Here is a 230,686-nt window from a genome sequence, read left to right as displayed (position 1 = left end):
TGCTACGGCATATAGAATAATCGCTAAAGCCCACGTAGTAATATGTAAATGTGTAGTAGCCATTGAAGCACCTCCAAATTGTGTAGTATTTTTCTTTTTTATCCTACCATAATTATTCTACATCGGTCACTTTTCAACTTATTTTAAATACGTAGCAAGTCTCCAGAGACGTTCCATCGGCCCTTGTTTGTATTTTAACAGGATAAAATAAGCAACAATAACTTGTATTGCGAAAATTCCTAGCGCTAACCAACTTCCTGTTGCTAAAGAAACGCCATCATATAAACCAAGGCCATAACTGTAAAAAATCAGCGTTGCAATAATGGATTGTGATAAATAAATGCTTAACGACATCTTACCTGCTGTAGCGAACGGCTTTAATATCTTGATAGACCAAGAGAAATTTTGCAACCATTTAAATGTAGAGATATATGCTGCCGTTAAGATAGGACCACCAACATACACAGCTATTAACATCATGGCCATTTTATTATCCATCCATACCGGTAAGGATTTTAACACCACGCCCATAAGCCAAAATACACTTGCCCAAAAACCCCATTTAATATCTTCTCTAATTAATAACTTTGATTTCATTATGGAGGCTCCCATTAAGACAATTGGAAGTAACAGAATAAGCTGAAGTAATAGCATACCTGGCGAATTTGTTTGCCACCAATCCGTCATTCGTTGCGTAAAGATCTCCATCCATGTTCCGTACTTATATGCTGCAATGGAGTTTGTAACAGAATTGACATCAAGGAACTCCGAATAATCTTCTATAAAGAATAGGGAAACAGCTCCAAGTATCATAAATGATGTTGTAACACCCCAAAGTGTAAGCGCAAAATTTCGTAGGAAAGCATACGATTTCTTGATAAATAAAAGCAACAAAATACCCAATAAAGCGTACGTAAATAAGATATCTCCTGACCAAATAAACCAACCATGTACTAAACCAATAAATAACAAAAAGGTAATTCTTCTCGTCATTATTAATTTATATGGACTCTCTTTATCTCTTAATCTCTCCACCATCATCGCTATCCCAAAGCCAAATAACAAGGCAAATAACGGGTACATACTAGCTTGAAAAAATACCTGAATAAAGGAGTATGTCCAGTATTCCGATCCCTCCCACCAGGTAAATGGCTCAATGTATTGGATAGGCGAATGAAATGACAACATATTCACTAGAAATATTCCAAGCAAAGCAAAGCCCCTAAGTTGATCTACCACTTCAATTCTTGTGTTGTTCACAATGGTTTCTCCCTTCAAATAACTTCCATAGGCGATTGTATCACATTATTTCATTCTACTCATACACTGCACTATACGAATGTCTCGATTTATGAAGTGACATACTTTCATTTTATCAAAAGGATGTGACCGTTATGCCAGCCATCGTCGGTATCGTCCAGGTGGTGAGTATCGGTTCCAGTGGTGTATTAAATATTGGAGATGTTTTTCAAGTGCAGCCTGTTTCAAGCGCTAAAACATTTGCCGGTGCAGGATCTTTCAATACTGGAGACGGACTTTATGTATACAATGCATTATCTAACACCAATACGTATGATCAAGACGCTGTAGATCAACCTATTGCGCTAAATGTATAAATTCAGGAGGATTGCGATATGGCACAGATTATTGTTCATCAATCTATTCATATACAAACAATTCGGGTAGGCGCCGTGTCTAATTCCTCCGTTTTTCAAATCGGAAGTGCTGGAGTGATAAAGCCTACAGCCAATTTAAATAATACAGGTCAATACCAAGGTCCAGCACCTGAGCCTAAAGGTTTTACCATCGTTACAGATTCTCAGAAAATTTCAGAAGAGATTGGAAGTTCAGAGACATTTACGCCTTTAACTTCACCTAGAGTAGAGGGGTAATGGAAAGGAGGGAGAAGGGAACATGGATTATACTGCATATGTTCAGCAACTTTATCAAACGATTCAACAGCAAGCTAATAAAATAAATGAATTAGAGAAGCGCTTAGAGATTGTGGAAAAGAAAGCGACTGAATTAGTTGATCGTCCCGCTATACGTGTAGATAAGATTGAATATAAATTTGATCAGTTAAAAGTAGAGCAACTTGATGGTACGTTGAATATCGGGCTTAATCCAGCGGACCTTCAATCTCTTGCTAACGATTCAGATGTTTCTCTACCTAATCAAAACCAACATAACATTGATCCCGCGACTGTTTCAGAAAAGATTTCTTCCACATTAAAGTCTTATACCCAAGAAGAGCTTCCCTTGGTGATAGAAAAAATGGAGAAAGAACTATCGCGTTCTTTATCTCCAGAATACCATGAGCACATTCAACAAGATTTGCTAAATCAAATTGATAGTCGAGCAGATTTTTATCAGCGAACCACAACGAGACATCCTCAAGAAAATGCTGAACAATGGACCACTCGTTTGATTGAACAAGGCAAACAAGATATTCATTCAGCAGTGAAACATTATATTATGCACTTGCCGGATGCAGTGAAAGGATGAATGGAATGGAATTTTTTGTGACCAATTATAACTTGTGTGTTGACACAGTCAACATGACAGCTGTTGCATCATCTTCTGTTTTTCAAATTGGTGACTCCAATGTCATACAACTGGTATCGACATTTGATACCCCACCGGAATCCCTTATCATCGGACCTTTTGTTCCACTTACTCCGAAAGGTTAATGGAGTATGAGTTATTGTCCAAGGACTTCTAACGTAAAATCGATCTCTTCAACAACCTTAACCTTTAGTTCTAACATGGTTATTGGGGATATTAATCAAGCAAATTTAACTTCATTCGTTCTAGCCGTTCAACGGGAGCAAGAAATATTTTATGCGCAAGAAGGAGATTTTTCTCAATTACCATCGTTTACTCAGCCCATATTTATTGAACCATTAACGGAAATCATCCAAGTGCGTAGACTAAACCAAGTACCCTCTATTCGGGTATCAAAAGTTCATATCACAGGGATATCGTTTTCTTCTTTAGTACAGGTAGGCAGTACCAATTGTATAACAGCACAGAATAGAACAAAGCACACTCGACAATTAGAGGGCGAAACAGGAGAGTAAATGAGGTGATTATATGCCAGCTTTAATTGGTCCCGTTCAGATTTTAACCATCGGCGGTGGAGTAACCCACTTCGGTGATACCCTTATCATTTCACCGAAAAATGCAGTAAAAAGCTTCAATGGTGCAGGAGGAGGAAACACCGGTGCATTTATTATTACCACAAGTGTTATTAGCTTAACTAACACGATTGATCCTAATGTAGTTGATCAGCCTATACTAGGTAATAACTAAGTATTTTGTTACCTCCCATTATGAGATGGGAGGTTTTTTATTTGTGGATTTATTGCAGGGCACTTGGAGCTTCAATTTATTCTTCTCGTGGTCCGCGGTATACCTAAAACGGTCTTACCCCTTTCTGCTATACCGCGGCAGCTTCCTCCGGTATACCTGAGCCACTCTTAACGGCTCCTACTATACCGCGGCAGCTTCCTCTGGTATACCTGAACCACTCTTAACGACTTCTGGTATACCGCAGCAGCTTCCTCTGGTATACATGAACCACTCTTAACCGCTCCTACTATACCGCGGCAGCTTCCTCTGGTATACCTAAACCACTCTTAATGACTTCTGGAATACCACGGCAGGCTCCTCTGGTATACATGAACCACTCTTAACGACTTCTGCTATACCGCGGCAGCTTCCTCCGGTATACCTGAACCTCTCTTAACGGCTCCTACTATACCGCGGCAACTTCCTCTGGTATACCTGAACGACTCTTAACGACTTCTGCTATACCGCGGCAGCTTCCTCTGATATACCTGAACCTCTCTTAACGACTTCACCTATACCGCAGCAGCTCCCTCCGGTATACCTAATCCACCCTTAACCATTCCTGCTATACCGCTAGACACCACCTCACTAACTCACCACACAAAAAAGAAAGCTGAGACACCAACAATGTCTCAGCTTTCTTTCATTTCTTTCCTTTGCGGCGCTCTCTCGACTTTTTCACTCTCGGCAACGTTTCGGATGGCTGCTTTTTTATCCATTTAATAAAAGAAGCTAGTTTTGGATCGTCTTGTAGTCTCTCCACTGTATAAAGTCTGACCGCTAATTCTTGATTTGTGTAAAGTGCATGAATTTGCTTATGACATGGGATACATAGCATGGCAGTCTCTAAAAATGTACCGCCCTCTTCTCTCGGAATGAGATGGTGCTCGGTTCTCTCTACCTCTTCTCTTTCACACATCTCACATGTACCTACAGAATTTTTCGCCATTAAACCACCTACTTACTCTTCAATAAGAATAATGTGCCCACCGTCAAAGAAAAATAATGCCGTTTGATGTACTTTGATATTCCAAATCGTTTCAATCGCTTTTCGATAAAGCTTTAATTGAGAACTATATCGCTCTTTCATTCTCTCTAACGTTTCTTCTTCTGTTTCTCCTTTAAATGGAAGCCACGTATCGGTCTTGTAATCCACTAACGTCCATTTACCGTCTACATTAAATAAGCAATCGACGATACCTTGAACAATGACCGTATCTTCTTGATTCAATAGGGCTTCACTAGTTTCTAATTGGCTAGCTGGAATTCCTAAGCTGAAAGGTACTTCCTTCATGACTCTGTCTGCAGCCATAGCTTCCAAACCTAACCAAGACTCAAAAAATGCTAAGATTCTTGCTTCTTCGATTGCTTCCATTTGCACTTCAGTAGCTAATTCTTTTTCGATGAGTTCTTTTTTTATCAAACACAAAGATTCTCTAGTTGGCGCTTGGTCAAAAGATAAGTACTGCATGACCAAGTGATGGGCCGTTCCAATTTCAGCAGAAGATAAGGCCTTTTCTCGCATGAATTTCGGTCGTTCGTAAAGAGGCTTTCTAATTCCGCCTTTCTGTAGCCAACCATGATCTTGATCTTCTCGCGTTGTTTCCATTATCCTCTTCAATTCTGTTACTGACTGCTTGGATCGAACAGAGGAACTTCTCTCATAAGGATAAGACCATGTAAATTGATCATACACTTTCTCTTTCCAGTCAGTAACTTCCTTGTCTACTTTTCCTTCTAGAAGAGACTTAATCCAACCGTCTTCCGCTACTGACTGTTGTTCATCCTCTAGCAGCAAGGACTGATGGTGAACAAACTTCAGGGAGAAGGAAGAAGGATGATTAAATTCTGTTCTTTCTACTTCTATCGGTAGATCGACTTCATGGTGCCTCATAATCGCTGGAGCAATCCAGTCTATTGGTCTTTTCGCTTGCATGCGATAGTATTCTGGCAATACCCATTCTTTTTCTTGAATCGGCTCTGCCCAGCTATACAAATCTTTTTCTAAATCTTTACTCGTAGAAATAATCGTTAATCTTTCCTGCGGCCTTGTTAAGGCTACATATAGAACGCGCATTTCTTCTGATAGCATTTCTAAACGCTTCTTCTTCTTTAATACTTGTTGTGGGAAAGATGGCATCGTGTACCGCTTTTCCGTGTTGACATAGCTAGTAGCAATTCCCGCTTCTTTATCGAGCAAATAAGATTTACGAATATCCATCATGTTGAAAGATCTTCCCATACCAGCTAAGTATACCACCGGAAACTCTAGACCTTTACTAGAGTGAATGGTCATAATCCTCACTACATCTTCTTGCTCCGATAAAGCACGTGCCGTTCCTAAATCATCGCCGCGCTCTCGCATTCTTTCTATAAAACGCAAGAATCTAAATAGCCCTCTAAACGATGTTTTTTCATATTGGCGCGCTCGATTATATAATGCACGTAAATTAGCTTGTCTTTGTTTTCCACCAGCAGTTCCACCTACAAAGTCATAATATCTCGTATCACGGTAGATTTCCCAGATAAGTTCTGCAAGTGACCCTTGACGAGCTTTCGTACGCCATTTGTGGAGCAGGGTAATAAATCGTTGTAAACGAGTCACCCATTCTTCATTGGAACCAGAAGCGACATACTTATTTACTGCCTCGTAAAAATACCCTTTCGGATGAGCATTTCTAATTTCCGCTAGTTGTTCTTCATTCAACATGACGATTGGCGAACGTAAAACGGAAGCCACAGGGATATCTTGATAAGGATTGTCAATCACAGATAGCAGACTCATCATAATCGTCACTTCTGTCGCTTCAAAGTATCCAGTTGAAAGGTTTGCATACGAAGGGATGCCTGCTTTCTTTAACTCATCTTGGATTGCAGCAGTCCACGTCATCGATCGCATTAAAATGACTACATCTCTGTAACGAATAGGACGATGTTGTTTCCTTTTTGCATCATACGTCTGCTCCCCGCTATCTAGCATCGTTTTTATCTCTTTTGCAATGTACCTAGCTTCTAATTGGGCTTGCGCTAAATCTTCTTCTGCGTCTTCTTCCGACACTTGGCTTTCTTCCGTTGATTGATCAATTAATGCAACTGTTACAGGGTGTTGCTCTGTCTCCGGGAAAGCCGCACCAGGAATTAATTCTGCCGCTCTTTCATACTCCATCTCTCCAACTGATTTACTTAATAACTGGCGAAATAGAAAATTGGTTCCTTCTAACACTTCGTATCTACTTCGGAAATTTCGAGATAAATCTATTTTCTGACCCGAATCTATCGCTTCATCAGTAAACCGTCCATACTTTAATAAGAATAAAGTAGGCTCTGCAAGACGGAATCGATAAATGGATTGTTTGACATCTCCAACCATGAATAGATTTCCCGCTTCTTCTGTTGGTTTTTTTATCGCTTGAATGATCGATTCCTGTACCATGTTGGTATCTTGGTATTCATCCACTAAAATCTCTTTAAATTTCTTTTGGTAACTCTGTGCAGCAGTTGGTTCTTCTGCTTGTAAAATAGCTAGGCAATAGTGCTCTAAGTCAGAAAAGTCCACGACGTTCTCTTCTCTTTTACGCTTTTGAAAAGCATCCGTAAATCGTTGAACCAGCTCTGCTAATTGAGCAATGTATGGCTTCATTTCTTGCATTTGTCTTACCCATGAAACGCTAGATAAAGAGAACCACTCTTCTTTCATACCCTCCACTATTTTCTTTGCTTTGTTTCGATAAGAAGTGGCGCGATCTTTTAAATCAGGATCTACATCTGCTCCCTTCACCGCCTTGGCTCTAGGGAAAGCTGCTTTCAACCAATGTTCTCTGCAATCATCCCATTTCCCCCCTAAGCTATGCTGCAAGGTTTGAATGACAGCAAGGTCTTGTTGCAGAGTTTCTCCTAGGGCAGCAGGTCCACCAGGCTTTAACGTTAATTCATACGCTTGTTGAAGCAAAGCAGTTGCACCTGAAAGTTCTAATTCCATCATCCGTTTAGCAGACAATGTTAAGTCATTCTCATCAAACGAATCATTCGTCACATCATATAAATCTGGTAACGTTTCAAGCCAGAAGAACGGTTTTGGATGAGATTGTGAGAATAAATATAATTGTCTTATCATACGTAATAGTTGATCATCAGAACGGTCATTCGAGAACATGTCTACAAGTCGGAAAAATACTTCAGCATTTTCACCTGAGTAGTAGGTTTCCATTACTTCTTCTAGCACATCATCACCCATCAATTCCATTTCTGTTTCATCACCAATACGGAAAACAGGGTCTAGTTCAATCATGTAATAGTATTTACGAATCACGTCTAAACAAAAAGAATGAAGGGTGGAAATGGATGCCTTGTTTAACAACGTTAATTGTTGACGTAAATGAGAAGAGTTAGGGTTTTTCTCTAACTCTTTCTCAATTGCTTCTCCTATACGATGCCTCATTTCTTGCGCGGAGGCATTTGTAAAGGTTACGACCAACAGTTCATCGACATTCATCGGCTCATCTTTATTCAATAATTTCTCAATAATTCTCTGCACTAGTACCGCTGTTTTCCCCGAACCTGCAGCAGCCGCAACTAGGGTGTCTTGTCCTTTTGAGTAGATTGCTTTCCACTGGTCATCTGTCCAAGTGACGTCTATTGGTTTTGGAGGTATCTTCATTCCGCACTCTCCCCTTCTACCATTTTCTTTAGCACTTCTTTATTACTTAAGGCTGATAGATTTCGATATTCATTCTCTTCCAACCCATGATCAAATTGACAGACGGATTTATACGAGCAGAATGTACACGGAATCTTCTCTTTTAACTTGTATGGCGTGATATTCACTTCTCCATTTGTCATGGAAGTACCGCTTTCTTGGTAAAGTCGGTGGACATGCGAACGAAGAGAATTCATCTCCATTTTGGTTGTTACTTTTGAAGCTGCTGTTAATGATCCGTCTTTCTTTTTGCCAATTGGAACATAGAGAGAGCTGCCTTGCTCCAGTGATTGATCCATTAAATCTACTACTTCATGATCATCTAAGACATAACCTTTCATCTTAAATTCTTTTAATAAGGCTTCTTCTATCTCCTCTTCTGTTAAGAAGGACTTTGTCTTCACTAATGGATTTTGCATGTGGAAATAAAGCATACCAGCAGGAGTGACATCTTCTCCTACTAATGGTTTTCCATGCTCTATCATCATGTCTAGGTACGTTAGCATTTGTAGAGAAATACCGTAGTACACTTCTGTTAAATCCAAGTCTTTTTTACTCGATTTGAAATCAACTATTCTAACGTACACTTTTCCGTCTTTTTCTGCTTTATCCACTCGGTCTATTTGACCTCTTAAGACCATGCTCTTACCGTTTATTAACGGAATCTCATCAGTAGAGAGCATCTTATTTGGCCCGAATGGTATCTCTAATCCAACAGGTGCGAAACCAGAGGATTGGGCTTGTTTGGTTAACGTATAAGAAGCTCGTTTCACAATTTCTTGCAGTTTGTACCTAATATACTCGTATCTCTTTGAACTAAGTAAGATTTGGTGCTGTAGTCTCGGTGATAAAACGCTAACTGCATCTACGGATAACTTGTCGATCTGCTTTTTCGATAATGAAGCCCAGCTCAAATCGTTCGCTTGAATTTGATCCGCAATGTATTTTAACGCGCCATGGAATAACTCTCCGATGTTTGGTGCTTCTAAGCGGTGGTATTGACGCTCTCTCAAACGCAAACCGTGTCTAGCAAAGTGAGAGAACGGACAGCTATTAAACAATTCCATCCTAGTTACGCTCGCTTGAATTTCCTCTCCATATAGTTTCGTGGCTGTCTCTTCAGATAGAGGTAATGCTTTATTTTGATAAGCTAAGCTACGAAAGACAATTTGAGCAGGGACACGATATGCTGTGTCTTCCGTGTAAAACCTTGCCGCTTCCCACCATAAGTCATGAATTTGATAGCCTCGTTTGGCAAACTGCAAGGCTGATGTGACAAACGGAATCGCTGTTCCAGGATGGCTTAAATAACTAAATTGCTGCTTCTCTTCTGCTTCAAATGGTTCCCCTAAAATCATTTCCTCTTCTAAACTAGGGAAAAGTTCCTTTAAGCGCTTAATGTAGAGAGAAGGTAATAATGGCTTCCCTTCTTCATTTGCCATGCTATACGAAACTACAAGGTTATTTGTTGGTAAACTAAAAGTTTTATACGCAATGTATTCTTCATCTGCAAGTTTAACCGTGGTAGTAGGAGAAACAGCGACACCAACAGACTGGAACCATTCTCTTTCACTATCAGATAACAAGCCATCATCTGTCCATTTAGCTGGTAACACGCCGTCGTTCACTCCAATAACAAACGCGGTATGTATGTTACGTAAACGAGAAGTCTCCATGTTGGCAACGATCACTTGATCAATACTTGGAGGCACTAAAGAAAACTTCATGGAAGCCATCCCTGCATCCATCATGTCTGCAAATGTTTCCACTGTAAGTTCTTGCTCCCCAAATATTTCAACAAATTGATCGAACAGCTCCATAACAGCATTCCACGCTTGTTCATGCTCCCTAGCATGAACTAAGTCACCATTTTCTTCAGCGGTTATTCGAAGTCGATCTAATTTTGCTGGTGCATCAATTTCCTCTAAGAATAAATAAAATACTTCTGCTTTTTCCGAACCTAACGTTGCTTGCTTCCATCTTTTTGCTAGACGTACAATTGGTGCCATAATGGTCAATCGCAGTTCATTTAACAGTTGTTCATGCTCTTTCTCATCGGAAGTTTGTGGTGTATTCGTTAGTTCGAGTCCTCTAGTATTTCGATAAAGCCAGCGATCTTTTTTAGTCCAATCTCGTCCTTTAATCCCATAGGCTAACACATAGTTCTCTAACAGGTCCATTTGATGACGCAACTCTTTTGTGGAGCGATCTAATGGAAATAGTAAGTCTGTTTTTACTGCACGAAAAACCGCTTCATATGACCAGTTTGTTCGTAAAATATCAATGGTCGAACGCAGTAATTCAATCAAGGGATGATGAAGCATGGGTCTTTTCTGATCTATAAAGAAAGGAATATCATAATCTTTTAAAATTGTCTCTAACAACTCTTGATACGCGTCTTGATTGCGGACTAAAATCGCCATTTCACGGTATCTGACACCGTGTTCTTTTGCTTCTTGTCGAATAAGTCTCGCAACATTCTCTATTTCTACTCGGCGATTAGCAGCTTGTATTAACTGAATTCCATCTTTTTTTAATGTAGAAATTGCTGGTCTTTCTAAAAACTGTTCTTCTACATGCTTTATACCTGCAGTCATTGCACGATATTGATTTTCTTCCTTCACAAGTTGATACGGTACTCCATTTTGCATACAGAGTTCTGTAAGCTTTGCGAAAGTTTCTCCTGTCATCCTAAACGGCTCTAAAGGAGAAACTGGTAATTCCATCGATCGATCGAGAGTTAAAGAAATAGACACTTCTTTACACTGTATTAATAGCTGCTCGAGAATCTGAAACTCTTGGGGTGTAAAGCTATCAAATCCATCAATAAAGATAATGGCATCTTGTAAAAAAGCTGATTCTTTCACGCCTTCTACTAGCCATTTAAAATAGTCTTCCGAATCAATGTAATGCTCTTCAAACAATGCATTAAATGGAGCAAACATTAATGCCAGGTCACTAAGCTTGTCCGATAAAGCCTTATTACCACCATCTAATGCTTTTTGTTTTAGTTGATCTAAGTCTTCCGCTTCCACACAATAACGTCGAAATTCGGTTAATAATGTTTCCACGTGTTGGACAAAACCAGGCTTGCCTGCCACTTTTCGGAATAAGGTTATTTCTTCCCGTTTATCCTCCATCACTTTTCGAATAAACATGGCAAGTCCTACAGAATTAACATGATAGCGAGTAAGTTTTCCTGTTTCCTGCAACACGCGATAAGCCAATCGAGTAAAAGACAATACCTGCGTTCGAATCATTCCATTTCTTGATGACTCTTCAATTAGTGCCTGCTCAGATTGAAAGGTCATTTGATCTGGAACTAGATATATTATGGAAGGCCCTATTGGATTCTCTTGCTCTAGGGCTGCTATTTCTTTCAGTGTTTTGGTTGATTTTCCAGTCCCACTTCTGCCAATATGTAAAGTTAATCCCATCTTTACTCCTCCTTAAATGTTATTCGTACCTTTTTTCCCTTTTGCACATAGGCTACTGTAATAGGATGGAAAAAGGAGGAAAGGTGATGAACTTCACCAAATACTTACCTGTCTACTTATTCCTTGTAGGATTACTTGTTGCATGTAATATCTATACTTTAATTCCTTTATATCCTGTATTATCCGACCAGTTTTCAAATGAGCAGAGTGCTATCGCTATCGGTAGCAGTCTCTTCACGTTGTCTTATGGAGTTGGACTGCTTGTATTCGGCTCATTAGTTACTCGATTTGCACACAAACATATTATTCTATTTGGTATGCTTTCTGCATTTATTACTAGTATTTTTGTCGGTTTTAGCTCAAGCTTAGAAGAACTTTATATCACAAGAACCTTACAAGGATTCTCACTCGGAAGTTTTGCTCCAGTCGCTTTTTCTCTTTGCTATGCTTGGTTTTCTGGTAAAATCTTACCCATTATGATTACCGCATTAAATACCAGTTTTTTAATAGCAGGGATAGTCGGACAGCTTTGGAGTTCTTATATAAGTCTTTCTCTCAGTTGGCCATATGTATATCTCTCTTTTGCATTAGTATATTTTTTGCTATTTGTTTTTGGTATCCCGTCAATTCCACTAATTCGTCCAAGCTTAAAAATAAAGCAACCTTCTTTCATAGAAATCGGTACCAAAATACCACTTCTTTTTTGTTACATTATTGTTTTCACCTTACTTGCAAGTATTGTAGGGTACTATGATGCACTTCAACGGTCGTTTACCGGTCCACCGAGTGAATTATTTCTTATTCGGTTTATTGGATTAATTGGTATCATTCCTTCTCTATTCAATCATATTTTTATTGAACGAATAGGGCTGTATAAAACTTTTTGCGTAGGACTTCTTTTTGGGTGTAGCGGGTTCACTACAGTATATTTTACCACGTCAGTCCTATCATTTTATCTTTCATCCATTGCCATCGTTGCGGCTATTTCCATTTTAATACCAACAATTATTTTATTGATTGGTTCCATTGAAGTAAAGCACCGAACTCGTGCAATAAGTTTATATTCATTTATTTTACTCATGGGCGCAAGTTTTTCACCGGTCTTAAATAATTGGTTACCTTTTTCTCATTCCATGCTTCTTTATACTTGTAGTTTCTTGGTTAACTTTCTTCTACTTTGGAGAATTTCGCTATCCCGTTCACGCAGTAAGGAAAAGAAGAACGGAATTTCACAACCTATATCCCACATTTCATCCTAGTTTACTGAAAAAATCACCATAAACACGTACTATATTGTGACAGGATGTTAATGAGGTGAGGACATGACGTCACTGAAAATGCTGACTGATGATCAATTAAAAGAAGCTTATAAAAAAGCACAAAAATTTGATTTACCGATAGAATTTCTAGAAATTTTGAAGATGGAAATTTTTTCTAGAAATACGATTGAGACGGAATATGAGCGAAAAAAAGTTTAACGGAAAAACCACGAAATGTCATTTCGTGGTTTTTCCGTATCATTCATGCTGTATTTATTTAGTTGGATTGAACCCAGCTTCAAAGTTATCAAACGGCCAATAACGGACACTTACTTCGCCAACTACATTTTCTTTTGGAATAAATCCGATATGCCTACTATCTTTACTTCCTCTACGGTTATCCCCTAAAACAAAATACATATCTTCAGGTACTTCGGTCTCACCGCCTGGCAACTGTTCCAATGTAAAGTCTCCAGTCAAGTAAATCTCTCCAGATGCTTCTTTAAATTCATCTAAATAAGGCTCAGGTAATGGTTCACCATTAACATACAATTGATCATTTTGATAACTTACCGTATCTCCAGGTAACCCTATTACTCGTTTCACATAATCATCTTCTTCTGTAGCGTGAAACACAATGACATCAAAACGATCTATACTTCCTACCGTATAGCCGATGCGATTGACGATTAATTTATCTTCATCTTCTAACGTAGGCATCATGGATTGACCATCTACCACATAATTCGAAAACAAGAATGAGCGAATTACTATAAATAATAATAAACCTACGATAATGGCTTTTGCCCATTCCCATAATTCTCTTTTCCAACTTGTTTTCATTATTCGTTCCCCTTTTCACGCTGCCCAACTTTTGTTTGAACTACCATTAATCGCTTTTCTACTTGCTTTCCAACTAACCATAGCAAAGCAATGATCACTAATAAGATAGCAGTTCTGATAGGTTGTTTTACAAGCGATGCAATATCGTAACCAATATAACTTAATGTAAAGATCATTACTAGTTTACCAAGCATTACCGCAAACGTAAAAGTAATAAACTTAATTCTAGACAATCCGGCAACCACGTTTACGACTGCAGATGGTGTAAACGGAAAACAAAGGATAACAAAAAGCGGTCCGAAACCTTTTTGTTCCACCCAAACGGTTAACCGTTGTATCGTCTTCTTACTCGTTAACCATCTCAATAATCGTGTATGACCGTAACGTCTTATTAATAAGAATACAACACAAGCTCCTAGTACAGAACCTATCCATGAAAAGATAAATCCCCAAAGTAAACCAAAAGCATTTACATTTACCGTCACGAAAATAATCAGTGGTAAAAATGGAAGGAATGCTTCTAAAAATGGTAATACTATAGCTACGATTGGACCCAACGAACGGTATTCGCCAATTAATTCTAGTAACTTGTCCAAAGTAAACAGTTCACTCAACCTAATTCCACCTAACTGTATGTACATACGTTTATTATAACAGGACTACCTTTATTTCTACAGTTATGCCCATTTTACAGTCAGTTACAACATACAATCCTTACTTGTATTTTAATCGCATATAGAATAAAATAAGAACAAACGTTCGTAAAAGGAGAGAAGATTGATGACTCGTTTATCACAACATGACCGAGATCAATTAGAATTGGCATTTTATTTACCCATGGTTCTAACCGTTTTAAACCGTGATCGTTCCATTTTAGAAGCATCGTCCTTAAAGTTACCAAACCCATATTTAACACTTATAGAAGAAACGATGAAGGCTGTTCAAAGGGATTTAAAGAAGGTTCGTGACTATATGAGGGAACATCAAATGAAAGTGGAAAAGCTAAAGTCAGATGATACCTTTACATCTTATTTGTTTTTATTTAGAGGATATGAAGAAGAGCATAACTATTTTAATCCTAGGATACGTAACAAAGTGGAGCAACTACTACGAGAATTCCTGCTACACCGCACTCTTCCAACGATGACAATTAAAGATGAAACGGGCTCCTAGAATTTTTAGTTATAAGAAAAGATTGCTGTTTTTTACTTTTTTCTTGTCTGTTTAAGTAACTAATTTGCAGCATTGCTGTTTTTCTCATTTGCTGCTCAAATGATGCATAGGATATTGGCAATTGAATGACTTTTTTATCGGTAAACGTTACAGAAGTTTCTCCGGTTGGAGTAGATTGATAGTGAGTAACATGATTGACTGCTACCCAAATACATTGAGGGTGAAACGGAGATTTCGTTGGAAACATAAATATGTCGCTCTCTGGAGAAATCATGATGGGACATTTTTTCGTCACTTGAATCATATTTTTCGTACCATGTATTCTACCATCTAAAGATGAACCATAGTATTCACAACTAAATTTAATTACATCAATCGGTTTCATTGGATTTAAAAAACTCCCTTGAGCTGAAATTACCTCTGTGAATATTCGATGTCCGTATTCTAATGGTCTAAGTAACATAACATCTCCTGAAATATGCTTCCTGTCAGTTTTCATATGTGACATTCTCTTTCCTCCTTTATGTTTTCCGTTTTTACGGATAAATTTACCATATCATAAATGTGAATAGGTTAGATGCATCAATATGCATTTGTAACACAAAATATATTTTCAGAATTTTTAAACTATAATCCTTGTCAAACTTTTTGTCCGTCAGTATAATAAAGTAAACCTCCTTCAAGTGGAAGTCTTCCCTATCACTTTTTACAAAAATTAGATTTCGTTCCGGTTGAAGGCAAGGATTCTAAATCTGACTTCAGAGGTGATCGTCAATGAAAAATGAAAAATCGTACACAGAAATGATGAAAGCCCAAGCGATGTCGCGCCTACAAGAAAGAGAATCCTATTTATTCCATTTGTATCTAGACATGTTCTTACGTGATGTCTTGTGGACACATAACGAGCAACTTTTACGCAAAGACATTGACGCAGCTCTTGATGCAAAAGATTACGAAGCATTTCAGTCCGCGACGTCAGCTCTTCAAAAACACCTTCTCGCTTATGGCTCGTAAACTCCTCCTTCAGTAATCTCCTTATCGAAAGTGGAAGATCGCTTTCGATTTTTTTGTGAGAGAAGCTTCTACCCTAAAAGCAGCTCTAAATAAAAAGACTAAAGATAAACTATGTCTGTTTACCTTTAGCCCCATTTATTATTCCTTATCAGAAATCAATAAAATTCTTTCTACCATTGGAGGATGACCATATCTGAACCACTTTACTAGTAGTGGAGGATTCATCTCACCTAAACTTGAAAGAGTTAGTTTTTGGAAAGTTGAAACAGCTGCTTCTTCATTCCCAGTCACGGATAATGCATACTGATCAGAACGTACCTCTTTAGTTCTACTAACCCAATTCTCCACAGGACTGATCGCAAAACTTAAAAGGGACCAAGTAACTAATAAAATTGGTAACACACGTAGTTGATTACTTTGGTCAAACCCTACAAGAGACTCTTTTTGTTCAAATCTCGTTAACACTCTAGCGCTTATATACAATCCTAAAAGTGTTAAAAATAAATACGACGCTAATCCCCAGTATATATCCTTTTCTCGGTAGTGACTGATTTCATGCGCCATAATGAACAAGATCTCCTCATCTGTCAAGGATTCAAGCGTTGTATCCCACAGCACAATTCGAGCATTACTCCCTATACCAGTTACATAGGCATTCATAGCATTGGTTTCTGCCGACTTATTTACTTGATACACATGATCGGTAGGAATTTCTGCTTCTTGAGCCATTGCTAAAATCTTCGTTTCTAATTCCTTATCCTGTAGTGGACTAAATTCGTTAAACAATGGGTCTAACACGACTGGTTGAATAAATAATAAGAAAACAGTAAACGGAACAGATAGTAACCATGCAGGGAACCACCAATTCTTAGGATACTTCCTCATCAACATAAACAAGACTATAAATACGGGCACCATGATAATAGCGTCTACCCAGAAATTGATAATCTCATCTTTCATCCAATCTTGAAACGTCTCATTACTAATATGATAAAGCTTGGAAAAATGGTAGCTAGCATAACTAAATGGAAACATTGCCACAAAAGAGAGCAAGGATAACGTAACTGTGTACATCGCCGTATGAAATGCTTTCCACTTGGTAAATCCTTCCGAAATATCTTCTAGCTTCTTTGATAAACCAATAAAAAACACACCTAATAAGAATACCCATTCAAAAGGAGTGGCAAGAAAGAATAATAAATTTTTTACTGTAGAATATTCTTGGCTCAATGTCCATTCTCGACTGTTCATAAAGCTGGATGGATCTGCAGCTGTCCCCTTCACGCTATCTGGAACTGTACCATCATGTAAGAAGTAAAGATAAATATACATTGCAATCCCAAACAGGACATAACCGGTAAGTAATCGTAGTAACCATTTTCGTCTCATCTATGTTCCCCCTAACCTACTTGTCTATTAATATGTAGACAAGTAGGGGAAGGATTAGAACCGTAATTTAGTTTGTTTGAAGACATTATAGAATTGACACAATTAAATGCATCACACTAACAAACGCAATTGATCCAAGAACCACCACTAGGACATTCGCACCTAGCCATGCAATGGTAATTGCAAACACTGCTCCTCCTAATCCGAACCAGATGGATTCATGGATTAGTAAGATTCCTGGAAAGATTAAAGCTCCAAGTGTTGCATACGGCACATTTTTTAATACATTTTCTACGAACGGCGGTAGAGGCTTTTCTCCCATCATAAACACAGGTAAAACTCTCGGAATATACGTTACTAATGACATACCTACTAAAATAGCAAAGAAACTCCAGTTCATTGTTGTCCCTCCCCTCTACTATAAGCCACACATTCTACAAGAATAGCGGAAGTAAGAGTGGAGATCACAATGGCCCATCCAGGCTGAACGATTGCGCTTAAAGTCAACATAGAATTAATAAGTGCAGCCGTTACAGCAAGTGTAATTACTTTAGTGGAAGTCTTAAATGACGGAACTAGTAACCCTACAAACATTGCGTACAATGCGATGGACATACTCTCTTGTAAAATTGTAGGTAAGCTAGCACCAATCGCATGCCCTACACCTGAAAAAATCACCCAACTACTGTAGGAAACAAGCATAACACCCGCCGTAAAACTAGCGGAAACTTTACCTGGTTGTAGAGATAATACAGAAAAGGTTTCGTCTGTTAATCCAAAACTAAGCAATGCTTTTTTCGCTTTTGACTTTTCGTCTATTTTTGCCTGCACACTAGCAGACATGAGGAAATGTCGGATGTTTACAATAAATGTAGTGATGATAATGCCTATGACACCAGTACTTAGAGCAATTAAATTCAATGCAATAAACTGAGAGGCACCAGCAAAAACAAGCAAACTCATAAAAACGGCTTCCCAAACTTCCAATCCTGTACTTTTTGCGACTAGACCAAAAGTTAATGCAATAGGCATGTAGCCCATAGCAATAGGTAGACCCGCTTTTATCCCTTGATTAAACGTCGTACCAGAATCGTTTGCTCTCTCTATATCCAAGGCCGAAGAAGGCTGCATAGTCATGTTCCCCCTACTTTTTTGTTTCATTATTCTACATGTAAGGGTACTGGTCAAGCATACAATTTCTTACTTTCCTAAAAAACTTGGAGACCGTTTACCTAAGAATGCATCTAATGCCTCTACACGGTCATGGGTATCTAGTAAACTTTCATACGCCATCCATTCCACACGCAAAGCGTCTTTCATTCGACGGTCCCGTCCCCCTATGATGGAACGTTTTGCTTGTTGGACAGCTAGTGGCGCTCGATTAGCAAGTTCTTGGGCAAACTCTAAAACTTTACTTGCCGCTTCCTCTCTAGTATAAATTCGGTGCACTAATCCACAAGCTAAAGCTTCTTCCGCACTAGCAATTTTCCCAAAGTAGATCCACTCTTTTGCTAAACTTTCTCCAATCAATCTTGGAAGACGCTGCGTCCCACCTGCACCCGGAATAATAGCTAAGTTCGTTTCAGGTAAACCAAGTGATATCTCCTTTACAGCTAATCGAAAGTCACACGCTAATGCCAATTCTAACCCACCACCTAATGCTACTCCATTTAAAAAAGCGATGGTTGGCTGAGGCAACGTTTCCAGCAGCATAGTTAGCTGTTGCGTTGCTAATACATTTCTTCTCACTTCCTCTTGAGTAAGGTTTACTCTCTCTTTTAAATCTGCACCAGCGCAGAAAGATTTCTCTCCAGCTCCTCGTAAAACAACTACTCTAGTATACGTATCCTCTCTAATTTCTTTTAATAACGTACTTAGCTCTTGCATGACAGGATATGATAAAGCATTACGCTTTTCCTCAATGGATAACTCTAGTATTTTAACGTCATTCACTTGGTGTGTTTTTATATACGTCATTTTCATCCCTCCACTAAAACGTATGGAGCAGAATCCTTTGTTAGTACACAAAAAAAGAGCCTTTACAAGAAGCGTTACACCTCTTCTAAAGACTCTTCATGATTAGGACACGCCCAGTTGTTCTTTTAGGGCACGACGGAGAATTTTCCCCGTTGTATTTTTAGGTAGTTCATTAATAAATTCTATGGAAGAAGGCAGCTTGTACTTCGCTAAAGATGCTTCACAGTGCGTCATTACTTCGTCTTTAGTTAAGCCGTCTTTCCCCACTACGAAACATTTAACTGCTTCCCCTAACTCTGGGTGTGGTACACCAATTACTGCAGCCTCTACTACATTAGGATGACGATAGAGAACTTCCTCTACTTCACGTGGATAGACATTATACCCACCAACGATGATCATATCTTTTTTACGATCAACGATATAAAAGTAACCCTCTTCGTCTTGCTTTGCCATATCACCCGTGTATAACCATTCATCCCGAATCGTTACAGCCGTTTCTTCGGGCATTTTATAATACCCTTTCATAACGTTAGGGCCACGAACAATCAGTTCTCCCACTTCTCCAACGGGCACTTCTTCCCCAAGTTCGTTGACCACTTTATTTTCCACATTCATAATGGATGTGCCAATGGACCCTGGTTTTCTAGGACGATCAATTGGATTAAAGCATGTAACGGGTGCAGCCTCACTTAGTCCATATCCTTCAGATATTTGCACATCAAACTTCTGTTCAAAATTTTCAAGTAAGGCAACAGGTAACGACGCACCACCTGAGATACAAAGTCTCATGGACGTAAAGTCTTCTTGTTTGCCCTCTGGATACTGGAATAAGAAGTTATACATAGTCGGAACACCCGCAAAAATTGTTGCTTTACGTTCTCTAGCAATCTCAAACACTTCTTTTGGACTAAACTTAGGTAATAATAAGAGTGTTGCCCCGCGTAGTAACGGAGCATTTAATACCACCGTCAAACAGAAAATGTGGAACATCGGTAAGGTGGTAATGACACGATCTTGATCTGACATTGATAAATAATCTCCGATGTCATGAGCATTAGATAATATATTCTGATGCGTTAACATCGCCCCTTTTGGCTGACCAGTTGTACCTGACGTGTATAAAATTACTGCGACGTCATCAAGCTCATTCACTGGACCAACATATCCTGGACGAATAGCAGATAACAGACGTGTAAACGATTTCATTTTTTTGCTAGTGAAAGGATCCTGATTTGGACTTGTTTCACACACAATAAAATGCTCAATTGATGGGACCGTCTTTTCAAATACCTGCATCATTGGCCTCACAAGATCTAAACCAATTAATGCTTTTACATCACCATTTTGCAGAATATATTGGATCTCATCTAGCGTGTAAATTGGGTTTACTGGAATTACAGTAGCGCCTACACGTAAACATCCATATAAGCTGATAATAAAATGGGGTGAATTTCCTAACAATAACGCAACGTGATCCCCTTTTTTGATACCCATTTCTTCCAGTTGAAAAGCAAAAGTAGAAATTCCTATCTCTAGCTCACGATAAGTTGTTTCTTTCCCCATAAATTCAAATGCAGTTTTATCTGCATACTGCGACGACACTTGCTGTAAACGTGTGCTGATCGTCATTCTCTTTCCCCCTTTTCATAGTAATCCCCTTGTTCGTACGTAATGAATGAATGGTCACTCATTTTAATTGAAAGAACATTCACATTTATTATACAAAATAGAATGATAGAAAACTAGTGTTAATAACAATGAGTTGTTTCTAGGCACAAAACAAAACCGTCGCAAGCTCCAGTTTTACGACGGTTTGTTGTCTTTAATAGATTAAATCTAAGAACTCTTCTTTTGTAATGTTACCAAAGTAATGTTTGATATCTACTTCATGTAACGCTTCTTCCAACGCTTGTCTTGTGTACGAAACGCCAATTAATTTTTCTTGAATTTCGCTAACATCTCCTACACCAAAGAAGTCACCGTAAATTTTACAATCTTCCACTGTTCCCTTTTTCACTTCCAAGCGGACATCTATTTGTCCAACAGGGAAACGATGTGCATGTTGTAAATTAAAGGATGGAGATTTACCATAGTTCCAATCCCAGTTTTGATAACGTTCAGCAGAAATTCCTCGGACTTTTTCCCAGTCCGCTTCTGTCAGTTCATATTTTGGAACATCTTCTACTTTCACCACTTGGAATATAGCTTGTAACAGTTTTTCTTTAAACTGTTCCATCGTTAATGGTTCCTGCAGGAATTCAGAGATATTTGCTACTCGACTTCTTACAGACTTAATTCCTTTAGATTCAATCTTATCTTTCTTCACATTCAATGCAGAAACCACGTGTTCCATTTCTGAATTAAATAATAGCGTCCCATGGCTAAACATTCTACCTCTAGTGGAAAACTGAGCATTTCCCGAAATCTTTCTGCCTTCTGCTAAGATATCATTTCGCCCAGATAATTCAGCATTAATACCTAACTGTTTTAGCGCTTGTACTACTGGCTCGGTAAATTTTTTAAAATTGTGAAAGCTGTCTCCATCATCTTTCGTGATGAAACTGAAGTTTAAATTACCAAGGTCATGATAGACCGCTCCACCGCCGGAAAGCCTTCTTACAACCTTTAAATCTTGTTCCTCTACATACTTTGTATTGATTTCTTCAATCGTGTTCTGGTTTTTACCGATAATGATAGATGGTTCATTAATGTAAAATAATAAATAACTTTCTCCATCTAGCCCTAAGTTTTTCAGGGCAAATTCTTCAATGGCCAAATTTATTTGAGGATCTGTAATCCCTTTATTGTCGATAAATAACATGTCCTTCTTCCTTTCTATTACATGAAAATAGTTAAACCTGTTGAGGCCAACTGTACCTCTCCATCAAAAATCTCTTTTGCCTCTCGAACTAATTGATCGTGTTCACCAAAGTGAGGTAAATGAGAAAGCAACAGCTTTTTGACATTGGCTTGCTTCGCAATAGTACCCACTTCTTCACTTGTCATGTGACCTGGCTTACTTCCATCCATTCCTTTATAAAAATTGCAATCCACGATCAGCAAATCTGCATTTTTACTGAAAGCAATAAAGTCTTCTGTAAAGGAGCTATCTCCAGTGTAAACGACAGATTTTCCGTTGTACGAAAACCGCATTGCTAGACATGGAACTGGATGAATAGTTCTCATAAAAGAAATGGAAATATCCTCTATTGTTACGCCGTTATTCACATCAATTGGTACTCCAGCTGTAACGCCATTGTGAGTCAGATCATCGAAGTACTTATACCCATTTTCTTCAGCATAAATAGGAAAGATATCTTTCGAGTGCCCCAATGCCTTTTGGATAATAAATACATGCTGAAGTGCACCCACATCTGCAGAATGGTCCGCATGATGATGAGTGAGAAATAAGGCATCTAACTTTAGTGGATCCACAAACTTTTGCAGCTGTGATACAACAGCACTGCCACAATCAATTAGAAACTTCTTGTCGGCTACTTCTAATAAATATCCTGTAGTTGCTTCTCCAGCCTTAGGATAACCACCCCAAAAACCAATAACAGTAAGCTTCATCTTATGCCTCCCTTAACTTTTCTTCTTGTCCATAGTTTACCGCATTTTTGAGGAATAGCCTAATTCTTCGTTTTTTTGAAAAAGGCATTGACCTTTTTCTATCTGTTATAATACAATGAGTTATACAGAAACAATTATATAACAGAAGAGGTGTTCAAACGATGTTAACAAACGTAATGGAGTTTTTCCGAGAGCTACCAAAGAAAACTTGTACCAAGTGTGGAGAGCATATTGAAGAACAACATGAATGTTACGGTAATGTTTGTGACCACTGTTTAGATGTAAAAGAAATTTTGTAAGCGTTTTATGAACATTTTGTGAAATGAAGAAAAAATCCTTTTGCTACCTATATTCGTGCTAGAATACGATTAATAGGTAATGCAGGAGGATTTTTTATGTGGAAAAAAGGTTTTATACTAACGATGGTCATGGTAATTTTAGCTGCTTGTTCCATTAGTGGCGGCAATCCAATCGAGCGTTTTTCTTATACAGACCAAAACGGTCAAACATTCGGAAGTGAGCAATTGGACGGAAAAGTGTGGGTCGCAAACTTTATCTTCACCAGCTGTACCACTGTCTGCCCACCAATGACGTATAACATGACGCTACTTCAAGATCAATTAGAAGAAGAAGGAGTGGAGGATGTCGAGTTTGTCTCCTTTAGCGTTGATCCAGAAGTGGACACGCCGGAAGTGCTGACGGAATTTATTTCTGACTACAATGCAAACTTCGAAAACTGGCACTTCTTAACGGGATATTCCCAAGAAACAATCGAGAGTTTTGCTCGAGATGAATTTGGTGCACTAGTCAAAAAACCAGCAAGAGGAGAAGTCATTCACGGAACTTCCCTATACGTAATGGATACTAAGGGTGGTGTTATCAAGGACTTCCCACTAGTAGATGGGAACGGAGAGAACGTTCCATTCGATGAGATCGTGAAAACGATAAAGAAAGCGAACTAACTTGCATTGTGCAGCCACCTCTAGAGATTGGGGTGGCTTTTTTGTTTGGCATTTTTTTGTGAGGGGGTTGGGTTGGCGGCTTAAGCGCTTTTGTACATGGGGATGTGCTCATTTCCCTACGGCTCCTACGACTTGTACCTGGTTTCGGTATCTTCCTCTGGCGGCTTAAGCGCTTTTGTGCATGGGAATGTGCTCCTTTCCCTCCGGCTCCTACGACTTGTACCTGGTTTCGGTATCTTCCTCTTTCGGCTTAAGCGCTTTTGTACATGGCCATGCGCTCCTTTTCTTGCGGCTTCTCTGACTTGTACCTGGTTTCGGTATCTTCCTCTGGCGGCTTAAGCGCTTTTGTACATGGCCATGCGCTCCTTTCCTTGCTGCTTCTCTGACTTGTACATGGTTTCGGTATCTTCTTCTGGCGGCTTAAGCGCTTTTGTACATCGGAGTGCTCTCCTTTCCCTGCGGCTTCTCTGACTTGTACCTGGTTTCGGTACCTTCCTCTGGCGGCTTAAGCGCTTTTGTACATCGGAGTGCTCTCCTTTCCCTGCGGCTTCTCTGACTTGTACCTGGTTTCGGTACCTTCCTCTGGCGGCTTAAGCGCTTTTGTACATGGTAGTGCTCTCCTTTCCTTGCTACTTCTCTGACTTGTACATGGTTTCGATATCTTCCTCTGGCGGCTTAAGCGCTTTTGTCGCCTCCTACCTCAACTCTTCACGGCGACTTAACTCCTTTGTCGCCTCCTGCCCCTACTCCTCACGGCGACTTACCCACTTTGTCGCCTCCTACCCCAACTCCTCACGGCGACTTAACCACTTTGTCGCCTCCTGCCCTAACTCCTCACGGCGACTTAACCACTTTGTCGCCTCCTAACCCAGCTCCTCACGGCGACTTAACCACTTTGTCGCCTCCTTCCTCAGCTCCTCACGGCGACTTACCCGCTTTGTCGCATCCTGCCCCAACTCCTCCTGGCGACATAAGCGCTTACGTCGCCACATCAACTCTAGCCCCATTCGGCTTAAGCGCTTACGCCGCCAGTCCCCACACGTCCCCCTTCCAAACAAAAAAAAGACCAGGGTCTACTCCCCAGTCTCTTCCACCATGTTCACCGCTTCCAGCGCAGCTTTCTTCCCTTGATCGATACAATCTGGCAACCCCACTCCACCGAATGAGCTGCCTGTAATCCATACTCCTGGCCACTTGGCTTTTAGCTCCGCTTCTAGTCTTTGCACTTTTTGCTTGTGTCCTACTTGATATTGAGGCATTGCTTTTTTCCACCTTGTTACGTTAGTGAACAGCGGTTTTGCTTCAATTCCTAGGATGTCCTTTAAGTCTTCGAGCACAGCTTGTTGAATCTGGTCGTCTGATAAATCCACAATTGCTTCATGACCAGGTTTACCAACGAAACACCTTAACATGACATGTCCTTCTGGCGTACTGTGCGGCCACTTTTTATCTGTCCACGTGCATGCCTTGATGGAATAGTCACTTTTTCTCGATACGACGAACCCTGTTCCGTCAAAAGGTACTTGAACGTTTTCCGCTTTGAAGCCCATCGCTACTGTTGCAACACTTCCTGAGGGTGTTTCTTTCCACTCTTTCAATGAAGTAACCGTCGGAAACAGTGTATGAAGTGCTTGTTGAGGTAAAGTTGAAATGACTGCATCCGCTTCCATCGTCTCGTCGTTAGACAATTTTAGTTTATAGCGCTGGCCCATTCGCTCTAGATCAACTACCTTCGTTCTACGATATACGGATTCTTCTTTTAACCTACTTGATAATTCATCTATGAAAGATTCTAATCCGTTTTTAAACGTTAAGAACTGCCCTTTCTTCGGAGCATTCTTAGGTACATTCGCTCGCGTTTTATTAAGCCCTTTAATTAGACTTCTCTCGCGTTCTTCCATTTTCATGAACTGAGGAAACGTAGCTTGTAAACTAATATCATCAATTTTCCCTGCATAAATGCCTGAAAGAAGTGGCTCTATTAAATTTTCTACTACTTCATCACCGAGTCTTCTTCGGAAAAATTGACCGATAGATATATCTGCACCGGTTGCTGTTTTTGGCAAAAATAAATCGTAAGCAGCTCTCATTTTTCCTGGCAAACTAAAAAGTCCAGACGTTATGAAAGGTCTCCATTCCGTTGGTACTCCCATAACAGCCCCTTCTGGAATTGGATGAAGTTGTTTATTAACCAAAACGTAAGATTTTGTAGCACTATTTCGTACTAGTTGATCTTCCATCCCAAGTTCTTTCGCTAAAACGGTCATACTTTCTTTTCTAGCAATATAAGAATCTGGGCCACGCTCGATAAGAAAACCGTTTTGGTTAACGGTTTCTATTTTTCCACCAAGACGGTGACTTGCTTCTACTAATAAGACTTCTGTGTTGGCAGATGCTTCTTGTTGAGCGTAATACGCTGCGGTAAGTCCTGTTAGACCGCCTCCAATTATGACTATACGCTTCTTCTCTTCCACGACCTCATCGCCTTTACTAAATTTTTAGTTCGGTCTCCTCTAAAAGCAGATCACGTGACAAAAGAGCTGTCCAGAAGTGAATTCTAGACAGCTCATTTGTCATTGACTACTTGTTTAAATGCTTTAAAACTACCGTTGCCATCGCATCGATGAATTCCGGTTGTGAGTTCGGCATTTCTGGACGATAGTATTTTACACCTAATTCATCCGTTACAACTTTACACTCATAGTCGTTATCATAAAGTACCTCTAAATGATCTGCTACAAAGCCCACTGGCGTGTACACAAATGCTTCATATCCGTGCTTTTCATATAAGTCTCTTGTTAGGTCTTGAACATCTGGACCAATCCATGGATCAGGAGTGTTCCCTTCACTTTGCCAACCTACAGCATAATGAGGTACGTTTGCTCCTTCTACAATTAGATTTGCCGTTTCTTGTAATTGATTTGGATACGGATCTCCAGCAGCAATGATTCTTTCTGGTAAACTGTGAGCTGAGACAATTAGACAAGTTTTTTGACGCTCATCTTCTGTCATTGTTGCGTATGTTTCTTTTACTCTGTCTACCCAGTACTGAATAAATTTAGGTTCATCATACCAGCTTTCTACAGATGTAATCGTTGGTCCACCTAATTTTTCAGCTGTTTCTTTCGCTCGTCCATTATAAGACTTTACAGAGAAAGTAGAGAAGTGTGGTGCTAGAACGATAGATACTGCTTCTTCTATACCATCTTTATGCATTTGCTCAACTGCGTCTTCCACAAATGGCTCTATATGTTTTAATCCTAGATACATGACAAATTCAATGTCATCTTGAACGGAATTTAAATGATCGCATAGACCATTTGCTTGATCTAACGTAATTTTAGCTAATGGAGATATACCGCCAATAGCTTCATATCTTTCACGAAGATCTTCTAATGCTTCTTCTGATGGCTTTCTACCATGTCGAATGTGTGTGTAATATCTCTCTAAATCTTCTTCCTTATAAGGCGTACCGTACGCCATTACTAGTAAACCCATTTTACGTTTCACGTTCTTCACCTCATTAAACAGTTTTCGTTATTTTGGCATGTTTCATCCAGTAAATCGAGATTTAATGTGTTAAGAAAGACGCTTTGCACTATATTCGTGAACGAACTGTGTCAAACGTTTTAATGTGTCTGGATTAACGGTAGGAAATACCCCATGACCTAAATTAAAGATGTGCCCAGGCGTTTCAACACCCGCATCAATGATTTCTTTCGCTCTCTCTTCAATTACGTCCCAAGGAGCTAATAAAATGGCAGGATCCAGGTTACCTTGAACAGGTTTAGTAATACCTTTTTCCCTTACTTCTTGAATAGGTAATCGCCAATCAAGCCCTACTACATCAATAGGAAGATCATTCCACTCATGAACAAGGTGGCTAGCTCCAACTCCATGCATGATTAAAGGAACGTTTACTTCTCTTAAGTTTGAGAAAATTTTGTCCATCGTTGGCTTAATGAAACGACGATAGTCTTGTACGTTAAGTGCACCAACCCAAGAGTCAAAGATTTGGAAAGCACTAGCTCCAGCTGCAATTTGAGCTTTTGCATACGTAATCGTCATTTCTGCTAATTTATCCATTAACAAAGCCCAAGTCTCTGGGTGCTCTACCATAAACGCCTTTGTTTTATGATAATTTCTAGACGGTCCACCTTCAATCATGTAGCTTGCAAGTGTAAAAGGTGCACCTGCAAAGCCAATTAACGGTACGGATAATTGCTCTTGTGTCAGTAATTTAATTGTATCTAGCACGTAAGGAATATCTTGTTCTGGTGTAATTGTTCCTAATACTTCTACATCAGCAACTGTTGTTATTGGATTGTGAATGACTGGTCCAATTCCAGATTTAATTTCTACATCTACACCAATTGCAGGAAGTGGCGTCATTATATCTTTATATAAAATTGCAGCGTCCACGTTATATTGTTCTACTGGTAAGCGTGTGACGTAAGCACAAATTTCAGGATTTTGCGTGATTTCAAATAAGGAATATTTTTCTTTTAATGCTCGATATTCTGGTTGTGAACGCCCTGCTTGTCTCATGTACCATACTGGTGTATGAGTTGTTTTTTCCCCTCTTGCCGCACGTAAGAACGTGTCATTTGTAATTTTCATCCCTGTTGCCCTTCCTTTCTAACTAGACCATTTACTCTATGTATGTACGAGTATCACTATAGCCGTTTTCCCAAGTATTGTATAGGTTTACAAAGGAATTGTCATAATATCTCCTATATTAGCGTAAAAGTTTGAAGGAGAAAAGAACCTTGTTTATATTTATTATAAATAAACAATCACTTTATTTTGTAACCGTTTCCTTTTTTGCTAATATATAGATGCAACCCATAATTTAAAATGAGGTGAAAAGTATGAAGGTATACATGACAACTGGAACACTTGATTTTTTATCAAAAAAGAAAACATCTCATCCTACAGAAACAATGCTACTTCTTCAGCGAAATGGAGAAGGTCTACTTTACCATGAAGGTGCAGATAAAACGCTTTTTGAAACACCAAGAAATTATGAGTCCATCGACTCTGTTGGAGATCCAACGAAAGGAGCATTTGTGGTATTTAACAATATTCCTGTTACAGACGAAGGTCGTCCAGTTTTTGAATACCGCTTTAAAAAACGCGCAGGATTAATTGAAAAAGAACCAGGATTTGCTGCCATTCGAGTATTACGACCACTAGCAAGTGATACATATATCATCGCAACTTTTTGGGATAAAGAGGCATCTTTTAAGGATTGGCAATCTTCTCAAGCATATAATAAAGCTCATGAGAAACGCGGAACCGAAAATGGAGTAGACAAAGAAGAACCATCTATCTTCTTGCGTCCATCTTATGTAACAACTTATACGGTTGTTATGGAAGAGTAGCACTTGATTAAGAACAGAATGAAAGCTGCCATCGTTTACTTGGCAGCTTTCTTTTTCTCTTTCAACAGATCGGCAAAATACTTTACTTTAGCTTCTTTCACCACTTTTATTAAAAACACAATGCCAATAATATTTGGAACAACGATTAAGAATAAAATTAAATCCAACAATTCCCAAACGAATTTCAATCCTCCCATGGCACCTACCACAATTGCGATTAAATAAACAACTCTCATCACATACTTCACTTTCTTTCCAAACAATAGCTCTGCCTGGCTTTCACCGTAGAAGATAATGACACCTACAGTTGCAAGTACGAAAAACACTAATAAGACAGAGAGAGTTACCGCACTGAATTGATCAGGAAACGTTTCTTTAAAAGCTTTAGTTACCATGGAAGCAGCTTTACTAGGTTCTAACTCTTTCCATACACCAGTGATTATAACGGTCAATCCAGTAAGTGTACAAATAACCAATGTATCAATCATTACAGCTATCATACCCCAAAATGATTGTTTGACTGGGCTATCTGTTTCAGCAGACGCATAGGCAATCGCTGAAGTACCCATTCCAGCCTCACTCGTATATAATCCCCTTGCTAAACCCCATCTCATAGTCTGTACAATGGAAGCACCAGCGAATGTGCCTACTGCTGCAGAAGGAGTGAAGGCATCCATGACAATCATCTTCAATACAGAACCAAACTTATCCCCATTCATGATAATAACTGTAGTAGTTAACCCAACATATCCAATGACAAATACGGGCAGTAATTTAGAACTTAATTTTCCAATCCTATCTATTCCACCGAATACGATAAAAGCTGTAACAATAGCAAGCACGATTCCAATCCATAATAAAGAAAAACCGTGTTCGTTCTCTAATTGTACACTTACACTATTTGCCTGAACCATGACACTTGGGACAATTTCAATCATGAGACCAAATGCGTAAAACCATGCCAGTTTATCCCATTTTAACCCTTTGGACAAATAGTAATATGGCCCGCCTACCCACTTATCTTCTTTGTTTTTCTCTCTATACGTCATCCCAAGCACAAGCTCAGCAAAAATAGTAGACATACCGATAAGCGCAACTGTCCACATCCAAAACAAAGCGCCTGGTCCACCAAAAGCGATTGCCACTGGTACACCAACTATGTTGGTTGCTCCTGCAGTAGCGGATAGAGCGGAAGTAAACGCGGCAAAAGGCGATATACCACCACTTGAAGCATCTCCCTTTTTTCCTATTTGACCTAGCGTCATTTTGATAATATGAGGAAAATGTCTAAAAGGTAAAAATCCTAACCTTACCGTTATGTACAACCCAGCAAGAATAAAAAGGGTAATCATCGGAAATCCCCAGATAAATTCAGCTATTTTAGAGATCCACTCTTTTGCTTGTTCCATTTCTTTTCACCTCTCTACTTGTATTAGTTTCTAGTAGAGAGGGGAAATTTATGCTTACCAAAAAAGATGTGACTTTATAAGTAGAGGAACGGAAGAACCAATTAAAGCCATTCCTGCTACTCCATTCATAACCTTCAACAAGCGATCATTCACTAAATTTCTGGAGAAATGCACGGTGAAAGCAACATTTAAGTTCCAAAGAAATATCCCTAACAAAAGGGAAGCACATGCAAATAAAGCATGCCCCCAACCATTCCCCATTAGTTCCTGAATCGAAGAACCAAAGATTCCAAACCAAAAAACAAAATTAATAGGGTTAAACAAAGCTATACCGAATCCAGACCAATAAGAAGTTGTAGATTTGTTTGGTGAATCCTGGATGATAGGTTCATTAGAGAATGACGTTTTTAAAGTAGTTATGCCTAAATAGACTAGCATCCCAAAACCAATTACATACATGCAAGTTTGAACTAGTGGGTGTTGTAAAAATGGTGCGATTCCAAAAAGGATAAATAGTAAAAAAACGATATCAGCTGACATCCCTCCTAACCCCACTAACCAAGACGAATAAAAACCGTTTGATAAACCTCTTCGAATCATCTCTACATTTATCGGCCCAACCGGAGCTGCCAAACTAATTCCTAATACGACAAAATGAATAAATGAAATAAAAAGCTCCAATATCCTTTCCCCCCAAGCTTGTCCTATTCTTACTTGATACTTATTCGAGAAAATAGTTATCATAACAAGTTTCTTTTTTTCGTATAGTGTATTGTTACTGCGTCTTAATAAAGGAGGGAACAACTCAACATGGCTCGTACACCAATCAAGCAGCTTTACCCTCTAACAAATGTTCCTACATGGGGGAAAAAAGTATTTCAATCATTTGCAGATGACTTATTATCTGAAGATAACCCTTTTCCTTGCATCCTAGGAGTTGAGGGCTTAAAAAAAGGTTCATTACGATTTTGTTTTATTGATTCCTGGAATAAAGAAGAAGATATAAAAGAATTGGCATTTCACCTACGTAAATATGTCGAAGAGTCTAGAGATTTAGGCAAAAACACTTCTTTTGTAGCGTTCTTTCAACCAGAGGAAACGCAAACTATGCAAGTGTATGAGAAGCAGTTTTGGAGTGTATTAAACGCTCTACACGAGATAGATTCTGAGCCTTGGCCTGCAGATATTCCAATGGATCCAGACAATCACTTGTGGGAATTTTGCTTTAACGGGGAGCCAATATTCGTTGTATGTAATACTCCTGTTCACGAGAAAAGATCTAGCCGAAAAGCTGCGACGTTTATGATTACCTTCCAACCTCGCTGGGTTTTTGATGGGATTAATTCAGACTCTATTGCAGGTAAAGCCATAAAAAAAATGGTGCGTGATCGATTAGTTCGATATGATACCGTTGCCCCACACCCTGAGTTAAGCTGGTATGGAGATAAAGAAACACGTGAGTGGAAGCAATATTTTTTAGCGGATGAGAATAATCAAGTCCCTGCCCAATGTCCATTTCATGCAGCTATGCAACAACAAGCACCACAAGCTCCCGTTGAAAATAATGTAAATGAATACGTTAAATATAGAGTAGAGACAGCGTTTGACGAAGCTGCTTTTGAACGAAACGTCGGTGGAACGCTTCAAGAGGTCGTGGATTCCTTATTACCTGTTGAGGGAACTGGATATGTCGAAGTACAGACGGACGCACCTAACAAAGCGCATCCTTCTCACACTCACCCAACGAATGAAATTTTACACATCTTAAATGGATCTATTACTTTCACTGTCGATGACGTGGAAACAGAGTGCTTCCCTGGAGACAGAATTTACTTACCAAAAGGGACTGTACATAGTTCCGTTTCTGGACCTGAAGGATGTCTTTATGTCATTGCCATCCTAAAGGAAAACACCTTATGAAAACAGCTTTATTACAAATTGACTGGCAACAAGCATTTAGAGATCCATCTTTAGGTGACTTATCACACGGCTTTGCAGAGAAGAATGCAGAGAAGATTCTTCTTTCTTGCAGAAGTAATCAGATTCCGGTTTATCACGTACAGCATGCTTCAAATAATCCGAAATCGTTGCTTCATCCTGATAAAGATGGGTTTACCCTTATACCAGAGTTAAAGCCCGTTAAAGGAGAAAAACTCTTCGTTAAGAATGTAAATTCAGCTTTTATTGGTACTACGCTAAATGAAACACTAGAGAATGATGGTATTACACAGTTAATCGTAACTGGAATGACAACCAATCATTGCGTCTCTACCTCTGTACGAATGGCTGGGAATCTGGGTTATGACGTTTTATTAGTTAGCGACGCTACAGATTGTTTTGGATTGTCTGACATAAAAGGTGACTGGATTTCAGCAACAGAAGTTCAAAGGGTAAATCTCGCTTCTTTACATGAAGAGTTTTGTAGAGTGATACCAACATCCAATTTACTTTCTTCAACGTTTATGTTTTTATAAACCGCTTCTAAGCGGTTTTTTTCTTTTTTGTCATTCACACTTCTCCTTTATTCTCATAAGTTGTAGTACATCGAATTAGGGCATTTGCCTAACTTGATCTACTTCTTAAAAGGAGGATTCACGTTTTATGACATTGACATTATTACACGGACTCTATGTTCTCTTTATTCTATTAATTATTGGATTTATGGTATTTCGTAAAGATACAACTATTGTCACCATCGTTGGAATCTGGTTGATTGCACTATACGCCACCTCCTCTTTAACCATGTCTGTAAGTTCTATTTTTTCTAGCTTTATATTCGCTATAACAGAGCTTTTACCAACCATTCTGGTAATTAGTATTATTGTAGCTTTAAGTAGAGTTTTAACTGCTTCTAAAGTAAATGACACCATGATTACGCCTTTCACTAAATTAATCCGCACACCAGCTTTGGCCTATTGGGTAATTGGCATACTGATGATGATTATTTCTTGGTTCTTCTGGCCATCACCTGCAGTAGCGCTTTTAGGAGCTGTACTTCTTCCAGTGGCACTTCGTGTAGGGTTACCGGCACTTGGCGTTGCAATGGCAATGAATTTATTCGGTCACGGAATCGCTCTATCAAGTGATTTTGTTATTCAAGCAGCTCCAAAATTAACAGCAGATGCTGCAGGCCTACCAGTTTCAGAGGTAATGGCGGCAAGTATTCCTTTAGTGTTTACAATGGGACTTGTCACAACTGTATGCGCTTTCTATTTTTTAAAGAAAGATATGAAAAAAGGTGTACTAGTAGCTGATCCTACTGTTTATAAATCACCTTCGAAAGATACTTTGTCACCACTCTCTTCTTCATGGAGAAAGTTTTACGCTATTTTGATACCTGTACTGTTCGCTTTAAATATCTTAGCAATGTACTTGTTTTCCCTTCAAGGAGGAGCAGCAACTGCTTTAATCGGTGGCACATCCGTGATCTTAGTATTACTTCTCTCCTTAAGTGCACATAAAGCTAAAGGTTTAGAGAAGACGACTAGTTATTTAATTGATGGTTTCCAATTTGGGTTTAAAGTGTTTGGTCCTGTTATTCCAATTGCCGCCTTCTTCTATTTAGGAGATACTGGATTTGAAACAATGATTGGAGCTTCTTTACCAGACGGATCTAGTGGTATTGTGAATGATTTAGGTTTAGCTCTTGCAGGTGCAGTCCCAATTTCCGGTCAAGTGGCAGCAATAACCTTAACTGTTGTAGGTGCTATTACAGGTTTAGATGGTTCAGGGTTCTCAGGTATTTCACTAGTGGGCTCGATAGCCGACTTATTTGGAACGGCAATCGGAGCAGGTACGGCAACGTTAACTGCGTTAGGGCAGATCGCAGCAATTTGGGTAGGTGGCGGAACCATAATCCCTTGGGCACTAATCCCTGCCGCTGCAATTTGTGGGGTTGATCCTTTTGAGTTAGCACGGAGAAATATAAAACCTGTGTTCATCGGTCTAGTAGTAACAACAATTGTAGCGATGTTTTTAATCTGACTGCTAAAATCCCTTGGTGATAGACACCAAGGGATTTACTTTTTAAATTTAAGGAAAATTCTATCCACTGTAAGAATAAACTTGCTATAATAATAAAAATATTTCTACAATTTGGAGGAGTCCTTTGTGCTTACAACTATTTATACGAAGCTTGAATCCTATTTTAACGAGATGGTGCTACATAGAAGACATCTGCATCAGAATCCAGAGCTTTCTTTTAAAGAAACCGAAACAGCTGCTTATATTTCAAGTTTCTATAAATCCTTACAAATTCCTTTTAGAAAAAACGTCGGCGGCAACGGTATTGTTGCAACGATTGAAGGAAATCTAGAAGGACCAACCATAGCGTTGCGTGCGGACTTTGATGCGTTACCAATTGAAGAAGAAAATGATGTACCATACCGTTCAAGAAACAAAGGTGTGATGCATGCTTGCGGTCATGATGGCCATACAGCGGCATTGATGGTCCTTGCAAAAGTTCTATGGGAAGAAAGACACTCTTTCCCAGGAACAATTGTACTTCTCCATCAACATGCGGAAGAATACGCCCCAGGCGGAGCAAAGTCCATGATTGAAGATGGTTGTCTAAATGGCGTAGATGCTGTTTTTGGAACACATTTATGGGCAAGCGAACCTACTGGGAAAATACAATACAGAACCGGCCCAATTATGGCGGCAGCTGATCGTTTTGAAATCACCATTCAAGGTTCGGGAGGCCATGGTGCTCAACCGCATAAAACAAGAGATTCTATTCTGATTGGGACTCAAGTTGTCAATACGCTGCAACAAATAGTTAGCAGACGAATTAATCCTTTGGAACCAGCAGTAGTTAGTGTTGGCTCATTTATTGCAGATAATGCCTTTAATGTTATTGCGGATAAGGCAACAATTATTGGTACAGTAAGAACATTCAGTGAAGATGTCCGAACTCAAATAGAAAAAGAAATTGAAAATGTGGTAAAAGGACTGTCTGTCATTCATGATTCTAGTTACGATTATGTGTTTGACAGAGGTTATCCGGCCGTAGTAAATGAAGCTTTAAGTACGGAACTATTTGTGAATGTAGTCAAAGAGAATTTACCAGGAATTTTGTTAGAAGAAGCGGAAATGCAAATGGGTGGCGAAGACTTTGCGTACTATTTGCAGCACGTTCCTGGAACATTCTTTTTCACAGGTGCTAAACCTAAAGGAGTGGAGTTACCATTTCCACATCATCATCCTAGGTTTGATTTTGACGAAGATGCAATGCTTGTTGCTGCGAAATGCTTAGTAACCATTGCACTTTCCTATAAACATAATCAAGAAAAAGTTACTTTACATGTTTAAATCCTAATAAAAGTACTATACTCATAAAAAATCCCACTACCATTCTTATGGTGTGGGATTTTCTTCTTCCTTCCATTCTTCAATCCAACGAATCTGATAACATTTCAATGTTACTTCAGCCAATTGTTGTAGAAGTCGGTAATTGACAACCGCTCCCACTATTGCACCTACACCTGGTAACAATTGCGCTAACTTCACCAAGTCAATATGATCTCGATATTCTTGCTGGAACTGTTCCCAATCCTTATCCGTCCATTCTAGAACTGTCTCATTCCAATTCTCTATCCTTGTCAACATTTCTTCTTTTATATGATCTTTCGAGAAAGCAAATAAGAAGATATGTAAGACAAATAGTCGTTCTTTATGATCTCTCACATTGTATCCAAATGCGTTAGCCACCTCATATAAAAATCTAATTTTTATTGATAGAAGTAATGGGAAATCTGCCATACCTGTAATAATTCCACCTAGACCTGTTCCAGCACCAGTTAACGAAGCTGTTCTTTTATACCGTTGACTAATGGCAGAAATAATCTTTTCCGAGTCAGCTGTTCGATATGGCTGAGCTATTTCTGTTGGTATCCACTTACTGCCTTTCCATACCGTCTCAATCATTGATTTAACGGATGCCGTGATTACTTTGTTCACTTTTTCAGGTATCATATGATTCATTTTTGTTTGAATTTTTTTTGTTTGTTTCTCTAAAATCCACGTCTTATTAAACTGACGCCTCTTCCACTGCTCTACTTCTTCTATCAAGTGTTCTTTTTCTTCCAAAACGATTCACCTTCCTCGTTTGTTCACTCTTCAAACCTTTTAGATAACCTTCTTGGAGCATAGATACTTGTGAAGAAAATAATAAACACTACATAAATTCCAAGCATAAGTATGGCATGTTGGTATTCATGAATAATAAGATGAACGATCATATAAATTAGTGCCTGGAAAGATAGTATGGTTTTTACCCAAAACAGAACTGCTTTTTGCTTTTGATCTGATTTAACAGGATAGAGTTCCTGCAAGACCATCTGATCGTGAACATGAACTAACGGTAGTAACTGTATCGCCGTTAACCACATAAATAACAGTGCAAGACCACTTCCTAAAATAGGTGAACTAATACCAACTAAAAACACACTTCCAAGAACCGTTAAACGAAGAATTAATCCAAACCATTCATCTTGTCTTAAGATGGTTCTTCCAATTAGATAAAAGTATGGCTTTTCTTTTACACTTTTAAAGATGGTGAAAACAAAGTCAAGATAGGCTCTCCTTTTAGTGGATCCTTTAATTGCTGGAACATCCGTAAATAAATTTGCTAAACGATAAAATCGTAACCAATGTAATCGTTGTTCTTCCACTAGTCTCTCCCAAGGTAAAAACAATTTTTGACTTTGCTTTCGTTTAACAATTAACAAAATACTGTAGAAAACTGCTCCTACCACAATCCCGACTATCCAATGGACACCGAAATATAACCAAAGAAGGAAGATATTCATTACCGTTCTTAAAATGGTTACAAATAGCATTTCTTTCTCTAGCTGTTTTCTTTCTGTTATGTATAGAACATTGCACAATTTTAAGGTTGCTAACAATATGATGGTCAAAAGCCTTACAACTAACGGAGTTTCTAAAATAGCTCTTTCTAAAGGAACTAAAACCAAATACAAAACGGTTACCAATAATGTTTGTAACAGGACACTTACACGCATCGCTTGCTTAAAATACGACTTCAGCCTATTTTCCATTGGAGTCCAGTACACCATATCAGCTTCTTTTAATAAAGAATAAAACGGGCTATACGTCACTGCTATCCCAAGAACACCCGCTAACACCCATTCAGCAGGAAAGCTTGCGGTCAATGTTTCTATCCATTGTTGATAATAAAAGGCTAAACCACCCAGCGCGAAAATGAAAACAACGAGCAAATGGTCATTAAACATATATCTTCCATAACGCTTTAATTCTTTTAACGCTTCTTCTCTTCTTTTTTGCCACAAATTATTCATAACGTTCTTCTTCCTTTGTTAATTCCACATACAAATCATCCAATGTCGCATTTGGCATACCGAATTGCTCTTGTAGTTCTTGAAGGGTACCAAAAGCTTTCACTTCCCCTAAATGAAGGATGATAAACTTGTCACAATATCTTTCTGCCGTTGCCAAGATATGCGTAGACATGATAATGCCTGCACCATTTTTCTTCACTTGGTCTAATCGTTCTAAAAGAACATTGATGGCAAGAGGATCTAATCCCAAGAAAGGTTCATCTATTACATACAGGTCCGGTTCGACTAAAAATGCACTTAAGATCATGACCTTTTGCTTCATTCCTTTGGAAAAATGTGCAGGGAACCAGTTTAATTTAGACGTTAAGCGAAATTCGTTTAATAAAACTGGTAACCGCTCTTCTACCTCTTCTTTTGATACTCCATACGCTAAAGCTGTTAGTTCTAAATGCTCTTTAAGTGTTAGTTCTTCATATAGTACTGGTGTTTCGGGTATGTAAGTAAATTGCTGACGATATGCCTCTATGTTTGCTTGTGGTTGTTTCCCGTTGATTGCTACTGTTCCTTTTTGCGGCGACATTAAACCGATAATATGCTTAATCGTAGTACTTTTACCAGCTCCATTCAAACCAATTAAGCCAACTAGTTCTCCAGCATTGACTGTCATATTAACATCATGTAATACAGGCTTTTTTGTGTACCCACCTGTAAGGCTCTTTACTTCTAATAATGGGGTCATCTGATACTCCTCCAAAAAACTTTATTTTCCTCTGCATGATTTTTCTCTTCTTGTCCATACTATCTCTTGAAGGGGTCATTCAACAAGCGATAACGGGGTGGTTGTTAAAGACCAAGATCCATTCAAGCTAAGTTGACCAATCTGTATTGGAGATGGTTACCTTGCACGGGGATTTGAAAAGACATTTCATTAACAAAACAATTCATTAAAATGAGGTGTTTGTTAAAGATAGTTAGTGATGTTTCCTACACTATTGATTTTATCAAATCGATATAGGAGATGGTTACAAACGGAAATGATCGATTGACTCCATAGTTTTTTTTATACAATTAATCCTAACAATGGGGTGAACGTTAAAGAGAACAACTAGGTTAATCTCATCTACCCCCTTCAGAGAGGCAAGATTCTATCCGTGAATCTTGCCTTTTCTATTTGACTAAAAAATAGTGAAATGCTTTAAAATAATACACATATGGTAAACTTATTTTATACATAGTTGGAAAGGGGTTAAATCATGAGTAAAGAGTGTATTTTCTGTAAAATTATTAATGGCGATATACCGGCAGCAAAGGTATATGAAGATGAAAACGTCTTGGCATTTTTGGATATTAGCCAGGTTACGAAAGGTCATACACTTGTTATCCCAAAGGTGCATCAAGAAAATATTTATGAACTTGATCCAGAAGTTGCTGCGAACCTTTTTAAGGTCGTTCCCAAAATTGCAAATGCTATTAAAAAAGCTTACAATCCAATTGGCTTAAATGTATTAAATAATAACGGTGAAGAAGCAGGACAATCTGTCTTCCACTACCATCTTCACTTAATTCCACGCTATGGTAAAGGTGATGGATTTGGAGCAGTATGGAAATCTAACCAATCTGATTATACACCAGAAGAGTTAGCCACTATTTCTTCAGATATTGCTAAAAACCTATAAGATGAACTATTCCACAAACGAGAGGATAATCCTTTCGTTTTTTCTATGTATTTATTATCAGAATTTTATAATATTTAGCAAGCTTCTCCTCTTCCTAATTTAGATAATATGTGTTAGGATGGTAACAACCTCGCTACAGGCAAGAGTGCACTGTGGGAGGAGATGAGTTCTACAAATCAGTTTAGTTGAGGAGAGAGTAACATGAAAACAAAATCAATCGTACTACTAGCTTTACTTTTAGGTATTGGAGCTGTACTTCACCTTGTTATACCGGGTGCAATTTTAGGAATGAAGCCAGATTTAATGTTAACCATGATGTTTCTAGGTATTATTTTATTCCCTACCGTTAAGCACGTTGCAGCATTAGGTGTTGCAGCTGGATTATTATCAGGCTTAACGTCTACATTCCCTGGTGGTGGATTTATCCCAAACCTAATTGAGAAGCCTATTACTGCATTTGTCTTTTTTGCTGCATTATTACTAGTTAAGAAAGTAACAACTTCTACAATTGCTTTAACTGTATTAACAGCATTAGGAACTGCTGTATCAGGATTTGTCTTTTTAGGAATTGCATTTACGATTATTGGCCTTCCTGGACCATTTTTAGCATTAGTGACAACAGTTGTTGTTCCAGCTGCTATTGGAAGTGCTGTATTGATGTTTATTCTTTACCCGATCGTAATGGGAATTCTAAAGAGAACAACATTGCTAGAAGATTCGTTACATCCAGCAGCATAATACGCAGGGACTCGGATAATTCCGGGTCCTTTTTCTATTGTTTCGATTCTTGGTGTTAGAGCATGTTTATTCGCATCTACGTGGCGATTTCTTCCCTCTTCATGAGTTTTAGAGCCTCTTATTCTCTTCTACGGAGGGATTTCTTGGCCCTTCGTGAGTTTGAGAACCTCTTATTCTCTTCTACGGAGGATTTTCTCAGCCCTTCATGAGTTTTAGAGCCTCTTATTCTCTTCTACGGAGGGATTTCTTGGCCCTTCGTGAGTTTGAGAACCTCTTATTCTCTTCTACGGAGGATTTTCTCTGCCCTTCATGAGTTTTAGAGCCCTTTATTCTCTTCTACGGAGGATTTTCTCTGCCCTTCATGAGTTTTAGAGCCCTTTATTCTCTTCTCACCATCGATTTCTCCGCTCCAGATGAGTATAGAGGCTCTCTATTCTCTTCTCACCATCGATTTCCCCACTCCAGATGAGTATAGAAGCTCTCTATTCTCTTCTCGACTTCGATTTTCCCGCTCTAGATGAGTATAGAAGCTCTCTATTCTCTTCTCACTATCGATTTCTCCGCTCCAGATGAGTATAGAGGCTCTCTATTCTCTTCTCACCATCGATTTCCCCCCTCCAGATGAGTATAGAGCCCCGCTATTCTCTCCTCGCCATCAATTTCCACAGCCCCAGATGAGTTTAAGCAAAAAAAAGCTTACAAAAAGTCAGTTACCCAACTCTTCGTAAGCTTCTCTTCTTACCAAATCGCTTCTACCCACTCCGGACGATCGATGAATGGATTGCGGTTTCCTTGATATTTGGAAAAAATAATTTCATTACGATTACGCTCAAAATCATCTACAGGATCTTGTGCATGCCATTGTTTTAAGACACTTAATTTACCATGAAACGGAGCAGATCCGTTATTAACATATTCATTTAGCTCTAGATCTACTTCATCGAATACGTCTCCCTCATAGCGAACTGCCATGTAGAATAACATACGTGCCACGTCACCTTTTACTGCGTCACGAGGTTCCCATGAATCACTATCCGTATAATTACCTAACGCTTCGGAATGTTGAGTACCACCGTAATCAAAGTCCTTGTTTCCTCTAGAGCTGTTAACTGAAACATCTGTTGGACGTAAATGGTGTAGATCTGTTCCTGCACCCATCGTTGTGCCAAAATCACCGTGAGACTTTGCCCAAACATGTTCGCGGTTCCACTGATCTACAAGTCCGCCATTGTCATATTTACTTTGAGAACGACCTGTGTATAAAAGAATTACATTATTTGAGTTTCTAGGATCTTGATCTGTATAACGTAAAGCATCCCAAACGTTATCATAGGATAGCTCTGTATGATCATCAATGATAGTATGTAAAGCTGACTTTAGCGTTGCACCAGTTTTACCTTCCGCAGTATTATAATAAGTTCCTGTATCTGTTGAACCACCGCCAGTGGATCCACCTGATGAACCTACTATCTCCATTGCAGTCACACATTTTACACCTGCTCTAGAAAAATAACTGCTTAAGCAACCTGTTACTTTGATTTGTTTGCCTTTTAGTGTTGGATTCGTTTTCAAACCGAATGTCGAGCGAAAATTTGAAGGAATTTGCACATAAGCCATTTGGCTAACTTGAGTTTGAGACGCTGAGTCAGCAAGTGCCAGTGCATAATCATCTGAGAAGTTGGATGTTTCAATAGCACTATAAGAAATCGGTTTCCCAACTACATACCCTTGAACCGTCTTCGTAGTACCATTTTGATTCGTTATTGCTTGATATACATCATAAGGAGAACTCCAAGTACCTGTTCCAGCAGCATTTGCTTCTGGAGTAACAGAAATACTACTAATAGTGATTCCTGCAATAATAAGTCCAGTAAAAAGTCGTTTCTTCCACACTTTCATTTTCTTGAACATATTCCACTCTCCACATCCATGTTTTGGTTGGCCAACCATAAATTTAAATTATCATGAACGTGTAAAGTTTTTTCATCATTTTTGTAAATATTTTTAAAACTACAAAAAATGAATCTATTTACCTAAAAAAGACTTAATTCTCCCAGACTATCAATTTGGGTAATTAAGCCTTTTTTGTATTAATTTATTTCTCCCAAATCATATCAACATGGGGAATACCATCTTCATCATATTCATCTGAGATAGTAGAGAAGCCATGCTTCCCATAAAAGTTTTGTAAATGCGCTTGCGCTTGAAGTTTTATTATAGAAGGTTCCCACTTCTCCTGCATTACTAACATGCACTCTTCTATTAATATATGGCCGACATTTTTACCACGGAAATCCGGATTCACTATTACTCTTCCAATGGAGGCATAAGGTCCTTTTACACCTGTTGGAATTAATCGAGCATAAGCAGAAATAATGCCATCTTCCATTTTCCAAATATGAAGTGCTTCTTTATCCACTCCATCTACCTCTTGATATGGACATTCCTGTTCTACAACAAATACGGAAGTTCTTAAAGCTAATAAATCATATAATTCATGTACAGATAACTCTTCAAATTCTTTCACAAACCACGTCAAGGTTTACCCCTCCTTGACCGTCATTATACTACTAAGGGGTAGGTCCTTGTAAAAAGATAAGCAAAAATCCTAAAAATAAAAAGATAATTCCTATAGCTGCACAAAGCACTGCATGTTTTTTGGCAATATGTTTAGGTGGATACAAACTTGGTCGAAGTGTCATACGAACAAAATGGACAGCAACGCTTAGACCAATAAATGATATTAAGAAGACAAAAAAGATCATCCATTCCACGACCATCATCCTTTTCCGTAATTTTTATTATTCTATTCGCAAATAGCTAGAACAATGTGTAAAATAAGTATTAGCTTAGGTAACAGGGAAAGGGGAAAATACTATGAAAACTTCATCTTTACTACTAGGCCTCTTTGTCGGAGGATTAGCTGGAGCTGTCACTACGTTACTATCAACACCTTCTTCTGGTGAACAAGTAAGACATAACGTAAAACGAAGTGCAGAAGAATGGAAAGTAATGTTAAAAGATGTTAATCAATCCATTCAATCACTATCCTCTTCTATTGCATATGCAACTAGAGAAGGAAAAGAAACCATTCAACAGCTTGTCACGGACATAAAATTTGCTGTACAGGATTGGAAGGAATCAGTAGACCCTCATCAACATGCTTTAAAGGAAGAGATGGATGATATTCAATTCGCTCTTGCACAGTTAGAAAAGGAACTTCAAAAATTGGACAACCTAGAGAATGATAAAGTAACAGTCGAATAATAAATGAAACACAAAAGGCCTCCTTAAATGGACGGCCTTTTTTCATTTTCAGAAGGTAAATTCTTTAAAACTCTTTAAAAATAGCAAATTCTACAATTGTTTCTAAATATTTTGTAAATTAAGTCTTTATTAATCTTTGTTTTATTGGCATAATAAGATTAGATACGAAAAGAAGGTGATATAAATGACGGATCGTGTTTTTACCATGAAAGAAGCTATGCTATTTTCGCAACGTATGGCTCAATTAAGTAAAGCACTTTGGAAGACGGTCGAAAAAGATTGGCAACAATGGATTAAACCCTATGATTTGAATATTAACGAACATCACATTTTATGGATAGCGTATCACTTAAAGGGCGCTTCTATTTCCGATGTCGCTAAGTTTGGAGTCATGCATGTATCCACTGCATTTAACTTTTCAAAGAAACTAGAAGAACGTGGTCTTCTTACCTTTTCAAAAAAACAATCTGATAAACGAAATACTTATATTGAACTGACGTCAAAAGGGGAAGCGCTTTTATTGGATTTAATGGAAAACTATAATCCAGACGAACACTCTATTTTACAAGGGGCTTCTCCACTTAGAGATCTTTACGGGAAATTCCCAGACGTTATTGAGATGATGACGATGGTGAAGAATATTTATGGGGATGATTTTATGGAGATTTTCGAGACTTCTTTCCATAATATCGAAACAGATTTTGTAGAATCAGATTCTGGTAAAATACAAAAAAAGCATCAACCTAATTCAGATGCTTCTTAAATGCAATCATCATTTCTTTATATAATCCATGTTTGATACATGCATCAATTACTTTTAAGTTAAATGTTTTAGGAAGTCCATTCACAAATTCCAGGAAAAGCGGTGTGTAGTAAACAGATTCCGCTTTTTTTTCTGTCTCAAATTTTTGCATCAACGATTGGCATAAGGTTGTGAATTCCATATATTCTTCCTTGGAAACGCCATGTTGAACAACAAACTTATACAACCCCGCCTTAGGATTATCGATGTACTCAACAATTAGTTTTTGATGAAATTCAATTCGCTCTAAACGCTTTTCTAAGTTACTCAACAAAATCAACCTTTCTACCTTCCTATAAAGTCCTATTATCTATTAAAAACCTATTGATTTTCAACTACAATGAGAGTAAAGTAGGAAAATGGAAGTTTCCCACTAAACAATGCTTTATAGGAGGTTGCTTTTTGTGCACTGTTATCAACCTTATCGTAAACAAAAAGTTCATTCAAAAGATCGCATGATTATCTGGTCCCTGCTTATTGCAGTAATAACTTTTTGTGTCATATATGTACCTGTCCATCTTTGGAGTCAAACACCAAATAGAGATGACCATGTTCTAATTCTTATTATTGGGCTTATACTATTATATCCCCTTCACAAGTTTTTTCATATATTACCCATCATTCATTTATGGCATGATATGAAATTTTCTTGGTCAACGTTAGGTAAATTTGTTCCACTCTTAACAATACAGGTTAGAAAACCGTTAGTTAAATGGCATTACTTAACTAGTCTTATGTTCCCATTACTAATAAACAGTTTAATTCTTAGCTCGCTAACTTTTGCTTTTCCAGCATATTCACATTATTTCACTATTTTACAAGCTGTCCATTTTGGAATATGTGCACAAGATTTATTTATTTTAAAATCCATTGTTACGTGCCCTAACGCTTCTTATATAGAAGAAAACAGTATAGGCTTTGAAGTTTTAGTTAACGAAGCATCTTGACTATTCTTTATACTCATTTTTTGGTATGGTAAAGATGTACTGAAGATAGGAGGGGATAGAATGCTTCCCGTCTTTCTAATATACGCGGGTATTATTCTGTATTTTATTAATCGATTAACGTTTCAACTTTGTTTACAAAAAGAGGTCCCAGATGAAAAACAACCAAAGGTTTTTCGTACAATAAATATCCTAATCACTATTTTGTTACTATCAACTTACGTGGATATCAAATTTTAATTGATGCCTCTAATTCAGTAAAAAAGCCACACAGAAAAATTCTTTTCTGTGTGGCTTTTTTACTTGAATAACAGTGATAATGTAAAAGATTTTCTAAGGGGTGCTGTTTTTATATTTTTATAGCTGATCATTAAAAGTAAATTAATTCTCAAACCTATATAAATGCAGTAATTTATTACTTCTACTATATATAGGGATTGGAGCGGAAGGGGGCGACTCCTACGGGAAAGGTGGGTTACTGAGACCCCACAGGAGCGCGAACTATCGCGACGAGGAGCCATGTCTAGCTCCAGGTACGCAGATGCTCGGCGAACTCAGATGGCCCTGTGGCGGCTGCGGATGGACCTTCTGCTAAGAACCGGTGACATCACGTCACCAACGCAGAAGACAGTACGTCACGTACAAGCCCTCGGTCCCTCCAAGTTTGCTGCCGCATCTAAACGCGCGCCTTTCGCTTTTCGAAGCCCCCTGCAGCGGAAATCCCAGTGCAGTCATTATTTGTTATGTACATAACAAAAGACGCCCCATTACTGGGACGTCTCTTCGTTTAGATTAGTATAACCAAGCTGCACCGATGATGATTAATAGAATGAAAAGAACAACCACTAAAGCGAAACCAGAATTGTATCCGTGTGACATGTGTAATCCCCTCCTTCCCTTTTTACCATATTCGAGTGATGACCTTATGGTTACTTATTTATTACAACCAAGCTGCTCCAACGATGATTAAAAGAATGAAAAGAACAACGATTAACGCGAAACCACTTCCGTATTGTCCACCCATGTATAACACCTCCAAATAGAAAATTAGGATTTTGTTTGCGGTTTATTCCTTAGTTTAAATAAGCTGCTCCAACAATGATTAATAAGATAAACAGAACTACAAGTAACGCAAAACCAGCATTATATGAGTTTCCCATTTTTCTTACCTCCTTTACGTTTTCCATGCATCATATGCAAGAAATTCGAATGGGTTTGAGCTATCGCCTATTTCCTTATTTATCGAAATGTTTTCGTTCTTCCAAAAAGTGTGCTATAGTACTCTTTGAAGATTTAAAGACATTTCATCAGAGTAGGAGTTGTTCATATGAAGAAGTTTGTATTATCTCTTTCTTTAGCAGCGGGTGTAATTGGACTAGCTGCATGTAACGGAGGAGACGGTGAAGTACTTGTTTCCACAAGTGCAGGAGATGTAACAAAAGAGGAATTATATAGCGAACTAAAAACAGTTGCAGGCCAACAAGCTCTTCAACAACTAGTAATTGAAAAAGTCTTAGCAGACAAGTATGAAGTAACAGAAGAAGAAGTAAATGCAAAAGTAGAAGAAGTGAAACAAGAACTAGGCGCAAACTTCGAGATGGCTTTGGCACAAAGTGGTCTTGCTGACGAAGATGCATTAAAAGAAACATTCCGTACTGGTATGCTTCAAGAGAAAGCTGCAATTGCAGACATTGAAGTAACAGAAGAAGAAGTAAAAGAATTTTATGAAAATCAAAAGCCTGAAATTCAAGCTAGCCACATCCTAGTAGCAGATATGGATACTGCAAAAGAAGTTCAAGGTAAAATTGATGCTGGTGGAGACTTCGCTGAGCTTGCAAAAGAGTACTCTACTGACCCAGGAAGCGCTGAGAATGGTGGAGACCTTGGATTCTTTGGAACAGGTGTAATGGATCCTGCGTTTGAAGAAGCGGCATACGCGCTAGAAGTTGGTGAAGTGAGCGAACCAGTTGAAACTCAATTTGGCGTCCACATCATTAAATTAACAGATAAAAAAGAAAAACAGCCATTTGAAGAAGTAAAAGAAAAAATGGAAAACGACTTAAAAGTTTCTAAATTAACTCCAGACGTAATCCAAGCTGCTATGGCTCGTGAATTAAAAGCAGCTAAAGTAGATATTAAAGATGAAGATCTAAAAACGGCTCTAGATCAATATCTAAACTTCGAAGCACCTGCTGAAGGTGGAGAAGGTCAAGGTGGACAAGAAGAAGGTCAAACTTCTGAAGAATCTACTGAAGAAAAGTAATGTTCAATTAAAAGAGGACCCACACTTAAGTGTGGGTCCTCTTTTATATATGGTTAGTTACTACCAACATGCTCTCTCTTTTTACTTCTTTCCTCTTCTATACGCTCTAAATAAACTTCTCCCTCTTTCTCTATCCAAGCATGTTCCTCATCTCGTTCTTCCCTAGCTGAGCGAACTGCCATGATGGCACTAAATACGATCCCTGCTACAACGAAATAAATCCAAAATGGTAGTGTCATTAGTATATACTCTCCTCCATCATGTAAATTCTCTAAAAACATGAGATAGTAGAATATATGATAGAGAAAGAAGAAGTAGACTTATTAATTATGAAAAGTTGGTTTGTAAAAATTTCGGTTATCTAGTGCAAACACTCTTTCAGAAAACTCTCCTGGTTTCACGCGCTCTAAAGCTCGGTCTAGCATATTCATCTTCGCATCAATATTATCAATATAATGTAAGATTTCTGCTTCTTTTACCATCGGTGGTTTTGGTGAGCCCCACTCAGCTTTACCATGATGACTTAAGACAAGGTGCTTTAAGATCATCACTTCTTCTCCTTCAATCGACAGCTCGATCGCAGCTTGACTAATTTGCTCCACCATGATGTTAATATGTCCTAATAGATTTCCTTCTACTGTATAACTTGTAGCTACAGGGCCTGACAGCTCTTGTACCTTCCCTAAGTCATGTAATATCACTCCTGCGTAAAGTAAATCTCTATCTAACGAAGGATATAAATCTGCAATTGACTTAGCTAACTTCAACATGGAGACCACATGATATGCTAAACCTGATACAAATTCATGATGATTCTTTGTTGCAGCTGGGTACAAGAAAAAATCTTTCTCTACTTTTTTGACTAAATGTCTAGTAATTCGTTGAATCGCAGGACTCTTCATATCAAAGATATATTGCGTGACAATATCTTGCATTTCTTTTACTGCAAGAGGAGCTCGTTCTAATAAATCCCCTACTTCCACACCATCTTGCTCGTTTGTAGGTCTAATTTGTTTCAACTTTAACTGCAAGCGTCCTCTGTATTCATGAATCTCACCAGCTACTTGAACAATTGTTTGCGGTTGGTACGTTTGCTCATCTTCTGAAGAAGCATCCCAAAACTTTGCTTCAATGTCACCTGATTTATCTTGTAAAATTAACGTCAGAAATGCCTTACCGTTACTTGCAATTCCTTTTGTTTGTGATTTGACCAATAAGTATAATTGGACTTGTTCACCAACGTTATATTCCATTAATTTCTTCACTTTCTTGTCCTCCTCTAACGTTAAAATCTGTATATTGTTCCTTCTCTCATTTAAAGTACCCCTATCCCTTACAGGACGAATTAATTAAATAGAAGAATGAACGTTTGTTACTTTGTTTTGAGAAAGCCAAGCTCTCATAGCTATTAAACCAACAAACATAATAATGGCACCTAGTAAATAAGGTGAATGAATATTCCACTCAAATATGGTACCTGCAATAATTGGACCTATCACATTCCCTAGACTTAAAAAGGAATTATTTAATCCCATCATAGCTCCTTGCTGATCACCAGCTAGTTTGGAAATATAAGAGTTTAAAGATGGTCTTAATAGAGAATTTCCAATAAAGAAGAAAGAAGTAGTAATGATTACCCATAAGAAGCTATTTGCCCAAGTCATCACTACAAATCCAATGCTACTAATAAGTAGTGCAAATGTTACTACTTTGGCTTCTCCGAATTTTTGGGTAAGTCGCCCTACACCAACGCCTTGAACTAGAATTCCTACGACTCCTGTTATAAGCAATATAGTTCCTACATCTCTCGTACCGTATCCATATCGTTCCAACGCATAGTAACTAAATATGGCTTGAAAGTTTGCTAAACCGAAGCTCATAATAAATACCAATATTAGTAAGAAACCAACAGGAGATTGAAGAGCATCTCTCATTTGTCTCCATTGAGGTACTCTCTTTCCAGTCTGAACAGTACGTTTTTCTTTCGCATGAGACTCCGGTAAAACAAAAATGGAAACAATACCTGCAATAGTCGCCGCGATTCCGGCAAAAATGAACGGGTATGCCAAGTCTATTTCAGCAAGTGAGCCACCTACTGCCGGTCCTACTACGATACCAAATCCCATTGAAGCACCAAGAATCCCCATTCCTTGACCTCTTTTTTCTGGCGTTGTCACGTCAGAAACATAAGCCATTGCAGTTGGCATAATGGCAGATCCAAAAATCCCTGCTAGCATTCTTGATAAAAATAACATCCATAGGCCAATTGCGTACGCAAAAATAAATTCAGCTGCCGCAAAGCCAAATAACCCAATTGTAATCAAGGGTTTTCTCCCAATCTTATCCGATAGCCTTCCCCAAATCGGCGCAAACAGAAACTGCATAAAGGCAAAAACAGCTACTAGTAGTCCTAAAGTTTGTGCATTTGCTTGAAATTCTTCAATATAAAAAGGTAGTACTGGTATAACTAAACCAATTCCAAGCATAACGATAAACAAATTAAAACTAAGCAGGACAAGAGGGACGATTGATCTTTGTTGTGCGTTATCTGCTTTCATCTGCATCCTATCCCTTTCCAATAAAATCTCTCTATCATTGTACTGCTTTTAGAAGAGAAAAGCGAATAAGCGTTTACACTTTTACTACAGTAGATTCTAGATTCACATGGCACTCTTTCAGTATTTCGTGATCTTGACAAGTAAAATAAATTGTCTGAATACCTTCTTTGTTTAACAACGTAAATAGCGCCTCTCTACGTGATGGATCTATGTGTACAAAACTATCATCCATTAATAATGGGAAACAACCTTTTTCATTTAACTCCACAGCAAGTGCAATTCGAATAAGTATATAAAGGAGCTCTTTCGTTCCTTGACTCATTACGTTTGGCGTCATCCAACTACCGTCTTGCCTTTGAATAGAAGCAACTTGGTTTTGGAACATAAACGTATGATACTTTCCTGCTGTCACCACTTGTAGATAACGGTTTACAAATCCCATGACAGCTGGTAATCTTTCTGCCTCTAGCTGTTGAATGGCATGTTGTAGACTCGCTAAGGCAATTTTTGCTTTCATCCACTCTTTTGTCTCTAATTTAATCTTTTCCTCCATCATTATCAATTCTTGTACTTTCAGAAGATAGGTTCCATTCTCTTCTAATCTTTTTACTTCTTGTTTCACTTTAATTATCTCTTCTTGTATCGTTCTTACATTTTCCTGTAACTCCGCTTTTTCTTCTTTCTTCCCTCGAATTGCTTGGAGTAACTCATCTTTGGTTGAAAAGGAAACAAAGCATTCATATTGACGGTCAGTCACTCGCTGACGAATTTCCGAGAGCTCTTCTTGTTGACTACGATACACCATCCATATTTCTTTTTTCTGAAGGAGCTCTTGTTTAGAAGAAACCTCGGCACTAACAAGTTCTTCCTTTAGTTGATTGTCTAGTATACTCTTCCTAGCAGTCATTCGAACTATTTTGTCTCGCCAATCTTCTATCAACTCTTCTTTTTTTGCAATCAATAGAAGTTCTTCTTCTACTTTTGCCATGGAATTTTTCAAGTCATTTCGAATTTCCTGTAACGGTCTGTCACCTTGAATAAAATGAATTTTAGATAATATACTTCTCCTATCATTTACGTAATTTCTACGTTCATTAAGTTCAGCAATGACTTCTTTTTCTTCCTCTATTAACTGCGTCATTTCTTGTAACTTGAATAAAATAGAAGGAAGTGCATCTAGCGGTGTATTTGCAGGTAACTGAAGCTCTGCCAGTAATCGCTCATAATTCCGCTCCCACTTATCTATCTTTCTCTTTACTCTTTGCTGATTTTCTTCAAGTAGATGCATTTTTTCTACTACTTGATCTAAAGCAAACAGAGCAGCTTTCCAAGTGGAATCAAATTCTTTAGAACTCGCTTTCTTTCCTCTATTCAACAAATACATTGTCACTATTACCATACTACTTATAATAGAAACACCAGCTGCTACGAATTCAGATAAAAGCAAACATATTATACTAATAACTAGTAGTATAGCTGTTGGTAACAGTATTAATTTCAGTGAGAATTTCTGCAAAGAATTAGTCTTTCCTTCAGCACGGTCAATTTCTAACCGGTTAATCCTATTTTCCAACTCATCTTTTTCACTAACTAGAGGCCTTTTCATTTCTTCTAATTTTTCAAGCTCTCTAGCATTTACTTCCTTTTCACGTTGCATTTCCCGTACTTCTTCTTCCATATACACTGGAACGGTTACGTCAAATGTCTCATCATATCGGTTAATTCCGATTGATTGTAAAACTTGATTGATTCGTATATGTAACTTTTGCTTTGTATTTTCTAGTGTTTCTATTGATGATTGTATCTCTAACTGTTCTTCTACACCTTCTAAGGATTCCTTAAACAGGTGTAATTGTTTTCTTTTATCTTCTTTCTGATGTACGTGTTTCTCTTCCACTTCCACCTTTTCCAAATAGTACTCCAGTTCCTCCAGAAGTCGGCTTTTATCTGCCTCCAATTGCAAATAAGTATTGACCTGTTCCGTTACATCACTATCTCCTGGCGCTTTATCCCCTACTTGTAAAGTATGATAGTCGGAGAGCAGTTCCCACTTTTCTTCCGTTTGTTCTAATAGGTGCAATTGTTCTGTCAGTTCCGCTAATTCTTGATAATGTGTCGTTACTACCTGCTCTTTTTCTGGTGTCTTTGCCAGCAACTGTAATACTTCTTCTTGATTTTTTTCCATTTTGCCAATTTCTTTTTTCACTTGTTCTCTATCTTTCAACAAAGTATTGATGAGTGGTTTTCTACCTTGTGGTTTAAAGCGATCATCCATTTGTTGCGTTAGATTCTTCTCTGCAGCCTCTAGTTCATCTCTTCCTATTAATGCAGTGGTGAATAATATTCTAGATAATTCTTGTTCATTCACTTTTTGTACTTGTTGAAGGTCCAACACATTAAACGTAAAAATGGAATGGAATGTTTGTGCCGTCACACCATTCAGCCATCGTTCTCTCTCTTCTTCCGATAAGATTCTTCCATCTTCACTCGTTAGGAAAAGTTCTTTTTCCTTACCAACTCGTCGTTCTAGCTTGTATGTACTTCCATCGCTTTTTTCCATTACCAAATAACCACTTACAGGACGGTCAAACTCATAGCCATCGATCAGACGTTTCGGTTGTGGTCCATAAAGTAATTGAAAAATACCATGTCTTAAAGTGGTTTTCCCTAACTCGTTATGCCCTACTGCTACCGTTAAAGAAGGAAAAACAGGCAGAGTGAAGTCTTGAAAATGTCCACAGCTATAAAAATAAATTTCTTTTATTTTCATCGACTAACTTTCACCTCTTCCAATAACTCAAAACATGCTTTTAAAGACTCTTCTTGTAACCCTTCTTCGTCCATTTCATTTGATAAAAGAGAATAGATAGAAGGTTGATAATATATTTCTTTCACCAATTCTATTACTTCTTTTTTAGGTAGATCAGTTATATAGGAAGATATTGCTTGATGGAAATCTGATGAATTATCCACTGAAAATACCTTCTTCGTACTGACATGTTCAATCCAATACCCTTGTTCATAAGAAGATAAAGATTCCTCAAACCACTCTAGTAAGAAATTTTCCGTTAACGGTTTACCGAATAGATCGGTAGCATCCTCTGAAATAGTTAACTGTAAATGAATCATCCAGAAAACTTCGTTGGAGATAATCGAGGAGACTTCTTTCTTTATTTTATCGATCATAAGCGAAATAGTACCTTCTGCTCTGAGATCTACTACAACCTTTTTCCACACAACTGGACTTGTTGAAATAAATTCTGTAGATACTTGGCCATTCTTAAACTCGACTAGTATTCCGCCCTTTTCGCCTTCTTCTTTTCTATTTGCTCCTTGGATAGAGCCGGCATATTGAATGATTGGTTTTTGATACAAAGTCAATGTTTGGTGAATATGTCCGAGAGCCCAGTAGTCATATTGTTTTTCTACTAGCGATGGAATCGTGAATGGAGCATAATTATTCGACTCTTCACTCCCTTTTTCTTGACCGTGAAGAATTCCAATATGAACTCCACTAGGACCTCTTAAAGGGTAATGTGATAGTTTGTCTTCTTTTACATGTTGAGAATAGTAACTAAATCCATGAAAATACACTTCTTCTCCAGAACTTGCTTGTATGGAAATAGTTTCTACCTGTTCTTTAAACACATGCACAAAATCTGGGACAGTGGCATGTTGCAAATAGAAACCATCGTGATTTCCGAAGCAAAGGATGATTTCAATCCCACTTTCGTGCAGTTGATCAAACATTTTATGTAAGAAATAAATGGCTTTTACGCTTTTTAATTCGGAGTCAAAAATATCCCCACAATGACAAAAGCATCTACTTTTCGTTCAATCGCAACGTCCACAAGCCTTTGAAGGGATGTGTATGTGCTCGAGTGAAGTGTTTCCACTATATTGTCTGGCAAATGTGAAAATCCTTTGAAAGGACGATCTAAATGAAGGTCTGCGATATGCATTATCGTAACAGCCATGAGTGAACCTCCTACCGAATGTATGTTCCATAATTATAGCACATTTAGTAGATGGTACGAAATATTTGGGAGGATACATACAGAAAACGAGGCTGGGACAAAACCCAAAAGTGACTGCACTAATTCTGCAGTATTATGTTCTTAAATACAACGCAAAAAAGGTACATTCGTTTTTTCGGAATGTACCTTCTTTGTTCTGTCCCAGTCTCGTTTCTCGTTATCTATTAAAGCAGCATTTATCGTCTAGCGGAGATCCCTTTACTGGTAAATTGTTAACAGGTAAAAAGGCTCTACCATTATTATTTTAACTGCAACGCTTTCTTAATATCCTTAAATGATGCTGATTTGCCGTACATTAACACCCCACCACGGTAAACTTTTGCACCGAACCAACCTAATAAAACAATTGTCGCTACTAAAATACCAATACCTAACCATACTTCATAGACTGGCACTTCTATCATTCCAACTCTTAGGAACATAAGCATTGGTGTGAAAAACGGAATAAATGAAGTAACCGTCACAAAACCAGCTTCCGGATTCGACAGTCCGTTTATAGCTAACATAAAGGCAATCACGATGAGAATGGTCATTGGTGCAATCAGTTGTTGAACCTCTTCTATTCTACTCACTATCGAGCCAAGGAAAGCAGCTAGTGTTGCATACAATAAGTACCCTAAAACAAAGAAGATAAATCCATACAAAATAGTGGACACAGATGTATTTCCAAAGCCAAAGAACTCATAAAAACCACCTGTCATGTCATCCAAACTCATTTGTAACGATGCATATCCAACCGCTAATATAATTGCAAGTTGAGTCATACCTAACAATGCAATACCAAATACCTTTGCAAACATTTGTTGAACAGGAGATATACTAGAAACCAAGATTTCCATTACTCTCGAGGATTTTTCATTCGCAACTTCTGTCGCTACCATGGAAGCATATATGATGACACTGAAATAAATGATGAAGAGAAGAATATACACTAGTCCACGAGCCTCACTAAGCTCTTCTTCAGACTTTGCCGCTTCATTTAAGGCTTCCCTCTCAATAGATACTGGAGTATTTAACTGCGCTACTTGTTCAGCGCTTAAATTTAGTTCTCCAGCCATTTCCATTGTATACACTTGTTGAAGACCTGCTTGAAGTTTGTTATACAAGCCTTCATTTGTAAAAGATTCCACGAAAAAAGTTGCTTGGAACGGTGTAACATCATTATTTACGACCAATAGTCCATCAATTGTGCCGTCTCTTACTAATTTCTCTTGCTTTTCTTGGGATTCATCTACTAACTCTATTTTCAATTCGTTATCTATTGCTTTTAGTTGTGCTGCTACGACAGAAGCGATCTCTGCATCAGCACTAATCATGTGAACGACCTCTTGATCTTCTTCACGGTCAAATACATCAATGATGGTAGAAAGATTACTTAATACAATAATAGCAAGTATGAAAATGGCCGTTGTGATAATAAATGATTTTGATTTTAATTTGGTCAAATACGTGTGACCTAAGCTGGTAAAAAACTTATTCATCTTTTCCACCTACCTTTGCAATAAAGATGTCCTGTAACGAAGGCTCATCTAATTCGAATTTACGAATAAAAGAGCGTTCTGCCGCAATTTTCAGTAGATCTTGTGAATCTTCTTCTCTGGCAATTTTATATTCTAGTCCTTCTCCGACACGTTTACTGTCTAAGACAAGCGGATGTTCTGTGAGGTACGTTAAGTCATCATCACTGTAAATTCGAAGGGCTTTTTGTCCGAAGGATCGTTTTATCTCTTTCAACTTTCCTTGAACAATTGGTGTTCCCTGACTCATAATAGCTAAGTTTTCACATAATTCTTCTACATGATCCATTCTATGACTGGAGAAAATGATGGAAGTTCCGCTATCTCTTACTTCATGTACAGCAGATTTTAATAATTCAACATTGACTGGGTCTAATCCACTAAAGGGTTCATCTAATATTAAAAGTTCCGGCTTATGCAACACAGATGCAATGAATTGAATCTTTTGCTGATTACCTTTAGATAGCTCTTCTACTTTCTTATTTTCATATTCAGGGACATTAAATCGATCTAACCAGTAACGCAATGATTGAATAGAGGCTTCTTTTTTCATACCTCGTAACTTTGCCAAATACACTAATTGTTCTTTCACCGTTAGTTTTGGATAAAGACCACGTTCTTCTGGCAGATACCCAATAATGTCTGCAAGATGGTTCCCAACTTTTTTGTTGTTCCATAAAACTTCTCCATCCGTTACATCCAACAAACCTAAGATCATACGGAATGTAGTTGTTTTTCCAGCGCCATTTGCCCCAAGCAAACCAAACATTTCTCCTTTTTCTAAGCGCAACGTTAAATTGTTAACTGCTGTAAATTCACCAAAACGTTTTGTGACATTTCTTACTTCTAGTGTCATCGTATCACTCCCTTTTACCTATTTACGTTTGCAAAAAGAAAAGAGTTTCAACTTTTCTTCTAAAAGTTTATAATTAAATAAAGTGAATCACTATTCATTTATGGAGGGGTTGTAAAATGACTACGTACAAACTAACAATTTACGGACTTTCAGAAGGGGAACATTTAGAGGAGACAGTTGAAGCTTCATCAGAAGCAGAAGCCAAAGAGCGTGGAAATAAGAGATTAGAAGAATTGAAGGCACTAGATGCTACTTACAGACTTACCTCATCAGCTGGGAAGTTGATTTTGTTTCATTCGTAAATATGGAAGATGGTGGGACAAAAATCGGAAAGGTACATTCGAAAAATGAATGTACCTTTTTTACGTTGAATTTGCTTTTGCAATACTGCATTATTAGTGCTTTATTAAAATGGAAATCCCTGTGCAGTCAATTTTGGCTTGTGTCCCAACCTATTTTTTATGTTATTTCCCCTCAAACTTCGGATATCGCTTCATTAGGAATGCATCAACACCCTCTTTATGGTCATCTGTTAAACGCATTTTCCATTGGCCTTGTTTCTCCATTTGCAATACTCGAAGTAATTCATCTCTATTCATGGATGCATAAATCATCTTAGTTTTGATCATGGCTAAAAGCGGCTTTCTTCTCCACTCTTTTAGTGTAGCACCTAAGTATTCTTCGACAGATTCCACTACCTCGTGAACTAATCCAGCTTCTTTTGCTTCTTGGGCCGTTAGTTTATTTCCAGCCCAAATCATTTCTTGCGCTTTTTTCGGTCCAAGTCGCTCCGCTAAGAAATAATGTCCTCCACCGTCAGGAATTAATCCAATGCCAATAAAGTTCATCGCAAGAACAGTTGAAGGTGTCGCTACTAAACGATCCGTTGCTAAAGCTAAGCTTAGACCTAATCCAGCAGCCGCTCCCTCTACCAAACTAATGGTCAATTTCGGCATCGTGTATAGTGTCACGACAATGTCTGTAATGGCAGACATAATGGCCGAAAACTCTTCTTCTGTAGATTCTTTCAGCAGCATATCCTTGATATCTCCACCTGCTGAAAATACCCCGTTGTTTCCACGAAGTACCACAATTTGTTGTGAATCGTCTCTACTCACAACATTTAGACAGTGTGCTAGTTCTTGAAGAAGTGTTTCATTTAATGCATTCATACTTTGTGGACGATTTAATGTAATCGTCGTACAGTTCCCCTCTGTTGACACGAGCAATGTTTCATACGATAAATGAATGACCATTCAATCCCCTCCTATTTATGTTATACCACAAAATGACATCGCTTTCAGTTGTTTTATAAAAAAAAGAGAAAACCACCTTTGAAACATAGGTAGCTCTCTCTTTTTATCTAGCGGGGTGCTTATACAGTCACAGAATCTCTAAACAACTCTTCTAGAATATCGATTTTCTTCTTACTGTATTCTTTGTATGTGTCGTTATACGATTTCGGGTCTTTTGGGTTTGCCAATTGTGTAATGACACCAGTTGTTGGGTGGACAAATTTAGAGGAAGCTCCACATCCAAGGCCGATGATTGTTTGTACTTCTTCCATAATCACAATGTTGTAGATGCTATCTTGTCCTTCTTGTGCATACCCTACGTTCTCTAAATTACCTAAGATGTTCTTCATTCGATACAGGTAATAAGGTGTATAGCCGTTCTCTTTCGTCCACTTTTCTGCCATGCTCATCATCTCTTCAATCTCAGGACGTGAAGCAACTGGATACTTCTCTTTATTCTGAGTCATTTCGGACGCACGTTTGAATGATAGTGTATGGACTGTTAATGATTCTGGCATTAATTTTTCTGTTTCATCAATAGTGTGTTGGAATTCAGGCACTCCTTCACCAGGTAATCCAATAATTAAGTCCATATTAATGTTTTTCATTCCCATGTTTCTCGATAACCAGAACTTTTCAATCGTTTCCTCCACCGTATGATGGCGACCGATTGCTTTTAATGTTTCTTGTGTATAGGACTGAGGGTTCACAGAAATACGATCAATGTTATGTTTCTTCAGTACTTCTAATTTGTCAGGGAAAATGGTATCTGGGCGTCCCGCTTCCACCGTAATCTCACGAATGTCTTTTACATCTGGGAAAGAGCGATACATCTCTGCATATAAAAGGTCCATTTGTTCCGCACTAATAGAAGTAGGAGTTCCTCCACCATAATAAATAGAAGTAATTCTAATTCCTTTTTCTTTTAACCAAGCACCCATTTCTTTTATTTCATAATGAAGTCCTTCTAAGAATGTATCTACTTTACCTAGTTTCCCTTGAATAGCGAAAGCCGGGAACGTACAGTATGCACACTTTGTGGGACAAAATGGAATACCAATGTAGATGCTAACTTCATTTTGAATGGTATAAAGATCTGGTATTACTTGCAGCTGACGGTCTACTATAGTCTGCATTAATGCAATCTTTTCCTCTGTAATCATGTATTGATCACGTAAGATTTGATGTGCTTCATCTTTTGTTAGACCTTGTTTTAAAAATTTATGAAGTAATTTTGTTGGGCGAACTCCGGTTAGAATTCCCCATGGTTGGATGACACCTGTTTCCTGTTGTAGCAAACTTAAGTACACATAAGAAACGGCAAATTTCACCTGTTTAAATTGCTCTTTTTCCGTCAATGATTCTTGAATTGTTCGTTCATGTTCTTCCTTGTAATGGTTATCTCCATGAAGTAATTCACCTGCCACGTGTACTTTTCCAGCGCTTTTCGTCACAGAGAAATGAATATTTATATCACTATTTTCTTGTTCTAACTGCACTTTGCAGTCTTCAAAAAATAGGTTAGCAATTAGTTGTAAGGGACGCTGAAATCTTTCATCATGCAGTCCATTAATTGATAGCTTCATCCTTCTCACCTTTCGTGTCAAAACTCTCTTAAGTTTACTGAATAGGCAGTGGGATTTCAAGCGTATGTATCTCTTCCCTTTATAAAAGGATACTCATGTCACTACAAACCACATCACAAGGTCAACAATGAGTTGTTGCTGTTCAAAAAAAAAATCCAAGGAGTTCATTCCCTCCTTGGACTACGTAAACTTATTTAAATTTTGATAAAAAGTCTTGGTGCTGCTGCTTTCGGAAGTGTTCTTTTACCATATATGCTACACCGTTCTCTTGATTTGATCTGGTTACCCAGTCCGCTGCATCTAATACTGTTTTAGAGGATTGCCCCATGGCTACTCCTAGTCCAGCCCACTCCATAAGCGGAATATCATCTTGGCTAGATCCAATCATGACTACTTTTTCTCTTTTTACTCCTAAACGGTCACAAATATATTTCACACCATTCAACTTAGATACACCCTTTGTGGTGATTTCCAAACGGTTATCCTCGCAAATGATATACGTAAACTCATCAAATAATGCATTTAGTGCTCCATGTACATCATCCAACGTATTACGATTTTCAAATGTCACTTCTACTTTGGAAGCTGCCATTGGAGTTTCTTGTAGAACATCGCAAATCGAGTCTACATATGTGTATGCATGAGTTAAACGATAGGCAGGCTGGAACACAGCTTTTGCTAACAATTGCTGTTGCAACGGAATTTTGTTAGATAACGTACGCTGTTCGTCCATTACCCTTACTTGCCCATTTACTTGCTCTAAGAATCTTGCTAGCTCATATGTTTTTTCTTCCGTTAGCTTTTTCACAGAAATCGGCTTTTCTGCATCAGAAGCAATAAATGAACCAGATTGAGTGACCAAAAATGTATCGAGCTTTAGTGCTCTAGCTACGCGTTTTGCAGAAGCAAAAGGACGCGACGTTACCAAAGTCACATAAATTCCTTTCTCAACAGCAAATTCAATGGATTCTCTAGTTGATTTATGCAAACGCCCATTATCGTGAAGCAGCGTACCGTCAATGTTCATTGCTAACATTTGATAATTCATTCTTGATCCCTCCTACATTGTCCATCCAGGTCACCCACAATGGGTCCTTAGTTACTCATATGTATGGCATGGACATTGTAGAAGTAGGAAAAGAAAAAAACTCCTTACAAAATGTAAGGAGTAACCAAATTATTCACCTAGTGAACCGTATAGTTCTTCAAGAGGCTTCATGATGATTTTGTTTAATTCACCAATTGCCATGCTCATGCGTTGTTCTGCTTGCATTAGCTGAGAGATTAACTCATGTTGTTGAACGATTGCAGCAGACTTTTGCGCTTGTTCTACTTCTTCTTGTGTAATTTCTTGGCCTGTCATTTGTTTTTGCTGCAGGTTCATTTGAATATCACGGAAGTTTTCGAAAATACGCTTTGCTGATTCATCTGCATTTACTTGATCATATAAACCTCTTAATTGAACATACTCATCACTTTCACGTAATGCTTTTTCTAATTCGTACGCGTAATCATATAAATTTGTAGCCATTTCAAAACTCCTCCTTTACCCACCAAGTGTATCCTCACTTGTGGAAATCCTTTACCATCATAACAAACTACACCTTACATGGCCAGGAACATGCTATTAGCTTATAAAAATAAGACTAGGATTCCTTGGAAAAGGCCAATTACTCCACCAAGTAAAGCTCCTAAAACCGTGATCATCTTAAATTCTTTTCTTGATATCGATAAAAGTAACTCTTCTAATTGAGAGACTGGTAGAGACTCCACTTGTTCTTCCACCATTTTATCTATGCGGAAAGATTCCATCATATGCGGAATTTGTCCAACACCTTTCTTCATAACCACTTCTACTCCGTTTGGAATCCAATCTTGTGCAACTGTCTCTTCAAAGGGGCGTACCCAGTTTTGGACCGGTGTATGCAAAAGAGAAGCAATCGGTAATTTTCCAACCACAAATGAACTTACTTGTTCTATGAACACTTCTCCTTTTTCTGGAGATACCCAATCTTCAAGAGGTGTCACTCTCCACTTTGTCCATCGACTCTGCATAAACCCTTCTACTAATTCAGCTGTTTCCTCGCGTCGTAAAAATTTTAACAACTCTGGTTGGATCTTATCAGACAAAGATACATTTCCGAGAAACATGGTAATCATGTTTCCAAGCATCCCTTTGTCTTTTAAAAAGTCTTGAATTAAGCCTTCTAGTGTGTCTTTTCCTTCAGGACTTGCTACATAAATTTCTAACTTTTTTACAATAGTTTTACTTAAACTTGGAAAAGCACCTGTAATTTTCTCTTCAAAGTCTTCCGTTAATACATCTACCAGCTTTTCCGAACGATTTGTTAACCACCAGCTGTTTCCACCTTTAACAAGCACATTTTTCAATTGAGTGACTATCTTTTCTTCCAAATCTTCTTTCGTAAACCACTTTCCCATTTGTTCAATAGTTGTTTCTTTTTCTAACCATTCACGAAACAATCTAGTTACTTGTGTGTTAACACTATGTTTCGTTTCTTCACTCATCCACTTCTTGATAAAGCGCTCTGGTGTCACCAAATGAGTGGTCACCATGTTCCCTAATTGCTTTGCGAGTTCCTCTCTTCTTTTTGGGATTAAACCTGGTGTAAAAGGTACTCTCATTTTGCCTATATATATAGGTTTGTATGGGCGAAACAGCATTTTGATTGCTAGAGAGTTAGTGAACCCTCCAATTGCTGCTCCGATACTAATCATTATTACTATTGTCATCCAGTCGTTCATTGTACATACCCTTCTTTCTCTAAGTCGGAACCTAACATGCTTTCCCTACATACGATAGGGTGATATTTGCCTATAGACGAGGAGCGAATGAAATGAAAGCCCTTCTGTCCCAAGACTTATCTAAACCAAATTGCTTTCATTTTACCATGACACATGCACTTTCAAAAGATTCTAACACTGTCCAAGTTCTGCGCATTGGGACATCTATCTTTTTTGGTGAGATGAAGGATGAAAATACATTTATTTTTGAACAAAAACAATGGAAAGATGTCCCTACCTGTTTATCACATGAGTTACATGTTTCGATACGTAATAATGAGATTGTTGTGGAACCTGTATTAATGATTTTAACAGACAGTAGAGTAGGATCAGCCAACTTTACCTCCTACGAATCTTTTTACTTAGAAATGTTAGAATACGGAAACAGCATTGGTGCTGTTACGTATATTTTGCCACTTACTGACTACCACTTATATAAAGAATCCAAAGGTTTCATTCATATAGGTGGGGAATGGAAAGAAGAATTTGTTCCACTGCCAACAACTGTTTACAATCGCGTGCATAACCGTAAGATAGACGCTAGCCAGGGGATGGACCTTCTTCGAAAAGATTTTCAGGAAAAAGAAATTGCATTCTTTAATCACCAGTATGTGTCTAAATGGGAAGTTCATAAAGTTTTATCGACTGAACCATCTTTTAGAGCCTATCTGCCTAAAACCGAATACGCTCAGTATGAGTGTATTTACGACTTTCTACACGAAAAGGTTTCTTTCTTTTTGAAACCAGCTTGGGGTTCTCTAGGGAAGGGCATTCATTATGTGGAGTTTAATCAAAATCTTTCTCACTGGTTAATTACAGACGGGAATAAAGTGCAACGTTATCATTCTATCCAAGAGGCTTGTACGTATTTAGATAAACTTGTCGCTAAGTCTCCTCATATTCTCCAACAAAAAGTATCGTTAGTAACCTATGATGATAGACCCGTAGATTTTCGCATTCACCTAATAGCTTCTACTACTTCTGAATTCGAGGTTACTTCCATAATTGCTAGGGTATCAGCCAAAAATAAAATAGTTTCTAATTTATCACAAGGTGGCGAGTTAGGGAAGTCGTTAAATGTTCTAAAAAGTTTGTTTGATTCAGAGAAGGCAAAGACCATTTACTCGCTAATGAAAGAACTTAGTATAGAAATGGCTTCTCTGCTCTCATATGAACTTGATGGGAGCTACAGAGAGTTCGGCATCGATATGGGAGTAGATGTAAATGGAAAGCCATGGTTGATTGAATGCAATATTAAGCCTTCTAAGCAACAGGATATCGCTACTGGAATTAGAGCCTCTACAAAAGCAATTTGGAAAAGTCTTTTTGAAAGGGAGAAATTAATATGACACTCGGAATTCTAACTCTATCCCTCCCCTCCATATCTTCTTACTTAAGGGATATTGTTATGGCAAGTAATGAAAGTAGCTGTAAAGCTGTAATAGTTTTAGTAAAGGATATTGATCTTGACTCACCTACCGTAGAAGCTTATGGTTGGGATCAAGCCAAAGATCACTGGCTGAAAGAAACCATTCCACTTCCTTCTATTTGGTATGATCGATGCCTTTACGGTGAAGATACCACTTCTCAACAAGGACGAGAAATAGTAAAAAAACTCAAGTCTAACCCTGACCAGACTTTCTTAGGTTATGGATTACCGGACAAATTCAGGCTATATCAACAATTACGTACACATCCTATTTTGCAACGTTATTTGGTCCCTACCTTTCTACTAGAAGACTTGTTTCAAATAGAAGATCTATTACTCTCCTATGATGAATGGATTATGAAACCTGTAAATGGTGCACATGGCTTTGCAGTTTATGCTATCCAACAAAAAAGAGACGGAACAATCAGAGTACAAACCACTAAAAACGATCATTTAAAGACCGTTTATGTTCCTTCCATTGATGAATTTTATCGTTGGTTTAATCACCTTTTTTCTCAATTTCAATGGATCTTCCAACCCCGAATTCCTAGCGTAACGAAGCAGAAACAGCCCATTGATATTCGCGTTTTTCTCCAAAAGGATGTTAAAGGGGATTGGGGTATCGTACAAAAAGGTGTTCGTTTAGGAAAAGCAAATGGCCTATTAACGAATTTATCTGCTGGTGCCTCCGTCATTCCTTTTCAAGAATGGCAAAAATCAGTCCATTACGACATAGCTCAAAAAGTAGAAGAACAGGTAAAGGAATGTCTAACTTTATTACCTTTAGAATTAGAAGAAGCTTTCCACTCTTTATTCGAGCTTGGTGTAGACATATTGCTTCTTCCAACTGGAGATATAAAAATTCTTGATATTAACTCTAAACCTGGCCGTAAAATCCTCTCTATTTTGTCACCTGATTTATATGAAAAGCAAAAATTCGCACCGCTTTTATATGCTAACTATCTAGTATCTACCAAATTAGAAAGGAGCTAATGATATGCTACAAGCAGTCACCATTTCGAAAGCTCCCGGCAAAGGGGTTATCTATTTGCCAGCTACTATTCAAGAGAGCATACCTGTTACAACCGTTTGCTTTGGCTCAAAGTCCATTCCATGTACGACTGTCCGAACGAACAATACTTCTATTAAACTCACAGAAGACCTTTGGAATAGTTTATTACTTCCAATAGATTTAAGCAGAATTCACTTCTCTATTAAAGACACCACTTTGCATCTAGGACCATTGGTTGGGATTTTCACAAGTGGGTTTACTCCTTACTTATTACGCCCAATCGGAGAACGATCTCGCTTCTTTTCGAAATTGTTAACAGCACAGAAAACAATTTCTGTCTGTGCTTATATTTTCGGTGAGGAACACATTGATTGGGAGAACAAATTAATTAATGGATACTACTTCACAGAAGAAGATGGATGGAAGCAAGCCGTTTATCCATTTCCATCCGTCATTTACGATCGACTACCAAACCGAAAAAGTGAACGACTCAAACGCTCTAGGATAGTGAAGGAACGGATGGAAACAGAATTTACTATCCCTTGGTATAATCCTGGCTTTTTTGATAAGCTAGCGATTTTTGAAAGATTAGATGCAGAAGAGCAAATCCAGCATTACCTTCCAGAGACGCAATCGGCAGAGTCTATCTTTCAATTAGAACAAATGCTTCGGAAATATCCTTCCATATATGTCAAGCCTATTCATGGAAGTTTGGGAAAGGGCATTGTACAGTTTTACTATGAAAAAAAAGAAGGAATGTACTATGCACGTTACGAAAGAAACGAAGTACAAAAGTTACAAAAATCTGTCGCACTTGAACCCTTAATTAAGCAAGCCTTGCGCGGCAGACCCCTTCAACGATTCCTTGTTCAACAAGGTATTCCACTACACATCAACGAAGGGCAAGTAGTTGATTTTCGCGTGCATACAAATAAGGACCAACATGGCGTCTGGCAAGTTACTGCAATTGCAGCCAAGCGTGCAGGTTCTGGTAGTGCAACTACTCATGTGAAAAATGGTGGAAAAATCGTCTCTCTGCAAGAGTTATTCGAAGATCTCTCCACTCGACAAGAAGTGCAAAAGAAGTTAAAAAAAGCTGCCTTAGAACTTTCCTTATCTTTGGAACGCCAACTTTCTGGCGTCATCGGTGAAGTAGGATTTGATTTCGGAATGGATACAGATGGGAGGATATGGTTTTTCGAAGCAAATTCTAAACCCGGAAGGTCTATTTTCAGTCATGTAGACCATCGTGAATATGAATGGTTAACAAGGAAGCTTTCGTTAGCTTTTAGTATCCATGTGATGAACCAACAACTTAATCACGACCTTGCAGGACTAAAATTATGAATACGGCTTTTTCGTTAGGGATGCTCGTGCATAAAACAGAAAAGGACAAATGGATTACACCTATTTCCCTTTTTCAGAAATTAACAGAGTACTGTTCTTCGCAAGGCGGTACCTGTTTTCTTTTTACTCTTCCACCAACGAACAATACTCTCATTGTGGGCCGCTATTTGAAAGATAAGGAAACTTGGAAACAATCAACTTTTTCTTTTCCAGATGTCATTTACAACAGAGTTGCTAGTAGAAAAGTAGAAACGACGGATCGATGGCATTCGTTTAAACGCTTCTCTAGTCAACAAAACACTTGGTTCTTTAATCCACATTTTTTTGAAAAAATAACTGTCATGAATACGTTAAAGGAAAATGAGCAACTTGCCCATCACATACCTAAAACTCTTAAACTAAAAGATATTCCACAATTAAGGAAGTTCTTAAAAGAACATGGAAGTATCTATGTCAAAAGTAGCCAAGGTAGAAAAGGAAATCATCTCTACAAATTAAACTGGATCGATGAATCTTCTCTCCTTACTCAAAGTACAAATGAAACCACCACTGACACCTATACCTCCATTTCCAAGAAGCTTCATCTTAATGAAACTCACTATCTCATGCAAAAAGCAATCCTTCCTGACATAAGGGATGGTCTTCGTTACGACTATCGCGTTCTAGCTCATCTAGTCCGATCTAGTCATCGAATAACTGGAATAGGCATGCGAGCATCAGCTGAAAATGCTGTGACCACGCATGTACCAAGAGGTGGAATGATCCTCCCTTACAATGCCTTCTCAGATAGTGAAACAGAAAAAGTACTAGCAATGATTGTGGAGGAAATAGGAAAGACCTTAAGCGAGAAGTTTGGAGATATCGGAGAATTTTCCGTTGATATCGGTAGAGACCAAAACGGTAAGTTGTGGATCTTTGAGGTGAATGCAAAGCCTATGGTATTCGATGAATTAGAAATAGAACAAGCGAGAGTGAAAGAACTTGTACATCAAGCGAAAAGATACTCGATGTTAAGACAAAAGTGAGGCGGAGTTACCTGCCTCACTTCATCATGCCTAAAATTGTTCCAAAGCGAATCGCATGCTCTTGCTCATCTGTCATGGCTACAAACAAAGGCTTATAAGCTTCCTGTGTCGGAATTTCTAAAATCATATTTCTGTACATTTCCGCTGCTTCTAATTCACTTTCTAGTGATTGTAAAACAGCTGCTCGAAAAGAAACCATTTCTTCTTCTTTCTTTTCAACCGGAGCAAAGCTTTGTGTGTAAGAGTAATATAGCTGCTGTAACGACTCGTAATGTCCCCGTTCTTCCTCCATTGCAATCGTAATCCAATCAACAAACAACGGGTTATTTGTTCGGTCTTTTAATAGTGAGTAGTAGTGGTAAGCTTGATATTCATTTTGAATAGCCATCGCTAGTTGCTGAATAAACATGTGCCACATTCCCCTTCTTTTTGACAATATGATGCAAGAAGAATTGTTATGATGATAAACTAGAAGTAGATAAGGGGGAAGAAATAATGTTTACACATTTCCAAGTCAAATCTTTATTTGAAAATAGAGAGATTCCAGGCTGGTCGTTTTCCTTTTTTGCACAAGGGGAAAAAGTTCACGGTACATATGAGAAGGACGGCACAATTAATTGGGGAAATGAGCCTCGAGAGCGAAGTGACGCGGAGAAGTTTGTTCATGAAATGATGCTCTTTCATGTGTATGAAAAATAATAAAAACATAATCACCATCCATTCTGGCAATACTAGGAACACACTTTTCTAGGAGGGATTTTGGTGAAAAAAGAAAAACCTGAATTTTTACCCGACACAGAGCACTCTGGAAGAGATAAAGCCTATATAGATGTCGACCGCTTTATAAATGAAGGCATGGGTGGCGGAAGTGTCTTTGACAGAGAAGAAAGCACAAACATCCCAGAATCAGATGTCATCGTGGATCAAGAGGATCCGCCTCACAAATCACAATAATTACTTTGGAACGGGCATATAGATGCTCGTTCTTTCATTTTTCCCCTATACCCAGTAGAATAGGAAGAAATATCTTACGTCTTAGGAGTATGTAATGAAAGTTAAATTGTTAAAACGCGATCCATATCTAATTACTGGTACTCATATTCATAAAGATTCCTCATTATTCTGGATTTATGACGACAACCAATATATAGGTCTACATAAAACACAATTTAGTGAACAAGAACAGACATTTTTACTAGAATGGTTTCCACTTCCTACAGACACCTTTCCGTTGTCGCCATTTGCACAAACTTGGAAAAACTTTTTAGAAGGCGATTCATCCACTTTTCCTGTAGATGAGTTTACTTCCTATCGTGTAACACATTATCGTTCTTCTTCTAACACCACATCAAAAGAAAATGTGTTGGACATCATGCAATCGCTTCTTCCAGAAGACACCGTTCTTATCCCACAAACTCACTATTATGGTTGGATCGTAGAATACGGTGACTCACCCTTTTTAGGTGAAGAAGAATGGCAAGCTTGGAGTCAAGCAATGGAAGGCGACTTCTATCATCGAGTATCTTTTTTTATAGGTGATCCTTTACAAGTAAAAGAACATGCGGATTTACACATACAACTCGATGAAAAACTGTTTGATGTTGGAGTTTCCCTACAGCATAACAACGTAATTTTTAATCGTGCATCCGTACTACCTTATTATTTAATGGCAAACTATCCTGTTAAAGAACGAAACGCACTATTTGAACGAATCCTTCATTTGTTCTTAGAAGAGCCAGAAATGGTCAAGACGATAAAGACATATATTACCTGTCAACAAAATACATCGCAAACAGCCAAAGCTCTATATATGCATCGAAATAGCCTACAATATCGACTGGATAAATTCACAGAAAAAACAAGTGTTGATTTAAAATCGTTCGAAGGTGCTCTACTAACATACTTAGCTTGTATTCATATGGAAGTAGGTAAAATTGATTAATGTGCACAAACTGCCGAAAAAGTTCGGCAGTTTTTTTGTGCATGTTGTCCATAGAAAAATGTAAGGGCTTTCTGTAAACTAAAAGTCATAAGAAAACGATTTCATAGTCGTTACGAAAGGAATGTTTTTCATGGCAGAATTAAAATTACAAAATATTTATAAAATCTACGATAAGAAGGTAACAGCAGTTACTGACTTCAATCTTCATATTCAAGATAAAGAATTTATCGTTTTCGTAGGACCATCTGGTTGTGGTAAATCTACTACTCTACGTATGATTGCAGGTCTTGAGGATATTTCTAAAGGTGAATTCTACATTGATGAAAAATTAGTAAACGATGTTGCTCCTAAAGATCGCGATATCGCAATGGTATTCCAAAACTACGCACTATACCCTCACATGAGCGTATATGACAACATGGCTTTCGGATTAAAACTTCGTAAAATGGATAAAGCAGAGATTGACCGTCGTGTTCAAGATGCTGCGAAAATCCTAGGTCTTGAAGCACTTCTAGATCGTAAACCAAAAGCATTATCTGGTGGTCAGCGTCAGCGTGTTGCTCTAGGCCGTGCAATCGTTCGTGATGCAAAGGTATTCTTAATGGATGAGCCATTATCTAACCTAGATGCAAAACTTCGTGTACAAATGCGTGCGGAAATTGCTAAACTTCACCAACGTCTACAAACAACAACTATTTACGTAACACATGACCAAACAGAAGCGATGACAATGGCAACTCGTATCGTTGTTATGAAAGACGGAGTAATTCAACAAGTTGGTTCTCCTAAAGAAGTTTACGACAAGCCTGAAAACGTATTCGTTGGCGGATTTATCGGTTCACCAGCTATGAACTTCTTCCATGGTAAATTAGAAGATGGACAGTTTGTTGTTGGAGACAAAACAATCGCTGTTCCAGAAGGAAAAATGAAAACATTACGTGACCAAGGTTATGTAGGAAAAGAAATCATCCTTGGAGTTCGTCCAGAAGACATCCATGATGAGCCAGTATTTATCGAAGCAGCTGTAGGTTCTACTTTCGATATCGATGTAGAAGTTGCCGAGTTAACTGGTGCTGAGTTAATGGTTTATGCGAAAATCGGTGGTCAAGACTTCGTTGCTCGTGTAGACTCTCGTTCAGATATTAAACCGAATCAAAAAGTTCAATTAGCATTTGATATGAACAAATGTCACTTCTTCGATAACGAAACAGAATTACGCATTCGATAATCTTACCCCCTAAGAATGATCGATAAATAAACCATCCTCCTTTTAGGAGGATGGTTTTCTGTTTGCTATCTAAATTATTCCATCAATTCCACTTATCCCTATGCACCCTCTTCTTATCTTTGCATTTACTATATAGTGCTAAAGAAGCAAAGAAAAATGACAAGCCATGTCTTGAGGGGGCTACTAATTATGTTATTTCTAGATAGAACTATCCTTTCACCAATTTTAGAAAAATCAATTAACCAAATGGATATTCCCGTCTATACTCCTACTAGTGCCCCTATTTATCCAGTAAAATTACTGACAAACTCAGAAAGCTGCTTAAAAGTTATCGAAGATCTCTATCCTACTCACCCCCATATCCAAGTTTCCCATGTAGTAAAAGATAAGGCTGCTTTCCGTCGAGCTCTTTCTACCCTTTTACCAACATTCTTTTATCGCCTTTCTACATTAGAAGAGTTGACCACCATGTCTGTCACTTCTTTACCATTTCCGTTAGTTCTAAAACCTAACAAAGGGTACTCGAGTGTTGGGGTTAAAATAGTTCAAACCGCTGACGACTGGAAGGATACGTTAAACGAGTTAAAGGACATTCAACAGTTGAATAACGCAGAACAGTTATATGATTCTTCCGTCCTCCAATTAGATCAGATCATCGTAGAAGAATGGATTGATGGTCCAGAGTTCGCTATTGATTGCTATTTCGATTCAAATGGAAATCCAGTAATTCTATCTATTCTTCAACATTTTTTTTCGAATTCAAAGGACACCTCTGACAGACTTTATGTTACGAGTAACAAAATCATCGAAGAAAATTTGGAAGAATTGAAGAATTTTCTTTATAAACTCTACCCACTGTTTCCCGCTTTGGACTTTCCTTTTCACATAGAAGTTCGTAAGACAAAAGATGGATTCATTCCGATTGAGATTAACCCTCTCCGTTTTGCTGGAGCAGGTACAACCGATATCGCTTACTATGCTTATGGAATAAATACCTCATCTGCTTATTTTCAAGATCAAATTCCTGACTGGAACAAGTTGATACAGCTTCCGTCCACCATTATCTATGGATTTGTTGTTGCTGAACTCCCTGTAGAGTTCCCTTTGAATAAAAAGGATACATTTCAGCATGAACTGTTCCAGCAACAATTCAGTAATTTATTGGAGTATAGAGAGATAACAGCTACCACAGACCGCACTCTCGCCATAATCTTTTTTAAAACATTAGATGAAGCTGAATTACAATCCATTCTTACGTTAGATATACTAGCTTTTTTTAAATAAAGGAGATGTTACTTTGAAAAACTTATTACATCCTAAAAAATCACTTCGAGCACAATTATTTATTGGTTTCCTACTTCCTTTTGTCGTTATTAGTGTCATTACTTTTGCTTATGTTTGGTCTATTAAGGAATACATTATTACGGAGCATGTTCTTCCTCAATTTGAGGAGATTCTGCAGATTCAAGGACAAGCTCTCGCTGACACAATCGATCAAGAAGAAATTAATCAATTACTCGAAGGCGATTTCGAGAATTCTTCTGTCGTCTCCTTTTTGAACACGTTTATGGAAGGGAAAGATAAAATAGAGTATGTGTATGTGTTAAGTAAGCAGGATGGTAAGGATTATATCGTGGCTTTAAATGGAAGCCCAGATCTTATGGTGGAATATCCTCTAACGGAAGACCAAAGTAAAGCATTTAATGAAAAGGTTCCAGTTACAACAGATATTTATGTAGATGAATGGGGAAGTCACAAGTCTTACTTTATTCCTCTTACCGATGCGGATGCCATTATTGGAATTGATATGAGCACACAATTTATAGAAGATTTACAAAGAAATATCCAGGTTTTCCAGGCTGTATTCTTCATACTTTCCATTATCTTAATCTCGATTATTGCTTTTATCTTGGGACGACATTTGACGAAGCCAATCAAGTTGCTTCTTCAATCGATGACTAAAATTAGTAATGGTGATTTAACGGAAAATATCTCCATTAAGCGAAAAGATGAAATAGGTATTTTAGCTAGCAATTTTGAAGAAATGCGAAAGAATTTAGTGAGAATTATTCAAAACGTTATCTTCAATTCGAAACAAATAGACGAAAACAGTAATATTTTGGTTAGCTCCTTTGATGAATTATCAGAGGCATCTTCCTTAATTGCTGTTGGCACTGGAGAAGAAGCGAAAGCAAGTGAAGTTCAGGCTTTACACATTAATGATGTCTCTGAAGGTACTACTTTGATGGCAAAAAAGATTGATTCTGTAAATAATAGAACGAAAGCGATTGACGAATTTGCTAAAGAAACTGGAAATGTTGCAAAGGCCGGTACAGAGCAAATCCTTTCTATTACACAACAAATGAGCAAAATCCAGAAAAGCGGAAACGAAAGTCAGAAACGATTAACTATTTTAGGGGAAAAAATGGATCAAGTGCATCAATATACTCGTCTAATCAAAGATGTTGCCGATCAAACAAACTTATTGGCGCTAAATGCAGCAATTGAAGCAGCTCGTGCTGGCGATGCAGGTAAAGGATTCTCAATCGTTGCGCAAGAAGTGCAGAAGTTAGCTGGTCTAACGGAGAATAATGTAAGAACTATAAATGATGCACTCAACGAAATTACAAACCAAACGACATTAATGCACCATTCCAATAAAGAAGTGAATGATGATATTGAAAAAGGCGTATACATGGTCCAAACAAGTGGAGAACTTTTTACAAATATCTATAATTCCGTAGAAGCTTTAACAAAGAAAGTAGAAGACATTGTGAAAAACATGGAGGACATGAGCAAGGTATCAAAAGACTCCGTTAATGCATTACATGAAATTGCAGCAATATCAGAAGAGCGTGTAGCGACAATGGATGAAATTTCGGCTTCTTCCCAAACGCAAAACCATACAGTACAAACCTTAAAAAAGCAAAACCACCAGCTAAAGGAATTGGCGCAATCTTTGCAGGAGGTTGTGAAGAGGTTTAAGGTGGAGTAAGACTAAGGATACTCAGTTAAGAACGGACGACATCACGTCGTCAACACTGAGTTGTTACTGTTCACGTAACAAAGGCGGAAGGCGCGCGTTTAGCCGCATCATTCTTCTATCGATGATGCGGCTTTATTCTATTCTATTCCACTCTAATCCCTACTACACGATCTCTAAAACAAGATGTACACACCAACAGATGTTCACACTCTAAAACGTTATCCTCATATAAATCCGTTAAATACGCACTATACTTATCTTCATAATCCATTCGCTTCCCCATATCATTCATCTTTCCTCCACATTCTTCGCAAAAGAAATCAATTTGATTAAACCCATTACATACATGACAGATCATTTCATCTACTCCTCTAACCTTTTTGTATAAGATTAGCGTTTACGGTAAATCATAATTTATGTAACGGACGATTCTTATGAAAATAAAAAATATTTCCAAAAAGTAACAGTATAAGAGTTCAAAAGCAAACCATACTAAGAGTACAAACAGCAACAAGCAATCAACTTTTACTGGGCCAAGCTACACTAGGTAGTAGTCAAAGACGTTGACTTGTAGGTGCAAACCCTACTGGCCCAACCACACTACATGATCTTAAGGAGATGAATCAACATGACAAACCAAACACGTAACAGCTCTAATGATTTAGTAGCTCCTGGCGCACAACAAGCTATCGATCAAATGAAGTACGAAATCGCTAACGAATTCGGAGTAAACCTTGGACCAGATACAACAGCTCGTGCTAACGGTTCAGTAGGTGGAGAAATCACTAAGCGTTTAGTTCAAATGGCTGAACAACAACTTGGCGGTAAATCTCAATACTAATAGTATGGCTATTCCCCTAGGTTTCGACCTAGGGGTTTATCTATTTTATTCTCTCCTAGCGGCAATTCCTCTTCTCCTTCATAAGTTTAAACGCGTCTTATTCTCTCCTAGCGACAATTTCTTTTCTCCTTCATGAGTTTAAACGCCTCTTATTCTCTCCTAGCGGCAATTTTTTTTCTCCTTCATGAGTTTAAACGCCTCTTATTCTCTCCTAGCGACAATTCCTCTTCTCCTTCATGAGTTTAAACGCTTCTTATTCTCTCCTAGCAGCAATTTTTCTTCTCCTTCATGAGTTAAACGCCTCTTATTCTCTCCTAGCAGCAATTTTTCTTCTCCTTCATGAGTTAAACGCCTCTTATTCTCTCCTAGCAGCAATTTTTCTTCTCCTTCATGAGTTTAAACGCCTCTTATTCTCTCCTAGCAGCAATTTTTCTTCTCCTTGATGAGTTTAAACGCCTCTTATTCTCTCCTAGCAGCAATTTTTCTTCTCCTTCATGAGTTTAAACGCCTCTTATTCTCTCCTAGCGGCAATTTTTCTTCTCCTTCATGAGTTTAAACACCTCTTATTCTCTCCTAGCGGCCAATTCAGTCCACCCAGACGAGTTTAAGCATCTTCAAATCAAAAAAACTACCACCTATAAAGGTGATAGTTCATGAATGTGATATTAATTGTAAGAATCTTCTCGTTCTTTCTTCTCTTGGCATTTCAAAAATTTGCTCCGGTGGCCCTTGCTCAACAATATGGCCTCCATCCATAAATACTACGGTATTCGCAACTTCCTTTGCGAATCTCATTTCGTGAGTGACTACAACCATAGTCATACCTTCGTTAGCTAAGTCTTTCATCACTTTTAACACTTCCCCAACTAACTCTGGATCTAAAGCGGAAGTCGGTTCATCAAAAAGCATTAGTTTAGGCTTCATCGCTAATGCTCGTGCAATTCCTACACGTTGCTGTTGACCACCAGAAAGCTGGAATGGATAAGCATCTAGCTTATCTCCAAGACCTACTTTTTCTAATAAACTCTTTGCTTCTCTCTCCACTTCCGCTTTATTTCTTTTTTGAACCTGAACTGGTCCCTCCATTACGTTTTGAAGAGCCGTTTTATGTGGGAACAGATTATACGTTTGGAAAACCATGCCCGTCTTTTGGCGAAGTAATCGTACATCCGATTGCTTATACGAACGATTGTAATTAACCTCTAAGGAATCTATTTCAACTGTTCCAGCATTAGGCTCCTCCAACGCATTAATACAACGTAAAAATGTAGTCTTTCCGGAACCAGACGGTCCAATAAGAACTGTTACATCTCCTTCTTTAACCACAAGGTCTAAACCTTTTAACACTTCTATATCATCAAATCGTTTCTCTAATTTATTAATGTTAAGCATGAAACTCACCTCCTATTTCGCTACATGACGATCTAATCGTTTCTCTAACATACCTTGGAAAATAGAAAGGATAAAGCAAATAATCCAGTACAATGCTGCTGCAGTCATATACAGCAATAAAAATTCATACGTCGTTGCTGCAATTTCTTGTGCTCTTCTGAACATTTCTGTAACTAAGATTAATGATGCTAAAGACGTATCCTTCACTAAGCTAATAAAAGTATTAGAAAGCGGGGGTAAAGACACACGTGCCGCTTGAGGGATGATAATTCTCTTTAACGTTTGACCATATGTCATACCAATAGAATATCCTGCTTCCCATTGTTCTTTAGGAATGGACAGAATAGATGCACGTACAACCTCGGAAGCATAGGCACCCACGTTTAAAGAAAAGGCAATAATTGCGGATGGGAAAGGATCAATTCTTAACCCTAAATTAGGTAGACCATAAAAGATAATAAATAATTGAACAAGTAATGGAGTTCCACGAATTGCTGAAACGTACACCCTTGCAATAGCTCTAAATAAAGTAATTCTAGATAACCTTGCCAACGCAGTAAGTAAGGCAATTGTTAATCCAAGTGCAAACGAGATTAATGTTAGTGGAATAGAATGCGTAATCGCCCCCTCAATCATAGGAGGGAGCGATCTCAATACTAAATCAATTGTTGCTTGTGGATCCGCTAAAATACTATTTAGAAACATCTTCTCCGAACCATTTCACAGAAATTTCTTCATAAGTTCCATCTTCTTTCATTTCTGCTAACGCCTTATCTACTGCTTCCACTAACTCTTCGCTACCTTTACGGAACATTAGACCGCTTGAAGATGCATCTTCTGCCTCAGCAGCAATCTTGATTGGTGCGTTTGGCTGTTTTTGTTGATAATCTAAAATAGATAATTTGTCATTAATTGTTACATCTACACGACCAGCTGCTAATAATTCAATTGCTTGAGCTAACCCTTCTACTCCAATAATTTCAGCACCATATTCTTCTGCTATATCACGGTAATTTGAAGTTAATGACTGTGCTGCATTTAAACCTTTTATGTCCTCAAAAGCAGCGACATCTGAATCAGCACCTGTTACTAGTACAGCTGCGGAAGAAATATACGGTTCAGAGAATAAATACTTCTCCTCACGGTCAGGACGAATTCCAACTTGATTTGCAATCATATCAAAACGCTCCGCATCAAGCCCTGCAAACATAGCGTCCCATTGTGTCTCCATGAACTTAGCCTCTACACCTAAACGCTTTGCAACTTCTTCCGCAATTTCTACGTCAAAACCAGTTAGCTTACCAGTTTCATCGTGGAAAGTAAAAGGAGGATATGTGCCCTCAGTACCAACTAGTAATTCTCCCTCTTCCATCACTTTATCGTATAGAGTACCCTCTGCATTTGTTTCTTGATCATTCGTTGAAGAACTAGAGCCAGATGAATTAGATGTTCCACAAGCAACTAACGCTAAGCTTGCAAATCCAATCATTAACCCAGATAGTAATTTCTTTTTCATGTTTAAACCCCCATTAATCTTATCGGAATTATTAAGTACGTTCCAAATCATATGACGTAAGACTCATAAAGTCAATGCATTTGCTCAAAATTATCTTTTCCTGCAATGAAATGTGATATGTGTAGTAATTTAGGGTAAAGTGTAAATAATGACAGGAGGAATTAACATGAAAGTTGCTTTATTCGGAGCGACAGGTAGAGTAGGTCAATTAGTACATCAAAAACTAGGAGATGCAAATGTCGAAGTTACAGCGTTAGTTCGGGATCCATCGAGATTACATTCTCCAGCTAAAACCATTGTAGGTGACGCTAGGAACTACGAAAAAATTGTGGAAACACTTCAAGATGCTGATGCAGTTATTTCCTGTTTAAGCACAGATAAATCAGATGTCCTAAGTGATGTGACACCAAAGCTAATACGTGCAATGAAGCACGCTCACCTTCAACGCATCATTACGATTGGAACAGCTGGGATCTTACAATCACGCGAAGAGCCTCGCAAGTTGCGCTTTCAAACAGACGAATCCAAAAGAGGATTAACTAGAGCATCCCTCGAACATGAAAAAGCCTGGCAAGCACTCCTTTTGTCAAATTTAGACTGGACAATTGTTTGTCCTACCTATTTACCAGATGGAGAAGAAAAAGGAACATACCGTGTAGAAGAAAACTTTCTTCCCCTAGATGGAAAATTGATTTCCACAGCTGATACAGCCAATTTTGTTTGTGAAGTGTTTAAAAAACAATTGCATTCCAAAAAAAGAGTAGGCATCTCGTATTAGAGATCCTACTCTTTTTTCTTGAATTAGCTAGCAATATTACCTTTCTGTAACTCGTACATTTGATAATACTTTCCTTTTTTCTCCATCAATTCATCATGTGATCCTTTTTCAACTATTTCTCCTCGATCAAGAACGAGGATTTGATCTGCATTTTTTATGGTCGATAAACGGTGAGCGATCATAAATGTTGTTCGTCCTTTTTTCAACACTTCCATCGCTTCTTGTATAATTGACTCCGTTTCCGTATCAATACTAGATGTCGCTTCATCAAGTATCAGTATTGCTGGATTAAAAGCAAGTGCTCGGGCAAAGGAAATTAACTGTCGTTGACCAGAAGAAAGCGTACTACCTTTCTCAATAACCGGTTCGTCATATCCGTTTTCCAAATGTGTAAATACTCGATCCGCTCCGACATCTTTCAATGCTTTTTCGACTATTTCCCTGGAAATTCGAGGGTCATCGAGACTAACATTCGACGCAATAGTTCCAGTAAATAAATACGGATCTTGTAATACAATCCCCATATGATCTCGTAGTGTTTGTAATGGAATGTCTTGAATGTTCTTTCCATCAATAACTATTTCCCCTTTAGAACTGTCATAAAAACGGAACAAGAGATTCATAATTGAACTTTTCCCTGAACCCGTATGACCTACAAGTGCTACTGTTTCCCCTTTTTTGGCTTCAAATGAGATGTTCTTAAGAACATAATCATCACCCTTATAAGCAAAAGATACATCCTTAAACGCTACATTTCCCTCGTATCGTTGCATCTTTTGATCTTCTACATCCACCCCATCTTCATCCATAAGCTTGAAGACACGTTCTCCAGCTACTAACGCTTGCTCTAGGTTAGCAAGCTGGTTAACAATTCCACTGACAGGATGAAAAAGACGAGATAAATACTCAACAAATGCATATAAAACACCTAATGTTACGAACGATTGAATTTGTAAGGAGCCTGCCCCAAAATACCATACAAGAGCAAATAGTGCTGCAGTTCGTAGGATATTAACCATGTTATGAGATAACAAAGAATTTAAATTCAAGAGCTTATTTTGATATTCAAAATGAGTCTTATTTAATTCTTCAAACTCTTCGTTCGTTTTCTTCTCTCTTCTAAACGCTTGAATAATGGTCATACCGTTTATTGATTCATTTACCATCGCATTGATTTCACTGTTTTTAGAACGGATGACACGGTTATATTTTGAAGCGTACTTTCTATAAAACCAGATCCAAACCACTAAAATTGGAATCAAAATTAAAACAATCGATGCCAGTTGAACGTCTAAAATAAATAGAGCGATATAGATACCTATCATGTTGATTGCACTTGCAAAAAACGTAGAAAGGACGGTTACATATAGATCACGAATAGCTTCTGTATCATTCGTAATTCGTGCAACTACTTTTCCCGCTGGCAAATTATCAAAGTACTTAATTGGTAAACGAGAAATGTGCTGGAACACATCGTTACGCATTTTTTGAATAATTCGGTTTGCTGCTTTTTGTAAATAATATCTCTGACCATACTGGAAAAATGCAGCGAAAATTAATAATCCAAGATAAAAACTAAGCCATCCTGCAATTCTTTTTACTTCTGGCTGGAAAAATCCAAATAACTCTGTTGCAGGAATTTTCTGTGCTGAAAAGTTTTCTACCCTATCGTTTTCAGAGATTGTTAATACCCCATTCTCAAAGGAACGACCACCTGTTAGTGGTACTGGCTCGTTAACAAAGATAAAGTCTCTTTCAACTTGAACCACACTTACCTCTGCACCAGCTTTTTGAACTCCTGATGCATATTTCTCTCTAACATAATAGTTGCCATTAAATTCAACAGTATCTGTTGCTTTTTCATTTACCTGGTACCAGTTAGATTCTATTCCTAATACATGATCGTCAATGACGATTTTAGCAATGTATGGTCCTCCTAATTCCGCTGCTACCGCTATGGTAAGCATGAATAAGGCGAACACAATCATCCCTTTCATGTGCAAGGCATATTGTGTTAATCTACGTCCAACACTCATACCTGCACCCCCTCTTCTACATTTCTTTCAATTTGTTGACGAACGAATTGCTCTTGATACCACCCTAGTTGAGCAATTAGTTCTTCGTGTGTTCCTTTTTGAATAACTTTTCCTTGATCTAGTACAATAATTTGATCAGCGTGCTCTACTGCTGATAATCTATGTGTTGTGATTAATGTTGTTTTACCGCTACGCTCACCCTGGATATTTTCAATAATACGTGTTTCTGTTTTTGCATCCACCGCTGAAAGAGAATCATCGAGAATTAAAATATCTGGATTTAAAACCATTGCACGAGCAATGGAAATACGTTGCTTTTGCCCTCCAGATAGTGCCACACCTTTTTCTCCTACTAATGTTTCTAGTCCATCTGGTAAGAAGGTTAAATCTTTATCAAAAGCTGCTAATTTAATCGCATGCTCTAATTCATTTTCAGTAGCATTCTCATACCCAAACAAAATGTTCTCTCTTACCGAACGAGAGAATAACACATGATCCTGGGGAACATAACCAATCTTAGAGCGCACGTGATCTTTCGTTTGCAGGGTGATATCAACGTCTGAGATAGATATTGTACCTTCGCCGTTTGGATACTCTCTAAGAAGTTGTTTTAAGAAAGTCGTTTTTCCACTTCCTGTTTTTCCAACAATGCCGAGCGTTTGACCGGCTTGAATACTAACGAATACGTCCTCTAAATTTTTCACATTAGAGGTAGGATATTGGAAAGTTGTCGAATCAAATGTGATAGCACCTAGTTCTTTCGTTTCTTTCGGCTCTGCAGGATCCTTCACGTCTTCTTCGTACGCCAAGTTCGTTTGTACACGGTCTAAAGAAGCATTTCCGCGTTGCATAATATTAATTAGTTCTCCAATTGCAAACATTGGCCAAATCAACATGCCAAGGTAAACGTTAAAGGATACTAATGCTCCAAGCGTTAATTGGTTATTAAAGACTAAATATGATCCATACCCCAGTCCAATGATAAAACTAAGCCCAACTACCACTTTAATCGTGGGGTCAAATAGTGCATCTATCTTTGCAACAGAAATGTTCTTTTGAAAAACTTCTTCCGTCATATCTTTAAACTTTTTCTCATCTGCTCTCTCTTGCACGTAAGCACGAATAACCCGAACGCCAGCTACAGATTCTAAAACTCTATCGTTCAGTTCCCCAAACTTATCTTGAGCTTCCATAAACCTTGTATGAATTTTTGCCCCGTATATTTTCATCAATACAGCCATAATTGGCAATGGTAATATCGCCGCTAACGTCAATTTCCAACTAATTAAAATACTCATTGTTGCTAGAATTGTAATCATAAACAACGTAGAGTCTACTAGCGTTAAAATTCCAAATCCTGCTGTTACAGATACAGCTTTTAAATCATTCGTAGCAAGAGCCATTAAATCACCTGTACGATTCTTTTCGTAAAACGTAGGTGTCATACGTAAAAAATGACTCATCAGTGTAGAGCGCATATGACGCTCTAAAATAAATGCTCCTCCAAATAATTGATACATCCAAATGTACGTTGACAAGTAAGTTAACACAGCAATCACTGCTAAATAAACTAGGTATCTTACTAATCCGTCCCACGTTAACGTGTTCATTTGAATATCATCAATCGCTGCTCCAACTAAATAAGGTGGTAATACTTCAAAAATGTTTACTACCATTAAAAGAGCAACCGCTATCGCATACCGTTTCCAATGCTGTTTAAAAAACCAGGTTAATTTCCCTAATACACTAAACAAGTTCCCAATCCTCCTCTTTTTTCAACCCATTCATTAAAACTCTCACTAGCCACCTTCTGCCTCCACTATAGAAAACCATGTACCTCTTGTACGAACACTCATTTTTATTTCCTCCTTTACTTTTATTGATTTATGAAAACGAGAACTCTCGAAATCAACTAAATTTCCCACTCTAAAATGATAAAAAGACGCACTGCGCTATGTGCAGTACGTCTAAATATAAAACGGCACTAGTGCGATACGCACCCATGCCGATTGAGTATACGAAAAGAATAGCAAATAATTCGTTAAAATAACTCATTTGGATGGTGCAATGTCATATTTAGTTGATTCATTTTTTTCAAACGTTTGATCATGACACACACCTCCTTAAAAGTTTTTGTTTTGATTACTTTCTTAGACTAACAAAAGCCAAGAATGAAAGTCAACGGATTTTTCTAAATTTTTCATATTATTTTTCAAAGGTACCTTTTTGCTTCATTTGTCCATTCCACATATGGACAATCCCTTTCGCCATTACCCCTCTTATTTCTAGAGTTGTTTCATCTAAAAACACCATATCAGCATGATAACCTGTTGTGAGCTGTCCTTTTTGGGCTAACTTTAAATGTCTTGCTGGATTAGAGGTAATAACTTGTATAGCAATTTCTAGCGGAACACCTTCATTTAGTACCGCTTCTTTGACAGCCTCATATAGACTATGCATTTTCCCTATTTGTAGACCGAGTAATTCGCCCTTTTTTGAGAAATGAGGTAAACTTGCTTGTCCATCAGATGTAAAAGTAATTTGGGAGATTGGAACATCTTTTGATAACATTTCTGCTAGCCCTTTAGAGCATGCAACTTCACCTTCTTCTAAAAATGTTGGAACAGTGCTTGTGGTAAAATCAACTACACCACCCTGTTTAGCAAACTCCATAGCATCTTCGAATAAAGAGCGATTCCTATTTATATGAGTTGGATGGAACTGCGTAATAGGAATTGGTGAATTTTTCACTATATTCCACAACAATTCAAACCCATCTGGTGCATCTCCTAAATGAATATTGACTATACCTGCTTTTCCAGAAAGCATACCAGCTACTCTGGCTTCTGCTGTTACCTTTATTAATTCTTCCATAGTAGGTTGGGAAGAACGGTGATCTGCTATCGCAATCTCTCCAACTCCTATTATTTCTGGTACGAATAATAGATCCTTTTCAATAGAGTCTGTCAGCGTTTTTACAGGAATTTGATAAGACCCTGTATGGATGTAACAAGTCATTCCTTCTTCTGTTAATCCTCTAGCTTTCGCTAAAAGAGAAGGCATTGTTCTTGTAATGCCATCTGTACCGATAACCCCTACTGCTGTCGTAATACCGTAACGTGTGAAATCTGTCAGTGAGGCTTCTGGTGTTCTTGTTGCATAACCACCTTCTCCTCCACCACCAATTAAGTGTACGTGACTATCAATAAAGCCAGGGACTATAAGTAGTCCCTCAGCATCAATTGTGGTTAGGGTTGTAGCTTGCATGTTGATCTTATTATCTATTTCTTCTATTACACCATTTGCTACTAAAATTTCTTTTGCTCCCACCTTTTCAGGCGCAAAGACGGTTCCATTTTTTATATAAGTTAACAAACACAAACTCCCCCTTAGTTATTGAAGAAACGATCAATCCACTTCTCAAACTTTTCTCTTTCTTTTTGAAGTTCTTTCTCAATTTTCTTCCTCTCTTTTTCCCATCGTTCTCCCCAGCCGCGACGTTCATCTTGTTCTTCTACTTCTTCTTGCTCTCTTCTTGTATTTGCAACTTGTTCGTTAATAGAAGTTACATCAAAGGCTACTGGCTCAACGCTCTTTGATGCCTGCTCCATGAGTCGATCAAAAACTGGCACGACACCTGTGGAACTTGCTCCAGATAGGTAACGCTCTTCACTTGTATTATCAAACCCAATCCATACCGCTCCTACAAGATTAGGCGTATATCCAACAAACCACTGGTCTTTCGTTCCATCCGTAGTTTCAAAACCTAATTGTGTGGAACCTGTTTTTCCAGCAACTTGGTGACCAGGCACGTTTACACCACTACCAGTACCTGTTTCTGTTACATTTAATAACATAGCATTCATTTGATCCACTACTTCTTTAGAGGTAACTTCCGTTGACCCCTTTTCAAACTCAGCCAATACTTCACCGTTTGCGTTTTCAATTTTACGTATATAATGGGCATCTTCTCGATTCCCTTCATTTGCAAACGTGGAATATGCTTGTGCCATTAAGAGTGGTGATACACCACCATTGGTACCTCCAAGAGCCAGACCTAATTGCTGTTCTTCTTTTTCTACATTAAATCCTAATCGCTCTAATGCGTTCATGCCCTTACCAGGTCCAATCTCATTAAATAACCATACTGTTGAAGCATTTAATGATTTTTCTAAAGCCGTATACATCGTTACATCTCCATAATATTGTCCCGAGAAATTCTTTGGAGAATATGTTCCATAGGAGTGTTGCTCATCTTTCAAAATAGAGAATGGAGTATATCCTTCTTCTAATGCGGGTAAGTAAACGGCAAGTGGTTTAAACGTAGATCCTGGTTGCCTTGATAACTGCGTTGCACGATTAAACCCTCTAAATACATGTTCCCCACGACCTCCAACAGATGCCCTTACTCCACCTGTTTCAGGATTTAGAAATACCGCTCCACTTTGCACCATTTCTCCACCTTTATCAGCTGGGAAAATAGAGTTATCTTTATATAATTCTTCTACACCAGCTTGCATTACAGGGTCTAATTCTGTATAAATCTTATAACCACGCGTTAACAACTCATTCTCCGAAAGGCCATATCGCTTGATAGCTTCTTCAATGACTGCATCCACATAGCTTGGGAACATACCTTTGAGTGGATCTGGTTTGCCTTTTTTGAACACAAGTTCTTCTTTCAATGCTTCAAAGTACTCTGCTGAACGAATTAAGCCAAGGTCATACATTTTCTCTAAGACGATATTTCGTCTAGAAATAGCTTTCTTTTCATCCGCATATGGATTTAAAACAGAAGGAGCTTTGATAATTCCAGCAATAAGGGCAGATTCAGAAATGGTTAAATCTTTCGCATCTTTTGCAAAATAGGTTTGTGCCGCTCGCTGTATACCCCACGCACCTTCTCCAAAATATATTTGGTTTAGATACATTGTCATGATTTCTTTTTTGGAATATTGTTTTTCAATCTCTACTGCTAAAAATAATTCTTCTACTTTACGTCGTAAAGTCCTTTCGTCTGACAAGATCGCATTTTTCGTTAGCTGTTGAGTAACCGTTGATCCTCCAGCGACCACACCACCAGATGTCATATTTGTCCATGCTGCACGCAATATTCCTCGCACATCATATCCACCATGTTCATAGAAGCGTTCGTCTTCTATGGCAATAACAGCATTCATCATATGTTCTGGTATTAATTCTTGCTCTACGCCTTCCATCCTATTGGCTGAAACCTTACTTGCCAGTTCTTCGTTAACATCATATAATTCTGTTGCCTGAGCAAGTCCTGCTCGTAATGAAGATAAATCTGTTCGTTGTATCATAATGAAAAAGAATAAGAGCACACTTAAAATAGCTGCACCTATAAATAATAATGACCATTGAGTTAGGTGGTATTTCTTCCATAGGATTTTCCCTTTATCCCACCATTTTTGTATAAAGCCTTTCATTTTGATCTTCCTTTCAATTTACTGCTATACTTTTCGTAAAATATTTGTAGAAAATGACCGTCCCTTAAAGGGATAACCAATCCATATTTTTCGTTAGAACACTTTTAGATTATACTAAAGAAAAGCATGATATAAAGGATGAACCTATATGGGTAGAAATAAAAAAATAGATTTACAAGAATTAATGGAGGAAACAGAAGCACTCCTTTTAGACAAAGGGTACGAAGGATTCCATTTTAAAGCTCTTTCTGAGAAACTCTCTGTTGCTAGAAGTACTCTTTATGAGTATTACCGTAACAAGGACGAACTAATTACAGCTTATATGTGTGACTTAATGAAACGCATTATGAAAGATACTTATAGTATTGACCAAAGCCAGGAAACTGGATTAAAGAAATTACACAGTTTACTTCAACTTTTTCTAAAACATTCTCAAATATACTCCATGATTCAAATGCGGCCACATATAAAAGAGTCTTCTTCCCCGTTAGTCTCAGAACATTTAAGAGAACTAGATCAGTCACGGATGCAACTGCTAGTGATTTTACATTCTGCTATTGAAAAAGGGAAGGCTGAAGGATCAATTAGGGCAGATATTCAAACTTCTCTCATTGCAGGCCTATTTTTCCATAGTGTATTAATACCCAATCGATCCGAGATGCCACAAGATCAATGGGCATCTATGTTATTTGATTTATTAGAAAATGGGATGAAGGCATCAGACTAGATTTTTTATCAGGAGTTGATTACGTTGCAAACAAGCTTGTTACTACTAAGAGATACTTTTCGTTTACATGATCATCCTGGACTTTATCATGCTGTTCAATCAGGTGAAGTTATTCCTCTTGTTGTGATAGACAATGATAGTAACTTCTCCTTTCCTATTAGTGGCGCAAAGGCATGGTGGTTACATCATGCTATTTTGTCGTTCCAACAAAGCTTAGAAAAAATAGGAGGAAAACTTTGGTACCGTATGGGTGATACATTGGAAGTGGTAAAATCTTTTGTAGAAACAAAGAAGATTCACCAAGTAGTCTTTCACTATCAACTCCACCCAGAAGGATGGGAAAAAGATTTAGCATTAGCCGATTGGCTAAAATCCAATAACATCACATATAAAATATTCGATGGTACAACAATTTTCTCTCCATGGGAAGTCTCCAAACAAGATGGGACCCCATATCGAGTATATAGCCCTTACTTCCGAGCATGTATGGCTCAACCTTTACCAAAGCCTTTAAAAGCTGTAAAAGACATTACAGTTCCAAGTGCATTCCCTTTACCACAAGGTGATATTTCAGACTTAGGACTGCACCCCTCTATTGCTTGGTATAAGGAAATGGATAAGAAATGGACCATATCAGAGGCATATGCCGTTAAGTTAGTAAAGAAGTTTACAGAGTATGATTTGGGACGATACAACCAGTTACGAGATTTTCCCGCAGTTGATAAAACATCTACCATAAGTCCTTACCTAGCGACAGGTATGCTTTCTGCAAAAAGTGTCGCTTCTTATATTACAAAAAAAGGGGATGGTCGAGAAGAACCCTTCATGCGTCAGCTGATATGGAGAGATTTTGCTTACCATCTTCTATACCACTTCCCAAAAACAATCAAACAACCATTGAATCCAAATTTCGAGAATTTTGCTTGGGAAACGGATAATCAAGTTTTGGAAAAGTGGAAAAAAGGAATGACAGGGTATCCAATTGTTGATGCAGGTATGAGGCAATTATGGAGAACTGGACATATGCACAATCGAGTACGAATGATTGTTGCTTCTTTTCTTACCAAACACTTATTACAACCATGGCAAATTGGTGCCGAATGGTTTATGGACACACTCGTAGATGCTGACATTGCAAATAACACGATGGGATGGCAATGGGTAGCTGGCTCTGGAGCTGATGCTTCTCCATACTTCCGAATCTTTAACCCGACTGTCCAAAGTAAAAAATTCGATAAATCAGGGGAGTATATTAAGAAGTGGGTGCCTGAGTTAGCGGGTATACCCGAAAAGTATATCCACGAACCTTGGACAGCACCAGATCACATTTTAAAAGATGCTGGTGTGAAACTTGGGGTAGACTATCCGAGTCCAATGGTAGACCATAAAGCTGCTAGAGAACGAGCTTTGGCCAAGTATCAAGAGATTAAGTAGTAGTTAGAAGATAAACGATGAGTACACGTTGATTTTTGCGTGTGCTTTTTTTGTGCGCTCTACTCAATCCACCCCTTCCTTAAGCACATACTATTAGTAATTCATCAGACCATGGAATAATCACTCAAAAAATCCACAACAAAAAAGCACCAAGTCCAACAACCAGACCTCGCGCTTCCACTCAACCTATATAAGTAGCAAAATCAATTAGAGGAGTTCTTCTTCTCTTTTGCTGACTCTTCCTCTTCCATTACACCCTTCATACCACGTTTGAATTCGTGTAATGTTTGTCCTGCCGCTTTACCTAACTGCGGCAATTTGGATGGTCCAAACAATAACAATGCTACAATTAAAATTATGGCCACTTCTCCAAATCCTAAATTCATGGGAGGTAACCCCTTTCATTCATCTTTATCTTGAGTATACTCCCCTACACATAGACAAGCAAGAGGCTATGCAGAATGTTCCACTCCACACAGCCTCTTTAAGTATAAGTTACGCTTCCCCGCGTTGTTCTTTAATTGTTTTTCGCTTTTCACTTTCATTAATCCATAAAGCACATGCAGCGTCACCAGAAATGTTAACTGCTGTTCGTGCCATATCTAGTAATCGATCAATCCCTAAGATTAATCCGATACCTTCCACTGGTAAATCAACACTTGATAATACCATGGCTAGCATGATTAATCCTACGCCAGGCACACCTGCAGTACCTATACTTGCAAGTACAGCTGTTAAAACAACTGTGAGTAATTCACCTGTAGTTAAATCAGCACCATATGCTTGAGCGATAAATAACGTTGCGACCCCTTGCATAATAGCTGTTCCATCCATGTTAATCGTTGCGCCTAATGGCTGAACGAATCCAGAAACAGACTTAGATATTCCTAATTTATTTTGTGCAACTTCCATAGAAATAGGTAGAGTACCACTTGAACTTGAAGTACCAAATGCAACACTCATTGCTGGAGAGAAGTTTTTAAAGAACCAAACTGGACTCTTTTTAGCTAAAAACTTAATTGCACTTCCATAAACAATTACTAAATGGATTAACAATGCTCCTAATACTACAGACATATAAATAAACATTGCTTTTATGGAAGACCAACCTTGGCTTCCGACAGCAGATGCAATCAAGCCAAACGTTCCATATGGAGCAAGCTTCATTACCAAGCCTACAAGGAACATCATGATTTCATTGCCTTGCTCTACCAATTGATGTATGCCTTTAGTTTTTTCACCTAAAATTGCAAGGGCAAAACCAATAAATACAGCAAATGTAATGATTTGCAGCATGTTGCCTTCTGCCATAGCCTGTATAGGGTTTGTAGGAATGATGTTTAATAATGTATCAGACACTGGTGGTGCTTCTTTCGCTTCAAAGGAAGCACTATCTAAGTCATAGTCTCCTGCTAAACCAGGCTTCACAATGGAAGATAGGGTTAAGCCAATTACGATAGCAAATGTAGTCGTAATCAAAAAGAACCCAATCGTTTTTGCACCAATTCTCCCAAGCTTTTTTGGATCTCCTAATCCTGCTGTACCAAGTATGATAGAAAACAGTACAATAGGAACAACAAGCATCGTAATTAAGTTTAAAAAGATTTTCCCTAAAGGTGTTAAAACGTACGTATTTGCAATCGTAAATACGTCTCCCCCAATTGCATTTAAAATTAGACCAGCTATTAGACCGAATAATAGACCTAATAAAATATTTCTAGTTAATTTCATCTATTCTCCTCCCATCAAATTGAAATGGTAATGTCTGGTCATTCCAGGTGTACAAATGTCCACTGTATAAAACCCTGTTTTCTATTCTATCATATTTTGTTTGTTTTTGTAGAATAAAGATGTTCTGACTTTTCAGTCAAGTTAACAATCATAAAAGAGAATCATTACGTGGCTAACGATACGTTTTTAGTTCATAACAAAAAACTATACAACCTTTATTACTTTTTTTAATAAAGGTTGTATAGAAATGTATGTTCATACAATCAAGTAAAGTACTCTAACGAAGCTTTCGGGAAATATTTTTCAATATATCCTCCCAACACTTCTTTCATCTCTGCCTCTTCATCTTTTTGATAAATGTATTTCCCGATACCGTATTTCCCCCACTTATATCGACGTTGTTCTTCATCTAATTCAAGCTTAGTCATTGGATAATTCTTCTCAATAACTCTTTTAGCAGGTTTAGTAAAACGATGCTGGATTAATTCAAATGTTAAGTCTTTTTTTGCTTTGTCTGGTAATTCTGCTTCTAGCTGTTCAAATAACTTCTTATATCCGTCTTGCCAGCCATCATGCAAATATATTGGTGCAATGATGAATCCAAGTGGATAATCCGCATCTGCCACTTTGGTAGCTGCTTCAATTCTTTTTGCTAATGGGGAAGTACCTGGCTCGAAGTTTTTAATTACATAATCTGCATTCATACTAAAACGGAATCTTGTTTTCCCTTGATGGTCAGCATCAAGTAAATGATCAACATGGTGAAATTTTGTCACAAAACGAAGCTTCCCGTGATCTGACTTACCAAAGTATTCAATCGCTCTTTTTAATGTATGTGTTAAGTGGTCTATCCCAACGATATCTGATGTACAAGATGCTTCAAATCGTGTTTCCTCTGGAGCACGCTCTTTCATGTAATTTTCAGCAGCATCAAATATCTCGTCCACATTTACATATGTACGAATGTAAGGTTTGGACCCCATCGTTGTTTGAAGGTAACAGTAATGACAATGCCCCATACAACCTGTCGCAAATGGAATGGCATACTCAGCGGAAGGCTTAGAAGTATCAAACTTTAACGTCTTTCTAACACCAACCACCAACGTTGATTTTGCTACACGATACTTTTGAAAGTCATTATCACCAGGTAAATTACGAACTTGGTTATGAGATGTAGTATAAAGGATCTCTTTTCCCATCTCTTTAAATTTTTCTAGTAATTGCTTTCCTAAAGGATAGTCTAGAGCTTTCGGTTCAAAATAAATTAATTGCGGAACAAATGGTTTCATATTTTCCTCCTAATGAAGCTGTTCTCCAAAATAATAAGCATAAGCTTGTTCCGCTTCATCTTCTGATGTATATACAGCTGTTTCAGATGTTAACGGGTAAAATTCATCATATAAAAATAATGCTAATTGACCTGGAATCTCCGGATCGTTTACAACAGCTGCTTGCTGTACATTTGCTACGTTTTGCGTATGTGGATTGCGGTACATGACATACACCACGTCTCCCATTTGGAAACCTTGTGACCCATAATCATTCATAACAAGACACCCCTCTCTTTATGTAAACATAGTTTTTACCATTATCACGTTCTTATCTATTCCAAATAATACAAAAACCATCTAGCTTAACTAGATGGTTTCAGTAAATTAATTATTTCTTTCTTAAACGCTTGAGCCTCTGGACTAAACGTCCAATCTTCTTCTCGTTGTTCTTTGTTTGGTAAAACAATTTCATTTAACACTGTAGCTGGATTATTGGATAATACAATTATTTTATCTGCCATCAACAGAGCTTCCTCTATCTGATGAGTAACAAAAAGTATGGTTCGCGGACTATCTTTTATCGTTTTCAATAACCAATTTTGCATATCTCTTCTCGTAAATTCATCCAATGCAGAAAACGGTTCATCTAAAAGCAAAAGTGGAATATTAGAAACTAGTGCTCGGATAAAAGAAACTCTTTGCTTCATGCCTCCTGAGAGTTGGTTTGGAAAGGCAAAAGCGTACTCTTCTAAACCAGCCCTTCTTAAATAACCTAGAATATCTTTTTCATTTATGGGTGTCCCACTTAGCTCCATAGGAAGGGTAATATTTTGCATTATTGTTCGCCAAGGAAACAAGGTAGACTCTTGGGGCATAAAAGCGATGTTCCCTTTTTCTCCTACAATCGAAGCTCCTTCCAATAGAACATCTCCACTGTTTGGAGAGAGCAATCCACCTATTATCTCAAACAACGTACTCTTCCCACTACCGGAAGGCCCAACTATGCACGTAACCTTATCTTTTTCAGCAGTAAACGTAATATCATGTAAAATTTCCTTTTTACTAAACGAAAACGATATACTATCGACTCGTAACATCTGTCTTCCCCCTTCCAGTTTTTCTTGCCCAGAAGGATTCTACCCACTTAATCAGAGAGACGTAAAACAAACTAATGATAACCACCACTACTATGGCAACAAAGACTCGGTCAGTTCTAAAATTTGCTGATGCTAAAGTCATAAACACACCAATTCCTCTTTGAGCTCCAAGCCACTCTGAGATGACTGCACCCATTACACTGTAGGTAGCAGCTATACGCAGCCCTGAAAACAAGGAGGGTAAAGCAAACGGCGTTTCCACTTTCCAAAATAACTGTTTTTTTGTTCCACCAGACATCTTCATAAACGTCACATAAGACGAAGGGGTTTCACGTAGGCCACTTAAAAATGAAATAGTAACTGGGAAAAAACAAACTAAAGAAATAACAATAATTTTAGGAAGGGCTCCAAAACCAAGCCAAATCACTAATAAAGGGGCAAGAACAATTATCGGAATGTTTTGCGAAACAACTAAATAAGGCATCATAACCTTGTCTAGTATTGGCCAATAATGAATGATACTTGCTGTAAGGATGCCAATTATACTGCCTAAAAGCAACCCAACAATAGATAAGAAAAGGGTAGATTCTATGTGCTCATATAGATCTGGAAATACTGTGATGCCAGTTTGTACAATCATACTTGGGCTAGGCAACAGCCACTTTTCAATAGAAAATAGAACTGTTGCACCTTCCCAAAGCATTAAAAGAGCAATTAGTAAAGCTAGGGATATTCCATAAGTGGATAACCACTTTTTCATTAACGGTACTTCTCCGTTAACGTGGATAGGGTTATGCCAGTAGGTTGATACAGTATTTTCATTTGTGTAATGACATTATGACAGCCTAGCTCTACCATTTTTTCATTCATTCTTTCCACAAGTGATAATACCTCTGTCATTTCCCCTTCTATGGTTGTATCTAAAGGATTCACTTGATATGGTAAACCAGATTCATGAATCAGTGTTATTGCTTCATCCACAAATGGAATAACGTCCTTTCCATTAGGTGTTTTGGGAATAATTTGTACCGAAACTAATGAGTTAGCCATTATTGTGCCTCCTTAGGAAGAAAGTCATTTGTAAAGGCTTCCTCCGCAATAAATTCTCCAGTTAATAACTCGTTTTCTTTCATCCAATTAGCGTAGTTAGTCCAAACAGTTTCTTTTTGCTGCCCCCAATACTCTGCATCACGAGCATACTCATTCGCTAACCATTTCTGACTTGCTTTTACTAGTTCTTCATTTAAGTCAGGTACTGCATCAATTAAGTGCTGAGCAGCGTCTTCTGGATTTTCCATTGCGAAATTATACCCCGCTGCTGTTGCTGATAAGAATTTTTCAATTTGCTCTGGTTCTTCTTTCACCTTATCTTCACTCGTAATAATTACTGGCGTGTAGTAGTCCAGATTATCCGAGAAATCTGTTAAATACAGCATGTTAACTGGTTCGCCTCGGAGTTCTGCTTCGATTCCAGTCCATCCATAGAAGATCCATGAAAAGTCAATATCTCTCTTAACTGCTGTAAAATAATCTGCATTTCCGATGTTAATATTTTCGACTTTAGACACGTCTACGCCATCTTGCTTCATCACAGCGCCTAACACCGCTTCTTCTACCGGAGCTCCGAATCCACCGTATCGTTTACCTTCAAAATCTTTAGGTGACGTAATATTTTTATCTACAGGTGAAGCAAAACCTGACGTATTATGCTGAATAATCGCAGCAACTGAGACAACAGGTATGTCTTCAGTTCTGGATAACGTGACGTTTTCTTGATAACTAATACCGAAATCTGCTTTTCCAGATGCTACTAGCGCCTCTGCTCCTGCTTCTCCTGGTAACATGATGTCCACTTCTAGCCCTTGCTGCTCAAAGTAGCCTTCCGCTTCTGCAACATATAATCCTGTGTGATTCGTATTTGGGGTCCAATCTAAGACTACTGTTACTTTGTTATCTTCCTGACTTGCTTGGTTTCCACAAGCACCCACTAAAATAGCGCTTGCAATGGTAATTACAGAAAAAAACTTTCTTTTCATCTTTCTCCTCCTGTTCGAACGTTCGCTACAAATGGTTTTCCTCACTTAATATGGGCAAACGAAAAAGCGCCCAAAACCATTTGGGCGCATATGTATGAGGTAATTAACATATGTTCCCTACGCTGGTCTTAGCCAGATCAGGTTCTAAGGGTCTCCGTCTCTCGGACATGATCTCAACTGGCATCACCAGTTCCCCCACACATCGTTCTTATTATTTTTTTTCAGTATCCCATAAAGTAATGATTTCGTAAAGAAAAAAGGATAGCCCATAGGACTATCCCGTTTTCTGCAGAAATTCTCTCGCATACTTTAAAAGGTAGACTTTATTAGTCTAGGTAAGCTGCTCCAACGATAATTAAAAGGATGAAAAGAACAACGATTAATACGAAAGTTGAACCGTAGTTATTTCCACAACCGTAACCGTAACCGAAACACATGAGCAATCACCTCCGAATGAGTATTGCCGTGAGCTTTACCTCACATTTATACTTTATTCAGATGGCTCAATAGTGTATGGACTTATCCCCATTGTTACTATGAAACTTTACACATTCGTTAATTAGTCCATGAATTACTTCTGAGTCAATCCACTCTTTACAACGATTTTGCGCCTTCCAATCTTCTTTTCCTTGGTAATAATCCGCGTAGTTTTTCATGATTGAAAAGAAAAGACAGAAGAAAACAAACGATTGACTAGGGATGCTTTTCATTACCCATTCCCGAAGCAGTATTGCTTTCTCTTCTTGATAAGCGTTCTTCTTACATTCGTTTACCCAAACATATGCAATATCATAAAGTATAGGTCCATAGCTCACTAAACCAAAGTCGAGTAAGAAAATAGTATCTTTGCTAACAATCCAATTGAAATAATGAGGGTCTCGATGAATGACGCCATATTGTTGATGATTCCATTGATACGTGTACATATCCCAAAACGTTGAATTTGACTGGAAAAGTAGTAGGTATTCCTTTAACCAATCTTCCAACGTCCATTTCTCTTGTCTAACGATATAATTTGGAATCGGAAATTCTTTTATAATTTTCGTGCCTAAAGAAGAAAATGTCTGTAAAACAGCATAAATCGAATCCACATCTTCTAAGGTGCTACTTCTTCCATCTACCCATTCAAAATCTATCCATAATTCAGATGGGTCTGAAGAAGAACAAATAATACGTGCAGTAGGAAAGTGAAGTTTATTAAGATTACTCGCCCAAAATCGTTCTTTTTCCCATATTTGTCTACTCATATAATACTTACGGATAGCTGTTTCCACGCCCTATCACCTCTATACCTCTAGTGTGTGTAAAGAGGGATTAATCATGTATCAAAGTGCTGGAATCAACTTAAACCGAGAGCACATTGCTAAAAAACACCTAACAAAAAAGCTAACATTAGATGTAAACAATCCATGTTAGCTTTATCCAATAACTTCAACAGCATTTTTGTACATCGGTAGCAAAATGGTGAACGTAGTGCCTAAACCTTTTTCGCTTTTTACTTTTACCTTACCACCAAAGGAATCCACGATACTATAAACAACCATCATTCCAAGTCCGGTTCCTTTTTCTCTCGTAGTAAAGAATGGTTCTCCTAAACGATCCACTTGCTCTTTCGTCATTCCTACCCCCGTATCACTAACATTTAGGTAGACATAGTCCCCTTTTCGTTCAATATGTAAGCTTAACTTCCCACCTTCAGGCATTGCTTCAATGGCATTTTTCGCAACATTTATTACACATTGCTTAAATTTAGACCTTTCCCCGAACACCATATATGGTGCAAGTGAAAAATCTAATTCTACTGAATTCATGTTGGCTAGAGGTTGCAAGATTTCTACGATTTTTTTAATTTCTGATGAGACATTGATTGCTTCTTTTTTATCCTCAGCAGGCTTAGCAAACGTTAAATAATCTTGTATTATTCCCTCTGCTCTGTCTAATTCTTTAATAGCAATGTCTAAAAACGTACGCATTTTTTCAGGAGAAGTATATCCTTGTTGTAACAATTGCATAAATCCTCTACTTGCCGTCAATGGGTTTCTAACCTCATGCGAAATACTAGCAGCTAAGTGACTTATCACGGCTAACTTTTCCGATTTTATTAGTTCTTGGCGTAAATGATAATTGTTTAACACGATTTCCACTATGTAGATGATCATTCCCATAGAAACTGGCGGGAATATTACTAATTTCAATAACAAGTTAGCGTCTAAGTGACTTGAGTTAAATAATGTAATGATGACTAAAATAAAAAGAGAAAACCCAAGTGATACCATTGTAGATCGAATAATCTTCCTTTTTAACGTAAGTTGCAAAAATTTTCTCGAGAAATAAATTAGTATGGGAGTTAATAACAAATACATTAACAAAAATGTTAAATACCCGTCTGCTCCAAAGAATATATATCTTGCTATCAGCGTTAAGAGAAAAAGACCAACTGCTACAATAGGACCACCATATAAACTTCCAATTATTATTGGAACTTGACGTAAATCTAGTATGAATGAATCAAACTTATCTAAAGGAAAAACCATACACCACAAAATAGATATCGCCGAAAAACCAAAGATAGCTTTTGTTTTGGCATAACGGATGTGGGAAGATCTTTCAAGCCAAATCTGAAACACAAAAAGACTGGCAAAAATAGACAAAATATTCATTATCATTACTTCTGTAATAAACGCCAATTTCGCCACCAGCCTTCCACAAATCTAAAACTACTTACCACTATATATATTTCGACATTTTTCCATTTATTCCTCCACAAAAAATTAAATTTTGCAAATATTTTTCACTTCGTAAACACATCGACACTACTTTACACCTAGTGATATGTATTTATTAATAATAAAACAGGCTCGAACAAAAACCATATGTGACGGCACGGGGATTTCCGCTGCAGGCGACGATTTCCACGGGGCCATCTAAGTTTGCCGAGTATTGCGACAAATAGCTCCTCGTCGCTTAAGTACACGCTCTTTTGGGGTCTCAGCTACCCACCATTCCAATCCCAAAGATTTAGTCTGTAAATGCACTAATTCTGCAGAATTTTTTAACGAAAACAACAAAAAAAGGTACATTCTTTTTTTGAATGTACCTTTTTTTTGTTGTTCCAGCTTCCCTTTACCTAATCCAACTTCACATCTTTTAAAAATAGATTCTTTGCATTATCATAGAAAACTAATTGATGATGTTTCTCAGGGATTAAATCTCCAATGAACTGCGCGTAATCTTTTATTGGAGCAAGCGGCCAGTCTGAGCCGAAAATTAACTTTTCATAGTGATCACAAAAACGAATAGCGTGTCGAATGTGATCTAAAAAATGATCCTTAGAATAATCGTCTAAAGTAGCCTTCGTTCCAACAATCCATCCCGATAAATCTGCATACATGTTCCTGTTCTTATATACAACTTCTGCACCAGTTAATGTCCACGGATCACCCAAATGAGCCATCATGAAATTCACATCACGACGCTGAACAGCAACCTCGTCTAGTGTTAATGGGTGAGAATATTTTAACAACCCTCGCTCTGAGTATGTATCTCCCGTGTGAAAAACAACAGGCTTATCATATGCTGCTGCCAAGTCATATACTGGTTGATAAATATCATCGTACGCATAGTAAGGATAGTAGCCTAAGTAAATTTTAATTCCTACTACATGTGGTTCTTTTAAAAGCTTCTCCAAATCATCCAATGCTTTTTGATTTAGTGTTTTCGGATTAATTCCGGGACACATTCCTACATTCGGTGGGAGAGGATCCAAATCTAACCCCATCGGAGAAGCTGCATGATAATCAGGAAAACCCATATCCGGTGTCTCTGTTACTCCCATTCCAATACAATAAGCAATATTTCCGTCTCTCATCTCATTCACTAATCCATTTCCAGAATAATCAACAAGAGAAAGCTCCCTAGCCGTATGGCGGAAGCTTTCAATTGCGGAGAAATGGATATGAGCATCAATTATTCTCATCCCTTTTTCACTCCTATTTAAATGTAATACCTCTAAGTTGTTCCATATAAGGTCGCAAATCTCGGTTATCAAACAAATGAATTGTCGGTTGCACGTGTGTGGTCTCGCCTGCTTGTAATGTCCATTCCGTCTCCGTATTAACATAACACACTTCTTTTGTTACATACGCTTCTTTCTCGAAAACGTACTTCGGTTGAACAATATGAAGTGCATCAGCTAATTTTGCAGAACGAAGTCTAGCATATGGATCATCAATTAAAATTAATTCTCCTGCTCCTGCATAATATTCTTTCTGACCTCTAATTTTCGAATCATACGTGACAGTCGCTAATTCATCTCCAGGATTCCAGAATCCATCACAGAAAATTCTTTCTCCAGCAAATAACTTATCCTCACTAGCTCTCCATTCAGCTAGTGTCGTAATCATCGGTAACCCAGGCAAGGTTAAGAAGAATTGTTGTAACGTCGTCCCTTTAAATTTTTCATGGTGGACGATTGTCGTCGTCACCTCTACCCCTGACCACTCATTTCCTTTGGAGTCAAGCTTCGTTACTGCTTTTACCTCACTTACTTCCTTTTGCAACGAGAAGCTGTTCATTCCTCCGAAGCGGTAGCGCAATCCACCTGTCCAAGGGTTCCACCATGCTTTCATACTAGGTGTTGGGTACGTGTGATGCAACCATTCTTCCCCTTTATAAACAATGGAATAAACCCCAGCCATGTACTCTTTATGCACACTAAATTGCAGGTCTCCATTGGTTACCTTCCAATGCCCATTTTCCACTTCTTCTACAGAAACAGTCGATGTATTTGGTTGGAGATAAAGTAGTGTTTCTTCCACTTTTGTATTAGGTGAAGTGAAAGATGTGTTGACTAACGTGATTGGTTCCATTTCAACTTCAACGGAAACAGATAGATCTTCCTCACTATTTTGGATAGTGGTCCCTTCATTACCTGCTACTAATTCCCCAACCACTGGTACATGCAATCGTGATTTAAGCGAAACGGAAGGCTTATTGTCTTTAACAATGATTTGCCCGTCCGTTTGTTCTAACGTCAATGGTCCAACTTCTCGTAAAGGTTCTTGCTCTCCCATCACTTCCTCACGCCACTCTTCCCAACTGGAGAAGTGGTTGTAAGCTAGCGACACGGTTGCTAGCGGAATTGATGTTTGCACTGATTCTGGCACATCAATATCCGTTAGCTCAACCGCATTTTTCCACTCATCTCTTCTGTGGACAACATTTGCGCTCCATGCGAAACCTATCGTCTCTCCATCCTTTTCGGTGAATGTCCACGGCTCCGAGTAATGACGCTTATCCAAATAATCATTAAAAGCGACATGAGATTCTTTTAAGCGCAGGACTTCTTCTCCCATCGGAATATACGTGTACGCTACCAATGGAACAAAGCTTTGCACCCAAGATACGTTTTGCGCTTCTTGGCTTCCGTCCAACACTAAACGATAAGACATGTCATACAAGCCAAAGTTGGATAAGAATACCTTACTCTCTATGTGAAGACCTGGTTTTAAATCAGATGACAACACAGATACAAAAGTAATCCCTGCATCCGTTTTTTCTACCTTAATTTGACCGGCTTCTTTCTTTGTCCATTCGTCTGCATAAGGTTTCCCAAGCTTTGGTGCAAAAAATGGCAGTGCATGATCTCCTTTACCACGTCTACCTAAGGAGAGTGTATTATTTCTTTTTTCTAAAGAAGCGTAATATCTACCATTAAATATTAACCATTTATCCGTTGTTTCTGCTACAAATGAATCTGTTTTGGTTGGGAACGCAAAACGAAGTCTCGTTTGGAATGTTATTTCTTCTCCATTTGTGCTGAACGTGCACATGATTTCTTCGTTAAATGCTCCACCTTTTAACAAGGACGTAGATAAAGGAATGCTAGTTCTTTGCTTTTTGTTCAAACTCATTTCAATACTTTGGTCATGTAAAGTAAGAATATCGTTAGATGGAATTGATACTTTTAGCGTTCCTATTTCTTCTACTAAGCTTTCGACTTCTAAAAATAACTTAGGATTCTTGTTTGCTTCAAAAAGTTGATTAGTAGATGCAAGTTTAATCGATACCGGTAGAATTGGATAAACTCCGAGTCCTAGTGAGATGTCATATCCATCTAACGTCACGGTCGCTTCCATTGTAGGATGTGTTTTCCAATCATTTGGTTCTTGCTCGTAATAGTGAACAGTAACAGGAGCTGTAAAAATGACCTCTTCTTCTACTAAATTAGTAAAAGAAGCTTGGTGTTGGATTGCCCCTTCTTGATTTGCCTGAATTTGAACGGATATAGCATTTGGACGCTTGTTTTCCACTTTGTATTCCATCAGTGATTCTTTGTTCGCTAATGTTTTAAAGGACGGATGTACCATTTCCACTTTGAAGTCATTCGTCTCTACATAGCAAAGTTTTCGGCTCGTTCGCTCAAAACGAACTTTGACGAAAGCATCGTCAGCTGACCACTCATATTCATAGAATGTGTACCCGTTATGTTTGTAGCCGTCTGGTTTTACTTCGAGCGCTCGCTTGCTTGTGTCATACCATGAATACTTATCAAAAAACGGCTTCAAGCATTCTAACTGAAGAATGGTTGGGATAAAGTTCATCAAATGAACAGAGTCATCTCTGTCTTCCCAAAAGAATCCACATTTTTTGTAAAGTGGAACTGCTTTCGTGTTACCTGCCCATGTAAATAGATCCAGACGAGGCCAACCTAATTCCACTGTTTTATTGACGGCATTCAGCACCAGTTGTTTCCCAAGCTTATGGCCGTGATAGTCTGGGTGAACATTTAATAAAGGAATATAAAGCGCGTTACTGTCTTCACGGTATTCAGATAAGCTACAGTAACCTGCTACCTCTCCGTCCACTAAAGCCAGGTATAGAAATAGATTCGTAGAGTTCGATTCTTTTTCTAGCACTTGAGCTGCTGTCATGACAGAATCGTCTCCACCCCAATTATCTCTACTCTCATTCCACATTTTCGCTACACCTTCTGCATATTGCGGTGAGAATTCTACGATTTGTACGTTCGTTGTTTTCGTTTCCATACGTTCCTCCTGTAAACTAGGTTTCTATATGTGTAACTCCCTCTGTACCTTTTTCTACTTTTGTAAACTTCATCATATTGATCTCCTCCTTTGTATATTTGGCAAAAGTTGCCTACACTAAGTGTACTGATGATGGAGGAAATTGTAAAGAAAATTCAAACTTACTAAAATAGTATGATAGTATTTGAAGAAAATCTATGGAATTGGAAAGGATACATGGAAATGATTAGAAGACTTACACCTGAAGACGCAGAGAGAGTTGCTACTTTACGATTAGAAGCGTTAAAAACGGCTGCGGATGCGTTTTTGGCGACATACGAAGATGCGGTCAATGATACGAATTTTGTGGAGAAGTATCGAGGACGATTGGCTACTTCAGATGAGATGTTTACGATTGGTTACTTGGAGGAGGAAGAACTTGTTTCGGTTGCTACGTTCGTTCGAAATTCAGCTACAAAGATGAGGCATAGAGGAGATATTTATGCTGTCTATACTTCGTCTGCCGTTCGTGGAAAAGGTTATGCGCAGCAAGTAATGGAGTTTTTACTAGAGGAAGTATCTGGATTAGATGGGATGGAGCAAGTTTATTTAACAGTTGTAGAGGATAATCATGCAGCAGTAAGTTTGTATGAGAAGCTAGGCTTTAAAGTGTATGGTTTGGATCAGCGAGCAATGAAAGCTGATGATCGATATTTGAATGAAGTGTTGATGGTGAAGGAAGTTTAGAGGCTTGCGGATCACTTGTGATTAGATTTCTGGCTTCTCGTGGCCCGGGAGACGCTCTTGCGGGATACCTGAACTCTGTTTTCTCGCTTTTCGTGGTCCGCGAGTCGCTCTTGCGGGACACCTGAACTCCGAATTCTCACTTCTCATGGTCCGGGAGACGCTCTTGCGGGACACCAGAACTCTGTTTTCTCGCTTTTCGTGGTCCACGAGTCGCTCTTGCGGGACACCTGAACTCTGTTTTCTCGCTTCTCGTGGTCCGCGAGACGCTCTTGCGGGACACCTGAACTCTGTTTTCTCGCTTTTCGTGGTCCACGAGTCGCTCTTGCGGGACACCTGAACTCCTATTTCTCACTTCTCGTGGTCTTCCGCTCGCTCCCCTGATATACCTAAACCCGCTTCCATCCCTTCTGCTATACCGCGAGAAGCTCCCCTGGTATACCTAAACCCGTTTCTACCCCTTCTGCTATACCGCGAGACGATCCTCTGGTATACCTAAACTCGTTTCTACCCCTTCTGCTATACCGCGGGACGATCCTCTGGTATACCTAAACCCGTTTCCACTCCTTCTGCTATACCGCGAGACGGTCCTCTGGTATACCTGAACCCACTTCCATCCCTTCTGCTATACCGCGAGACGGTCCTCTGGTATACCTAAACCAGTTTCCACCCCTTCTGCTATACCGCGAGACGGTCCTCTGGTATACCTGAACCCGCTTCCACTCCTCCTGATATACCACGGCACTGCAAAAATAAGGAGACTCATCTAAGAGCAAGCCACATCACGTGGCTAACGATGAGTTGTTACTGGTCACGTAACAAAAAAGCCACCCAAAGCACTCAACAGTACCTGGGCGGCTCCATCCATTAAAGTTTCAGATTCTTCAAAGCATCAGCAAGAGCTGAGTTCATTGGCTCATCGTCTTCTTTTTTCTGCTTTTTCATATACTTAGCGACATCGCGCTTTCCTGCAGCATCGGATTTAGAATTTTTGCGACGCTTTTCGAAAGCTGACAGCTTCTCGCGGTACCCGCATTGACAGCTGAATGTTTGCCCTTCGCCTTCTCCTCTTAGGACCATTCGCTTATGACACTTTGGACAGCGAGCGTTCGTTTGTTTGGCAATATTCTTCTTCGCTCCACACTCTCTGTCTTGGCATACTAGCATTTTTCCTTTTTTCCCGTTCACCTCAAGCATTAGCTTTCCGCACTCTGGACAGTGAGTACCGGTCACGTTATCATGCTTGAACTCGGTAGTAGATTGTTTAATCTCCTTAACAATCTCTTTCGTGTATTGCTTCATTTCTCCAATGAAGCTATCTTTCGAAAGTTTCCCTTTTGAAATCCTATCGAGCTTCTCTTCCCACTCACCAGTTAATGCTGGTGAACGCAGGTCTTGAGGGGCCAAGTCGAGCAATTGCTTCCCTTTAGAAGTAATAAAAATGTCTTGCTGGCGTTTCTCGATTAGGAAAGTGTTAAATAACTTTTCAATAATATCCGCTCGAGTTGCAACCGTTCCTAGTCCACCTGTTTTTTGTAAAACGGAAGCTAGTTTTTGTTCTCCGCCTTCTAAGAATGCTTTTGGGTTTTCCATTGCGGAAAGCAAGGTTCCCTCTGTAAAACGTTTCGGCGGTTTCGTTTCACCTGAAGTCACAACTAATCTCTTAATAGCTAACTGGTCACCTTTATTCACTCTAGGAAGTTCCTGGCTTTTGATATCCGTCTCTTCCTCTTCTGTATCGCGGTCATAAATGACTTTCCACCCTTTTGAAACCGTTACATTCCCTTTTGCGACAAAAGTCTCTTCTCCAATCATCACACGAATCGTTGTCTGATCAAATTCATAAGCAGGCAGCAAGTTTGCTAAGAATCGTTTGACAATCATATCGTACAGCTTGAATTCTTTTCCTGATAAAGAAGCAGTAGCAGCTGAAACTTCAGTCGGTATAATCGCGTGGTGATCGGACACACGTGCATCATCCACAAAACGCTTAGATGCTTTCATACCATTCTTCTTTATAAGAGAAATAGCATGATTATAATCAGAACTTTTCAACGCATCTACTCGCTCCATTAACGTACCAACCATGTCTGTACTTAAGAATCGAGAGTCCGTACGAGGATAGGTTACGAGCTTATGTCGTTCATATAAAGCTTGCAGAGTGGATAGCGTTTCTTTCGCGGAGAACTGAAAAGCCTTGTGCGCATCTCTTTGAAGCTCTGTTAAATCATATAGGCCAGGCGCAAAAGATTGCTTACGCTTTGTCGCAAAATCCTCCACCACACTCTTTTGACCTTTCAATTTTTGTGAAAGCTCTTCCATCTTACCTTCTTTAAACGTACGCGTTTGATTTGTTCCCGCTTCTTGCCAAGTTAGTGAGAATTCAGGTGCCTCCGCTTTCAATCCCCAATAGGATGCTGGTTTAAAAGATTTAATTTCTTCTTCACGAGCGGCAATCATCGCTAGCGTTGGCGTTTGCACACGACCACAAGATAGCTGTGCACCATGCTTTGTCGTTAACGCTCGTGTGGCATTAATTCCAACAAACCAATCTGCTTCCGCTCTAGCAATCGCAGAGTGATATAAATCCTCATACGCTTTACCTGGTTTTAAGTTAGCAAAACCTTGTTTAATCGCTTGATCTGTTACAGACGAAATCCAAAGACGTTCGATTGGCTTTTTTACTTTTGCCTTATCAATAATCCATCGTGCAACTAACTCTCCTTCACGACCTGCATCTGTTGCGATAATGATTTTGGATACGTCTTTTCTTTCCAACTGATTTTTCACAGTATAAAATTGCTTAGAAGTTTTCTTGATTACAATAGTCTTTAACGCATCCGGCATTATTGGAAGGTCTTCTAACTTCCATGTTTGTAGGTGTTTTCCGTATGCTTCTGGGTCTGCATGCGTTACTAAATGACCCAAAGCCCAGGTAACAATATAATTTTTGCCTTCAAAAAAACCGTTCCCTTTCTGACCACATTGCAACACACGTGCAATGTCCCTTGCAACTGAGGGTTTTTCTGCTAAAACAACTGATTTACTCATCGAAACTTCCTCTCTCTATCTAATAGTGACATTATAACAGAATGTAGCAGTATTCACAGAACCGACGAATTCACGAAATTGACACCACTTCAAAGAATGTCATCTGTTGCTCCTATGGGAATTTATCAGTAAGATAGCAGTAGTAAAGAAATTTGGAGGACTTTTCATGAATCATTTAAAAGCGCTACGTTCCGTGAGTTTTCTTGAAGGAATGTCGTACATTATTTTATTGCTAATTGCAATGCCGCTAAAATATGGATTAGGCTATGATATCGCCGTTTCAATCGTTGGTGCTGCACACGGATTTTTATTCGTTTTATATTGTGTTGCTTGTTTAGTTGCGTTAATCAAAGATCGCTGGGGCATTAAGAGAACATTTATTGCCTTTTTATCCGCTGTAGTACCGTTCTACTTTATCGCCCACGATCATCAAATTCGTAAAGATGAAGAAGCACTGTAAGGAGGGTAAATAATGTCAATGAAAAAAGAGTTTAATTATGTACCATGGGTAGTAGCTTTATCAATTGCAATAAATGCCATTGTTGTTATATTGATTTTCTCACCAAAATTAGCTGTAACAGAGATGGATTTATCATTCTTACCATTGTTAAATGCCATCATGAACTCATTCACTTTTGTCTTCTTGTTAGGAGCATTATTTTTAATCATTAAAGGAAATGTCACTTGGCACAAGCGATTTATTTATGCAGCATTTACTACGACTGCTGTGTTCTTAGTTTCCTATTTAACGTATCACTCTACCTCTGATTCTACCTCTTTTGGTGGAGAAGGCTTAATCGCATACGTTTATTATTTCATCTTAATCACACACATTGTTTTGGCAGCCGCTATCGTACCTTTAGCATTGCTAACATTTGCCAGAGGAATTACAATGAAAGTTGATAAGCATAAGAAAATTGCTCGTTGGACAATGCCAATTTGGTTGTATGTAAGTTTAACTGGAGTAATTGTTTATCTAATGATTTCACCATATTATTAATGCTTAGCTTCAATGCCAGTGGGTATTGAAGCTTTTTAGTAGGAAAGGATAGAAGAACGATGACCGAAAAAGAGAAGATGATCCGTGGAGAGATGTATGATCCACAAGATAAGGAATTACTGGATGGCCGAATTCGTGCACGACAACTAACGGAACGCTTTAATGCCATGGGTGTAGTTCAAGCAAAAGAACGCATGGAAGTGATAAAAGAGTTGTTTGGGTCTACAGGAAAAGGAGCTTTCATAGAGCCTACTTTCCGCTGTGATTACGGGTACAACATTCATGTTGGGGATCATTTCTTTGCCAATTTTGACTGTATCATGCTAGACGTGTGCCCAATTAAAATTGGGGATAACTGTATGCTTGCTCCTGGTGTACATATTTATACTGCAACTCATCCACTTGATGCAATTGAAAGAAAATCGGGTAAAGAGTTTGGAAAGCCTGTAACAATTGGAAAAGATGTGTGGATTGGTGGCGGAGCAATTATCAATCCAGGCGTAACGATTGGTGATGGAGCAGTAATTGCCTCTGGTGCTGTTGTCACAAAGGATGTTCCAAGTTATACCGTTGTTGGTGGGAATCCAGCTATGGTGTTAAAAGAAATAGAAAAATAACACAAAAGACTCGCATTATCTGCGAGTCCTTTTCTAGCATTAGCTTCAGTCAGCTATTACTACCGTTACTTCTTTCTCATCTAAAAGAGGCTTCCAAACCGTAGTCCACTGCCCTTGTGAAAACACCATGGAAACAATAACTGGCTTATTCAACTGCTTCACTTCATCTTTTATCAGCGCTTTTTGGATAATGTCACCTTCTGAATTTCTCGATCCATTCACATACGTAGGCGTCAACACTTGAACGGTTTCTGCAGCACCTTGAGCAGGATAAGACTTTAGCAGATTGGTGTACGTCACTTTTAAAAGGTCTCCAATATGAGCTTTTTGACCAAGATTAAACCATACAGGCTGACCAAAAACTACTCCTTCAGAACTTTCTCTTCTTTCCACTACTAATGCTCGCGTATCTTCCACATCAATAACATAGCCGATCATCGTATTCAACTCCTCAGCACTTGCTACGTGTTGGTAGCAAAATAAAAGTAACATAATCAGGATAGTTCTCATTCCAACACCTCTACTCTTTTAGAGGTAGTATGTGCTAGACACATTAGAACTATGAAGGTAGATCATCTTTCTCTTTCCACCCATATTGATTTTGATATCGTTCATTCCTTCGTGCAAACATGTCAATAATGTTCACAACAATCGTACGGATTACGGCGAAAGTTGGTACCCCAATAACATACCTAACACACCCGCAATATTACCTGCTACCAGCAAGACAATGATAATTGTCGCTGGGTGTATTTGTAAGGACTTTCCTAAAATTAATGGAGATAGTACGTTTCCTTCTAATTGTTGTGCAATAGTGATTACTAGTAAAGCTAGCAATCCTTGTGTTGGAGACTCGAAGAATCCAACGATTACAGCAGGTGCCCCTCCGATAATTGGTCCGACGAATGGAATAATGTTTGTAAACACTACAATAATCGCCAAAACTAACGCATAGCGTAAATCAATGATTAAATATCCAATAAACGCTAACGTACCTACAAATAAAGAAACAATTACCTGACCTTGTATGTACGAAGCAAGCGTTTGAGAGGTGTTTCGAAGTAATCGAAGGATTTCATGCCTCATCGTTAACGGGAATAACTTCGCTAAATTATTGGGAATTCTGTGACCATCTTTCATTAAGTAGAAAAGTAAGAACGGAACCGTCACAACAATAACAGCAAAACTTGTCACAAAGCCAAATATTGCAGAAACACCCGTAACAACCTTTTGAGGAAGTGTTTCAGCATAGTTCACAACCGTTTCCTCAACATCTTCAATCTTTACATAGTCTTGATTTAACATCCACTCGTACTCTGTGGAATTCGCTACATCTTCTACCAACACTACCACTTGGTCTGCATACTTCGGAATGTCGTTTACTAACTGATTAATCTGCTCTGAAATGGTAGGAGCTACTAATCTGACAACTAACACCACTATTCCTATCACAGATAAAAACACAATCAGTATACTTACCAACCTTGGTACTTTTCTTTCACTTAGAAGATTCACCAACGGATTTAGTAAGTAGTAAAGCAAGCCCGCAACAAGGATAGGGAAAAATAAAGTAGAAAAGAACACTGCGATTGGCTGCAAGAAGAAAGAAACTTGCGAACCGACAAAAATAATTGCTAATAACAATAGAATCTGAATTAACCAAAATTGCAGTTTAGACTTTTTCATCGTAATCTCCTATAAATAAATTCTATACATCCATTTTACCTTGCTAGGATAATAACTTATACCCCATTTTGTATTATTTACTCTATTAAGCGTGAAAAAGTTTCATTTAAATAGGATACTTCGTTAACTACTAGTCATGTACAAAAAAAGCCTATCTTCCAAGAAGTTCTCGGTCGATAGGCAAATTTTATTAGTTTACTTGTAACACGTATAGTAAAACCGAAAAGAAATGAAGCACAGATCCAGCAATTACGAACAAGTGCCACACAGCGTGATGATGTGGGAAAGCTCTCCACACGTAGAAGATTGCACCAACTGTGTAACAAATTCCACCTGCTACTAATAAAACGACTCCATTAGGGTGTAATGTAGATACTAATGGATCCCATGCAAAGACAATTAGCCACCCCATAACGACGTATAGCAATGTCGAGATGAACAAGAATTTCTTTACAAAAAAAACTTTAAAGATAGTCCCGCCAATTGCAAGCCCCCACACGATTCCAAATAGTGTCCATCCAAGTGCACCTTGAACGACGACGAAAAGAAATGGTGTGTACGTTCCCGCGATAAAGAAATAGATGGAAGAATGATCTAAGATCTCAAAGACATCCTTCGCTTTTCCTTCTGGGAAACTATGAACTAACGTAGATGACATATACAAAATAAACATTGTTGCTCCAAACAATGTGAAGCTAACTACGTGCCATGCTGTTCCGTGAATGGAAGAAAAAACAATCAATAATACTAATGCAGCGATACTTAAGAGAGCGCCAATCCCATGCGTGACAGCATTAGAAATTTCTTCTCCTTTTGAGTAAACGTGTGTATTCGCCATATGGTCCCTTCTTTCTACAAACATTTCCTTCAATAAGTATACTCCTTTAGTGTAGGAAAGAACAACCAAAACCCTTATTCACCTTTTAGAAGTTGCTGTAAGTAGAGAGCTAATTCCTTCATTGCAAATACTTGCACTTTTTCTTCTGCCTCTTTGTTATAATTCGTATTCGTGTTCACATCATATGTGTAACGATTTCCTTCTTTATCTACAACCGATTCGATTCCAGCTACCTGTATATCATTTTCTTGTAAGAAAGCTTCATATTTCTCGATGATTGGATCATTAAAACCTTCTATAATGTCAAACTTCGGACGCTTCTCGTTCTCTCCAACCGGACAGAACTTATCACCAATCTGACAGGCATCCGCAGGACATAATTCAAATCCCTCAGACGTATCTACTCGCACTGCGTATAAAAACTTTCCATTAATAAATTCGCAACGAGTGATGTAGGATTCAGGTGACTGGACATACTGCTGTAACAAAGTAATTCCATCCACTGTATCCTTCCACACACCGCTGTCTACATATTGGTAGAATCCTTCTTTGGATAAAAACAACTGAACACCTAAACCTTTTCCTGCACGATTATGTTTCGTGATAAAAGATTGCCCATCAAATGCATCTACCGCTTCCTTTAGCGACTTCTCACCGACAGCTGCAACCGTCTTAGGCGTCAAAACACCATGCTTTCGAAGAGCCAAATCTTGCAACACTTTACTTACTTCTAATCGAATTGCTCCGCTTCCATTTACGACGGTTCTTCCATGTGCTTCTAGCCAGGCAATAACTTGGGTCGTAAATTCCGGTGCAAAGCGGTGTCCTCGCGTATGAGAAGAAGCACTCATTCTATTATAAAAGATTCCTTCAGGTGGCTCTTTAGAAAGGTCAATACTTCCCTCTGACAAATGCCACTTTTCATAAGGAGCTCCTAATTCATCTAGTCGGTTCGTTAAGTGAACGGTCCATTCATCGTTTTCATGTAATATATAAATCTTCGTCATGTTAGTCTCCTCCTGTCTTACACCCATGATACCTGTTTCCCGAATAGTATGTAAATTTTCTGCTCGTTACATAAAATCGAAAAAATATCTCGTAACATGAAAGAATACAGGTGCTGTATAGGTTAAACTATCTACCCGATTTAAATACTGATCTTTTAACTGATCAAATTTCGATCTGTTCCCAATAAGTAAGTCTCGTTTTAAGACAGAGATTGTCAACATCCCAAAGAATCCCGCGATACAAATTAAGGCACCAGACAATACCCCGTAGAGTTCATTTACTGGCGTGAGATGAGGATATAGCACCCACGCAAGTAGTGTGGTTACCAAAAGAGATGCAGTAAATCCTTCCCAAGTGATGGCAGGGTTAGCTGTAGGTACTACCTTGTGTTTCCCAAAATAAATAGATACATAGTTATGGACGATATCACTTACTTGCGTTAAGACAACTAGGTATAACACCAGTTCCGCGCCATACTGCGGTGTCGCTGTTTGATAATAAGCTAAATGACTTAAACCGAATACCATAAGCATCAGCCCCCATTGAGTAGAGCTAACGGACCTTAAGAATCCAAGTGTTCCATTACGGAAGACTCTAGCCATGGGTAATAACAGAAAAATATAAACAGGAATAAAGACGATATACATCCCATACCAATCTATATAAATCCAATAAAATTGAATGGGTATGGCCAAGTACGCCCAAATAAATAACTGCCTATCTGCTTTTCTCGTTCGCATCATGGAAAAATATTCTTTTAAAGCAAGGAAACATAAAAGCATTAAAGATAATAGCGAAATCGCTGAATGAAATAAGGTTGCAACTGTAAATATGGCAAGCATTCCCCACCACGTTTTAATGCGTAACATAATGGTAGAAAAATCTCTGTAAGGCTTTGTTTTTTTCATATGAGTAAAAACAATTGTTGCTATAAGCAGCCCAAGAGCTGCAATGGATAAAATGACTATAGATTCTGTCATGAAAAACCTCCCATTTCTTACAATGCACTTCAATAGTATAATAGAATAGAAATCATACGATTGTAAATGAAAGGATAATAGGAATGACTGGTAATACATACATATACATATTGCTTTCGGATACTGGAACGCTTTTTACTCGTTCGATAAAAGTATATACAAAAGCTCCATATAATCATGCCTCTATTTCTTTCGCAGAGGATTTGTCTGACATGTACAGCTTTGGCCGCCTTCAACCAAGAAATCCGTTATCAGGTGGATTCGTAAAAGAGGATGTTTGGACTGGAACATATAGTAAATACCCAAAAACTACGTGCATCATCTATCGATTAGAAGTGACGGAGCGAGAAGTTAAGAAGATGAAGAGGATACTAGAAGTCTTTATCAAGAATAAGGAGAAGTTTTCGTATAATTTACTTGGTGTTCTAGGCGTATCTGTTGAAGTACCAATCGAATCCAGAAAAGCTTATTTCTGCTCACAGTTTGTGTGGGAAATTTTGCAACGATCTGGTATACGTCTGTGGGATAAGATTCCTGCTTTAGTGACACCAGATGATTTCCGTAAAAGTGACAGGTTGGAGCCGATTTACGAAGGATTGTTGTTGGATTATCCTCCGAGGAAGAAATGACAAAAAAGGCTGTGACAAAAGAAATAAACTGTTATACCTTTTGGAGCCAATATTTATGACTTTAAAATTAAATTACTGCAGAATTATTGTCCCTACTAATACTACCTTTGGGATTGGAGCGGAAGGGGGCGACTCCTACGGGAAAGGTGGGTTACTGAGACCCCACAGGAGCGCGAACTACCGCGACGAGAGCGATGTCTAGCTCCAGGTGCGCAGATGCTCGGCAAACTCAGATGGCCCTGTGGTGGCTGAAGAGCTGCCTCCTCGGTCCCTCCAAGTTTGCTGCCGCATCTAAACGCGCGCCTTCCGCTTTTCAATACAGCAACCCGCCCCGTGGAAAGCGTCCCCCTGCAGCGGAAATCCCTGTGCAGTCACATTTGGGTTTTGTTCCAGCCTGTTATTGTATTCCAAGACCAAACGAGAATAACACGATTGCCAAAACCAAGCCTATTAGTGGCAGTAACACAGTGAGTATAGCAACCGGTAAATAGGCAGCCGCATGTGTCTCGCCGCAAATTGCTCTGATATTTGTCACCACATATCCATTATGAGGTAGCGAGTCAATCGCACCTGATGAAATGGCAACTACTCTATGAAGAGCCTCTGGGTTTACTCCCATGTCGATATAATGCGGAGCAATTAAAGGTAATGCAATAACTTGCCCACCAGAAGCCGATCCAGTCATCCCAGCAATCACAGATACTGCAATGGCTGCACCAATTAACGGACTTCCTGGTAAAGAAGTCATCGTATCAACAGCAACTTGAAACGCTGGAACCACTTTTGCCACTCCTCCAAAACCAACCACTGCAGCGGTATTCCCAATCGCAACTAGTGCTCCCATCGTTCCTTCGGAGAAAGCTTTCCCAAATGATGTGAAGTACTTTTTGTTAATAATAATTGTAGCAATCACTCCACCTGATAACGCAATGATTAACGCCGATTCCTTTAAAGAGTCGTGAAAACTAAATGAAAAACCGAGAACGACTAATAATGGAATCAAGGATAGGAAAGGATTCGGTAATTCACGGTCTGTCTCTTCTGGATCATCTTCTCTCACTTCAAACGTCTCTCCGTTATTAACTGCTCTATTAATCATAAGTTTCAAAAGTACATACCCTGAGATCATCATAAATAATGCAACAATGATACTAACTTCCCACCCCGCATAAGGTGAGGTGCCTAAATATTCTATTGGAATCCAGTTTTGAATTTCTGGTGAGCCAGCGGAAGTCATGGTAAAAGTAACCGACCCAAACGCTAAAGCAGCAGGGATAAACCGCCTTGGCAGATCAGCTTTTTTGAATAAGCTCACAGCCATTGGATATACCGAGAATGCTACGACGAATAAACTTACGCCACCATAAGTAAGAACCGCACAGGCTAATACAATGGCGAAAACCGCTTTCTTAATACCAAGTTTACCAACAATCCAATTGGAAACAGCATCTGCCGCACCACTTTTTTCCATTACTTTACCAAAAATTGCTCCAAGTAAAAACATAAAGTACCAAGAAGCAATGAACCCAGTAAAACCTTCCATATAGCCTGTAAAATAGTTCACCTCTCCTTCGCCAGCTAACTGTGGAAATAAAGGAATTCCGCTTAAGACAGCAACAAACAAGGCACATAATGGCCCAACTATAAGTAAATTCATACCTTTCATTGTTAATAAAATTAATAAAATTAGCCCACCAAGTAAGCCAATCATACTTAACATCGCAACTACCACCTCTTTTAGCATACGCACTTTGGTGATAGTTTGGCCAAGATAGACTAGAAGGATAACAAATTAGTAATTATTTTATGCAAGAACCAGTTTTAACCAGTTGACAAAACAAAAAGACCCAGAATGATTAAATCACCCCAGGCCACTCTTTTCTTCTATTGAAAGTTTCAAATTCTATAAATATAAGGAAATTCTTATAAACTTAAATTCCAAATCCCATGGAGAACAATGCAATTGCAATAATTACACCAATTAACGGAACAATTACCGTTAACGCAGCAACTGGTCCATATGCAGCAGCGTGAGACTCACCACAAATGGCACGAACTGTTGTAACTACATATCCATTATGCGGTAAGGAATCAAGTGCACCTGAGGAAATGGCAACAACTCGGTGCAATGCTTCTGTGTTTACACCTGCATCAATATATTGTGGAGCAATCAACGGTAATGCGATGGCCTGACCACCTGAAGCAGAACCAGTCATACCGGCAATTACGGAAACCGCAATAGCTGCACCAATTAATGGGCTACCTGGAATGGAAGTCATTGCATCTACTGTAACTTGGAACGCTGGTACTGCTTTTGCCACACCACCGAACCCTACTACTGCCGCCGTATTACCAATCGCTATTAACGCTCCCATCGTTCCTTCCGACAAGGCATTCCAGAACGATTTAAAATACTTACGGTTCAATACATAAGTAGCGATTATTCCTCCTAATAATGCCACAATTAAAGCAGATTGCATTAACTTATCGTGGAAAAAGAAAGAGAATGCTAAAACGACAAACAATGGAATCATGCCCATCACTGGGTTTGGTAAGTCACGTTCTGTTTGTTCAGGATCTGTGTCACGAGAAACGAAACGCTCTCCCTTTGCCACAGCCTTTGAAATCATGCGTTTTAACCACCAATAACCAAACACCATCATGAACACCGCAACCAGTAAACTTACTTCCCATCCTGCATAAGGAGAAGTTTCAAGAAATTGAATCGGAATCCAGTTTTGAATCTCAGGTGATCCTGCAGATGTCATCGTAAACGTTACAGATCCAAATGCTAACGCAGCTGGAATAAATCGTCTTGGAAGATCCGCTTTCTTAAATAGGCTAATCGCCATCGGGTAAACAGAGAATGCTACAACGAACAAACTTACTCCACCGTACGTTAACACCGCACACGCTAAAACAATTGCAAATACGGCACGTTTCATACCAAGTTTACTGACAATCCAGTTAGAAACGGCATCTGCTGCACCGCTATCCTCCATTACTTTACCAAAAATCGCTCCTAGTAAGAACATTAAATACCAGGAAGTAACAAAGCCAGAGAAACCAGACATGTAGTTTGCCACAAAGTTTGCTTGCCCTTCCGCTGCCAATTGTGGGAATAACGGCATTCCACTAAGAAGAGCTACGAATAAAGCACACAAAGGACCTGCAATTAATAAGTTCATGCCACGCATCGTTAAAAAAATTAATAAGGCCAATCCACCAACCAACCCAATCATACTCCACATATTGCATACCCTCCCTTATTTTTGAACTAGCGGAACACCAGTAATAGACTGTATTTCCTCAAACGTTTCATCTGTTAGAATTTCTACTAATGCTAATCCATTATCTGTCACATCGATTACCGCTCTATCCGTGATAATTCTATTCACCACCCCTTTCCCTGTTAACGGAAGCGTACACTCTGGAACAATTTTCGGTTCGTTTTTCTTATTTACATGTTCCATGATGACAATGACACGTTTTGCCCCATGCACAAGGTCCATCGCGCCTCCCATGCCTTTTATCATCTTTCCTGGAATCATCCAATTAGCCAAGTCTCCTGAAGCAGACACTTCCATTCCACCTAAAATCGCGACATCAATATGACCGCCACGAATCATGCCAAATGATTCCGCACTATCAAAATAAGATGCACCAAGAACCGCTGTAACGGTTTCTTTCCCAGCATTAATTAAATCAGGGTCTAACTCTTCTTCTGTCGGAAAAGGTCCGATGCCAAGTAATCCATTTTCCGAATGAAGCGTCACCTCTTTTTGGGGATCCAAATAATTCGCAACCAATGTCGGCATGCCAATTCCAAGGTTTACGTAATTTCCTTGACCAATTTCTTGTTCTGCTCGAATGGCAATTCGCTCGCGTGAAGAAAGTGTCATTGATTCGTTTCCTCCTTAACACGAACGGTACGGCGTTCGATTCTCTTTTCTTGTTTTGTTTGAAATAAGCCATCGACGTATATCCCTGGCGTGTGGACGTGGTCCGGTAGGAGGTATGTCTCAGAGATTTCTTCCACTTCTGCTAAGGTAATTTTTCCAGCAGCAGCCATTAGTGGATTAAAGTTTCTTGCAGTTAAACGGTATTGTAAGTTTCCTTTTGCATCAGCTTGATACGCTCTAATCAGACTGACATCTGCAACCAAGGATTCCTCTAACATATACGTTTTCCCGTTAAACTCTCGTAGTTCTCTTCCTTCGGCTATTGGTGTCCCCACACCAGCTTGCGTATAAAATGCAGGAATTCCAGCACCACCAGCACGAATTTTTTCCGCCAAAGTTCCTTGTGGTAGCAACTCCACTTCTAATTCCCCACTTAAAACTTGTCGTTCAAATTCCTTATTTTCTCCTACGTAAGAGCCCACCATTTTCTTGATTTGACGATTCCGAAGTAACAAACCTAAACCCCAATCATCTACCCCACAGTTGTTAGAAATGACTGTTAGATCTTTTACTCCTTTTTCTCGAAGTGCTAAAAGGAACTTTTCTGGAATACCAACTAACCCAAATCCACCAACCATAATTGTTGCACCGTCTTTTACAGCTTCTACTGCTTCCAGTGCGGATGGATAACGTACCTTCATTACTCGACCTCCTCTTTGGACAAAGTGCATTCGATAGTATATATGAAAGCGCTTTATATTTTAGACCGCCTACTATGACCACATCGTAAACAAAATAAATTTCCTAACATACTAATCTCTATGATTAATAGAATAGCAATGGTGGACAGCGTTTATCCTTTTTTATAAGAGGGAAAATTCATTACACATTTACGAGTGTTATTAGTTGATTTTAATCTTTATTTCTTTATAATAAAAATATAATAATAATTATTATTATTAACTGACAACTTATACTATGAACTCATAGGAGGAATTAAAATGGACAAACAGAATCCAGCAAGTGCAGGAAAATGCCCTTTTTCACACGGGAGTGCAACAACGGTAAAAGCAAGTACTACTCCAACCAAAAATTGGTGGCCTAATCAATTAAACCTTTCTATCCTTCATCAGCATGATCAAAAATCGAATCCTATGGACCCTGATTTTAACTATAGAGAAGCATTTAAAGAATTAGATTACGATGCGTTGAAAGCAGATCTTCATAAATTAATGACGGACAGTCAAGATTGGTGGCCTGCAGATTATGGTCATTACGGTGGCTTCTTCATCCGTATGGCATGGCATGCTGCTGGTACATATCGTACCGGAGATGGCCGTGGTGGCGGTGGAACTGGTGCGCAACGTTTTTCCCCACTTAATAGCTGGGCAGATAACGGGAATTTAGATAAAGCTCGTAGATTACTTTGGCCGATTAAGCAAAAGTACGGAAACAAAATCTCATGGGCAGACTTACTTCTTTTAACTGGTAACGTCGCGATTGAATCCATGGGTGGAAAAACGTTTGGATTTGGTGGAGGTCGCCCTGACATTTGGCATCCAGAAGAGGATATTTACTGGGGTTCTGAAACAGAAATGCTCGGTGACAACCGTTACTCAGGCGATCGCGAGTTAGAAAATCCTCTTGCTGCCGTTCAAATGGGCTTAATTTATGTTAATCCAGAAGGACCAAACGGCAAGCCCGATCCTCTAGCAAGTGCACGTGATATTCGTGAAACGTTTGGACGTATGGGAATGAACGATGAAGAAACGGTTGCCCTAATTGCTGGTGGACACACATTTGGTAAAGCGCATGGTGCTGGTGATGCAGCACACGTTGGTCCAGACCCAGAAGCTGCTCCAATCGAAGCGCAAGGTTTTGGATGGATGAGCTCTCACGGTAATGGTAAAGGTCGCGATACGATTACAAGTGGTATTGAAGGAGCTTGGACTGCCAACCCAACTGAATGGGATAATGGTTACTTTGAACTTCTATTTGGATATGAATGGGAATTAGAGAAAAGTCCAGCTGGAGCGTACCAATGGAAAGCAGTGGATCCGTCGGAAGAACACCTAGCCCCTGATGCGGAAGATGCTTCTATTAAAGTTCCAACGATGATGACAACTGCTGATTTAGCGTTAAAAGTTGATCCTTCTTACGAGAAGATCTCTCGTCGTTTCTTTGAAAATCCAGAAGAGTTCTCTGATGCCTTTTCTCGCGCATGGTTTAAGTTACTTCACCGTGATATGGGACCTCAAACTCGCTACCTTGGCCCAGAATTACCATCAGAAGAGTTAATCTGGCAAGATCCAATTCCAACAGTAGACTACACACTTTCTAAAGAAGAAGTGGAAAAAATGAAACTACTAATCTTGGACTCTGGTTTAACGATTGGCGAACTTGTAACTACAGCCTGGGCATCTGCTAGTACGTTCCGAGGTTCCGACATGCGCGGAGGAGCAAACGGTTCTCGCATTCGCTTAGAGCCTCAACGTAGTTGGGAAGTAAACCAACCGGAGCAACTTGCAAAAGTTCTTGGAGTGCTAGAAGAAATGCAAAGCCATTTGGACAAAAAAGTTAGTTTAGCAGACTTAATTGTTCTTGGTGGTACAGCTGCAGTAGAAAAAGCAGCTAAAGATGCTGGCTTTGACGTAGAAATTCCTTTTGCTCCTGGTCGTGGTGATGCAACAGCAGAACAAACGGATGCAGAAAGCTTTGATGTATTAGAGCCAGCAGCAGACGGATTCCGAAACTATCAAAAGAAACAATACAGTGTAAGCCCAGAAGAATTATTAGTAGACAAAGCACAACTTTTAGGATTAACAGCTCCAGAAATGACAGCGTTAATCGGTGGTATGCGTGTACTTGGCACAAACTTTGAAGGCACAAAACACGGTGTATTCACTGAACAAGTTGGTACTCTTACGAACGACTTCTTCGTGAATTTACTAGATATGAATATCGTTTGGGAGCCTGTTGATGGCACTACTTACAACGGTCGTAATCGTTCCACTGGTAAAGTAGAGCGAACTGCAACTCGTGTAGATTTAGTATTCGGTTCTAACTCTGTACTTCGTGCGATTGCAGAAGTATACGCACAAGACGACAACAAAGAGAAGTTTGTCAAAGACTTCGTTGCTGCTTGGGTAAAAGTAATGAATGCCGATCGATTTGATTTAGAGGCGTAAATTTATTAGCGGACAAAACTTGTTGCAGTTTTGTCCGTTTTTTATATGAAAAATTTGGTATCTAAAAGAAACTCTCACCCTACTAACTTAAATAAATGCTATACTATAAAATAAATGAATCGATTATAGGTGGAGTGAACGTCATGAAAGGTTGCCCGTTTTGTAAACTAGAATTGATTAAGCAACAGCGAGTTGTGTTAGAGAATGAACATTGTCGCTTCTTACAAATGCCGCAAGAAATCCTAGCTGGCTCAGGTGTAATTGTGCCAAAAGAGCATCGCGAAACGTTATTTGATTTAACAAAAGAAGAATGGGATGCCACGTATGACTTGTTAGGCCAAGTGAAAGAAATCCTAGATTCAGATTGCGCTCCAGATGGTTATACCGTTGGGTGGAACTGCTATCCAGTAGGCGGTCAATCCATTATGCATGCACACTTACATATTCTTCCTAGATTCAAAGATGAACCTTTCGCTGGTAAAGGAATTCGTCACTGGCTGAAAAGTCCAGATAATATGCGAAAAGGATAACTGGAGATACTAGAGGACCGCTTCCCATGGAAGACGGTCCTCTACTTCCGCTTTCACCACTTTTGACGACCTTCTCCGCTCGCTGACGGTCCTCTACTTCCGCTTTCACCACTTTTGACGACCTTCTCCGCTTGCTGATGGTCCTCACTTTCGGCTTCCACCACTTTTGACGACCTTCTCCGGTTGCTGACGGTCCTCTACTTCTGTTTTTTCCACTTTTGACCGCCTTCTTTGCTTGCTGGCGGTCCTCACTCTCCCCCAATCACCAAAAAAAACCGCTAGAAAAGTAGTCACTCCCTTTCCTAACGGTTTGAAAAAATTATTTATATAATCTCGCCAATGCTTCTTTCATTTCTGGCTTCACATTAATTTTTGGACGGGCAGACTTTGCTTGTAATTCCGCATCATCCATTGATTTTGCTAGCTCCAAAGAAAGCAAGGTTCCTATCGCTACAGTACCCGTACGATTGCTTCCACCTTGGCAGTGGAAATAGATGTTTTTACCTTCGTTGTAAGAATGAACGATTTCTGAAACCGCATGTCGAATCGACTCATCTTGATTTGCTGCATCGTCCACGATTGGTGTATGTTTGTGGTTTTCGAATAATGATTCGCCTGCTTCTGCACGTAAATCATACGCAACATCAATCTTCTCGTTTTCTAAAGCAACAGAAAGGTCATCTGCTCCACCGATATAAACTCGACCAGGAATTAGCTCTTGATAATTTTTCGTCATCGTCATTATTCTCCTGTCTTCGCAAAACGCTCGATTCGCTCACCAATCTCATCACGAACTCGTTGGAAGAATGCCCACTTCTCCTCTTCTGTTCCTTCTGCTTTCGCTGGGTCATCAAATCCCCAGTGAACACGTTTGACGTGAGGAGGTGTCACTGGACAGTGGTCTGCAGCATGCCCACAAAGTGTAACAACTAGGTCTGCATTATTTAAAATTTCAGGATCGATCGTGTCAGAAGTTTGATTTGTGATATCCATGTCAATCTCCGCCATTGCTTTCACAGCGTTTGGATTTAATCCATGCGCTTCTAAACCAGCGCTTTTCACAACCCACTCATCACCAAGAAGTTTTTTGCCCCATCCTTCTGCCATTTGGCTTCGGCAAGAGTTACCTGTACATAAGAAGTATAGTGTTTTTTTTGTCATTGTTATTGCTCCTTTTCAAGTGGATGTTTTAGATAATTAATAACCAAATATATAGACCAACCAAGGTAATAAATAATGTTGGTATAGTTAAAATGATACCTGTTTTAAAATAAGTACCCCATGAGATTTTGACGCCTTTTAGCGATAAAACGTGAAGCCACAGTAAAGTAGCGAGCGATCCAATCGGCGTTATTTTTGGTCCCAAGTCAGAACCAATAACATTTGCATAAATCAGCGCTTCTCTTATGACGCCTGTTGTATCTGTTTCTGCAATAGCAAGTGCATCAATCATAACAGTTGGCATGTTATTCATAACAGATGAAAGAATGGCTGCGATAAAGCCCATCCCAATCGTCGCTGCGAACAGTCCATGATCTGCCGTCCACTGTATTACGTCCGCCAATAAACTTGTTAACCCAACATTTCGAAGGCTATAGACTACCACGTACATTCCAATAGAGAAGAAGACAATTGCCCATGGAGCGCCTTTTATCACTGTCGGAATGTGCACTGCATCACTCTTGCGTGAGAACAATAGTAGAATCCCGGCAACCGTCAGTGCTACAAAAGAAACAGGTACTCCCGCAAACTCCCCGCCAAAATAACCAACAAGCAGAACTGCTAAAGCTACCCAAGAAAGCTTAAACATACGCATATCTTTAATGGCTTCTCTAGGTTCTTTTAACTGCTTTACATCATAATTTCCAGGGATGCTTTTTCGGAAAAATAAATATAAGACCAAGATACTTGCGCCTAATGAGAAGAAGTTTGGCACAATCATGCGAGATGCATATTCCACGAATCCAATTCCAAAGAAATCTGCTGATACGATATTTACCAAGTTACTTACTACTAGAGGTAGGGAAGTCGTATCTGCAATGAATCCACTTGCGATGATGAAAGGGAATATCATTTTTTCGCTGAAATTAAGATTTCGAACCATTGCTAAAACGATTGGTGTTAAGATAAGTGCAGCTCCGTCGTTAGCAAATAAGGCAGCTACGATAGCTCCAAGAAGGATTACGTACACAAACATACGAACTCCGTTTCCTTTCGCAGCTCGAGCCATGTGCAGAGCCGCCCACTCAAAGAAGCCAATTTCGTCTAAAATTAAAGAAAAAATGATAATTCCAATAAACGCCAATGTTGCATTCCATACAATCGATGTTACGTCGATAACATCTGTAAAATCTACCACACCTACAAGTAACGCTAACACTGCTCCACCGCATGCAGACCATCCAATTGATAGGCCTTTTGGTTGCCAAATAACTAACGTTAATGTAAGCAGGAAGATAAGAATTGCTAAAATGACAGGTGTCACAAAAATACCCTCCAATTAATCACAAGAAATACGTAATCCTTGTGCTTCTAATTCTTTTATTTTATGATCTTGATTTGGTAAGAAAGATAATACTTCTTCGACCATAAAGTAGTAATCTGAGTCTTTATTTAGTGAATAAAAAATCCACTGTCCTTTTCTAGTTTCCTTTACCAATCCAACATCTCGTAATTTACGTAGATGCTGGCTAATCGCTGGCTGGCTAGTTTGAAAGACTGCAGTAAATTCACACACGCAACAATCATTAGACTGTAACATCTTCATCATGGTTAATCGTGTTTTGTCACCAAGTAATTTAAGTACATTGCTTGCTTGCTCTATGTCTACGACCGTTTGTAACAAAATCGTTTCCTCCTCACTTATATAATCAACCGCTTATATAATAAAATAATTATATGTTTTTGTAAACACAAAGACGTAAAAAAAACAGTTTTCTAATGGTGGTTAGAAAACTGTCTTAGAATTATTTTGTCACTCTAGTCGCTTCTAATTGCTTAAGTAATTCAAGCAAACTCATGTCTTTCATGGAATTCAACTTAAAATCATGCTGTTCAAACGGCATATGTACAGTAACTGGATTTGGTACCACAACACAAGTAATTCCAGCTGCCTTCGCTGCTCTTAAACCGTTTAAGGAATCTTCAAACACAACCGCCTCCTTAGCAGATAGGTTACAATCCTTTAATGTCTTAAGGTACAGTTCCGGATCTGGTTTCACATTTTTTACATCATTTTTTGTATTGATTACCTCGAAGTATTCTAATATGCCAAGTTGCTGTAGGTATCCTTCAATCCAAGACCTTGATGAGCTAGATGCTAAAGCAATTCGAATACCGTTTGCTTTCGCTTCTTGTAGGTAATCAAGAACACCATCTCGTAAAACGGGATGAAGTAGTAATTCTTTATACAGAGCAAAAGAAGCTTCTTCCATCTTATCGAATTCTAATGATTCCCCAACCAATTCTCTTATTGCCGCTTCTAGGACATTATTACCCGTTCCTATACACGTAGAAAAACGTTCGATAGTTAGCTCTTTTTTATGTTTTTGTTCTACAACTTGTTTAAACGCTTCATACCAAATTGTCTCTGTATCAATAATTAATCCGTCGAAATCAAAAATGATTGCTTTAATCATATGTAATCTCCTCAATAGTTTTTTCTCCATTAGAAAAAGCTTATTATCATTCGTTTCTATCTTTAACCGTTTCTAAGACTTCTCTGCAATTCAATTAAAATGACAATTACTACTATTAGATTAGCTCCCAACAATGCAGGTATAGCTAAGGCAGAAGTTTCTGCAAGAAAGACTCCCTAAATACCACCAATACTAAGTGAAAGAAATAATACAATGAAAGTAGACATTACAACTCTTTTCTATACGAATAACACCATTTGTCATAGCACATCTTCTCTTCATAGAAACGATGAGCATCTATTCTTTGTAAGCCAGATTCCAATGCTACATACTTCGCACCGTTTTCCTTCGCTAAGGAGTGCAGCGCTAATAATAATGCATCTCCATACCCTTTTGAACGTTCTTTTTCATCCGTAATTAAATCATAAATATAAAGATGCCTTCCATTATAAAGGTTCGTGCGGAAAGCCACACCCGCTAAACCAACAATTTTATCATTCATTTGCCAACCAAAAAGTTGATATGCTTCCTTTTTCATTTGGGAAAATAAGGTCAAAAACTCTTGTAAGGAAAGATCGATTCTTAATTGATTCATAATCGGAAAAACATCGATTAATTGTTGCTCTGTTGTAAGTTCTATTAAATTTCCCATACCTTAATCCGCTAACCCTTTCACATAGAACAACACTTCTGGATTAACAACCATCCCCATTTTTTCATAAAGGGCTTGCGCTTTCTTATTCGATAAGTCCGTTTCTAACATGACATATCTAGCATTCTCTGATTGGCAGAAAGCAAAAGCTTTTTCCATCAATGCTTGCCCTACGCCACTTTTACGAGCACTACTTGCTACAAATAAATCGTTCAAAATGTATGCTCGCTGCATGGCAACAGAAGAAAATACGGGATACAACTGAACGAATCCAACTGGCTGAGCATCAATCATGGCAAGGAAAATAGTAGACTCTTTATTTATTATTCTTTCTTTTAAGAATGCTGTTGCTCCCTCTACATCACTTTCTTTTTCATAAAACATTCTATAGTCATTAAATAATGGCGCTAACAATCCTAATTGGTTTTCCGTTACGGTTATAATATTCATTATTACACGTCCTTTACTTGTTTTTGAAGAAACCTACAAGAGTAGTACCTATGCCTAAAACAAGGAGAAGTTGTAAAACCGGAGAAGGATTACCTCCCACGGGTGATACAACTTGTTGAAAGAAAATTGTCACTAATAGAATGGTAATACCTAATAGCATGAGTTTAATTGGATTGCCCATTGCTCAACCTCCTATTCATTTACATATTATCATGATACTGCTAAACTAGCGATAATATGGTGAGGTGACACATGTCTTTTAAACAATTTATGTTCTTTGGTGTTTTACTTAATGTTTGTCTAATCCTTAGTCCGATGGTTACTTCGACAACAGTAGATGATCAAACACAATTAGAGGAAGTAACATTCGGTTTTCCTTTTGCTTTCGTTAAACAAAATCAAACTAGTTTAACTCCCCCAATGCCATATGAGGCTACTCTATTATCTGCAAACGAACATCCTACATCTTTATTATTCGGGTACCTTTTCTTGTCTTTTATTTTGATGAATAGTGCATATTTGTTTCTAGCATTGTGGAGTTGGAGAAGAGGAGGAAGATAGGTGATTAAGAGGAAAATTTCTGCTGCAGCTTTAACAATGAGTATGTATCCAATCATTTTAGGATTTATACTAAATCCTTATGGTGAAAAATCATTTACCCCTTTTTCTTTATTTTTTTTAGATTCAATTTCTTACTCGGTTACCTATTGGATCTTCTCTTCTCCTATTATTCTTTTATACGGTGGATTCACCTCTTGGATTAGTGATTGGATTAGTCTAAAAGTTACTTCAAAATGGAAAAGAAATAATGCTTTTCACCTTTTTTCCTTTGTATTACATTTGCTGTTTGGCTCTGTATTAGGAAAGATCAGTTTAATCGCTGCTTTCTTATTCTTTGTTATGGATCGATTAATTGAATGGAAAGTAAAGAAAATAACCTGGCTGAAGACATTACTATTTTCTCTCGTCCCTATCCTTGTATTTCTTATAGTACTTTTCTTATCACGCCTTAAAGGATAAGTAGCTTGAAATGGCACTTCAAACTACTTATCCTTTTGTGATTTCTACCTCATAACAACCTAATCACTTTTCATCTTTCTCACAACAAACTTCTTTATCGTCATTGATCTCTACAATACTTAAAGAACAACAATCCGTTTTCTTCTCATTGTTTCCAAACAATAATGTCCATAAATTCATTTTCCTTCACCTCCTTATCCAAAAATATAAAAGATAAAACCAGACAATGTTGCCATAGTTATAACGGAACTGACAAAGATAATAACTAAATTTACTCTAAAGATAGATTTAAGTAATATGACTTCCGGTAAACTCGCTCCAGCTGAGGCAATCATCAAAGCCATAACAGGTCCAAGTGCCATTCCCTTCATGATTAAAATCTGTGAAATTGGTATCATACTAGCTAAGCGAATGTATAATGGAATTCCGATTACTGCAGCAACAGGGACTAGCCACCAGCTATCCTTACCAAAGGTTGTTGCGATCCATACTGTTGGAACTGCTCCTTGAATAATTACACCCACAGCAGCTCCAATCAATAAATAAGGAAGTACACTTTTCATTAACCCAATCGTTTCATTCCAAGCTGCTCTCCATTCAAAACGCTTCTCTCTTTCTACATAGCCCATTAAGACAACGTTCTTTACTGATTTTTCTAATCCTAAGGCTTCCAACATAAATCCTAAAACGACGGAAAACAAGATAGTGAGGATGGTATAAAGAAGTGCAACCTTCCATCCCAAAATGACACCCATTAAAGTTATAATCGTTGGATCTAGCACAGGTGAAGCAAATAAAAAGATCATCACAATCCCAAACGGCATTTTCTTTTTTAACATATTTACAATCAAAGGGATGGTGGAACATGAACAAAACGGTGTAACAAACGCAAATACAATAGCACCAGTAGCAGCAATCCCTCGATTTCTTCCACTTAAGAAACGTTCAATTTTTTCATAAGGAATGAATGATTGTAATGCATGGATAGCAAATGAAATAATAATGAACAAAGTGGATAGTTCTAAAGCTAAATAGAAAAAAGTTTCCCCAATTTCTCCCCACATAGTTACCCCTCCATTAATCAAAAAATATTGATGAATTAATCAAAAAAATTGATTTAACAGGCATATGTTTCTTATTTGGAAGGAAGAAACACACAACATAGTTCACTAGATAACAAAGATTGAACGCTCTGTTCGTTTAATGAATAATAATTCCAAGTCCCTCGTTGTTCTTTGGTGATTAATTCTGCATCTAACAAAATCTTTAAGTGATAAGATAATTTCGATTGCGGCATTTCCAGAATAGGCGTTAAATCGCAAACACACTGGCTCCCCTTAGTTGCTAAAATATTGATAATGTGTAACCTTTTCTCGTCTGCCAATGCTTTGAACTTTTGTTCGTAAATAGTGAAGTTCGTCATCTCACTCTCTCCTTCCATCAATTTTTCTTGATGTAATTCCATTATATTCTATTGGATGATTTTTGCAACTAAATTAATCAATTTTTTTTGATTAATATATTCAGAAGATGATTTTCCCCATTTTTTACATTCTAACTTATTCTTCCATGGCGGCTTAACTCGTTTGTCGACTTCCTACTCTTCCTAAAAACTCCGCTAAATTTTACAATCAAATTAAACCAAAACATTCCAACAAAATAAAGGGAATTTCCACTACATATCGAATATCTATTAAACCACTCCTAAGAAAGAGGTGTCCTCATGAAACAAATCATTGCACTTGGCGGTGGCGGGTTTTCTATGGAACCAGAAAATCTTGCATTAGACCGTTACATTCTTAACCAAGCTAAAACACCCTCCCCCTCCATTTGCTTTATTCCAACAGCAAGCGGAGATTCTCAAAACTACATCGATCGTTTTTACAAATCTTATCAACAACTGGACTGCAAGCCTTCTCATTTATCACTATTTAACCCACCCACACGTGACTTAGAAGACTTTCTTTTATCTAAGGACATCCTCTTTGTCGGTGGTGGCAACACAAAGAATCTACTTGCTCTATGGAAAGAATGGCACCTAGATATTTATATTAAGAAAGCTTGGGAACAAGGAGTCATTCTATCCGGATTAAGCGCGGGGTCCATTTGCTGGTTCGAACAAGGAGTGACCGATTCTTTCGGAGATGGGTTAGAGCCCATTGAAGCGCTAGGTTTTCTCCCAGGTAGCCATTGCCCACATTATGATGGAGAAATAAATAGACGCCCTGCTTTCCAAAAATTTATTCAAGAAAAAACACTTAAAAACGGCATTGCAGCTGATGATGGTGTTGCCATTCACTACATTGATCAAGCCATACACACAATTGTTAGTTCAAGGAAAGAAGCTCGTGCATATACTGTAACATTTACAGATTATCTTGATGAATCTGTCCTAATTCCAACTTATTTGGATCAAACAATTTCCCAATAAGGAGTGAGTTACTATGAGTAGAAAAATGTTCTTTATTAACTTTTTAGGTATCTATCTTTTACTAAGTATCCCTTTTATGTTCGGCGTAGGCAGTAGCATCACTTGGGTAGAAGAAGCTACTATGTTCCAAAAATTAAACTCTTCTTTATTTCATGGTATTAGCATGTATTTCATGCCAAAACTTATCTTTTCATTCCTAGCTGGATTGTTTTTATTTTACTTTGTTTCCTTAAAGAAAAAAGCCTGAGAACGCAATGTTCTTAGGCTTTTTTAATGGTTTACAATCTGACTATTTTCTCCTAGCCCACACAGTTAAAAGAATCATTAGCCCAGCCATAAGGAACAAAAACTTCCAAACTATCATTGGAATAGTAGTAGGAAAAACTTCAAAATTAGATTCTTTAAATTTATGTTCATATGTAGCTTTCTCGAAAACTCCTTTGGAAATCTCCACTGCAATTGCTTCACTTTTATCTATGCCGACTAAAGAATAATAAGCTGTGCCAACTGGATAAGCATTTGAAAAGTTACCTCCTAACGATTCCATATCAGAGTAGCTAGTGACTTCTCCAATTTTCTCTCCTACCTCTTCCACCGTTTCATCTTGTAAAGAATAAACATTTCCACCCCAAACAACCAATTCATATGCCCATGATGTTGCTTTTGCTTGTAAAGTCGAGAAGAATAAAGCGACTGTTAGACAAACGAAGATCTTCTTCATTAGTATTCTCCCATACTTCTAAAATTTCACTAAACTGCCCTGCAACAAATGATCAATTATGTATCATATAAAATCCCCAGTAACGTCTCCGCTGCTTTTCCTTCCAATTTACCATATCCTTCTGTTGAATTATTACTAATAATAGTAAAGGAATCGTCTGAATTTCTCCAAATACGATAGAGGATAGTTAATTTTTCCAAATGAATGCTTAACATTTTGTCTGGCTCCCTTGACATCTCCGCCTTAACGTTAGGGTCCCAATTGATCTCTTTCCACACTTCGTGGATGATTCTAAGTGCATCTGGATCTTCCATTAACAGTAACTCACCATTTCTATCTTCTAAAACGACTTCTGTTATAGGTAAAGAACCACCTGAATCACAAGCAAAAAGGGACAAAACTAACAGAACGGATAATAACGTCTTATATACTATGATCAACACTTCCAAAAAACTAGACGAATTATCTTTACATGTGTTTCACATTATGGAATTATTTATAAAAAACGAGGTGTGATAATGATTAGAAGATTAACCCTAAGTGATTTGGAAAGCTGTACTGATCTGTATGTAAAAGTATTCAATGCCGAACCTTGGAATGACGGCTGGAAGATAGCTGACGCTCAGGAACGATTAGATATTATTTTTTCCCATAAAACTTTCTTAGGGTTGGGATATTACCATGATGATAAATTACTTGGATTTCTCCTAGGCTACAAAGAAAAATGGATAGATAGCTACCACTTCTATATTCCTGAAATGTGTGTAAAACCATTCCAACAAGGAAAGGGAATTGGTACAAGTTTACTGGAGTATATAGAAACCATCGCAAGTGACGAAAAAATACAACGGGTATACTTACTCACTGCAAAAGAAGCCCCTGCAGAAAGTTTTTACATAAAGAACGGATTTTATCAGAGTCCTAGAATGATTATGATGGCCAAGAAGATGTAAAGGTAGATGCAAATCTAAAAAAGGTACATAAAAACAAATATATTTTTTCGATGTATTCTAGCTAATAATACTGCAGAATCAACGATTTTACAGAATATATCTTTGGGATTGTAGCGGAAGGGGGCGACTCCTACGGGAAAGGTGGGTTACTGAGACCCCACAGGAGCGCGTACTTTCGCGACGAGGAGGGATGTCTAGCTCCAGGTGCGCAGATGCTCGGCAAACTCAGATGGCCCTGTGGTGGCTGAAGAGCTGCCTCCTCGGTCCCTCCAAGTTTGCTGCCGCATCTAAACGCGCGCCTTCCGCTTTTCGATACAGCAGCCCGCCCCGTGGAAAGCGTCCCCCTGCAGCGGAAATCCCTGTGCAGTCACTATTAGTTATTGTCCAAGACTTTTTTATTACTTCTCAGGCCTGTAGACTGTAAGGAGCACTAGAACGCAACAACAATTCCACACCTTCTTCAAAATAAGGCATTAGCGAATTGGCCTCTTCTTTACTTTTCCACTCAACAGCTAGAATTTCTTCCTTTCTGGTGATAACTATCTCCTCACTAAGTACTCTACCTGAAAAAGTGAAAAACAAAGCATGTGCATCAATGTCTCTCATAAATACTTCATTAACAGAAACGAGATCTCCTACTTCCACATCTAATCCGGTTTCTTCTAAAACCTCTCTCTTAGCAGCAACTTTTAACGTCTCACCCTTTTCCACTTCACCACCAGGTAACGTCCAGACACCACTCTCATTCTCTACCATGAGTACTTTTTCTTCTTCATTCACCAACAATACGTATGCTACATCTACTCTTTTCAATTTCATCTCCCCTTAGCGACTCTTAACAACCATATGTACTTTGACTAACGGCCACTTTTCTTCCCAACACTTATCTCGTAAACGCTTTTCATAAATGGCTGATAACTCACCACCACTCTCAAAATCAGGAGTAGGTCTAATCTCCATGTTCCATAAATCATCCACACCCCACGGAACAGTTAAGATGACATTATTTTCTACATCTAATGAAGCCCCAATGGCTGTTGCTGTTTCTGGAAACTTCGAGATTGCATCGGTTGTTGAAATATATGGTGCTTGATTATTTACTACATGCATTCGTGCTTGGTTTTTCACTGACCAAGGGATACCTGGCATCAATGTATATAATTGTGACTCAAGTTCTTTTTCTGAATCCTCATTTACGTTTACTGGATCAAAATAAACAACATCTACATCAGGAAGAATCGTTGGAGCAGGAAATCTGTGAAGCGTGTCCCAAACTTTTGTCCGGATAAACCCTGCGCACACCCACCAGTCTGGGAGGTGCAATTGCTTTACGGCTTTTAACACATCCATCATCGCTTGATCTTTTTCGATTAAAGAAACAATTCCACCAGAATTTCTCATTCTTTCGCCACCTATGGATAACTTTTTGATATGATAGAGTTATATTTTACCATATCCACTGGAGGTACTCGTATGAATTATTTAAACCTACTTGTCTACTGGATCTTGTACCTTGGTTTTTCTTTTATTGCGTACTTTATTACAAGTACCATCTTTCACACAAACGATCCTCTTATCGCTTTCTTACTTTGTATGATTCTAACGTTTTTGCTATTTACCAATTTAGGTAAAGATATAACAGAAAAATTTAAAGATTAGTTCGAGGAGGGTGCTAGCCTTGCAAATGATAGGACAGTTACAAAAAGAAAGGAAATCTTTTTCTATTAGTATCCGTTTCTCCATGACGCTGTTAGCAATCCCTACATCCTTTCTTATTATCTTGCTGTATCAAAACTATGGAGTTTTTCCATTAACGTTCTTCATGAAAGACATACCCATGACTGCTTTACTTCTCACTCTAGTATCTATCATTTTATTTTCTATAGGTTTTCAACTTCTTTTAACAAATAAGTTTTCCAATTGTATTGGTAGTTGTTTGTGTCTGGTAGCAGGAATTATTTTATTGATTTTCTCTCTAAATACTTATGTTTATTTCGATCAGGAGGGTATCCATCATGCTGATTTATGGGATGTGGAAAAAACGAAAGTTGCTTGGGAAGAAGTTGATTATGCGTTAGTAACAGTAGAAAATCGAGAAGCAGTGAAGCTAACTTTTTATTACGAAGATGAAGTGTTTGTGCACGAATTAAATCAATATTATTCTAAAGACTCTTTAACAAATTGGTTTGAAACCGTGGGGCTAGAATATGATGAGAAGATCATTAGAGCTGAATGAGCTTATTGACCTTAAGCCTGAGAAAAATTTCATACTCTGCGCGTTAGTAAAATTAACTTATTATGTTAAAATTTACATACTAGTAGAATAAGTTATTTATAGGAGGAATTTGTATGAATAGAAATGTGAAGAAATTCTTAAATAAAACCTTTATTGCATTGCAAGTAGCTATATTCCTGTTCGCTTTATTCATCAGCTCTTCAACAATGGAAATCTTCAGCTGGTATGAACCGTTAACAATGGGTGCTTTCTTTGCATTACTTGTTGTTTTGCCTTTGCAAGCAATAGTGTCGATTGGCTTATCCTTTTCAAAGAAAAAAATTCAGCTACTTTCCTCACTACATTTACTTTTATTAACTGCTATGATGGTTTGTATGATTATGTTTCAAAATCAGTTATCATGGCTGATGACCTTGGTTTTAGTGGTGCAAGTAATTATTATCACTTTCTTCGTAAAGAAATTAGCAACCAAAGAAAATTAAAGAGGATTCTTGCGGTATACCTGATTGCCGTTTTTCTCTTTCTGCTATACCGCTGGACGCTCCCCTGGTATACCTGAATGCCGTTTTTCGATCTCTGCTATACCACGGCACGCTCCTCTGGTATACCTGTCTTCCGATTTTCTCTTTCTGGTATACCGCTGGACGCTCCTCTGGTATACCTGACTGCCCTTTTTCGCTCTCTACTATACCGCTGGACGCTCCTCTGGTATACCTGACTTCCGATTTTCTCTCTCTGCTATACCGCGGCACGCTCCTCTGATATACCTGACAGCCGTTTCTCGCTCTCTGCTATACCGCGGCACGTTCTTCTGGTATACCTGACTTCCGATTTTCTCTCTCTGCTATACCGCTGGACGCTCCTCTGGTATACCTGACTACCGATTCCCGCTCTCTGCTATACCACGGCACGCTCCTCTGGTATACCCGACTACCGATTCCCGCTCTCTGCTAAACCACGGCACGCTCCTCTGGTATACCTGACTACCGATTTTCGCTCTCTGCTATACCATGGCACGCTCCTCTGGTATACCTGACTTCCGTTTCCCGCTTTCTGCTATACCCCTGGACACTCCTCTGGTATACCTAACTACCAATTTTCATTTTTTACTATACCGCGGCATAAATCAAATCTATCTAAACAAAGTTACCTCTGCCTCAATTCCAAGTTGCACCATCATGTCAAAAACTTGCGCTCGGTGGTGATGGAGATGAGCAATGATTTGGGTGAACCACTCATACCGGCTGTAAACCTCACCCCAATAAGTCGTAAACTCTTCCGCTAATTCCTCTTCTTCTAAACTATAAAAATAGTCCTTGAGATACTTTATAAATCTTTCTAGTTCTTTAATCATTTCTGCTTTACTATTTATTTGTTTCCCCTTATAAAACACCATCATTTGTTCACCAGAATAGCCCTTAGCAATCAAACAATCTGCTTCACCAATAATGACGAGATGCGACAACAATTCTTTTAATGACCTTTTACCTTCAAGAGGTCGATATTCCAACTGATCCACTGAAATACTTTCAATCATCTTACCTATAGTTGCAATACAATACTCCACCTGTTTAAAGGCAGCATCTAAATACAAGTTAATGCTATTCATCTTTCGTCATTCCCTTACCTTCTTAAACGTTGTAGAACTTCTCCTTCAAGAAACCTCACCATACTTCTACCTTACTATTCTTTCTAAAAGTAACAATAGATACAATCATCAGCGCTAAATAAAAAAATAAGCAGCCATGAATCTGAGTGAGACTGATCAATGATTCTTCTCACATCGTTCACTCTTTAGTTACTATCACTCTTCTTCAAATAAAACTTAGCATTGATAAACATTAACGTTCCGAAGAAGAACAACGCTACGACCAACCAACTTGCAATGGCAGAATAAACTCCTTTTAATAGAAATTCACTCACAAGGACTACTGCAACAATGGCAATCATCAAATAATACATATTAAACACATATTTCAATTTAATCACTCCTTACTTATAAAGTAATGTAGAAAAGAATGAAACTTTTCATTCCTAAATATGGTATCTATAGTATAACAAAAAGGAGGCTTTCTTTTGCAAAATAAAACCAATTCCTTATCAGTCGCCACTTTATCATTCAGCATTCTTTCTTTATTCGTACCAATCGGTGGACTCATTTTTAGTATTGTAGCATTAATTCTCGCCAAAAAAGCAAAAGCACAAATTCAACAAACAGCAGAACGCGGAGAAGGACTTATCTTAGCTGGCACTATTTTCTCTTACGTCGGTTTAGCTATTCAACTCATCATTCTATTGTTAAGTATGTTCGGTATACTCACTTACTTTTCTGTGACAACAGGTTAGTATGACAAAGAAAAACAACAACAGCTGGTGGGATAACCTATTTCTAGGTGGATTTTGTCCTTTCTATTAGAAGCAGAAGAAGCTCGGCATGATGAAAAGAAATTCCACTCCATGCTTTTACAATTGTTGTTTGGAGTGATATTTACTGTCCTCGTCTTTGCGGTGGCGTTTTGGATTGTAAACTAAAAAAGTACTTCGGATTCGGTCCGAAGTACTTTTTTGTTATTGATACACTTCCACACCTTTTTCTACTAAGGCAGAAACATCTAGATCTGGCTGGCTTACCGATTCTAAATTTACATATCTTAAATCCGGCAAATCCAATAACGGTTCAATGGAAGTTATGGCTGATTCTCTTAGAGATAAGCCTTGTAGCGTGTCCATGTTACGTAAAGGCTCTAGATCTTTAATCGAATACGCTCCGTTTATAGTTAGGTCAACTAAGGATAAGTTCTCTACGAAGCTTAAATCTTTTAGGTTATTAGCTTGGCTTATAAATAAGTACGATAGTTTATCTTGCAAACTAATTTGTTTAATTAATGAATCGGACAGTTCTGCATTATCTAGTGCAAGCGATTTTAAATTTGGAGGTATCTTCGTTATACTCTCAATAGCTGCAGGATCAAAACTATAAATACTTAGTGAAATTAATTCATCATAACTTTCTAAAGAGATAGGTGATAGTAATGGTTTATTTAACTCAATACTAAGACTTTCTAATCCGCTCGGTAATTTGGAGAGCAGTTTATCTATATTCTTCATTTCTGATGTAATATTGACACTTTTTAGATTTGGTAAATTGGCATACTCGTCCCAATTAGTGTCACCATTGTAACTCGGCACATAAAAATTCTCAATGCTCGTTGGGAGATATGCAACATAGTTTTCCTCAGTTGCATTCCCGCTAAAGTTATTCAATTGGACATTCCTCAAATTTTTCATTGTTTTTAGAACGGGACCGTTAACAAAATGTTCTTCACTCATTAAACTTAAGTTCTCTATCTTTTCATGTCCATTTAAGGCCTGTATATCAATAGCTTCTCTTGTCATGATATTAACAGATATCAAATTAGGAAGATTTTGTATTCCTTCTAATGACGTTAAGTTGCTTTGCATGATAGAAAGGTCTATTAATGAATCGTTACTTCCTATCTCTGTTAGTGATTCTGCCTCGGACAAGTAAGGCAATTGCACTAAAGTAAGTTCTTTCAGATTTGATAAGTCTGGAAGTTCACTCACATACGGCGACTGTATTATAATACTTGTTACATTAATCGCATGTGACAACACAGAGAAGTCTTCGATGTCATAGCTATCAATCACTACTTCACCACTCAACCCTTCCATTTCTTCTATCGTTATTTGTCCATCATTATTTTCATCAATGCCTTGCTGTTTCAAGTACTCCAGCATCGCTTCGTCATGGATTTCTAATGGCTTTTCCCCTAAAGTGAAAATTAATGTTCCCCCGATTAGGAATAAAAATAAAAGGAGAAACGAAAACTGGTTTTTCTTTGATATTTTTATTCTTTTCATTTGCGATCCCCACCCTTTTATACAAATATGTAGATTATTTAATTCACTTCTTTTTTAAAAAGAAGATGATAGACAAAACAAAGAAAATAACCGAAATTGGTATAAAGATGATAGATGATATCGGAGTAAGGATTGGTAATATGAATAAGATAACCGATACTACAAGTAATGTAATTGCCATAGTGATCGCCTCCCTGCTCCAATTATACCTTATTTTCCCATGATATTCCTAGACAGTGGTATACTGAAATTGTTCTAAACTGTAAGAAAACTAGACTTAGGTGGGGAATGACAGATGACAAAAGCTATCATTTTTGACATGGATGGAACATTGTTTCAAACAGATTTAATTTTAGAGCGGGCTTTAGAAGCAACATTTCACATGCTCCGAGAGAAAGGACTTTGGGATGGACCTACTCCTTTGAAAGTGTATCAAAAGATTATGGGTGTGCCGCTTTCTGTTGTCTGGCAGACGCTATGCCCCAACCATTCAAGTGAAGTTCATGAAAGTAGTAATGACTATTTCCAAGAAGCGCTGATTGGATTGATCAAGCAAAAACGGGGAGCTCTTTATGATGATGTGGAGAGTACTCTTGAGGTTCTTTCACAAGAATATACACTTTTTATTGCGAGTAACGGGGTAACGGATTATCTTCAGGCAATTGTAGAAACGTATGAATTACATAAGTTTGTGACAAAGACTTATAGTATAGATTTGATTGCCAATGGGAGCAAAACAGATTTGGTTCGTTTGATCAAAGAGGAAAATGAGATCGTTTTTGGTTATGTAGTCGGAGACAGAATCTCTGATTTTGCGGCTGGTTCCGGTAACGACCTTACTTCCATTGGTGTAAAGTTCGATTATGCCCAAGAGAAAGAACTGCAACAAGCAGATATTGTCGTGGAGAGATTTGAGGAACTTATCGATGTTATCAAGAAGACCGCTCTCGTTTGAGAAAGCGGTCTTTTTAATAGTTTAGAATAGTAATGCGTCAATTGCGTATGCGCCAGGACCGATTAGAGCGATTCCCACTGCTACAGCAATAAGTGTTAAGTTATACTCATATCCGTTTGCAGTAGACCAAAGCCCGTTCGCTGCATGCACTTTAATGATTGCCACGAGCATCGTTACGGCAAGTAAAATCCCTGCCACTGGTGTTAAGAAACCAAGTGCGAACAGTAATCCACCAACAAATTCTGCTAATCCAGCTACTAACGCCATCGTAACCCCTGGCTTCATGCCAATCGAATCAAACCAACCGCCAGTTCCTTTTAAGCCATAACCTCCGAACCATCCAAATAATTTTTGTGCCCCGTGCCCTACAAATAGTAACCCTACAACTAAACGAATAAGTAATAATCCTAGATCCATCATTTTTCATTCCTCCAATGTATTTTATCTTGAATTCGAGATATATAGCTAAAAAAATATAGTTAGAAGATTATCATAAATTCAATTCCGAATTTATCTTGAATTCGAGATAATCATAATCCCAATTACAAACTTTGTCAACGCATTTTTTTTAAAAGTGTTATGGCTAGAAATCTGCTTACTTGGTAATCTATGCTAAAATTTAACTTTAGTGACGGTTGGCAAATAATTTTTTTGAGAGGAGCACAATCATTTTGAACATTAGAAACTCTGCCAAAGCAATTATCCTGGAAAGTAATAACATTCTTTTAACCAAAAATGAAGATCTCGAGGGGTACTTTTACCTCTTTCCAGGCGGTGGACAGGAACATGAAGAAACTTTAACAGACGCTATAAAAAGAGAATGCGTAGAGGAAATTGGACAAGTAATAACTGTGCTTGAGCTACTTCATGTTAGAGAATATATCGGGAAAAACCACGAGCGTGCAGAATTCGATTCAGGTTTTCATCAGGTAGACTTCTTTTTTTACTGTCAATTGGAAGAGACATTTGATTCAGGAGCTGTACCAATTAACCCGGATTCACATCAAGTAGGAGTCGAATGGATTTCCTTGGAGGAGTTAGAGAACTTACGAGTTTATCCTAAGGAGATTTGCAAGCATATCCTTGCACGTAATTCGGGTGGAAAGACAAAGGTATATGTTGGGGATGTGAATTAAGCTCTTTAGGTGCAGCTTGGGCGGTTTGTCGACTCGACTTCTTTTGGGCCATGGCGGCTTCCCCCTTTTGCCGCCTCCTCTGCTTTGGGGCCATTGCGACTTATTCCCTTTGTCGCCTCCTCTGCTTTGAGGTCAGGGCGACTTATCTCGTTTGTCGACTCCTCTGCTTTTGGACCAGGGCGACTTACCTCGTTTGTCGACTCCTCTGCTTTTGGACCAGGGCGACTTACCCCGTTTGTCGACTCCTCTGCTTTTGGACCAGGGCGACTTACCTCGTTTGTCGACTCCTCTGCTTTAGAGCCGTGGCGACTTATACCCTTTGTCGCCTGCTCTGCTTTTGGACCAGGGCGACTTATACCCTTTGCCGCCTTAATTCTATTAGTAATTCGCGGCTTAAGCGCTTTTGCCGCATGATAACCAACCCAAACTCTGCGGCTTCTCTCACTTGCCGCATGGGAACCTTCTCAAATTCCGCGGCTTCTCCCACTTGCCGCATAATAACCTTCTCCAACTCCGCGGCTTAAGCGCTTTTGCCGCAAAAGCAATTCGCCAGTCTAGGTCACTTCTCTACCTTGTCTCATTTCATTTAATTCCCCCCTCGTTATCTCTTTGCTTCTCTACTAATGCTCTAAAATACGACATTATCACAGGTTGGTCAGGTGGACTTAGCTTCGATGGTAATTGTGAAAAAGGAAAAAATCTTAACTCCGCAACCTCTTCATTTTGTTCTACTAGCAAACCAGTATAATCAGCACAAATATAAGTAGCAATTGCATTATAAACCTCATCACCATGAGGATATTTGTAATAAAAGTCCTTACCTGAAAACACGTTATATAGCTTCACCTCATTCGCTATCAAACCAGTTTCCTCTGTCAATTCTCTTTTTGCTACCTCTTCAAAACTTTCTCCTAATTCCATCGAGCCACCTGGCAACCCCCAGCAATTATTATCTCTTCTTAACTGAAGTAAAACTTCTTGTCGTTCATTTAACACCATTACGTTTGCTCCAACCATCATTAAAGGCTGAGTACCTACTACTTTTCTCAAGTTCATTATGTACCCCACTTCATAACCTCCGTTTAACGATTTAATATGCCTATAGCAACTCGAATATCTCCCCACAGATACGTTACTAGGTTCCATTTTTCCTCTGCAATTTCTATCTCCTTACGAGCAAAAAATTCTGCTCCTAAATACTCGTAAAATTTACAAGTTGGGTTATCTTCTAAAACATCTACAAACACCTTATTAAACCCTAATAAAGAAATGTGTGTAAATATTTCCATTAATAGTTTCTTTCCCAGCCCTAGCCCCTGGTATTCTTGCAATACATAAAGAGACGTTAAATCAAGAGATTCTTTATGATTATTTTCTTTTCCCACAATCAGCAAAACCTACTATTTGTCCAGTGTCAGTTTCTATGACAAAAATGTTCTCACCGTTATTTGTGATATTGTTCTGCCAAAGTTGTTTTCTTTTATCATAGGATAAATTATTGAGAAAAGTCTCTGGTAAAATATCTGTATACGTTGTTTTCCAACTGTCTACGTGAACTTTTGCAATTCCATTTGAATCTTCCATTTTCGCTTGCCTAACTAACATCAACTCACCTCGAATCATAATTAGAAATTTAAGGTAATTATAACATCTTATTCATAAAAAAAGAGCCCTCATCTCCCAGGCTCTAATCTGTCTTTCAACTTATTAAATTTTTCTATAATCACAACTGTTTGACCCAAACTAATGAAGAAAACAAAGAGCGCAAAACCGAGTTGGATGTACTTTGTTTGCCTTGCATATCGATTTATCGTAAGTGTTTGGTATTGAGAAACCAAAAAAGCAACGATGATTTGTAGGGTACTAATTATACCTATGTATTTTTTCATATTTCCCTCTCTAAACTATGACCTTTGACAGTAGCCATTTCTAGTTTGAGTAGAATTCTGGAAAATATACGAACTATCCTCTCATACACTTAAAAATCAGTACAACTGGAATCCTCTTTCGACGTTCAAACTCTGGTTCGTTTGAAAAATTCTCTCTAACCGGGAAACCTTCACGTAAATCTTTCACGTCAAAACCCGCAGTCCTTAAACAAGGAAAATAACTCTCAATTGTCCGATGATATTTTACCACTTGTTCGTCTATCCACGGTTCCGTTCTTTCGCCTTTTTTTAAAATAGTCGTCTACAATCCAGTTTTCTCGTCTTTCTCCAGACTGCTTACTAATGAAAGAAGAAGTAGTAACCGGATGTTGAATACTGAAAATAAAGTGCCCATCTTGATTTAAAGTAGAATAAATCTTCTTAAACAAAGCATTCAAATCCTCAATATAATGAAGTACAAACCTAGAAGTAACAAGATCAAAAGTCTTTTCCTCAAAAATAAAGTTCTCTAGTGTCTCACGTATAATGGTACTTTTAGTGTTACCAAGATTTCGTCGAGCCACCTTGCCCCCTCGACCGATTCCCATATACATCAAGTATAACATTTATTTCCTTCCATAATCAGACTTTCATTTCCTGAAATAACTGATATTCTTAACTATATATTTCCATGTAATAGAAGAAGAAATCAGTCATAGAGGGCAAATAAGCCTGATCAAACGTTTGATCAAGACTAATTCAGTGAAAGCAGGAAAATAAATGGTACCTAAATTAGAAACAGAACGCCTTATCCTTCGAGAAATTAAACAAAAAGATGCTCAAGCATTGTTCTCTATCTTCTCTTTAAAAGAAGTTACGCAGTATTACGGCCAAGATACGATGAAAAGTGTGGAAGAAGCAGAGAATCTAGTAGCTATGTTTCAAAAAGGTTATGAGGACAAACGCGGAATGCGCTGGGGAATCGAATTGAAAGATCGCCCTGGATTAATTGGTACAATCGGCTTTAACAATTTACTCGGTAAATATAAACGTGCGGAAGTTGGATACGAGATTCACCCTGACTTTTGGCGAAGCGGGTACACTTCGGAAGCAGTGAGAGAAATGGTAGATTACGGCTTCAACAAGCTGAACCTTACTCGAATCGGAGCAGTAGTATTTTTAGAGAATGAAGCTTCCAACAACCTGTTAAGGAAATTAGGATTCCAAGAAGAAGGCATCCTTCGTGACTACATATATCAAGATGGACAGCCAAATGACGTGTTTATGTATTCTATTTTAAAAAGCCAAAGAGACGATTCCTGAAGGAGAATGATGATGTTTGTTAGAGAATGCAATATAGATGATGCAGAAAACCTTGTTCAACTAATCGGAAAGGTAGAGTCTAGTTCTGAGTTTATGATGTTTGGTGCGGGAGAACGATCTGTAACCCCCGAAGGTCAGCGAAAGATGATTAGTCACTTTCAATCGAGTCCTAATTCTACTATTTTACTAGCAGAAAACAATAACAACCTTGCTGGATATTTGGTGGTGATCGGAGGCGATGTAAAAAGAAAGCAGCACTCAGCACTCGTAGTGATTGGCATTAATGAGAAATTTAGAGGCCAAGGTGTTGGAACTTTGTTATTTGAAGAAATGGAACGTTGGGCAAAAGACGTTCCACTCAACAGGTTAGAGTTAACTGTTGTTTGTGAAAACCTTTCTGCAGTTCATTTATATAAAAAGATGGGATTTCAAGTGGAAGGCACAAAACGGAATTCTCTTTGCATTGATGGAAAATATTTTGATGAGTTTTATATGGGTAAAATTATTTAAAGATCGCGGGCATAATTAGTAAATTATTACTATTATGAAAATATTTGAATCCCCCTCTATTCTAGTTTCGTATTACTAGATACGGAGGGGATTTTTTATGAGAAACAAATGGTTTTTAGCATTATCGATTAGTCTAGCTTGTATTTTTATTACAGCTTGTAGTGAAGAATCTGCTCAAACGACAGCTATTAAGGATGTTTTACAAGCGCAATTTAGCGCTCCAGATTTGGAGTTAGCGGAAATTATCTCAGAAATGAAACAAATCGATAGCGAGACCCACTCAGTTCAAAAATTAGACGAGTACAATAAAAATGTTTATGGAAATTACTTTGTTGAGGATGCATTTGTTTCTTTCATAGGATCAAATGGATATGCTTATGCGCAAACAGCAACGATGAATAACCACACGCTTAATTTAGAAAACGTAGAAATTACACAGGACAAAGACTTTCCAGAGTTGTATAACTTCGTTGCTGATGTGATTGTAGATAAAGATACCGCTGACGAAGTGCAGACAGAAGTGGAAGGTAAGGTGAGTTTTTCTAAGAAAGAAGAAGATAAAATTGAAGCTATAAAGTATACGAATGATAATGGATTGAGTGAGGTATTGAGGTAATTTTTGCAAATAGCTAACTACAATCTATAAGATAGCAACAATGGTTAATTTTTCTTCAACATTCCCTGATAATCTAAAAGCAAGGTAGGTGATACGATGAGTTATGACAAGGATATTCAGCACTCACTGGATTATATTGAGGATCATTTAGACGAACCATTATCGCTAAAGTGGCTTGCAGAAGTCGCTAATTTTTCTCCCTTCCACTTTCATCGCGTTTTTCAAACGATGGTTGGGGAATCTGTCATTGAATATGTAAGAAAAAGACGGTTAACTGTTGCTGCAGAGAAGATTTATTTTACGAATCAAAAGATAATTGATATTGCGTTAGAAGTTGGATTTTCTTATCAAGAATCGTTTAATCGAGCTTTTAAGAAACAGTTTGGTGTGAGCCCTCTGCAATATCGTCGTGCTCATCAGCTTTCTGGTCCTTTCAGAAGTAAAGCCTACTTAAAATCTTATCGTATAAAAGGAGAGCTATCGATGGAACCTAGTTTGAAAAAAGTTGAAGGATTTTATGTAGTTGGTTATGAAGTGAAGACAAAGAATGTTGACGGAGAAAATAATTCAGATATTCCTGCTTTTTGGCAACAATACTTGCAAAATGACCTTGGTGAGAAGATCCCTTCTCCTCTTAATCCTTATGAAGAATTAGGTATTTGTACAGATTTCCAACCAGAGACAGGTGAGTTCACCTACATTATTGGAAAAAGAGTGGCAGAGGGAACAACGCCGCTTGCTGGAATGGTTTATCGAACATTTCCGGAGCAAGAATTTGCGATTTTCACCACACCTCCTGCTGACGACAAATCATTTATCCCAACGATTCAATCAACTTGGAACAACATTTTCAGTACCTGGTTTCCGCAGTCAGATTATGAGCATAGCGGCACTTTAGACATCGAACTGTACGATGAGCGTTGTCATGTTAACGAGAATAAGAAGATTGATATCTATGTGCCCGTGAAGAAGCGAGCTGCGATTGTAAAATAAACTGAAATGAAAAAGAAATGACTAGCATTTGCTTTAGTCATTTCTTTTTGTTTGTTACGAGACCAGTAACAACTCATCGTTAGCCGTTGGGTGTGGCTTGTTTTTAGATGAGTCTCATTATATTTTAATCAGTTAGACTTATGAGAAAAGCTGCCGTGGTATATCTAGATTGTCGTTTTGGGTTTCCCCTATACTGCTGGACGTTCCTCTGGTATACCTGTATCACTGTTTTCTGCTTCTGCTATACCGCTGGATGCTCCTCTGGTATACCTGCATCACTGTTTTCTGCTTCTGCTATACCGCTGGACGCTCCTCTGATATACCTGCATCACTGTTTTCTATTTCTGCTATACCGCTGGACGCTCCTCCGGTATAACTGAGATGTTGATTTCGACTTCTGCTATACCGCGGAAACTTTTTGTGGACCACGTAACCCTAGTTTTATAACTTCACGTTCTCCACAAGACAGTCTCCCGGGACACCTAACTCCACTTTTCTCGCTTCAGGTGCTCCACAAGACACTCTCCTGGGACACCTGGCACCACTCTCCACGCTTCAGGTGCTCCACAAGACACTCTCCTGGGACACCTAACTCCGCTTTTCTCGCTTCAGGTGCCCCGCAAGACGCTCTCCCGGGACACCTAACTCCACTTTTCTCGCTTCAGGTGCTCCACAAGACGCGCTCCTGGGACACCTGACTCCACTTTCCTCGCTTCAGATGCTCCGCAAGACACTCTCCTGGGACACCTAACTCCACTTTCCACGTTTCATGTGCTCCGCAAAACGATCTCCCGGGACACATAACTCCACTTTTCTCGCTTCAGGTGCTCCGCAAGACGATCTCCTGGGACACCTGGCACCACTTTTCTCGCTTCAGGTGCTCCACAAGACAAGACCCATCAACCTAACTTCTCATTCACTTCTTCATTATATCTCTGAATAATCTCTTCCCTATCCGTTACCCCATACTCTTCTTCTAAAATTGGCCTCAATTTCATCCAAATCAAATTCTTCTCATACAACTCTCGGTCATATTCATGATTCAATTCTTCTAAAGTTAAGCCAAGCGCTTCAGCATACGCTTTATGTGCTGGAAGATCGCTCGAATCTGGCCCTTCCTTGATATAGTTATCTATCTCTTCATCCGTAACCTCTACCTTATATTTCTCATATGCGATGTCCTTCCAAACTTTTTCTTCGTTCATTGTTTGCCTAGCCAATTTTACCACCTGCTCATCCGGCAACTCTTCCGCATAAGCAAGCTTTTCTTGAGCTAATGTTCGGACAATCCATTTCGTTAACTCTTCGTCTTCATTAAACTCTTTCGCTTCTGTAACAGCTTCATCAAACACTTTCTTATAATCTTCATATGTATACGTTTCTGCAATTTTCTGCTGTTCTTCAGGTGTCTTCATCTTAATAGAAAATTCGCTTTTCGGCTCTTCTGGCTTTTCTACTTGCTCCTCTTGGCAACCGGTAAGTAGTAAGAATACCGCCCCAAGAATGACTAGATGTTTTTTATCCATCGTCTTAGTCCTCCTTTGACTTCGTACTCCTTCTCTTTATGGGCAAATTTTTGCTTCTGTAACCATGAAACAAATTGATGCTCTCCAATTAGACACATTGAAAAACAAGATGCCAATAGAAGTAGTCGAAGGAGCTAACCATTCTCTAGAACTAACGCCCATGAATACTTGCGCCTCTGTTGAAGTTATAAGAGAAATGATTGACTGGTTACATAGTTTAATAAAGTAAAAGAAAAGAGCTGCTAACAAAGATATCTTCTTCGTTAACAGCTCTTTTTCCATTCCCTTTTCACAAGCATTGTTGCCTCGTCCTTACTCTTCACAACGACTATCTTACTCTCAAATCCCCTACACATTCTATAAAGAGATGCTTTTCCGTTACGCTCAAACTGCGCGTCCCACTTAAACATGTTCATAAAAATCTTCCACGATGGCTTGTAGTTAGCCTTTTCTAATTTTACTAACTGACGAAAAAATCTCTTTATAATTCTGTACCGCCTTACTTTTGAAGGAGGATCTAATAGGATAATGAGGTGGACTTGTTGTAAAGAAGATGCGATCCACTCTCTTGTATGTACGCCTTCTATTATCCAGTTTTCGGTAGCTACTATTTTCTTTACTACCTTTAGAATCTCTAGATCAGACCTTCTGTGATCACCATACGGATTCCTTTCCCAAACAAAATTGTCAATTTCATAGTTTGGTATGGATAAATCCGCAGCAAGTTCTCTAGCCAAAGTAGTTTTCCCGCTGCCAACAGAACCTATTATATGTATATTCACTATTTTCCCCTCACTCAAAACCCTATAAAACCCACTTATCCCCTTCACATCCACTCAATCGATAATCCAACGACCTCTCCACCTCGTTCACATCAATCTTCTTACACTGCACAGTGGAGAATTCTCTCAAACCGTTACTATCTCTTCTCTCATCTTTGGTAGTAGTAATATTTTCCCCGTCAAAATCAAGTGTCGTTACTATCGGTGCTCCTTCTTCCGTATAGGTAATAATTCGCACAGTTGATTTGATTCCTTGTTTCACTTTCTCTTCAAACTCTTCTAAAAAACTACCATTTTTAATATTGCCTTGTTCATCTACAATGTCTGTTCCTAGTGTTGTTAACTCAGGGATAGCTGTCTCCCAATTCTCTTGTGTAGTGCTACAACCAACCAATAGAAGCAGACAAAGAAACATATACTTCTTCATCCTATTACCTCCTTGTTACCCTGCAAGTCTACTATTCAATAAATTTATTATAACAGATATTTACAGTTAGATTTCTTAATAAATTCTTAAAGTTATTTTCCAGAAAAAGTCCCTTCGTCAAAAACAAAGGGTATTATGATTCCCTATTAAAATTTGCTGATGAAATTCAACCAACATGCTTAAATTTTTAATTATATAGAATGAGGGCGAGATACATTCCTAATAATAATATTCACATAAAACAAGATATTTAAAGTTATTGTTAATAGATTATAAATGCCATTCAATGCAATTCCTCCTACTCAATAATTCCCTTTTCCAATTACAGATTTTCTATCCTGACCTAAGAACACAGTAAGATTCCCCTCATTATCAGTTTCTGTTCCTCGAAATATAACAGCATGTACTTTATCATCTTTGTAATCATTAGGAAGATAAGACTTTATTGTTTCATCTACGCTCAACACTTGCACACTCGAATCTTTTGGGCTCACAGGTATTTGTTTTTGCTCTTCTCTAGTCAACGAATTATAAGCTACCATTTCTAGAGGAAGTTCATTTGAAGATCCTACTAAATCACAGCCAGTAATCAATATGCTTACTATTATTAAAGTTACTATATGTATTGTTTTTTTCATCGTTATCCCTCCACATCAACAGACGACTCTCAAACCATAAAGTTACATAATCACTTCTATATTCCAATATTTCAGCGGTATGATTTTGTCTATCAAAGGGTGATTTCGAAAAATGTTGTAGAGTTAGAAGAGGAGGAAGAATGGATAATATAAAAAAAGCGACAAAAGTCCGCCCAGAGCTCAAACTTTTGTCGCTTTTAAATAAAGAACATATAGCTAAATCGCCTGAATCATCTCCACACGATTCCCAAACGGATCACGGAATTCAAAACGATCATATCCCTCAATTGGAATAGATTCTATCATCTCAATCTTATGTTCCTGAAGTTTGTCTCTCCAATACTTCAAATCATCCACTTGGTATGCTAAATGAGCTTTTGTTTTTGCTCTATCCATACCATCTTCTGTCCCAACATGAATTTCGTGTGGACCAGCTTGCAGCCAAAATCCACCTCGTCCCTGCAGGCTTTTTGGCTTTTCTTTCTCCTTGAGGCCCAAAACCTTACAATAAAAGTCTCTTCCCTCTTCTTCTTTTCCTACTGGTATCGTCAACTGAACATGGTGAATTCCTAAAATCATTAAACACCACTCCTCTCCACTTAACTATAACCTTTATTACAATAATTAGTAAGAAAGTAGAACGAATGAAGCTTCATAAGAATTGCTTATATATGACAAAAAAGTTGGCTAGAATCACTCTGCCAACTTTTCTAATCTATCATTTTGTTTCGCCATTCCAATCCAACATACCGCCAGTCATATTCGTAACAGTGTATCCGCGACTCTCTAAAAGTTCATATGCACGAGCACTTCTTCCCCCAGAGCGACACACTATAATGTAGTCTTTCTCCTTATCTAGCTCATGAAGACGGAACTCTAAAAGACCAAGAGGAATATGGATTGCACCTGGAATCATCCCTTCCTTTACCTCTTCCACTTCTCTTACATCTATAATATTTACGCTCTTACCTTCATTCAGAAGCATTTTGACTTCACTTGTACTTAATTTTTTCATCATTATCTACTCCCTTCATTATTTCCAAGCACTCATGCCACCACGGACATTAGTTACTTTTTCAAACCCCAACTTTTTTAATACCTTACTAGCATTCTGGCTTCTCATTCCACTTTGACAAATTACTACAACTTCTTTTTCTTTCACTAATTCCTTCTCTGCTTTTTGCTTCAGTTGATGCAAAGGAATATTCTTAAATTCTCTGAGATTAAAACCTCTATACTCACCAGATGTACGTACATCGATAAACTGCTTATTTTTATCTTTTAACTCATTTTTCAAATCCGCTACGGAAATCTGTCGCACGCCTTTAATCGGCATAAACTTCATAGACATTGCTGCAATAACTATCCCAATTAATACATAACCAATGTAATCCATAAGAATCACCATTACCCCCTAAGGTATATTTTAGAGTAAAAATTTTTACCCCCATAGGTATACATCATAGTGTAATTCCCTTGCATAGTCAAGCAGACAGACACTCCATACGATCCAAAGATGAAATAAATATTCTAGATTAAAATGATTAAATGAAACGCTCCTTGCCTAAAATGCAATTAAAGTCGAATTAAGGAGACGAGATGGATGAAGAACGTTAAGTATAACTTCCAAGTATTGCTCATTAGCATCGTCCTGTTTCTTATAGTCCTTCACATTGGCAAAACATTACTAGAGTCACTTACATGAGTAACACTTTATGATGTTAGCCTATTTTATAATTCACTTTGGCGGGGTTCGTGATCATGAAGATGTCACTGGACCCTTTGTTGTGTGTTTTTGGTCACTTTTGGTTGGCTTCTGCACACTTTCCCGCTGCTTCTGCTCACTTTTCCCCGCACTCTGCACACTTTCCGCTACTTCTGCTCACTTTTCTCCGCACTCTTCACACTTTCCGCTGCTTCTGCTCACTTTTCTTCGCACTCTGCACACTTTCCGCTGCTTCTGCTCACTTTTCTCCCCACTCTGCACACTTTCCCGCTTTTCCTCTAACTTCTATCCAACTTCTGCACACACCAATCACCAATTTAAAAAATAGTAAATAACTATTGAAATATTTCAAAAGTTCCCTATAATGATACTAATATCTGTAAAATCCATGATAAAGAGAGTAGTTAGTTGCGAATGTTTTAGCGAGCCAAGGTTGGTGGGAGCTTGGTGCAGAGCAATTGATGAAGCGCACTTTGGAGATGCTTTCCCGAACGGTAGTAGGGAACAGCCGGGGTCTGCCTCGTTAACAAATCGAGTGGTTTGCAAAAACAAGTAGAGTGGTACCACGGGACTAATCTAAGAATCCCGTCTCTTATTTTATAAGAGGCGGGGTTCTTTTTGTTTTTCTACACTAAAATTGGAGGGATAAAAATGCATATTGTTAATGAATTAGCACATGTTCTTTATCAAACGCTAGACGGAAAGCTTACGGAAGAAAAGATCCAACAAATGATTGAGAAACCAAAGTATGAGCACTTAGGTGATTACTCGTTTCCGTGTTTTGAATTAGCAAAAATCCTTCGAAAGTCTCCTAACGTAATCGCACCAGAAATCGCAAACGAGATGCAGTCACCAATTATCTCCCACACAGAAATAGTTGGTGGATACGTGAACATTTTCTTGCAGCAAGAGGTCATTGCAACATCTGTTTTAACTTCCATTTTACAAGAAAAAGAATCTTATGGAACTGGCAGCAGTGGGAACGACAAGGTTGTCACCATCGACCTATCCTCCCCCAACATTGCAAAGCCTTTCTCCATGGGGCACTTGCGTTCTACCGTTATCGGAAATTCACTTGCTCTACTAGCAGAAAAACAAGGATTTCAAGCAGTTCGCATTAACCATCTCGGAGATTGGGGCACGCAGTTTGGAAAACTAATTGTTGCTTATAAGAAATGGGGAAAAGAAGAAATCGTCAGAGAGAACCCGATACAGGAATTATTAAAGTTATATGTTCAATTTCATGAAGAAGCAGAGACTGCTCCGTCTTTAGAAGATGAGGCACGGGCTTGGTTTAAGAAACTGGAAAATGGAGACAAAGAAGCCCTCGAATTGTGGGAGTGGTTCCGTCATGAGTCTTGGCAAGAATTCCTTAAGATCTATGACATCCTTGGTATTAAGTTCGATTCGAATGATGGTGAAGCGTTTTACAACGACAAAATGGATCGAGTGGTGAAACTGCTGGAAGAGAAATCCTTGTTGAAAGAATCGGATGGTGCACAAGTAGTTGAACTAGAAGATTTACCACCTTGTTTAATTAAAAAGTCAGACGGAACAACTCTTTATGCCACTCGTGATTTGGCGGCTGCACTTTATCGTCAAGAAACATATGAGTTTGATCAATCACTGTATGTTGTTGGAAATGAGCAGTCATTACACTTTAAGCAAGTATACAAAGTGTTAGAGAAAATGGGTTACGATTGGCACAGTGGATTGAAGCATATTCCGTTTGGGATGATGTTGAAAGATGGAAAGAAAATGTCTACTCGTAAAGGGAAAGTTGTTCTACTGGAGTCTGTCTTGAAGGAAGCAATGGAACTCGCTCTTACCAATATAGAAGAGAAAAATCCTGGTTTAGTAAATAAAGAGGCAGTTGCTAAGCAAGTGGGAACTGGTGCTGTGATCTTCCATGATTTAAAAAATTATCGTTTGCATGACATTGAATTTTCATTAGAAGATATGTTGAAATTCGAAGGTGAAACGGGGCCTTATTTACAATACACGCATGCTCGTGCTTCGTCGTTGCTTCGTAAAGGGAATTTTGAACCTGAAGGAGATGCTTCTCATCATCTACCTGAAGCTTGGCAAGTAATTATACAGTTATATGCTTTTCCTGAAGTTGTTGCACGTGCCTGGTCTGAATATGATCCATCGCAAGTAGCCAAGTACTTAATGGAATTAGCTAGAGCGTTCAATAAGTTTTATGGTTCTGTTCGTATTTTGGATGATACTAAATGGATGCAAGCGAGAATTACCGTCGTGTTTGCGGTGACTGTTGTTTTGAAAGAAGGCTTGCGACTGTTGGGGATGACTGCTCCTTTGGAGATGTAAAAAAATTCAAGGGATTTTTACTTCATCGTCGAATAAATTCCATATACCATCCTAGGAGGTTATCATGATTATTTTTTCATTTGATCAAAGCGTTTCAAAGAGAATTACGAGATTTGATTCCAATTTTGCTATGAGTAGAGTGATTCAGACGACGAAACCTGCTCATGTGGGTTGTATGTATCTAGAGGAAAATGGTGTTATCGGTTGGCATCAAGCTGTAACACCTCAACTTCTTCTTATTTTACAAGGAGAAGGTTTGGTAAAGGGTGCTGATGAAGTGTATGCCAAAGTAAGCGCTGGAGATGCTGTATTTTGGGAGAAAGGCGAGTGGCACGAGACGAAAACGGAGGCTGGATTAACTGCGATTGTGATGGAGAGTGAGGAGTTGGATCCAGGGTTGTTTATGTCGGTTAGGACTGACTGAAGAGGAAATGTCATGACCACTATGTATCGTTACAATTCCTATCTACCAGAGATAGTTATGAACAGTAAAAAATTAGCAAAGAGCAAACACTTCTCTCATTCTTGCTCTGATGAAACGGGACGGCTATTATCCGTCTTAGTTGGGCAAATAAAACATGGGAAAATCCTCGAAATAGGCACAGGTTACGGAGTAGGCAGCTCGTGGATTGTTTCAGCACTTCTTCCTGGAGTATCCTTTTATTCAGTAGATCATGATAAGAAAAAGGTCGACTTAGTGAGAGAGACTTTACATCATTGTCAAGTTACCTTTCTAGTATCCGACTGGAAGGAACTAATCCACAAAGGCCCTTTCCAATTTATTTTTGCGGATGCAGCTGCAGCAAAATGTTTGGAAGCCGAATTATTACTTTGTGCATTAGATATCGGTGGTTTACTACTAATGGACGATTTTACACCACAGGAGCATTTTCCTGAAGAATGGCGTGACAAACCTGACGAAGTGAGAGAGTTTTGGTTAAATCATGAGGATGTCCGAGCGACAGAGATTTACTTATCTCCTACTTCTGCTGCATTGTTGGTTACTAGAATTAACTGATAGATGGAAGAGCTAAGTGTATCTTAGCTCCTCCATCTTCATCTACTATACTTCTAGAAAAACTCATACAATCCACCATCAAAGTAATCAAACTCTTCTGGAGTAACTCGATTTCTTGTATAGCCTTCATAGAAAGCACTCTTTAACTCATTGTCACCAGTAAAGTCCCTTATAGCTAAGGATTCATCATACCTTGGATCTCCAATCGTCATACCCGCAACATCAATAAATAATGCTACACGACCATTGATCACCATTACATTATCCGTTGTGCAGTCTCCATGAATAAATGTTTGCTGAGTTGGCGTTGGTTTATTGTTCTTTAGTTGTTGCAGCAATTCTAGACTTCCATCTGTTTGATTTTTTTCTATATACTTGGCAGCCAATTCAAACTGAGATTCTAGCCAATCTACCTTTCCTATGTCTTCAGGTATTTTTAACCCATGAAAATGATTCAAGAAGTTTCCAAAACTTTTTATCAGCTCTCTTCTCTCCTCTGTCGTCTTTGCTTCTTTTAAAGCCGTTGTTAAACTAACACCTTCTTCAAAAGACATGAGTAAATGACTCGCACTCTCTTCCACAATAAATCCAAAATATTTTGGCACATGGATTTCATCATGATCTTTAAATTGTTGTAGTACATCCGCTTCTTGTTTTAACCATTGTCTGTACTTGTCCTTATATGAACTTTTTAATAGATAGACTCCGTTGTCTGTTGTTACTTTTTGTACGATAGACGTCCATCCTTGTTGAGCTAGTTTTTCCATACTTTTGATTTCACCGATTGTATGCTGGAACTGAAGCACTATTGGGTTCATTTCGCATTCTCCTATGCATTGATATCTTACTGAATACTCTATCTTTCTATTAGTTTTATTTTACATAAATATATAATAAATACCATTAATTACATAAAAATATAGGCAGTGACTATCTACATTAGTCGCTGCCTATATGTTATTAAAAGAGAGGATAATCTTTTAAGTGTTGATATTTTTTTAATTTCACATTCCCTGTACCATCTATATAGAAAATAAGTCTATCTTCTCCTACTGCATTATGTGCTCCAATTACTGGTGCCACTTGCAAATCAACCTCGAATAAATAACTTGTATCATCTAATAATCTCTTAACTCCCAATACTTCTATATCATATGTATAAACCAAAGGCATTTCAGACAGCAAATTTGTGTAGTAATTGTTGACTGCTTCACTTATATATGGCATTAAGAGGCTTAAAAAAACGTTTTGATACAGTTCCTCATTTGGTGAAGTACTTTCTTCATTACTAAAGCCAGTAGTGATTAGCATTAGTACTGTAATAAAAATGGCTGCTATCGTTTTTATCAACTTAACACCTCCACTTCGTTAATCTATCCATAATGATGAAAAGTTATGTACTATTTTTATCCAATTATTCTTATTAGATGGTATAATTTAGAAAAAGGTATGGAGTGTGAGAAGATTGTTGCTAACAAAGTACGATAATTTAGTCAAAGACGTTTTTACCTTATATGATCGAAAACAATACAGTGACGTAATCAGCTTATTACATCAAATGATGGACGATTATCCAAACAGAACGGATGCGATCTTATTTCTTAAAGCTTGTACTTTTACAGCTCAAGAGAAGACAGACTTGGCACTTTCTACTTTTCAAAACGGGCTGGATAAAGGGTTATGGTGGAATCCGGAGAAATTAACAAACAACTCGGAGCTAGAAGTATTACAAACTGACTCCAACTTTAAATTGATTGTGGAGGAATGCATACAAAAACTAGAGGATGCAAAACAAGAAGCTAAGCAGGAATTGTTCACTTTTGGGAATCCTACTGCTTCAACTGCTATATTTTCTTTACATATGCGGGGATACAATGTTAAAAATTTTGCTCCATATTGGATGAACAACCATCTATTAGCTAACTATTTTTATGGATTTCCTCAGTCATCTCAAGTGTTTGGACATGATTCATACTGTTGGGAAGATCCAACAGTTGCTGAAAGTGAAATTGTTCATGCTTTTAACGAATTTCATCAAATTTCTAGATCCAAACAAACTATACTTGCTGGTGGATCACAAGGTGGAAAACTTGCCATTGAATTAAGTCTTAAAGGTAATAAGTTGAATACAAAAGGGTTCCTTGCGGTTATTCCTGCCATACGTGACCTTGACATTATTAAAGACTATTTAGAAAAATACAAACCTACGGGAAAAGGGTATATTATTGCGGGAGATCAAGATATTTTTTTTGAAAAAACGGTTGAACTAGTGAAGATTTTAGATGCATACAACTATCCTTGTCAGTTTGTAGTCAAAAAAGAATTAGGCCATTTTTTCCCAGAAGATTTTACAGATTTATTACAAGAAGCTGTTAAATTCATTCAATCTTAATGACGTAAAAATCTCCAGAACCTTCTGGAGATTTTTTTCACCTCATAGTTGTTCATTTATTTCGAGGTCGGCATAAGGAAATTTATATTAATATTATAATGGATTTTACATAAAGGGGAGATCGGGAATGAAAGCAGTCATTCAACAGGAATTTGGTAGTGCAGATGTGCTTACTTATACAGATAGACAAATTCCTATCACAGGGGAAAATGAGATTCTTATTAAATCAGCTTACACTAGCGTTAACTATGCAGATATTAAAACTCGAACTGGTAAGAAAGGCAAAGGGAAATTCCCTTTCAGCCTAGGGTTAGATGTTGCGGGGATAGTGGACACCGCTCCTATTGGATCAACGTTTGTGAAAGGAGACCGAGTAATCGCATTTCCGAAAAACGGATCGTATGCAGAATATGTAATTTCGGATGAAAGATTGATCTTCAAATTACCTTCTAATCTCTCTTTAGAGAAAGCTGCTACCATGCCTACTGTTGGCATCTTATCGTACATACTTTTCTATGAAATCGGACAAGTAAAAACTACAGATACCATTGTTATTCATAGTGCTGCAGGTGGCGTTGGATCTATGCTAGTTCAATTAGCAAAGTTAGCTGGAGTAAAGAAAGTTATTGGTACGGTCGGTAATTTAGATAAGCAAGAGTATGTACAAAACTTAGGCGCCGATAACGTCTATACGTATGACACGTTTGCTGAGATGGTCATGAATGAAACTAATACTAGCGGTGCAAACGTTATTTTTGATTCTGTTGCTGGTGATGTTACAACTAATAGTTTAAAATGCTTAGCGATGTACGGCACACTTGTACAGTTTGGCAACAGCAGCGGAAAAGCTGGTTCGTTTAGTACAAGCGATGTACATAATAGTTGTCGGAATGTTAAAGGCTTTAGCTTAGGTACCACAAGAAAACATGCACCTGAACGATTAGCTCCAGTTGCTACAAAAGTGATGGAATTATTTGCTTCTGGAGTAATAGAAATACCTGTTGCCAAGATCTTTTCTTTAGATCAAGCAGCTGCGGCTCATCGATTAATGGAAAGTAGAAATTATGAAGGCAAGATTTTGATTAAAATAGACTAGTAGAGAGAAAACCTGTTCCAGCACGGGACAGGTTTTTGTATTGGGTGGTTTTGCTAGAGGTTGGTCGCTTCTCATCAAGTTCGGTCGCTTTCTCCGAAGTTTGGTCGCTTCTCCACCAAGTTTGGTCGCTTTCTCCAAAGTTTGGTCGCTTCCGCTTAAGTTCGGTCGCTTCTCCACCAAGTTCGGTCGATTTCTCCGAAGTTTGGTCGCTTCTTCCAACCTTACTCCCTCTCTGCAAAATGTCCCCGATAGTAAAACAAATCTCCCACCATTGAGTTACTTGCATGTACGTTGATGATATATAAATTTTTCTGGTCGTCGTATTTCTCTTCTACTTTAACTTGAGCAGACGCGAAAGCAGGTAACGATAGTCTCTTCTTATCCATTACTAAACTACTTCTTTCCGAGAGAAATTCCAAGGATCCGTCCTCTCTTACTGTCGGAGTAATCGTTGCATACAAAGTTGCCGGATCGCCTAAAAAATCATGAATGACGGGCCTGATACGAGATGGAACTAATACGGCGTTAAATGATTGGCTACCTGTGGAAAAGTGGAACGTTCGCTCAAACCTGTAAGCTTCCATCCCATTTGGTAAGAATACTTTTTTCCATGTGAAGTCAAAAGGGACGTTTGTTCCACTTTCTGATAGTAATAGATTTCTCTTTCTTCCTAATGGTAAGATTGGGCGGATTGTCTTAGGAGCTCCCTTCATCACTTTCATGATCCCTTGTCCGGAAATAGAGTCTCCTGCGTATCGACGTTTTACTTTTTCATGCAGTCTATCCCACTGATCTTCGGTTAGTACTTGTCTAATCATCCACTACCCTACTTTCCATGTTGTGTTCTTTGATGACGGAATGGTTTGTTTCTCGTTTATATATCCAACTAAAGATGCACCACAAAGTACAAAGGTTAACGATATTGGTGAAAACGGGTCTGTTAGTAAGTCTGGATTTGCTACTAATGCTCCAACAGCTAGAACAGGGAATGCCAGTAGCTGCAGTAAAAATAACCATTTATGAAATGTAGATTTCAGCCATAACAAACCGAACACTATCTCTAAAACCCCTACAACTATGACAATGCCAGTTCCATCAATCGGTAGGACACGTTCAATCATGCGAACTTCTTCTGGATGCTGCGCTATGATTTTCGGCACTAGCCCGTGATACAGCCATACTGCCAAAAAGGTAAAAACGAAGATCCACTTCGTGAAAAATGCGCGATATAGCTGCTCCGCTTTTTGGTTCGTTTCAATGCTTAATCGAAACACATCAAAGCTAAGCGCTGTTGCCCAAGCGATTGTGGGTCTAAAGAGCAAGTCTAGTATTCTGCCAAAGAATCCATAACGAACTTCATAGGTATATTTCGTGTCGAATTTTACTCCTTCTTCTAAAGGCGTATACTTCCAATACCCGCTTCCTTTCTTAATGGGAGAAAGCAATTGCTCAGAACCAAACTCCAAAGAGGAGATAGCGCCACCATTTTTCAGTGTTTTCTTCCCTGTATTTGCCCCCCACCCTTTAACCAAAAGACCTGGAAAGATGGATCTTGTGTAGCGAAACAATTCCCATCCACGATGGTCTATTTTGTTTTCATAGGTAATGGAGGAAAAACGAAGGTCCCAGGTTGTATGAATGTCAGGGTTTTGACTGTGTTCCCAGACGGTGTCGAGGTTGGAGTGGATGGTGGTTTCTACAAAGATAGGTTTCTTCATGACTATCCTCCTTCACTACATTTTTTTGTATATAAGTTGTTACTGAGCTACCGTTGGCATTACTTCTTCGTTTGGTCTTCTAATCTTCCACAGACTTGGACCAAAACCCGATTGCTAACCATGAGAAGATCGTAAGTATTGGGATTAGCATCATAATGAAAAATTTCACAGGAAGTTCCTCCTCCCTTTATTAGAGCTTTTTTTAAGAATTGAAATTTCAAATATATGTTAAAATTAGTGTAACATGAAAATGCCACTGCCAAAAGTGAGGAAAGTCTATGAATATAGAAAAAGCCATGCAGTATATGCGTTGCCCCCTTTATCCTCCCGAATTTTCTGTTATATTTTATATACCGAACATTTACAAAAAACAGATTAATCCCATCCAACTTTTTAGGAGGACAATCATGAGAATCCAAGACACCATCTACGGAGAATTCCAACTAAATAAAGTACTAGAAGAATTGATTCAAAGTCCTCCGCTCCAACGATTAAAGGGTATACGTCAAGGAGGCGCAAGTTACTTAGTTAACCCTAAATGGAATGTTACTCGATACGAGCATTCCATTGGCGTCATGCTTCTTATCAAGAAACTCGGTGGCTCCCTACAAGAGCAAATTGCTGGGTTATTACACGACGTTTCTCATACTGCTTTTTCCCATGTCGTCGACTTTGTCTTTGATAACAAAGAAGAAGACTATCACGAAAAAATTTTTCATACTGTTATTAAAGACTCTACAATCCCTTCTATCTTAGAAAAGCACGGTTTCCACTATGAACAGATTCTACTGGATGAATCGCAATGGACTTTGTTAGAACAGCCTGCACCGGAACTTTGTGCTGATCGTGTGGATTATACACTTCGAGACATGTTTACATATGGGCACATTTTACGAGAAGAAGTAGATACGTTTTTAGATAATCTGATTGTCATGAATGGAAAGATGTATTTAAAAAATATCCAAGTGGCGGAGTGGTTTGTAGAGACTTATTACACAGAAGTAATTGACTTCTTTATGGATCCACTAAATATATTTGGATACGATAGGTTAGCTTCCGTACTAAAGCTTTCTTTGCAAAAGAATTATCTTTCATTAGAGGACTTCTTACAGACAGATCAAGAATTATGGACAAAACTTCAGTCCATTTCAGATCCAGAAGTTAAAAGTTTACTTGAAAAGATACACCCTCATGTTAAGGTGGAAAATAATAAAGAAGAATTTACTATTCATCGAAAAAATAAAGTAAGATTGATTGATCCTTCTGTTTATCAAAACAGACATCTACAATCCGCTTCCACACTTTCTCAAAAGGTGCAAAAGATGAACAAATTAGCATATGACAGATCTTTAGAAGGCACATTTGTAAAAGTGTTATCGACCTAAATGGGGGAGGTTTAATTGCCATGGAAGTTAAAATCCAACGATTAGAAACTATAGAAGAAGCTAGCGAGCAGTTAAGTAACCTGTTAGTAAAAGTAGTAAATGAAGATGCATCGATAGGTTTTTTACCTGGTTTAACACTAGGAGAAGCGAAAGCTTATTGGCAAAGTGTTATCCAGCCAGAAACGTTGTTGTTTGTAGCAAAGGTCGAGGAACATATAGTCGGTAGCATACAACTACATTTATGTACGAAACCAAACGGCCTACACAGAATTGAAATTGCAAAACTAATTACGCATCCTAACTACCGTAGGAATGGCATTGGTCGAAAGTTAATGCAAATAGCTGAAGATTATGCCCGCGAATTAGATAAATCGCTTATCGTACTAGATACTCGAGAAGGAGATCCATCCAACTTTCTTTATCAATCTATGGAATATGTAAACGCTGGAAGCATTCCTTATTATGCTTTATCTGGTGATGGACAATTGCATGCTACTGTATTATATTACAAAACACTTAAATGAAAGATTAGATAGGCATCGTTTGGGTGGTGGTCACTAGTCTTCCTTCACCACCATCCCAATTGCCTTCACAAACCCAACCGCCTGCTCAGGTGAAATAATGCAGCCAGCAATCTTTTCAATACTTACAATTATCCGTTCAAACGAGCATGTGGATAAATCAAAATCTTTTAACACAACTCCCCCAAAGTTTGCACTGTGTAAGGTACATGCATCGATAGAAAAATGTTCATGTCGAAGTTCATAAAAGTCCGCTTCATCTAATGCACAATCTTGCATTCGAACCATTTTAAAATTAGAGAATCCAAAACTAGCAAGTTTCATCCGCGACTGATCAAATCGTCCATTTCGAATAACGCAACCGGACAGATTGACTCCATCTAATTTACAGTCATGAAACTGCACACGATAAAAACTCGCATCACTGAAGTTACTACCAGAGAAATCGCAGCGTTCAAATAAAACGTCACTCCACTCTGATTTTGTCCAATCTCCAGTAAATTGCACTTGTTGAAAATGAGCATGTTGTGTGACCCTGTCTTCTTCTCCTTCTAGCTCTCCTTTAGAAAAGAATCCAGTCCATATTTCGTCTGTTGGGCGAAGAGGTGGTTGTTTAGTTGGTAGGCGTGGGGACAATAGTTTTTTCATGACTTCCTCCTATCTAATAACTTAAAACAGACTCTCCTTACTATCTGTACTTCAACTGTTTCCAAAACAATACTCGATCTTGACCATTTCCATCATAGTTAGTATGTACATCCACGCCATCCACCAACTTATCTCCTTCTTCCACCTCAAATCCAATCTTGGTGTGAAACGCAACAGAAGCCTTATTTACTGGTGAGGTGACACATCGAACTATAGAACGCTCGTTATCTTTGGCAATCTCGTAGAATTCCTCATACAGAACTTTTGCAATGTTTTTCTTTCGATGATTAGGATGAACACCAACAAAATGAATGTAAGCCTCTTCTACATGATCTTGCGAAAGGAGTCCAACTAAGAACCCAATAATTTCATCATCCTGTTCCATCACTAAACTAGTGCTTGAAAAGTGCTGAAAGAATAATCTTGGTAACATATCAACCATTTGACGTCCTCCCCACCAAACGTTTAGGAGAGGAGAAATTGAATCAAAATCTGAACTGGTAGCTATGCGAAGTTTCATGGATTACCCCCTTAGGACTTACATTTATTTTAAATGTTTAAATTTACAAACCGTACCTATTATATAATGAAACTAACATACTATTTAAACGCCTGCTTTTTTGTTGATAACACATTATGTAGAACGTATTCAAATACTTTACTAATTGCTACCCGATACTGGTGACTCTTGCATTTCCCAATTCGTCGGCCCTTCATTTGGTTCGATAAATTTCCTCCAATACTCTCCTGTAACTGTATCAAAAATAATAATGTTACTCTCATTTGGAGTGATCATTTCAAATCTTGATGAATTAGGTGCATCTTGGTCATTTTTCAACTCACTAATAGCAGTAGTAATAGAACAAGATGAGAATAATATCGATATACCTAAAAAAACAAGACCGCCTGTTACTGATAGCTTGGATTTCATTCCATTCATATGGCTTACTCCTTTTAAATTGTTTTTGTTTGACTGTCGAGAAAACCGTAACTTACTTTCTATTGAACGTAAAAACTTTGAAGTTACCTGTTTCAGATGAAAATCTAGTAATATTGCCGTCGGAAGGCACTCCCTCAAAATAAGCTCCCATACAACCAGTGGTGCATCTATGACCGGACAATAAAATATTTATTTCTTTATGGGCAACTTGTTTTTCCAGTTCCGACATGAAGTCAAAAACTCTTTCCAGGAAACTAATTGGATTTTCTACCCCTTTGTAAAAGGTTCTATCAGGGATAGGACCATCCATTTTCACTTCAGAAAGCAAAATTCTATCTGCATCTCCTAAGTCAAATACATCTAGTCTTAGATCAGTAGACACCTGCATACCAGTAACTATTTCAGCAGTCTGAATAGCCCTTTCTTGTGGAGAAGAAAAAACCAGATCAAACGAAATCTCTTTCAACTCTTCTTTCAGTTTGGCAGCTTGTTGAATACCTGTTTCGTTCAATGGTAATCCATTTCGCCCTTGCATTCTTCGTTCTTTGTTTAAATCCGTTTGACCGTGTCTGATGATGTAGATCAATTGGTTTCCTCCCTTTGTTATTTGACGTGACAGTACAGTGTTTCTATTAAAAAAACTACTTCAATTGTTGTGCTAATATGTCCTGCACAAACTTTTCTTTATAATCGGTATATTCTTGAATTCCAGTGGAAAATGTTGAAGTATACTCTCTTTTAATTTCAAGATACTTTTTTCGTGCTTCAGCATTTTTGTTTAGGTAATTTCTAAAGAAAAGTAAGTCGTTCCAAGTAGCTTCTTTATAATTAACTAAATGAATATAGTGGGTCTTGATTTGAAAGGATTCATCAGCAAATTTCGCAAATACAACCTCGTTTGACTTTTGGACTCTTAGACGTAAAAAACCTACAGCTTTTAAGACTTCTTTTAATCTAGTAGAAATTGCGTCTATGTCTTCAACGCCCACTAAAATATCAATAATTGGTTTAGCGGCCATATGATCAATTGCTGTACTGCCGATATGTTCGATCTGTTCTTCTTGTATACCTAATCGCTCCACTAATTCCTTTTTTACTCTAATAAACTCATTTTTCCATTCAGGTGTATAATCTGCTAACTTGACCTCGTTTCTACCTAGACCTAGTTTCATATTGGCACCCCTTTCTCTTCAATTAAAATTATCGTACTCTGTTTGCAAGTTAAGAGTCACTAGATTGTTATTGTCTATAGCTATGATTTGATATCTAGTTTCAATTTATTGAGAATAAAGAAAAGAGTGTTGCATTAGGCATTGATGATCTTGTTTTTTGTCTGACACTTTATTACCTTCCTTAGAATAACTACTTATCTTGTATCATATCATTTAGAAAAATTTGTATCTATAATTCCATAAAGTTACTTTTAAAATTCCAGCTTATGTTATTATTTAATAAAAAAGGAGGGGTTTTATGGATTTCTTTATTCTTTTATTTTTCTTCTTTACAGTGGCAGGTTTATATTTGTTCGTACTTGGTCTTTGGGAATTTAGAGTTGCAACAGACAAAAAGAAATTTGTTACGTACACTACTACTGGGTTATTTTTAATGGTCGTGTTTAGATGGTTAATGTTTAATTTTCATTTTGCAAGTTGATTTGTTAGTACACGTCGTTAATTATTAAAAGAACCTATAAGAGAAATGTAGTAGATAGTTTTTGATCATTTTTCAACTGGAGGATAAGCAAGTGAAAATGATAAATATTTTCTTTCTGGTAATAGTAATTACTCTAATTTCTATAGGTGGGTTCTTATTTTTAGTCAAAGAAGGAGAGTTTGAGAAGACTAGTCATTCTAGTATGCGTAAGGAAGGCTTAGTTAAAAATAATTCACTATTCTTAGGTTATGGTATGAAATGGGACGGAATAGGAACACCTACTATTGAAAAAATACAATTTTATAAAGAGGATGGTTCATTGTTGTCAAAAAGAGAAGATGAAATTGTTATTACACCATATATTGATACATCAAAAGAGATAGGTTCTATGTATGAAGAGCACTTGTTAGAAGAAGGATATATGGATCATTTACTTAATGTGAGAGGGTACAAAGTAACAGACCATTTTCATATGGTACTAAAAGTTGAGATTGGTCAAAATACCGACTTTCAAGATATCGGTAAGATAAGAATTATGTATAAAAAGTTCGGTTTGACGAAGTTTCAGGAGATTTCTTTGGAAGAAGGGATTGTTAGTGGGAAGTGAAAATATTTAAGGTACAGAGTTTACCCTTACTGTGCCTTCATTGTTTCATCCTTTTTTCCAGCGAAATAGGCCGAGCATAAAAGAAATACCACTCCAAAACTAGCTCCAATGACCATGGAGTAAGGGACAAAACTCTTTAATCCTAATCCTGCTGCAATGGATGCTGCAAAGAAAAGAAGAAACATTGCTGTGTAGTTCTTTTTCATACTTCCACCTCCCTTTACCATTATTATACTATTTAGTTATTGCTATATTAAGATAAAACCTTCAATTAGGTAATTATTACTATTCTTGTGGCCCGCGAGACATTCTTGCGGTATACTAAATCCGCTTTTCTTCCCTCTGCTATACCACGGGACGTTCCTGCGGTATACCTAAACCTACTTTTCTTCCCTCTGCTATACCACGAGACGCTCCTGCGGTATACCTAAACCCGCTTTTCTTCCTTCTCCTATACCGCGAGACGCTCCTGCGGTATACCTGAACCTACTTTTCTTCCTTCTCCTATACCGCGAGACGCTCCTGCGGTATACCTGAACCTACTTTTCTTCCTTCTGCTATACCACGAGACGTTCCTGCGGTATACCTAATCCTACTTTTCCTCTCTCTGCTATACCGCAAGATGCTCCTGCGGTATACCTAAACCTACTTTTCTTCCCTCTGCTATACTGCAAGATGCTCCTGCGGTATACCCGAACCTACTTTTCTGCTCTCTGCTATACCACGAGATGCTCCTCTAAAGTGTTTGGTGAAATATTTATATTGATTAGTTCTTATGAAGTATTTTAAAAAATAATCACTCATCAAACACCCTATTGATTACTAGCAAGTGTCCCAGTTTTTTTAACATCCACTTCCCAAGTAACAACCGTCGTACTATCCCGCACATTATTATCTATAATCCTATCAAACATGGACTTAACCACTTCCACCCCCTCGCTAAAATGCAAGAAAGTATCATACATATCTTCCGCTTTCCCATAAGGTTCACCCGGACACTCCAATAACCCATCTGTAGTAACAAAAATCCGATTTACACCTTTTCTCAATTCACTCGTTCCTGTGGAATAACAAGCGACTGCTTCTTCAAACGTATTCACCTGTCCCACCCATTGATAGAACTGGCGTTGATTTAAAGCATATTGACCTAAATCGACTAGTTCTTGATGGAATAAATATAGTACACAATCTCCTACCGAAAACCACCAAACATATTTGTCTTTTCGAAATACTACTAAAACAGCTGTTTCCCCAATGCATGTTCGGCACTTCTCTAAAAATTCGTCTGACTGAAAGATTGCTACTACTTTCTGTTCCAGTTTTTTACATACATTTTCATCTACCGCTAATGCAAGTATCTCTAAGATTGTTGCCTTTTCCGTAAGAAATGCTTCTACTACAATCTCCGCGCTTTCCGCAGTATTATGCGCATCTAAAACAATAGTAAACTCCCACTCTTCCTCTTCGTTACACCAAACTAAGCATCCGTCTTCATTTTTATATTGTCCTGCATGAGAATTTCCTCCATAGCGTCCAACGACAACATTACCAACCTTCTTAATATCCGGGTCATCAACGAAAGACCCTTGGTTTCCGACCCAATGTAGCTCTTTTATCTCACTCATGTTGATTATTCTCTAAGTAATTCTTAAGACGATGGCATAGATCAATAACGTCTTGGTTATTCCCCATTGGTGCATCTGCCCAGTCATAGACTTCCATTGGACCCCAGTGTTCCGTCGGTGTATTAGGATAACGAGCAACTAAGTGCATATGAAGATGTGGCACAGCATTTCCGGATACCAGTGCGTAAATATGCTCTGCTTTCTCTGACTCTTTTAGCGCCCTACTAACTCGAGAAGTTATTACACCAAAAGCTTTGGCTTCCTCTACAGTCATCTCAGCAAGCGTCGGAGCATGTCTTTTTAGATCAATCATGACATGGCCTAAATAGTTGGGATTTCCGTTACGATCAATGTGACCGACGTATACATAATCATCTTCATAAATAACTGTTCCGGCTGTTTTGATTTCACCAGAGTGTTTTTGGCAAATGAAGCAATCATTCATGCCCATCCCTCTTTTCTTAATTTTGTTAAAATTATAATATACAGAAGAGTGTATTGGTATAAATTTCTAATTTTTTCACAAAATAAAAACACCTTCTATATTGAAGATGCCTAATTCAATTAAGCTATATTTCTCATAAACACGAATAATGTCATCCTTTAATTCTTTCTTACCGTTCCTATTAGGTTAATCGAATATTGCTACCGATTAAGGTATATAAATTAGTAACTCTATTTGATACGTTATTTTATTTTTAACGGGATGAAGAATAATAAGCATATGAGAAACCTCTTTACTTCTATTCATCATTCCTCTCTAAGATACATATTTCAATAGACTTCTTTTGCGGGACTCCTGTCTTTTCTTGTATTATCTCTCCAGGTCCATAAAAGCTAAATTGCCACAATCTCAAACTACTTCAAACTTTTCCAGTGCATAATAAATCCCACCCTCATGAGATCCTTTCGTCACAAAGTCCGCTATTTTTTTCAATGTGTCGCTCGCGTTCCCCATCGCAATACCTAACCCGACGTATTCCAACATATCAATATCATTTCCACCATCACCAAAAGCAATGGCTTCTGAAGAATCTAAATGAAAGTAATCTAACACTTCTTTTATTGCTAAAGATTTCGATACGTCTTCTTTTAACACGTTCAAAATGTATGGATGCCATCTTTTAAATATTAATTGTGGAAACATGTCTTGATATTCTTTTATCATATCTTCATCCGCAAAGAGATTCATCAAGTAGACTTCTTCTTCCTCTCCAAGAACCTCCTTTGGAAACTCTGATAAGGAAAGTGTTTCTTCCAATGCCTTTTTGATTTGATCATTTTTCACACCATTTGTATGAAGCTTTTCTGTATAAAAAGAAAGTCCATGTCCTTTTTCTCCTGCATACTTCATGACCTCTTTTAGTACATCGTTATCAAATCGGATCTTATGAAGGACGGTATCGTTGTCTTTTACATACGCTCCATTTGCAGTTATAAACGTTCGTATCCCTAAGTCTTCTAACTCTCTGCACATAGAAAATGGTCTTCCAGTGGCAGCAACCACTTTTATTCCTCGATTAATTAACTTTCTAATTGCTCTCTTTGTACCTTCAGAAATACTTCCATCTATATGACTAGTAAGAGTTCCATCTACATCAAAAAAGACAATTTTATAAGACATAAGTACACTCCAATAATCTTTTTTTCTCTCCTCATTATTACTTTTCAGTTCTGTGTAATAATAAATATGAACGAGTTAAAGATTAAGCCATAGGTGTTATTGGCTCTTTTATCTTTATTCCATTTTGATTATCAAGATACTTTTGTATAGGTACATTTGTGTAAAGATTTAATCCCATTACTACAATACCAGAAATCCATCCAAAGATTTGTCTATATATCAACATATCTCCGTAAAAAATTGATAACACTTTCTGTTAAAGTATTAACATTTTCTTATGTATGTTTCGAACATAATTAATCATTTTATCTTCACGAATACAAGCTATCTCTTCTAGTGTGGTTCCTCTACCTAAGAGGTAATTAACCATTTCCCACCCTACAAAATATGCTTCTCTTTCATGATTGGTAGTTCCCAGTCCCATCGTAAATCTAAATACGGTTTCCGAACTAGAGTCTTCTAAATAAGGAAGTATTCCTTTAAAGATTTCTTCCCTACTTGCTTTACAAGAAGCTAACCATCCTTTCGTAAACTCTGTATAAGATTCCTCTTCTTTTCCTGGAACTAATTGCTTACTTACATGCATTGCTAATCCTTCTTGTAAAATCGTTGAAGCGATGGATCTCTCCCATTTTGTAGAAAAGTTCGCAGTCGATGCATGGACTATATGTGTTAGTTCATGCGATAGAATAATGGTGGTATTATTGCATTCAACTGGAAGACATAAAGCTAATCGTTCTTGATCATATGGTGCTACAAAAGGATTCCCCTCAAAACCACCTACGAAATAAACTACCACTAAGTTAATTGGTTCTTGATACCCTAATAAGGATTTTACTTTTGATAGATAAAGTTCCACCGACCTAACATCTGATTCCCAATTCTCAAGGTATCTAATTCTTTCTCTATACTGATTCCAAGCATTATCTAAAAGCTGTCTAGCTTTTTTTTTGCCTTCCTCTCCAGGAGGTACTGCAGCAAAATTATAGTGTTCCTTCCATAGTTCCCACCGTTTTTCTCTATCTATCTCCTCCGCTTTTGCTTCTTGATAAAATTTCAAGAATCTTGGTACCAAGTTAATGATTTCAATTTGATCCACATCTTTTCCCTCCGCCTCAACATCATTCTTGATTTACGTATATTCGCGACAAGCGGTTTCAACTATTTGTATTTTTAAGGAAAGAGATATATTTTAAATGAATGTTAAAATTGTATATAATTCTTTTCATTTAAACTAAATGATAAAAAGCCAATCCATTAAATAGATTGACTGTCTATACTTCATAGCCTACGCAATAGTTTCCGAATAATTACTTTAACGTAATCGATTAACATTGTCTCCTAATGCTATATTTTCATTTAAACTTACTAAGAAATTGATAGCTTGTCATATTGTAGTTTACAATCATTGAACTTTTTCTTTAAGATAATGAAACCCATATAGAATTAACGCATCTATCATAAACAAAGACATTAGTTGGTTTTTCGTTAGCCTTAGTAAAGAAAATATTTTAAATCGCTTTAGATAATATCCCAAACCATATGTAAACATTCCATCAATAATTATATTCAGCGCAATATAGCGCAAAAAGTTTCCATAAGTTAATTTTAAAATCCACATTGCTCCAATTAAAAATGGCCCCCATGTAAATGGTATTACCCATGTGATTTTTGGAGAAAAGGCGTCATACCATTTCCACCATCGTCTTTTTCTAGCAATCCAATTGACAAATAAAACTACAAACGAAATAAATATACCTGATGGAAAAAATCGTTTGAAAGCACTTTTTCCTAACAAAGGTATTAATAACCAAGGTAGAAGCATCATTACTATTGACCATGCCTTTACATACTTAGGGTATCTCACTTTCAAATCCTCCTATTCCATCATTCAAGAATAACATTCCCTAAAATAGGAAAAGTATTTAAACTAAAAATACAGTGGGATGGTGTGTTTTATAGTCAAACATATGATCCACCTTCCTAGACTAATGAAAGCAAGAAGGAAAACGTCAACTACATTGAGAATAGATAATGGAAACGAATGTTAATTTTGCATATAAAGGTTTAAAGGAGAATGAAGTTATGAAATTTAAATTTCTTGCTATTATTTTGTTACTTATTTCTAATTGTATTTTTGTTGCGTTACATTTTACGAAAGATAATGATGACCAATATTTATTTTTACTTCAACTGGAAGGTAAAAGTGAGAGTTGGAAGATTGAAGATTACCTAGTGAAACTTTCTAACACTGAAATTATTCATGGGAATGGCAAACTTACCTATATTGGAGAAGGTAATGTGAGTGATTATGCCATCTTTTTTTCATGGGTAACAAACGGTTATCTTCGTCTGCTATGCCCTATAGAGGCCCTGTAAATCTTGGAGGTGGAGGTTCAACGAGTGCAAATAACAAATTGGAATTTCCTTTTGAGTCTGCAAATTCCATCTATGCAAAGGTTACGCTTGATGGGAAGACAGAAATAATTGAACTCAGTTCTCCTGCGTTACAGTTAAGAGCTTCTTCCTATGTGTCTTACGTACGGAAATGACAAATAGAATAGGAGGTAGAACGAAGATGAGTAAAAGAAGATCTATTAGGCGTTTTTTTAGGGATGTTAGTAGTGAATTAGTTGGTCAGTTGCTATGGAACATACTAACTTTTATTCCAAGAATGATGTTCCGCTTAATTAAGGGGGTCTTTGACGACTATTAAGATGTCTTGGAGGATTGTTAGAGGCGAGAATGTGAAAAAAATTTTTATAACTACGGGAGAATCTTTATGTGGATAATATTTGGCGTAATTGCAATAATATCAACTTTTGTAAATCTATATTTGTATAAGGTAGGAAGAGATTATAAGCTCGCTATGGCGTTGGCATTATCATTTACAGCATTAACAATTTGTGCAGATTACAGTTACCTAACTCGGTGGGTAATAGAAGAAGATTGGGCGGCTTTATCAGACGTAATACCGGGTATGGCAAGGGCATTTTGGTTTTTGACAATTGTTTCTATCTTATTAAATATAGCACCTATATTTTTAGAACGAAAGTACAGGAAAGTTACTCGTGTCTAGTCAGATATAATATACTCTTCCTCAATATAAATTTAAGAAAAAAAGACGCCAAGGCGTCTTTTTTCACGAGATATATTTGCGATGAATCACTATCTTATCAAAGTTAAACAACTTCCGATTCTAGACTATTGTTTCTATATTTTTCGTTCTGCTGGTAGATGATTATGAGGTTTGTACTATCGGTACAATTCTTTCATCAGAAACTTAAATCTTGGTTTGAAAGTAATTTCAACAATCGTTAGAAACCTGTCACGATCATTTTCCATAAATAATCTAAGAGAAGATTTGTTCTTGCTATCAGAAATTATCTCAATCCTGTCAACTGAATTAAAGTCGTAAAAGCCTATGGTTTCATTGTCTTCTATGGTTCTTACTAGAAGAGAAAATTTGTGATAAAAAGGGGAGACTATTACTTCATAGTCATAGTCATTTATGCCAAATGCAAAAGTGGTCTCGTCGTACTGAAATATTTCCTTTTCATCTTTTTTTGTTGGTATACACTCAAATAAAGATATGAAATCTAATTCTGAAGGATAGGATTCCATTATATTCACCTGCAACTCTACATTAAATTATTTAGCAGATCTAGTTTACAGTTAACATCAATTGCTCAATTTTACTTACTACTTTACCAAATACTCTTAATTAAATAAATTACCATTCTTGGTTTATATACTTTGAGAGGGAACTAACCAGTCTGCATTCTGATAAACTTAATTTACCATAACAAAGGATTCTCTCGCACTTCTTAGTTTCTTGATTGACAGTATGTCTAATAAAAAGAAACGCCTGTGCTTGAAAAATTCAATATAATGCTCTTTTGTGCATATGATATAATTTACATCATAAAAGTACAGATTGGTGTGACAGTCATTTGCTTGATTTCTTATTAAGTTTTTTCCAAGTAAACACAATTTCACTAAACACGAAGAAAATCGATAAACATATAGAGCTGCTAAAACAGTATAAATGGTTTGTTAAGGTCTACGAGGACAAAAAGTATCGAAAATTGTTTTTCACCAATAGAAAGGTAAGAGCCTATCTACAAAGTTCTATCCGTGTAAAAAGGATGGAACGAAGTCTTAAGTCACAAAGTAAGTTGATAAAACTACTAGATCAACAGCGTGCTAGGATTTAGAGTCAGAGGTGGATTAAGAAGTTATGCATTACTATAGAGAAAAAGGCTTTTGGGACGAAAAAGTTCTTCCAGCCAAAAATGATGTTATAGAAAAAGCTGAATATAAGTTAGGTGTGGAGTTCCCTAAAGAATATATAGAGTTGTTAAAAGAAAGTAACGGCGGAACGCTATACTTTAATAAAATACACATACAGAGTTATGGCAAATGTAGAATCCCCTACTTTTTAGGGATTGATTTAGATGGGACAGAAGAAGAAGATAGTGAAGGGATTTTCTCGTATAGAGAAGAGTTAAAAAAGTTAACTCTTCCTGAAAATATCGTTCTTTTAGGGTGGGAAACCTATCCACATTCTTGCTTTGCTATGGATTATACAAATTGTACGGAAAAACCGACTGTTGTTTACTTTTATGAAGATTACTCAGAAGCTGATGTTCCTTATAGCAAAACAATCGTTGCATCGTCATTTAAAGATTTTTCACCATTGCTATTTCATCAACCTTACTTGAGACCCTCTCAGCTTGAGCCATCCTATTAAAACACCTAAGACCCACAAAAAGCAGGTCTTTTCTATGGGTCTTAGGTGTTTTATACTTATATTCATTCAAACTCAACTATGTTAGGTACAACAAAATCCGGTAACGTTTGGACTATTTGCTCATACGTTGAAAAGGATGATCGATTAGAGATGACTACAAAATTATCACCATCGTAACCAATCCAAAAGATACTTGTTTCTTCATCTAAATCTACCACTAAAGTATCTTCAATTAGTGGTTTATGTTTTCCTTTCCTATAGCCTTTATTACTTCCTCCTTTCCATTCTCTTTTTACTACGCTAATAATATCCTTATTCGTGGACCAAAGAACTAAACCAATTCCGAAGCCAATTGTTATGTAGTAAGGAAACAGCTCTCGAAACTGTAATTCATTTTTGATTTCCGTAACCACTAAAGAGTAATCCTTACTCTTTAAGCACCGATTACTTATAACAAGTTCCTTACATTCATTTTCAAACTCATCCAACATATCTAGTGGAAACTCGGCACAAATATATAGCGGATAGGCTTTTATATTCTTCATCCATAGCGGGAAAAAATCACTGTTGATTTCTGGAAGATAGGTTCGATCTACTTTTAAAACATAAGATGGATCACTTGTTAACGCGAATGGAAAGTTTCCACCTATTGACGGTTGTATACTATACGTTCTCTTGGGTAAGTAACCGATTTGTATATCCAATATCTCTACTCCTTACTACCTTTGTGTATATAGAAAAAATTTTTCACGTTTCAGTCTTTTTGTAATGAAGTTTCATTGATAAACTGATAAAGTTTTTATCAAGGAAGATAGAAATCTTCATTTCAACGTATATTTTCTATGAGTATTACCACAAATTATCGGTTTATATTAGTTCAAAAAACCATTATCTAGATTAACAATTTTTTCTTTTTGTTCAATATGTGAACGATGACGGAATGCCTACATCCGACTTAATCGATGTAACCATGTCCACCGATGGGGGAATTTCTTCTGAAACGTTGCCGAATGGGCAGGACACACCAACAGTAAGGAGTGTTAACTTCTTTCCTTCTACATTGGATTGTCCTCATAAATTTTCAAAGGAATAGGTATTTTTTGTTGAACAACCTGCCACTTACTCACTAATATCCTTGGAGGTGGCAAATCGAAGGTGAAAAAGAGAATTTTTAAAGGATATAAATTTGGATGTAGAGGATCTTTCGAAGTTTTGCCAAGACACTATGTGGCGTTCTGGTCATGAATGAACTAGATAAAATAACACGTAGACAATTTGGACGGGAAGTAAGCTAGAAAACCCAACTATTTATAGCAAATAGGTAAGTTTTATTTATGTTACAAGGTGGTCATTATGATGTTTTTAAAAATTCTTCATAACAAACTAACCATGCCACCTATATAGTTGCATGGTTAGTTTGTTATTTTCTCTATCACTACACTTGGATTAGCTCATATAATTCTTTAAAAATCTCTTCCTTATTTTCTTCAGTTATATCACCAATGGTTCCATTTTCCCCCAATTGCAAACGAAGCATGTCTGCCACGCTTTTAACATATTTCTCTACCTTCGCAACGTCATTTTCTGTCTGATTATCAGCGTCTATTAACACATCCGCACTATACCTTAAATATTTTGCAACTTCTTTTTCATGAATCCCTACCTTCTTCCCTGTTTTTTCACTGTATACTATCCATTGGTTAAGGACCACAGCGGCTTCGCCAATTTCTAAAGATGCTTTTGCTTGTTCATACCAAGGTGTTTCATACCCTAATAACTGTCCACCCATATATAATTTACTGACTAATTGATTGTATGTACTCTCTTCCCATTCTTTTAACCCCGTTTGTTTCTGTAAAATAGTACCGTTAAACCATAAAGATATTATTAACAGCACTAAAATTAGAGATAAAGCGATTTTTTTCTTTTTCAACTTACTTCACTCTCCCTTCATCATTACTTATTTTTAGAGCTAAAAATCTATGAATACTTCTCACCTAAACACAATTGTTTAATGCAAAATAATAGTAGCGAAGATTGCAACAAAAACTCTAGAGTTCTGCAATCTTTTTAAACAAAAAAAGACTTGCCGGTGTCTTCAATATACTCTACCGTTATTTATGGTCTAATCAAAATGATGAAGGTAATGGGACAGGGACTGTGTCTTTACACAAATATTTAGGAATTACAAAGTGCCCGACATCATTTACATTTAAAATATTGGTGAGACGAGGAACCAGACCCTCTGTCTCAGAAACAAGTCCTGTCGCTCTTTATTACAAATAATTAGAGAAAATCTAATAAATGTTATCGCTTTATCTGTTTCCGTAATTCAAGAATTGTGTTCAACATTTCCACTGGATAATCTTTTGATGAGGAGTGTCGTAATTCTCTATCCTCAGTAATTTTATACTCCATTAGTTTCTCATAGTAATGACTCGCATTATCCAAAAGTGATTCTATAAATTCGTTTTGAGGTAAAAATTCTTCGACATAGATATCATTAGGCTTCCATTCATCATATATCGATAATAACATTTCATTGTTATTTGATTCCTCCAAACTTAACAATATAGGATCAATTCCATACATAATTTCAACTTTACCATTCTGAATATAACCCTCTATTGCTGGTAAATATGTATCTTCCCATAAAGACAAACCGCTTGGCACATCGAAATTAACAATGGATTTGTTATTGTATTCAATCGAAATAAATTCTTGAATACAATCTGCAGTGAATTTCCTATGATCAATTATTTCACTAATCTTTAATGAATCATCTATATCAATATACCTTTCTTTAGGATTGTCCATAATATATGGATTACCATAATCATAATATAGTTTCTCTAAGTAAGTTTTAATCTTAAACATCTTTTCACCTTAATCCTATTTTAGTTTCAATAATTAATGTACTACTTCTTATATGGGACAGTGGGGAACGGGACTGTGTCTTTATACAAATGTTTAGGAATTACAAAGTGCCCGACATCATTTACATGTGAGATATTGGTGAGACGAGGAATTAGTCCCTTTGTCTCTTATGGTTTACTCTTTAGTATTTCTGAAGCTATTGCTTTTATCTCTCCACCAAATGTCCAATTGTTTCTCTCTAACATTTCCATAAATTCATCTGAAAACTTATTTATAACTAAGTTTTTTTTGCTATGAGAGTTCTGTACAGATCCATTCAATTGTAAGATTAAGATGTTTTCACTTCCTGAGCTTTTTTCTTTCTCCCATACCGGCTCCCAAGATGGATCTTTTTCATATTCTCCTTTTCTCACTAAGTCTATAAACCTCTTTTCGCTAGCACCAAACGTAAGAAAGTTCCGTTGACTTTGTCTTAAGCTGACACCGTTAGCTCCAGTCCAGTAATCAGGGTCTTCATTCATTACGATGTCATCTTCCCAAAAACAATTTGGACAAATATCAAAGGTACCTGTCGCTTCTTAGTCTAATGTCTTATATCCACAACATGGACATGTGTATTTTTGCATGGTATTTCTCCTCTTTATTGTTCGTTATTTATTCTCTTTTCTGTTACTCTCAAACCCGCCTTACTTACAAAGTTTCTCAGTCTTGTAGAATTACAAGTTCGTTGATAAACTATTAAAACTTTAATGCAGAATTAGCAGCTTTTAAAGATGTAAGTATAAATTTAGCGTAGTTAGGAGTAGTACAGTGTTAGAGAACTTATTTTATATAATTATGTTAGTTTTATTGCTCATTTCAGGGGTTTACATGTTCTTTGATTGTAACAAAGAGAATTTCTATAATCACCCTTCCTATAGTTACCTTAGGAAATATACACCTTTACCAACTTGGTTTAATTATTTTTTATTGAGGACAATATTCTTTCTTGGTTCAATCCTACTTCTCTATGTGGTGATTACACATACTAAAGATATAATAATAACTTATATTCTTTAACACTATGCACGGAAGATGTTTGTAGCTTGGAACAACATTTGAAAATCTAAAAGGATATCCTAGCGAAAGTATAAATCGAGTTTAAATTAATTATTGAGTCAAATACATAAAAAAGAACAGCCAAGGCTGTTCTTTTCTCACGAGATATACTTCCGATGAATCCCTTTCCCATCATAATTAAACAACAATTTCCGATTCTCCACAATCGTCTCCACGTTAATCGGTCTGCCCCATAATTGATACATATAAGGCATTACTCGCTCCAAATACTTCAGATCCAACTCTATTCCCTCAAACGCATGAGTAATATACAATTCCCCACTCTTTAAATAGTCACCATCTGTCACCATTAAATAAGGAAAACCACCGTTCACACGCATAGAAACTAATTGGTCCCGCACATTTGTCCACGACTTATCCGTGATTTTGTAGTCTTTTCCTTGCTTCTGGAACAAATACAGATCCTCTTGGTCGACGAACTCTTTTGTGAAGTAATTGCGGATAAAGGAACTGTCGGATTCTAGTTCTCTTACTTCGAACATCTTCTCTCGACCAGAGCCCTTCTTCACTCCCTGGCGAATCATTTCTTCCGTCGGATTGTCGTAACGACGTTCAATGTCTTCGAATAACTTTAATCCTAGATAATAAGGGTTAATACTTGTTTTCGAAGGCTGCACCACACCTGCATTTAGTTTTGCGAACTCAATGGATTCCGATGTGGTTAAGTCCATTTCACGAAGGATGCGTTGGTGCCAGAACGACGCCCATCCCTCATTCATGATCTTCGTCTCCAACTGCGGCCAGAAATACAACATTTCTTCTCTGATCATCGTCAAAATGTCTCGCTGCCACTCTTCTAAGTGACGACTATGTTCCTGAATAAACAAAATTAAATCTTTCTCTGGCTGAGGTGGGAATGCCTTTTTCTTTCTTTTCACAGGCTCCCTTTCCTTCTTCTTAGCATCTAAGCCCCATAAATCATCATACTCGCTTACTCTCTTTGGCTGCTCTTCTTCCCAATCACTTTCCTCCGGTGTCCATAACAATTTCGGTCGAACTAACGATGGATCGATATGTTCTTCAATTGCTAACACCGCATCCAAAAATGACTCAACTTCCTTCTTTCCATACTTAATCTCATACTCCCGAATTCTCTCCGCTGTTGCAGCCATACTTTCCACCATATCTCGCTTCGTATTCTGGAAACGGACATTATTTTTAAAGAAATCACAATGTGCTAAAACATGCGCCACAATAAGTTTGTTTTGAATTAAGGTATTGGAATCTAATAAAAAGGCATAACAAGGGTCAGAGTTGATAACGAGCTCATAAATTTTACTTAATCCTAAATCATAATGAAGCTTCATCTTGTGAAATTGCTTTCCAAAGCTCCAATGAGAATAACGCGTTGGCATTCCATAAGCGCCAAACGTATAAATAATGTCGGCTGGACAAATTTCATATCTCATAGGGAAAAAATCTAGACCAAATCCTTTGGCAATCTCTGTGATCTCATCTATCGCACGCTCAAGGTCTTTTTCATACTGGGAGGCCATGAGAGTCACTCCTTTTCATCTGGATATTACTACAGTATGAAAAAAACAGCGAAAACATGAGAAAGCAGAGTTGTACAAAACAAAAAAGCCGATGAAAGATCCAATACCATCTCTCATCAGCCATAAAAATTATAACGATTTCACTAAAATTAACTCGTCTCTAATCGCAACGCCCTCAGCACTTACCAAAGGAATCTCTCGTTTCACCGTTCTTGCCTGATCCACCGCTTTTACCCTCAACTCTGATAAAAAGTAATGGTTCTTCTGAAAGAAACGAAGTGCATCAAAGTTGTCATTAGTTGTAATGACTTTCATGCGGTAACATCCAGCTGCTTTCGCGACAGCTTCTGCAGCTTGGAGTAACTGTTTTCCAAACCCTTTATTCGGTTTCGTACAATCAATTGATACGATCTCACATTCGCCCGATCGAATCATGTACGTTAATAACGCATGAATGTTTCCCTCATCATCTTTCACATACATACCTTCGAGCTCATCACACTGGTAATTTCCACTCGACACAACCATTTGAGGACTTCCCCAATGCTTTATGAAAAAAGAACGAACCATGTCACGATCCTTCTGTTGAATTTGAATCATTATCTCTTCTCCCTTTTTTCGACACTGTTGTATGAATATAATGTACCACAGTTTTAAGGGAGAAGACTATGAAAACTTTTTGACGAAATTTGATTTAAGAATTAGTTTCGTAAACGTTTAACTTCAATAACTTGTCGTTCTTTAAATTATGAGAGATTTCCACAACTACCAGCTTATCTTTGCCGCCATCTGTCACACTAAATTGGAAAGCGTCTTTCACTTCATCTTTTGAAACCTCTTGGCGACCAAGGTATTTATATTCCTTTAACGGGCTTCCAGTATAATCTTCTTTTACAACTGCAGTCGCAATACGACCATACTTAGCATAATCAACTTGAGCTAGTGATACAGATTGGATTGATACAAAAAGTAATAAAGCTACTAAGAATTTTTTCATCATGTAATTCCACTCCTTAAGCTATTTTCCTTTGTAGTATTCACCAATTTTCTCTTGCTATTCGAAAAAACACTTTACGGAAAAAAGGCATTTTACACATCCAATTATTAACCTTCCCTTTGTTATCAAGTGACAACTTTTACACAGTAACAAAAAAAGATTCCTCCATACACTACTAACAACCTCTTTAAGGAGGGCTTACAAATGAACAGATTAGATTATGACCGTGCATTGTATTATGCGCATCGCTCCCAATGGGACAACCTTTTACTATTGATGGTTCGTACAGATGATGATTTATTATCAAAGCGAATCGGACATTTGCTACATGCTTATCATTTTTCCAACGATTACACCGTAATAGAGCGAAAGATGTTTGGATTGTTACGCTACATCGACCATGCAAATGAGCAAGTCGATGAAGAATGGATGACTGGAATGGATGATAGCTCTGTGGGAACGAGCTATCCGGATTAAAATAAGTAGGGAAACAAAAGAAGGAAGAGATAATGCGGATTATCTCTTCCTTTTCTGTGTTTAGATTTAGTTTTCTGCTTTCTGCTATACCGCTGGACGCTCCTCTGGTATACCTAATCACGATTTTCGGCTCTCTCCTATACCGCTGGACTCTCCCCCGGTATACCTAATCACGATTTTCCGCTCTCTGCTATATCGCTGGACCCTCCACTGGTATACCTAAACACGATTTTCCGCTCTCTGCTATATCACTGGAAGCTCCTCTGGTATACCTAATCACGATTTTCCGCTTTCTGCTATACCGTTGGCTATAATCAGAATCCTTACTTTCTTAACCTTTCGCCTTCGCTTTACGAATCTCTATCCCAGCTTGCGTATAGTAAAAGAACTCCTCCATTAACCCCTGCACCTTTGGAACAATGCCTTCCATCAACGTATCATTCTCTCGGTCAATATCAACAGGGTCTAAAACCATCTGCGTGGGAATCGTATTTGCATACAATGAGCGAAGGGTCGTACGCATGTTTCCAAGCGCATTAATTCCACCTTTTCCGCCTCCAGCACAAACCATAATCGCCGTTGCTTTATATCGGAAGTGATCAGCACTTAAGAAATCTAATGCATTTTTCGCTGCACCACTCATCGCACCGTGATATTCGGGTGAAACAAGCACAATTCCGTCCGCATCCAGCACTTTTTTACGAAAATCTTTAATCTGCTCACTCTCTGCCTGAGCTGGCTCCCCTGTATATAAAGGTAATGGATTTTTCGCCAAGTCCATCAATTCTACGTCGTACGAATTTTTCAGGTATCTTCCCACCACACCTGTTCTACCAATCGTTCTTGGGCTCGCACTGATGACTAAAACATTCATAATTTCCTCCTACTCCGATCGAACATGCTTTTGATGCAAGTTATACTTTACCGCTAACAATGCTGCTTGCGTTCGATCACTGACTTCTAGTTTATTTAACAAGTGAGAGACGTGTGTCTTCACAGTCTTCTCTGAGATGAATAAAGCGTCTGCAATCTCTTTATTGCTTTTCCCCTCGGCCATCTCTAACAAGACATCCTTTTCTCTTGTGGTTAATCTGTTGAAAAGTACTGACTGCTTATCGATGTTCGTCATTCGGTTGACTAATTGATCCGTTGCTTTTTGATGGATAGAATTTTCCCCTTTTACCATCTTGCGAATAGCAGTCACTAAATCATCCGGTTCAATATCTTTCAACTGATAACCATTCGCTCCCGCTTCCATCGCAGGTATTACTTGATCGTATTCCGAAAAACTCGTCAGTACCATAACTTTTACACTCGGAAAAGACTCTTTAATCACTTTTGTCGCGCCAATTCCATCAAGAACAGGCATCATTAAATCCATTAACACGATATCTGGTTGCAACTCTTTCACTTTTCCCACTGCTTCTTGGCCATTCTCTGCTTCTCCAACGATGCGAAAATCCTCTTGTGTTTGTAAGAAAAAGCGAAGACCTTGACGGACGACATGATGGTCATCCACGATTAAAATACTCGTCATCGTTTATCCTCCTAAAATGGAATCGTCGCTTGAATCGTTGTGCCGCGTCCAATGGCTGACTCTAGTTCAAACGATCCTCCCGCTTCCTCTATTCGTTCTTTCATGCCTGATAACCCTACTGTTGGCAAGGAATCTAGGGCACTCATATCAAAACCAATTCCGTTATCTTCTATTGTAAAAGTGACGGAATCGCGCTCTTTTTGAATGGTAATCCAGACTTTATCTGCATCTGCATGCTTCTTTGCATTATTTAACGCTTCCTGCGAAATTCTCCACAATCTTTCTTCAATAGGGGAGGGAATATCTGCTACGCCATCTTGTTTGACTTTGACTGGTAAACTAATAAGATCCGCATAGGTCGTAATTGCTTGCACAATTCCTTGTTCTAACCCTTTCGGACGAAGCTGCCAAATAAGGGACCGCATTTCATGAATGGCTTCTTGTGCTAAATGTTGAATGGTCCCAAATGCATCCTTACTTTGTTCAACATCTTGCATCATAGATCCAGCTTTTGCTGTTAAGTTCATTGAAAACAGCAATTGATTGACGGAATCGTGTAGATCTCTAGCTAGTCGATTTCGTTCTGCTACCAGTGCAACTTCTTTTTCTTGTGCCGTCAACTGTACTCGTTTGATTGCGGATCCAATTTGCAAGGCAACAGATTCTAATAATGCTAATTCTTCCTTACTTAAATCTGTCTTTCCAGGAGATGCAACATTTAAAATACCAAATCTCTCGCCACCTGCTTGCAATGGAACGGTTGCATGATCCACAATATCATCCACTTCACATTCATTATCCTGAATCGCTTCCTCAATTCGTTTGCAATGAATTAGATTCGTCGCTTTATGCAAGGTACCATTTTTAAATCGATCCACACACCAGCAACCGCCACGTTTCAATGCGTCGCAACCTGTTTTCTCTAACGCTGGAGGCAAATTAACCGAAGCCGTTAGCGTATGCTTGCCACGCTCATCTATAAGAAAAATCCAACCTGTCGTCAGGCCAGTCAATGGAAGTAGTTGCTGAAGAACTCCTTGCAGCATTGGCTGCAATTCCGTTTCCCCATTAAGTCGCTCAGCAATATCCTTTAACACTTGCCACTGCTCATTACTCATCGTAGTCCGCTTCACTGCTATCACCTCGTTACTAATAGTATAGCAATATATTCCTAAAACGACCCGTATCTTTTGGTGGAAGTTACCTACATCTTTGGACGTAGTAAAGAAAAGCGCAAGGCGCGCGTTCAGCCGCGGCAGAAAAGTTCGGAAGACCGAGTAGGCAGCTCTCCAGCCAACGGAGGGCTTTCGGACTTTTCCGAGCGGTTGCGCACCTGGAGCTAGACATATCGAAAGGCGAAAGGCGCGCGTTTAGCCGCGGCAGGAAGTTCATAAGACCGAGTAGGCAGCTCTTCAGCCAACGGAGGGCTTTTGAACTTTCCCGAGCGGTTGCGCACCTGGAGCTAGACACCACGAAAAGCAAAAGGCGCGCGTTAGGTCAGACACCAAGCCAAACTTATCTCTAATAGAAAAAAGCTGCACAGTTCACCTGTGCAGCTCCTCCCTTACGAGATTGTACTTAACCCCGTCATATGTTGTTCAAACGTTTGTTTAAATTCTGCTAGCTTCGCTTCCGCTTCCTGTCCGCTGTTTGCTTGCACAGAATAATAATATTTAATTTTTGGCTCTGTGCCAGATGGACGAACACAAATCCAAGTTCCATCTTCTAAGAAAAGTTTAATAACATTGGAAGGTGGTAACGTTAAATCTGTTTGTTCATCTGTTGCTAAATCAAAGCGCTTCTGTAATTGGTAGTCTTCTACCGCAACTACTGCCGTGTCACCTACTTGCGTTACTGGTTCGTGACGTAAACTCTCCATCATTGCACCCATTTGCGCTAAGCCGTCTTTCCCTTTTAACGTCACAGACGTCAATGCTTCGATATGAAATCCATGCAATTCATATAATTCATGTAACACATCTACTAATGTTAGCCCTTGTTGTTGGTAGTAAGCAGCAGCTTCTACTAACATAACAGCAGCTTGTAGTGCATCTTTGTCACGAGCAAAATCTGCTAGTAAGTAGCCATAGCTTTCTTCATAACCAAACAAGAAAGTGTGCTCTCCGCTTGCTTGATACAGGCGGATCTTTTCTCCAATAAACTTGAAACCAGTTAATACGTCTTCAGTCGGAATTCCAAAGTGTGCAGCCACTTTTCTCCCTAACTCAGATGTAACAATGGTCTTAAACACAATGCCGTTTTCCGGTAAGGTATTGTTCTTCGCACGCTGCGATAAAATGTAATGAAGAAGCACTGCTCCTGTTTGGTTACCAGTTAGAAGCGTGTAATCTCCGTTTTCTGTTTTCACCGCGCAACCCAAACGATCAGCATCCGGATCCGTTGCTAAAAGTAAATCAGCATTTACTTTCTTTCCTTTTTCCATCGCTAACGTAAACGCTTCTTTTTCTTCCGGGTTAGGAGATTTGACCGTAGAGAAGTTTGGATCTACTACGACTTGCTCTTCTACCGTTTGAACATTGGCATAGCCTGTTCGCTCGAAAGCTTTCATCAATGGCGCAGTTGCTGTACCATGAAGTGGCGTGAAAACGACCGACAATTTCTCTTTATTTTCGAGAGCAGGTTGCAGCAATACGTTGGTTAGTTCCGACACGTAAGGCTCATCATAGTTTTCATCTAACAACTGGATAAGACCTTCTGCCATTAATGCATCTCGGTCTCCCACTTCAATTTCTACTTCTGATGGACAGTTACGCACATAGTCAATTACTTCATCGGCAGAGATAGGCTCTAGTTGAGCACCGTCTTCACCATATACTTTAAACCCGTTATATTCCGGCGGGTTGTGACTTGCTGTTATAACAATTCCGCTAAACGCTTTTAGGTGGCGAAGCGTGAAAGAAAGTTGTGGCGTTGGACGAAGTGATTGGAACACATACGTTTTTATGCCGTTTGAAGCAAGCGTTGTCGCTGCTTCTAGTGCGAATTCATACGATTGATGACGACTATCGTAGGCAATCACTACACCACGGTTCTTCGCCTCTTCCCCTTTATGTAAAATAAAATGAGCTAATCCTAGGGATGCTTTTCGAATGGTTAACACGTTCATTCGATTCGTTCCAATACCCATAACACCGCGCATTCCGCCAGTTCCGAATTCTAAATCGCGATAAAATGCATCTTCTAACTGTGCAGGGTTTTGTTCTAGTTCTGCTAGTTCTCTCTTTAGTTCAGCATCTACCAAAGCGCTTTCACTCCAACGCTTTGCAACTTCTTTCCAATTTAACATGGCTTTCCCTCCTACAGTTGTCTCCTTATGTACTTTCGTGAAAATTGATGAAAATCCCTTTAAATATTTTCATCTCTTCTCGATATTTTTCTCCTTACAGTATGCATGAATTGGTGCAGAAATGGAATAGTTTCGTTCTATTAGATTTATGGATTCATTTACAGTAGGCTTGCGGATCACTTGTTGCTCTGATTTCCGCGTTTGGTGGTCGGCGAGGTGTTATTGTGGGGCACCTGAACCTGAATTTACCGCTTCTCGTGGTCCGCGAGACGCTCTTGTGGGGCACCTGAACCTGAATTTACCGCTTCTCGTGGTCCGCGAGACGCTCTTGTGGGGCACCTGAACCTAGATTTTCCGCTTCTCGTGGTCCGCGAGACGCTCTTGTGGGGCACCTGAACCCGGATTTTCTTCTTCTCGTGGTCCGCGAGACACTCTTGTGGGGCACCTGAACCTGGATTTTCCTCTTCTCGTGGTCCGCGAGACGCTCTTGTGGGGCACCTGAACCTGGATTTTCCTCTTCTCGTGGTCCGCGAGACGCTCTTGCAGGACACCTGAACCTGGATTTTTCTCTTCTCGTGGTCCGCGAGACGCTCTTGCGGGACACCTGAACCTGGATTTTTCTCTTCTCGTGGTCCGCGAGACGCTCTTGCGGGACACCTGAACCTGGATTTTCTGCTTCTCGTGGTCCGCGAGACGCTCTTGTGGGGCACCTGAACCTGGATTTTCTGCTTCTCGTGGTCCGCGAGACGCTCTTGTGGGGCACCTGAACCTTGGTTTTTCACTTCTCGTGGTCCGCGAGACGCTCTTGTGGGGCACCTGAACCTGGATTTTCCTCTTCTCGTGGTCCGCGAGACGCTCTTGTGGGGCACCTGAACCTGGATTTTCCTCTTCTTGTGGTCCTGGAGATATTCTTGCGGTATAGCTAAAATGATTTTGACCTTCTCTGCTATACCGCAGCGCAAATTGCACTCATACCCGCACCACACAAAAAAAGCTGAAGCAAGGTCACTACCTTTCTTCAGCTTTTGATCTTATTTTTTATAATGAATACTATACACATCATGGCGACGATCCTTTAGTTGACGAACCGTTCCATCTTGGCGTTGTCTCGCTAAGATTTCTAGGTCAACATCCCCAATCAGTACCATTTCAATGTTCGGATTCGTTTCACCGACGATGCCGTCTCTCGCAAATTCAAAATCTGATGGTGCAAAGATTCCGGATTGTGCATATTGGATATCCATGTTATCTGTTTGCGGCAGGTTTCCGACTGTTCCGGAGATGACGGTGTAAACTTGATTTTCTACCGCACGGGCTTGGGCACAATATCGAACGCGCAGATACCCTTGTCGATCTTCGGTACAGAATGGCGTGAAGATAATCTTCGCTCCTTTGTCTGTCGCAATACGTGCAAGCTCTGGGAATTCGATATCGTAACAAATTTGAATAGCAATCTTTCCACAGTCCGTATCAAACACCTGAACTTGATCTCCTGCAGAAATTCCCCACCATTTACGTTCGTTTGGAGTGATATGAATTTTGTACTGTTTTTCAATCGTTCCATCACGACGAAACAGATAAGAAATATTGTAAATCTCATCGTTTTCCTCTTTTACAAAATGAGAACCACCAATGATATTTACGTTGTAGCGCACAGCTAGGTCTGTAAATAATTCAATGTATTCTTCGGTATATTCCGTAATACGTCTGATAGCAAGCGACGGTGCCCGCTCTTCCATAAACGACATTAGCTGAGTGGTGAAAATTTCAGGGAATACGACGAAATCTGATTTCGCATCTGAAGCTACATCAGTAAAGTACTCCACTTGATTGGCAAAATCCTCAAAGCTTTTGATTTGCCTCATTAAATATTGCACGACACAAATTCGTACTGGATAACTTGTTTTAAAATGACGTTTGGACGTTGGGCGGTAATCAACGTTGTTCCATTCCATCAAGGTCGCGTATTTATGCGATTTTTTATCATCCGGTAGATAGTTAGGATTAATACGCATCAGCGTAAAACCATTTAACAACTGAAACGATAGCACTGGATCATAAATTTTATGTAGGGAAACCGAGTTCACATACTCTCTAGCAGACATCTCATCTGCATGTTTATGATAATTCGGAATTCTTCCTCCGATAATAATACTCTTTAAATTTAGCTCGCGCGCTAACTCTTTTCGAGCTTCATATAAACGGTGACCAATCTTCATACGTCTAAAGTCTGGATGCACCATGACTTCAATTCCATAAAGATTGTATCCATCTGGATTATGATTACGGATATAACCATTGTCCGTAATATCATCCCACGTATGGCGGTCATCGTACTCATCAAAATTGATAATTAAGCTAGAGCAAGAACCAATAATTTTTCCGTCTAACTCCGCTACAATCTGTCCTTCTCGGAAAATGGATAAATGGCTCTCAAGATGGGAAACTTTCCAAGGATCCATTCCTGGAAAACATTCGTTTTGCAATTGAATAATTTGCTCTATATCAGAAAATTCCATATTACGGATAATCATCTTTTTCTCAAATTGTGATAAGTCCAATTCATGTGTCATTCGTATACACTCCTTTACTACTTATTTTCCCGTGTTTACTGATTTTAAAACCTGATATGTCAAAAGTTGCATAGCTGTAGGTAGTTCCGTAATATAAAACCTGAGGTGACATAAATGGACGGGTACGAAAGACGAACACGATTAAAACAGAAGAAAATTCTTGATACTGCCTTTGCTTTGTTTTCGGAAAAAGGCATACAAAAAGTGAAGATACAAGACATTGCCGCTGCGGCAGAAGTGTCGCAGGTTACGATATATAATTATTTTTCTAGTAAAGAAACACTTGTTGTGGAAACAATTAAGCATTACTTAGATCAACAGTTAACAGCGTTTGATGCCATATTGCAGAGCGAGCTACCTTATGAAGAAAAATGGAATGCCCTTTTTCAAATGAAGATAGAGCAAACAAGCAAGCTAAGCCCTGATTTCACACGAGAATTACTTTCGGAAAATGAAGCAGCCGTAGCACTTTTAATGGACTATTCAAAAAATGTCGTGATTCCAGCGTTTCTATCATTCATCGATACAGGAAAAGAAGTCGGCTACATCTCTACTTCTATTTCAAATCAGACCATTCTATTCGTCCTTGATTCATTAACACAGAACGTTGGACAAGCATCAAGTGGATTACAAAGCCAGGAAGACGTTGAAAAGTTTACGAAGGAAATGAATCAGTTTTTCTTTTATGGGATACGCGGACGATGAAAGAAAAGGAGACTGAGACATAAGCAAAAAGTGACTGCACAGGGATTTCCGCTCCAGGGGGACGCTTTCCACGGGGCGGGCAGCCAAGCCTCCTCGTCGTGGTCGCTTCGCTCCTGAACTGCACCCCAATTGTTGGACACACATTCCACAGTTGGAGGTGTGTTTTTTTGTCCCAATTTTCTAAAGAACAAAAGTTACTTGCTGTTTATCGATATCAAACTGAAAATGTAAGTTATCGCTCGTTATCCAAAGAACTAGGAATTGATCCTTCGGTCCTTCGACATTGGGTGGCATTAGTTCACTATCATGGAGATACTGCGTTTTCCTTTCCCTATACAAACTATTCTTCAGCCTTTAAACTAAAAGTAATTAAATCCGTTAAAGGCTTGGACTATTCTATTAGGAAAGCAGCTGCTATTTTTCAAATTCCTGATCCTTCTATGGTGCGTAAATGGATTAGGAAGTGGGAAAGTCAAGGATCCCAAGCCTTTCAAGAAGAAGTGAGGCTAGTAGACATGACCAAATCAAAAAATACCAAACAAGATAAACAATCAAATCCATCAATAGAAGAACTTCAAAAAGAACTGGATTATCTGAGAATGGAAAATGCTTATTTAAAAAAGTTGAAAGCCTTAGTTCAGGAAAAATCACCAAAGAAATGAAAGCCAAGGTAATATATGAACTAAGGCATGAATTCCCCGTTAAAGACCTAGTTAAAGTAGCTAGAATTTCAAGAAGCACTTACTATTTCATTGTGAAGTGTTGGCAAAGAAAAGATCCTGATCGAAAATGGAAACGACGCATTAAATTCATCTATAAAAAACATAAAGGTCGATTAGGATATAGACGAATTACAGACATTCTCCAAGAAAAGGGTCACTGTATAAACAAAAAGAAAGTCTATCGTATCATGGGTGATTTGGGGTTACGCTGTATAGTAAGAATGAAAAAATATCAATCGTACATCAGTGGGTTTGGAAAAGCTTCTGAAAACATATTAAATCGTAATTTCCATGCCTCAAAGCCCAATCAAAAATGGGTGACAGATATTACGGAATTTAAACTATTTGGACAGAAACTATATTTCTCACCTATATTAGATTTATTTAATGGTGAGATTATTTCCTATACCCTTCAAACAAGACCGACATACGATCTAGTAGAAAATATGATGCTCCAAGCCCTTACTCATAAAAAAACAAGTGATGATTTATTAATTCACTCAGATCAGGGGTGGCATTATCGAATGCCCCAATATCGTCGATTATTGAAAGATCACAATATCACCCAAAGTATGTCTAGAAAAGGAAACTGTTACGATAACGCAGTTATAGAGAACTTCTTTGGGATATTTAAATCAGAATTTATACAGTTAGAACAATTTGAAAGTGTAGAGCACTTCATACATGAATTAGAAAACTACATTTTTTACTACAATCACTTAAGAATTAAATCTAAACTAAATAAAAAAAGCCCAGTTGCCTATAGAAGAAATTATGAGCAAGCTGCTTAAATAATCTGTGTCCAATTTTAGGGGGGCAGTTCATCCTAACTCCTGTGGGGTCTCGGCTACCCACCTTTTCCGTAGGAGTCGCCCCCTTCCGCTCCAATCCCAAAGAATTATTCAGTAAAAGCACTAATTCTTCATTACTATGACTTAAAAATAACTCAAAAAGGTACATTCGTTTTTTAAATGTACCTTTTCTAGTCTAGTCACAGCCTGTTCCACTTACTTCATATAATAAACACGAGCTTCCCAAGGAGCTAAGGTCATATTTCTTTCCACTGAAGGAGCATCCTCCATATTATGAAGCAGCACTTCTCCGTTTTCTAAAGAAATAGCTTCTGGCACTACGAATTCATTTGCTTCGTTTGAAACGTTCGCAGCAACCACCAATGTTTCTCCATTAAATCTTCTCACATATGTGTAAAGACTTGGATGATCTGCTTCTAAGATTTCGAAGTCTCCTTCCACGATAATCTCTAATTCTTTACGAAGTTTGATTAGCGTTTGATAGTAATAGAATACAGAGTTTGGATCCTCTAATGCCGACACAACGTTGATCGATGAGAAGTTCGGATTTACTTTCAGCCAAGGTTTTCCACTTGTGAATCCTCCGTTTTCTGTGGCATCCCACTGCATCGGAGTTCTAGCGTTGTCACGCCCCTTAACATAAATTGTTTCCATAATCGCTTCGACAGACTTACCTTCTTCGCGCTTTTCTTTGAACATGTTCAACGTCTCAATATCCTCATACTCCTCAATGGAATCAAAGCGAACGTTCGTCATACCGATTTCCTCACCTTGATAAATGTACGGGGTACCTTGCATCATATGAAGAATTGTCGCAAGCATTTTCGCAGAACGTACGCGATATTCACTGTCGTTACCTAAACGAGAAACGATACGAGGTTGGTCATGGTTGTTCCAATATAGACTGTTCCATCCTTTTCCATGAAGTCCTACTTGCCATTTTGTTAAAATCTCTTTTAACTTCACTAGGTCCATAGGAATCACATCCCACTTGCCACCAGGCCCTGAATCGACATCCATATGTTCGAATTGGAATACCATGTTTACTTCATCGCGACCTTCGCCAGTGTAGAGAATTGCTTCTTCCGGCGTAACTCCTGGCATTTCTCCCACCGTCATACAGTCATATTTAGCCATAACTTCTTGATGCATTTCATGTAAAAACTCATGAATTCGTGGTCCGTTCATGTAGTAATCGCCACCTGGAGCATACTTACGGCCATTTGGATTTGGAGCATCTGGTAATCCAGGAACTTTTGAAATAAAGTTAACGACATCCATACGGAAACCATCGATGCCTTTTTCAAACCAGAAACGCATCATATCGTAAACTTCTTCACGTAATGTTGGATTTTCCCAGTTTAGATCTGGTTGTTTTTGTGAGAACAAGTGTAAGAAATATTCATCTGTTTGCTCATCATACTTCCAGGCAGAACCACTGAATGCCGATTCCCAGTTGTTTGGTTCTTTCCCGTCTTTTCCTTCACGCCAGATGTAGTAGTCACGATAAGGGTTATCTTTAGATTTGCGAGACTCGACGAACCAAGCATGTTCGTCTGATGAATGGTTAACCACAAGATCCATTACGAGTTTGATGCCGCGCTTATGCATTTCCGCTAGCATGTTCTCCCAATCTTCCATTGTTCCAAACTCATCCATAATTTTGCGATAGTCTGAAATGTCATATCCATTGTCATCATTTGGAGATTCGTACACTGGGGACAGCCAAACAACGTCAACTCCAAGCTTTTGTAAATAATCTAATTTCTCAATAATTCCTGGAATATCACCAATTCCATCTCCATTTGAATCATTGAATGATCTAGGGTAAATCTGATAAACAACTGATTGTTTCCACCATTGTTTTGACATGCGGTGTTCCTCCTCTATATCTTTGCAACCGTTTGCACAAATGTATAAAAAAATATATCCGCAACAATTATAACACAATTTCCGCTTTTGCATAGCGCTTACATTTTACGCATGTACTAGAAAAGAAGTATACTAGAGTTACCATATAGGAAATGAGGCTATCGAATGTCTGGAGATAAAAGGAATGAGAACTACCTCCTGTTTGGGTTTGGTGTGGCATTGATTGCAACGCTTGGTAGTCTTTACTTCTCTGAAATTAGAATGTACGAACCCTGTTTATTATGTTGGTATCAAAGGATTCTAATGTACCCTCAAGTAATTTTGTTTGCGATTGCCACGGCGAAAAAAGATGCGTCGGTTGCGATGTACACGGTAGTTTTATCTGGGATGGGTATTTTATTATCTGGTTACCACTACGCGCTGCAGAAGCTCACTTTTCTTCAAGAAAGTGCTCCAGCTTGTGGACAAGTATCATGTATCGGTGCATACATAAATTGGTTAGGTTTTATCACTATTCCATTTCTAGCATTAACGGCATTTATCTTGATTTTTGTAGTAAGTTTAGTCATCATAAAAAAAGGAAATCAAAATTAAAGGAGCTATCATCATGAAAAAAGTACTGATATTCGGCGGTATTATTGTAGCAATCTTTGTAGCTATCGGTGTTTTAACTTCAATGCAAAATAGTGAAAAAGTATCGGAGGATAATCCATACAAGAAAGATTCTCTTCACCCAGAAACAGTTAGTCAATTGGACGATCCGAATTACCAAAATGTTATCTTACCGGAAGATTTGGATAGCGCTCTTGAAAACGGAGATGATGTAACAGTTTATTTCTACTCTCCACTTTGCCAGTTTTGTAAGCAAGCAACGCCAATCTTAATGCCTGTAGCGGATTCACTTGGTGTTGAGGTGCAGCAATATAATTTAGAAGAATTTAAACAAGGCTTCGGTGATTATGGAATTGAAAGTACTCCTACGCTAGTGCAATTTAAAAACGGTAAAGAAGTAGCACGTATCGTTGGTGCGCAGTCGGCTGTCGAGTATGAGAACTTCTTGAATACGAATTCAGTGGAATAATAGTTTTACAAGCGGATCATCTTCTAATGGATGATCTGTTTTTTATTTGTCCTACTATAGGATTCTGTTTTTCTCGTGGTCCGCGAGACGCTCTTGTGGGACACCTGACTATCGATTTCCTTCTTCTCGTGGTCCGCGAGACGCTCTTGCGGGACACCTAGACCTCGGTTTTCTTCTTCTCGTGGTCCGCGAGACGCTCTTGCGGGACACCTGACTATCGATTTTCTTCTTCTCGTGGTCCGCGAGACGCTCTTGCGGAACACCTAGACCTCGGTTTTCTTCTTCTCGTGGTCCGCGAGACGCTCTTGCGGGACACCTAGACCTCGGTTTTCTTCTTCTCGTGGTCCGCGAGACGCTCTTGTGGGACACCTGACTATCGATTTTCTGCTTCTCGTGGTCCGCGAGACGCTCTTGCTGGTTACCTAGACCTCGGTTTTCCTCTTCTTGTGGTCCGCGAGACGCTCTTGCGATATACCTAACTTGTATTTCTTCCTCTCTGCTATACCGCAGCAGCCTCCCCTGGTATACCTGGACCACATTTCCGCCTCTCTGCTATACCGCGGCAGCTTCCCCTGATATACCTAAACCGCTTTTCCCCGTCCCTGCTATACCGCAGCGACTTCCCCCGGTATACCTAAACATCATCACCTCCCCCTGCTATACCGCGGCGACAAATACCAAGTGTCTGCCACCCACAATAGTAAGGAGTCTCATCTAAGAGCAAGCCACATCACGTGGCTAACGATGAGTTGTTACTGGTCACGTAACAAAAAAACCACCAAGAATCGAAATTCTCAGTGGTTTGCTTACCAACCTAATGTATATTCAAGGGGGTCAACCTGAACAGAATGGTATTAGTTGTTTACAATGGCTAAACTGAAATCTTGTGTTCCACTTGGTACGTTGTACGCTTGAACTTCAATCGTGTACGTTCCGGATTGTGGAGCTGCGATTTTAACTGTTTCAACGTTGTTCACGCCATCCCAGTTATTGTTAAATGGAGCAGAAGTATCATTTCCTACATACTGCGTTCCATTCGGAGCAGTTACAACGATATCTAGGTCATTAACTAGAGAATACGTTGCAGAAGTGGAACCTGGTGCGTCCGTCCAAACTAGTGTAAAGTTCAGCGGCTTACCTGCAGTTGCAGAGAACGTGTAAGAAGCTTTTTGACCAGTAGATAGGTTACGGTCTTCATTTACAAATGAAAGATTTAGAGATTTACTCATATCTACGCGACCGAATCCTTGGTCAAAGCGGCTCTTACCTAGATCTGTTGCACCAGCGATTAGCGCAGCTTTTAATAGAGATGGCTTAGGCGTTACTCCGTAGTTCTTCTGGAAGTTTTCACGAAGTAATGCTACGTTACCAGCTGTTAAAGGCGTCGCCATTGACGTACCACCCATGTACGCATACTTGCTATCGAAGTTAGCCCAGAAAGAAGAATCCGGCGCTAAAGATGAACGAGAAGATAGAATGAACGTTCCTGGTGCTACGATATCAGGCTTAATACGGTTATCCTTTGTAGGTCCACGTGAAGAGAATACTGCAATATCGCTAGAGTTATCTGCATAAGAACCGAATGAAGGACGGTAGTTTTCAGAAGCTCCAACTGTGATAGCATTCTTCGCTGTACCTGGAGAAGAAATCGTTCCTGCACCAGATCCTTCGTTACCTGCAGCAAATAGAATCGTCATGTCGTTGTTATAAACATAGCTATCTACTTGTTGAGAGTTTGTTGTATACGCTCCGTTTACCGGTGCTCCCCATGAGTTAGTATGGATAGTTGCACCAGCAGTTTTTGCTTGGTTAAATAGGTTCGCTAGGTTACTAGGAAGTCCGCCAAGTCCACCATTTGCATCCATGATCGATTGGAATACTAGGCTAGCTTGAGGTGCACTTCCTTTGTGCGAAGCATTACCAAGTACAGATCCTGCTACGTGCGTACCATGTCCGTTCGGGTCATTGGAATTGTTTGTGCGGCCCCAAGCATATAATGCAGAAATTTTTCCACGGAAAGATTCATGCATAGAGGAGTCGTTACGTCCTGTATCTAAACCTGTATCTGCTACTGCTACTACTTGCCCACTTCCTTGTAAGCCGTATGTAGTGTTCGCTACTGTTGTTTTGGTAATTTTGTGAGCTTCTGTGTTTGCTAGAGTGAACGTTGGTTTTTCTTCTACGAAGAGAACGTCGTTCCTAGATAAATATTCGATGATTGCATCTAAATTTTTACCTTCAAATTCCTCTGTTTCTCCTCTTAATTTTTTCACTTGTGCTTTAATTTGTTTAAGATTAGCTTTATTTAATAAAGCAGGATCAATTTTATATAGTGGTGCGTAAGGTTTAACATCCGTTACATGAGCTATGTTTTTTACGGCAGTATGATCTCCCGTTACTCTTGCTACATATGCGTATGCTGGAATATATTCTAAAAGTTCAACACCTTGCGCTTCTAACTCTGTTTTCTTTTCTTCCGTTACAGGTCCATCTAATTGGAGAATGAATAAATTATTGTCAGCAGGCACTTTCTCTAACTTTTTAAGAATTCCTTTAGGAACCTTATTTAACTCTTTCTCTACTAAAAACTGTGCTTTACTTCCATAAGCACGCTCTCCACTAACGGCTACACCGTCTTCTACTCCAACAAACTCTAACTCACCTTGACCAGCGTTTGAAACTCCAGGTGTTTGTGCCATTGTTGAAGCTACTACTGCTACTCCCATTGCGGAAGCTGTGAACAATTTCCACTTTTTATTCATTTATCATGCCCTCCTTAGCTTTGATAGGATAATCGTAACAGAGGTAGGTCTTAATGTGTATTGGGAAAATTCAGACACTTTCACTCGGGTTAATCCGCTTACATATCCAATTAATGGTTTCCGACAGATAGGGAAAATTGCTCAATAACCTATCTTTACCAAGCAATTATGCAAAATTTACTTAGTAAAATACGCACCAAAATTTTCCCTAATTCGACAATATCTGATTATTCTAACTAGTTTTATGGCTGAAAATTCCAAATATTGTGTAAAAATTGTGTGTATTTTTGTTACATTTTATCTTTTCCTCTCCATGCAAAGAGCTACTATCTTCTATAATAGTAGCTCGTTCGCTGCTTTCGCATATTGGGAAATTGACTGCTCCAATTGTCTTTCTTTTGTAAAATGACTCAAAAAGAACGGAAAAGAGTACCCCATTTCCTCTAATCTTTCCGTGTTTCTATCAAACATTTCTACGTGGTGATCTGTCCATTCTCTTTCATCTGTTAATAAAATGGATCTAATCACCTGAAGGCTTGTAATGATTTGAAACGCTTCTTTCATAGTTCCAAAGTACGGAACCTTCTCATCTTTCTTTAGAACTCCCCATTCTTGAAATTGATCAATCTCCTCGTCGGTGAAGAATTTGGGGAGGATCCATGTAAATATGTACTGCACATGGTCTACTATTTCTTTCTCCTGCTCTTCTGTTGCTGCCAATAATACTTTCACCGTAATTCCACCTTTTTTCCTAGACATGCTATAGTAAGGATAACATAGAATTGTTTTTACTTTAAAAGGGAAATGACACCAATTAATTGGTAGGAGGATACGATGGAACAACAAGACTTACTAACAATACCTATTTTAGATAGATGGAACGGCTTGACGATGGAAGAACTATTTAAAGGAGTGTGGCAACTTCCAAAGAAACCTTTACATGAATTAAGGATGTCTAAGCGTGTTTTGGTGAATGGAGAAGAAAGTCGCTTTTCGGATGTGGTGAAGAGTGGTGATGTATTGTCGCTTCCTCTTTTAGCGGAAAAAACCACACACTATGTACGGGATACTGCACCTATTGATGTATTGTATGAAGACGATCATATCCTTGTTATACATAAACCTAGTGGAATAGATACTCACCCTAATGATTTAGCCCAAAGCGGGACTTTGACCAATAGAGTAGAAGCTTATTTGGCTTCTCGAGGAAAAAAAGAAGATGCCTTATTTGTCCATCGCCTAGACCGAGATACAAGTGGCGCCATTTTGTTTGCTAAACATAAATTTATTCACCGAATGTTGGACAAAGCCCTCCAAGAACGCGAGATAAAACGGACGTATCATGCGTTGGTGCACGGGAAGTGGAAAAAGTCTATGACCATTCGCGATTCCATTGGGGAAGACCGACATCACGGTTCTAGAAGAAGAGTTTCTAATCGGGGACAGACAGCTGTGACCCATGTGACACTTTTGAAGAGTTCACCCACCTTTAGTCTCGTTGCCTGTCAATTAGACACAGGACGAACGCATCAGATCCGGGTACATTTGTCGCACTACGGTCATCCTATTGTAGGAGATACGTTATATGGTGGAAAGCCGATGCTAAAACACCAAGCTCTGCATGCAAAGGAGCTTCGTTTCTACCATCCATTCTTAGCAAAAGAAATAGTGGTGGAAGCTCCTTTGCCGAGGAATTGGGATTCTTTCCTTTCTGAACTAAAATAACAAAATGAGGCTGGGTCAAAATCCGAAAGTGACTGCACTGGAATTTCCGCTTCAGGGGGAAGCTTCAATCCCAACGATAAATTCTGCAAATGCACTAATTCTGCAGTATTATAAACTTAAATATAACGCAAAAAAGGTACATTCGTTTTTTCGAAATGTACCTTTTTTGTTTGGTCTTAGCCCCTTTTTTAAAAGGTTATAGGTTATTCTTTAACGCAGCAGCAACAGCAACTGTACGTTTAGCCTGGTGCTTAACAGCAGGCTCTACGTTCTCAATCATCTTACCGTCTTGACCTTGCGTTACGCTTGTTCCGTAAGGGTTCCCACCAGCTGCAAAGATTGCATCACTTGTGTAACCAGGTGCCGCAATGATTGCTCCCCAGTGCATCATTGTTGTATATAAGGAAAGGATTGTAGCCTCATGACCACCGTGAGCATTGGAAGCAGAAGCCATTGCACTCACCGCTTTGTTTGCAAGTTTACCTTGGAACCAAAGACCACCAGTAGTATCAATGAAAGCTTTTAATTGAGAAGGCATAGCACCGAAACGAGTTGGTACGGAGAAGATGATGGCATCTGCCCATTCTAAATCGCTAAGTTGTGCTTCCGGTACAATATCTTTTGTCGCTTCAAAGTGAGCTTTCCAGCCTTCATTTTGTTCAATTGCAGCCATTGGAGCTGTTTCCGCTACGCGAAGTAATTTTACTTCTGCTCCAGCTTCCTTACCAGCTTCCTCTGCCCATTGTGCCATCTGATAGTTTGTTCCTGTTGAACTATAATAGATTACTGCTAATTTCACGTTTGTCATGTGTACCGCTCCTTTTTGTTTTTAAAATTATATTAATGTGTGATAAGCACATTAAATCCACTAATATAGTGTTTCTTTTCCCAAAAATTCCATACATAAACCAGAGGAAATGTTTTCTTTATTTATCTTTAATTCGAGATAATAATATTACGAATTCGAGATATTGTCAATTAAGAATGTTTAAATTAGGAAAAAATTTTAACAAAAAAGAGGCTGGGACAAAACCCGAAAGTGACTGCACTGGGATTTCCGCTGCAGGGGGACGCTTTCCACCTCGAAAAGCGGAGGGCGCGCGTTCAGCCACGGCAGGAAAATTCAGTAGATCGAGGAGGCAGTTCTCCAGCCACCGGAGAGCTTTTGGACTTTCCCGAGTGGTTGCGCACCTGGAGCTAGACACAACACCTATCCCGTAGGAGTCGCCCCCTTCCGCTCCAATCCCAACGATAATACAAGAAAATTAAAGATTTCGAACTGACATAGTTATTAGTTGGCGTTAAGATATAATCCAAAATACAAAAGAGGCACATTCGTTTATGAATGTACCTCTTTTCACACTATTAAAAATCAAAGTTATCCGGATCTGGCCCTACACGCTCGTCACGGTTTAACGCATCGATACGCTCCATATCTTCTTTCGTTAATTCGAAATCGAATAAACGAGCATTTTCTTCAATACGAGATGGCGTTACGGATTTTGGAATGATTGTAATATCATTTTGTAAGTGCCAACGTAAAATTACTTGAGCTACAGAACGGTCATAGTTACCCGCAATTTCTTTCAACGTATCGTTCGTTAAAAGTTGGCCTTGTCCTAGCGGAGACCATGCTTGCACAACGATGTCCTCTTTCGCTAAATATTCGCGAAGTGGCTGTTGAGATAGATGTGGGTGTAACTCCACTTGGTTAAGGACAGGCTTTTCGTTAGCCGTCGTAAATAATTTCTCAAAATGGTGTTGATGGAAGTTACTCACACCGATGGACTTGATTAGTCCATCTGCATAAAGCTTCTCCATCGCTTTCCATGTATCATTAATTTTGCCTTCCACAGGCCAGTGAATTAAGTATAGGTCAAGATAATCCATTTTCAAGCGCTTCAACGTATCATCAAACGCTCTTAATGTCGTCTCATATCCTTGATCGCTGTTCCACACTTTGGAGGTAATATATAAATCCTCACGCGCAACTCCTGATTCTCTCACTCCTTGACCAACTGCTTCTTCGTTTTGGTAGATAGCAGCAGTATCAACTAGCTTGTAACCAGTTTGAATGGCATGTTGCACCGCACGAATTGTTTCTGCTTCGTCACTCATTTTGAATACGCCAAGTCCTACTTTCGGTATTGCTTTGCCGTTATGAAATGCAGCAGTAGATGTTAAATTCATCATGTATTCCTCCTCTTTTCGAAAACTCTTCGTTATTTTAAAATAAAAATTTCCCGTTTACCAATAATTTGCTCAAGACACGTTTGGTTGTTTTGTGTCCACCTGTTTTGTTAAGAATTCGATAATATCTTTTCGGCGAATGATGCCGATAAAAAATCCAGCATCATCTTTCACCGAAATAAAGTTTTGGTCTACAGAACGGTCTAACACCGTTTGGACATCATCATATACAGAAACAGCTTCATGTTGTGTTCGAAGTGGCACGTCTGCTAACGAGCGTTTCTCCAAATCAACCGTTCCCTCTCTCTGCCAATCTAAAATTGCCCATAGTAAGTCTCCCTCACTAATGGTACCAACATACTTTCCTTCTTTATTTAACATCGGAATCGATTGATATCCGTGATATTTCATTTTCTCCAATGCTTGACGCACCGTAAAACTTTCGAAAACGTAAGCGACATCTTGTTTAGGTAATAATAAAAATGCAATGTTCATGATATCTACCTCATATCTGTATTAGTCTCTATGAAAGCCCTTTCAATGGTAACATATATCCGAGCGGTCTGAAGTAGGAACGTTCGACAAATTTCTCAGAATAGTGCAAGTCGCGCGGTTGCGCACCTGGAGCTGGACACCAAGAAAAACGCATGGCGCGCACTCAGCCAGGCTTTAATCAATAAACCCATACTTCTCAAACTGCTCGTGATATACAAAATGTAACTTGTGAAGTGGTCTTGTCATAGCTACGTAAAGCAATTTAACATCAAGCTCTTGATTAACGTCAAATGATTCACTCCACGAAGTTTGAATCACCACGTCAAATTCTAGTCCTTTGGATAAATAACTTGGAACAATAACTACACGATTCTTTGGTATTGCTGCGGCTGCTTCTAAAAGAGTGACAGGCAAGTGATCCTGTAAAACTTGTTGAATTGCTTCTGCATCTTTTTTGGTCTTGGTGATGATAGCGATTGTTTCAAAACCGGACTCTTTTTCACTCTCACAAATATTCGTTAATTGTTGAACTAGCTCATTTTCTGTCGAGAACTTTTTCCACTCTGGCGTCGGACCATGCCTAACAACCGGCTCGACCTTAGGGAAAGTATAAGGCAGATAAGCTAGCAATTTATTTGCTTTCTCCATAATTTCTACCGTTGTTCGGTAACTTTTTTGTAGCTCGGTGTATGTAGCTCTCGGAAATATATCATAAAGTACTTCTTCCCATGACTGAATACCTCTATAATGGTGAATTCCTTGGGCTAAGTCTCCTACGAGCGTAAACATATCTGTTTCCATCGCTATTTGTAATGATTTTAACTGTAGATAACTATAGTCCTGCACCTCATCAATAACAATATTCTTTACTCTTTTTTCTGGATCAATTCCATATAAGTGCTTTTCTAAGAATAGTAGTGCAGCAAGATCCTCTAGCTCTACTTTTTTCTTTTTCAGGTTTTTGGCACTATGTTGAGACAACTTAATTGCTTCATCCATCGTCCATTCCCCGTTGGAAAACTCCACTAATAACTCTGGTTGTTCATATAATTCATACAAATATGTCGAAGTTTTCTTCTTATCAAATTGCTTCATATAGGAAGGTAATGCCGTACGCAGATTTTTCTTTGTTTCAGCAAGCATTTCTGCTTTTTTATCTAACGCTTTTGTTACGTACTCTTTTCTCTTTGCTGGGTCTTTTCGATGCAATAAAGCTCGGTCAATTCGCTCATCATAGAAGTCTTCTACCTTTTTGGTCATCGTTCCTTTCTTTTTATCCACCGTCGATTTAAGAACGCTCTTACATTTCTCCAAACGACGGTAGATTGGCAGGTAAACGTAGTCCTCTAGGAACAAATCTGCCCACTTTTGCTTAGAAAAAAGACGATATTGCCCGACAAAGAAATCATCTTTAGGAATCATCCTGTTCTCGATTTCTTGAATGTATCTGCGGAGAATTTGATAAAACGTTCGAGAACCCTTCATACCAGATACCCATGCTTCTAAGTAAGCATCTTCATTTGCTTTTTCCACAAGGTTTATTAACTTACGGTCTTCTAGAAGTGTGTATGTCTCCTCTAATGTATCAAGACAATAGTCTTGGAACGTTGTTTGACGTATTTTATCCACACCTAGCTCTGGTAAAGCCTCTGAGATATAGTCGATAAACAGATGGCTGGGTGCTAAAATCATTAGTTGTCTCGGGTTAAAGTGTTGTTTGTATTGATAGATGAAGTAACTAATTCGATGAAGAGCGATTGTCGTTTTTCCACTTCCTGCAGCACCTTGCACCAAAATTGGCTTATTTAAGTCTGCACGAATGATTTTATTTTGTTCTTTTTGAATAGTGGTAATGATATCGGTCAGACGGTTGCTGGAACTTTTGGAGAGCGATTCCTGAAGGAGTTCATCCGTCGTCGTTAAATCGATATCTCGAATGTCTTCTAATTGTCCTTTTTCCACCATTAACTGACGTTTCAATGTTAAATTACCTGCGAACTCTTCCCCTTGCGCTTCATAATGAATAGGGCCGATCCGACCTTCGTAATAAAGGTTGGCAATTGGTGAACGCCAATCCACGATAATCGGCTCTTGGTTCTCTCGTTGATATAAAGACGTCTTTCCTAAATAGTGAATTTCTTCTTCGCCTGTTTCTTCTCGAACAAAATTCATTCGCGCAAAATAAGGCTTGTCTAGCGCTCTTTTTAACGCAGCAATTTCTTCTGAAGACATGCTAAAAAAACTAGCGTTTAACAATAGGTTCGTGTAAGCGTTAGAGGATTCTTTAAAATCTTCATCTTTAAATGCTTCTTGAATGTTTTCTAAGAATTGATCTTGATTTGTCTCTGCTGTTTTGAGTACAGCTCGTATGTAGGCTTTCGTAAAGGTTAGTCTGTCTAATTCTGTGGAATAATCTGGATGTTCTGTTACATGAGGTATTTCTTTCGCCATTGTTTGTTCTCCTTCCAACTTGTTAAGTGGGCATACTTTTTTTCAAAAGAACAGGTGCAGCGAGTCTTTGCTCAAGCTGCTAGGCGTTTGTGGGGAGCAAGTTATAATAATACCATAATATTCTAATCAATTCAAAGAAGTTGCCCAACATTTAAGGCAACTTCTTTGAATTATTTTGTTCCGCTAAAATGTCTCGAATTTCTAACAGAATATCAAGTTGAGATTTGTCCGCAATATGTTCTTGTTGTCCAATTCGACGCTTCACTCGATTGATGCCGCGCACCACGATGAATAAAGCAAAAGCAATAAATAGGAATTCAACGGTTACTTGTAGGAGATTACCTATAAATATTTCTTGACCATGAAAGACTATTCGTATGTAAGTAAAGTCAACATTCCCTATGACCATTCCTAGGACCGGCATAAATAAATCTTTCACAATGGTGTCGATGATCTTGGTGAATGCAGTACCAAGAATGACAGCAATCGCCAATTCGATGACGTTTCCGCGGATGGCGAACTGTTTAAACTCTTTCCACAATCTTATCAGCCTCCTTTTTTCACATGTATATGAGGACAAGCAATAATTATGAAGGTGTTTCCACGTGTAATCATTTGAGGAAAGCAAATAGTAAAGAAGATTGGGGGAAAACACATTCTACAATCAAGTTAATTGACTTTCTGTTGTACTCATCCTAAAGTGTTGATTGATTATCAAAATCATGAATTCAATTTGACAAGGAGGTCTTTCCCATGGCAGATTTTTTTGATGTAATGGAAAGCAGACGTGCTACGAAAGTATATAAGGCAGATGTAGAAATTTCTCGTGAAGAGTTAACGGAGATTCTAGAAGCAGCAGGAGCAGCTCCTTCCGCTTGGAACTTGCAACAATGGAATTTCATCGTTATTCAATCAGAGGAAGCAAAGAAAAAACTTCTTCCAATCGCGTATAACCAGCAACAAATCGTGGAGTCTTCTGCTGTTATCGCAGTTCTTGGAGATTTAGAAGCTAACAAGAATATAGACCCTGTATTTGATCCAGCAGTTGAAGGTGGACACATGACACCAGAAATCAAACAAGTGTTAGCTGGTCAAATTAACGGAGCATACGCAAGTCCACAATATGCTCGTGACGCTGCTTATAGCAACGCATCCCTAGCTTCGATGCAACTAATGCTTGCTGCAAAAGCAAAAGGTTGGGACACTTGCCCAATCGGTGGCTTTAACCCAGCGCAGTTCGTAGAAGAATTTAACGTGGATAGCCGCTATATCCCAGTCATGCTGATTACTGTCGGAAAAGCGTTAAAAGAAGGCCGCGAGTCTGGCCGCTTGCCGATTCAAGAGCTTACTACTTGGGTGTAATTTCATGCCAAATTTAGTTTGACTAAAAGACGTATAACATTTATATGTTATACGTCTTTTCTATTTATTGGATTTTATATTACAATTTGATTACAAAATCTGTCCCCCCACTTGATTCTAATAGTAAATACGAATAATATAATCATTGTGTTTAAAAAACGTTCGTATTTTTGGAGGTATACCTCATGTTTAAGTTAAAAGAAAACGGGACATCCGTTCGTACGGAACTTGTGGCTGGTTTAACAACCTTTTTAACAATGGTTTATATCGTAATCGTTAACCCGTTCATCCTTGCTGATGCAGGAGTTCCATTTGATCAAGTATTCTTAGCAACTATTATCGCTACTGTAATCGGTACTCTTTGGATGGCACTAGCTGCTAACTATCCAATCGCTATCGCACCAGGAATGGGATTGAACGCATACTTTGCGTACTCCGTAGTTGGGGCAAACGAAAACATTACGTACCAAATTGCATTCTCTGCAGTTTTTGTAGCTGGTCTTATTTTTATTATTTTATCTCTTACACCTTTTCGAAAAATGCTTATTGAAGCAATTCCTGATAATTTAAAACACGGAATTACAGCAGGAATTGGATTGTTCATCGCATTTATCGGTTTACGACTAACAGGTATCGTTGAATCAGATCCAAACAACCTTGTGAAGCTAGGCGACTTACACCAACCTTCTGTTATGTTAGCGCTAGGTGGTTTAATCGTGACATTAGTATTAATGGTTCTTCGCGTGAACGGTGCACTGTTTATCGGTATGTTGTTAACTGGGATCGTTGCCTTTTTCACTGGTCAATTGACATTCACTTCCGGATTCGTTGCACTTCCTTCTTTACCAGAAGGGATGATGGTCGTAAATCCGCTTACTGCTATTGGTGATGTCGTTTCTTATGGATTATATGCTGTTGTTTTCTCTTTCTTACTAGTTACTATCTTTGATACAACTGGTACGATGGTTGGAGTAGCGCAACAAGCTGGATTAATGAAAAACAACACGATGCCACGCGCTCGCCAAGCCTTGCTAGCAGATTCTATCGCTACTACAGGTGGAGCAATGTTCGGAACGAGTCCAACAACTGCGTACATCGAGTCATCATCTGGTGTTGCAGCTGGAGGAAGAACTGGTTTAACATCCGTTGTCGTTGCTGGACTTTTCATCGTTGCAGCATTCTTCGGACCACTAGTTGGTGCAGTATCAGGCGTTTCTGCTATCACAGCTCCAACATTGATTATCGTAGGAAGCTTGATGATTGGTGCAGTAAAACACATCAACTGGGATGAGTTAGACGAAGCGTTCCCAGCATTCATTGTCATCTTGAGCATGCCGCTTACATCCAGTATCGCAACTGGTATCGCGTTAGGATTCATTTCTTACCCAATTTTAAAAGTTGCAAAAGGTCAGTGGAAAGCAGTGCACCCACTAGTTTACATTTTTGCAGTGTTATTCTTTATCCAATTGGCGTTCTTACCACACTAATAGTATCTGTAACCACCCTGAGTTTTGCTTGGGGTGGTTTTTGTTACGTGATCGGTAACAACTCATCATTGACCAAGTGATGTGGTCCATACTTTTTCTTGTTTGGGAGGGGCTGGAGGGCGGCTTAAGCGCTTTTGTACCCGCTTTCCCTTACTCTCCACGGCGGCTTAAGCGCTTTTGTACCCTTTTCCCCTCACTCCCCCCTGCGACTTAAGCGCTTAAGCCGCCAAAATCCCCCTCGTCCTCGCCACTTTTCTAAATTGGCCAGGCAAAAGACTAGATTCCCTGCATACAATTCAATGAATGCACATAGACGAAAGGAGTGTTACACCCATGTATTACTACGATCCTCGTCAGATAAACTTATTTCCTTTTCCACCTGGGCAGCAAGGGCCACCCACCACTCCTCCTCCATTTTTCCCAGGAGCAGGAGGACAAGGAACACCTGGCTTCCCATTTTTCGGACTGCCTGGCGGGAACCAGAATGCTCCAACATTTCCTCCATTCGGTCCTGGTGGGAATACTAGCAACGTTCCACCGTTTCCAGGGTTTCCTGGACAAGGACAAAATCCAGGTGGCGGTCCTGCACTAAATCCTAATCAGTTGCCACCACCTCCTGCAAGTCCACCAGCAGCGGCTGCAGCAAGTGGTCCAAGTTTAAAAGCGGTGGATTCCGGAGCTATCAGAGGATGTCTTAATCGTTATACGTATATTCGTTTAGAAGGCCGCGAACAGTTTTGGATGTTTCCTACTTTCGTTGGAAGAAAGTCTATCTCCGGTTATCGTTGGTATGGATTTATTTGGCTGTATTACGGAGTAGATTTAACTGAAATTAAATCGTTTCAGTGTGTGTAACCCATGAGACGATCTAACCAAAATGAGTCTCAAGGTCCTTTTTACACAGCGGAAATTCAAGTGATTGGTAAGGGAGTTGTTCAGGTACAACCAGATACTGCACTCCTTCGTGTCGGTGTGGAGACGGAGGACGCTTCCTTACAGAAAGCACAAAGGCAAAATGCTCAGCAAAGTGAGAATCTACTTCAAGCCTTGTATGGTCTTGGTATCGATAAAGATTCTGTCGCAACTGTCGACTACTCGATCTATCCACAGTACGACTATCAAACTAGTGGAAGTTCTCAAATTAAAGGTTATCAAGTTAGACATCTATTTCTAGTCACTATTAAACCACCAAGCGCTACGGGTAAAGTAATAGATGAGGCTGTTAACAGTGGGGCAACACTAGTTCAGTCCATTGAATTTACAGTTAACGACACAGGGCCAGCAGAACAACAAGCGCTGCAGCTCGCTTATCAAGATGCGTATACGAAAGCATCTATCCTCGCACAAGCAGCGGGATATGGCAATGAATATCAATTAGTTCCAGTTCAGTTCTATGAGGAATTAGAACAAACTTCCGTTCCGGTACCTTTTCAATCTATGGTTAAAAGTGCGGCAACACCGGTGACCCCGCCATCTACACTTTCCGTATCGGCATCGATTGGCGTTATTTTTCATTTATAAGCAATCTCGTTAAGCCGTGAAGTCGCTGGAGACTCTGCGGCTTCCTTGTATTTCTAGGCTTAAACTCTCCTAGCGACTGAGATCCTCGCTCTAGAAGAGAATAAGAGCTCCTTAAACTCTTCTCGCGACGGAAAACCACCCTCCAGATGAGAATAGAAGCCCTCTATACCCTTCTCGCGACGGAAATCCACCCTCCAGATGAGAATAGAAGCTCTCTATACCCTTCTCGCAACGGAAATTTACACTCCAGAAGAGAATAGAAGCCCTCTATACCCTTCTCACAACGGATATTCACCCTCCAGATGAGAATAGAAGCTCTCTATACCCTCCTCGCAACGGAAAGTCACTCTCCAGATGAGAATAGAAGCCCTCTATACCCTTCTCACAACGGAAATCCACCCTCCAGATGAGAATAGAAGCTCTCTATACCCTTCTCACAACGGAAAGTCACTCTCCAGATGAGAATAGAAGCTCTCTATACCCTTCTCGCAACGGAAATCCACCCTCCAGATGAGAATAGAAGCCCTCTATACCCTTCTCGCAACGGAAATCCACCCTCCAGATGAGAATAGAAGCCCTCGATACTCTTCTCAACACGAAAATCCTCACCCAAGATGAGAATAGCCCTCCCCAGTAAAGAAAAAACCCCCACTAAGTATAGTGGAGGCTCCCAAATTCACTTTTTCCCCATCGCAATGGACTTATTTGTACATGCTTCCATCGCCGATTGAATGGAGTGACGGAATCCACTTCGCTCTAACTCCATCACTGCTTCGATTGTTGCGCCGCCCGGCGAACAAACTCGGTCTTTCAGTAATGCCGGATGGTCACCAGTTTCTAGTACCATCGCCGCTGCACCTAGCATACTTTGTGCTGCCATGCGATACGCTTGATCACGAGGGATTCCTTGTTTTACAGCTGCGTCCCCCATCGCTTCAATCATCACGAATCCGTAAGCAGGCGAGGATCCGCTCACTGCTGGAATAGCGTCCATCAATTGTTCGGAAATCTCTTCCGCTTTCCCAAACTGCTCTAACAACTCATTGATTAAATACTTCTCATCTTTACTTACCTTCCCATTCACCGTGTAAGCAGTCATTCCTTGTCGAACAAAAGAAGGGGTATTAGGCATGGTGCGCACGATTTTACGGTCGTCCCCTAAGGTGTCTTCCATTTGGTTAATGGTTACCCCCGCTGCCATGCTGACGATTAAAACGTCTTCTTTCAGATAGTCAGAAATCATGGTCATTACTTTTGCATATTGATTTGGCTTTACTGCTAAGAATAGGACATCTGCTTCTTTTGCCACATCTTTATTATGTAGAGTCGTACGAATTCCGAATTGAGTTGCTGCATTTTCCAACGTTTTAGGAGAACGTGCACTAGCAATAATGTGATCAGCTGGTACATAGTCAGAAGCTAAAATACCTCCGATAATAGCTTGAGCCATATTTCCACAGCCGATAAATCCAATTATACTCATTGATCTTCCTCCTTTTTTCGTTCTTATTAACCATACCCGTATTTCAGAAAGAAGACAACTGTTCCCCTATCACTCAATTAATTTATGACAAGAAGGACACATTGCCTTTTTATAGGAACGAGGTATCTTCTCCCCACAATTTTTGCAAATTTTAATCGTACTAGCATGTTCATATAAATCATTGGATAAACCATAGCCGCTTTTAAATGTTTTCATAAATATAGACATTAAGAAACCAAATAGAACCCCTAAGATGATAATCCCCCAAATCATGCTCCCACTCCTTATCCTCTGTTTCCCACGGCTTTCGCAATAATCTCATACGCTTGCTTTGCCAACTGGCTACCAATTTCCGTTCCAGTCCCTGCAAATGGCAATCGGGGTCCCGTTTGCGTAGCTCCAATAACCAACGAATCCGTTGCAGTTCCTGTTGCAATTGTATTAGTCTCTGAATCTTTTACACCTAGATCATGCAACGCTTTTACTTTCGCTTCCGTCACTGTCATGCACGCTTGCAGTAACGCCTCATCCGGTAGAGTTGCATGCACGAAAATCCATAGATTAATTGTACCAGGATTTTGCATTTCCTTACGACATGGACGCGTGACAGGATCAATGGCATCCCCTAATCCAGCGGTCGCAACGAGAAGCATCGGATACGGTTCTTCCACTTTTTTCACCGCTACATCCTCTATATCCACCGCCGTCATCATGCTCACTGCATCATAAAATGGAATGCCGTGCGCTTGTAAGAATTGCTCCATCTCTTCTTTCGGCTGTTCACTATCATAGTAGGGTGTGACGTGGCGATTAACAAAGTGACTGTGCCAGCCGATTCCCGCTCCTGTAATGCCAGACGAAATCGTTCGTAATTTCTTTTTGGTGTGATAATGAATCATCGTCTCCGTAATGGTGATAGATGTGGTGTCTAACGACGTTTCCTCTTGTAGATAGGAAGAGCTTGGCGTCCACATCACCTGCGATTTTGGCAACGTGGCGTGTGGTAAGATAAATGGTTTCGTCTCAAAAACTGCTTCTATTAAAGACTGCTGTAAAATGGCTTCAGGTTTACCGTCCTTAACGAGCTTTCCACCTTGTAACACAAGCAGTCGATCACAATATAACGCAGCCATATTGATATCATGAAACACCGTGATGACGGACCTCGAAGACTCTTTCACCCAAGTCGTCACATAATCTAAAAGTTCCTTTTGATAGCGAACATCTAGATGGTTGATTGGTTCATCTAACAAAAGAACCTTTGGATTTTGTACGATTGTTTGAGCGAAAGCAACCCGTTGTCTCTCCCCCCCTGATAAATCAGAGACCGCTCGATTCGTGTAATTTTGCAGTTTTAACCACGCGATAGCTTCGTTTACTTGCTCCTCATCTTCCTCTGTCCACTGTTGAAAGATGCCTCGCTTATGTGCATATCTTCCAAGCTGAATCGTCTCTCTTACTGTTTGCCCTAAAGAGTGGTCCATATGCTGTGATAATAATGCTACCAAACTAGCACGCTCTTTCATGGAGTACGAGTCTAAAGGTTTCTCTAGTAAAGAAATGGCCCCTGCACTCGGCTTATTCCATTGCGTTAAGGTTTGAAGTAGCGTAGATTTCCCACTTCCATTAGGGCCAATAATACCAATGAATTCCCCTTCTTTCACAGAAAAAGAGATGTCATGTAATATTTCTTTTTCTCCTAGATTTACAGAAAGTCCTTCTACATTAATCAACTTCTATTCCTCCTTGCTCGAGCGTAAACTAGCAAACCGAAGACAGGCGCACCAATTAATGCAGTAACCACACCAATTGGTAGTTCAGTAGGAGAGATGACGGTTCTTGCAAAGAGATCTGCAAGCATGAGGTATCCTCCTCCAATAATTACAGACAAAGGCAGTACATGGCGATGATTTGCCCCAGTGATTAGTCGAACTAAATGAGGAATGACGAGTCCTACAAACCCAATTGTTCCAGATACAGATACTGCCACCCCTGCTAAAACAGAAGCAGCAGTTAATACAATCCACTTACTCCTTTTTACATTTACTCCTAAATGATGCGCTCGATTTTCTCCGTGCGCCAGTGCATTTAATTCATTTACTTGCCAGAGTAAGAGAATAGAGGCCAACAAAAAGAACGGTAAAAGCATGAGTGTGTATGACCAACCTCTCATGGATACACTGCCAAGAAGCCATCCGATAATTTGCCTTAACTCTTCTCCGGATAAAGCAATAACTAGGGACATAATAGCACCTAGGAAAGAGCTAGTGATGATGCCTGTTAAAATTAACGACTCGACACGCATAGAGCGGTCAAATGTATTCGTGAAAAGAATGACTAAAATTAATGTAATAAAAGCAAAGGTAGCACTAATAATAGGCAGTGAAAAAATTGCTAACCCTGGAATAGTCCATGCGAAAGAAAGTGTTAACACGGCGCCAAGTGATGCACCCGATGAAATTCCTAGCGTATATGGGTCAGCAAGTGGATTTCTTAGTAACCCTTGTAAACTAGCTCCAGCAAGAGAAAGAGACATCCCTACTAGACAAGCCAATACAACTCGAGGCAGTCGAATATTTAAAATAATAGCTGCTGTTTGTGCATCTACTGGTTGACCTAATCCAAACCAACTATGAAGAAATGTCGCACTAATATCATTTAATGAAATGGTGACGGAACCAATCGATAAGCTGAAGAAAAAAGCCGCCAAAAGAAAAATGGCGGCTCCTATATACGTGACAGGAACGTTACTCTTGGAATGCATCTGGATAGATGGCCTTTGCAAAAAGTTCCAGTGCATCTACTAAACGAGGACCAGGGCGAGTAGCAATATCACCATCGATTGCAGCAACTTGATTTGTTTCGACAGCTGTTACCGTGTTCCATCCGTTACGGTCTTTAATTTGTGCAACAGACTCTTCTCCGTATGTAGACAAGATTACCTCTGGATTTAAGGAAACAATCGATTCTGGGTCTACTTGAATCCATCCTTCTTGATCACCTAAGACGTTTGTCGCGTTAATTTCTTTTAGCATGTTATCCATAAGTGTTCCGCTTCCCACGGAAAAAGGACTTGAGTCTATTTCTACATATACCGACTTTTTAGTTTCAACAGAAGCAGTTTTAACACGAAGATTTTCTATTTTTACATTCATGTTTGATACAACTTCTTTAGCATTTTCCTCTTCAGCAGTTAGTTTCCCTATATCTATTATGGTATCCTGTACGTCCCTAATTGAAATAGCGTCATTCACAGTATATACAGTGATTCCAGCATTTCTTAATTGCTCTAAAGCTCCTTCAAAAGTTCCAGCTACCATCTCATGAGCTATTACTAAATCCGGAGTTAATGAAATAATTTTCTCTACGTTCAGCTCTAGACCACCGATTTTATCAATAGACTTAACTTCCTCTGGATAATTATCTGCATCTCCAACACCAACTACCTCATCGCCAGCTCCAACGGCAAATAAAATTTCTGTGTTACTAGGCACTAAGGAAACAATGCGTCCAGGATCTTCTTCCAAAGTTACTTCATTTCCTAACGCATCCGTCACAGTAAGTGGAAAAGAAGTACTCTCCTCTTGCTGTACTTCTGCATTTTCCACGGGCTCCTTTGCTGATTCGTCTTGACACCCTGCTAAAAGCAAGGCAAGCATTGGTGTTAACAACCACTTTTTCATTTCTTTCTCCTCCGTCTGTCTCTATTTTTGAGCAATAAAAAAACACCTCTACGCTGAGATGTTTGGGAGTGAAAGCGTTTTTATGCAAAAACACTTAAGCGTGCATGCGGAAATACGAAAAGTCCGTCGCACACCACCCTATCCTCGTAGGTCTCTTGGTGCTAGACAATAGGCAGGTCTCCTGGCTCGTGCTAAAGCAGCAATCCCAACTCCTTCCCATAGCAATTTTGCTACAGTGGAACTTACTTGGCATTGCTTCACACTTACAGTGGCGGGACCGCGCTGGATTTTCACCAACTTCCCTTTTAAGTCCGAAAATTCGGAACACCTTTGTCTGTTACTTATGAAGTTTGTCGCTCCATTTCATCATAGCGAACTTTGTCAAAAAAAGAAACAGAGTTAATAAGATTTCTTTTTTCTACTCATTCCTAACATGATGAAAGGTAGGGACAGCAGCACAACGATGGAACTGACGGATAGAGCTACTTCTTTTTGCCACATTGGTATGCCACTATAAAAGACGCTCCATTTCTTTAGGACTGATACATCTTCATGAAGTGGTCTTTCTTCCACCATCTTTGAGACTGTGACTGAGTAGGCATGCAATACAGGAGTAAAATACTCATTTTCTTTCTCTAAATAAATTTCAATTTCATCACCTGGTACCAAGACTAAGGCTCCCAAACCTTCAGACTCTCTAGCTGTATAACTAGACACATAGAAATAACGAACAGGAATTACTTCTCCTACTTCTACGTCTCCTTTTATCACCTTAGTTACTGCTACTTTAGCCGTTCGAAATTGCTTTTCCTCTTGAAAGGAATGGAAAGCATCTTCTAGAACTTTTCCTTCTACTTGTATGGATGCTTCCTGATGTATTTTTTCCACCTCTGTCGGCTCCATTGCAGCCATTACCGAAACCGGAACCAACAACAATAGAAGCACCATAGTAATTATCTTCACACAAACTCGCATGCAGACTCCCCCTTTAACCCATTATATTACAATTACGTGGAAACATTTGATCCCTTACCAAAAAAGTAACAATGAAAATTTCGCTTACATCTCCAAAACCCTCTACCAATTTCGACAAGAATCGAGTAAAGTGGTACAGTATGATTTTTTAAGGAGGAAAACAACTGTGTCTAAACTTGAGCAACAATCAGTCAAAATTGTAACGTCAGATCCTTCCGCATTCGGACTATTCGGATTGGCGATGGTAACATTAGTAGCGTCATCCCAAAAATTAGGATGGACAGATGGACTAGCTTTCGTTCTACCTTGGGCGCTTTTCTTAGGAGGACTAGCTCAGCTAATCGCTTCTATTCAAGATGCAAAACATAACAACACGTTCGGAGCAACTGCTTTCGGTGCATTCGGATTATTCTGGTTCGGTGTCGGAATGTCTTGGTTAATTCAATTCGGTGTATTCGGTGAAGAAGCTGCGGCGGCAGTTGATCCAAGCCAATTAGGTGTCGCGTTCGTTGGTTACCTAATCTTTACGATCTACATGACAATCGGTGCTATGGAAACGCATAAGGTATTATTCTCGATCTTCTTCCTAATCAACTTCCTATTCATCGGTTTATCTTTATCTAGTTTCGGAATTGCTCCTCACTTCTTCCATATGGTGGCTGCAATCTCTGAGTTATTAATTGCAATCTTAAGTTTCTATGGATCTGCTGCTGCTGTGTTAAACACTCATTTCGGCCGCGAGTTCTTGCCAGTTGGTAAGCCATTCGGAATCTTTAAAAAGTAAGTTGTTATGAGCTGTCTGCAAAGTACATTTGCAGGCGGTTTTTTTGTTTAATAAAGTTGTGACTGCACGCTTTGTGTTTGGAGTGGTGCTGGTTTGACGGTTTTGACTATGGGTTCAAGTTCCTCTGGTATACCTGACGACGGGATTTGCTCTTCTGCTATACCGCGGGACACTCCTGCGGTATACCTGACGACGGGATTTGCTCTTCTGCTATACCGCGGCACGCTCCTCTGGTATACCTGACGACGGGATCTGCTCTTCTCCTATACCGCGGCACGCTCCTGCGGTATACCTAACTACGGGATCTGCTCTTCTCCTATACCGCGGCACGTTCCTCTGGTATACCTGACGACGGGATCTGCTCTTCTGCTATACCGCGGCACACTCCTCTGGTATACCTGACGACGGGATTTGCTCTTCTGCTATACCGCGGCACACTCCTCTGGTATACCTGACGACGGGATTTGCTCTTCTGCTATACCGAGGGACGCTCCTCTGGTATACCTGACGACGGGATTTGTGCTTCTGCTATACCGCGGGACGTTCCTGCGGTATACCTGACGGCGGGATTTGCTCTTCTGCTATACCGAGGGACGCTCCTGCGGTATACCTGACGTCGGGATTTGCGCTTCTGCTATACCGCGGGACGTTCCTGCGGTATACCTGACGCCGGGATTTGCTCTTCTGCTATTCCGCAGGATGTTCTCGCAGGTCATCTGACAATGCTTTTCCTTCATCAGGTGCTCCGCAAGACGTTCTCCTGGGACACTTGACATCACTTTCTACCATTCAGGTGTTCCGCAAGACGCTCTCCTGGAATACCTGACATCACTTTTAACCCCTCAGGTGCTCCGCAAGACGCTCTCCTGGAACACCTGACATCACTTTTAACCCCTCAGGTGCTCCGCAAGACGCTCCCCCGGGACACCTGACATCACTTTTAACCCTTTAGGTGTTCCGCAAGACGTTCTCCTGGAACACCTGACATCACTTTTAACCCTTTAGGTGATCCGCAAGACGCTCTCATGGGACACCTGACAATGCTTTTCCTTCATCAGGTGCTCTGCAAGATTTACTCATTCCAAACTCTAGACGACAACCTACCAATATTTGTTACAACCAACACAAAAAAGACCCCTACTTTCGGAGTCCTTTCCCAAGAATTTATCTATTCATCGCTGTCGACTCCTCGTCTTGTTTAAAAAAGTACTTTAAGGAGTTAAAGACATCTGCTTTTTGCTTTAATACATAGTATTGGAATCTTTCATGCTGAAGATTGCGGTATGCGTTCATTAAAGTAGAGTTGCGGTTATACTGATTACCTTCTGCGTAATAAAACATGTTACTCATTGTTAGGAGTTCTTGAATTAGCTTAATACATCTAGCATTGTCAGAAGTTAAGTTATCACCATCGGAAAAGTGGACGGGGTAAATGTTGTAGCGATCAGGAGAGTATTTTGAATCGATTAATTCCAGTGATTTGCGGTAAGCGGATGAACATATCGTTCCCCCAGACTCTCCTTTCGAGAAGAAGTCTTCCTCTGTAACGACTTTTGCTTCGGTATGATGGGCAATGAATTCAATTTCTACTTTTTCGTACTTGGTGCGCAGGAATCGAGTCATCCAGAAGAAGAAGCTTCGGGCCATGTATTTCTCCCACATCCCCATAGATCCACTCGTATCCATCATCGCTAAAACAACTGCTTTCGATTCCGGTTTTACCGTTTCGGTCCACGTTCTGAATTTCAAATCCTCTGGAATAATTGGATGAAATTTTGGTTCGCCTGATAATGCATTTCGTCTAAAAGCTGTTAGCATTGTTTTCTTTTTATCAATGTTCCCCATAAGGCCTGTTTTTCGAATGTCATTAAACTCGATATGTTCGACTTTGTTTTCGTCTCGTTCTTTTCGAGCAAGTTTTGGCAGTGCTAGCTGGGAAAATAACGCTTCTTCAATTTCCATTAAAGATACTTCTGCTTCGTAATAATCCTCCCCTGCTTTATCTCCTGCTTGCTGTCCTTGACCTTGACCTTTTTGTGGAGAACCGTCTCGCGCTACCACGTCACCAACTTTACTATCACCTTTTCCTTGGCCGACATGTTTATTCTTTTCATCACTATAACGAATTTTATATTCATCTAATGAGCGAATGGGAATTTTCACGATGTCTTTTCCATTAGATAAAATGATACGTTCTTCTGTAACCAAATCAGGTAGTTGTTGTTTGATGGCATCTTGCACTTTTTCTTGATGACGTTGCTGATCATCATGACCTTTGCGATGGAGGGACCAATCTTCTTTTGATAGGACAAACAATGGCTTCTCTGGGTTAGTCAATCTTTTCCCCTCCCATACAATTTAGTGTCACTATTTCTTTATACGTTGCATAAATTAAAGTGTTGTGTGCCCATACATATATGAATTGTATAAGCGTCGGTTATATCTCTATCCTATGCAAGTTCTATTATTTATTTACTAAATATTTAGATAATTAGGCAGTAGCCCACAAACTTGGACAAGCCTTCTATATATCATTAGAATGAAAAAGGCTGTCGAAAACCGCATCGACAACCTTTCCATTTATTAAGAATATTGTTCTGGATCAGCCATTCTTCCATCTTCCTCTAGCTGTTCTTCGTCACGTAATCGATCCATTTGCTTCCCAAGCCAAACCATGTCTTCAAACGAATTCGTCATATTTCCGTTAAACATTTCTTCTCGTTTCTTCATCGGTTATTCCTCCTTAAAAAGCTGGTTTATTCATAGGATGACCGAAAATTACCGAGATAATCACCGCTTAACGATTTAATAGACTACCTACGTAACGAAGTAAATCATTTGCGCTTGTAGAATTATATCCATGCTCATCTACTAGCCTTGCAACCACTTCATTCATCTTCTTCAACTGCTGCTCATCAGGTGTTTTCGTAGATGTCGTAATCTTCACCACATCTTTTAAATCCGCAAACAATTTCTTTTGAATGGCTTCCCGAAGACGATCATGAGATTGATAGTCAAAGCGTTTCCCTTTACGTGCATAAGCAGAAATTCGAATCAAAATCTCTTCTCGGAAAGCTTTCTTCGCATTTTCTGAAATACCAATCTGCTCTTCAATCGAACGCATTAACTTCTCGTCAGGATTCAGTTCTTCTCCTGTTAGAGGATCACGAAGTTTATTTTTATTACAATAAGCCTCTACATTATCCAGATAGTTATCCATAAGTGTCTTAGCAGATTCTTCGTACGAGTAAACAAATGCCTTTTGTACTTCTTTCTTTGCTATATCGTCGTACTCTTTTCTTGCAAGCGAGATGAAACTTAAATAGCGTTCACGAAGTTCGTTGGAGATGGATGCGTGTTGGTCTAATCCTTCCTTTAAAGAGCGAAGAACGTCTAACGCATTAATGGATGCCACATCTTTACGAATAATCGTACTGGAAATTCGATTGATGACATAACGAGGGTCAATCCCACTCATCCCCTCATCTTGATACTCTTTCTTCATTTCATTCACATCCGCACTCGTAAAACCTTCTACCGCTTCCCCGTCGTATAGTCGCATTTTCTTTACTAAGTCCAGGTCACCGCGCTTCGGTTCTTTTAGGCGGGATAATATAGTAAACATTGCAGCAACGCGCATCGTGTGTGGTGCGATATGAACGTTTGCTACATCGGATTCAGCAATCATTTTTTCATAAATCTTCTCTTCTTGTGATACTCGTAAATTGTATGGCATTGGCATCACGATAATACGGGAATGCAATGCTTCGTTTTTCTTATTAGAAATAAACGAACGATACTCCGTTTCATTCGTATGAGCAACCACTAATTCATCCGCAGAGATTAAAGCGAATCTTCCCGCTTTAAAATTTCCTTCTTGCGTCAGAGATAATAGATGCCATAAAAATTTCTCATCACATTTTAACATCTCTTGGAATTCCATCATTCCTCTGTTTGCTTTGTTTAACTCCCCGTCAAAACGGTAAGCACGTGGATCTGACTCAGAACCAAACTGTGCAATCGTTGAGAAATCAATACTACCAGTTAAGTCAGCAATATCTTGTGACTTTGGATCAGACGGTGAAAATGTACCAATACCAACACGTTTATCCTCTGAGAAGAAAATACGCTCAACTACTACATCTTCCATGCGATTTCCATACTCTTGCTCTAATCGCATCGTATTAAGCGGAGATAAGTTCCCTTCAATTCGAACACCATACTCGTCAAAAAAGTCTTTACGTAAGTGTGACGGAATTAAATGTAGTGGATCTTCGTGCATCGGACATCCTTTAATCGCGTAAACTGCTCCGTTGTCCGTTCTAGCATAATTCTCTAATCCTTTTTTCAAAAGTGCTACTAAAGTTGATTTACCACCTGAAACGGGACCCATCAAAAGCAAGATACGTTTACGAACATCTAATCTTCTTGCAGCTGGGTGGAAATATTCTTCCACTAAACGCTCTAAGGATTCTTCTAATCCGAAAAGCTGCTGACCGAAGAACTCATAGCGCTTCACACCATTTTCTTCATAGACACCAGCATCTTTGATCATATTGTAGATTCGCGAATGAGCGGACTGAGCTACATAAGGTTTCTCTTTTACAATCTCCAAATATTCAGCAAATGTACCTTCCCAACGTAGCGACTGTTCTTCTTCCCTGAATTGTGCAATCTTTTTTAGAATGTCCATATAACCCTTCCTTTCTCGTTTGGGCTAAACGATTATTCTAAGGTATGCACGAAATCACGAAATGATGAAACGTAATCGCAGGAAGATTTATTTTGTTTTATTGTCCAAGTTCATAAAATCTAAATCTGTATCAATTAAATAATGATCCGTAATGACATCATTACTTCCGTTATGGACATAGAGCGTATACGTTTTATCTGGTGTAATTATATTTATTTTCCCATCATTCTCTGTGAAGGGTTCCATTGTAATTGCTGCTAAATCTTGTCGTACACCGGTATTAATTTGATTAATAACTTCCGCAATGACTGAAGCGTCCGTAATAATTTTGTGATAAATACGTCCGTTTTCCCCAAACTCCACACTAATTTCTTTCGTTTGTTTTACCGGAATCAGTTCATCAGTATTTTTCAGATGTCCAACCGTTAGCATAGCCGATATTGACATAATGACCAAACATAGTACGCCTTTCATCATAATCCCCCTAAAAATTCACTCTTGCTATATTAGTCGAAGAAAGGTTCATAGAGTTACAAGAAAGCAAGCCTATTTATTCCAATAGAAAACGTTCACATCAGAATGGAAATAAGCTATAATTGAAACAATACTATTACTATCAACAAGCAAGGGGGCAATGAACATGGGAACGATTTTAATTTTAGGGGTATGTGTAGCGTTCTTAACAGCGATTTTTACAGCTGGATATGATGATAAGCCGGGGAAGAAAACCTCTCATTAAACGAAAAAAGAAGTTGCCATCGCAACTTCTTTTTCTTTACCTCATATTCGGAAAACCTTGCTGCCTCAACGCTTCATAAATTAAAATCGCTGCCGTATTACTAACATTCAACGAACGGATTCCTTCTGTCATTGGAATGCGCATGGCACGATCTTTATTCGCTTCACGAAACTCCACTGGCAACCCCGTCGTTTCTCTTCCAAAAATAAAATAATAATCTTTATCTGGGTCACTATAATTCAATTGGTCGTAATAGTGTTCTCCGAATTTCGTAATTAAGAAAATCTCTCCATCTTTACTATACTCTAAGAAATCTTCTAATGAATTATGCTCTACTACCTTCGTATCTTTCCAATAATCCAGTCCAGCTCTCTTTACTTGTTTATCATCAATAGAAAAACTAAGCGGATGAATTAAATGTAATGTTGCATTTGTCCCTACACAGGTTCTAGCAATGTTACCCGTGTTTGCTGGGATTTCTGGTTGATATTGTACTACGTGTATTCCCACTTTTGTCACCTCGTTCATTTCTCTTCAACGGACATTATAGCATGATGTTTTCTTACTTACCTAGAATTGTCATCTAAAATATGATAAAAACGATACTTTATATTTGGCGTATACGCAGTAGAATCCTCGTACGCCCAATATCTCATTCGACTGTTGTACGTATTGGCATTTACTAAAGGCATTCCGTTTTCATCTTTCGCTGTTACAATGGTGGAGTGATCAAACCTACCATCTCCTTGAAAGTCGTAACAAATGATATCTCCTAGAATTAATTGGCTTGCATCAGTTACTCGTCTTGCTCGAAGACCAGTCTTTGAATTAGCAAAATAACCTTGAAACGCATGTGCTACTGCCCAACTCCAGCTCCAAGATGATCCTGTATACCACCACCCCGAACCTCTATTTGGATTTCCTCTCATTGGAGCTCCCCCAGCGCGCAAACATTGAGAAATATAATTAGTACAATTGTTCTCAAAGTATTTGTATGCAGGATTCGGTTTATTCCAATATTGTTCTGCGTATTGTACAGCTTTACGCCTATCGTATACAAAAGCAACTCGTTCATCTGAAGAATCAGGTAACAGACTCTCTTCTGTTTCCTCTTCTTCCGGTAACCATTCATAATCATCATACAACTCGTCTTTAAAAAAAGAAGCCACTCGGTTTTCTACCAGTTCCTCCATATAGTGCCTCTTCCCTTGGACTCGATAAAAGGAAAAATGCACATCGTAATGAACATACGTATAATCACCGTTTTGAAACTGATCTTTTATCTTTCCTTTTGCCATGGCTTTTCGTATTTCATTATTTTGTACCTTTGCTAATTTCGCTCTCTGCTCCATTGTTGGACACACAGATTTCATGTTGGAGTTCGTCAGCATTTGTAGTCGGTTGTTTGTTAAATCCGCTATTTGCTTCTTCATGGTATCCCTCCTACTCTTCCACTTTTACTCTATGTGGAAAAACGGATAGGACAAACCATTAATTTATTTCCTTAATGCTAATTCTATTTGCTCACAAACTAATTCATCTTTTTCTTTTTGGATTGCTTCTAATAAAATCCCCTTTGATTCTTCCGTCTTCATCTCACCTAACGCCCACGCTGCTGTTGCACGAATTTCGTTACGAGGATCTTTCCATAGCACCTGTTGGATACTTGGAATTGTAGAGACTTCTTTAAAATTCCCCAAAGCAATAAGTGCATTTCTTTGAATCGGTTTCTTGCCTCGCCAAGCACCAGACATCTCTCCGTAAAGTTCTTTAAACTCCTTATTCGATAAAAAAAGCAGTGGCTCTAAAAGTGGTTTTACTCTCTCCGGATCTGGGTGAAATTCTGTTTGGTGCGTTGCATTAATGCCTTTATTTTTTGGACATACTGTTTGACACGTGTCACATCCATAAAGGCGATTACCAATTTTCTTCATATATTCTTCTGGCAAAAAGGATTTCGTTTGCGTTAAGAAGGAAATACATTTTTGCGCATTTAACTGACCTCCAACACCGACAAGAGCACCTGTTGGACAAGCGTCTATGCATTTCCTACAGCTTCCACACTGGTCCATAATTGGTTCGTCTTCTTCAAAAGGGATATTCGTAATCATTTCTCCTAAATAAACATACGAACCAAATTCTTCTGTGATAATCGAACAATTTTTCGCGCTCCAACCAACCCCGGCACGCTCTGCAACTGCACGATCTACCAGTTCGCCGGTATCTACCATGGATCGCATTACAGCACTTGGATAACGTTCTGAGATGAATTGTTCTAATTTACACAATCTATCTCGCAATACGGTATGATAATCTTGTCCCCAAGAAGCTCGTGCAAAAATACCTCGACGTTCCCCCTTTTTGCCTTTTGGGGCATTGGACATTTTATTAGGATAAGCAACGGCAATAGAGATAATAGATTTAGGTGTGTCGTCAAAAATTAAAGATGGATTCGTTCGTTTTTCGATATCTTTTTCTTCAAATCCAGATGCGTGACCTAATTCTTCAAATCTAATAAGACGATTTTTCATCTCGCCGAAAGGGTTTGCAGCCGCAAAACCCACTAAATCTATGCCAAGATTACGACAGTTTTCTTGAATTTCTTTTTTTAGTTGAGCTGTATTCATACGTTTCAACTCCTCTCACATGAAAAAGGAAAGTAATATATGGTACGATAAGGAAAATTAATTTAGAAAGAGGGCTTTCATCCATGCAATTTTTTATAGATGACTCCGTAAAATCACGACTAAATGACGTAAAAATCAGTCTAATTCACTATACTACCATACAGGTAGGCGCTTCTCCACAGATGATAAAAGGTCGCCTACAACTTTTTCAAGAAGCTCTTTTTTTAGATTTGCAAGAAAAGCAAGTAAGTGACTTTAGTGGAATATCAGAGTGGAGAGATATCTTTAAAAAGACTGGGTATAACCCAAGTCGCTATCGTCCTTCTAACGAAGCATTGTATCGCCGAGTACAAAAACAACAATTTTTACAAAGTCACCACTCTGCAACCGATATCAACAACTTTTTCTCGATGGAATATGCCATTCCAATTGGAATTTATGATACAAGTAAGATAAAAGGTGACACTGTTACTATTGCCATTGGCCAAGAAGGAGAAACCTATTCCGGATTAAATGGACGTGATATTCACGCAGAAGGCTTGTTGGTTGCAAAGGATGAACAAGGTATCTTTGGCAGTCCATATGTTGATTCTGTTCGCACTGCAGTAACGGAGTCTACAACTGATGCTCTGCAGATCGTTTTCCATCAACCAAGTATTTCAGATGACAACGCTAAGAAACTGACAGAATCCCTTGCAAAAATGTTTACACAGGTACACGGTGGAGATCACAAGGTAACTAATTATACTATTTGAAATCTATATACGAAAACATGCACCTCCCTGTGGGAAGTGCATGTTTTCTCTTTATTATAAGTAGAAAAAAAAAACAAAAAAAAAGAACTTCTGGTAAGAAGAAAAAATTGGAGCGGGTGATGGGAATCGAACCCACGACATCAGCTTGGAAGGCTGAGGTTTTACCATTAAACTACACCCGCATATGCTTCGTATCGAAGACAATGTTTATCTTACACGAAATGGTATAATACGTCAATACTTTTTAAAAAAATATTTTTAAAGTTAAATAGATATATTTTACCAGTTTCTCCAAGAAGTTATTTGGGTATTGGTATTTATCATCCATTTCACTCTTGAAAAATATAAAAAAAAGAGTAGAATTATACACTTGAATACAAAACTAATAGAGAAGAAGGTAATACAGATGAATCGAATAGCTTATTTTGACAATGTAAAAGGTATTCTCATCTTCCTTGTCGTCTTCGGCCATATGTTATCTAGCTTTTTAGAAGAAAATGCATTTTTAGACGCTGTTTACTTGTTTATCTTTTTATTTCACATGCCTTTATTTATTTTAATTGCTGGTTACTTTTCCAAAAAGTTTCACGATAAAGGGTACGTAAAAAAATTAGCAGGTAAGTTAATTATTCCTTATATAATTTTTCAGCTACTTTACACATTGTACTACAAAGCATTTGATGATCCAGTAGGATTTACCTTGGTTACCCCTAGATGGGCGATGTGGTTTTTATTAAGCTTATTCTTCTGGAATTTAATGTTGTTTGTATTTACTAAATTTAAGAATGGTATGTGGTGGGCTGTTCTTTTTAGCTTGGCAGCTGGTTATATTCCTTTTGTCAGCGCCGAACTGAGTTTATCTAGAACGTTTTTCTTTTTCCCATTCTTCTTAGCCGGTTACTATTTGAAAAAAGAACACTTCTTAGCTTTGAAGAAAACACCTTATCAATGGACTGCTGGATTTGGACTAACACTCGTTTTTGTCTTTTTATGGTTGTTAAGTCCAATCGAAGTAAAGACTTGGCTTATGGGTAAGCGTAATTACTTTGAATTAGCAGATTCTCAGTTAATTTATGCATGGTCTTATCGATTCTGTTTATACCTGGCCATTGCACTAGTTTCCTTGTGCGTCTTAACGCTGATTCCAAAGAGAGAAACTTTCTTCACTTCATATGGTCAACATTCACTTTATATTTTCTTGCTTCATTTGCTATTAGTTAAGCTAGTAGTAGCAACTCCTATTAGAGACTTTATTTCCGAAAACTCTTTGTATTGGTTGCTAATCGTCTTTACAGTAGCAATATGCTTTATCACGAAGCACCGAATCACAAGAAAAATTGTTGATCCATTAGTAAACACAACTAGATACTTCACCTATCAAAGCCGAAATTCACATGGATGATAGAGCCAAAACCGCCTAGGAAGAATTATTCTTTCTGGGCGGTTTTTTTGTTACGTGAACAGTAACAACTCATCGTTGGTCACGTGATGTGGCCTGTATTTAGATGAGTGTCCTTTTCCCCACTCTCTCTCTGTGTGTGGCGGCTTAAGCGCTTTTGTACCCGTTTTTCCTTCACCTTTCCAGCGGCTTAACCGCTTTTGTACCACTGATTGTTCTCTACACATGGCGACTTAACCCTTTTGCCGCCATCTCTCCCGCTCCCACATGGCGACTTAACCCTTTTGTCGCCATCTCTCCCCTCCCACACGGCGACTTAACCCTTTTGTCGCCATCTCTCCCCCTCCCACACGGCGACTTAACCCTTTTGTCGCCATCTCTCCCCCTCCCACATGGCGACTTAACCCTTTTGTCGCCATCTCTCCCGCTCCCGCATGGCGACTTAACCACTTTGTCGCCTTCCGTCCCGCTCCTACCCGGTGGCTTAAGCGCTTACGTTGCCAATTTTCCAATCCACACCATCTTCTCCCAACCAAAGCACAACAAAAAAAGCCAGCACCAAGATCCCTCCTGGCACTAGCTCCCTCAACCAATCACACCCACCACATAGCTGCAGGCTGATCTTTAATAATTACTGATTTCAAATTCGTTACCGCACGCGCGAATCCTTCTTCGATAGACATTAATGGATCTTCATGCTCGATGCTCACCACATAATCATACCCGTACGTACGAAGTGCACTTACCATATCAGACCATTCTTGCAGCGAATGTCCACATCCGACAGAACGGAACGACCACGCACGAGTTTGAACATTTCCGTATGGTTGCATATCTGTTAGCCCATACATGTTTACGTTATCCTGATCGATGTACGTGTCTTTTGCGTGGAAATGGTGGATGGCACCTTCTTTTCCTAAAATCTTAATCGCTGCTACAGGATCGATTCCTTGCCACCAAAGATGACTTGGATCTAGGTTCGCCCCAATCGCTGGGCTTGTTTCTTCTCTTAATTTCAGCAACGTGTAAGGTGTATGCACTAAGAAACCTCCATGAAGCTCCAAACCAATTTTCACTCCACGCTTCTCAGCCAATTCACCGATTCGTTTCCAGTATGGAATCAACTTTTGCTCCCATTGCCAAGTCAAAATGTCTCCGTACTCATTCGGCCAAGGTGCCACTGGCCAGTTAGGGTACTGGGAAGTTTCAGAATCACCCGCAACTCCAGAGAAACAGTTTACTACTGGAACATTCATCAAGCTAGCAAGTTCAATAGACTTTTCCAAGTCACGATTAGATTGCTCTGCGAATGCTTTGTCCGGAGAAATTGGATTTCCGTGACAGCTAAAAGCACTAATCGTTAGCCCTCTTGATGTCACCTTTTCCATGAATTCCACGCGCTTTTCTTCACTTTCCAATAATTCATCCACTGGGCAGTGTTGTTGTCCCGGGTAACCACCAGTGCCAATTTCGACCGCTTCCACTCCGGCTTGTTGAACGTAATCCAACATCTCATCTACATTTTTATCTGCAAAAAGTACCGTAAACACTCCTAGTTTCATCGTAACTCCCCCTTACAGTTTTATGCTTGTGCCTAGTTCATGACTTCTGTAAATCGCGTCTATAATAGTAGATACCGTTGCCGCTTCCTCTGATTTCACTACTTGCTCCGCCTGACCTAAACATGTCTCTACAAAATTTGTCGCTTGTGGAACACTTGGATTGTCATCCCCACTCATCCAAGTAACATCTGAGTTAGTCCACACACCGTGACTTGGTTTATAAATACGAACTGGGAATACATCCATTCCACCTAAATCACCAGAAATGCTGATAGACTCTTCGTCATCTGGGATGTTTGCAGCCCAAGATGTTTCAAATTGCAGTGACGATCCGTCCTCAAACGTGATAAATGCCGTTACATGATCATCTACAGAAAATGATTCTGCGTTGATGTCTCCCCATTCATTCAACAAATTAGGTTTGCGACTGACAGAGTTATATACTCGGCCAAGCACTTCCACAGGCTTTGGATTTCCTAAGAGCCAAAGCGATAAATCCAATAAGTGACAGCCGTAATCGATCAAACTTCCGCCACCCTGTAGTTCTTTATTTGTAAATACGCCCCAACCAGGTACTTTCCTTCTGCGAAGCGCTTTTACTCTTGTCACAAGTGGATTTCCAACCACACCTTCTTGCATGATGTTTTTGGCAGCTTGTGCTTCTTTCATAAAGCGGTAATGGTAAGCAATGGAGAGCACTTTGCCAGACTTCTCTTCTGCTTCCCTCATACGTTCACACTCATCTGGTGTCATCGCCATTGGCTTTTCACAAAAGACATGAACACCTGCGTGTAAAGCCGCTATAGTGAATTCTGCATGAAATTTATTCGGTGTGCAGATGGTGACTGCATCTACAAGAGGAAAGATATCTTCCAAATCTTTTACCACGTTTGGAATATCGAAATCCTTTGCGACTTGTGCTGCTCGTTCTTCATTCACGTCGTACACCGCAGTTATTTCTACAGAATCATTCATTTGCTGAAAAGTTGGGATGTGGCGGCCGACGGCAATTCCGCCGACACCAACAATCCCGATTCGAAGTTTAGACATAGGTAGACTCCTTTAAGAGATTTTTACGATTTGCTTCGTTTCGCTAGACTCTAGAGCTGACAATACCACTTGTAAAGATTTGTATCCTTCTTCACCAGTAATTAATGGTGGTGTGTCTGTCAAAATACTGTTTACAAAATGGTGAATGACACCAGAACTTCTTTGGCCACCGTCATCATTAGTTTGAATACCACCTAGTTCATACTTCACTACTTCTCCGTTACGGTATTGAGCAATAAGAGAATGAGTAGGGTCATCTTCTAAACGTAAAATGCCCTTTTCTCCGTAAATAATCGTTGAGTTATCCTCTTTGGAAACGTAAGACCAGCTAGCAGCAAGCGTACCAATTACGCCACTTTCCGTTTTCAGTACACAAACCGCTGTGTCATCTACATCTCCTTCTTTGGAGCTCGTCTCAACGAAAGCTCCTACTTCAACGAATTCCTCACCTAGTACGTAGCGAAGTAGATCCGTTTTATGTACCCCTAGGTCTCCCATCGCACCGATAAATGCTTGTTCCTTCTTGAAGAACCAGCTGTCCGCTCCATCTGCACTCCATCCTTCTGGTCCACCGTGACCGAAAGCCGAACGGAAGCTATATACTTTTCCAAGTTCTCCAGAAGCAATCATTTGACGAGCTTTCTCATGCGATCTTACAAAGCGTTGATTATGTGCAATCATTAGCTTTTTACCACTATTTTCTGCTGCTGCGATCATTGCTTCTGCTTCTTTTTTGGAAGTCGCCATAGGCTTTTCACACAGGACGTGTTTTCCTTTTTCTAAAGCTAAAATGGAAATCGGCGCATGAAGATAGTTTGGTGTACATACACTCACTGCATCAATTGTTGGATCTTCTAGTAATTCTTTATAATCTGTATACACTTTCGCATCATACAATTCACCAAACACTTGCGCACGCTCTTCCACAATGTCACACACCGCAACAATCTTTGTCGTTTCTAACGCATCATATTCAGGCATATGACGGTGCTTTGCAATACTTCCACAACCGATAACAGCAATTTTTAACGTAGTCATAATTTTTTCCTCCTTATGCTTTCACTGTAATGTTTTCTAATGGTTTTGCGTTTCCGTACACTGGTCTCTCTCTTTTTACAGGTGCTGCCCACTGAACTGCATTTTGAATAACGCGTTGAATTTTCTCATTATAATAAGTTGGGTACGTTTCATGTCCTGGTCGGAAGTAGAAGATTTTCCCGTTTCCTCGTGTATACGTACAACCACTTCGGAATACTTCTCCACCTTCAAACCAACTCATCATGACTAACTGTTCTGGAGATGGGATATCAAAGTGCTCTCCGTACATTTCTTCTTTCTCTAGCTCGATATACTCTCCAATTCCTTCTACAATTGGATGACTTGGATCTACTACCCACAGCCTTTCTTTCTCATCTGCTTCTCTCCATTTTAAGTCACAGGAAGTTCCCATCAGCTTCTTAAAAATTTTAGAGAAATGCCCAGAGTGTAAAACAATAAGTCCCATACCATCTAACACACGTTGACGAACACGTTCCACCACTTCGTCAGATACTTCATCATGCGCAATATGTCCCCACCAAACTAAAACATCTGTCTGATCTAATCGCTCTTGCGTTAAACCATGTTGTTCCTCATCTAAAGTGGCCGTCTCTACTTGAACTTCCGGTGCTTGTAAAAAGGAAGCAATCGCTCCATGAATACCATCTGGATAGACAGCTCTCACTTTTTCACTCTTTTGTTCATGACGGTTTTCATTCCAAACTAAAACGTTAACCATTTTCCTCATCCCTTCTCTAATCCTTCTCGGTAGTCATTTGGTGTAATGCCGTAGTACTTTTTGAATACTTTGCTAAAGTACTTATCATTCTGATAACCTACTTGATACGCAACCTCATAAATTTTTAGTTGTGGTTTCTTTAACAGTTTCTTTGATTCTTCTAATCTTTTTTTCGTGATATATTCCGTAATGGTTAAATTGTGTTCTTGCTTAAATTTACGAGAAATGTGTTCACGACTCATGAAGAAGGTATTAGCTATGTCTTGTAAGTTAATTTCTTCACGGAAATGTTCCTCTACGTATTTCGTAATCTCAGAATCAACTACATTGGGTGGTGGTTCATTTTCCCTTAAAAGTTCCACAGCTTTTCTTAACGTTTCATTTAGTAAAGCAGGATCAATTGGTTTTAAAATGTAATCAAAACTTTGATAATTAATCGCCGTTCTCATATAGTGATAATCGTCATAACCAGACACTACGATTGTTTTTCCATGGTAAGCGGACGAATGTAGCCACTCTAGAACAGAGATACCATCTTTAATAGGCATTTGCATATCGGTAAAAATCAAATCAGGTTTTTGCTGTTGGATAAGCTGAATCCCTTCTTCTCCATTTTCTGCTTCTAAAATAGAATGAATGCCGTTTTCTTCCCATTCGCCTAGCAATAGTAGTCCTTCTCGAACGTGTTTTTCATCATCAATAATGATTGCCTTCACCTTATTCACCACTCTTTTCTAATGGAATGGTCATGGTTACTTCAAAACCTGATGGCTCAAGGTTACGAAGATATACTTGTGCATCTAGACCGTAATACAACGTTAGCCGTGCATAAACATTTTTTAATCCAATATGCTGGTCTGAACTTGTTTTCTTTTTTTCTTGAAGGATTTTCTGTATCTCTTCTAATCTTTCCTTTTTAACACCAATTCCGTTATCTCGAACAATCATGTGCAAATAACCATTACTCTCTATGCAAACAATACGAATTTCCCCATTGTTCTCCCTTAAGGAAAAGCCATGCTTAAAGAAGTTTTCCACATGTGGTTGGATAATCATTTTTGGTACCAGTGTGTTTCTAATTGAATCCTCAATTTTTACCTCGTAATGAAGGTGATCCCCAAAACGTTCTTTTTGTAATTCCATGAATGCTTCGGTGTATTTCACTTCTTTGTGCAAAGGTACGAGGTCTTCCCCCACGTTCATGCTGTAGCGCATGATATTAGATAGGTGTGTAATTAAGGAATAGATTTGTGGTACTTTGTTTTTTAAAGCAATGGTTCCAATGGATTGCAGGGCATTAAAGAGAAAATGTGGATTAATTTGTGATTGCAGTACTTTTAGCTGATTATTCTTATTTTCAAGCTCTAACTTGTATTCTCTTATAATCAGTTTGTTTACTCGTTCCATCATTTGTTGAAATCTTCGGCTTAATAGGCCAATTTCATCCGAACCAAAGGATGGGAGCTTTACTCGTAAATTACCGTTTTCCACTTGCTCAATCGTTTGTAAAAGCACTCTAATTGGAGAAGTAATTTTAAATGAAATAAATAACGTTGCTAATATGACTAGCGATAAGCCTAAGATTCCAAATAAGATATTAATCTTGATAACGCTGTAAGCGCTTTCGTACAAGTTATCATAAGGTACTCGTTTAATTAAGTACCAGCCTCCTGTTTTCGCAGAAAGTTTCGAGTAAAGCATCACACCATCAAACGATTCATCCTTCCATTCTATCGCTCCAAACGGTTCTTCTTGCGATAAGATGTTTTTCGTCCATTCTTGCTTCTCCTCTTCTGGATTGGAACTGTACACAACCTCTCCATCTCTTGTGACTAGAAAGAGATCTTCCGAATCACTTTGATATAGATTCATACTTAGCTCTTCTATTCTTTCGCGAGAGATTTGTAAGGTCATATATGCTAGAACTCTATCAGAAGGCACGTTACGTAACACTCTGTGAAATAATAAATCCGAAGATCCTGGTCGAAAATATGCAGGGTACACGTTTGTTGGTTCTATGTAAATATTATGTGGATCCAATTGTGCTCGGTTAAAAGAGTTTTGAACCCGATCATGATTCTTGTTAGTGAAAACTACTGTGGAATGCTTTGTCGCCTGCACCACACGTTGATCACTAGCAAATGTTAGGTAAACGCCATCTATGGTGTCTTCCGTATTTAAAATAGCTTGAACGATATTTCGAACTCCTCCAATATTTATTTGTTGGTCGTTGGAAGAAGAGCGAATGTAGTTCAAAAAATCAGGATAGTTGTAAACAGAAAGTGTAAGATCACTTAAATCTTGAAGGTAGTTCTCTAAATTAGTTCTTCCTTGAAAAAGTAAGTTACTACTTTCTTCAATTAACTGGTCCTCTAAAGAGCTTTTTGTATAGTAGTAAGTAATTAAGATAGAGCTACCATACGGAATGATGGTTGCTAATAACAAGAGCAGAATAAGTTTGTTTCTTATACTTTTGCGGATCAAGTTACTATCAACCTCCCATTCTATCTCTTTAGCTTCAGTATAATTGGAAAAGAAGTGTAATGAAAAGGCTTTCTTTTATCTTTGTGAAAAGTGCACGAAAGCGATTGTGTAGTTTGTTCATTTTTTACATTTCAGTCTGAATGAACTATTTAGTAGCAACATGACTACATTTCTCATCAGGTTATAAGTGGTTACTGTGGAGCTCAAAACAAAATAGAGAGAAGACCAGTTTCAGGCCTTCTCCCCATTTTATTACTTCAACTTATCCCAAGATTGTTGGAATTTCTCCAGTAATGTTGGATAGTCGATTTTACCAGCAGCATATTCTTGAATTGCCGCAGCGAATTCTTGGTTCGCACCATCTGGCCATCTAAACCAAGTCCAAGGGATTGTCTTGTCTTCTTTAGAATAATCTAGAATAGATAGACCTAAGTCACCTAATCCATTTGGCTCGATGTTATCAAACGCAGGGATAAACTTAAATTCTTCTGTCACAAAACGTTTACCTGTTTCAGAAGATACCATCCAATCTAAGAATAGCTTTGCTTCTTCTAGATTTTCAGAGTTTTTGTTTACTACCCAGTTGTTAGGTACTCCAACTGGAAGACGGTCTGCACTAGCATCGTTTGTCATTGCGATTGGAAGGAAGCCCATGCTCATGTCTGGGTTGATTTCATAGATCATGTTTTCTGTCCAGTTACCTTGTTGCAGCATTGCTGCTTGACCAGAAGCAAATAATGTTACTTGTGTGTTGTAATCTGTTGTGATTGGATTGTCGTTCGCAAATCCAAGCTCAGTATCTAGTACTTCTTTAAATGCTTCAAAATGCTCGTTTCCAACGATTGATTCTGTACCAGCATATAATCCTTCAATAAATGCTACAGGATCATCTTGTTGAGCAAAAGGAATGTTAAGTAAATGTTGTCCGATTACCCACCACTCGCCGTATCCAGCTGCGAAAGGAGTAATGCCTGCATCTTTTAACTTTTGTGCAGCAGCTTTTAAGTCATCCACTGTTTTTGGAGCTTCTGTGATACCAGCTTGCTCAAAGAGATCTTTGTTGTATGCAAATCCATAACCTTCTAAGTTAACTGGCATACCGTAAAGTTTACCGTCTGTTCCTGTCATTGGTACTTTACCGATTGGTAAAACGTGCTCTACCCACGCCTCTTCTGATAAGTCAGCTAACTTTTCTTGCCAAAGCTCTAATTCTTTGAATCCACCGTTGTTGAAGATATCCGGCTCTTCACCAGAAGCAAATTTTGCTTTTAAAGCAGCACCGTAGTCAGCACCCCCACCGACTGTCTCCAACTTCACTTTAATGTTTGGATGTTCTGCTTCAAACTCCTTAATCATTTCTGCAAGTTGATCTGCAATTTCTACTTTAAATTGGAACAGGTTTAACGTTACAACTTCCCCGTCTGTTGTTCCGTCACCAGGTTCACTTGTTGTTCCTTCCGATGTACAACCAGCAAGAATGCCTAGTACAAGTAAGAAAGACAAACACATTAGCCAAGCTTTTTTCATTTTATTGACCTCCCCATAGTTCGTGTAAATGTATTATATAAATCTCCTATTAATAAAAAGAGATGTTATATCTATTTGATAGAACCAGCAGCAATTCCTTTAATAATATGTTTTTGTAAAAACAAGAAGAATATGATTACTGGTGTAATACCCATCATCAGAGCTGCTAAGCCCATATCCCATTGCTTTGTGTATTGGGCAAAGAAGGAGCTTGTTGCAAGTGGGATTGTCTTTAAGTTTGGATCTTGTAAAACTAGTAATGGTAGTAAGAAGTCATTCCAAATCCATAGCGTATTTAAAATAATTACTGTTACAGTAATTGGCTTTAATAACGGAAATACAATACGCCAGAACACCCCAAAAGAGCTACAACCATCTATCCTGGCAGATTCCTCAATTTCTATTGGTACAGTCTTTACAAAACCATGATATAAAAATAGAGAAAGTGGGACCCCAAAGCCAAAGTACATAAATACTAATCCAGGAATACTATTCATAATTCCAAGCGTTCCTCCCACTTTCATTAAAGGGATCATTACCGTTTGGAATGGGATTACCATTGCGGAAACAAATATGATAAATAGAATTTTACTAAACTTCCCTGGCGTTCTTACCATCTTCCATGCCGCCATGGAACTAATTACAACTAAACCAATATTACTGAAAACAGTAATGGTTAACGAATTCCAGAATGCACGTGGAAAGTTGATAACTTCCCATACTTTCATATAGTTAGCGAACAGAACCTCTTTAGGAAGTGCTGCAGCATTTAGGAGAATTTCCGAAAATGATTTTACAGAATTAATCAATACAAAATAGAACGGAATTAAAAAGATTAATCCAACAACAATCCCTACTACCTCTAATCCAAGTGTTCCGATAGTATATTTATTTCTCATTATGCCTGAACCTCCTTACGCTTCGTTAACACTACTTGAAGCGTTGTAAATACTGCTACGATAAGGAAGAAAATAAACGATTTTGCTGTACCTAAACCGTATCGATTATATTGGAACGCTTCGTTATAAATATTGATAGCAACCGATTGTGTTGAATTAAACGGACCTCCACCAGTTAACGATAAGTTCAAATCAAAGATTTTAAATGCCATTGAGATGGTTAAGAAGAAACAGATAGTAAATGCAGGTAGTATTAATGGGATGATAATTTTACGTAACATCATCCAACTAGAAGCCCCATCAATTTTTGCCGCTTCCAGTAAAGATGGATCTACTCCTTGTAAAGCTGCAATGTAGATGACCATCATGTATCCACTAATCTGCCAAGCAAATACGATGACAATACCCCAAAAAGCGGTTGTTTCGTCGCCTAACCATGGTAATTTGAAGAATGCAATGTCTGTCGCAGCACCAACCGCAGCAAATCCTTTAACAAAGATGAACTGCCAGATGAATCCTAATAGTAATCCACCAATAACGTTTGGAATAAAGTAGACTGTTCTTAATATGTTCTTCGACTTTAATGCTGCATTAAGAAGTAACGCAAGACTAAAGCCAATGAGATTACTAATGACTACTGCTGCTAACATAAATTTCGTTGTAAATAAAAATGAGTTCAGGAAGTCTTTATCATTAGTGAAGATCTTGAGATAGTTAGCAAACCCTACCCACTCAGCTGTAGAACTAACTCCGTTCCATGATGTAAAAGAATAATATAACCCCATGAAGAATGGAACTAATTGAACAATGGTGAAAAAAAGTATTGCTGGTCCTACGAATGCTGCATACGTTAAGACACTTTTCCATTTAGCCTTTTTCTTTGATGCGAGCTTTACGGAAGATTTTACAGAAATGTCTTGTGGAGAAAGTTTTGGCTCCAAACTTGTCACCGCCTTTTATGTAATCGCTTTCTTTTATTATAAAGAACCGGTTTAAGGTCATGGTGCACAGAATTGATGAAAATGGTGCACTATTGTGACATTTTTGAAAGCCTTTTCAAAAATGTTGCTACTTGTTCTTTGCAAAGTTATCCAATATTAATAAAAAAACGCTTCTCTAAAATAGAGAAGCGTTTTTTTATTATAAGTTTCGCTCAGATACCGGTGGCCGGGGTCGAACCGGCACGCCATCGCTGGCAGTGGATTTTGAGTCCACCGTGTCTGCCATTCCACCACACCGGCAAATCTATTAAGGCGGCAACCGGATTTGAACCGGTGA

The 230,686-nt window shown here is 38.7% G+C and carries 251 protein-coding genes, 3 tRNA genes, 1 pseudogene, 2 riboswitches and 1 other annotated feature (2 of these 258 cut by a window edge); of the genes and pseudogenes, 87 read left to right on the top strand and 168 right to left on the bottom strand.

Annotation, left to right across the window (positions count from 1 at the left end; genetic code table 11):
* On the bottom strand, positions 1–63 hold the beginning of the coding sequence (locus G8O30_RS03215; protein WP_239673555.1) for a YisL family protein. The gene continues 303 nt to the left of window position 1, outside the view; the window shows 63 of its 366 coding nt (coding positions 1–63); it begins with the start codon at positions 61–63; the stop codon falls past the left edge of the window.
* Between the two features lie 75 nt (positions 64–138).
* On the bottom strand, positions 139–1,260 hold the full coding sequence (locus tag G8O30_RS03210; RefSeq protein ID WP_239673554.1) for a DUF418 domain-containing protein: 1,122 nt from the start codon (positions 1,258–1,260) through the stop codon (positions 139–141).
* 134 nt (positions 1,261–1,394) lie between these two features.
* Here G8O30_RS03210 and G8O30_RS03205 point away from each other — a divergent pair, with 134 nt between their 5' ends.
* From G8O30_RS03205 to G8O30_RS03180, 6 genes are read left to right on the top strand one after another with little or no spacing between them, the layout of a single operon-like run.
* Complete coding sequence (locus tag G8O30_RS03205) at positions 1,395–1,616, top strand: spore germination protein (protein ID WP_239673553.1); 222 nt, start codon at positions 1,395–1,397, stop codon at positions 1,614–1,616.
* A gap of 18 nt (positions 1,617–1,634) precedes the next feature.
* Positions 1,635–1,892 (top strand): spore germination protein GerPB, encoded by a 258-nt coding sequence (locus tag G8O30_RS03200; RefSeq protein WP_239673552.1) that lies wholly within the window; start codon positions 1,635–1,637, stop codon positions 1,890–1,892.
* A 22-nt stretch (positions 1,893–1,914) separates the two neighbouring features.
* Entirely contained in the window at positions 1,915–2,505 is a 591-nt protein-coding gene (gerPC, locus tag G8O30_RS03195) for a spore germination protein GerPC (RefSeq protein WP_239673551.1), read from the top strand.
* Between the two features lie 5 nt (positions 2,506–2,510).
* Entirely contained in the window at positions 2,511–2,690 is a 180-nt protein-coding gene (locus tag G8O30_RS03190) for a spore germination protein GerPB (RefSeq protein WP_239673550.1), read from the top strand.
* 6 nt (positions 2,691–2,696) lie between these two features.
* Entirely contained in the window at positions 2,697–3,080 is a 384-nt protein-coding gene (locus G8O30_RS03185) for a spore germination protein GerPE (protein WP_239673549.1), read from the top strand.
* Between the two features lie 13 nt (positions 3,081–3,093).
* Positions 3,094–3,312, top strand: a complete 219-nt coding sequence (locus tag G8O30_RS03180; RefSeq protein WP_239673548.1) for a spore germination protein — start codon at positions 3,094–3,096, stop codon at positions 3,310–3,312.
* Positions 3,313–3,994: 682 nt separating this feature from the next.
* On the opposite strand, the gene G8O30_RS03175 is transcribed toward G8O30_RS03180, so the two are convergent.
* Genes G8O30_RS03175 through addB form a run of 3 tightly spaced genes read right to left on the bottom strand, consistent with a single transcriptional unit; the run spans position 3,995 to position 11,484 of the window.
* Positions 3,995–4,300, bottom strand: coding sequence for an HNH endonuclease (locus G8O30_RS03175; protein WP_239673547.1), 306 nt, complete (start codon positions 4,298–4,300; stop codon positions 3,995–3,997).
* A gap of 12 nt (positions 4,301–4,312) precedes the next feature.
* A complete protein-coding gene (gene addA, locus G8O30_RS03170) occupies positions 4,313–8,008 on the bottom strand; it encodes a helicase-exonuclease AddAB subunit AddA (RefSeq protein ID WP_239673546.1) in 3,696 nt (1,231 codons plus the stop codon).
* Positions 8,005–11,484 (bottom strand): helicase-exonuclease AddAB subunit AddB, encoded by a 3,480-nt coding sequence (gene addB, locus G8O30_RS03165; RefSeq protein ID WP_239673545.1) that lies wholly within the window; start codon positions 11,482–11,484, stop codon positions 8,005–8,007. The genes addA and addB overlap by 4 nt, the downstream gene beginning before the upstream one ends.
* An 86-nt stretch (positions 11,485–11,570) precedes the next feature.
* On the opposite strand from addB, the gene G8O30_RS03160 reads away from it, so the two are divergent.
* Both G8O30_RS03160 and sda read left to right on the top strand, forming a co-directional pair.
* Positions 11,571–12,743, top strand: a complete 1,173-nt coding sequence (locus G8O30_RS03160) for an MFS transporter (RefSeq protein ID WP_239673544.1) — start codon at positions 11,571–11,573, stop codon at positions 12,741–12,743.
* A gap of 63 nt (positions 12,744–12,806) precedes the next feature.
* Entirely contained in the window at positions 12,807–12,962 is a 156-nt protein-coding gene (gene sda, locus G8O30_RS03155) for a sporulation histidine kinase inhibitor Sda (RefSeq protein WP_239673543.1), read from the top strand.
* A gap of 54 nt (positions 12,963–13,016) precedes the next feature.
* Here the strand turns inward: sda and lepB are convergent, their stop codons facing one another.
* Together lepB and G8O30_RS03145 are read right to left on the bottom strand one after the other, a co-directional pair.
* Complete coding sequence (lepB, locus tag G8O30_RS03150; RefSeq protein WP_239673542.1) at positions 13,017–13,586, bottom strand: signal peptidase I; 570 nt, start codon at positions 13,584–13,586, stop codon at positions 13,017–13,019.
* A complete protein-coding gene (locus G8O30_RS03145; RefSeq protein ID WP_338040658.1) occupies positions 13,586–14,200 on the bottom strand; it encodes a TVP38/TMEM64 family protein in 615 nt (204 codons plus the stop codon). Before G8O30_RS03145 ends, lepB begins: the two co-directional genes overlap by 1 nt.
* A gap of 166 nt (positions 14,201–14,366) precedes the next feature.
* Here G8O30_RS03145 and G8O30_RS03140 point away from each other — a divergent pair, with 166 nt between their 5' ends.
* The gene (locus G8O30_RS03140) at positions 14,367–14,759 is read left to right on the top strand and encodes a YhjD family protein (protein ID WP_239673540.1); all 393 of its coding nucleotides are present in this window, start codon (positions 14,367–14,369) and stop codon (positions 14,757–14,759) included.
* On the opposite strand, the gene G8O30_RS03135 is transcribed toward G8O30_RS03140, so the two are convergent.
* On the bottom strand, positions 14,737–15,267 hold the full coding sequence (locus G8O30_RS03135; RefSeq protein ID WP_239673539.1) for a competence protein ComK: 531 nt from the start codon (positions 15,265–15,267) through the stop codon (positions 14,737–14,739). The genes G8O30_RS03140 and G8O30_RS03135 overlap by 23 nt on opposite strands.
* Before the next feature lie 266 nt (positions 15,268–15,533).
* Here G8O30_RS03135 and G8O30_RS03130 point away from each other — a divergent pair, with 266 nt between their 5' ends.
* The gene (locus G8O30_RS03130; RefSeq protein WP_239673538.1) at positions 15,534–15,773 is read left to right on the top strand and encodes an IDEAL domain-containing protein; all 240 of its coding nucleotides are present in this window, start codon (positions 15,534–15,536) and stop codon (positions 15,771–15,773) included.
* 138 nt (positions 15,774–15,911) lie between these two features.
* Here G8O30_RS03130 and G8O30_RS03125 read toward each other — a convergent pair whose 3' ends face one another.
* The 7 genes from G8O30_RS03125 to G8O30_RS03095 all read right to left on the bottom strand — a co-directional run bounded on the left by G8O30_RS03125 (position 15,912) and on the right by G8O30_RS03095 (position 22,715).
* The gene (locus tag G8O30_RS03125) at positions 15,912–17,162 is read right to left on the bottom strand and encodes a M48 family metallopeptidase (RefSeq protein ID WP_239673537.1); all 1,251 of its coding nucleotides are present in this window, start codon (positions 17,160–17,162) and stop codon (positions 15,912–15,914) included.
* An 85-nt stretch (positions 17,163–17,247) separates the two neighbouring features.
* Positions 17,248–17,562, bottom strand: coding sequence for an AzlD domain-containing protein (locus tag G8O30_RS03120; protein ID WP_239673536.1), 315 nt, complete (start codon positions 17,560–17,562; stop codon positions 17,248–17,250).
* On the bottom strand, positions 17,559–18,293 hold the full coding sequence (locus tag G8O30_RS03115) for an AzlC family ABC transporter permease (RefSeq protein ID WP_239673535.1): 735 nt from the start codon (positions 18,291–18,293) through the stop codon (positions 17,559–17,561). The genes G8O30_RS03120 and G8O30_RS03115 overlap by 4 nt, the downstream gene beginning before the upstream one ends.
* 69 nt (positions 18,294–18,362) lie before the next feature.
* On the bottom strand, positions 18,363–19,139 hold the full coding sequence (locus tag G8O30_RS03110; protein ID WP_239673534.1) for an enoyl-CoA hydratase-related protein: 777 nt from the start codon (positions 19,137–19,139) through the stop codon (positions 18,363–18,365).
* A 102-nt stretch (positions 19,140–19,241) separates the two neighbouring features.
* Positions 19,242–20,771 (bottom strand): fatty acid--CoA ligase family protein, encoded by a 1,530-nt coding sequence (locus G8O30_RS03105; protein ID WP_239673533.1) that lies wholly within the window; start codon positions 20,769–20,771, stop codon positions 19,242–19,244.
* A gap of 193 nt (positions 20,772–20,964) precedes the next feature.
* Positions 20,965–21,963 (bottom strand): lipoate--protein ligase, encoded by a 999-nt coding sequence (locus G8O30_RS03100; protein WP_239673532.1) that lies wholly within the window; start codon positions 21,961–21,963, stop codon positions 20,965–20,967.
* A 17-nt stretch (positions 21,964–21,980) separates the two neighbouring features.
* The gene (locus G8O30_RS03095) at positions 21,981–22,715 is read right to left on the bottom strand and encodes an MBL fold metallo-hydrolase (protein WP_239673531.1); all 735 of its coding nucleotides are present in this window, start codon (positions 22,713–22,715) and stop codon (positions 21,981–21,983) included.
* Between the two features lie 161 nt (positions 22,716–22,876).
* On the opposite strand from G8O30_RS03095, the gene yhfH reads away from it, so the two are divergent.
* Positions 22,877–23,014, top strand: coding sequence for a protein YhfH (yhfH, locus tag G8O30_RS03090; protein ID WP_239673530.1), 138 nt, complete (start codon positions 22,877–22,879; stop codon positions 23,012–23,014).
* 96 nt (positions 23,015–23,110) lie between these two features.
* The gene (locus tag G8O30_RS03085) at positions 23,111–23,677 is read left to right on the top strand and encodes an SCO family protein (protein WP_239673529.1); all 567 of its coding nucleotides are present in this window, start codon (positions 23,111–23,113) and stop codon (positions 23,675–23,677) included.
* 1,073 nt (positions 23,678–24,750) lie between these two features.
* On the opposite strand, the gene hemY is transcribed toward G8O30_RS03085, so the two are convergent.
* The 3 genes from hemY to hemE form a co-directional block, all read right to left on the bottom strand.
* Positions 24,751–26,151: a protoporphyrinogen oxidase gene (gene hemY, locus G8O30_RS03080; RefSeq protein ID WP_239673528.1), complete on the bottom strand. Its 1,401-nt coding sequence runs from the start codon at positions 26,149–26,151 to the stop codon at positions 24,751–24,753.
* Positions 26,152–26,257: 106 nt separating this feature from the next.
* Positions 26,258–27,175 (bottom strand): ferrochelatase, encoded by a 918-nt coding sequence (gene hemH, locus G8O30_RS03075; protein WP_239674478.1) that lies wholly within the window; start codon positions 27,173–27,175, stop codon positions 26,258–26,260.
* Positions 27,176–27,256: 81 nt separating this feature from the next.
* Positions 27,257–28,297 (bottom strand): uroporphyrinogen decarboxylase, encoded by a 1,041-nt coding sequence (gene hemE, locus G8O30_RS03070; RefSeq protein ID WP_239673527.1) that lies wholly within the window; start codon positions 28,295–28,297, stop codon positions 27,257–27,259.
* A gap of 251 nt (positions 28,298–28,548) precedes the next feature.
* Here hemE and G8O30_RS03065 point away from each other — a divergent pair, with 251 nt between their 5' ends.
* Positions 28,549–29,061: an antibiotic biosynthesis monooxygenase family protein gene (locus tag G8O30_RS03065; protein WP_239673526.1), complete on the top strand. Its 513-nt coding sequence runs from the start codon at positions 28,549–28,551 to the stop codon at positions 29,059–29,061.
* Between the two features lie 35 nt (positions 29,062–29,096).
* Here G8O30_RS03065 and G8O30_RS03060 read toward each other — a convergent pair whose 3' ends face one another.
* Both G8O30_RS03060 and G8O30_RS03055 read right to left on the bottom strand, forming a co-directional pair.
* Positions 29,097–30,470, bottom strand: a complete 1,374-nt coding sequence (locus G8O30_RS03060) for an alanine/glycine:cation symporter family protein (RefSeq protein WP_239673525.1) — start codon at positions 30,468–30,470, stop codon at positions 29,097–29,099.
* Between the two features lie 54 nt (positions 30,471–30,524).
* Positions 30,525–31,151 carry a LysE family translocator gene (locus G8O30_RS03055; protein WP_239673524.1) on the bottom strand — a complete coding sequence of 209 codons (627 nt, stop codon included), beginning with the start codon at positions 31,149–31,151 and terminating at the stop codon, positions 30,525–30,527.
* Between the two features lie 129 nt (positions 31,152–31,280).
* Between G8O30_RS03055 and G8O30_RS03050 the strand changes: the two genes are divergently transcribed.
* The 4 genes from G8O30_RS03050 to G8O30_RS03035 all read left to right on the top strand — a co-directional run bounded on the left by G8O30_RS03050 (position 31,281) and on the right by G8O30_RS03035 (position 35,780).
* Complete coding sequence (locus tag G8O30_RS03050) at positions 31,281–32,390, top strand: YqcI/YcgG family protein (RefSeq protein WP_239673523.1); 1,110 nt, start codon at positions 31,281–31,283, stop codon at positions 32,388–32,390.
* Positions 32,387–32,944 (top strand): cysteine hydrolase family protein, encoded by a 558-nt coding sequence (locus G8O30_RS03045; protein ID WP_239673522.1) that lies wholly within the window; start codon positions 32,387–32,389, stop codon positions 32,942–32,944. The genes G8O30_RS03050 and G8O30_RS03045 overlap by 4 nt, the downstream gene beginning before the upstream one ends.
* A gap of 127 nt (positions 32,945–33,071) precedes the next feature.
* Entirely contained in the window at positions 33,072–34,454 is a 1,383-nt protein-coding gene (locus tag G8O30_RS03040; protein WP_239673521.1) for a hypothetical protein, read from the top strand.
* A gap of 126 nt (positions 34,455–34,580) precedes the next feature.
* Positions 34,581–35,780, top strand: a complete 1,200-nt coding sequence (locus tag G8O30_RS03035; protein WP_275576514.1) for a M20 family metallopeptidase — start codon at positions 34,581–34,583, stop codon at positions 35,778–35,780.
* A 45-nt stretch (positions 35,781–35,825) separates the two neighbouring features.
* On the opposite strand, the gene G8O30_RS03030 is transcribed toward G8O30_RS03035, so the two are convergent.
* From G8O30_RS03030 to G8O30_RS03020, 3 genes are read right to left on the bottom strand one after another with little or no spacing between them, the layout of a single operon-like run.
* Positions 35,826–36,557 (bottom strand): EcsC family protein, encoded by a 732-nt coding sequence (locus G8O30_RS03030; protein ID WP_239673520.1) that lies wholly within the window; start codon positions 36,555–36,557, stop codon positions 35,826–35,828.
* 23 nt (positions 36,558–36,580) lie between these two features.
* Positions 36,581–37,789 carry an ABC transporter permease gene (locus G8O30_RS03025; RefSeq protein ID WP_239673519.1) on the bottom strand — a complete coding sequence of 403 codons (1,209 nt, stop codon included), beginning with the start codon at positions 37,787–37,789 and terminating at the stop codon, positions 36,581–36,583.
* The gene (locus G8O30_RS03020; RefSeq protein WP_239673518.1) at positions 37,782–38,528 is read right to left on the bottom strand and encodes an ABC transporter ATP-binding protein; all 747 of its coding nucleotides are present in this window, start codon (positions 38,526–38,528) and stop codon (positions 37,782–37,784) included. The genes G8O30_RS03025 and G8O30_RS03020 overlap by 8 nt, the downstream gene beginning before the upstream one ends.
* 514 nt (positions 38,529–39,042) lie before the next feature.
* Here G8O30_RS03020 and G8O30_RS03015 point away from each other — a divergent pair.
* On the top strand, positions 39,043–39,465 hold the full coding sequence (locus tag G8O30_RS03015) for an HIT family protein (protein ID WP_239673517.1): 423 nt from the start codon (positions 39,043–39,045) through the stop codon (positions 39,463–39,465).
* A 201-nt stretch (positions 39,466–39,666) separates the two neighbouring features.
* Positions 39,667–40,203, top strand: a complete 537-nt coding sequence (locus G8O30_RS03010; protein WP_239673516.1) for a tryptophan transporter — start codon at positions 39,667–39,669, stop codon at positions 40,201–40,203.
* Positions 40,204–40,941: 738 nt separating this feature from the next.
* Here G8O30_RS03010 and G8O30_RS03005 read toward each other — a convergent pair.
* From G8O30_RS03005 to yhzF, 3 genes are all read right to left on the bottom strand, one after another.
* Positions 40,942–42,114: an endonuclease gene (locus G8O30_RS03005; protein ID WP_239673515.1), complete on the bottom strand. Its 1,173-nt coding sequence runs from the start codon at positions 42,112–42,114 to the stop codon at positions 40,942–40,944.
* A 184-nt stretch (positions 42,115–42,298) separates the two neighbouring features.
* Complete coding sequence (locus G8O30_RS03000) at positions 42,299–42,742, bottom strand: GNAT family N-acetyltransferase (protein WP_239673514.1); 444 nt, start codon at positions 42,740–42,742, stop codon at positions 42,299–42,301.
* Between the two features lie 31 nt (positions 42,743–42,773).
* Entirely contained in the window at positions 42,774–42,968 is a 195-nt protein-coding gene (gene yhzF, locus G8O30_RS02995) for a membrane protein YhzF (protein ID WP_476738607.1), read from the bottom strand.
* Between the two features lie 112 nt (positions 42,969–43,080).
* On the opposite strand from yhzF, the gene G8O30_RS02990 reads away from it, so the two are divergent.
* Together G8O30_RS02990 and G8O30_RS02985 are read left to right on the top strand one after the other, a co-directional pair.
* Positions 43,081–43,470, top strand: a complete 390-nt coding sequence (locus G8O30_RS02990; RefSeq protein WP_239673512.1) for a YtxH domain-containing protein — start codon at positions 43,081–43,083, stop codon at positions 43,468–43,470.
* Positions 43,471–43,654: 184 nt separating this feature from the next.
* Complete coding sequence (locus G8O30_RS02985; RefSeq protein WP_239673511.1) at positions 43,655–44,233, top strand: HTH-type transcriptional regulator Hpr; 579 nt, start codon at positions 43,655–43,657, stop codon at positions 44,231–44,233.
* Here G8O30_RS02985 and G8O30_RS02980 read toward each other — a convergent pair.
* Positions 44,214–44,543, bottom strand: coding sequence for a DUF1878 family protein (locus G8O30_RS02980; RefSeq protein ID WP_239673510.1), 330 nt, complete (start codon positions 44,541–44,543; stop codon positions 44,214–44,216). The genes G8O30_RS02985 and G8O30_RS02980 overlap by 20 nt on opposite strands.
* Before the next feature lie 133 nt (positions 44,544–44,676).
* Between G8O30_RS02980 and G8O30_RS02975 the strand changes: the two genes are divergently transcribed.
* Together G8O30_RS02975 and G8O30_RS02970 are read left to right on the top strand one after the other, a co-directional pair.
* Positions 44,677–45,219 carry a DUF3267 domain-containing protein gene (locus G8O30_RS02975; protein WP_239673509.1) on the top strand — a complete coding sequence of 181 codons (543 nt, stop codon included), beginning with the start codon at positions 44,677–44,679 and terminating at the stop codon, positions 45,217–45,219.
* Positions 45,220–45,279: 60 nt separating this feature from the next.
* Entirely contained in the window at positions 45,280–45,456 is a 177-nt protein-coding gene (locus tag G8O30_RS02970; RefSeq protein WP_239673508.1) for a hypothetical protein, read from the top strand.
* 552 nt (positions 45,457–46,008) lie between these two features.
* On the opposite strand, the gene G8O30_RS02965 is transcribed toward G8O30_RS02970, so the two are convergent.
* The 3 genes from G8O30_RS02965 to G8O30_RS02955 form a co-directional block, all read right to left on the bottom strand.
* Positions 46,009–46,095, bottom strand: a complete 87-nt coding sequence (locus G8O30_RS02965) for a YjcZ family sporulation protein (RefSeq protein ID WP_239674476.1) — start codon at positions 46,093–46,095, stop codon at positions 46,009–46,011.
* 61 nt (positions 46,096–46,156) lie between these two features.
* Positions 46,157–46,240, bottom strand: a complete 84-nt coding sequence (locus G8O30_RS02960; RefSeq protein ID WP_239674475.1) for a YjcZ family sporulation protein — start codon at positions 46,238–46,240, stop codon at positions 46,157–46,159.
* A gap of 49 nt (positions 46,241–46,289) precedes the next feature.
* Complete coding sequence (locus G8O30_RS02955) at positions 46,290–46,376, bottom strand: YjcZ family sporulation protein (RefSeq protein ID WP_239674474.1); 87 nt, start codon at positions 46,374–46,376, stop codon at positions 46,290–46,292.
* A 167-nt stretch (positions 46,377–46,543) separates the two neighbouring features.
* On the opposite strand from G8O30_RS02955, the gene G8O30_RS02950 reads away from it, so the two are divergent.
* On the top strand, positions 46,544–47,479 hold the full coding sequence (locus G8O30_RS02950) for a peptidylprolyl isomerase (RefSeq protein ID WP_239673507.1): 936 nt from the start codon (positions 46,544–46,546) through the stop codon (positions 47,477–47,479).
* Between the two features lie 53 nt (positions 47,480–47,532).
* On the opposite strand, the gene G8O30_RS02945 is transcribed toward G8O30_RS02950, so the two are convergent.
* The 8 genes from G8O30_RS02945 to G8O30_RS02910 all read right to left on the bottom strand — a co-directional run bounded on the left by G8O30_RS02945 (position 47,533) and on the right by G8O30_RS02910 (position 56,447).
* A complete protein-coding gene (locus tag G8O30_RS02945; RefSeq protein WP_239673506.1) occupies positions 47,533–47,718 on the bottom strand; it encodes a sporulation YhaL family protein in 186 nt (61 codons plus the stop codon).
* Positions 47,719–47,802: 84 nt separating this feature from the next.
* A complete protein-coding gene (gene yhaM / locus G8O30_RS02940) occupies positions 47,803–48,732 on the bottom strand; it encodes a 3'-5' exoribonuclease YhaM (protein ID WP_239674473.1) in 930 nt (309 codons plus the stop codon).
* Positions 48,733–48,828: 96 nt separating this feature from the next.
* On the bottom strand, positions 48,829–50,037 hold the full coding sequence (locus G8O30_RS02935) for an MFS transporter (protein WP_239673505.1): 1,209 nt from the start codon (positions 50,035–50,037) through the stop codon (positions 48,829–48,831).
* Positions 50,038–50,110: 73 nt separating this feature from the next.
* Positions 50,111–52,807, bottom strand: a complete 2,697-nt coding sequence (locus G8O30_RS02930; protein ID WP_239673504.1) for an AAA family ATPase — start codon at positions 52,805–52,807, stop codon at positions 50,111–50,113.
* On the bottom strand, positions 52,804–53,805 hold the full coding sequence (locus G8O30_RS02925) for a metallophosphoesterase family protein (RefSeq protein ID WP_239674472.1): 1,002 nt from the start codon (positions 53,803–53,805) through the stop codon (positions 52,804–52,806). Before G8O30_RS02925 ends, G8O30_RS02930 begins: the two co-directional genes overlap by 4 nt.
* Positions 53,806–53,819: 14 nt before the next feature.
* On the bottom strand, positions 53,820–54,014 hold the full coding sequence (locus G8O30_RS02920; protein WP_239673503.1) for a metallophosphoesterase family protein: 195 nt from the start codon (positions 54,012–54,014) through the stop codon (positions 53,820–53,822).
* A 299-nt stretch (positions 54,015–54,313) separates the two neighbouring features.
* Positions 54,314–55,555: an ABC transporter permease gene (locus G8O30_RS02915; RefSeq protein ID WP_239673502.1), complete on the bottom strand. Its 1,242-nt coding sequence runs from the start codon at positions 55,553–55,555 to the stop codon at positions 54,314–54,316.
* Positions 55,548–56,447, bottom strand: a complete 900-nt coding sequence (locus G8O30_RS02910; RefSeq protein ID WP_239673501.1) for an ABC transporter ATP-binding protein — start codon at positions 56,445–56,447, stop codon at positions 55,548–55,550. The genes G8O30_RS02915 and G8O30_RS02910 overlap by 8 nt, the downstream gene beginning before the upstream one ends.
* Before the next feature lie 116 nt (positions 56,448–56,563).
* On the opposite strand from G8O30_RS02910, the gene G8O30_RS02905 reads away from it, so the two are divergent.
* The gene (locus G8O30_RS02905) at positions 56,564–56,749 is read left to right on the top strand and encodes a YhzD family protein (protein ID WP_239673500.1); all 186 of its coding nucleotides are present in this window, start codon (positions 56,564–56,566) and stop codon (positions 56,747–56,749) included.
* A 162-nt stretch (positions 56,750–56,911) separates the two neighbouring features.
* Here G8O30_RS02905 and G8O30_RS02900 read toward each other — a convergent pair whose 3' ends face one another.
* From G8O30_RS02900 to G8O30_RS02880, 5 genes are all read right to left on the bottom strand, one after another.
* Positions 56,912–57,703, bottom strand: coding sequence for an enoyl-CoA hydratase (locus G8O30_RS02900; protein ID WP_239673499.1), 792 nt, complete (start codon positions 57,701–57,703; stop codon positions 56,912–56,914).
* Between the two features lie 119 nt (positions 57,704–57,822).
* Entirely contained in the window at positions 57,823–59,328 is a 1,506-nt protein-coding gene (locus G8O30_RS02895) for a coproporphyrinogen III oxidase (RefSeq protein WP_239673498.1), read from the bottom strand.
* 190 nt (positions 59,329–59,518) lie between these two features.
* Positions 59,519–60,376, bottom strand: a complete 858-nt coding sequence (locus G8O30_RS02890) for a Cof-type HAD-IIB family hydrolase (RefSeq protein ID WP_239673497.1) — start codon at positions 60,374–60,376, stop codon at positions 59,519–59,521.
* 129 nt (positions 60,377–60,505) lie between these two features.
* Positions 60,506–60,859 (bottom strand): YlbF/YmcA family competence regulator, encoded by a 354-nt coding sequence (locus G8O30_RS02885; protein ID WP_239673496.1) that lies wholly within the window; start codon positions 60,857–60,859, stop codon positions 60,506–60,508.
* 101 nt (positions 60,860–60,960) lie between these two features.
* Positions 60,961–62,094 (bottom strand): DUF445 domain-containing protein, encoded by a 1,134-nt coding sequence (locus G8O30_RS02880; RefSeq protein WP_239673495.1) that lies wholly within the window; start codon positions 62,092–62,094, stop codon positions 60,961–60,963.
* Between the two features lie 92 nt (positions 62,095–62,186).
* Between G8O30_RS02880 and G8O30_RS02875 the strand changes: the two genes are divergently transcribed.
* The 4 genes from G8O30_RS02875 to G8O30_RS02860 all read left to right on the top strand — a co-directional run bounded on the left by G8O30_RS02875 (position 62,187) and on the right by G8O30_RS02860 (position 66,946).
* Positions 62,187–63,482 (top strand): YheC/YheD family endospore coat-associated protein, encoded by a 1,296-nt coding sequence (locus tag G8O30_RS02875; protein ID WP_239673494.1) that lies wholly within the window; start codon positions 62,187–62,189, stop codon positions 63,480–63,482.
* Positions 63,483–63,541: 59 nt separating this feature from the next.
* The gene (locus tag G8O30_RS02870) at positions 63,542–64,555 is read left to right on the top strand and encodes a YheC/YheD family protein (RefSeq protein WP_239673493.1); all 1,014 of its coding nucleotides are present in this window, start codon (positions 63,542–63,544) and stop codon (positions 64,553–64,555) included.
* A 4-nt stretch (positions 64,556–64,559) separates the two neighbouring features.
* On the top strand, positions 64,560–65,921 hold the full coding sequence (locus G8O30_RS02865) for a YheC/YheD family endospore coat-associated protein (RefSeq protein WP_239673492.1): 1,362 nt from the start codon (positions 64,560–64,562) through the stop codon (positions 65,919–65,921).
* A 167-nt stretch (positions 65,922–66,088) separates the two neighbouring features.
* Complete coding sequence (locus tag G8O30_RS02860; protein WP_239673491.1) at positions 66,089–66,946, top strand: YheC/YheD family protein; 858 nt, start codon at positions 66,089–66,091, stop codon at positions 66,944–66,946.
* Positions 66,947–66,962: 16 nt separating this feature from the next.
* On the opposite strand, the gene G8O30_RS02855 is transcribed toward G8O30_RS02860, so the two are convergent.
* Positions 66,963–67,355: a ferritin-like domain-containing protein gene (locus G8O30_RS02855; RefSeq protein ID WP_239673490.1), complete on the bottom strand. Its 393-nt coding sequence runs from the start codon at positions 67,353–67,355 to the stop codon at positions 66,963–66,965.
* Positions 67,356–67,441: 86 nt separating this feature from the next.
* Between G8O30_RS02855 and G8O30_RS02850 the strand changes: the two genes are divergently transcribed.
* The 6 genes from G8O30_RS02850 (at position 67,442) to G8O30_RS02825 (ending at position 73,111) form a co-directional block, all read left to right on the top strand.
* The gene (locus G8O30_RS02850; RefSeq protein ID WP_239673489.1) at positions 67,442–67,645 is read left to right on the top strand and encodes a DUF5342 family protein; all 204 of its coding nucleotides are present in this window, start codon (positions 67,442–67,444) and stop codon (positions 67,643–67,645) included.
* Positions 67,646–67,708: 63 nt separating this feature from the next.
* Positions 67,709–67,900 (top strand): hypothetical protein, encoded by a 192-nt coding sequence (locus G8O30_RS02845; RefSeq protein WP_239673488.1) that lies wholly within the window; start codon positions 67,709–67,711, stop codon positions 67,898–67,900.
* A 94-nt stretch (positions 67,901–67,994) separates the two neighbouring features.
* On the top strand, positions 67,995–68,888 hold the full coding sequence (locus tag G8O30_RS02840; RefSeq protein ID WP_239673487.1) for a PucR family transcriptional regulator: 894 nt from the start codon (positions 67,995–67,997) through the stop codon (positions 68,886–68,888).
* Positions 68,889–69,018: 130 nt separating this feature from the next.
* Complete coding sequence (locus tag G8O30_RS02835; RefSeq protein ID WP_239673486.1) at positions 69,019–70,116, top strand: ABC transporter ATP-binding protein; 1,098 nt, start codon at positions 69,019–69,021, stop codon at positions 70,114–70,116.
* 189 nt (positions 70,117–70,305) lie between these two features.
* Entirely contained in the window at positions 70,306–71,400 is a 1,095-nt protein-coding gene (locus G8O30_RS02830) for an ATP-grasp domain-containing protein (RefSeq protein ID WP_239673485.1), read from the top strand.
* Between the two features lie 13 nt (positions 71,401–71,413).
* Positions 71,414–73,111, top strand: a complete 1,698-nt coding sequence (locus tag G8O30_RS02825) for a methyl-accepting chemotaxis protein (RefSeq protein ID WP_239673484.1) — start codon at positions 71,414–71,416, stop codon at positions 73,109–73,111.
* 133 nt (positions 73,112–73,244) lie between these two features.
* Here the strand turns inward: G8O30_RS02825 and G8O30_RS02820 are convergent, their stop codons facing one another.
* Positions 73,245–73,460 carry a hypothetical protein gene (locus tag G8O30_RS02820; protein WP_239673483.1) on the bottom strand — a complete coding sequence of 72 codons (216 nt, stop codon included), beginning with the start codon at positions 73,458–73,460 and terminating at the stop codon, positions 73,245–73,247.
* Between the two features lie 270 nt (positions 73,461–73,730).
* Between G8O30_RS02820 and G8O30_RS02815 the strand changes: the two genes are divergently transcribed.
* Positions 73,731–73,943, top strand: coding sequence for an alpha/beta-type small acid-soluble spore protein (locus G8O30_RS02815; protein ID WP_239673482.1), 213 nt, complete (start codon positions 73,731–73,733; stop codon positions 73,941–73,943).
* A gap of 651 nt (positions 73,944–74,594) precedes the next feature.
* On the opposite strand, the gene G8O30_RS02810 is transcribed toward G8O30_RS02815, so the two are convergent.
* From G8O30_RS02810 to G8O30_RS02800, 3 genes are read right to left on the bottom strand one after another with little or no spacing between them, the layout of a single operon-like run.
* Complete coding sequence (locus tag G8O30_RS02810) at positions 74,595–75,335, bottom strand: amino acid ABC transporter ATP-binding protein (RefSeq protein ID WP_239673481.1); 741 nt, start codon at positions 75,333–75,335, stop codon at positions 74,595–74,597.
* 12 nt (positions 75,336–75,347) lie between these two features.
* On the bottom strand, positions 75,348–76,040 hold the full coding sequence (locus G8O30_RS02805) for an amino acid ABC transporter permease (RefSeq protein ID WP_239673480.1): 693 nt from the start codon (positions 76,038–76,040) through the stop codon (positions 75,348–75,350).
* Positions 76,027–76,851, bottom strand: coding sequence for an amino acid ABC transporter substrate-binding protein (locus G8O30_RS02800; RefSeq protein ID WP_239673479.1), 825 nt, complete (start codon positions 76,849–76,851; stop codon positions 76,027–76,029). The genes G8O30_RS02805 and G8O30_RS02800 overlap by 14 nt, the downstream gene beginning before the upstream one ends.
* Positions 76,852–77,017: 166 nt before the next feature.
* On the opposite strand from G8O30_RS02800, the gene G8O30_RS02795 reads away from it, so the two are divergent.
* Positions 77,018–77,629, top strand: a complete 612-nt coding sequence (locus G8O30_RS02795) for an NAD(P)-dependent oxidoreductase (RefSeq protein ID WP_239673478.1) — start codon at positions 77,018–77,020, stop codon at positions 77,627–77,629.
* A 23-nt stretch (positions 77,630–77,652) separates the two neighbouring features.
* Here the strand turns inward: G8O30_RS02795 and G8O30_RS02790 are convergent, their stop codons facing one another.
* From G8O30_RS02790 to G8O30_RS02775, 4 genes are all read right to left on the bottom strand, one after another.
* A complete protein-coding gene (locus G8O30_RS02790; protein WP_239673477.1) occupies positions 77,653–79,665 on the bottom strand; it encodes an ABC transporter ATP-binding protein in 2,013 nt (670 codons plus the stop codon).
* Positions 79,662–81,419 carry an ABC transporter ATP-binding protein gene (locus G8O30_RS02785; protein WP_239673476.1) on the bottom strand — a complete coding sequence of 586 codons (1,758 nt, stop codon included), beginning with the start codon at positions 81,417–81,419 and terminating at the stop codon, positions 79,662–79,664. Before G8O30_RS02785 ends, G8O30_RS02790 begins: the two co-directional genes overlap by 4 nt.
* 451 nt (positions 81,420–81,870) lie before the next feature.
* A complete protein-coding gene (gene iadA, locus G8O30_RS02780) occupies positions 81,871–83,040 on the bottom strand; it encodes a beta-aspartyl-peptidase (RefSeq protein ID WP_239673475.1) in 1,170 nt (389 codons plus the stop codon).
* A 14-nt stretch (positions 83,041–83,054) separates the two neighbouring features.
* Complete coding sequence (locus tag G8O30_RS02775) at positions 83,055–85,115, bottom strand: transglycosylase domain-containing protein (RefSeq protein WP_239673474.1); 2,061 nt, start codon at positions 85,113–85,115, stop codon at positions 83,055–83,057.
* Between the two features lie 148 nt (positions 85,116–85,263).
* On the opposite strand from G8O30_RS02775, the gene G8O30_RS02770 reads away from it, so the two are divergent.
* Positions 85,264–85,842 carry a TetR/AcrR family transcriptional regulator gene (locus G8O30_RS02770; RefSeq protein WP_239673473.1) on the top strand — a complete coding sequence of 193 codons (579 nt, stop codon included), beginning with the start codon at positions 85,264–85,266 and terminating at the stop codon, positions 85,840–85,842.
* Between the two features lie 24 nt (positions 85,843–85,866).
* Complete coding sequence (locus G8O30_RS02765; RefSeq protein WP_239673472.1) at positions 85,867–87,276, top strand: cryptochrome/photolyase family protein; 1,410 nt, start codon at positions 85,867–85,869, stop codon at positions 87,274–87,276.
* Between the two features lie 203 nt (positions 87,277–87,479).
* Here the strand turns inward: G8O30_RS02765 and G8O30_RS02760 are convergent, their stop codons facing one another.
* From G8O30_RS02760 to G8O30_RS02700, 13 genes are all read right to left on the bottom strand, one after another.
* Positions 87,480–87,662, bottom strand: coding sequence for a twin-arginine translocase TatA/TatE family subunit (locus tag G8O30_RS02760; protein ID WP_239673471.1), 183 nt, complete (start codon positions 87,660–87,662; stop codon positions 87,480–87,482).
* 109 nt (positions 87,663–87,771) lie between these two features.
* Complete coding sequence (locus G8O30_RS02755; RefSeq protein ID WP_239673470.1) at positions 87,772–89,007, bottom strand: dicarboxylate/amino acid:cation symporter; 1,236 nt, start codon at positions 89,005–89,007, stop codon at positions 87,772–87,774.
* 263 nt (positions 89,008–89,270) lie between these two features.
* Positions 89,271–90,296, bottom strand: a complete 1,026-nt coding sequence (gene splB, locus G8O30_RS02750; RefSeq protein WP_239673469.1) for a spore photoproduct lyase — start codon at positions 90,294–90,296, stop codon at positions 89,271–89,273.
* A gap of 9 nt (positions 90,297–90,305) precedes the next feature.
* Complete coding sequence (locus G8O30_RS02745) at positions 90,306–90,554, bottom strand: transcriptional regulator SplA domain-containing protein (protein WP_239673468.1); 249 nt, start codon at positions 90,552–90,554, stop codon at positions 90,306–90,308.
* A gap of 86 nt (positions 90,555–90,640) precedes the next feature.
* Positions 90,641–91,375 (bottom strand): ABC transporter ATP-binding protein, encoded by a 735-nt coding sequence (locus tag G8O30_RS02740; protein ID WP_239673467.1) that lies wholly within the window; start codon positions 91,373–91,375, stop codon positions 90,641–90,643.
* Positions 91,359–92,135 (bottom strand): ABC transporter permease, encoded by a 777-nt coding sequence (locus G8O30_RS02735; protein ID WP_239673466.1) that lies wholly within the window; start codon positions 92,133–92,135, stop codon positions 91,359–91,361. The genes G8O30_RS02740 and G8O30_RS02735 overlap by 17 nt, the downstream gene beginning before the upstream one ends.
* On the bottom strand, positions 92,135–92,425 hold the full coding sequence (locus tag G8O30_RS02730) for a thiamine-binding protein (RefSeq protein WP_239673465.1): 291 nt from the start codon (positions 92,423–92,425) through the stop codon (positions 92,135–92,137). The genes G8O30_RS02735 and G8O30_RS02730 overlap by 1 nt, the downstream gene beginning before the upstream one ends.
* The gene (locus G8O30_RS02725) at positions 92,425–93,411 is read right to left on the bottom strand and encodes an ABC transporter substrate-binding protein (protein WP_239673464.1); all 987 of its coding nucleotides are present in this window, start codon (positions 93,409–93,411) and stop codon (positions 92,425–92,427) included. The genes G8O30_RS02730 and G8O30_RS02725 overlap by 1 nt, the downstream gene beginning before the upstream one ends.
* A 97-nt stretch (positions 93,412–93,508) precedes the next feature.
* Positions 93,509–93,618, bottom strand: a riboswitch (TPP riboswitch).
* 119 nt (positions 93,619–93,737) lie between these two features.
* Positions 93,738–93,848: a YjcZ family sporulation protein gene (locus G8O30_RS02720; RefSeq protein ID WP_239673463.1), complete on the bottom strand. Its 111-nt coding sequence runs from the start codon at positions 93,846–93,848 to the stop codon at positions 93,738–93,740.
* 66 nt (positions 93,849–93,914) lie between these two features.
* Positions 93,915–94,685: an aminoglycoside phosphotransferase family protein gene (locus tag G8O30_RS02715; protein WP_239673462.1), complete on the bottom strand. Its 771-nt coding sequence runs from the start codon at positions 94,683–94,685 to the stop codon at positions 93,915–93,917.
* Between the two features lie 144 nt (positions 94,686–94,829).
* Positions 94,830–96,098 (bottom strand): ATP-binding protein, encoded by a 1,269-nt coding sequence (locus G8O30_RS02710; RefSeq protein WP_239673461.1) that lies wholly within the window; start codon positions 96,096–96,098, stop codon positions 94,830–94,832.
* 440 nt (positions 96,099–96,538) lie between these two features.
* Positions 96,539–97,387 (bottom strand): amidohydrolase family protein, encoded by an 849-nt coding sequence (locus G8O30_RS02705; protein WP_239673460.1) that lies wholly within the window; start codon positions 97,385–97,387, stop codon positions 96,539–96,541.
* A gap of 13 nt (positions 97,388–97,400) precedes the next feature.
* Positions 97,401–100,457: a GNAT family N-acetyltransferase gene (locus tag G8O30_RS02700; RefSeq protein WP_239673459.1), complete on the bottom strand. Its 3,057-nt coding sequence runs from the start codon at positions 100,455–100,457 to the stop codon at positions 97,401–97,403.
* Between the two features lie 222 nt (positions 100,458–100,679).
* On the opposite strand from G8O30_RS02700, the gene G8O30_RS02695 reads away from it, so the two are divergent.
* Positions 100,680–101,183, top strand: a complete 504-nt coding sequence (locus G8O30_RS02695) for a GNAT family N-acetyltransferase (protein ID WP_239673458.1) — start codon at positions 100,680–100,682, stop codon at positions 101,181–101,183.
* Positions 101,184–102,047: 864 nt separating this feature from the next.
* Here G8O30_RS02695 and G8O30_RS02690 read toward each other — a convergent pair.
* Positions 102,048–104,231: a DNA topoisomerase III gene (locus G8O30_RS02690; protein ID WP_239673457.1), complete on the bottom strand. Its 2,184-nt coding sequence runs from the start codon at positions 104,229–104,231 to the stop codon at positions 102,048–102,050.
* Positions 104,232–104,397: 166 nt separating this feature from the next.
* On the opposite strand from G8O30_RS02690, the gene G8O30_RS02685 reads away from it, so the two are divergent.
* The 3 genes from G8O30_RS02685 to G8O30_RS02675 are packed head-to-tail and all read left to right on the top strand — an operon-like array spanning position 104,398 to position 105,848.
* Positions 104,398–104,691: a DUF3817 domain-containing protein gene (locus tag G8O30_RS02685; protein WP_239673456.1), complete on the top strand. Its 294-nt coding sequence runs from the start codon at positions 104,398–104,400 to the stop codon at positions 104,689–104,691.
* Positions 104,692–104,703: 12 nt separating this feature from the next.
* Complete coding sequence (locus G8O30_RS02680) at positions 104,704–105,231, top strand: DUF420 domain-containing protein (RefSeq protein WP_239673455.1); 528 nt, start codon at positions 104,704–104,706, stop codon at positions 105,229–105,231.
* 59 nt (positions 105,232–105,290) lie between these two features.
* Positions 105,291–105,848, top strand: coding sequence for a sugar O-acetyltransferase (locus G8O30_RS02675; RefSeq protein ID WP_239673454.1), 558 nt, complete (start codon positions 105,291–105,293; stop codon positions 105,846–105,848).
* 45 nt (positions 105,849–105,893) lie between these two features.
* Here the strand turns inward: G8O30_RS02675 and G8O30_RS02670 are convergent, their stop codons facing one another.
* The 5 genes from G8O30_RS02670 to G8O30_RS02650 form a co-directional block, all read right to left on the bottom strand.
* Positions 105,894–106,358 (bottom strand): DUF3221 domain-containing protein, encoded by a 465-nt coding sequence (locus tag G8O30_RS02670; RefSeq protein WP_239673453.1) that lies wholly within the window; start codon positions 106,356–106,358, stop codon positions 105,894–105,896.
* Positions 106,359–106,508: 150 nt separating this feature from the next.
* Positions 106,509–107,534 carry an AI-2E family transporter gene (locus G8O30_RS02665; protein WP_239673452.1) on the bottom strand — a complete coding sequence of 342 codons (1,026 nt, stop codon included), beginning with the start codon at positions 107,532–107,534 and terminating at the stop codon, positions 106,509–106,511.
* 190 nt (positions 107,535–107,724) lie between these two features.
* A complete protein-coding gene (trhA, locus tag G8O30_RS02660; RefSeq protein ID WP_239674471.1) occupies positions 107,725–108,372 on the bottom strand; it encodes a PAQR family membrane homeostasis protein TrhA in 648 nt (215 codons plus the stop codon).
* Positions 108,373–108,446: 74 nt separating this feature from the next.
* Positions 108,447–109,379 carry an ATP-grasp domain-containing protein gene (locus tag G8O30_RS02655; protein ID WP_239673451.1) on the bottom strand — a complete coding sequence of 311 codons (933 nt, stop codon included), beginning with the start codon at positions 109,377–109,379 and terminating at the stop codon, positions 108,447–108,449.
* A 66-nt stretch (positions 109,380–109,445) separates the two neighbouring features.
* Positions 109,446–110,360: a phosphatidate cytidylyltransferase gene (locus G8O30_RS02650; protein ID WP_239673450.1), complete on the bottom strand. Its 915-nt coding sequence runs from the start codon at positions 110,358–110,360 to the stop codon at positions 109,446–109,448.
* Positions 110,361–110,443: 83 nt separating this feature from the next.
* Here G8O30_RS02650 and G8O30_RS02645 point away from each other — a divergent pair, with 83 nt between their 5' ends.
* Complete coding sequence (locus G8O30_RS02645; RefSeq protein WP_239673449.1) at positions 110,444–110,989, top strand: C40 family peptidase; 546 nt, start codon at positions 110,444–110,446, stop codon at positions 110,987–110,989.
* Between the two features lie 397 nt (positions 110,990–111,386).
* On the opposite strand, the gene G8O30_RS02640 is transcribed toward G8O30_RS02645, so the two are convergent.
* From G8O30_RS02640 to G8O30_RS02625, 4 genes are all read right to left on the bottom strand, one after another.
* Positions 111,387–112,709 (bottom strand): GntP family permease, encoded by a 1,323-nt coding sequence (locus tag G8O30_RS02640; protein WP_239673448.1) that lies wholly within the window; start codon positions 112,707–112,709, stop codon positions 111,387–111,389.
* 211 nt (positions 112,710–112,920) lie between these two features.
* Positions 112,921–114,240 carry a GntP family permease gene (locus tag G8O30_RS02635; protein WP_239673447.1) on the bottom strand — a complete coding sequence of 440 codons (1,320 nt, stop codon included), beginning with the start codon at positions 114,238–114,240 and terminating at the stop codon, positions 112,921–112,923.
* Between the two features lie 15 nt (positions 114,241–114,255).
* Entirely contained in the window at positions 114,256–114,891 is a 636-nt protein-coding gene (locus tag G8O30_RS02630) for a 3-oxoacid CoA-transferase subunit B (RefSeq protein ID WP_239673446.1), read from the bottom strand.
* A complete protein-coding gene (locus tag G8O30_RS02625) occupies positions 114,888–115,592 on the bottom strand; it encodes a CoA transferase subunit A (RefSeq protein ID WP_239673445.1) in 705 nt (234 codons plus the stop codon). The genes G8O30_RS02630 and G8O30_RS02625 overlap by 4 nt, the downstream gene beginning before the upstream one ends.
* A gap of 300 nt (positions 115,593–115,892) precedes the next feature.
* Here G8O30_RS02625 and katG point away from each other — a divergent pair, with 300 nt between their 5' ends.
* Positions 115,893–118,079, top strand: coding sequence for a catalase/peroxidase HPI (gene katG, locus G8O30_RS02620; RefSeq protein ID WP_239673444.1), 2,187 nt, complete (start codon positions 115,893–115,895; stop codon positions 118,077–118,079).
* A gap of 143 nt (positions 118,080–118,222) precedes the next feature.
* On the top strand, positions 118,223–118,609 hold the full coding sequence (locus G8O30_RS02615) for an HIT family protein (protein WP_239674470.1): 387 nt from the start codon (positions 118,223–118,225) through the stop codon (positions 118,607–118,609).
* Positions 118,610–118,928: 319 nt separating this feature from the next.
* Here G8O30_RS02615 and G8O30_RS02610 read toward each other — a convergent pair whose 3' ends face one another.
* The 8 genes from G8O30_RS02610 to G8O30_RS02575 form a co-directional block, all read right to left on the bottom strand.
* A complete protein-coding gene (locus G8O30_RS02610) occupies positions 118,929–119,345 on the bottom strand; it encodes a protein-tyrosine phosphatase family protein (RefSeq protein ID WP_420844591.1) in 417 nt (138 codons plus the stop codon).
* A 5-nt stretch (positions 119,346–119,350) separates the two neighbouring features.
* Positions 119,351–119,770 carry an arsenate reductase (thioredoxin) gene (arsC, locus tag G8O30_RS02605; RefSeq protein WP_239673442.1) on the bottom strand — a complete coding sequence of 140 codons (420 nt, stop codon included), beginning with the start codon at positions 119,768–119,770 and terminating at the stop codon, positions 119,351–119,353.
* A gap of 28 nt (positions 119,771–119,798) precedes the next feature.
* Positions 119,799–121,094: an arsenic transporter gene (locus tag G8O30_RS02600; RefSeq protein ID WP_239673441.1), complete on the bottom strand. Its 1,296-nt coding sequence runs from the start codon at positions 121,092–121,094 to the stop codon at positions 119,799–119,801.
* A gap of 15 nt (positions 121,095–121,109) precedes the next feature.
* Positions 121,110–121,454 carry an ArsR/SmtB family transcription factor gene (locus G8O30_RS02595; RefSeq protein WP_239673440.1) on the bottom strand — a complete coding sequence of 115 codons (345 nt, stop codon included), beginning with the start codon at positions 121,452–121,454 and terminating at the stop codon, positions 121,110–121,112.
* 121 nt (positions 121,455–121,575) lie between these two features.
* Positions 121,576–122,247 (bottom strand): HAD family hydrolase, encoded by a 672-nt coding sequence (locus G8O30_RS02590; protein WP_239673439.1) that lies wholly within the window; start codon positions 122,245–122,247, stop codon positions 121,576–121,578.
* A 226-nt stretch (positions 122,248–122,473) separates the two neighbouring features.
* Positions 122,474–122,899: a GNAT family N-acetyltransferase gene (locus G8O30_RS02585; RefSeq protein ID WP_239673438.1), complete on the bottom strand. Its 426-nt coding sequence runs from the start codon at positions 122,897–122,899 to the stop codon at positions 122,474–122,476.
* A 3-nt stretch (positions 122,900–122,902) separates the two neighbouring features.
* Positions 122,903–123,349, bottom strand: a complete 447-nt coding sequence (locus G8O30_RS02580) for a GNAT family N-acetyltransferase (RefSeq protein WP_239673437.1) — start codon at positions 123,347–123,349, stop codon at positions 122,903–122,905.
* Between the two features lie 13 nt (positions 123,350–123,362).
* Entirely contained in the window at positions 123,363–123,530 is a 168-nt protein-coding gene (locus G8O30_RS02575) for a hypothetical protein (protein ID WP_239673436.1), read from the bottom strand.
* A 71-nt stretch (positions 123,531–123,601) separates the two neighbouring features.
* Between G8O30_RS02575 and G8O30_RS02570 the strand changes: the two genes are divergently transcribed.
* Positions 123,602–123,910, top strand: coding sequence for a hypothetical protein (locus G8O30_RS02570; protein ID WP_239673435.1), 309 nt, complete (start codon positions 123,602–123,604; stop codon positions 123,908–123,910).
* The gene (locus tag G8O30_RS02565) at positions 123,911–124,369 is read left to right on the top strand and encodes a hypothetical protein (protein WP_239673434.1); all 459 of its coding nucleotides are present in this window, start codon (positions 123,911–123,913) and stop codon (positions 124,367–124,369) included.
* Positions 124,370–124,563: 194 nt separating this feature from the next.
* Here G8O30_RS02565 and G8O30_RS02560 read toward each other — a convergent pair whose 3' ends face one another.
* Positions 124,564–125,433 carry a permease gene (locus G8O30_RS02560; RefSeq protein WP_239673433.1) on the bottom strand — a complete coding sequence of 290 codons (870 nt, stop codon included), beginning with the start codon at positions 125,431–125,433 and terminating at the stop codon, positions 124,564–124,566.
* Positions 125,434–125,504: 71 nt separating this feature from the next.
* The gene (locus tag G8O30_RS02555; protein WP_239673432.1) at positions 125,505–125,792 is read right to left on the bottom strand and encodes an ArsR/SmtB family transcription factor; all 288 of its coding nucleotides are present in this window, start codon (positions 125,790–125,792) and stop codon (positions 125,505–125,507) included.
* 300 nt (positions 125,793–126,092) lie between these two features.
* Here G8O30_RS02555 and G8O30_RS02550 point away from each other — a divergent pair, with 300 nt between their 5' ends.
* Together G8O30_RS02550 and G8O30_RS02545 are read left to right on the top strand one after the other, a co-directional pair.
* Positions 126,093–126,800 carry a Type 1 glutamine amidotransferase-like domain-containing protein gene (locus tag G8O30_RS02550; RefSeq protein ID WP_239673431.1) on the top strand — a complete coding sequence of 236 codons (708 nt, stop codon included), beginning with the start codon at positions 126,093–126,095 and terminating at the stop codon, positions 126,798–126,800.
* Positions 126,801–126,813: 13 nt separating this feature from the next.
* Complete coding sequence (locus tag G8O30_RS02545) at positions 126,814–127,047, top strand: hypothetical protein (RefSeq protein ID WP_239673430.1); 234 nt, start codon at positions 126,814–126,816, stop codon at positions 127,045–127,047.
* A gap of 42 nt (positions 127,048–127,089) precedes the next feature.
* Here G8O30_RS02545 and G8O30_RS02540 read toward each other — a convergent pair whose 3' ends face one another.
* Together G8O30_RS02540 and G8O30_RS02535 are read right to left on the bottom strand one after the other, a co-directional pair.
* Positions 127,090–127,521, bottom strand: coding sequence for a hypothetical protein (locus G8O30_RS02540; RefSeq protein WP_239673429.1), 432 nt, complete (start codon positions 127,519–127,521; stop codon positions 127,090–127,092).
* Positions 127,522–127,577: 56 nt separating this feature from the next.
* A complete protein-coding gene (locus G8O30_RS02535; protein ID WP_239673428.1) occupies positions 127,578–127,961 on the bottom strand; it encodes a hypothetical protein in 384 nt (127 codons plus the stop codon).
* Positions 127,962–128,039: 78 nt separating this feature from the next.
* Between G8O30_RS02535 and G8O30_RS02530 the strand changes: the two genes are divergently transcribed.
* Positions 128,040–128,474, top strand: coding sequence for a GNAT family N-acetyltransferase (locus tag G8O30_RS02530; RefSeq protein ID WP_239673427.1), 435 nt, complete (start codon positions 128,040–128,042; stop codon positions 128,472–128,474).
* A 405-nt stretch (positions 128,475–128,879) separates the two neighbouring features.
* On the opposite strand, the gene G8O30_RS02525 is transcribed toward G8O30_RS02530, so the two are convergent.
* Both G8O30_RS02525 and G8O30_RS02520 read right to left on the bottom strand, forming a co-directional pair.
* Positions 128,880–129,287, bottom strand: coding sequence for an NUDIX hydrolase (locus tag G8O30_RS02525; RefSeq protein WP_239673426.1), 408 nt, complete (start codon positions 129,285–129,287; stop codon positions 128,880–128,882).
* Positions 129,288–129,299: 12 nt separating this feature from the next.
* A complete protein-coding gene (locus tag G8O30_RS02520; protein ID WP_239673425.1) occupies positions 129,300–129,875 on the bottom strand; it encodes a nucleotidyltransferase family protein in 576 nt (191 codons plus the stop codon).
* A 72-nt stretch (positions 129,876–129,947) separates the two neighbouring features.
* On the opposite strand from G8O30_RS02520, the gene G8O30_RS02515 reads away from it, so the two are divergent.
* The 3 genes from G8O30_RS02515 (at position 129,948) to G8O30_RS02505 (ending at position 131,192) form a co-directional block, all read left to right on the top strand.
* Positions 129,948–130,133, top strand: a complete 186-nt coding sequence (locus tag G8O30_RS02515) for a hypothetical protein (RefSeq protein WP_239673424.1) — start codon at positions 129,948–129,950, stop codon at positions 130,131–130,133.
* A 19-nt stretch (positions 130,134–130,152) separates the two neighbouring features.
* A complete protein-coding gene (locus G8O30_RS02510; RefSeq protein ID WP_239673423.1) occupies positions 130,153–130,710 on the top strand; it encodes a hypothetical protein in 558 nt (185 codons plus the stop codon).
* A 113-nt stretch (positions 130,711–130,823) separates the two neighbouring features.
* On the top strand, positions 130,824–131,192 hold the full coding sequence (locus G8O30_RS02505; RefSeq protein WP_239673422.1) for a hypothetical protein: 369 nt from the start codon (positions 130,824–130,826) through the stop codon (positions 131,190–131,192).
* Between the two features lie 650 nt (positions 131,193–131,842).
* Here the strand turns inward: G8O30_RS02505 and G8O30_RS02500 are convergent.
* Both G8O30_RS02500 and G8O30_RS02495 read right to left on the bottom strand, forming a co-directional pair.
* On the bottom strand, positions 131,843–132,319 hold the full coding sequence (locus G8O30_RS02500) for a DinB family protein (protein WP_239673421.1): 477 nt from the start codon (positions 132,317–132,319) through the stop codon (positions 131,843–131,845).
* 185 nt (positions 132,320–132,504) lie between these two features.
* The gene (locus G8O30_RS02495; RefSeq protein ID WP_239674582.1) at positions 132,505–132,690 is read right to left on the bottom strand and encodes a hypothetical protein; all 186 of its coding nucleotides are present in this window, start codon (positions 132,688–132,690) and stop codon (positions 132,505–132,507) included.
* Between the two features lie 96 nt (positions 132,691–132,786).
* On the opposite strand from G8O30_RS02495, the gene G8O30_RS02490 reads away from it, so the two are divergent.
* A complete protein-coding gene (locus G8O30_RS02490; protein WP_239673420.1) occupies positions 132,787–133,056 on the top strand; it encodes a DUF4190 domain-containing protein in 270 nt (89 codons plus the stop codon).
* 222 nt (positions 133,057–133,278) lie between these two features.
* Here G8O30_RS02490 and G8O30_RS02485 read toward each other — a convergent pair whose 3' ends face one another.
* Together G8O30_RS02485 and G8O30_RS02480 are read right to left on the bottom strand one after the other, a co-directional pair.
* Entirely contained in the window at positions 133,279–134,592 is a 1,314-nt protein-coding gene (locus tag G8O30_RS02485) for a hypothetical protein (RefSeq protein WP_239673419.1), read from the bottom strand.
* 43 nt (positions 134,593–134,635) lie between these two features.
* Positions 134,636–134,773: a hypothetical protein gene (locus G8O30_RS02480; RefSeq protein WP_239673418.1), complete on the bottom strand. Its 138-nt coding sequence runs from the start codon at positions 134,771–134,773 to the stop codon at positions 134,636–134,638.
* Positions 134,774–134,887: 114 nt separating this feature from the next.
* On the opposite strand from G8O30_RS02480, the gene G8O30_RS02475 reads away from it, so the two are divergent.
* A complete protein-coding gene (locus tag G8O30_RS02475; RefSeq protein WP_239673417.1) occupies positions 134,888–135,547 on the top strand; it encodes an HAD hydrolase-like protein in 660 nt (219 codons plus the stop codon).
* 21 nt (positions 135,548–135,568) lie between these two features.
* Here the strand turns inward: G8O30_RS02475 and G8O30_RS02470 are convergent, their stop codons facing one another.
* The gene (locus G8O30_RS02470) at positions 135,569–135,967 is read right to left on the bottom strand and encodes a DoxX family protein (protein WP_239673416.1); all 399 of its coding nucleotides are present in this window, start codon (positions 135,965–135,967) and stop codon (positions 135,569–135,571) included.
* A 248-nt stretch (positions 135,968–136,215) separates the two neighbouring features.
* Here G8O30_RS02470 and G8O30_RS02465 point away from each other — a divergent pair, with 248 nt between their 5' ends.
* Entirely contained in the window at positions 136,216–136,683 is a 468-nt protein-coding gene (locus G8O30_RS02465) for an NUDIX domain-containing protein (protein WP_239674469.1), read from the top strand.
* Positions 136,684–137,265: 582 nt separating this feature from the next.
* Here G8O30_RS02465 and G8O30_RS02460 read toward each other — a convergent pair.
* From G8O30_RS02460 to G8O30_RS02445, 4 genes are all read right to left on the bottom strand, one after another.
* Positions 137,266–137,751: an NUDIX hydrolase gene (locus G8O30_RS02460; protein ID WP_239673415.1), complete on the bottom strand. Its 486-nt coding sequence runs from the start codon at positions 137,749–137,751 to the stop codon at positions 137,266–137,268.
* 14 nt (positions 137,752–137,765) lie between these two features.
* On the bottom strand, positions 137,766–138,068 hold the full coding sequence (locus G8O30_RS02455; RefSeq protein ID WP_239673414.1) for a GNAT family N-acetyltransferase: 303 nt from the start codon (positions 138,066–138,068) through the stop codon (positions 137,766–137,768).
* Positions 138,052–138,288, bottom strand: a complete 237-nt coding sequence (locus G8O30_RS02450; protein WP_239673413.1) for a GNAT family N-acetyltransferase — start codon at positions 138,286–138,288, stop codon at positions 138,052–138,054. Before G8O30_RS02450 ends, G8O30_RS02455 begins: the two co-directional genes overlap by 17 nt.
* A 508-nt stretch (positions 138,289–138,796) precedes the next feature.
* A complete protein-coding gene (locus tag G8O30_RS02445; RefSeq protein WP_239673412.1) occupies positions 138,797–139,135 on the bottom strand; it encodes a class I SAM-dependent methyltransferase in 339 nt (112 codons plus the stop codon).
* Between the two features lie 196 nt (positions 139,136–139,331).
* On the opposite strand from G8O30_RS02445, the gene G8O30_RS02440 reads away from it, so the two are divergent.
* From G8O30_RS02440 to G8O30_RS02425, 4 genes are all read left to right on the top strand, one after another.
* Positions 139,332–139,874, top strand: coding sequence for a GNAT family N-acetyltransferase (locus G8O30_RS02440; RefSeq protein ID WP_239673411.1), 543 nt, complete (start codon positions 139,332–139,334; stop codon positions 139,872–139,874).
* A 6-nt stretch (positions 139,875–139,880) separates the two neighbouring features.
* Positions 139,881–140,384 (top strand): GNAT family N-acetyltransferase, encoded by a 504-nt coding sequence (locus G8O30_RS02435; protein WP_338040655.1) that lies wholly within the window; start codon positions 139,881–139,883, stop codon positions 140,382–140,384.
* Positions 140,385–140,481: 97 nt separating this feature from the next.
* Positions 140,482–141,000 (top strand): hypothetical protein, encoded by a 519-nt coding sequence (locus G8O30_RS02430; RefSeq protein ID WP_239673410.1) that lies wholly within the window; start codon positions 140,482–140,484, stop codon positions 140,998–141,000.
* A gap of 96 nt (positions 141,001–141,096) precedes the next feature.
* On the top strand, positions 141,097–141,993 hold the full coding sequence (locus G8O30_RS02425; protein ID WP_239673409.1) for an AraC family transcriptional regulator: 897 nt from the start codon (positions 141,097–141,099) through the stop codon (positions 141,991–141,993).
* 899 nt (positions 141,994–142,892) lie between these two features.
* Here the strand turns inward: G8O30_RS02425 and G8O30_RS02420 are convergent.
* From G8O30_RS02420 to G8O30_RS02385, 8 genes are all read right to left on the bottom strand, one after another.
* On the bottom strand, positions 142,893–143,519 hold the full coding sequence (locus G8O30_RS02420) for a hypothetical protein (protein ID WP_239673408.1): 627 nt from the start codon (positions 143,517–143,519) through the stop codon (positions 142,893–142,895).
* Positions 143,520–143,555: 36 nt separating this feature from the next.
* The gene (locus G8O30_RS02415) at positions 143,556–143,801 is read right to left on the bottom strand and encodes a hypothetical protein (protein WP_239673407.1); all 246 of its coding nucleotides are present in this window, start codon (positions 143,799–143,801) and stop codon (positions 143,556–143,558) included.
* Positions 143,783–144,301 carry a P-loop NTPase family protein gene (locus G8O30_RS02410; protein WP_239673406.1) on the bottom strand — a complete coding sequence of 173 codons (519 nt, stop codon included), beginning with the start codon at positions 144,299–144,301 and terminating at the stop codon, positions 143,783–143,785. The genes G8O30_RS02415 and G8O30_RS02410 overlap by 19 nt, the downstream gene beginning before the upstream one ends.
* 22 nt (positions 144,302–144,323) lie before the next feature.
* Positions 144,324–144,728, bottom strand: a complete 405-nt coding sequence (locus G8O30_RS02405; protein ID WP_239673405.1) for a DUF4362 domain-containing protein — start codon at positions 144,726–144,728, stop codon at positions 144,324–144,326.
* A gap of 302 nt (positions 144,729–145,030) precedes the next feature.
* On the bottom strand, positions 145,031–145,366 hold the full coding sequence (locus tag G8O30_RS02400) for a hypothetical protein (RefSeq protein ID WP_239673404.1): 336 nt from the start codon (positions 145,364–145,366) through the stop codon (positions 145,031–145,033).
* A gap of 216 nt (positions 145,367–145,582) precedes the next feature.
* The gene (locus tag G8O30_RS02395; protein ID WP_239673403.1) at positions 145,583–145,945 is read right to left on the bottom strand and encodes a VOC family protein; all 363 of its coding nucleotides are present in this window, start codon (positions 145,943–145,945) and stop codon (positions 145,583–145,585) included.
* Between the two features lie 139 nt (positions 145,946–146,084).
* Positions 146,085–146,381 (bottom strand): rhodanese-like domain-containing protein, encoded by a 297-nt coding sequence (locus G8O30_RS02390; protein WP_239674467.1) that lies wholly within the window; start codon positions 146,379–146,381, stop codon positions 146,085–146,087.
* A gap of 18 nt (positions 146,382–146,399) precedes the next feature.
* The gene (locus G8O30_RS02385; RefSeq protein ID WP_239674466.1) at positions 146,400–146,762 is read right to left on the bottom strand and encodes a rhodanese-like domain-containing protein; all 363 of its coding nucleotides are present in this window, start codon (positions 146,760–146,762) and stop codon (positions 146,400–146,402) included.
* 709 nt (positions 146,763–147,471) lie between these two features.
* Positions 147,472–147,688, top strand: a binding site (T-box leader).
* A 55-nt stretch (positions 147,689–147,743) separates the two neighbouring features.
* Here G8O30_RS02385 and argS point away from each other — a divergent pair.
* The 3 genes from argS (at position 147,744) to G8O30_RS02370 (ending at position 150,441) form a co-directional block, all read left to right on the top strand.
* Positions 147,744–149,423 (top strand): arginine--tRNA ligase, encoded by a 1,680-nt coding sequence (gene argS, locus G8O30_RS02380; RefSeq protein WP_239673402.1) that lies wholly within the window; start codon positions 147,744–147,746, stop codon positions 149,421–149,423.
* 64 nt (positions 149,424–149,487) lie between these two features.
* The gene (locus G8O30_RS02375) at positions 149,488–149,847 is read left to right on the top strand and encodes a cupin domain-containing protein (RefSeq protein ID WP_239673401.1); all 360 of its coding nucleotides are present in this window, start codon (positions 149,488–149,490) and stop codon (positions 149,845–149,847) included.
* Positions 149,848–149,859: 12 nt separating this feature from the next.
* A complete protein-coding gene (locus tag G8O30_RS02370; RefSeq protein WP_239673400.1) occupies positions 149,860–150,441 on the top strand; it encodes an O-methyltransferase in 582 nt (193 codons plus the stop codon).
* 53 nt (positions 150,442–150,494) lie between these two features.
* Here the strand turns inward: G8O30_RS02370 and G8O30_RS02365 are convergent, their stop codons facing one another.
* Both G8O30_RS02365 and G8O30_RS02360 read right to left on the bottom strand, forming a co-directional pair.
* Positions 150,495–151,259: a phosphotransferase gene (locus G8O30_RS02365; RefSeq protein ID WP_239673399.1), complete on the bottom strand. Its 765-nt coding sequence runs from the start codon at positions 151,257–151,259 to the stop codon at positions 150,495–150,497.
* Between the two features lie 142 nt (positions 151,260–151,401).
* Positions 151,402–151,791, bottom strand: coding sequence for a DUF3888 domain-containing protein (locus G8O30_RS02360; RefSeq protein WP_239673398.1), 390 nt, complete (start codon positions 151,789–151,791; stop codon positions 151,402–151,404).
* A gap of 115 nt (positions 151,792–151,906) precedes the next feature.
* Between G8O30_RS02360 and G8O30_RS02355 the strand changes: the two genes are divergently transcribed.
* Both G8O30_RS02355 and G8O30_RS02350 read left to right on the top strand, forming a co-directional pair.
* A complete protein-coding gene (locus G8O30_RS02355; protein ID WP_239673397.1) occupies positions 151,907–152,833 on the top strand; it encodes an alpha/beta hydrolase in 927 nt (308 codons plus the stop codon).
* A gap of 127 nt (positions 152,834–152,960) precedes the next feature.
* A complete protein-coding gene (locus G8O30_RS02350) occupies positions 152,961–153,929 on the top strand; it encodes a quinone oxidoreductase family protein (protein WP_239673396.1) in 969 nt (322 codons plus the stop codon).
* A gap of 221 nt (positions 153,930–154,150) precedes the next feature.
* On the opposite strand, the gene G8O30_RS02345 is transcribed toward G8O30_RS02350, so the two are convergent.
* Both G8O30_RS02345 and G8O30_RS02340 read right to left on the bottom strand, forming a co-directional pair.
* Complete coding sequence (locus G8O30_RS02345; RefSeq protein ID WP_239673395.1) at positions 154,151–154,747, bottom strand: DUF4166 domain-containing protein; 597 nt, start codon at positions 154,745–154,747, stop codon at positions 154,151–154,153.
* A gap of 3 nt (positions 154,748–154,750) precedes the next feature.
* Positions 154,751–155,647, bottom strand: a complete 897-nt coding sequence (locus G8O30_RS02340) for a DoxX-like family protein (protein ID WP_239673394.1) — start codon at positions 155,645–155,647, stop codon at positions 154,751–154,753.
* A 407-nt stretch (positions 155,648–156,054) separates the two neighbouring features.
* Between G8O30_RS02340 and G8O30_RS02335 the strand changes: the two genes are divergently transcribed.
* Complete coding sequence (locus tag G8O30_RS02335; RefSeq protein ID WP_239673393.1) at positions 156,055–157,032, top strand: HD domain-containing protein; 978 nt, start codon at positions 156,055–156,057, stop codon at positions 157,030–157,032.
* A 20-nt stretch (positions 157,033–157,052) separates the two neighbouring features.
* Complete coding sequence (locus G8O30_RS02330; protein WP_239673392.1) at positions 157,053–157,556, top strand: GNAT family N-acetyltransferase; 504 nt, start codon at positions 157,053–157,055, stop codon at positions 157,554–157,556.
* Between the two features lie 33 nt (positions 157,557–157,589).
* On the opposite strand, the gene G8O30_RS02325 is transcribed toward G8O30_RS02330, so the two are convergent.
* The 5 genes from G8O30_RS02325 to G8O30_RS02305 form a co-directional block, all read right to left on the bottom strand.
* Positions 157,590–158,201, bottom strand: a complete 612-nt coding sequence (locus tag G8O30_RS02325) for a pentapeptide repeat-containing protein (RefSeq protein WP_239673391.1) — start codon at positions 158,199–158,201, stop codon at positions 157,590–157,592.
* Between the two features lie 40 nt (positions 158,202–158,241).
* Positions 158,242–158,721, bottom strand: a complete 480-nt coding sequence (locus G8O30_RS02320; protein ID WP_239673390.1) for a GNAT family N-acetyltransferase — start codon at positions 158,719–158,721, stop codon at positions 158,242–158,244.
* Positions 158,722–158,862: 141 nt separating this feature from the next.
* On the bottom strand, positions 158,863–159,141 hold the full coding sequence (locus G8O30_RS02315) for a hypothetical protein (protein WP_239673389.1): 279 nt from the start codon (positions 159,139–159,141) through the stop codon (positions 158,863–158,865).
* Between the two features lie 52 nt (positions 159,142–159,193).
* Positions 159,194–159,727, bottom strand: a complete 534-nt coding sequence (locus G8O30_RS02310; protein ID WP_239673388.1) for a histidine phosphatase family protein — start codon at positions 159,725–159,727, stop codon at positions 159,194–159,196.
* Positions 159,728–159,782: 55 nt separating this feature from the next.
* Positions 159,783–160,313, bottom strand: coding sequence for a GrpB family protein (locus tag G8O30_RS02305; RefSeq protein WP_239673387.1), 531 nt, complete (start codon positions 160,311–160,313; stop codon positions 159,783–159,785).
* A gap of 298 nt (positions 160,314–160,611) precedes the next feature.
* On the opposite strand from G8O30_RS02305, the gene G8O30_RS02300 reads away from it, so the two are divergent.
* Positions 160,612–160,794 carry a hypothetical protein gene (locus G8O30_RS02300; RefSeq protein WP_239673386.1) on the top strand — a complete coding sequence of 61 codons (183 nt, stop codon included), beginning with the start codon at positions 160,612–160,614 and terminating at the stop codon, positions 160,792–160,794.
* A gap of 91 nt (positions 160,795–160,885) precedes the next feature.
* Positions 160,886–161,401, top strand: coding sequence for a hypothetical protein (locus G8O30_RS02295; RefSeq protein ID WP_239673385.1), 516 nt, complete (start codon positions 160,886–160,888; stop codon positions 161,399–161,401).
* A gap of 26 nt (positions 161,402–161,427) precedes the next feature.
* Here G8O30_RS02295 and G8O30_RS02290 read toward each other — a convergent pair whose 3' ends face one another.
* From G8O30_RS02290 to G8O30_RS02260, 7 genes are all read right to left on the bottom strand, one after another.
* The gene (locus G8O30_RS02290; protein ID WP_239673384.1) at positions 161,428–161,607 is read right to left on the bottom strand and encodes a hypothetical protein; all 180 of its coding nucleotides are present in this window, start codon (positions 161,605–161,607) and stop codon (positions 161,428–161,430) included.
* A 606-nt stretch (positions 161,608–162,213) separates the two neighbouring features.
* Positions 162,214–163,026, bottom strand: a complete 813-nt coding sequence (locus tag G8O30_RS02285) for a PP2C family serine/threonine-protein phosphatase (RefSeq protein WP_239673383.1) — start codon at positions 163,024–163,026, stop codon at positions 162,214–162,216.
* Positions 163,019–163,471, bottom strand: coding sequence for an HIT family protein (locus G8O30_RS02280; RefSeq protein ID WP_239673382.1), 453 nt, complete (start codon positions 163,469–163,471; stop codon positions 163,019–163,021). The genes G8O30_RS02285 and G8O30_RS02280 overlap by 8 nt, the downstream gene beginning before the upstream one ends.
* Before the next feature lie 408 nt (positions 163,472–163,879).
* Positions 163,880–164,650 (bottom strand): Cof-type HAD-IIB family hydrolase, encoded by a 771-nt coding sequence (locus G8O30_RS02275; protein WP_239673381.1) that lies wholly within the window; start codon positions 164,648–164,650, stop codon positions 163,880–163,882.
* 82 nt (positions 164,651–164,732) lie between these two features.
* Positions 164,733–164,876: a hypothetical protein gene (locus tag G8O30_RS02270; protein ID WP_239673380.1), complete on the bottom strand. Its 144-nt coding sequence runs from the start codon at positions 164,874–164,876 to the stop codon at positions 164,733–164,735.
* A 30-nt stretch (positions 164,877–164,906) separates the two neighbouring features.
* Entirely contained in the window at positions 164,907–165,749 is an 843-nt protein-coding gene (locus tag G8O30_RS02265; protein ID WP_239673379.1) for a hypothetical protein, read from the bottom strand.
* Positions 165,750–166,055: 306 nt separating this feature from the next.
* Positions 166,056–166,517: a hypothetical protein gene (locus G8O30_RS02260; RefSeq protein ID WP_239673378.1), complete on the bottom strand. Its 462-nt coding sequence runs from the start codon at positions 166,515–166,517 to the stop codon at positions 166,056–166,058.
* Positions 166,518–166,735: 218 nt separating this feature from the next.
* Here G8O30_RS02260 and G8O30_RS02255 point away from each other — a divergent pair, with 218 nt between their 5' ends.
* The 4 genes from G8O30_RS02255 to G8O30_RS02240 all read left to right on the top strand — a co-directional run bounded on the left by G8O30_RS02255 (position 166,736) and on the right by G8O30_RS02240 (position 169,403).
* On the top strand, positions 166,736–167,029 hold the full coding sequence (locus tag G8O30_RS02255; RefSeq protein ID WP_239673377.1) for a hypothetical protein: 294 nt from the start codon (positions 166,736–166,738) through the stop codon (positions 167,027–167,029).
* 199 nt (positions 167,030–167,228) lie between these two features.
* Entirely contained in the window at positions 167,229–167,366 is a 138-nt protein-coding gene (locus tag G8O30_RS02250; protein ID WP_239673376.1) for a hypothetical protein, read from the top strand.
* 66 nt (positions 167,367–167,432) lie between these two features.
* A complete protein-coding gene (locus tag G8O30_RS02245; protein ID WP_239673375.1) occupies positions 167,433–167,729 on the top strand; it encodes a hypothetical protein in 297 nt (98 codons plus the stop codon).
* Positions 167,730–168,890: 1,161 nt separating this feature from the next.
* Complete coding sequence (locus tag G8O30_RS02240; RefSeq protein WP_239673374.1) at positions 168,891–169,403, top strand: SMI1/KNR4 family protein; 513 nt, start codon at positions 168,891–168,893, stop codon at positions 169,401–169,403.
* Positions 169,404–169,465: 62 nt separating this feature from the next.
* Here G8O30_RS02240 and G8O30_RS02235 read toward each other — a convergent pair whose 3' ends face one another.
* The 7 genes and pseudogenes from G8O30_RS02235 to G8O30_RS02205 form a co-directional block, all read right to left on the bottom strand.
* Positions 169,466–170,107: a hypothetical protein gene (locus tag G8O30_RS02235; RefSeq protein WP_239673373.1), complete on the bottom strand. Its 642-nt coding sequence runs from the start codon at positions 170,105–170,107 to the stop codon at positions 169,466–169,468.
* 731 nt (positions 170,108–170,838) lie between these two features.
* Positions 170,839–171,336 (bottom strand): hypothetical protein, encoded by a 498-nt coding sequence (locus tag G8O30_RS02230; protein WP_239673372.1) that lies wholly within the window; start codon positions 171,334–171,336, stop codon positions 170,839–170,841.
* 374 nt (positions 171,337–171,710) lie between these two features.
* Positions 171,711–172,280, bottom strand: coding sequence for a hypothetical protein (locus tag G8O30_RS02225; protein ID WP_239673371.1), 570 nt, complete (start codon positions 172,278–172,280; stop codon positions 171,711–171,713).
* Positions 172,281–172,648: 368 nt separating this feature from the next.
* A pseudogene (locus G8O30_RS02220) lies at positions 172,649–172,906 on the bottom strand (CPCC family cysteine-rich protein); the annotation flags it as partial.
* Positions 172,907–173,476: 570 nt separating this feature from the next.
* Positions 173,477–174,895, bottom strand: a complete 1,419-nt coding sequence (locus G8O30_RS02215) for a SpoVR family protein (protein WP_239673370.1) — start codon at positions 174,893–174,895, stop codon at positions 173,477–173,479.
* Between the two features lie 129 nt (positions 174,896–175,024).
* The gene (locus tag G8O30_RS02210; RefSeq protein ID WP_239673369.1) at positions 175,025–175,495 is read right to left on the bottom strand and encodes a GNAT family N-acetyltransferase; all 471 of its coding nucleotides are present in this window, start codon (positions 175,493–175,495) and stop codon (positions 175,025–175,027) included.
* Positions 175,496–175,589: 94 nt separating this feature from the next.
* Complete coding sequence (locus tag G8O30_RS02205; RefSeq protein WP_239673368.1) at positions 175,590–175,895, bottom strand: DUF3889 domain-containing protein; 306 nt, start codon at positions 175,893–175,895, stop codon at positions 175,590–175,592.
* 201 nt (positions 175,896–176,096) lie between these two features.
* Between G8O30_RS02205 and G8O30_RS02200 the strand changes: the two genes are divergently transcribed.
* The gene (locus G8O30_RS02200; protein ID WP_239673367.1) at positions 176,097–176,369 is read left to right on the top strand and encodes a YhdB family protein; all 273 of its coding nucleotides are present in this window, start codon (positions 176,097–176,099) and stop codon (positions 176,367–176,369) included.
* Between the two features lie 331 nt (positions 176,370–176,700).
* Here G8O30_RS02200 and G8O30_RS02195 read toward each other — a convergent pair whose 3' ends face one another.
* The 5 genes from G8O30_RS02195 to G8O30_RS02175 all read right to left on the bottom strand — a co-directional run bounded on the left by G8O30_RS02195 (position 176,701) and on the right by G8O30_RS02175 (position 183,786).
* Positions 176,701–177,243, bottom strand: a complete 543-nt coding sequence (locus tag G8O30_RS02195; protein ID WP_239673366.1) for an NADPH-dependent FMN reductase — start codon at positions 177,241–177,243, stop codon at positions 176,701–176,703.
* Positions 177,244–177,252: 9 nt separating this feature from the next.
* Positions 177,253–177,906: a response regulator transcription factor gene (locus G8O30_RS02190; protein WP_239673365.1), complete on the bottom strand. Its 654-nt coding sequence runs from the start codon at positions 177,904–177,906 to the stop codon at positions 177,253–177,255.
* Between the two features lie 11 nt (positions 177,907–177,917).
* Positions 177,918–179,039: a GAF domain-containing sensor histidine kinase gene (locus G8O30_RS02185; RefSeq protein WP_275576511.1), complete on the bottom strand. Its 1,122-nt coding sequence runs from the start codon at positions 179,037–179,039 to the stop codon at positions 177,918–177,920.
* A 431-nt stretch (positions 179,040–179,470) separates the two neighbouring features.
* Positions 179,471–181,213, bottom strand: coding sequence for a phospho-sugar mutase (locus tag G8O30_RS02180; RefSeq protein ID WP_239673364.1), 1,743 nt, complete (start codon positions 181,211–181,213; stop codon positions 179,471–179,473).
* A gap of 1,031 nt (positions 181,214–182,244) precedes the next feature.
* Complete coding sequence (locus tag G8O30_RS02175; protein WP_239673363.1) at positions 182,245–183,786, bottom strand: bifunctional GNAT family N-acetyltransferase/carbon-nitrogen hydrolase family protein; 1,542 nt, start codon at positions 183,784–183,786, stop codon at positions 182,245–182,247.
* A gap of 114 nt (positions 183,787–183,900) precedes the next feature.
* Between G8O30_RS02175 and G8O30_RS02170 the strand changes: the two genes are divergently transcribed.
* The gene (locus tag G8O30_RS02170) at positions 183,901–184,491 is read left to right on the top strand and encodes a TetR/AcrR family transcriptional regulator (RefSeq protein ID WP_239673362.1); all 591 of its coding nucleotides are present in this window, start codon (positions 183,901–183,903) and stop codon (positions 184,489–184,491) included.
* A 167-nt stretch (positions 184,492–184,658) separates the two neighbouring features.
* A protein-coding gene (locus tag G8O30_RS02165; protein WP_239673361.1) for an IS3 family transposase occupies positions 184,659–186,004 on the top strand; the annotation gives its coding sequence in 2 pieces (ribosomal slippage) (positions 184,659–185,121 and positions 185,121–186,004; 1,347 coding nt in all).
* 216 nt (positions 186,005–186,220) lie between these two features.
* On the opposite strand, the gene G8O30_RS02160 is transcribed toward G8O30_RS02165, so the two are convergent.
* Complete coding sequence (locus G8O30_RS02160; RefSeq protein WP_239673360.1) at positions 186,221–187,897, bottom strand: glycoside hydrolase family 13 protein; 1,677 nt, start codon at positions 187,895–187,897, stop codon at positions 186,221–186,223.
* 165 nt (positions 187,898–188,062) lie between these two features.
* Between G8O30_RS02160 and G8O30_RS02155 the strand changes: the two genes are divergently transcribed.
* Both G8O30_RS02155 and G8O30_RS02150 read left to right on the top strand, forming a co-directional pair.
* Entirely contained in the window at positions 188,063–188,491 is a 429-nt protein-coding gene (locus G8O30_RS02155) for a disulfide oxidoreductase (protein WP_239673359.1), read from the top strand.
* Between the two features lie 13 nt (positions 188,492–188,504).
* A complete protein-coding gene (locus tag G8O30_RS02150) occupies positions 188,505–188,978 on the top strand; it encodes a thioredoxin family protein (RefSeq protein WP_239673358.1) in 474 nt (157 codons plus the stop codon).
* Between the two features lie 854 nt (positions 188,979–189,832).
* On the opposite strand, the gene G8O30_RS02145 is transcribed toward G8O30_RS02150, so the two are convergent.
* Together G8O30_RS02145 and G8O30_RS02140 are read right to left on the bottom strand one after the other, a co-directional pair.
* Positions 189,833–191,740: a S8 family serine peptidase gene (locus G8O30_RS02145; protein ID WP_239673357.1), complete on the bottom strand. Its 1,908-nt coding sequence runs from the start codon at positions 191,738–191,740 to the stop codon at positions 189,833–189,835.
* A gap of 333 nt (positions 191,741–192,073) precedes the next feature.
* On the bottom strand, positions 192,074–192,472 hold the full coding sequence (locus G8O30_RS02140; protein ID WP_239673356.1) for a DUF5365 family protein: 399 nt from the start codon (positions 192,470–192,472) through the stop codon (positions 192,074–192,076).
* 102 nt (positions 192,473–192,574) lie between these two features.
* On the opposite strand from G8O30_RS02140, the gene G8O30_RS02135 reads away from it, so the two are divergent.
* A complete protein-coding gene (locus G8O30_RS02135; protein ID WP_239673355.1) occupies positions 192,575–193,465 on the top strand; it encodes an RluA family pseudouridine synthase in 891 nt (296 codons plus the stop codon).
* Positions 193,466–193,661: 196 nt separating this feature from the next.
* On the opposite strand, the gene wrbA is transcribed toward G8O30_RS02135, so the two are convergent.
* The 5 genes from wrbA to mscL form a co-directional block, all read right to left on the bottom strand.
* Entirely contained in the window at positions 193,662–194,273 is a 612-nt protein-coding gene (gene wrbA / locus G8O30_RS02130; RefSeq protein ID WP_239673354.1) for an NAD(P)H:quinone oxidoreductase, read from the bottom strand.
* Positions 194,274–194,830: 557 nt separating this feature from the next.
* The gene (locus G8O30_RS02125; RefSeq protein WP_239674464.1) at positions 194,831–195,655 is read right to left on the bottom strand and encodes an aldo/keto reductase; all 825 of its coding nucleotides are present in this window, start codon (positions 195,653–195,655) and stop codon (positions 194,831–194,833) included.
* 72 nt (positions 195,656–195,727) lie between these two features.
* Positions 195,728–196,150, bottom strand: a complete 423-nt coding sequence (locus G8O30_RS02120; RefSeq protein WP_239673353.1) for a CBS domain-containing protein — start codon at positions 196,148–196,150, stop codon at positions 195,728–195,730.
* Positions 196,151–196,324: 174 nt separating this feature from the next.
* Positions 196,325–198,601 (bottom strand): RNA polymerase recycling motor HelD, encoded by a 2,277-nt coding sequence (helD, locus tag G8O30_RS02115; RefSeq protein ID WP_239673352.1) that lies wholly within the window; start codon positions 198,599–198,601, stop codon positions 196,325–196,327.
* Between the two features lie 151 nt (positions 198,602–198,752).
* Entirely contained in the window at positions 198,753–199,142 is a 390-nt protein-coding gene (gene mscL, locus G8O30_RS02110; protein ID WP_239673351.1) for a large conductance mechanosensitive channel protein MscL, read from the bottom strand.
* A gap of 212 nt (positions 199,143–199,354) precedes the next feature.
* On the opposite strand from mscL, the gene G8O30_RS02105 reads away from it, so the two are divergent.
* The 4 genes from G8O30_RS02105 to G8O30_RS02090 all read left to right on the top strand — a co-directional run bounded on the left by G8O30_RS02105 (position 199,355) and on the right by G8O30_RS02090 (position 202,971).
* Positions 199,355–199,963: a nitroreductase family protein gene (locus tag G8O30_RS02105; protein ID WP_239673350.1), complete on the top strand. Its 609-nt coding sequence runs from the start codon at positions 199,355–199,357 to the stop codon at positions 199,961–199,963.
* A 185-nt stretch (positions 199,964–200,148) separates the two neighbouring features.
* The gene (locus G8O30_RS02100) at positions 200,149–201,450 is read left to right on the top strand and encodes an NCS2 family permease (protein WP_239673349.1); all 1,302 of its coding nucleotides are present in this window, start codon (positions 200,149–200,151) and stop codon (positions 201,448–201,450) included.
* A 333-nt stretch (positions 201,451–201,783) separates the two neighbouring features.
* The gene (locus tag G8O30_RS02095) at positions 201,784–202,305 is read left to right on the top strand and encodes a transporter (RefSeq protein ID WP_239673348.1); all 522 of its coding nucleotides are present in this window, start codon (positions 201,784–201,786) and stop codon (positions 202,303–202,305) included.
* 3 nt (positions 202,306–202,308) lie between these two features.
* Positions 202,309–202,971 carry an SIMPL domain-containing protein gene (locus tag G8O30_RS02090; RefSeq protein ID WP_239673347.1) on the top strand — a complete coding sequence of 221 codons (663 nt, stop codon included), beginning with the start codon at positions 202,309–202,311 and terminating at the stop codon, positions 202,969–202,971.
* A 676-nt stretch (positions 202,972–203,647) separates the two neighbouring features.
* On the opposite strand, the gene proC is transcribed toward G8O30_RS02090, so the two are convergent.
* The 6 genes from proC to G8O30_RS02060 all read right to left on the bottom strand — a co-directional run bounded on the left by proC (position 203,648) and on the right by G8O30_RS02060 (position 209,112).
* Complete coding sequence (gene proC / locus G8O30_RS02085; protein ID WP_239673346.1) at positions 203,648–204,454, bottom strand: pyrroline-5-carboxylate reductase; 807 nt, start codon at positions 204,452–204,454, stop codon at positions 203,648–203,650.
* 69 nt (positions 204,455–204,523) lie between these two features.
* Positions 204,524–204,727 (bottom strand): hypothetical protein, encoded by a 204-nt coding sequence (locus tag G8O30_RS02080; protein WP_239673345.1) that lies wholly within the window; start codon positions 204,725–204,727, stop codon positions 204,524–204,526.
* 11 nt (positions 204,728–204,738) lie between these two features.
* The gene (locus tag G8O30_RS02075; RefSeq protein ID WP_239673344.1) at positions 204,739–206,187 is read right to left on the bottom strand and encodes an adenosylcobinamide amidohydrolase; all 1,449 of its coding nucleotides are present in this window, start codon (positions 206,185–206,187) and stop codon (positions 204,739–204,741) included.
* Positions 206,184–207,218 (bottom strand): FecCD family ABC transporter permease, encoded by a 1,035-nt coding sequence (locus G8O30_RS02070; RefSeq protein WP_239673343.1) that lies wholly within the window; start codon positions 207,216–207,218, stop codon positions 206,184–206,186. Before G8O30_RS02070 ends, G8O30_RS02075 begins: the two co-directional genes overlap by 4 nt.
* Complete coding sequence (locus G8O30_RS02065) at positions 207,202–208,137, bottom strand: ABC transporter substrate-binding protein (protein WP_239673342.1); 936 nt, start codon at positions 208,135–208,137, stop codon at positions 207,202–207,204. The genes G8O30_RS02070 and G8O30_RS02065 overlap by 17 nt, the downstream gene beginning before the upstream one ends.
* Positions 208,138–208,290: 153 nt before the next feature.
* A riboswitch (cobalamin riboswitch) is annotated at positions 208,291–208,484 on the bottom strand.
* 52 nt (positions 208,485–208,536) lie between these two features.
* Complete coding sequence (locus G8O30_RS02060; RefSeq protein WP_239673341.1) at positions 208,537–209,112, bottom strand: hypothetical protein; 576 nt, start codon at positions 209,110–209,112, stop codon at positions 208,537–208,539.
* A 166-nt stretch (positions 209,113–209,278) separates the two neighbouring features.
* On the opposite strand from G8O30_RS02060, the gene G8O30_RS02055 reads away from it, so the two are divergent.
* Positions 209,279–209,896: an acetate uptake transporter gene (locus tag G8O30_RS02055; RefSeq protein WP_239673340.1), complete on the top strand. Its 618-nt coding sequence runs from the start codon at positions 209,279–209,281 to the stop codon at positions 209,894–209,896.
* A 1,164-nt stretch (positions 209,897–211,060) separates the two neighbouring features.
* Here the strand turns inward: G8O30_RS02055 and yhbH are convergent.
* The 7 genes from yhbH to queG all read right to left on the bottom strand — a co-directional run bounded on the left by yhbH (position 211,061) and on the right by queG (position 217,955).
* The gene (gene yhbH / locus G8O30_RS02050) at positions 211,061–212,233 is read right to left on the bottom strand and encodes a sporulation protein YhbH (RefSeq protein WP_239673339.1); all 1,173 of its coding nucleotides are present in this window, start codon (positions 212,231–212,233) and stop codon (positions 211,061–211,063) included.
* 246 nt (positions 212,234–212,479) lie between these two features.
* A complete protein-coding gene (locus tag G8O30_RS02045) occupies positions 212,480–212,626 on the bottom strand; it encodes a hypothetical protein (RefSeq protein WP_239673338.1) in 147 nt (48 codons plus the stop codon).
* A 67-nt stretch (positions 212,627–212,693) separates the two neighbouring features.
* Positions 212,694–214,589, bottom strand: coding sequence for a PrkA family serine protein kinase (locus G8O30_RS02040; protein ID WP_239673337.1), 1,896 nt, complete (start codon positions 214,587–214,589; stop codon positions 212,694–212,696).
* An 87-nt stretch (positions 214,590–214,676) separates the two neighbouring features.
* Positions 214,677–215,066 (bottom strand): hypothetical protein, encoded by a 390-nt coding sequence (locus G8O30_RS02035; RefSeq protein WP_239673336.1) that lies wholly within the window; start codon positions 215,064–215,066, stop codon positions 214,677–214,679.
* A gap of 298 nt (positions 215,067–215,364) precedes the next feature.
* Positions 215,365–215,838, bottom strand: coding sequence for a tRNA (uridine(34)/cytosine(34)/5-carboxymethylaminomethyluridine(34)-2'-O)-methyltransferase TrmL (trmL, locus tag G8O30_RS02030; protein WP_239673335.1), 474 nt, complete (start codon positions 215,836–215,838; stop codon positions 215,365–215,367).
* Positions 215,839–215,894: 56 nt separating this feature from the next.
* Positions 215,895–216,761 carry an amidase domain-containing protein gene (locus G8O30_RS02025; protein WP_239673334.1) on the bottom strand — a complete coding sequence of 289 codons (867 nt, stop codon included), beginning with the start codon at positions 216,759–216,761 and terminating at the stop codon, positions 215,895–215,897.
* Positions 216,762–216,824: 63 nt separating this feature from the next.
* A complete protein-coding gene (queG, locus tag G8O30_RS02020; RefSeq protein WP_239673333.1) occupies positions 216,825–217,955 on the bottom strand; it encodes a tRNA epoxyqueuosine(34) reductase QueG in 1,131 nt (376 codons plus the stop codon).
* An 83-nt stretch (positions 217,956–218,038) separates the two neighbouring features.
* Between queG and G8O30_RS02015 the strand changes: the two genes are divergently transcribed.
* Positions 218,039–218,710 carry a B3/B4 domain-containing protein gene (locus G8O30_RS02015; RefSeq protein ID WP_239673332.1) on the top strand — a complete coding sequence of 224 codons (672 nt, stop codon included), beginning with the start codon at positions 218,039–218,041 and terminating at the stop codon, positions 218,708–218,710.
* 108 nt (positions 218,711–218,818) lie between these two features.
* Here the strand turns inward: G8O30_RS02015 and G8O30_RS02010 are convergent.
* A tRNA-Gly gene (locus G8O30_RS02010) sits at positions 218,819–218,892 on the bottom strand.
* A gap of 224 nt (positions 218,893–219,116) precedes the next feature.
* On the opposite strand from G8O30_RS02010, the gene G8O30_RS02005 reads away from it, so the two are divergent.
* Positions 219,117–220,112: an acyltransferase family protein gene (locus G8O30_RS02005; protein ID WP_239673331.1), complete on the top strand. Its 996-nt coding sequence runs from the start codon at positions 219,117–219,119 to the stop codon at positions 220,110–220,112.
* Positions 220,113–220,384: 272 nt separating this feature from the next.
* Here the strand turns inward: G8O30_RS02005 and G8O30_RS02000 are convergent, their stop codons facing one another.
* The 12 genes from G8O30_RS02000 to G8O30_RS01945 form a co-directional block, all read right to left on the bottom strand.
* Positions 220,385–220,621 carry a hypothetical protein gene (locus G8O30_RS02000; RefSeq protein WP_239673330.1) on the bottom strand — a complete coding sequence of 79 codons (237 nt, stop codon included), beginning with the start codon at positions 220,619–220,621 and terminating at the stop codon, positions 220,385–220,387.
* An 81-nt stretch (positions 220,622–220,702) separates the two neighbouring features.
* On the bottom strand, positions 220,703–221,671 hold the full coding sequence (locus G8O30_RS01995; RefSeq protein ID WP_239673329.1) for a sugar phosphate isomerase/epimerase family protein: 969 nt from the start codon (positions 221,669–221,671) through the stop codon (positions 220,703–220,705).
* Positions 221,672–221,683: 12 nt separating this feature from the next.
* On the bottom strand, positions 221,684–222,721 hold the full coding sequence (locus G8O30_RS01990; RefSeq protein ID WP_239673328.1) for a Gfo/Idh/MocA family protein: 1,038 nt from the start codon (positions 222,719–222,721) through the stop codon (positions 221,684–221,686).
* A gap of 12 nt (positions 222,722–222,733) precedes the next feature.
* Entirely contained in the window at positions 222,734–223,759 is a 1,026-nt protein-coding gene (locus tag G8O30_RS01985; protein WP_239673327.1) for a Gfo/Idh/MocA family protein, read from the bottom strand.
* 13 nt (positions 223,760–223,772) lie between these two features.
* The gene (locus tag G8O30_RS01980; RefSeq protein ID WP_239673326.1) at positions 223,773–224,498 is read right to left on the bottom strand and encodes a ThuA domain-containing protein; all 726 of its coding nucleotides are present in this window, start codon (positions 224,496–224,498) and stop codon (positions 223,773–223,775) included.
* 5 nt (positions 224,499–224,503) lie between these two features.
* A complete protein-coding gene (locus G8O30_RS01975; RefSeq protein WP_239673325.1) occupies positions 224,504–225,214 on the bottom strand; it encodes a response regulator transcription factor in 711 nt (236 codons plus the stop codon).
* Position 225,215: 1 nt separating this feature from the next.
* On the bottom strand, positions 225,216–226,982 hold the full coding sequence (locus tag G8O30_RS01970) for a cache domain-containing sensor histidine kinase (protein ID WP_239673324.1): 1,767 nt from the start codon (positions 226,980–226,982) through the stop codon (positions 225,216–225,218).
* 252 nt (positions 226,983–227,234) lie between these two features.
* Complete coding sequence (locus G8O30_RS01965) at positions 227,235–228,509, bottom strand: ABC transporter substrate-binding protein (protein WP_239673323.1); 1,275 nt, start codon at positions 228,507–228,509, stop codon at positions 227,235–227,237.
* 71 nt (positions 228,510–228,580) lie between these two features.
* Positions 228,581–229,408: a carbohydrate ABC transporter permease gene (locus G8O30_RS01960; protein ID WP_239673322.1), complete on the bottom strand. Its 828-nt coding sequence runs from the start codon at positions 229,406–229,408 to the stop codon at positions 228,581–228,583.
* On the bottom strand, positions 229,408–230,349 hold the full coding sequence (locus G8O30_RS01955) for a carbohydrate ABC transporter permease (protein ID WP_239673321.1): 942 nt from the start codon (positions 230,347–230,349) through the stop codon (positions 229,408–229,410). Before G8O30_RS01955 ends, G8O30_RS01960 begins: the two co-directional genes overlap by 1 nt.
* A gap of 217 nt (positions 230,350–230,566) precedes the next feature.
* A tRNA-Leu gene (locus tag G8O30_RS01950) sits at positions 230,567–230,649 on the bottom strand.
* 10 nt (positions 230,650–230,659) lie between these two features.
* Positions 230,660–230,686: transfer RNA gene (locus G8O30_RS01945), tRNA-Cys, on the bottom strand (it continues 44 nt past the right edge of the window).

The organism is Mangrovibacillus cuniculi (genome assembly GCF_015482585.1).
GTDB lineage: Bacteria > Bacillota > Bacilli > Bacillales > R1DC41 > Mangrovibacillus > Mangrovibacillus cuniculi.
This window is presented reverse-complemented; position numbering and strand designations above follow the sequence as displayed.

Coding starts and splice junctions, on each gene's coding strand:
- G8O30_RS03205 (WP_239673553.1), top strand. CDS start 1,395: ATGCCAGCCATCGTCGGTATCGTCCAGGTGGTGAGTATCGGTTCCAGT.
- G8O30_RS03200 (WP_239673552.1), top strand. CDS start 1,635: ATGGCACAGATTATTGTTCATCAATCTATTCATATACAAACAATTCGG.
- gerPC (WP_239673551.1), top strand. CDS start 1,915: ATGGATTATACTGCATATGTTCAGCAACTTTATCAAACGATTCAACAG.
- G8O30_RS03190 (WP_239673550.1), top strand. CDS start 2,511: ATGGAATTTTTTGTGACCAATTATAACTTGTGTGTTGACACAGTCAAC.
- G8O30_RS03185 (WP_239673549.1), top strand. CDS start 2,697: ATGAGTTATTGTCCAAGGACTTCTAACGTAAAATCGATCTCTTCAACA.
- G8O30_RS03180 (WP_239673548.1), top strand. CDS start 3,094: ATGCCAGCTTTAATTGGTCCCGTTCAGATTTTAACCATCGGCGGTGGA.
- G8O30_RS03175 (WP_239673547.1), bottom strand. CDS start 4,300: ATGGCGAAAAATTCTGTAGGTACATGTGAGATGTGTGAAAGAGAAGAG.
- addA (WP_239673546.1), bottom strand. CDS start 8,008: ATGAAGATACCTCCAAAACCAATAGACGTCACTTGGACAGATGACCAG.
- addB (WP_239673545.1), bottom strand. CDS start 11,484: ATGGGATTAACTTTACATATTGGCAGAAGTGGGACTGGAAAATCAACC.
- G8O30_RS03160 (WP_239673544.1), top strand. CDS start 11,571: ATGAACTTCACCAAATACTTACCTGTCTACTTATTCCTTGTAGGATTA.
- sda (WP_239673543.1), top strand. CDS start 12,807: ATGACGTCACTGAAAATGCTGACTGATGATCAATTAAAAGAAGCTTAT.
- lepB (WP_239673542.1), bottom strand. CDS start 13,586: ATGAAAACAAGTTGGAAAAGAGAATTATGGGAATGGGCAAAAGCCATT.
- G8O30_RS03140 (WP_239673540.1), top strand. CDS start 14,367: ATGACTCGTTTATCACAACATGACCGAGATCAATTAGAATTGGCATTT.
- G8O30_RS03135 (WP_239673539.1), bottom strand. CDS start 15,267: ATGTCACATATGAAAACTGACAGGAAGCATATTTCAGGAGATGTTATG.
- G8O30_RS03130 (WP_239673538.1), top strand. CDS start 15,534: ATGAAAAATGAAAAATCGTACACAGAAATGATGAAAGCCCAAGCGATG.
- G8O30_RS03125 (WP_239673537.1), bottom strand. CDS start 17,162: ATGAGACGAAAATGGTTACTACGATTACTTACCGGTTATGTCCTGTTT.
- G8O30_RS03120 (WP_239673536.1), bottom strand. CDS start 17,562: ATGAACTGGAGTTTCTTTGCTATTTTAGTAGGTATGTCATTAGTAACG.
- G8O30_RS03115 (WP_239673535.1), bottom strand. CDS start 18,293: ATGCAGCCTTCTTCGGCCTTGGATATAGAGAGAGCAAACGATTCTGGT.
- G8O30_RS03110 (WP_239673534.1), bottom strand. CDS start 19,139: ATGACGTATATAAAAACACACCAAGTGAATGACGTTAAAATACTAGAG.
- G8O30_RS03105 (WP_239673533.1), bottom strand. CDS start 20,771: ATGACGATCAGCACACGTTTACAGCAAGTGTCGTCGCAGTATGCAGAT.
- G8O30_RS03100 (WP_239673532.1), bottom strand. CDS start 21,963: ATGTTATTTATCGACAATAAAGGGATTACAGATCCTCAAATAAATTTG.
- G8O30_RS03095 (WP_239673531.1), bottom strand. CDS start 22,715: ATGAAGCTTACTGTTATTGGTTTTTGGGGTGGTTATCCTAAGGCTGGA.
- yhfH (WP_239673530.1), top strand. CDS start 22,877: ATGTTAACAAACGTAATGGAGTTTTTCCGAGAGCTACCAAAGAAAACT.
- G8O30_RS03085 (WP_239673529.1), top strand. CDS start 23,111: ATGTGGAAAAAAGGTTTTATACTAACGATGGTCATGGTAATTTTAGCT.
- hemH (WP_239674478.1), bottom strand. CDS start 27,175: ATGGGTTTACTAGTAATGGCGTACGGTACGCCTTATAAGGAAGAAGAT.
- hemE (WP_239673527.1), bottom strand. CDS start 28,297: ATGAAAATTACAAATGACACGTTCTTACGTGCGGCAAGAGGGGAAAAA.
- G8O30_RS03065 (WP_239673526.1), top strand. CDS start 28,549: ATGAAGGTATACATGACAACTGGAACACTTGATTTTTTATCAAAAAAG.
- G8O30_RS03060 (WP_239673525.1), bottom strand. CDS start 30,470: ATGGAACAAGCAAAAGAGTGGATCTCTAAAATAGCTGAATTTATCTGG.
- G8O30_RS03050 (WP_239673523.1), top strand. CDS start 31,281: ATGGCTCGTACACCAATCAAGCAGCTTTACCCTCTAACAAATGTTCCT.
- G8O30_RS03045 (WP_239673522.1), top strand. CDS start 32,387: ATGAAAACAGCTTTATTACAAATTGACTGGCAACAAGCATTTAGAGAT.
- G8O30_RS03040 (WP_239673521.1), top strand. CDS start 33,072: ATGACATTGACATTATTACACGGACTCTATGTTCTCTTTATTCTATTA.
- G8O30_RS03025 (WP_239673519.1), bottom strand. CDS start 37,789: ATGAATAATTTGTGGCAAAAAAGAAGAGAAGAAGCGTTAAAAGAATTA.
- G8O30_RS03020 (WP_239673518.1), bottom strand. CDS start 38,528: ATGACCCCATTATTAGAAGTAAAGAGCCTTACAGGTGGGTACACAAAA.
- G8O30_RS03015 (WP_239673517.1), top strand. CDS start 39,043: ATGAGTAAAGAGTGTATTTTCTGTAAAATTATTAATGGCGATATACCG.
- G8O30_RS03010 (WP_239673516.1), top strand. CDS start 39,667: ATGAAAACAAAATCAATCGTACTACTAGCTTTACTTTTAGGTATTGGA.
- G8O30_RS03005 (WP_239673515.1), bottom strand. CDS start 42,114: ATGTTCAAGAAAATGAAAGTGTGGAAGAAACGACTTTTTACTGGACTT.
- yhzF (WP_476738607.1), bottom strand. CDS start 42,968: ATGATCTTTTTTGTCTTCTTAATATCATTTATTGGTCTAAGCGTTGCT.
- G8O30_RS02990 (WP_239673512.1), top strand. CDS start 43,081: ATGAAAACTTCATCTTTACTACTAGGCCTCTTTGTCGGAGGATTAGCT.
- G8O30_RS02985 (WP_239673511.1), top strand. CDS start 43,655: ATGACGGATCGTGTTTTTACCATGAAAGAAGCTATGCTATTTTCGCAA.
- G8O30_RS02970 (WP_239673508.1), top strand. CDS start 45,280: ATGCTTCCCGTCTTTCTAATATACGCGGGTATTATTCTGTATTTTATT.
- G8O30_RS02965 (WP_239674476.1), bottom strand. CDS start 46,095: ATGTCACACGGATACAATTCTGGTTTCGCTTTAGTGGTTGTTCTTTTC.
- G8O30_RS02960 (WP_239674475.1), bottom strand. CDS start 46,240: ATGGGTGGACAATACGGAAGTGGTTTCGCGTTAATCGTTGTTCTTTTC.
- G8O30_RS02955 (WP_239674474.1), bottom strand. CDS start 46,376: ATGGGAAACTCATATAATGCTGGTTTTGCGTTACTTGTAGTTCTGTTT.
- G8O30_RS02950 (WP_239673507.1), top strand. CDS start 46,544: ATGAAGAAGTTTGTATTATCTCTTTCTTTAGCAGCGGGTGTAATTGGA.
- G8O30_RS02945 (WP_239673506.1), bottom strand. CDS start 47,718: ATGACACTACCATTTTGGATTTATTTCGTTGTAGCAGGGATCGTATTT.
- yhaM (WP_239674473.1), bottom strand. CDS start 48,732: ATGGAATATAACGTTGGTGAACAAGTCCAATTATACTTATTGGTCAAA.
- G8O30_RS02935 (WP_239673505.1), bottom strand. CDS start 50,037: ATGAAAGCAGATAACGCACAACAAAGATCAATCGTCCCTCTTGTCCTG.
- G8O30_RS02930 (WP_239673504.1), bottom strand. CDS start 52,807: ATGAAAATAAAAGAAATTTATTTTTATAGCTGTGGACATTTTCAAGAC.
- G8O30_RS02920 (WP_239673503.1), bottom strand. CDS start 54,014: ATGGCTGTTACGATAATGCATATCGCAGACCTTCATTTAGATCGTCCT.
- G8O30_RS02915 (WP_239673502.1), bottom strand. CDS start 55,555: ATGAATAAGTTTTTTACCAGCTTAGGTCACACGTATTTGACCAAATTA.
- G8O30_RS02910 (WP_239673501.1), bottom strand. CDS start 56,447: ATGACACTAGAAGTAAGAAATGTCACAAAACGTTTTGGTGAATTTACA.
- G8O30_RS02905 (WP_239673500.1), top strand. CDS start 56,564: ATGACTACGTACAAACTAACAATTTACGGACTTTCAGAAGGGGAACAT.
- G8O30_RS02900 (WP_239673499.1), bottom strand. CDS start 57,703: ATGGTCATTCATTTATCGTATGAAACATTGCTCGTGTCAACAGAGGGG.
- G8O30_RS02895 (WP_239673498.1), bottom strand. CDS start 59,328: ATGAAGCTATCAATTAATGGACTGCATGATGAAAGATTTCAGCGTCCC.
- G8O30_RS02890 (WP_239673497.1), bottom strand. CDS start 60,376: ATGAATTATCAAATGTTAGCAATGAACATTGACGGTACGCTGCTTCAC.
- G8O30_RS02885 (WP_239673496.1), bottom strand. CDS start 60,859: ATGGCTACAAATTTATATGATTACGCGTACGAATTAGAAAAAGCATTA.
- G8O30_RS02880 (WP_239673495.1), bottom strand. CDS start 62,094: ATGAACGACTGGATGACAATAGTAATAATGATTAGTATCGGAGCAGCA.
- G8O30_RS02875 (WP_239673494.1), top strand. CDS start 62,187: ATGAAAGCCCTTCTGTCCCAAGACTTATCTAAACCAAATTGCTTTCAT.
- G8O30_RS02870 (WP_239673493.1), top strand. CDS start 63,542: ATGGCAAGTAATGAAAGTAGCTGTAAAGCTGTAATAGTTTTAGTAAAG.
- G8O30_RS02865 (WP_239673492.1), top strand. CDS start 64,560: ATGCTACAAGCAGTCACCATTTCGAAAGCTCCCGGCAAAGGGGTTATC.
- G8O30_RS02855 (WP_239673490.1), bottom strand. CDS start 67,355: ATGTTTATTCAGCAACTAGCGATGGCTATTCAAAATGAATATCAAGCT.
- G8O30_RS02850 (WP_239673489.1), top strand. CDS start 67,442: ATGTTTACACATTTCCAAGTCAAATCTTTATTTGAAAATAGAGAGATT.
- G8O30_RS02840 (WP_239673487.1), top strand. CDS start 67,995: ATGAAAGTTAAATTGTTAAAACGCGATCCATATCTAATTACTGGTACT.
- G8O30_RS02835 (WP_239673486.1), top strand. CDS start 69,019: ATGGCAGAATTAAAATTACAAAATATTTATAAAATCTACGATAAGAAG.
- G8O30_RS02830 (WP_239673485.1), top strand. CDS start 70,306: ATGTTATTTCTAGATAGAACTATCCTTTCACCAATTTTAGAAAAATCA.
- G8O30_RS02820 (WP_239673483.1), bottom strand. CDS start 73,460: ATGATCTGTCATGTATGTAATGGGTTTAATCAAATTGATTTCTTTTGC.
- G8O30_RS02815 (WP_239673482.1), top strand. CDS start 73,731: ATGACAAACCAAACACGTAACAGCTCTAATGATTTAGTAGCTCCTGGC.
- G8O30_RS02810 (WP_239673481.1), bottom strand. CDS start 75,335: ATGCTTAACATTAATAAATTAGAGAAACGATTTGATGATATAGAAGTG.
- G8O30_RS02805 (WP_239673480.1), bottom strand. CDS start 76,040: ATGTTTCTAAATAGTATTTTAGCGGATCCACAAGCAACAATTGATTTA.
- G8O30_RS02800 (WP_239673479.1), bottom strand. CDS start 76,851: ATGAAAAAGAAATTACTATCTGGGTTAATGATTGGATTTGCAAGCTTA.
- G8O30_RS02795 (WP_239673478.1), top strand. CDS start 77,018: ATGAAAGTTGCTTTATTCGGAGCGACAGGTAGAGTAGGTCAATTAGTA.
- G8O30_RS02790 (WP_239673477.1), bottom strand. CDS start 79,665: ATGAGTGTTGGACGTAGATTAACACAATATGCCTTGCACATGAAAGGG.
- G8O30_RS02775 (WP_239673474.1), bottom strand. CDS start 85,115: ATGAAAGGCTTTATACAAAAATGGTGGGATAAAGGGAAAATCCTATGG.
- G8O30_RS02770 (WP_239673473.1), top strand. CDS start 85,264: ATGGGTAGAAATAAAAAAATAGATTTACAAGAATTAATGGAGGAAACA.
- G8O30_RS02760 (WP_239673471.1), bottom strand. CDS start 87,662: ATGAATTTAGGATTTGGAGAAGTGGCCATAATTTTAATTGTAGCATTG.
- G8O30_RS02755 (WP_239673470.1), bottom strand. CDS start 89,007: ATGAAATTAACTAGAAATATTTTATTAGGTCTATTATTCGGTCTAATA.
- splB (WP_239673469.1), bottom strand. CDS start 90,296: ATGAAACCATTTGTTCCGCAATTAATTTATTTTGAACCGAAAGCTCTA.
- G8O30_RS02745 (WP_239673468.1), bottom strand. CDS start 90,554: ATGAATGATTATGGGTCACAAGGTTTCCAAATGGGAGACGTGGTGTAT.
- G8O30_RS02740 (WP_239673467.1), bottom strand. CDS start 91,375: ATGTTACGAGTCGATAGTATATCGTTTTCGTTTAGTAAAAAGGAAATT.
- G8O30_RS02735 (WP_239673466.1), bottom strand. CDS start 92,135: ATGAAAAAGTGGTTATCCACTTATGGAATATCCCTAGCTTTACTAATT.
- G8O30_RS02730 (WP_239673465.1), bottom strand. CDS start 92,425: ATGGCTAACTCATTAGTTTCGGTACAAATTATTCCCAAAACACCTAAT.
- G8O30_RS02725 (WP_239673464.1), bottom strand. CDS start 93,411: ATGAAAAGAAAGTTTTTTTCTGTAATTACCATTGCAAGCGCTATTTTA.
- G8O30_RS02720 (WP_239673463.1), bottom strand. CDS start 93,848: ATGTGTTTCGGTTACGGTTACGGTTGTGGAAATAACTACGGTTCAACT.
- G8O30_RS02705 (WP_239673460.1), bottom strand. CDS start 97,387: ATGAGAATAATTGATGCTCATATCCATTTCTCCGCAATTGAAAGCTTC.
- G8O30_RS02700 (WP_239673459.1), bottom strand. CDS start 100,457: ATGGAAACGAAAACAACGAACGTACAAATCGTAGAATTCTCACCGCAA.
- G8O30_RS02695 (WP_239673458.1), top strand. CDS start 100,680: ATGATTAGAAGACTTACACCTGAAGACGCAGAGAGAGTTGCTACTTTA.
- G8O30_RS02690 (WP_239673457.1), bottom strand. CDS start 104,231: ATGAGTAAATCAGTTGTTTTAGCAGAAAAACCCTCAGTTGCAAGGGAC.
- G8O30_RS02685 (WP_239673456.1), top strand. CDS start 104,398: ATGAATCATTTAAAAGCGCTACGTTCCGTGAGTTTTCTTGAAGGAATG.
- G8O30_RS02680 (WP_239673455.1), top strand. CDS start 104,704: ATGTCAATGAAAAAAGAGTTTAATTATGTACCATGGGTAGTAGCTTTA.
- G8O30_RS02675 (WP_239673454.1), top strand. CDS start 105,291: ATGACCGAAAAAGAGAAGATGATCCGTGGAGAGATGTATGATCCACAA.
- G8O30_RS02670 (WP_239673453.1), bottom strand. CDS start 106,358: ATGAGAACTATCCTGATTATGTTACTTTTATTTTGCTACCAACACGTA.
- G8O30_RS02665 (WP_239673452.1), bottom strand. CDS start 107,534: ATGAAAAAGTCTAAACTGCAATTTTGGTTAATTCAGATTCTATTGTTA.
- trhA (WP_239674471.1), bottom strand. CDS start 108,372: ATGGCGAATACACACGTTTACTCAAAAGGAGAAGAAATTTCTAATGCT.
- G8O30_RS02655 (WP_239673451.1), bottom strand. CDS start 109,379: ATGACGAAGATTTATATATTACATGAAAACGATGAATGGACCGTTCAC.
- G8O30_RS02650 (WP_239673450.1), bottom strand. CDS start 110,360: ATGACAGAATCTATAGTCATTTTATCCATTGCAGCTCTTGGGCTGCTT.
- G8O30_RS02645 (WP_239673449.1), top strand. CDS start 110,444: ATGACTGGTAATACATACATATACATATTGCTTTCGGATACTGGAACG.
- G8O30_RS02640 (WP_239673448.1), bottom strand. CDS start 112,709: ATGTTAAGTATGATTGGCTTACTTGGTGGGCTAATTTTATTAATTTTA.
- G8O30_RS02635 (WP_239673447.1), bottom strand. CDS start 114,240: ATGTGGAGTATGATTGGGTTGGTTGGTGGATTGGCCTTATTAATTTTT.
- G8O30_RS02630 (WP_239673446.1), bottom strand. CDS start 114,891: ATGACACTTTCTTCACGCGAGCGAATTGCCATTCGAGCAGAACAAGAA.
- G8O30_RS02625 (WP_239673445.1), bottom strand. CDS start 115,592: ATGAAGGTACGTTATCCATCCGCACTGGAAGCAGTAGAAGCTGTAAAA.
- katG (WP_239673444.1), top strand. CDS start 115,893: ATGGACAAACAGAATCCAGCAAGTGCAGGAAAATGCCCTTTTTCACAC.
- G8O30_RS02615 (WP_239674470.1), top strand. CDS start 118,223: ATGAAAGGTTGCCCGTTTTGTAAACTAGAATTGATTAAGCAACAGCGA.
- G8O30_RS02610 (WP_420844591.1), bottom strand. CDS start 119,345: ATGACGAAAAATTATCAAGAGCTAATTCCTGGTCGAGTTTATATCGGT.
- arsC (WP_239673442.1), bottom strand. CDS start 119,770: ATGACAAAAAAAACACTATACTTCTTATGTACAGGTAACTCTTGCCGA.
- G8O30_RS02590 (WP_239673439.1), bottom strand. CDS start 122,247: ATGATTAAAGCAATCATTTTTGATTTCGACGGATTAATTATTGATACA.
- G8O30_RS02585 (WP_239673438.1), bottom strand. CDS start 122,899: ATGGGAAATTTAATAGAACTTACAACAGAGCAACAATTAATCGATGTT.
- G8O30_RS02580 (WP_239673437.1), bottom strand. CDS start 123,349: ATGAATATTATAACCGTAACGGAAAACCAATTAGGATTGTTAGCGCCA.
- G8O30_RS02575 (WP_239673436.1), bottom strand. CDS start 123,530: ATGGGCAATCCAATTAAACTCATGCTATTAGGTATTACCATTCTATTA.
- G8O30_RS02570 (WP_239673435.1), top strand. CDS start 123,602: ATGTCTTTTAAACAATTTATGTTCTTTGGTGTTTTACTTAATGTTTGT.
- G8O30_RS02560 (WP_239673433.1), bottom strand. CDS start 125,433: ATGTGGGGAGAAATTGGGGAAACTTTTTTCTATTTAGCTTTAGAACTA.
- G8O30_RS02555 (WP_239673432.1), bottom strand. CDS start 125,792: ATGACGAACTTCACTATTTACGAACAAAAGTTCAAAGCATTGGCAGAC.
- G8O30_RS02550 (WP_239673431.1), top strand. CDS start 126,093: ATGAAACAAATCATTGCACTTGGCGGTGGCGGGTTTTCTATGGAACCA.
- G8O30_RS02545 (WP_239673430.1), top strand. CDS start 126,814: ATGAGTAGAAAAATGTTCTTTATTAACTTTTTAGGTATCTATCTTTTA.
- G8O30_RS02540 (WP_239673429.1), bottom strand. CDS start 127,521: ATGAAGAAGATCTTCGTTTGTCTAACAGTCGCTTTATTCTTCTCGACT.
- G8O30_RS02530 (WP_239673427.1), top strand. CDS start 128,040: ATGATTAGAAGATTAACCCTAAGTGATTTGGAAAGCTGTACTGATCTG.
- G8O30_RS02520 (WP_239673425.1), bottom strand. CDS start 129,875: ATGAGAAATTCTGGTGGAATTGTTTCTTTAATCGAAAAAGATCAAGCG.
- G8O30_RS02515 (WP_239673424.1), top strand. CDS start 129,948: ATGAATTATTTAAACCTACTTGTCTACTGGATCTTGTACCTTGGTTTT.
- G8O30_RS02505 (WP_239673422.1), top strand. CDS start 130,824: ATGAATAGAAATGTGAAGAAATTCTTAAATAAAACCTTTATTGCATTG.
- G8O30_RS02500 (WP_239673421.1), bottom strand. CDS start 132,319: ATGAATAGCATTAACTTGTATTTAGATGCTGCCTTTAAACAGGTGGAG.
- G8O30_RS02485 (WP_239673419.1), bottom strand. CDS start 134,592: ATGAAAAGAATAAAAATATCAAAGAAAAACCAGTTTTCGTTTCTCCTT.
- G8O30_RS02480 (WP_239673418.1), bottom strand. CDS start 134,773: ATGGCAATTACATTACTTGTAGTATCGGTTATCTTATTCATATTACCA.
- G8O30_RS02475 (WP_239673417.1), top strand. CDS start 134,888: ATGACAAAAGCTATCATTTTTGACATGGATGGAACATTGTTTCAAACA.
- G8O30_RS02470 (WP_239673416.1), bottom strand. CDS start 135,967: ATGATGGATCTAGGATTATTACTTATTCGTTTAGTTGTAGGGTTACTA.
- G8O30_RS02450 (WP_239673413.1), bottom strand. CDS start 138,288: ATGTTAGTTAGGCAAGCGAAAATGGAAGATTCAAATGGAATTGCAAAA.
- G8O30_RS02440 (WP_239673411.1), top strand. CDS start 139,332: ATGGTACCTAAATTAGAAACAGAACGCCTTATCCTTCGAGAAATTAAA.
- G8O30_RS02435 (WP_338040655.1), top strand. CDS start 139,881: ATGATGATGTTTGTTAGAGAATGCAATATAGATGATGCAGAAAACCTT.
- G8O30_RS02430 (WP_239673410.1), top strand. CDS start 140,482: ATGAGAAACAAATGGTTTTTAGCATTATCGATTAGTCTAGCTTGTATT.
- G8O30_RS02425 (WP_239673409.1), top strand. CDS start 141,097: ATGAGTTATGACAAGGATATTCAGCACTCACTGGATTATATTGAGGAT.
- G8O30_RS02420 (WP_239673408.1), bottom strand. CDS start 143,519: ATGGATAAAAAACATCTAGTCATTCTTGGGGCGGTATTCTTACTACTT.
- G8O30_RS02415 (WP_239673407.1), bottom strand. CDS start 143,801: ATGGAAAAAGAGCTGTTAACGAAGAAGATATCTTTGTTAGCAGCTCTT.
- G8O30_RS02405 (WP_239673405.1), bottom strand. CDS start 144,728: ATGAAGAAGTATATGTTTCTTTGTCTGCTTCTATTGGTTGGTTGTAGC.
- G8O30_RS02400 (WP_239673404.1), bottom strand. CDS start 145,366: ATGAAAAAAACAATACATATAGTAACTTTAATAATAGTAAGCATATTG.
- G8O30_RS02395 (WP_239673403.1), bottom strand. CDS start 145,945: ATGATTTTAGGAATTCACCATGTTCAGTTGACGATACCAGTAGGAAAA.
- G8O30_RS02390 (WP_239674467.1), bottom strand. CDS start 146,381: ATGAAAAAATTAAGTACAAGTGAAGTCAAAATGCTTCTGAATGAAGGT.
- G8O30_RS02385 (WP_239674466.1), bottom strand. CDS start 146,762: ATGGATTACATTGGTTATGTATTAATTGGGATAGTTATTGCAGCAATG.
- argS (WP_239673402.1), top strand. CDS start 147,744: ATGCATATTGTTAATGAATTAGCACATGTTCTTTATCAAACGCTAGAC.
- G8O30_RS02375 (WP_239673401.1), top strand. CDS start 149,488: ATGATTATTTTTTCATTTGATCAAAGCGTTTCAAAGAGAATTACGAGA.
- G8O30_RS02370 (WP_239673400.1), top strand. CDS start 149,860: ATGACCACTATGTATCGTTACAATTCCTATCTACCAGAGATAGTTATG.
- G8O30_RS02365 (WP_239673399.1), bottom strand. CDS start 151,259: ATGAACCCAATAGTGCTTCAGTTCCAGCATACAATCGGTGAAATCAAA.
- G8O30_RS02350 (WP_239673396.1), top strand. CDS start 152,961: ATGAAAGCAGTCATTCAACAGGAATTTGGTAGTGCAGATGTGCTTACT.
- G8O30_RS02345 (WP_239673395.1), bottom strand. CDS start 154,747: ATGATTAGACAAGTACTAACCGAAGATCAGTGGGATAGACTGCATGAA.
- G8O30_RS02340 (WP_239673394.1), bottom strand. CDS start 155,647: ATGAAGAAACCTATCTTTGTAGAAACCACCATCCACTCCAACCTCGAC.
- G8O30_RS02335 (WP_239673393.1), top strand. CDS start 156,055: ATGAGAATCCAAGACACCATCTACGGAGAATTCCAACTAAATAAAGTA.
- G8O30_RS02330 (WP_239673392.1), top strand. CDS start 157,053: ATGGAAGTTAAAATCCAACGATTAGAAACTATAGAAGAAGCTAGCGAG.
- G8O30_RS02325 (WP_239673391.1), bottom strand. CDS start 158,201: ATGAAAAAACTATTGTCCCCACGCCTACCAACTAAACAACCACCTCTT.
- G8O30_RS02320 (WP_239673390.1), bottom strand. CDS start 158,721: ATGAAACTTCGCATAGCTACCAGTTCAGATTTTGATTCAATTTCTCCT.
- G8O30_RS02315 (WP_239673389.1), bottom strand. CDS start 159,141: ATGAATGGAATGAAATCCAAGCTATCAGTAACAGGCGGTCTTGTTTTT.
- G8O30_RS02305 (WP_239673387.1), bottom strand. CDS start 160,313: ATGAAACTAGGTCTAGGTAGAAACGAGGTCAAGTTAGCAGATTATACA.
- G8O30_RS02300 (WP_239673386.1), top strand. CDS start 160,612: ATGGATTTCTTTATTCTTTTATTTTTCTTCTTTACAGTGGCAGGTTTA.
- G8O30_RS02290 (WP_239673384.1), bottom strand. CDS start 161,607: ATGAAAAAGAACTACACAGCAATGTTTCTTCTTTTCTTTGCAGCATCC.
- G8O30_RS02285 (WP_239673383.1), bottom strand. CDS start 163,026: ATGAGTGAGATAAAAGAGCTACATTGGGTCGGAAACCAAGGGTCTTTC.
- G8O30_RS02280 (WP_239673382.1), bottom strand. CDS start 163,471: ATGAATGATTGCTTCATTTGCCAAAAACACTCTGGTGAAATCAAAACA.
- G8O30_RS02275 (WP_239673381.1), bottom strand. CDS start 164,650: ATGTCTTATAAAATTGTCTTTTTTGATGTAGATGGAACTCTTACTAGT.
- G8O30_RS02270 (WP_239673380.1), bottom strand. CDS start 164,876: ATGTTGATATATAGACAAATCTTTGGATGGATTTCTGGTATTGTAGTA.
- G8O30_RS02255 (WP_239673377.1), top strand. CDS start 166,736: ATGAAATTTAAATTTCTTGCTATTATTTTGTTACTTATTTCTAATTGT.
- G8O30_RS02250 (WP_239673376.1), top strand. CDS start 167,229: ATGAGTAAAAGAAGATCTATTAGGCGTTTTTTTAGGGATGTTAGTAGT.
- G8O30_RS02245 (WP_239673375.1), top strand. CDS start 167,433: ATGTGGATAATATTTGGCGTAATTGCAATAATATCAACTTTTGTAAAT.
- G8O30_RS02240 (WP_239673374.1), top strand. CDS start 168,891: ATGCATTACTATAGAGAAAAAGGCTTTTGGGACGAAAAAGTTCTTCCA.
- G8O30_RS02225 (WP_239673371.1), bottom strand. CDS start 172,280: ATGTTTAAGATTAAAACTTACTTAGAGAAACTATATTATGATTATGGT.
- G8O30_RS02215 (WP_239673370.1), bottom strand. CDS start 174,895: ATGGCCTCCCAGTATGAAAAAGACCTTGAGCGTGCGATAGATGAGATC.
- G8O30_RS02210 (WP_239673369.1), bottom strand. CDS start 175,495: ATGATTCAAATTCAACAGAAGGATCGTGACATGGTTCGTTCTTTTTTC.
- G8O30_RS02205 (WP_239673368.1), bottom strand. CDS start 175,895: ATGATGAAAAAATTCTTAGTAGCTTTATTACTTTTTGTATCAATCCAA.
- G8O30_RS02200 (WP_239673367.1), top strand. CDS start 176,097: ATGAACAGATTAGATTATGACCGTGCATTGTATTATGCGCATCGCTCC.
- G8O30_RS02195 (WP_239673366.1), bottom strand. CDS start 177,243: ATGAATGTTTTAGTCATCAGTGCGAGCCCAAGAACGATTGGTAGAACA.
- G8O30_RS02190 (WP_239673365.1), bottom strand. CDS start 177,906: ATGACGAGTATTTTAATCGTGGATGACCATCATGTCGTCCGTCAAGGT.
- G8O30_RS02180 (WP_239673364.1), bottom strand. CDS start 181,213: ATGTTAAATTGGAAAGAAGTTGCAAAGCGTTGGAGTGAAAGCGCTTTG.
- G8O30_RS02175 (WP_239673363.1), bottom strand. CDS start 183,786: ATGACACATGAATTGGACTTATCACAATTTGAGAAAAAGATGATTATC.
- G8O30_RS02170 (WP_239673362.1), top strand. CDS start 183,901: ATGGACGGGTACGAAAGACGAACACGATTAAAACAGAAGAAAATTCTT.
- G8O30_RS02160 (WP_239673360.1), bottom strand. CDS start 187,897: ATGTCAAAACAATGGTGGAAACAATCAGTTGTTTATCAGATTTACCCT.
- G8O30_RS02155 (WP_239673359.1), top strand. CDS start 188,063: ATGTCTGGAGATAAAAGGAATGAGAACTACCTCCTGTTTGGGTTTGGT.
- G8O30_RS02150 (WP_239673358.1), top strand. CDS start 188,505: ATGAAAAAAGTACTGATATTCGGCGGTATTATTGTAGCAATCTTTGTA.
- G8O30_RS02145 (WP_239673357.1), bottom strand. CDS start 191,740: ATGAATAAAAAGTGGAAATTGTTCACAGCTTCCGCAATGGGAGTAGCA.
- G8O30_RS02135 (WP_239673355.1), top strand. CDS start 192,575: ATGGAACAACAAGACTTACTAACAATACCTATTTTAGATAGATGGAAC.
- wrbA (WP_239673354.1), bottom strand. CDS start 194,273: ATGACAAACGTGAAATTAGCAGTAATCTATTATAGTTCAACAGGAACA.
- G8O30_RS02125 (WP_239674464.1), bottom strand. CDS start 195,655: ATGAATTTAACATCTACTGCTGCATTTCATAACGGCAAAGCAATACCG.
- G8O30_RS02120 (WP_239673353.1), bottom strand. CDS start 196,150: ATGAACATTGCATTTTTATTATTACCTAAACAAGATGTCGCTTACGTT.
- helD (WP_239673352.1), bottom strand. CDS start 198,601: ATGGCGAAAGAAATACCTCATGTAACAGAACATCCAGATTATTCCACA.
- G8O30_RS02105 (WP_239673350.1), top strand. CDS start 199,355: ATGGCAGATTTTTTTGATGTAATGGAAAGCAGACGTGCTACGAAAGTA.
- G8O30_RS02100 (WP_239673349.1), top strand. CDS start 200,149: ATGTTTAAGTTAAAAGAAAACGGGACATCCGTTCGTACGGAACTTGTG.
- G8O30_RS02095 (WP_239673348.1), top strand. CDS start 201,784: ATGTATTACTACGATCCTCGTCAGATAAACTTATTTCCTTTTCCACCT.
- G8O30_RS02090 (WP_239673347.1), top strand. CDS start 202,309: ATGAGACGATCTAACCAAAATGAGTCTCAAGGTCCTTTTTACACAGCG.
- proC (WP_239673346.1), bottom strand. CDS start 204,454: ATGAGTATAATTGGATTTATCGGCTGTGGAAATATGGCTCAAGCTATT.
- G8O30_RS02080 (WP_239673345.1), bottom strand. CDS start 204,727: ATGATTTGGGGGATTATCATCTTAGGGGTTCTATTTGGTTTCTTAATG.
- G8O30_RS02070 (WP_239673343.1), bottom strand. CDS start 207,218: ATGCATTCCAAGAGTAACGTTCCTGTCACGTATATAGGAGCCGCCATT.
- G8O30_RS02065 (WP_239673342.1), bottom strand. CDS start 208,137: ATGAAAAAGTGGTTGTTAACACCAATGCTTGCCTTGCTTTTAGCAGGG.
- G8O30_RS02060 (WP_239673341.1), bottom strand. CDS start 209,112: ATGCGAGTTTGTGTGAAGATAATTACTATGGTGCTTCTATTGTTGTTG.
- G8O30_RS02045 (WP_239673338.1), bottom strand. CDS start 212,626: ATGAAGAAACGAGAAGAAATGTTTAACGGAAATATGACGAATTCGTTT.
- G8O30_RS02040 (WP_239673337.1), bottom strand. CDS start 214,589: ATGGACATTCTAAAAAAGATTGCACAATTCAGGGAAGAAGAACAGTCG.
- G8O30_RS02035 (WP_239673336.1), bottom strand. CDS start 215,066: ATGATGAAAGGCGTACTATGTTTGGTCATTATGTCAATATCGGCTATG.
- G8O30_RS02025 (WP_239673334.1), bottom strand. CDS start 216,761: ATGAAGAAGCAAATAGCGGATTTAACAAACAACCGACTACAAATGCTG.
- queG (WP_239673333.1), bottom strand. CDS start 217,955: ATGAATACAGCTCAACTAAAAAAAGAAATTCAAGAAAACTGTCGTAAT.
- G8O30_RS02015 (WP_239673332.1), top strand. CDS start 218,039: ATGCAATTTTTTATAGATGACTCCGTAAAATCACGACTAAATGACGTA.
- G8O30_RS02005 (WP_239673331.1), top strand. CDS start 219,117: ATGAATCGAATAGCTTATTTTGACAATGTAAAAGGTATTCTCATCTTC.
- G8O30_RS01995 (WP_239673329.1), bottom strand. CDS start 221,671: ATGAAACTAGGAGTGTTTACGGTACTTTTTGCAGATAAAAATGTAGAT.
- G8O30_RS01990 (WP_239673328.1), bottom strand. CDS start 222,721: ATGTCTAAACTTCGAATCGGGATTGTTGGTGTCGGCGGAATTGCCGTC.
- G8O30_RS01985 (WP_239673327.1), bottom strand. CDS start 223,759: ATGACTACGTTAAAAATTGCTGTTATCGGTTGTGGAAGTATTGCAAAG.
- G8O30_RS01980 (WP_239673326.1), bottom strand. CDS start 224,498: ATGGTTAACGTTTTAGTTTGGAATGAAAACCGTCATGAACAAAAGAGT.
- G8O30_RS01965 (WP_239673323.1), bottom strand. CDS start 228,509: ATGAAAAAAGCTTGGCTAATGTGTTTGTCTTTCTTACTTGTACTAGGC.
- G8O30_RS01960 (WP_239673322.1), bottom strand. CDS start 229,408: ATGAGAAATAAATATACTATCGGAACACTTGGATTAGAGGTAGTAGGG.